The sequence below is a fragment of the Polaribacter marinus genome (genome assembly GCF_022662535.1).
In the GTDB taxonomy this organism is placed as follows: Bacteria; Bacteroidota; Bacteroidia; order Flavobacteriales; family Flavobacteriaceae; genus Polaribacter; species Polaribacter marinus.
Genome location: NZ_JAKQYM010000001.1, coordinates 346,028 through 576,713, shown reverse-complemented (window position 1 = coordinate 576,713; position 230,686 = coordinate 346,028). Strand labels below are relative to the sequence as shown.

General features: G+C 29.1%; 217 protein-coding genes (2 of these 217 cut by a window edge). 122 read left to right on the top strand and 95 right to left on the bottom strand.

All coding sequences use genetic code 11. The features are described 5' to 3' along the window. From serC to MC378_RS02600, 9 genes are all read left to right on the top strand, one after another. Window positions 1-529, top strand: the 3' portion of a protein-coding gene (gene serC, locus MC378_RS02640) for a 3-phosphoserine/phosphohydroxythreonine transaminase (protein ID WP_242177164.1). Its footprint begins 536 nt before the window's first position; 529 of the gene's 1,065 nt are visible here — the last part of the coding sequence; its start codon lies beyond the left edge, outside the window; its stop codon occupies window positions 527-529. Between the two features lies 1 nt (window position 530). Next, window positions 531-1,481, top strand: a complete 951-nt coding sequence (locus tag MC378_RS02635) for a D-2-hydroxyacid dehydrogenase (protein ID WP_242177163.1) — start codon at window positions 531-533, stop codon at window positions 1,479-1,481. A gap of 3 nt (window positions 1,482-1,484) precedes the next feature. Next, window positions 1,485-2,723: a DUF1015 domain-containing protein gene (locus MC378_RS02630; RefSeq protein ID WP_242177162.1), complete on the top strand. Its 1,239-nt coding sequence runs from the start codon at window positions 1,485-1,487 to the stop codon at window positions 2,721-2,723. After that, complete coding sequence (locus MC378_RS02625; RefSeq protein ID WP_242177161.1) at window positions 2,713-3,384, top strand: YggS family pyridoxal phosphate-dependent enzyme; 672 nt, start codon at window positions 2,713-2,715, stop codon at window positions 3,382-3,384. The genes MC378_RS02630 and MC378_RS02625 overlap by 11 nt, the downstream gene beginning before the upstream one ends. Window positions 3,385-3,407: 23 nt before the next feature. Further along, the gene (locus MC378_RS02620; RefSeq protein WP_242177160.1) at window positions 3,408-4,487 is read left to right on the top strand and encodes an exonuclease domain-containing protein; all 1,080 of its coding nucleotides are present in this window, start codon (window positions 3,408-3,410) and stop codon (window positions 4,485-4,487) included. 607 nt (window positions 4,488-5,094) lie between these two features. Next, window positions 5,095-5,610 (top strand): DUF3858 domain-containing protein, encoded by a 516-nt coding sequence (locus tag MC378_RS02615; protein WP_242177159.1) that lies wholly within the window; start codon window positions 5,095-5,097, stop codon window positions 5,608-5,610. A gap of 96 nt (window positions 5,611-5,706) precedes the next feature. Further along, on the top strand, window positions 5,707-7,200 hold the full coding sequence (locus MC378_RS02610) for a C1 family peptidase (RefSeq protein ID WP_242177158.1): 1,494 nt from the start codon (window positions 5,707-5,709) through the stop codon (window positions 7,198-7,200). Between the two features lie 11 nt (window positions 7,201-7,211). Then, entirely contained in the window at window positions 7,212-10,610 is a 3,399-nt protein-coding gene (locus tag MC378_RS02605) for a caspase family protein (protein WP_242177157.1), read from the top strand. Between the two features lie 225 nt (window positions 10,611-10,835). Then, the gene (locus MC378_RS02600) at window positions 10,836-11,687 is read left to right on the top strand and encodes a phosphodiester glycosidase family protein (protein ID WP_242177156.1); all 852 of its coding nucleotides are present in this window, start codon (window positions 10,836-10,838) and stop codon (window positions 11,685-11,687) included. A gap of 24 nt (window positions 11,688-11,711) precedes the next feature. On the opposite strand, the gene MC378_RS02595 is transcribed toward MC378_RS02600, so the two are convergent. Further along, complete coding sequence (locus MC378_RS02595) at window positions 11,712-13,940, bottom strand: TonB-dependent receptor (RefSeq protein WP_242177155.1); 2,229 nt, start codon at window positions 13,938-13,940, stop codon at window positions 11,712-11,714. Between the two features lie 175 nt (window positions 13,941-14,115). Between MC378_RS02595 and MC378_RS02590 the strand changes: the two genes are divergently transcribed. Genes MC378_RS02590 through MC378_RS02580 form a run of 3 tightly spaced genes read left to right on the top strand, consistent with a single transcriptional unit; the run spans window position 14,116 to window position 16,471 of the window. Beyond that, entirely contained in the window at window positions 14,116-14,946 is an 831-nt protein-coding gene (locus MC378_RS02590; RefSeq protein WP_242177154.1) for an ion transporter, read from the top strand. A 2-nt stretch (window positions 14,947-14,948) separates the two neighbouring features. Continuing rightward, entirely contained in the window at window positions 14,949-15,875 is a 927-nt protein-coding gene (gene miaA, locus MC378_RS02585; RefSeq protein WP_242177153.1) for a tRNA (adenosine(37)-N6)-dimethylallyltransferase MiaA, read from the top strand. Between the two features lie 59 nt (window positions 15,876-15,934). Then, window positions 15,935-16,471, top strand: a complete 537-nt coding sequence (locus MC378_RS02580; protein WP_242177152.1) for an OmpH/Skp family outer membrane protein — start codon at window positions 15,935-15,937, stop codon at window positions 16,469-16,471. 106 nt (window positions 16,472-16,577) lie between these two features. Here MC378_RS02580 and MC378_RS02575 read toward each other — a convergent pair whose 3' ends face one another. Both MC378_RS02575 and MC378_RS02570 read right to left on the bottom strand, forming a co-directional pair. Then, window positions 16,578-16,802, bottom strand: a complete 225-nt coding sequence (locus MC378_RS02575; RefSeq protein WP_242177151.1) for a hypothetical protein — start codon at window positions 16,800-16,802, stop codon at window positions 16,578-16,580. A gap of 57 nt (window positions 16,803-16,859) precedes the next feature. Beyond that, a complete protein-coding gene (locus MC378_RS02570) occupies window positions 16,860-18,245 on the bottom strand; it encodes an MATE family efflux transporter (protein WP_242177150.1) in 1,386 nt (461 codons plus the stop codon). 121 nt (window positions 18,246-18,366) lie between these two features. Here MC378_RS02570 and tpx point away from each other — a divergent pair, with 121 nt between their 5' ends. Genes tpx through MC378_RS02535 form a run of 7 tightly spaced genes read left to right on the top strand, consistent with a single transcriptional unit; the run spans window position 18,367 to window position 25,797 of the window. Further along, window positions 18,367-18,864: a thiol peroxidase gene (gene tpx / locus MC378_RS02565; RefSeq protein WP_242177149.1), complete on the top strand. Its 498-nt coding sequence runs from the start codon at window positions 18,367-18,369 to the stop codon at window positions 18,862-18,864. Window positions 18,865-18,867: 3 nt separating this feature from the next. Continuing rightward, on the top strand, window positions 18,868-19,248 hold the full coding sequence (locus MC378_RS02560) for a diacylglycerol kinase family protein (protein WP_242177148.1): 381 nt from the start codon (window positions 18,868-18,870) through the stop codon (window positions 19,246-19,248). Window positions 19,249-19,289: 41 nt separating this feature from the next. Then, window positions 19,290-21,722: a DNA translocase FtsK gene (locus MC378_RS02555; RefSeq protein WP_242177147.1), complete on the top strand. Its 2,433-nt coding sequence runs from the start codon at window positions 19,290-19,292 to the stop codon at window positions 21,720-21,722. A gap of 2 nt (window positions 21,723-21,724) precedes the next feature. Beyond that, complete coding sequence (gene lolA1, locus MC378_RS02550) at window positions 21,725-22,381, top strand: outer membrane lipoprotein periplasmic chaperone LolA1 (protein WP_242177146.1); 657 nt, start codon at window positions 21,725-21,727, stop codon at window positions 22,379-22,381. Window positions 22,382-22,441: 60 nt separating this feature from the next. After that, on the top strand, window positions 22,442-23,890 hold the full coding sequence (locus MC378_RS02545; RefSeq protein WP_242177145.1) for an LptF/LptG family permease: 1,449 nt from the start codon (window positions 22,442-22,444) through the stop codon (window positions 23,888-23,890). After that, on the top strand, window positions 23,887-25,032 hold the full coding sequence (gene ribB, locus MC378_RS02540) for a 3,4-dihydroxy-2-butanone-4-phosphate synthase (protein ID WP_242177144.1): 1,146 nt from the start codon (window positions 23,887-23,889) through the stop codon (window positions 25,030-25,032). The genes MC378_RS02545 and ribB overlap by 4 nt, the downstream gene beginning before the upstream one ends. Before the next feature lie 30 nt (window positions 25,033-25,062). Next, window positions 25,063-25,797, top strand: coding sequence for an SDR family oxidoreductase (locus MC378_RS02535; protein WP_242177143.1), 735 nt, complete (start codon window positions 25,063-25,065; stop codon window positions 25,795-25,797). On the opposite strand, the gene pepE is transcribed toward MC378_RS02535, so the two are convergent. Further along, on the bottom strand, window positions 25,794-26,495 hold the full coding sequence (gene pepE / locus MC378_RS02530) for a dipeptidase PepE (protein WP_242177142.1): 702 nt from the start codon (window positions 26,493-26,495) through the stop codon (window positions 25,794-25,796). The genes MC378_RS02535 and pepE overlap by 4 nt on opposite strands. A gap of 136 nt (window positions 26,496-26,631) precedes the next feature. On the opposite strand from pepE, the gene MC378_RS02525 reads away from it, so the two are divergent. The 6 genes from MC378_RS02525 (at window position 26,632) to MC378_RS02500 (ending at window position 34,004) form a co-directional block, all read left to right on the top strand. Further along, a complete protein-coding gene (locus MC378_RS02525; RefSeq protein WP_242177141.1) occupies window positions 26,632-27,411 on the top strand; it encodes a carboxypeptidase-like regulatory domain-containing protein in 780 nt (259 codons plus the stop codon). Between the two features lie 131 nt (window positions 27,412-27,542). Continuing rightward, a complete protein-coding gene (locus tag MC378_RS02520) occupies window positions 27,543-28,298 on the top strand; it encodes a carboxypeptidase-like regulatory domain-containing protein (protein ID WP_242177140.1) in 756 nt (251 codons plus the stop codon). Between the two features lie 30 nt (window positions 28,299-28,328). After that, the gene (locus MC378_RS02515) at window positions 28,329-28,826 is read left to right on the top strand and encodes a DUF6702 family protein (RefSeq protein WP_242177139.1); all 498 of its coding nucleotides are present in this window, start codon (window positions 28,329-28,331) and stop codon (window positions 28,824-28,826) included. Window positions 28,827-28,854: 28 nt separating this feature from the next. Then, window positions 28,855-30,984 carry a M1 family metallopeptidase gene (locus MC378_RS02510; RefSeq protein WP_242177138.1) on the top strand — a complete coding sequence of 710 codons (2,130 nt, stop codon included), beginning with the start codon at window positions 28,855-28,857 and terminating at the stop codon, window positions 30,982-30,984. Between the two features lie 142 nt (window positions 30,985-31,126). Beyond that, window positions 31,127-33,337, top strand: a complete 2,211-nt coding sequence (locus MC378_RS02505) for a M1 family metallopeptidase (RefSeq protein WP_242177137.1) — start codon at window positions 31,127-31,129, stop codon at window positions 33,335-33,337. Window positions 33,338-33,527: 190 nt separating this feature from the next. Further along, window positions 33,528-34,004, top strand: a complete 477-nt coding sequence (locus tag MC378_RS02500) for a hypothetical protein (protein WP_242177136.1) — start codon at window positions 33,528-33,530, stop codon at window positions 34,002-34,004. On the opposite strand, the gene MC378_RS02495 is transcribed toward MC378_RS02500, so the two are convergent. Together MC378_RS02495 and MC378_RS02490 are read right to left on the bottom strand one after the other, a co-directional pair. After that, window positions 34,001-34,819: a lysophospholipid acyltransferase family protein gene (locus MC378_RS02495; protein WP_242177135.1), complete on the bottom strand. Its 819-nt coding sequence runs from the start codon at window positions 34,817-34,819 to the stop codon at window positions 34,001-34,003. The genes MC378_RS02500 and MC378_RS02495 overlap by 4 nt on opposite strands. Window positions 34,820-34,871: 52 nt before the next feature. After that, the gene (locus tag MC378_RS02490; protein ID WP_242177134.1) at window positions 34,872-35,498 is read right to left on the bottom strand and encodes an NUDIX hydrolase; all 627 of its coding nucleotides are present in this window, start codon (window positions 35,496-35,498) and stop codon (window positions 34,872-34,874) included. Between the two features lie 93 nt (window positions 35,499-35,591). On the opposite strand from MC378_RS02490, the gene MC378_RS02485 reads away from it, so the two are divergent. Then, entirely contained in the window at window positions 35,592-35,855 is a 264-nt protein-coding gene (locus MC378_RS02485; RefSeq protein ID WP_242177133.1) for a hypothetical protein, read from the top strand. On the opposite strand, the gene MC378_RS02480 is transcribed toward MC378_RS02485, so the two are convergent. The 7 genes from MC378_RS02480 to MC378_RS02450 form a co-directional block, all read right to left on the bottom strand. Next, a complete protein-coding gene (locus MC378_RS02480) occupies window positions 35,856-36,164 on the bottom strand; it encodes a DUF6787 family protein (protein ID WP_242177132.1) in 309 nt (102 codons plus the stop codon). It abuts the gene before it with no gap. 10 nt (window positions 36,165-36,174) lie between these two features. Continuing rightward, on the bottom strand, window positions 36,175-37,008 hold the full coding sequence (lgt, locus tag MC378_RS02475; protein ID WP_242177131.1) for a prolipoprotein diacylglyceryl transferase: 834 nt from the start codon (window positions 37,006-37,008) through the stop codon (window positions 36,175-36,177). A gap of 98 nt (window positions 37,009-37,106) precedes the next feature. Beyond that, entirely contained in the window at window positions 37,107-37,340 is a 234-nt protein-coding gene (gene yidD, locus MC378_RS02470; RefSeq protein WP_242177130.1) for a membrane protein insertion efficiency factor YidD, read from the bottom strand. A 1-nt stretch (window position 37,341) separates the two neighbouring features. After that, complete coding sequence (gene cysS / locus MC378_RS02465) at window positions 37,342-38,820, bottom strand: cysteine--tRNA ligase (protein WP_242177129.1); 1,479 nt, start codon at window positions 38,818-38,820, stop codon at window positions 37,342-37,344. 100 nt (window positions 38,821-38,920) lie between these two features. Continuing rightward, the gene (locus MC378_RS02460) at window positions 38,921-40,273 is read right to left on the bottom strand and encodes a hypothetical protein (protein WP_242177128.1); all 1,353 of its coding nucleotides are present in this window, start codon (window positions 40,271-40,273) and stop codon (window positions 38,921-38,923) included. After that, on the bottom strand, window positions 40,254-40,835 hold the full coding sequence (locus MC378_RS02455; RefSeq protein ID WP_242177127.1) for a hypothetical protein: 582 nt from the start codon (window positions 40,833-40,835) through the stop codon (window positions 40,254-40,256). The genes MC378_RS02460 and MC378_RS02455 overlap by 20 nt, the downstream gene beginning before the upstream one ends. Next, the gene (locus MC378_RS02450) at window positions 40,819-41,376 is read right to left on the bottom strand and encodes an RNA polymerase sigma factor (RefSeq protein WP_242177126.1); all 558 of its coding nucleotides are present in this window, start codon (window positions 41,374-41,376) and stop codon (window positions 40,819-40,821) included. The genes MC378_RS02455 and MC378_RS02450 overlap by 17 nt, the downstream gene beginning before the upstream one ends. A 92-nt stretch (window positions 41,377-41,468) precedes the next feature. Between MC378_RS02450 and meaB the strand changes: the two genes are divergently transcribed. Then, the gene (gene meaB / locus MC378_RS02445) at window positions 41,469-42,536 is read left to right on the top strand and encodes a methylmalonyl Co-A mutase-associated GTPase MeaB (RefSeq protein WP_242177125.1); all 1,068 of its coding nucleotides are present in this window, start codon (window positions 41,469-41,471) and stop codon (window positions 42,534-42,536) included. Between the two features lie 13 nt (window positions 42,537-42,549). On the opposite strand, the gene MC378_RS02440 is transcribed toward meaB, so the two are convergent. The 4 genes from MC378_RS02440 to pheT are packed head-to-tail and all read right to left on the bottom strand — an operon-like array spanning window position 42,550 to window position 47,382. Next, window positions 42,550-43,209: a class I SAM-dependent methyltransferase gene (locus MC378_RS02440; protein ID WP_242177287.1), complete on the bottom strand. Its 660-nt coding sequence runs from the start codon at window positions 43,207-43,209 to the stop codon at window positions 42,550-42,552. 29 nt (window positions 43,210-43,238) lie between these two features. Next, a complete protein-coding gene (locus MC378_RS02435; protein WP_242177124.1) occupies window positions 43,239-43,853 on the bottom strand; it encodes a LysE family translocator in 615 nt (204 codons plus the stop codon). Between the two features lie 16 nt (window positions 43,854-43,869). Next, window positions 43,870-44,910, bottom strand: a complete 1,041-nt coding sequence (locus MC378_RS02430) for a quinone-dependent dihydroorotate dehydrogenase (RefSeq protein ID WP_242177123.1) — start codon at window positions 44,908-44,910, stop codon at window positions 43,870-43,872. A 45-nt stretch (window positions 44,911-44,955) separates the two neighbouring features. Then, window positions 44,956-47,382, bottom strand: a complete 2,427-nt coding sequence (pheT, locus tag MC378_RS02425; RefSeq protein WP_242177122.1) for a phenylalanine--tRNA ligase subunit beta — start codon at window positions 47,380-47,382, stop codon at window positions 44,956-44,958. A gap of 133 nt (window positions 47,383-47,515) precedes the next feature. Here pheT and MC378_RS02420 point away from each other — a divergent pair, with 133 nt between their 5' ends. Beyond that, on the top strand, window positions 47,516-49,516 hold the full coding sequence (locus MC378_RS02420) for an LTA synthase family protein (protein WP_242177121.1): 2,001 nt from the start codon (window positions 47,516-47,518) through the stop codon (window positions 49,514-49,516). Here the strand turns inward: MC378_RS02420 and MC378_RS02415 are convergent. From MC378_RS02415 to MC378_RS02395, 5 genes are read right to left on the bottom strand one after another with little or no spacing between them, the layout of a single operon-like run. Continuing rightward, window positions 49,505-50,065 (bottom strand): phosphatase PAP2 family protein, encoded by a 561-nt coding sequence (locus MC378_RS02415; RefSeq protein WP_242177120.1) that lies wholly within the window; start codon window positions 50,063-50,065, stop codon window positions 49,505-49,507. The genes MC378_RS02420 and MC378_RS02415 overlap by 12 nt on opposite strands. Window position 50,066: 1 nt before the next feature. Then, window positions 50,067-51,224, bottom strand: a complete 1,158-nt coding sequence (locus MC378_RS02410) for a peptidylprolyl isomerase (RefSeq protein ID WP_242177119.1) — start codon at window positions 51,222-51,224, stop codon at window positions 50,067-50,069. Window positions 51,225-51,227: 3 nt separating this feature from the next. Further along, window positions 51,228-51,956, bottom strand: a complete 729-nt coding sequence (locus MC378_RS02405; RefSeq protein ID WP_242177118.1) for a BamJ family beta-barrel-assembly machinery protein — start codon at window positions 51,954-51,956, stop codon at window positions 51,228-51,230. Window positions 51,957-51,964: 8 nt separating this feature from the next. Further along, window positions 51,965-52,492 carry a gliding motility-associated peptidyl-prolyl isomerase GldI gene (gene gldI, locus MC378_RS02400; RefSeq protein ID WP_242177117.1) on the bottom strand — a complete coding sequence of 176 codons (528 nt, stop codon included), beginning with the start codon at window positions 52,490-52,492 and terminating at the stop codon, window positions 51,965-51,967. After that, window positions 52,482-53,510, bottom strand: coding sequence for a DHH family phosphoesterase (locus MC378_RS02395; protein ID WP_242177116.1), 1,029 nt, complete (start codon window positions 53,508-53,510; stop codon window positions 52,482-52,484). The genes gldI and MC378_RS02395 overlap by 11 nt, the downstream gene beginning before the upstream one ends. A 79-nt stretch (window positions 53,511-53,589) precedes the next feature. Here MC378_RS02395 and MC378_RS02390 point away from each other — a divergent pair, with 79 nt between their 5' ends. Continuing rightward, window positions 53,590-54,009, top strand: a complete 420-nt coding sequence (locus MC378_RS02390) for a nucleoside-diphosphate kinase (RefSeq protein WP_242177115.1) — start codon at window positions 53,590-53,592, stop codon at window positions 54,007-54,009. 222 nt (window positions 54,010-54,231) lie between these two features. Further along, window positions 54,232-54,729: a hypothetical protein gene (locus MC378_RS02385; protein ID WP_242177114.1), complete on the top strand. Its 498-nt coding sequence runs from the start codon at window positions 54,232-54,234 to the stop codon at window positions 54,727-54,729. 53 nt (window positions 54,730-54,782) lie between these two features. Here the strand turns inward: MC378_RS02385 and MC378_RS02380 are convergent, their stop codons facing one another. Both MC378_RS02380 and recF read right to left on the bottom strand, forming a co-directional pair. Continuing rightward, window positions 54,783-55,079: a DciA family protein gene (locus MC378_RS02380; protein WP_242177113.1), complete on the bottom strand. Its 297-nt coding sequence runs from the start codon at window positions 55,077-55,079 to the stop codon at window positions 54,783-54,785. Next, a complete protein-coding gene (gene recF / locus MC378_RS02375; protein WP_242177112.1) occupies window positions 55,079-56,158 on the bottom strand; it encodes a DNA replication/repair protein RecF in 1,080 nt (359 codons plus the stop codon). The genes MC378_RS02380 and recF overlap by 1 nt, the downstream gene beginning before the upstream one ends. 114 nt (window positions 56,159-56,272) lie before the next feature. Between recF and MC378_RS02370 the strand changes: the two genes are divergently transcribed. The 8 genes from MC378_RS02370 (at window position 56,273) to MC378_RS02335 (ending at window position 63,108) form a co-directional block, all read left to right on the top strand. Then, window positions 56,273-57,040 carry a tetratricopeptide repeat protein gene (locus MC378_RS02370; protein ID WP_242177111.1) on the top strand — a complete coding sequence of 256 codons (768 nt, stop codon included), beginning with the start codon at window positions 56,273-56,275 and terminating at the stop codon, window positions 57,038-57,040. A 6-nt stretch (window positions 57,041-57,046) separates the two neighbouring features. Then, window positions 57,047-57,553 carry a 6,7-dimethyl-8-ribityllumazine synthase gene (gene ribH / locus MC378_RS02365; protein WP_242177110.1) on the top strand — a complete coding sequence of 169 codons (507 nt, stop codon included), beginning with the start codon at window positions 57,047-57,049 and terminating at the stop codon, window positions 57,551-57,553. Between the two features lie 145 nt (window positions 57,554-57,698). After that, on the top strand, window positions 57,699-57,971 hold the full coding sequence (locus MC378_RS02360; RefSeq protein ID WP_242177109.1) for a riboflavin synthase subunit beta: 273 nt from the start codon (window positions 57,699-57,701) through the stop codon (window positions 57,969-57,971). Between the two features lie 3 nt (window positions 57,972-57,974). Next, complete coding sequence (gene mutL, locus MC378_RS02355) at window positions 57,975-59,789, top strand: DNA mismatch repair endonuclease MutL (protein ID WP_242177108.1); 1,815 nt, start codon at window positions 57,975-57,977, stop codon at window positions 59,787-59,789. Window positions 59,790-59,791: 2 nt separating this feature from the next. After that, complete coding sequence (locus tag MC378_RS02350) at window positions 59,792-60,523, top strand: rhomboid family intramembrane serine protease (RefSeq protein ID WP_242177107.1); 732 nt, start codon at window positions 59,792-59,794, stop codon at window positions 60,521-60,523. Beyond that, window positions 60,523-61,377 (top strand): rhomboid family protein, encoded by an 855-nt coding sequence (locus tag MC378_RS02345; RefSeq protein ID WP_242177106.1) that lies wholly within the window; start codon window positions 60,523-60,525, stop codon window positions 61,375-61,377. The genes MC378_RS02350 and MC378_RS02345 overlap by 1 nt, the downstream gene beginning before the upstream one ends. A 1-nt stretch (window position 61,378) precedes the next feature. Further along, window positions 61,379-62,389 carry an endonuclease/exonuclease/phosphatase family protein gene (locus MC378_RS02340; RefSeq protein ID WP_242177105.1) on the top strand — a complete coding sequence of 337 codons (1,011 nt, stop codon included), beginning with the start codon at window positions 61,379-61,381 and terminating at the stop codon, window positions 62,387-62,389. Between the two features lie 41 nt (window positions 62,390-62,430). Next, the gene (locus MC378_RS02335) at window positions 62,431-63,108 is read left to right on the top strand and encodes a hypothetical protein (protein ID WP_242177104.1); all 678 of its coding nucleotides are present in this window, start codon (window positions 62,431-62,433) and stop codon (window positions 63,106-63,108) included. A 121-nt stretch (window positions 63,109-63,229) separates the two neighbouring features. Here the strand turns inward: MC378_RS02335 and MC378_RS02330 are convergent, their stop codons facing one another. Next, window positions 63,230-63,727 (bottom strand): GNAT family N-acetyltransferase, encoded by a 498-nt coding sequence (locus MC378_RS02330; RefSeq protein ID WP_242177103.1) that lies wholly within the window; start codon window positions 63,725-63,727, stop codon window positions 63,230-63,232. A gap of 39 nt (window positions 63,728-63,766) precedes the next feature. Here MC378_RS02330 and mtaB point away from each other — a divergent pair, with 39 nt between their 5' ends. The 3 genes from mtaB to MC378_RS02315 all read left to right on the top strand — a co-directional run bounded on the left by mtaB (window position 63,767) and on the right by MC378_RS02315 (window position 66,820). After that, the gene (mtaB, locus tag MC378_RS02325; protein WP_242177102.1) at window positions 63,767-65,101 is read left to right on the top strand and encodes a tRNA (N(6)-L-threonylcarbamoyladenosine(37)-C(2))-methylthiotransferase MtaB; all 1,335 of its coding nucleotides are present in this window, start codon (window positions 63,767-63,769) and stop codon (window positions 65,099-65,101) included. Window positions 65,102-65,209: 108 nt separating this feature from the next. Further along, the gene (locus tag MC378_RS02320) at window positions 65,210-65,869 is read left to right on the top strand and encodes an alpha/beta hydrolase (protein WP_242177101.1); all 660 of its coding nucleotides are present in this window, start codon (window positions 65,210-65,212) and stop codon (window positions 65,867-65,869) included. Between the two features lie 45 nt (window positions 65,870-65,914). Continuing rightward, a complete protein-coding gene (locus MC378_RS02315) occupies window positions 65,915-66,820 on the top strand; it encodes a lytic transglycosylase domain-containing protein (RefSeq protein ID WP_242177100.1) in 906 nt (301 codons plus the stop codon). Window positions 66,821-66,824: 4 nt separating this feature from the next. Here the strand turns inward: MC378_RS02315 and MC378_RS02310 are convergent, their stop codons facing one another. From MC378_RS02310 to MC378_RS02285, 6 genes are all read right to left on the bottom strand, one after another. Then, on the bottom strand, window positions 66,825-67,022 hold the full coding sequence (locus MC378_RS02310; protein WP_274704088.1) for a YwbE family protein: 198 nt from the start codon (window positions 67,020-67,022) through the stop codon (window positions 66,825-66,827). Between the two features lie 92 nt (window positions 67,023-67,114). Beyond that, the gene (locus MC378_RS02305; protein ID WP_015480027.1) at window positions 67,115-67,306 is read right to left on the bottom strand and encodes a cold-shock protein; all 192 of its coding nucleotides are present in this window, start codon (window positions 67,304-67,306) and stop codon (window positions 67,115-67,117) included. 116 nt (window positions 67,307-67,422) lie between these two features. Then, window positions 67,423-68,364, bottom strand: coding sequence for an NAD(P)H-dependent flavin oxidoreductase (locus MC378_RS02300; RefSeq protein ID WP_242177099.1), 942 nt, complete (start codon window positions 68,362-68,364; stop codon window positions 67,423-67,425). Beyond that, complete coding sequence (locus tag MC378_RS02295) at window positions 68,364-70,031, bottom strand: S8 family serine peptidase (protein WP_242177098.1); 1,668 nt, start codon at window positions 70,029-70,031, stop codon at window positions 68,364-68,366. The genes MC378_RS02300 and MC378_RS02295 overlap by 1 nt, the downstream gene beginning before the upstream one ends. Before the next feature lie 41 nt (window positions 70,032-70,072). Then, window positions 70,073-71,260 carry a tRNA 2-thiouridine(34) synthase MnmA gene (gene mnmA, locus MC378_RS02290; protein ID WP_242177097.1) on the bottom strand — a complete coding sequence of 396 codons (1,188 nt, stop codon included), beginning with the start codon at window positions 71,258-71,260 and terminating at the stop codon, window positions 70,073-70,075. Window positions 71,261-71,339: 79 nt separating this feature from the next. After that, entirely contained in the window at window positions 71,340-72,056 is a 717-nt protein-coding gene (locus MC378_RS02285; RefSeq protein ID WP_242177096.1) for a toxin-antitoxin system YwqK family antitoxin, read from the bottom strand. Between the two features lie 202 nt (window positions 72,057-72,258). Between MC378_RS02285 and MC378_RS02280 the strand changes: the two genes are divergently transcribed. The 7 genes from MC378_RS02280 to MC378_RS02250 all read left to right on the top strand — a co-directional run bounded on the left by MC378_RS02280 (window position 72,259) and on the right by MC378_RS02250 (window position 78,756). Next, a complete protein-coding gene (locus MC378_RS02280; protein ID WP_242177095.1) occupies window positions 72,259-72,771 on the top strand; it encodes a DUF6252 domain-containing protein in 513 nt (170 codons plus the stop codon). A gap of 132 nt (window positions 72,772-72,903) precedes the next feature. Beyond that, on the top strand, window positions 72,904-73,491 hold the full coding sequence (locus MC378_RS02275; RefSeq protein WP_242177094.1) for an adenylosuccinate lyase: 588 nt from the start codon (window positions 72,904-72,906) through the stop codon (window positions 73,489-73,491). Between the two features lie 44 nt (window positions 73,492-73,535). Continuing rightward, complete coding sequence (gene purB, locus MC378_RS02270) at window positions 73,536-74,879, top strand: adenylosuccinate lyase (protein WP_242177093.1); 1,344 nt, start codon at window positions 73,536-73,538, stop codon at window positions 74,877-74,879. Continuing rightward, window positions 74,879-75,298 carry a hypothetical protein gene (locus tag MC378_RS02265; RefSeq protein WP_242177092.1) on the top strand — a complete coding sequence of 140 codons (420 nt, stop codon included), beginning with the start codon at window positions 74,879-74,881 and terminating at the stop codon, window positions 75,296-75,298. Before purB ends, MC378_RS02265 begins: the two co-directional genes overlap by 1 nt. 1 nt (window position 75,299) lies before the next feature. After that, window positions 75,300-76,064, top strand: coding sequence for a TerC family protein (locus tag MC378_RS02260; RefSeq protein WP_242177091.1), 765 nt, complete (start codon window positions 75,300-75,302; stop codon window positions 76,062-76,064). Window positions 76,065-76,111: 47 nt separating this feature from the next. Next, a complete protein-coding gene (locus tag MC378_RS02255; protein WP_242177090.1) occupies window positions 76,112-76,384 on the top strand; it encodes a hypothetical protein in 273 nt (90 codons plus the stop codon). Window positions 76,385-76,497: 113 nt separating this feature from the next. Continuing rightward, window positions 76,498-78,756, top strand: a complete 2,259-nt coding sequence (locus MC378_RS02250; RefSeq protein WP_242177089.1) for a TonB-dependent receptor — start codon at window positions 76,498-76,500, stop codon at window positions 78,754-78,756. Window positions 78,757-78,802: 46 nt separating this feature from the next. Here the strand turns inward: MC378_RS02250 and MC378_RS02245 are convergent, their stop codons facing one another. Further along, window positions 78,803-80,098 carry an MFS transporter gene (locus MC378_RS02245; RefSeq protein ID WP_242177088.1) on the bottom strand — a complete coding sequence of 432 codons (1,296 nt, stop codon included), beginning with the start codon at window positions 80,096-80,098 and terminating at the stop codon, window positions 78,803-78,805. Window positions 80,099-80,175: 77 nt separating this feature from the next. Continuing rightward, entirely contained in the window at window positions 80,176-80,991 is an 816-nt protein-coding gene (locus tag MC378_RS02240) for a M48 family metallopeptidase (RefSeq protein WP_242177087.1), read from the bottom strand. 120 nt (window positions 80,992-81,111) lie between these two features. Here MC378_RS02240 and MC378_RS02235 point away from each other — a divergent pair, with 120 nt between their 5' ends. From MC378_RS02235 to MC378_RS02205, 7 genes are all read left to right on the top strand, one after another. Further along, entirely contained in the window at window positions 81,112-81,987 is an 876-nt protein-coding gene (locus tag MC378_RS02235; RefSeq protein ID WP_242177086.1) for an alpha/beta hydrolase, read from the top strand. Next, window positions 81,984-82,463, top strand: a complete 480-nt coding sequence (msrB, locus tag MC378_RS02230) for a peptide-methionine (R)-S-oxide reductase MsrB (protein WP_242177085.1) — start codon at window positions 81,984-81,986, stop codon at window positions 82,461-82,463. Before MC378_RS02235 ends, msrB begins: the two co-directional genes overlap by 4 nt. Before the next feature lie 75 nt (window positions 82,464-82,538). Further along, window positions 82,539-83,081, top strand: coding sequence for a DinB family protein (locus MC378_RS02225; RefSeq protein WP_242177084.1), 543 nt, complete (start codon window positions 82,539-82,541; stop codon window positions 83,079-83,081). Beyond that, window positions 83,059-83,502, top strand: coding sequence for a hypothetical protein (locus MC378_RS02220; protein WP_242177083.1), 444 nt, complete (start codon window positions 83,059-83,061; stop codon window positions 83,500-83,502). The genes MC378_RS02225 and MC378_RS02220 overlap by 23 nt, the downstream gene beginning before the upstream one ends. Before the next feature lie 66 nt (window positions 83,503-83,568). Then, a complete protein-coding gene (ffh, locus tag MC378_RS02215) occupies window positions 83,569-84,897 on the top strand; it encodes a signal recognition particle protein (RefSeq protein WP_242177082.1) in 1,329 nt (442 codons plus the stop codon). Window positions 84,898-84,969: 72 nt separating this feature from the next. Then, window positions 84,970-85,845 carry a bifunctional methylenetetrahydrofolate dehydrogenase/methenyltetrahydrofolate cyclohydrolase FolD gene (gene folD / locus MC378_RS02210; protein WP_242177081.1) on the top strand — a complete coding sequence of 292 codons (876 nt, stop codon included), beginning with the start codon at window positions 84,970-84,972 and terminating at the stop codon, window positions 85,843-85,845. Window positions 85,846-85,852: 7 nt separating this feature from the next. Continuing rightward, complete coding sequence (locus MC378_RS02205) at window positions 85,853-86,770, top strand: YitT family protein (RefSeq protein ID WP_242177080.1); 918 nt, start codon at window positions 85,853-85,855, stop codon at window positions 86,768-86,770. On the opposite strand, the gene MC378_RS02200 is transcribed toward MC378_RS02205, so the two are convergent. From MC378_RS02200 to MC378_RS02145, 12 genes are all read right to left on the bottom strand, one after another. Continuing rightward, window positions 86,767-87,132, bottom strand: a complete 366-nt coding sequence (locus MC378_RS02200) for a cupin domain-containing protein (protein WP_242177079.1) — start codon at window positions 87,130-87,132, stop codon at window positions 86,767-86,769. The two genes, MC378_RS02205 and MC378_RS02200, sit on opposite strands and share 4 nt — an antisense overlap. Window positions 87,133-87,135: 3 nt before the next feature. Then, window positions 87,136-87,528 (bottom strand): hypothetical protein, encoded by a 393-nt coding sequence (locus MC378_RS02195; RefSeq protein WP_242177078.1) that lies wholly within the window; start codon window positions 87,526-87,528, stop codon window positions 87,136-87,138. A 6-nt stretch (window positions 87,529-87,534) separates the two neighbouring features. Continuing rightward, a complete protein-coding gene (locus MC378_RS02190; protein WP_242177077.1) occupies window positions 87,535-88,101 on the bottom strand; it encodes a hypothetical protein in 567 nt (188 codons plus the stop codon). Between the two features lie 45 nt (window positions 88,102-88,146). Next, window positions 88,147-89,715: a helicase HerA-like domain-containing protein gene (locus tag MC378_RS02185; protein ID WP_242177076.1), complete on the bottom strand. Its 1,569-nt coding sequence runs from the start codon at window positions 89,713-89,715 to the stop codon at window positions 88,147-88,149. A 164-nt stretch (window positions 89,716-89,879) separates the two neighbouring features. Further along, window positions 89,880-90,881 carry a DHH family phosphoesterase gene (locus MC378_RS02180; RefSeq protein ID WP_242177075.1) on the bottom strand — a complete coding sequence of 334 codons (1,002 nt, stop codon included), beginning with the start codon at window positions 90,879-90,881 and terminating at the stop codon, window positions 89,880-89,882. A gap of 235 nt (window positions 90,882-91,116) precedes the next feature. After that, window positions 91,117-91,872, bottom strand: coding sequence for a LytR/AlgR family response regulator transcription factor (locus MC378_RS02175; RefSeq protein ID WP_242177074.1), 756 nt, complete (start codon window positions 91,870-91,872; stop codon window positions 91,117-91,119). A 51-nt stretch (window positions 91,873-91,923) separates the two neighbouring features. Next, complete coding sequence (locus MC378_RS02170; protein ID WP_242177073.1) at window positions 91,924-92,235, bottom strand: 2TM domain-containing protein; 312 nt, start codon at window positions 92,233-92,235, stop codon at window positions 91,924-91,926. Between the two features lie 10 nt (window positions 92,236-92,245). Beyond that, a complete protein-coding gene (locus MC378_RS02165) occupies window positions 92,246-92,575 on the bottom strand; it encodes a 2TM domain-containing protein (RefSeq protein ID WP_242177072.1) in 330 nt (109 codons plus the stop codon). Between the two features lie 5 nt (window positions 92,576-92,580). Then, on the bottom strand, window positions 92,581-92,868 hold the full coding sequence (locus MC378_RS02160) for a 2TM domain-containing protein (RefSeq protein ID WP_242177071.1): 288 nt from the start codon (window positions 92,866-92,868) through the stop codon (window positions 92,581-92,583). Window positions 92,869-92,870: 2 nt separating this feature from the next. Beyond that, window positions 92,871-93,194, bottom strand: coding sequence for a 2TM domain-containing protein (locus MC378_RS02155; RefSeq protein ID WP_242177070.1), 324 nt, complete (start codon window positions 93,192-93,194; stop codon window positions 92,871-92,873). After that, window positions 93,194-94,555: a 2TM domain-containing protein gene (locus MC378_RS02150; protein WP_242177069.1), complete on the bottom strand. Its 1,362-nt coding sequence runs from the start codon at window positions 94,553-94,555 to the stop codon at window positions 93,194-93,196. The genes MC378_RS02155 and MC378_RS02150 overlap by 1 nt, the downstream gene beginning before the upstream one ends. Window positions 94,556-94,584: 29 nt before the next feature. Beyond that, window positions 94,585-95,001 carry a DUF2141 domain-containing protein gene (locus MC378_RS02145; protein ID WP_242177068.1) on the bottom strand — a complete coding sequence of 139 codons (417 nt, stop codon included), beginning with the start codon at window positions 94,999-95,001 and terminating at the stop codon, window positions 94,585-94,587. Between the two features lie 561 nt (window positions 95,002-95,562). On the opposite strand from MC378_RS02145, the gene MC378_RS02140 reads away from it, so the two are divergent. The 9 genes from MC378_RS02140 (at window position 95,563) to argH (ending at window position 104,528) form a co-directional block, all read left to right on the top strand. Then, window positions 95,563-96,186: a GNAT family N-acetyltransferase gene (locus MC378_RS02140; RefSeq protein WP_242177067.1), complete on the top strand. Its 624-nt coding sequence runs from the start codon at window positions 95,563-95,565 to the stop codon at window positions 96,184-96,186. Then, complete coding sequence (locus tag MC378_RS02135) at window positions 96,183-97,358, top strand: argininosuccinate synthase (RefSeq protein WP_242177066.1); 1,176 nt, start codon at window positions 96,183-96,185, stop codon at window positions 97,356-97,358. The genes MC378_RS02140 and MC378_RS02135 overlap by 4 nt, the downstream gene beginning before the upstream one ends. Window positions 97,359-97,360: 2 nt before the next feature. Then, a complete protein-coding gene (gene argC, locus MC378_RS02130; RefSeq protein WP_242177065.1) occupies window positions 97,361-98,338 on the top strand; it encodes an N-acetyl-gamma-glutamyl-phosphate reductase in 978 nt (325 codons plus the stop codon). Window positions 98,339-98,348: 10 nt separating this feature from the next. Continuing rightward, entirely contained in the window at window positions 98,349-99,149 is an 801-nt protein-coding gene (gene proC / locus MC378_RS02125) for a pyrroline-5-carboxylate reductase (RefSeq protein WP_242177064.1), read from the top strand. Next, window positions 99,146-100,273, top strand: coding sequence for an aspartate aminotransferase family protein (locus MC378_RS02120; protein ID WP_242177063.1), 1,128 nt, complete (start codon window positions 99,146-99,148; stop codon window positions 100,271-100,273). The genes proC and MC378_RS02120 overlap by 4 nt, the downstream gene beginning before the upstream one ends. Further along, the gene (locus tag MC378_RS02115; protein ID WP_242177062.1) at window positions 100,270-101,208 is read left to right on the top strand and encodes an N-acetylornithine carbamoyltransferase; all 939 of its coding nucleotides are present in this window, start codon (window positions 100,270-100,272) and stop codon (window positions 101,206-101,208) included. The genes MC378_RS02120 and MC378_RS02115 overlap by 4 nt, the downstream gene beginning before the upstream one ends. 70 nt (window positions 101,209-101,278) lie before the next feature. Further along, window positions 101,279-102,055 (top strand): acetylglutamate kinase, encoded by a 777-nt coding sequence (argB, locus tag MC378_RS02110; protein WP_242177061.1) that lies wholly within the window; start codon window positions 101,279-101,281, stop codon window positions 102,053-102,055. After that, window positions 102,055-103,125, top strand: a complete 1,071-nt coding sequence (locus tag MC378_RS02105) for a M20 family metallo-hydrolase (RefSeq protein ID WP_242177060.1) — start codon at window positions 102,055-102,057, stop codon at window positions 103,123-103,125. The genes argB and MC378_RS02105 overlap by 1 nt, the downstream gene beginning before the upstream one ends. Before the next feature lie 128 nt (window positions 103,126-103,253). Next, window positions 103,254-104,528: an argininosuccinate lyase gene (gene argH, locus MC378_RS02100; protein WP_242177059.1), complete on the top strand. Its 1,275-nt coding sequence runs from the start codon at window positions 103,254-103,256 to the stop codon at window positions 104,526-104,528. Between the two features lie 28 nt (window positions 104,529-104,556). Here argH and MC378_RS02095 read toward each other — a convergent pair whose 3' ends face one another. From MC378_RS02095 to MC378_RS02075, 5 genes are read right to left on the bottom strand one after another with little or no spacing between them, the layout of a single operon-like run. Further along, complete coding sequence (locus tag MC378_RS02095) at window positions 104,557-105,249, bottom strand: lycopene cyclase domain-containing protein (protein WP_242177058.1); 693 nt, start codon at window positions 105,247-105,249, stop codon at window positions 104,557-104,559. Then, window positions 105,249-105,698, bottom strand: coding sequence for a sterol desaturase family protein (locus MC378_RS02090; protein ID WP_242177057.1), 450 nt, complete (start codon window positions 105,696-105,698; stop codon window positions 105,249-105,251). The genes MC378_RS02095 and MC378_RS02090 overlap by 1 nt, the downstream gene beginning before the upstream one ends. Further along, entirely contained in the window at window positions 105,698-106,540 is an 843-nt protein-coding gene (locus tag MC378_RS02085) for a phytoene/squalene synthase family protein (RefSeq protein ID WP_242177056.1), read from the bottom strand. The genes MC378_RS02090 and MC378_RS02085 overlap by 1 nt, the downstream gene beginning before the upstream one ends. 1 nt (window position 106,541) lies before the next feature. Beyond that, window positions 106,542-108,008, bottom strand: coding sequence for a phytoene desaturase family protein (locus MC378_RS02080; RefSeq protein ID WP_242177055.1), 1,467 nt, complete (start codon window positions 108,006-108,008; stop codon window positions 106,542-106,544). A gap of 60 nt (window positions 108,009-108,068) precedes the next feature. Then, window positions 108,069-108,962 carry a MerR family transcriptional regulator gene (locus MC378_RS02075; RefSeq protein ID WP_242177054.1) on the bottom strand — a complete coding sequence of 298 codons (894 nt, stop codon included), beginning with the start codon at window positions 108,960-108,962 and terminating at the stop codon, window positions 108,069-108,071. 108 nt (window positions 108,963-109,070) lie between these two features. Between MC378_RS02075 and MC378_RS02070 the strand changes: the two genes are divergently transcribed. Both MC378_RS02070 and MC378_RS02065 read left to right on the top strand, forming a co-directional pair. Continuing rightward, window positions 109,071-109,565 carry an RNA polymerase sigma factor gene (locus tag MC378_RS02070; RefSeq protein WP_242177053.1) on the top strand — a complete coding sequence of 165 codons (495 nt, stop codon included), beginning with the start codon at window positions 109,071-109,073 and terminating at the stop codon, window positions 109,563-109,565. Window positions 109,566-109,567: 2 nt separating this feature from the next. Then, entirely contained in the window at window positions 109,568-110,182 is a 615-nt protein-coding gene (locus MC378_RS02065; protein WP_242177052.1) for a hypothetical protein, read from the top strand. Window positions 110,183-110,187: 5 nt separating this feature from the next. Here the strand turns inward: MC378_RS02065 and MC378_RS02060 are convergent, their stop codons facing one another. Together MC378_RS02060 and MC378_RS02055 are read right to left on the bottom strand one after the other, a co-directional pair. Further along, on the bottom strand, window positions 110,188-111,210 hold the full coding sequence (locus tag MC378_RS02060; protein WP_242177051.1) for a threonine aldolase family protein: 1,023 nt from the start codon (window positions 111,208-111,210) through the stop codon (window positions 110,188-110,190). 10 nt (window positions 111,211-111,220) lie between these two features. Continuing rightward, entirely contained in the window at window positions 111,221-113,644 is a 2,424-nt protein-coding gene (locus MC378_RS02055; RefSeq protein ID WP_242177050.1) for a zinc-dependent metalloprotease, read from the bottom strand. A gap of 87 nt (window positions 113,645-113,731) precedes the next feature. Here MC378_RS02055 and prfB point away from each other — a divergent pair, with 87 nt between their 5' ends. The 4 genes from prfB (at window position 113,732) to MC378_RS02035 (ending at window position 119,412) form a co-directional block, all read left to right on the top strand. Further along, window positions 113,732-114,823 carry a peptide chain release factor 2 gene (prfB, locus tag MC378_RS02050; RefSeq protein ID WP_242177049.1) on the top strand — a complete coding sequence of 364 codons (1,092 nt, stop codon included), beginning with the start codon at window positions 113,732-113,734 and terminating at the stop codon, window positions 114,821-114,823. Beyond that, a complete protein-coding gene (locus MC378_RS02045) occupies window positions 114,807-116,501 on the top strand; it encodes a phosphoethanolamine transferase (protein ID WP_242177048.1) in 1,695 nt (564 codons plus the stop codon). Before prfB ends, MC378_RS02045 begins: the two co-directional genes overlap by 17 nt. Then, window positions 116,501-116,842 (top strand): arsenate reductase (glutaredoxin), encoded by a 342-nt coding sequence (gene arsC, locus MC378_RS02040; RefSeq protein WP_242177047.1) that lies wholly within the window; start codon window positions 116,501-116,503, stop codon window positions 116,840-116,842. The genes MC378_RS02045 and arsC overlap by 1 nt, the downstream gene beginning before the upstream one ends. A gap of 101 nt (window positions 116,843-116,943) precedes the next feature. Further along, entirely contained in the window at window positions 116,944-119,412 is a 2,469-nt protein-coding gene (locus MC378_RS02035) for a TonB-dependent receptor (protein ID WP_242177046.1), read from the top strand. 154 nt (window positions 119,413-119,566) lie between these two features. Here the strand turns inward: MC378_RS02035 and MC378_RS02030 are convergent, their stop codons facing one another. Next, entirely contained in the window at window positions 119,567-119,740 is a 174-nt protein-coding gene (locus MC378_RS02030) for a hypothetical protein (RefSeq protein WP_242177045.1), read from the bottom strand. A gap of 159 nt (window positions 119,741-119,899) precedes the next feature. Between MC378_RS02030 and fumC the strand changes: the two genes are divergently transcribed. The 3 genes from fumC (at window position 119,900) to hutI (ending at window position 123,098) form a co-directional block, all read left to right on the top strand. After that, window positions 119,900-121,297 carry a class II fumarate hydratase gene (gene fumC / locus MC378_RS02025; protein ID WP_242177044.1) on the top strand — a complete coding sequence of 466 codons (1,398 nt, stop codon included), beginning with the start codon at window positions 119,900-119,902 and terminating at the stop codon, window positions 121,295-121,297. An 8-nt stretch (window positions 121,298-121,305) separates the two neighbouring features. Then, window positions 121,306-121,779 carry a nucleoside deaminase gene (locus MC378_RS02020; RefSeq protein ID WP_242177043.1) on the top strand — a complete coding sequence of 158 codons (474 nt, stop codon included), beginning with the start codon at window positions 121,306-121,308 and terminating at the stop codon, window positions 121,777-121,779. Between the two features lie 80 nt (window positions 121,780-121,859). Next, window positions 121,860-123,098 (top strand): imidazolonepropionase, encoded by a 1,239-nt coding sequence (gene hutI / locus MC378_RS02015; RefSeq protein WP_242177042.1) that lies wholly within the window; start codon window positions 121,860-121,862, stop codon window positions 123,096-123,098. Between the two features lie 16 nt (window positions 123,099-123,114). On the opposite strand, the gene MC378_RS02010 is transcribed toward hutI, so the two are convergent. Together MC378_RS02010 and MC378_RS02005 are read right to left on the bottom strand one after the other, a co-directional pair. Further along, window positions 123,115-125,580 (bottom strand): GumC family protein, encoded by a 2,466-nt coding sequence (locus tag MC378_RS02010; RefSeq protein ID WP_242177041.1) that lies wholly within the window; start codon window positions 125,578-125,580, stop codon window positions 123,115-123,117. Between the two features lie 8 nt (window positions 125,581-125,588). Beyond that, window positions 125,589-126,383: a polysaccharide biosynthesis/export family protein gene (locus MC378_RS02005; protein ID WP_242177040.1), complete on the bottom strand. Its 795-nt coding sequence runs from the start codon at window positions 126,381-126,383 to the stop codon at window positions 125,589-125,591. A gap of 88 nt (window positions 126,384-126,471) precedes the next feature. On the opposite strand from MC378_RS02005, the gene MC378_RS02000 reads away from it, so the two are divergent. The 4 genes from MC378_RS02000 to secA all read left to right on the top strand — a co-directional run bounded on the left by MC378_RS02000 (window position 126,472) and on the right by secA (window position 131,740). Next, on the top strand, window positions 126,472-127,245 hold the full coding sequence (locus MC378_RS02000; protein WP_274704087.1) for an O-methyltransferase: 774 nt from the start codon (window positions 126,472-126,474) through the stop codon (window positions 127,243-127,245). Between the two features lie 57 nt (window positions 127,246-127,302). After that, on the top strand, window positions 127,303-127,875 hold the full coding sequence (locus MC378_RS01995; protein WP_242177039.1) for a cob(I)yrinic acid a,c-diamide adenosyltransferase: 573 nt from the start codon (window positions 127,303-127,305) through the stop codon (window positions 127,873-127,875). Window positions 127,876-128,044: 169 nt separating this feature from the next. Then, window positions 128,045-128,266, top strand: a complete 222-nt coding sequence (locus MC378_RS01990; RefSeq protein WP_015479930.1) for a DUF2795 domain-containing protein — start codon at window positions 128,045-128,047, stop codon at window positions 128,264-128,266. Between the two features lie 141 nt (window positions 128,267-128,407). Beyond that, a complete protein-coding gene (gene secA, locus MC378_RS01985) occupies window positions 128,408-131,740 on the top strand; it encodes a preprotein translocase subunit SecA (protein ID WP_242177038.1) in 3,333 nt (1,110 codons plus the stop codon). 81 nt (window positions 131,741-131,821) lie between these two features. Here the strand turns inward: secA and folE are convergent, their stop codons facing one another. From folE to nadC, 7 genes are all read right to left on the bottom strand, one after another. Then, window positions 131,822-132,487, bottom strand: coding sequence for a GTP cyclohydrolase I FolE (gene folE, locus MC378_RS01980; protein ID WP_420850993.1), 666 nt, complete (start codon window positions 132,485-132,487; stop codon window positions 131,822-131,824). A gap of 108 nt (window positions 132,488-132,595) precedes the next feature. Further along, a complete protein-coding gene (gene hisS, locus MC378_RS01975) occupies window positions 132,596-133,963 on the bottom strand; it encodes a histidine--tRNA ligase (protein WP_242177036.1) in 1,368 nt (455 codons plus the stop codon). A gap of 101 nt (window positions 133,964-134,064) precedes the next feature. Beyond that, complete coding sequence (locus tag MC378_RS01970) at window positions 134,065-135,012, bottom strand: YihY/virulence factor BrkB family protein (protein ID WP_242177035.1); 948 nt, start codon at window positions 135,010-135,012, stop codon at window positions 134,065-134,067. A gap of 3 nt (window positions 135,013-135,015) precedes the next feature. Then, window positions 135,016-135,588, bottom strand: a complete 573-nt coding sequence (locus MC378_RS01965) for a pentapeptide repeat-containing protein (protein ID WP_242177034.1) — start codon at window positions 135,586-135,588, stop codon at window positions 135,016-135,018. An 8-nt stretch (window positions 135,589-135,596) separates the two neighbouring features. Next, window positions 135,597-135,965, bottom strand: coding sequence for a copper resistance protein NlpE (locus MC378_RS01960; RefSeq protein WP_242177033.1), 369 nt, complete (start codon window positions 135,963-135,965; stop codon window positions 135,597-135,599). 5 nt (window positions 135,966-135,970) lie between these two features. Continuing rightward, a complete protein-coding gene (locus MC378_RS01955; RefSeq protein ID WP_242177032.1) occupies window positions 135,971-138,073 on the bottom strand; it encodes a M3 family metallopeptidase in 2,103 nt (700 codons plus the stop codon). A 16-nt stretch (window positions 138,074-138,089) separates the two neighbouring features. Then, window positions 138,090-138,950 (bottom strand): carboxylating nicotinate-nucleotide diphosphorylase, encoded by an 861-nt coding sequence (nadC, locus tag MC378_RS01950; protein ID WP_242177031.1) that lies wholly within the window; start codon window positions 138,948-138,950, stop codon window positions 138,090-138,092. Between the two features lie 62 nt (window positions 138,951-139,012). On the opposite strand from nadC, the gene rlmH reads away from it, so the two are divergent. Beyond that, the gene (gene rlmH, locus MC378_RS01945; protein WP_242177030.1) at window positions 139,013-139,486 is read left to right on the top strand and encodes a 23S rRNA (pseudouridine(1915)-N(3))-methyltransferase RlmH; all 474 of its coding nucleotides are present in this window, start codon (window positions 139,013-139,015) and stop codon (window positions 139,484-139,486) included. A gap of 3 nt (window positions 139,487-139,489) precedes the next feature. On the opposite strand, the gene MC378_RS01940 is transcribed toward rlmH, so the two are convergent. After that, window positions 139,490-140,683 carry a helix-turn-helix domain-containing protein gene (locus tag MC378_RS01940; RefSeq protein WP_242177029.1) on the bottom strand — a complete coding sequence of 398 codons (1,194 nt, stop codon included), beginning with the start codon at window positions 140,681-140,683 and terminating at the stop codon, window positions 139,490-139,492. A gap of 452 nt (window positions 140,684-141,135) precedes the next feature. On the opposite strand from MC378_RS01940, the gene MC378_RS01935 reads away from it, so the two are divergent. The 5 genes from MC378_RS01935 to MC378_RS01915 all read left to right on the top strand — a co-directional run bounded on the left by MC378_RS01935 (window position 141,136) and on the right by MC378_RS01915 (window position 145,321). After that, entirely contained in the window at window positions 141,136-141,717 is a 582-nt protein-coding gene (locus MC378_RS01935) for a non-canonical purine NTP diphosphatase (protein WP_242177028.1), read from the top strand. A gap of 56 nt (window positions 141,718-141,773) precedes the next feature. Beyond that, a complete protein-coding gene (locus MC378_RS01930) occupies window positions 141,774-142,802 on the top strand; it encodes a FecCD family ABC transporter permease (protein WP_242177027.1) in 1,029 nt (342 codons plus the stop codon). Then, window positions 142,803-143,591 (top strand): ABC transporter ATP-binding protein, encoded by a 789-nt coding sequence (locus MC378_RS01925; protein WP_242177026.1) that lies wholly within the window; start codon window positions 142,803-142,805, stop codon window positions 143,589-143,591. A gap of 70 nt (window positions 143,592-143,661) precedes the next feature. Continuing rightward, window positions 143,662-144,714, top strand: a complete 1,053-nt coding sequence (locus tag MC378_RS01920) for a M28 family metallopeptidase (protein WP_242177025.1) — start codon at window positions 143,662-143,664, stop codon at window positions 144,712-144,714. A 295-nt stretch (window positions 144,715-145,009) separates the two neighbouring features. Next, entirely contained in the window at window positions 145,010-145,321 is a 312-nt protein-coding gene (locus MC378_RS01915) for a hypothetical protein (protein WP_242177024.1), read from the top strand. Here the strand turns inward: MC378_RS01915 and holA are convergent. Further along, on the bottom strand, window positions 145,318-146,319 hold the full coding sequence (gene holA, locus MC378_RS01910) for a DNA polymerase III subunit delta (RefSeq protein WP_242177023.1): 1,002 nt from the start codon (window positions 146,317-146,319) through the stop codon (window positions 145,318-145,320). The two genes, MC378_RS01915 and holA, sit on opposite strands and share 4 nt — an antisense overlap. Window positions 146,320-146,336: 17 nt before the next feature. Between holA and MC378_RS01905 the strand changes: the two genes are divergently transcribed. Further along, window positions 146,337-146,780 carry a type I restriction enzyme HsdR N-terminal domain-containing protein gene (locus MC378_RS01905; RefSeq protein ID WP_242177022.1) on the top strand — a complete coding sequence of 148 codons (444 nt, stop codon included), beginning with the start codon at window positions 146,337-146,339 and terminating at the stop codon, window positions 146,778-146,780. 102 nt (window positions 146,781-146,882) lie between these two features. Then, the gene (locus tag MC378_RS01900; RefSeq protein ID WP_242177021.1) at window positions 146,883-147,881 is read left to right on the top strand and encodes a glycosyltransferase family 2 protein; all 999 of its coding nucleotides are present in this window, start codon (window positions 146,883-146,885) and stop codon (window positions 147,879-147,881) included. Between the two features lies 1 nt (window position 147,882). Here the strand turns inward: MC378_RS01900 and MC378_RS01895 are convergent, their stop codons facing one another. The 9 genes from MC378_RS01895 to MC378_RS01855 form a co-directional block, all read right to left on the bottom strand. Then, a complete protein-coding gene (locus MC378_RS01895; RefSeq protein WP_242177020.1) occupies window positions 147,883-148,503 on the bottom strand; it encodes an L-threonylcarbamoyladenylate synthase in 621 nt (206 codons plus the stop codon). Window positions 148,504-148,599: 96 nt separating this feature from the next. Then, a complete protein-coding gene (locus MC378_RS01890; RefSeq protein ID WP_242177019.1) occupies window positions 148,600-149,301 on the bottom strand; it encodes a response regulator transcription factor in 702 nt (233 codons plus the stop codon). A 24-nt stretch (window positions 149,302-149,325) separates the two neighbouring features. Then, window positions 149,326-150,897, bottom strand: a complete 1,572-nt coding sequence (locus MC378_RS01885) for a sensor histidine kinase (protein WP_242177018.1) — start codon at window positions 150,895-150,897, stop codon at window positions 149,326-149,328. 112 nt (window positions 150,898-151,009) lie between these two features. Next, window positions 151,010-151,600: a dephospho-CoA kinase gene (coaE, locus tag MC378_RS01880; RefSeq protein ID WP_242177017.1), complete on the bottom strand. Its 591-nt coding sequence runs from the start codon at window positions 151,598-151,600 to the stop codon at window positions 151,010-151,012. Further along, on the bottom strand, window positions 151,601-152,542 hold the full coding sequence (locus MC378_RS01875; protein WP_242177016.1) for a YbbR-like domain-containing protein: 942 nt from the start codon (window positions 152,540-152,542) through the stop codon (window positions 151,601-151,603). A gap of 102 nt (window positions 152,543-152,644) precedes the next feature. Next, on the bottom strand, window positions 152,645-152,962 hold the full coding sequence (yajC, locus tag MC378_RS01870) for a preprotein translocase subunit YajC (RefSeq protein ID WP_242177015.1): 318 nt from the start codon (window positions 152,960-152,962) through the stop codon (window positions 152,645-152,647). 4 nt (window positions 152,963-152,966) lie between these two features. Further along, the gene (locus tag MC378_RS01865; protein WP_242177014.1) at window positions 152,967-153,428 is read right to left on the bottom strand and encodes a DUF1573 domain-containing protein; all 462 of its coding nucleotides are present in this window, start codon (window positions 153,426-153,428) and stop codon (window positions 152,967-152,969) included. A gap of 29 nt (window positions 153,429-153,457) precedes the next feature. Further along, window positions 153,458-154,396: a transcription antitermination factor NusB gene (gene nusB / locus MC378_RS01860; RefSeq protein ID WP_242177013.1), complete on the bottom strand. Its 939-nt coding sequence runs from the start codon at window positions 154,394-154,396 to the stop codon at window positions 153,458-153,460. A gap of 84 nt (window positions 154,397-154,480) precedes the next feature. Then, window positions 154,481-155,581, bottom strand: coding sequence for a Glu/Leu/Phe/Val family dehydrogenase (locus tag MC378_RS01855; RefSeq protein WP_274704086.1), 1,101 nt, complete (start codon window positions 155,579-155,581; stop codon window positions 154,481-154,483). Between the two features lie 170 nt (window positions 155,582-155,751). On the opposite strand from MC378_RS01855, the gene MC378_RS01850 reads away from it, so the two are divergent. After that, window positions 155,752-157,506, top strand: coding sequence for an ABC transporter ATP-binding protein (locus MC378_RS01850; protein ID WP_242177012.1), 1,755 nt, complete (start codon window positions 155,752-155,754; stop codon window positions 157,504-157,506). 81 nt (window positions 157,507-157,587) lie between these two features. After that, window positions 157,588-157,956: a PUR family DNA/RNA-binding protein gene (locus MC378_RS01845; RefSeq protein ID WP_242177011.1), complete on the top strand. Its 369-nt coding sequence runs from the start codon at window positions 157,588-157,590 to the stop codon at window positions 157,954-157,956. Between the two features lie 132 nt (window positions 157,957-158,088). Here MC378_RS01845 and MC378_RS01840 read toward each other — a convergent pair whose 3' ends face one another. Further along, window positions 158,089-159,150 (bottom strand): chorismate-binding protein, encoded by a 1,062-nt coding sequence (locus tag MC378_RS01840; protein ID WP_242177010.1) that lies wholly within the window; start codon window positions 159,148-159,150, stop codon window positions 158,089-158,091. Window positions 159,151-159,174: 24 nt separating this feature from the next. Next, complete coding sequence (locus tag MC378_RS01835) at window positions 159,175-159,591, bottom strand: PaaI family thioesterase (protein ID WP_242177009.1); 417 nt, start codon at window positions 159,589-159,591, stop codon at window positions 159,175-159,177. Between the two features lie 70 nt (window positions 159,592-159,661). Here MC378_RS01835 and MC378_RS01830 point away from each other — a divergent pair, with 70 nt between their 5' ends. The 9 genes from MC378_RS01830 (at window position 159,662) to MC378_RS01790 (ending at window position 180,349) form a co-directional block, all read left to right on the top strand. After that, window positions 159,662-160,162, top strand: coding sequence for a plasmid pRiA4b ORF-3 family protein (locus tag MC378_RS01830; protein ID WP_242177008.1), 501 nt, complete (start codon window positions 159,662-159,664; stop codon window positions 160,160-160,162). A 191-nt stretch (window positions 160,163-160,353) separates the two neighbouring features. Next, window positions 160,354-161,253, top strand: a complete 900-nt coding sequence (locus MC378_RS01825) for an ABC transporter ATP-binding protein (protein ID WP_242177007.1) — start codon at window positions 160,354-160,356, stop codon at window positions 161,251-161,253. Window positions 161,254-161,335: 82 nt separating this feature from the next. Further along, complete coding sequence (locus MC378_RS01820; RefSeq protein WP_242177006.1) at window positions 161,336-162,181, top strand: ABC transporter permease; 846 nt, start codon at window positions 161,336-161,338, stop codon at window positions 162,179-162,181. A gap of 44 nt (window positions 162,182-162,225) precedes the next feature. Beyond that, a complete protein-coding gene (locus MC378_RS01815) occupies window positions 162,226-166,848 on the top strand; it encodes a T9SS type B sorting domain-containing protein (RefSeq protein WP_242177005.1) in 4,623 nt (1,540 codons plus the stop codon). A gap of 132 nt (window positions 166,849-166,980) precedes the next feature. Continuing rightward, entirely contained in the window at window positions 166,981-171,021 is a 4,041-nt protein-coding gene (locus MC378_RS01810) for a T9SS type B sorting domain-containing protein (protein WP_242177004.1), read from the top strand. Window positions 171,022-171,240: 219 nt separating this feature from the next. After that, window positions 171,241-173,844: a T9SS type B sorting domain-containing protein gene (locus tag MC378_RS01805; RefSeq protein ID WP_242177003.1), complete on the top strand. Its 2,604-nt coding sequence runs from the start codon at window positions 171,241-171,243 to the stop codon at window positions 173,842-173,844. A 111-nt stretch (window positions 173,845-173,955) separates the two neighbouring features. Further along, entirely contained in the window at window positions 173,956-176,697 is a 2,742-nt protein-coding gene (locus MC378_RS01800; RefSeq protein ID WP_242177002.1) for a T9SS type B sorting domain-containing protein, read from the top strand. A gap of 29 nt (window positions 176,698-176,726) precedes the next feature. Then, window positions 176,727-178,715 carry an excinuclease ABC subunit UvrB gene (uvrB, locus tag MC378_RS01795; protein WP_242177001.1) on the top strand — a complete coding sequence of 663 codons (1,989 nt, stop codon included), beginning with the start codon at window positions 176,727-176,729 and terminating at the stop codon, window positions 178,713-178,715. A 299-nt stretch (window positions 178,716-179,014) separates the two neighbouring features. Then, window positions 179,015-180,349, top strand: coding sequence for a CAP domain-containing protein (locus MC378_RS01790; RefSeq protein WP_242177000.1), 1,335 nt, complete (start codon window positions 179,015-179,017; stop codon window positions 180,347-180,349). A gap of 369 nt (window positions 180,350-180,718) precedes the next feature. Here the strand turns inward: MC378_RS01790 and MC378_RS01785 are convergent, their stop codons facing one another. Further along, the gene (locus MC378_RS01785) at window positions 180,719-181,282 is read right to left on the bottom strand and encodes a hypothetical protein (RefSeq protein ID WP_242176999.1); all 564 of its coding nucleotides are present in this window, start codon (window positions 181,280-181,282) and stop codon (window positions 180,719-180,721) included. 184 nt (window positions 181,283-181,466) lie between these two features. Then, window positions 181,467-182,663, bottom strand: coding sequence for an ADP-forming succinate--CoA ligase subunit beta (gene sucC / locus MC378_RS01780; protein ID WP_242176998.1), 1,197 nt, complete (start codon window positions 182,661-182,663; stop codon window positions 181,467-181,469). Between the two features lie 322 nt (window positions 182,664-182,985). On the opposite strand from sucC, the gene MC378_RS01775 reads away from it, so the two are divergent. From MC378_RS01775 to MC378_RS01735, 9 genes are all read left to right on the top strand, one after another. Next, window positions 182,986-185,472: a DUF5916 domain-containing protein gene (locus MC378_RS01775; protein WP_242176997.1), complete on the top strand. Its 2,487-nt coding sequence runs from the start codon at window positions 182,986-182,988 to the stop codon at window positions 185,470-185,472. Window positions 185,473-185,567: 95 nt separating this feature from the next. After that, a complete protein-coding gene (locus MC378_RS01770; RefSeq protein WP_242176996.1) occupies window positions 185,568-186,227 on the top strand; it encodes an ABC transporter ATP-binding protein in 660 nt (219 codons plus the stop codon). A gap of 6 nt (window positions 186,228-186,233) precedes the next feature. After that, window positions 186,234-186,998, top strand: a complete 765-nt coding sequence (locus MC378_RS01765; protein WP_242176995.1) for a TIGR02757 family protein — start codon at window positions 186,234-186,236, stop codon at window positions 186,996-186,998. A gap of 67 nt (window positions 186,999-187,065) precedes the next feature. Continuing rightward, a complete protein-coding gene (locus tag MC378_RS01760) occupies window positions 187,066-189,009 on the top strand; it encodes a BatA domain-containing protein (RefSeq protein ID WP_242176994.1) in 1,944 nt (647 codons plus the stop codon). After that, complete coding sequence (locus MC378_RS01755; protein ID WP_242176993.1) at window positions 189,006-190,262, top strand: dihydroorotase; 1,257 nt, start codon at window positions 189,006-189,008, stop codon at window positions 190,260-190,262. Before MC378_RS01760 ends, MC378_RS01755 begins: the two co-directional genes overlap by 4 nt. 6 nt (window positions 190,263-190,268) lie before the next feature. Further along, window positions 190,269-190,595: a hypothetical protein gene (locus MC378_RS01750; protein ID WP_242176992.1), complete on the top strand. Its 327-nt coding sequence runs from the start codon at window positions 190,269-190,271 to the stop codon at window positions 190,593-190,595. A 5-nt stretch (window positions 190,596-190,600) separates the two neighbouring features. Then, window positions 190,601-191,242: an alpha/beta hydrolase gene (locus MC378_RS01745; protein ID WP_242176991.1), complete on the top strand. Its 642-nt coding sequence runs from the start codon at window positions 190,601-190,603 to the stop codon at window positions 191,240-191,242. Window positions 191,243-191,347: 105 nt separating this feature from the next. Continuing rightward, the gene (locus MC378_RS01740; RefSeq protein ID WP_242176990.1) at window positions 191,348-192,583 is read left to right on the top strand and encodes a DEAD/DEAH box helicase; all 1,236 of its coding nucleotides are present in this window, start codon (window positions 191,348-191,350) and stop codon (window positions 192,581-192,583) included. 45 nt (window positions 192,584-192,628) lie between these two features. Next, window positions 192,629-193,732 (top strand): aminotransferase class V-fold PLP-dependent enzyme, encoded by a 1,104-nt coding sequence (locus tag MC378_RS01735; RefSeq protein ID WP_242176989.1) that lies wholly within the window; start codon window positions 192,629-192,631, stop codon window positions 193,730-193,732. A 16-nt stretch (window positions 193,733-193,748) separates the two neighbouring features. Here the strand turns inward: MC378_RS01735 and MC378_RS01730 are convergent, their stop codons facing one another. The 5 genes from MC378_RS01730 to MC378_RS01710 all read right to left on the bottom strand — a co-directional run bounded on the left by MC378_RS01730 (window position 193,749) and on the right by MC378_RS01710 (window position 197,831). Next, on the bottom strand, window positions 193,749-195,269 hold the full coding sequence (locus tag MC378_RS01730) for an ATP-binding response regulator (RefSeq protein ID WP_242176988.1): 1,521 nt from the start codon (window positions 195,267-195,269) through the stop codon (window positions 193,749-193,751). Between the two features lie 6 nt (window positions 195,270-195,275). Beyond that, the gene (locus tag MC378_RS01725) at window positions 195,276-195,761 is read right to left on the bottom strand and encodes a Rab family GTPase (RefSeq protein WP_242176987.1); all 486 of its coding nucleotides are present in this window, start codon (window positions 195,759-195,761) and stop codon (window positions 195,276-195,278) included. Between the two features lie 20 nt (window positions 195,762-195,781). Next, on the bottom strand, window positions 195,782-196,600 hold the full coding sequence (locus MC378_RS01720; RefSeq protein ID WP_242176986.1) for a cell envelope biogenesis protein OmpA: 819 nt from the start codon (window positions 196,598-196,600) through the stop codon (window positions 195,782-195,784). Next, the gene (locus MC378_RS01715) at window positions 196,601-196,951 is read right to left on the bottom strand and encodes a hypothetical protein (RefSeq protein ID WP_242176985.1); all 351 of its coding nucleotides are present in this window, start codon (window positions 196,949-196,951) and stop codon (window positions 196,601-196,603) included. A 103-nt stretch (window positions 196,952-197,054) separates the two neighbouring features. Further along, window positions 197,055-197,831, bottom strand: a complete 777-nt coding sequence (locus MC378_RS01710) for an MBL fold metallo-hydrolase (RefSeq protein WP_242176984.1) — start codon at window positions 197,829-197,831, stop codon at window positions 197,055-197,057. A gap of 85 nt (window positions 197,832-197,916) precedes the next feature. On the opposite strand from MC378_RS01710, the gene MC378_RS01705 reads away from it, so the two are divergent. Genes MC378_RS01705 through MC378_RS01690 form a run of 4 tightly spaced genes read left to right on the top strand, consistent with a single transcriptional unit; the run spans window position 197,917 to window position 201,015 of the window. Continuing rightward, window positions 197,917-199,365: a TonB-dependent receptor gene (locus MC378_RS01705; protein ID WP_242176983.1), complete on the top strand. Its 1,449-nt coding sequence runs from the start codon at window positions 197,917-197,919 to the stop codon at window positions 199,363-199,365. A 59-nt stretch (window positions 199,366-199,424) separates the two neighbouring features. Next, the gene (locus MC378_RS01700; RefSeq protein ID WP_242176982.1) at window positions 199,425-199,973 is read left to right on the top strand and encodes an RNA polymerase sigma factor; all 549 of its coding nucleotides are present in this window, start codon (window positions 199,425-199,427) and stop codon (window positions 199,971-199,973) included. 33 nt (window positions 199,974-200,006) lie between these two features. Next, window positions 200,007-200,552 (top strand): hypothetical protein, encoded by a 546-nt coding sequence (locus tag MC378_RS01695; RefSeq protein WP_242176981.1) that lies wholly within the window; start codon window positions 200,007-200,009, stop codon window positions 200,550-200,552. A 1-nt stretch (window position 200,553) separates the two neighbouring features. Then, window positions 200,554-201,015, top strand: a complete 462-nt coding sequence (locus MC378_RS01690; RefSeq protein WP_242176980.1) for a hypothetical protein — start codon at window positions 200,554-200,556, stop codon at window positions 201,013-201,015. Between the two features lie 30 nt (window positions 201,016-201,045). On the opposite strand, the gene MC378_RS01685 is transcribed toward MC378_RS01690, so the two are convergent. The 7 genes from MC378_RS01685 to idi form a co-directional block, all read right to left on the bottom strand. After that, window positions 201,046-201,240, bottom strand: coding sequence for a hypothetical protein (locus MC378_RS01685; protein ID WP_242176979.1), 195 nt, complete (start codon window positions 201,238-201,240; stop codon window positions 201,046-201,048). Window positions 201,241-201,368: 128 nt separating this feature from the next. Further along, complete coding sequence (locus MC378_RS01680) at window positions 201,369-201,629, bottom strand: hypothetical protein (RefSeq protein ID WP_242176978.1); 261 nt, start codon at window positions 201,627-201,629, stop codon at window positions 201,369-201,371. A 40-nt stretch (window positions 201,630-201,669) separates the two neighbouring features. Then, window positions 201,670-202,362, bottom strand: coding sequence for an HAD family hydrolase (locus MC378_RS01675; protein ID WP_242176977.1), 693 nt, complete (start codon window positions 202,360-202,362; stop codon window positions 201,670-201,672). After that, the gene (gene kdsB, locus MC378_RS01670; RefSeq protein ID WP_242176976.1) at window positions 202,362-203,093 is read right to left on the bottom strand and encodes a 3-deoxy-manno-octulosonate cytidylyltransferase; all 732 of its coding nucleotides are present in this window, start codon (window positions 203,091-203,093) and stop codon (window positions 202,362-202,364) included. The genes MC378_RS01675 and kdsB overlap by 1 nt, the downstream gene beginning before the upstream one ends. A gap of 5 nt (window positions 203,094-203,098) precedes the next feature. Next, window positions 203,099-204,070: a type I phosphomannose isomerase catalytic subunit gene (locus MC378_RS01665; RefSeq protein WP_242176975.1), complete on the bottom strand. Its 972-nt coding sequence runs from the start codon at window positions 204,068-204,070 to the stop codon at window positions 203,099-203,101. Between the two features lie 9 nt (window positions 204,071-204,079). After that, a complete protein-coding gene (locus MC378_RS01660; protein ID WP_242176974.1) occupies window positions 204,080-204,493 on the bottom strand; it encodes a 6-pyruvoyl trahydropterin synthase family protein in 414 nt (137 codons plus the stop codon). Next, window positions 204,486-205,004, bottom strand: a complete 519-nt coding sequence (idi, locus tag MC378_RS01655; RefSeq protein ID WP_242176973.1) for an isopentenyl-diphosphate Delta-isomerase — start codon at window positions 205,002-205,004, stop codon at window positions 204,486-204,488. Before idi ends, MC378_RS01660 begins: the two co-directional genes overlap by 8 nt. Window positions 205,005-205,126: 122 nt before the next feature. Here idi and MC378_RS01650 point away from each other — a divergent pair, with 122 nt between their 5' ends. The 6 genes from MC378_RS01650 to MC378_RS01625 all read left to right on the top strand — a co-directional run bounded on the left by MC378_RS01650 (window position 205,127) and on the right by MC378_RS01625 (window position 210,959). Beyond that, a complete protein-coding gene (locus MC378_RS01650; protein WP_242176972.1) occupies window positions 205,127-205,825 on the top strand; it encodes a peptidylprolyl isomerase in 699 nt (232 codons plus the stop codon). 44 nt (window positions 205,826-205,869) lie between these two features. Then, the gene (locus MC378_RS01645) at window positions 205,870-207,462 is read left to right on the top strand and encodes a peptide chain release factor 3 (RefSeq protein WP_242176971.1); all 1,593 of its coding nucleotides are present in this window, start codon (window positions 205,870-205,872) and stop codon (window positions 207,460-207,462) included. Window positions 207,463-207,467: 5 nt separating this feature from the next. Beyond that, window positions 207,468-209,027: a hypothetical protein gene (locus tag MC378_RS01640; RefSeq protein WP_242176970.1), complete on the top strand. Its 1,560-nt coding sequence runs from the start codon at window positions 207,468-207,470 to the stop codon at window positions 209,025-209,027. A 56-nt stretch (window positions 209,028-209,083) separates the two neighbouring features. Continuing rightward, window positions 209,084-210,013 carry a peptidylprolyl isomerase gene (locus MC378_RS01635; protein ID WP_242176969.1) on the top strand — a complete coding sequence of 310 codons (930 nt, stop codon included), beginning with the start codon at window positions 209,084-209,086 and terminating at the stop codon, window positions 210,011-210,013. A gap of 137 nt (window positions 210,014-210,150) precedes the next feature. Beyond that, complete coding sequence (locus MC378_RS01630) at window positions 210,151-210,618, top strand: Mpo1 family 2-hydroxy fatty acid dioxygenase (RefSeq protein ID WP_242176968.1); 468 nt, start codon at window positions 210,151-210,153, stop codon at window positions 210,616-210,618. Between the two features lie 2 nt (window positions 210,619-210,620). Then, window positions 210,621-210,959: a tRNA-binding protein gene (locus MC378_RS01625; RefSeq protein WP_242176967.1), complete on the top strand. Its 339-nt coding sequence runs from the start codon at window positions 210,621-210,623 to the stop codon at window positions 210,957-210,959. Here MC378_RS01625 and MC378_RS01620 read toward each other — a convergent pair. Together MC378_RS01620 and MC378_RS01615 are read right to left on the bottom strand one after the other, a co-directional pair. Beyond that, complete coding sequence (locus tag MC378_RS01620; RefSeq protein WP_242176966.1) at window positions 210,956-211,114, bottom strand: YqaE/Pmp3 family membrane protein; 159 nt, start codon at window positions 211,112-211,114, stop codon at window positions 210,956-210,958. The genes MC378_RS01625 and MC378_RS01620 overlap by 4 nt on opposite strands. Window positions 211,115-211,223: 109 nt before the next feature. Beyond that, window positions 211,224-213,716, bottom strand: coding sequence for a M14 family metallopeptidase (locus MC378_RS01615; protein ID WP_242176965.1), 2,493 nt, complete (start codon window positions 213,714-213,716; stop codon window positions 211,224-211,226). Between the two features lie 257 nt (window positions 213,717-213,973). On the opposite strand from MC378_RS01615, the gene MC378_RS01610 reads away from it, so the two are divergent. Then, entirely contained in the window at window positions 213,974-216,871 is a 2,898-nt protein-coding gene (locus tag MC378_RS01610; protein WP_242176964.1) for an FAD-binding and (Fe-S)-binding domain-containing protein, read from the top strand. Window positions 216,872-216,928: 57 nt separating this feature from the next. Here MC378_RS01610 and MC378_RS01605 read toward each other — a convergent pair whose 3' ends face one another. Together MC378_RS01605 and MC378_RS01600 are read right to left on the bottom strand one after the other, a co-directional pair. Continuing rightward, complete coding sequence (locus tag MC378_RS01605) at window positions 216,929-217,798, bottom strand: OmpA/MotB family protein (protein ID WP_242176963.1); 870 nt, start codon at window positions 217,796-217,798, stop codon at window positions 216,929-216,931. Window positions 217,799-217,899: 101 nt separating this feature from the next. After that, window positions 217,900-220,536, bottom strand: a complete 2,637-nt coding sequence (locus MC378_RS01600) for a valine--tRNA ligase (RefSeq protein ID WP_242176962.1) — start codon at window positions 220,534-220,536, stop codon at window positions 217,900-217,902. A gap of 125 nt (window positions 220,537-220,661) precedes the next feature. Here MC378_RS01600 and MC378_RS01595 point away from each other — a divergent pair, with 125 nt between their 5' ends. Next, window positions 220,662-221,066 (top strand): DUF1573 domain-containing protein, encoded by a 405-nt coding sequence (locus tag MC378_RS01595; RefSeq protein ID WP_242176961.1) that lies wholly within the window; start codon window positions 220,662-220,664, stop codon window positions 221,064-221,066. Here the strand turns inward: MC378_RS01595 and MC378_RS01590 are convergent. Beyond that, entirely contained in the window at window positions 221,063-222,355 is a 1,293-nt protein-coding gene (locus MC378_RS01590; protein ID WP_242176960.1) for an aspartyl protease family protein, read from the bottom strand. The two genes, MC378_RS01595 and MC378_RS01590, sit on opposite strands and share 4 nt — an antisense overlap. Window positions 222,356-222,560: 205 nt before the next feature. Between MC378_RS01590 and MC378_RS01585 the strand changes: the two genes are divergently transcribed. From MC378_RS01585 to MC378_RS01565, 5 genes are all read left to right on the top strand, one after another. Further along, the gene (locus tag MC378_RS01585; protein WP_242176959.1) at window positions 222,561-223,751 is read left to right on the top strand and encodes a pyridoxal phosphate-dependent aminotransferase; all 1,191 of its coding nucleotides are present in this window, start codon (window positions 222,561-222,563) and stop codon (window positions 223,749-223,751) included. Further along, complete coding sequence (murB, locus tag MC378_RS01580) at window positions 223,752-224,759, top strand: UDP-N-acetylmuramate dehydrogenase (protein ID WP_242176958.1); 1,008 nt, start codon at window positions 223,752-223,754, stop codon at window positions 224,757-224,759. 60 nt (window positions 224,760-224,819) lie between these two features. Beyond that, on the top strand, window positions 224,820-226,556 hold the full coding sequence (locus MC378_RS01575; protein WP_242176957.1) for a tetratricopeptide repeat-containing sensor histidine kinase: 1,737 nt from the start codon (window positions 224,820-224,822) through the stop codon (window positions 226,554-226,556). Then, entirely contained in the window at window positions 226,546-227,232 is a 687-nt protein-coding gene (locus MC378_RS01570; protein ID WP_242176956.1) for a LytR/AlgR family response regulator transcription factor, read from the top strand. The genes MC378_RS01575 and MC378_RS01570 overlap by 11 nt, the downstream gene beginning before the upstream one ends. A 98-nt stretch (window positions 227,233-227,330) precedes the next feature. After that, window positions 227,331-230,333 (top strand): ELWxxDGT repeat protein, encoded by a 3,003-nt coding sequence (locus MC378_RS01565; protein ID WP_242176955.1) that lies wholly within the window; start codon window positions 227,331-227,333, stop codon window positions 230,331-230,333. Between the two features lie 131 nt (window positions 230,334-230,464). Here the strand turns inward: MC378_RS01565 and MC378_RS01560 are convergent, their stop codons facing one another. Further along, window positions 230,465-230,686, bottom strand: the 3' portion of a protein-coding gene (locus MC378_RS01560; protein WP_242176954.1) for an SCO family protein. Its footprint extends 396 nt past the window's final position; 222 of the gene's 618 nt are visible here — the last part of the coding sequence; its start codon lies off the right edge, out of view — the gene reads right to left on this strand; its stop codon occupies window positions 230,465-230,467.

Below are 230,686 nucleotides of genomic sequence, written 5' to 3'. Positions count from 1 at the left end.
TTCTAAATTCGATTTAATTTATGCAGGTGCACAGAAAAATATGGGACCCGCAGGAACAACTTTAGTAATTATTAAAGAGGAAATTTTAGGAAAAGTAAACCGAGCAATACCGTCAATGTTAGACTATAAAGTACATATAGATAAAGACAGTATGTTTAATACGCCTGCTGTTTTTCCGATATATGTTTCTATGTTAACATTAGAGTGGTTAAAAGAACTAGGAGGAATTCCTTTTATTGAAAAAGTAAATAATCAAAAAGCAACTTTACTATACAATGAAATTGATAGAAATCCTCTATTTAAAGGATATGCTGCAAAAGAAGACAGAAGTCATATGAACGCAACTTTTAATTTAGTTGACCATTCTTTAACAGAAACTTTTGATACTATGTGGAAAGAAGCACAAATTAACGGTTTAAATGGTCACAGAAGTGTTGGCGGTTATAGAGCAAGTATGTATAACGCATTGCCCCTATTTAGTGTACAAGCTTTAGTGGATGTAATGCAAGAATTAGAAAGAAAAGCATAAAATGAAAATATTAGCAAACGATGGAATTTCACAAAGCGGAATTGACGCTTTAGAAAAAAAAGGTTTTGAAGTAATTAACACAAAGGTTGCACAAAATCAACTAGAAAATTATATCAACGAAAATAATATTGATGTAATTTTGGTTAGAAGTGCAACACAAGTAAGACAAGAGCTTATAGATGCTTGTCCGAGTATAAAATTAATAGGGCGAGGAGGAGTTGGCATGGACAATATTGATGTAGAATATGCTAAAGACAACGGTTTACATGTAATCAATACTCCAGAAGCGTCTTCTACTTCTGTAGCAGAATTAGTTTTTTCACATTTATTTGGAATGGTACGTTTCTTACATTCTTCTAATAGAGAAATGCCTTTAGAAGGAGACTCACGTTTTAAAGAATTAAAAAAAGCCTACGGTACAGGAATTGAATTAAGAGGAAAAACTCTTGGTATTATTGGTTTTGGAAAAATAGGTCAAGAAGTTGCAAAAATTGGTTTAGGCTTAGGAATGAATGTTATTGCTACCGATATTATGATTGAAAGCGCTCCTATATCTATTGATTTTTTTAACGGTCAAAAAATCACATTTAATATTAATACAATTCCCCAAGATGAATTATTAAAAGAAGCTGATTTTATTACACTCCATATTCCTGCACAAGAAGATTACATCATCACCAAAGATGAAATTGAAAAAATGAAAGATGGTGTTGGGATTGTAAATACTGCCCGTGGCGGAATTTTAAATGAAGTAGATTTAGTAAAAGCTATAGAAAGTGGTAAAGTACAATTTGCTGGTTTAGATGTTTTTGAAACAGAACCAACTCCAGCAGTACAATTGTTAATGAATCCAGAAATTTCTTTAACACCACACATTGGTGGCGCAACAAAAGAAGCACAAGATAGAATTGGTGTAGAATTAGCCAAACAAATTATAGAATTATTAAGCTAATTAATGGCAATTGTAAAACCTTTTAAAGCTGTTAGAGCTACAAGAGATAAGGTCGCAATGGTTTCCTCTAAATCATACGAAATTTATACTCCAGAAATGCTAAACTCAAAATTAGCTTTTAATCCGTATACATTCTTACATGTTATAAATCCTGGGTATAAATATCATAAACAAGATCTTAGTGGGGAACTGCGTTTTAAATTGGTACACAACCGTTATTTAGAATTTAAAGAGAACGAAATCTTTACACAAGATCAATCTCCTGCTTTTTATATTTACCAAAAAATAACACCAACCAATTCTTTTTGCGGTATAATCTCTGCCACTTCTGTTGAAGATTATAATAATAACGTAATCAAAAAGCACGAAGGAACTTTAAAAGAAAGAGAATTGTTATTTGAAAATTATTTAAAAAATACAGGTTTTAATGCTGAACCTGTACTGTTAACCTATCCAGATAATGATGTAATTGCTTCTATTATAAAAAAATACCAGCAACAAAGAGCAGAATACGAGTTTTCTACAACAGACAAAGAGTCTCATTATCTTTGGATTGTTAATGATGAAAATGACATCAAACAAATTATAGATGCTTTTAAAGAAATTGATACATTATATATTGCAGATGGACATCATAGATCTACATCTTCTTGTTTATTAGCTCAGAATTTAGCAAAAGAAAACCCAAATCATACTGGCAAAGAAGATTATAACTTTTTTATGAGTTATTTACTTCCAGAAAGTGAATTAAGTATTTATGAATTTAATCGTTTTATCAAAGATTTAAACGGCTTAACTCCGCATGAATTTTTAATAGAATTAGATACTTTTTTTAGAATTGAAAATCGTGGTCAAGAATTGTATAAACCTAAAGAAAAGCATCATTTTAGTATGTATTTAAATGGTGAGTTTTATGCTTTATACTTACGGAAATCAACCTATAATTTTACAAACGTTTTAAGTAAATTAGATGCACAAATTTTATATACAACAGTTTTAAAACCCATATTAGGTATAGAAGACATTAGAAATGCATCTAAAATTGTTTATTCACAAAATAAAACCGATAGCCTAGAATTGAAAACTAAAGTAGATACAGGAGATTTTAAAGTTTCATTTGGGATGTTAGCTACCACAATTTCTGAATTGAAAGAAATTGTAGATGCAGATTTATTGATGCCCCCTAAAACCACCTATATAGAACCTAAATTAAGAAGTGCTTTAACTATTTATGAATTCTAATATGATTGCCAAAAACTTACAACATATAAAATCTAATTTACCCGAAAATGTAACTTTAGTTGCCGTTTCTAAAACAAAACCTATTTCAGACCTACAAGAAGCTTACGATGAAGGGCAACGTATTTTTGGAGAAAACAAAATCCAAGAAATGGTAGAAAAATACGATGTTTTGCCAAAAGATATTCAATGGCATATGATAGGTCATTTACAAAGAAATAAGGTAAAATATATGGCTCATTTTGTAGATTTAATTCATGGGGTTGATAGTTTTAAAACCTTAAAAGAAATAAACAAGCAAGCCAAGAAACACGATAGGGTTATCCGCTGTTTATTACAAGCAAGAATTGCTGAAGAAGAAACCAAATTTGGACTTACTTTTGATGAAATTTCTTCGATTTTAGCTTCAGAAGAATTATTAGAATTAAAGAACATCAATATTGTTGGTTTTATGGGAATGGCAACATTTACAGATAATCAACAACAATTAAAAGGAGAATTTTTATCACTAAAAAACTTCTTCGACACACTTAAAGTTAATCACCCATCACTCAAAACCTTATCAATGGGAATGAGTGGCGATTATCAACTTGCTATAGAAAATGGTAGTAATATGGTTAGAGTTGGTAGCTCTATATTTGGTAATAGAAATTATAATACTTAAATTTCGCTCTAAAGAAAACGAATTTGTACGCAATTTTAGATATTGAAACTACAGGAGGAAAATTTAACGAAGAAGGAATTACTGAAATTGCTATCTATAAATTTGACGGACATGCTATTGTAGACCAATTTATTAGCCTTGTAAATCCTGAAAAAGAAATACAAGAGTTTGTTGTTAAACTAACCGGAATTAACAACAAAATGTTACGTAATGCCCCTAAATTTTATGAAGTTGCAAAAAGAATTGTAGAAATTACAAAAGATTGCATTCTTGTAGCACATAACACTTCTTTTGACTATAGGATTTTACGAACAGAATATAGGAGACTTGGTTTTGATTTTGATAGAAATACATTATGCACTGTAGAATTAAGTCAACAATTAATTTTAGATCAACCTTCTTACAGCTTAGGTAAACTAACAAAATCTCTTGGAATACCTATCACGGACCGTCACAGAGCTAACGGAGATGCATTGGCAACAGTACAATTATTTAAACTACTTTTAGAAAAAGACACCAATAAATCTATCATAAAAAACTCTATAAAATATTTTGATGGAAGAAAAGAAAAAGAAAAAAGCAAAAAACTAATAGAATCTACCCCTTCTATTTTAGGTGTATTTTATATACATGATAAAAAGGGGAAAATAATTTATATAGGAAAAGGAAAAGACATAAAAAGTGAAGTTACTAAATTACTTTTAAAAACTACAAGTCGCGCTTTAAAAATTCAAGAAAGAGCATTTTCTATAAGTTTTGATAAAACTGGAAATGAATTATTTACAACATTAAAATACTATTTAGAGTTAGAAAAATTATCTCCTAAATATAATATTACAAAAAAGAGAAAAATCACTACTCAAAATTTTAATTCCGATGATTTTATAATCATAGAAAAAGGAAGAGAAATAGAAGAAAATGCTATAATTCTAATTGAAGAAAATAACGTTATCGGTTATGGGTATACCAATTTAGCTTTACAAGAAAACAAATTAGAAATTCTAAAATCTGTTTTAACTCCAATAGAAAATAAAGAAATTGCTAAAACTATTATTAAAAACTATCTAAATAAAAGTAAAGTTCAAAAAATTATTAGATTATAATACCATGAAAAAAATTACGAAGTATTTTTTTTAATAATCAAACCTCTAAAAAGAGTTTCTTTAAAAATAAGCTTCCAGAAAATATTTTACAGATAGAAAATGATTTAGAAAGAGCTAAAAGTATTTATACATTTATTCAAAATCATTATACTTGGAATGGAAACTATTGGACAAATGAAGGCACAAAAGTAAAACAAGCTTTCAATAGTAAAACAGGTACATCTGGAGATATTAACTTATCACTTTACAACAGTTTAAAAGTAGATTTAGTAATATTACCAACAAGAAACCATGGTATTCCAACAAAACTTTTTCCTGTAATTTTTGATTTTAATTATGTCATCATAAAAATATATATTGATGGAAAGACCTATTTTTTAGATGCAACAAATAAATTTTTACCATTTGGTCAAGTTCCTATAAGATGCCTTAATGGTGAAGCTAGAATCATAAATTACAAAGCAGAAAGCAATTGGATTACTTTAAAGCCTATGTACAGAACTAGCAATAGAAGTAACGCAAAACTTATTTTAAATGAAAAAGGAAAATTAACTGGCGATTTAATAATTAAAAGATCTGGATATGCAGGAATTTCGCAAAGAAAAAAATGTATAATAAAAGTGAAGATGAGTATTTAGAAGAATTTGAAACTAATTATTCTGATTTAGAAGTAGAGGATTATAATGTAAAATTTAAAGAAGATTTAGAAAAATCTCTTCAAGAAAATTTTAAAATAAAAATTATAATGAATCAAGATTTAGGAAATAAAGCAAGACTAAATCCAATACTTTTTAATAGAATTACAGAAAATCCATTTAAATTAAAAGAAAGAAACTATCCTGTAGATTTTGCTTATAAAAGAAATAATAGTTTTGCTTTAAACTTGCAAATTCCAGAAACTTATAAAGTAACTAAACTACCAGAAAATATAGCTATTTCCTTACCTAACAAGGGTGGTAGTTTTTCATTAAAATCAACTCAAAAAGGAAATACAATTAATGTATATGTTAGAATGATAATCAATAAAAAGATTTATTCTGCTATAGAATACCACACTCTTAAAGAATTTTATAAAAAAATTATCATTGCAGAAAATTCATATATTATTTTAGAGAAAAAATAAACCTTTGTGTTTCTTAAAAATTAAAATACGTCAAATGACGTATTTTTTTTTTATATATTTATAGTGAATTTTGCTATGTAACCAAAAAAACTAAACATGAAAAAATTATCCTTCCTATTAATTTGCCTATTTAACATAAGCTTATTAAGTGCTCAAGAACAATATGGAACAGGTTTAAAGTTTGATGAAACCCTTTATGAAGAAATACCACAATCTGTTCCCTTAGTTACAAGAAGTTTTGCAGCAATGCCTAGTTCTTTTAGCTTAAAAGGCTACGCTCCTACTCCCGGAAACCAAGGTTCACAAGGTTCTTGCGTTGGATGGGCAAGTGCTTATGGGGCAAGAACAATTGCTAATGCTGTAAAAAACAATTGGAAATACAATACAACAAAAATAAATCAGAATACATTTTCACCATCCTTTGTATACAATCTTATAAAAGTTAATGAAAAATGTCAAGGTGCTTACATAGAAAATGCTATGAAAGTGATGAATAATTATGGCTCTGCTAAACTTACTGATTTTCCTTACGATTATAGAAATTGTGTAAACAATCCAACAAATTATGTGTATTCAAAAGCAAAAAATCATAAAATTCAAACTTTTGAAAGGCTAGCAAAATGGAACAATCCATATAATTTAACCGATAAAGTTAAAAAAGCAATTTCTAATAAAAACCCAGTAGTAATTGGCTTGTTTAGATTTTCTTCATTAAAAACAGATGTTAATAATGTTTGGATTCCTAGCACAGGTACTTATGGACATGCAATGGTTGTTGTTGGATATGATAATAATAAATCCGGTGGTTCTTTTGAAGTAATGAATTCTTGGGGAACAAAATTTGGGAAAAATGGTTTTTTCTGGATAAAATATTCAGATTTTGAAAGACAAGTAAAAACAGCATATGTTTTAGTTGATAAAACAGATGAAATTGAAGATAACAACGATAATAATAATAATAATAATAATAATAATAATAATAATAATAATAATAATAATAATAATAATAACTACACGTACAATAACAAACTTGGCGGTGAGCTAACACTAAAACTAGGAGATGGCAATAATATGCCAATTAAGTTAGCAGACGGAGCAACTAGAAATTTTAATATAGTAAAAGCAACAAAAACAACTTATAAAGTTAATAAAACATATACTTCTGGTACTCAATTTAGAATCTACTTAAACACAAAACAAAGAGGTTATGTCTATTTAATTGGTTATGGTTCTTCAGACAAATCTGTAAACAAATTATACCCTTTTGGAGGATTTAGTGATTTTTTCAATTATACAAATAGTGAAATTGCTTTGCCAAACGAAGATTATTTTATTGAATTTGATAATAACCCAGGACGAGACATTCTTTGTGTTTTATACAGTAAAGAAAAATTAAACATTGATGATATTATAAGTAAAGCCAAATATGGTTCTGGAGATTTTGTCTCAAGAGTAAAAAAAGCACTGTCAACTAAGATGTTTAAAGGTACAGATCTTAAATTTAATAAAGATAAAATAGCATTTAGTGCAACTTCTAAAAGTCCTTCTGCTAAAGTTGTTCCAATTTTTATAGAAATGAATCACCAATAATAATAATAAAAATGAAAAATTTAAAAAACTTGCTGTTTCTTTTTTTATTAACTTCTTTTTGTGGCTTTAGTCAAAGCTACGTTTTTCAAGAAGAATTTAATAGTACTAATGATTGGCCAACTGGAAAAAATGATCAAAGAGAGCTAAATGTTTATGGAGGAAAATACTATTTCTATCATAAAAGAGAAGAAAAAGGATGGAGAATTAGTTCTTCAGAATTTGAGCTTAACTCCTCTAAAGATTTTGAAATAGAAACATCAATCACTAAATTATCTGGTGTAAGTAATTATGGAATTACATTTATGTATGACTTTAAAGATGGAGATAATTATAGAGGATTAGACATTGCTACTGACGGGCATTTTAGAGTTATAGAATATGCTAACGGAGATTATAAAGAAATAAAAGAATGGACAAAATCTAGTATAGTTAAAGTAGGAAACTATAAAACAAACCTCTTAAAAGTTAGCAAAAAAGGAAATATCGTTACTTTTTACATCAATGGAACTTACGCCTACAGCATGACTCATAAAGCTTTTATGGGTAAAAAAGTGGCCATTAATATTAGTAGAAAACAAAAAATTGCCATCGATTATTTACGAGTTAAACAGCTTTCTAGCTCTACAACTATTACAAATAATTACAAAACTAAAACTATTTTATATGATAGTTTTTACTCTAATAGAAACAATTGGGGAATTACTGATAATGAAAATGCTAAAACGGAAATTAAAAACAGTAAATATTATTTTGAATATAAAGGTAAAAAAGGCTGGACCACTACAAAAGAAATAGATTTTGATAGCAACAGAGATTTTAAAATTGAAGCTTCTATTCAAAAAATTTCTGGAATAAAAAACAATGGTTACGGAATAACATTTGGTAGAAAAGACACTGGTAATCAATATCAATTTTTAGTAACCTCTAACGGTAACTATTCTATAGATAAATACGATAATGGAAAATTTAGCAGTATCAAAGATTGGACTCCTGCTAGCGTAATTAAAAATGAAAACTTCTCTAAAAATACTTTAAAAATTGAAAAAAGAGGAAATAATTATACTTTCTACATTAATAGTTCTAAAGTTTATAGTGTTTCAAACTTAACTTTTTATGGAAAAAGAATTGGTTTCTCCATCTTTGACGCACAAAAAATTGCAATAGACTATTTAAGTATTTCTTATCTAAATGAAAACACTAATTTTAATGACAACCCTATAAACAAAGGTGAGCTACTTTTTAGTGACAACTTTAGTAGTAATTCCAATGAATGGGCAGAAAACGATGATGAAAAAGTAAAATTCAACTTTTATAACGGTAAATACTTTTTAGAACATAAAAGAGCAGAAAAAGGTTGGCTTACTTATATTAACAAATATTTTGATAGTACAAAAGATTTTGAAATTGAAACAAAATTAGATAAAATTTCTGGCGATAAAAATTCACCTTTTGGAATTTTATGGGCAAAAAAAGACAGTAATTATTTCCAATTTTTAATTACTTCTACATGCTATTACAAAGTAAATAGAATTGTAAATAATAAAACTGAAGAAATTATAAAATACACCAAATCTTCTTCAATTAATGAAGGAAATGGTAAATCAAATATTTTAAAAATTAGAAAAGAAGGAGAATATTATAAGTTTTTCATCAATAACATTTATGTAACCAAAACAGATTTCGAACCTTTTTATGGATCACAAATGGGGTATGCTGTTTACTTCGACCAAAAAATTGCCGTAGATTATTTAACTGTTAATGCACTAAAAAGCAAAAATGATAATAAGAATACTATTGTTAATAATAAAACATTATCATTACCCCTTTTTGATGGTTTTAACGGAAATACTAATGGTTGGAACTTAGATGATGCAGATGATTATTCTGTTTCTATGAACAATGGTAAATTATTACTTTACAGAAAGAAAAAAGGAGGCATTTTTATTAGTAGAAGTGTAAACATAGATGATAACAAAGACTTTATTATTGAAACATCAATAGCTAGAACTTCTAATTCTTCAGATGGACTTTACGGTGTTACTTTTGGAAGAAAAAACTCTTCTAATGAGTATTCATTCTTACTTTCGGGTAACGGTAGTTATATGTATAGAAAGTTTGATAATGACGTTTACAAAAAAATTATTCCTTTTACAGAATCTTCTGCCATCAAAACAGGTATCAATCAACAAAATAAAATAAAGATTGTAAAATCTGGGAACCTATTACGTTTTTACATTAATGGGCAGTATTTAAACGAAACAGCTTTTGAGCCTTTCTTTGGAGATAAATTTGGATACACTATTTATTATGATAAGAAAATAGCCGTAGATTATTTAGATATCAAATATCAAACATCTAGTTTTAACAATCCACCTGTTGTTGTTATAACATCACCAAATGTAGAAGCTAAAAGAGGTTTTAAAATTGTTGAAGCCAAAAAAATTCAAGTAAGAGGAAAAGCAACAGATTCTGATGGTATTTATGAAATTACTGTAAACGGTATAGAAGCAAATGTTTCTGAAGACGGAACTTTTGTCGCAAATGTTCCTTTAAAATATGGTAAAAACGATTTAATTGTAAAAGCTACCGACATAAAACAAGCTTCATCTACAAAAACCTTTACAATAAAACGAAAATCTGCCGATATCGATAATACGATTATTACAGATAATACAGAAAAATTAGATATTGGTTTTGGAAAATATTATGCCTTGATAATTGGTGTAAGCTCTTATGAAGATAAAAGTATTGCCGACTTAAATGGAGAACCTACAAAAGATGCACAATCTTTAGCTGATGTTTTAATTAATAAATATAGTTTTTCAAAAGAAAACGTAACTGTATTAAAAAACCCTAAAGAAAATGAGATCATAAAAGAGTTTTATACTCTAAAAAAGAAAGTTGGTAAAAACGATAATTTAGTGATTTTCTATGCAGGTCATGGAAATTATGATAAAGTAAGTGAAAAAGGTTATTGGATGCCTTCTGATGCCAATATGGAGTTTGAAGGAAATGTTATTTTAAACACAAGTATTGTTTCTTATATAAAGTCTATAAACTCTAAACATACCTTATTAATTGCAGATGCTTGTTTTAGTGGAAGTATTTTAACTTCTAGCAGGAATTACAAAGAAGCCTCTAAAGCAGTTCAGAAAAAATATGCTTTACCAAGTAGAAAAGCAATTACAAGTGGTACATTAACAACGGTACCCAACCAAAGTGTGTTTATGAAATACCTTTTAAAAAGGTTAAACCAAAATACTGACAAATACCTTTCTGCAGGTCAATTATTTAATATGATAGAAGATCCTGTAATAAATAACACTACAGGAGATAATCAACCACAATATGCACCAATTAGTAGAACTGGTGATGAAGGAGGTGATTTTATTTTTATAAAAAGAAATTAAATTTTAATACATCTTAATTAAACTCCTGATAGATCATATATCAGGAGTTTTTTGTTTTTACTACTTCAACAAAAAGAAGCAAACTATTCGGTAACTTAAAAAAGTTATCTTTAAAATTAAAAAAGTCAGTTTCTTGTATTTTTTTATAAATTAGCTATTTATCTGTAATTTGTTTTTGTCATTTCTAATATTTAGTCAATAAAAACAATTATTTATTAGTAAAACATGCAAAGACAAACTTTTACATCACTTCTGATATTATTCCTTTCATTTCCTTTATGTTACGGACAAAAAAATAATCCTTTTAAACAGCAAATAACACCTTTAAAAGATTCTATAAATATCATCCAAATAAAAACAGATACTCTTTTTAAAAGCAATCAAATCATAAATTTATTGGTATTAGATAAAGAATATTTTAATAAATTTAAGATTCAATTTAGCCATAATAACTTAGAATTAAAAACTACAAGTTCATTTGCCAAAAGTAAAAATGCTTTAGCAGGAATTAATGGTGGATTTTTTAATATGGATGATGGAGGAAGTGTTACATATTTTGAAGTTAATGATACGGTTATTAGTAGAAAAAGAAGTGATGAACTAAAATGGGCTGTTACAGATAGTTTGATGAATGGTGCAATAGTTTTAGAAAAAGACTTTGATATAATATTACAACCTGCAAATTCAGAACAATATTATGAAACTTCAAAAAAAGAAGCTGCTGTATTAATTACAGGTCCTTTACTTTTATTAAATTCTAAAGAAACAAAATTACCTCTTATGGAGTTTGTAAAAAAAAGGCATCCAAGAACTTGCTTATGTGAAACCAAAGAATCTATAATATTTATTACAATTGATGGTAGAAATGAGCATGCAGAAGGTATGAATCTTTATGAAACACAGAAGTTTCTACAAAATTTGGGATGTGTTGATGCTATTAATTTAGATGGTGGAGGTTCTACTACCATGTGGACACAAAACAAAGGCATTATTAATAATCCCAGTGATATTAATGGAGAAAGACCTGTTTCTAATGTGTTATTAATAACAAAAAAGACAAAATTTAACAAAAAATAGTGCTTAATACTATCTCAAACTTTACTAAAAACGATAAGTTATTGTTGCTTTTGCAAAAAAGGGTGTTCCAGGTGTAAAGTGAATTTCTTCTACAGAATCTATTTCATTTTGCAATCTACTTTCTGTTGCAAACTGAGTCTCGTTCCATTCTACATCAAAAATATTTTCTAAAGCAATACCAAATGTTATCTCTTTCATTTTGTAATTGATATTAAAATCACTAACAAAATAACCATCTGCAACAATAGAATTATCTTCATTTGCAGGCCTATCATCTATATATCTATAACGTAAACCTCCAGAAAAATTCCCAAGATTAGAAAAAGATAACCCTCCAGACATTGTAAAATCAGGTGCTAAAGGAATATAATCTTCACCCGATATATTTTCTAAACTTCTTGCTTTTGTTACTGTTAAATCAGTATCTAAATACAACCAATCTGTAAACTGATGTCTTAAACCAAAATCTAAACCAAACCTTTCTGATTTACCAGAAGGTTCTATGATACCAGCATCACCAACATAAACCAATTCTTCTTCAGATAACAAATACCAAACCGTTGTGTTTAACACTAAGTTTTTGGTAGGTTTCCAGATATTACCAAAATCGGCTCCGTAAGCTCTTGGTAAAATTTTATCTGTATTTTGTTGCAAAATAACTCTTGCATCATTTGAATGAAAACCAATTCCAGATTTTAAAAACCATTGTAAATTATCATTCTGTGTATACAAAAAGTTTAATTTAGGATTTACAATTGCTTGCGATTTTGAACGTGTTTTATAAACTGGATCTAAACGATTATTATATAAAAATTTAAAATAATCTAAACGAACAGAAGGTGATATTTTAAATTTTCCAATTTCAAAATCTGCATTAAAAAAGGCAAACATATTGGTTTGTTTTACATCACCTAACTGAATTTGTTGTAACGTTTCTAATCTATTTTTGGTATGAGATAATTCTATATCATTTACCAAATCGTAACGTAAACCCGCACCTTTGGTATAAGTTGCTTCAACATTATCATAATTTACAGTATTAGTTAACTGCAGATTCATTCCAAAAATATCTCTATCCTCAAATTGTTTTATTTGATCTCCGTTTACAGCATCTTCTAAGAAAAATGTAAAGTTAGAATACAATTCAAAATCATAATGAGAGTAAAATGCATTTGCTTTAAATAAAGAATTATTTGATAAGGATTTATTTAATTCAACATTTAAATTTGTTCTTGAAGTAAAACCACCTTCGGTATCATCAATAGATCCAAATCTAGAAATACTTCCATTACGGATGGCTCTTTCTGGCACTTGACCTGAGGCATCCCAACTACTTTTAAAATGTGATGCTGTCAAAGAAATTCTATCTCTATCATTTATAAAAGCATTGTATTTTCCAAAAACATTTATCCTATTAAAATTTTGTGGAGATTCAAAGGCACCATCTGTTTCTATATACTCTATAGCAACATATGCGTTTTGATCATTTGTATTTTCCAACAAATTAAACATCGCTAAAGTTCTAAGAGAATTAAAATCTCCATAACCTAAAGAAACAACATTATCATTAATTATGTTTTTTGTAGAAAAATCTACATAACCAGCAGTATTAAAATCTCCTATATTGGCATAATAAGGTCCTTTTCCAAAATTAATTTTTTGAATAGTTTCTGGAATTAGAAAATGCAAATCACTATATCCTTGCCCATGTGCATGAGAAACCATGTTAATTGGCATTCCATCTACAGAAAGTGTAATATCAGTACCATGATCTATATCAAAACCTCTTAAAAATATTTGTTCTGCCTTCCCTCCTCCTGCATGCTGTCCAATAAATAAACCTGGAACTTTTCTTAATATTTCTTGCGAATTATTTACAGGGTTTAATTGTAAATCTACTTTGGTTATTGTTTGTAAGGCATTTATTTCTTGCCTCAAGATCAATTCATCTAACTGAAAAATTTTAGATTTTAGCTGAATAGTAATTCCTTTTTCAACATCCTTTTTTTTAATTATAATTTCTTTCTTCTCAAACCCTAAAAGTCCAACTTGTAAAACATCTTCAACAGAAACATTTTCTAGTATAAAATGACCATTTACATCTGAATGTGTATGTGCATTTTTATTTGAATTATAAATATATACATTCTCTATAGGTTGCTTAAAAACATCTACAACACGACCTTTTAATTGTTGTCCAAAAATTGGTGCGCAAGTTATAAACGCTAAAAAAAGTAATATTTTATTTTTCATTTTTAATAAATTTCAGCGAATTTAAATATTTTAAATCTCTTTTCTGTTAAAGAATCTATCTCGTATATATTTTTAACATTTTTTTAAAACCCCTTATCTATAGAGAGAAAACAACATAAAAAGAATTATAAATTCAGTAAATATTTGTAGTATTGTAAAAGAAAAATAATCTAAATTGAGTAATTCACAAAAAAACACATCTTGGAAACACAGACTTCATGAAATTATATATGAAGCTGATACCAAAGAAGGGAAGCTTTTTGATGTTATTTTACTTGTTGCAATTATTGCAAGTATTATTTTAGTAATGTTAGAAAGTGTAGAAAGTTTTGATAATAAATATCATAATTTTTTAAACATTTCAGAGTGGATTATTACCATTTTATTTTCAATAGAATATATTTTAAGAATAGTATCAATAAAACAACCATTTAAATATATTTTTAGTTTTTATGGTATTATCGATTTACTTTCTACTATCCCCAAATACTTATCATTTATTCTTGTAGGATCTTATCATTTTGCAGCATTAAGAGCACTGCGCTTATTAAGAGTATTTCGAATTTTAAAATTAGCGAGATATATTGGCGCCTCCAATAGATTACTGATTGCATTAAAAGCAAGTAGAGCCAAAATTGCCGTGTTTTTATTTTTTATCGTTATTATTTGTGTCATTTTAGGAACCATAATGTACATGGTAGAAGGTGAAGAAAATGGGTTTACAAGTATACCTGTTAGTGTATATTGGGCAATAGTAACAATGACTACTGTTGGTTACGGAGATATTTCTCCTCATACTCCTTTTGGCCAATTTATAGCCAGTATTATCATGATTTTAGGTTATGGTATTATTGCGATTCCAACAGGAATTGTTAGTTCTGAAATGACAAAATCCAATAATACTACAGTGCATACAAACACACAAGCTTGTCCAAACTGTGCCAAAGAAAATCATAAAGATGATGCCGAATTTTGTTATAATTGTGGTAGCAAATTAAATCCTTAAACTTGAATTCAACTTCTTTAAAAAATACCTTAATTACAATTGTTGGTCCTACTGCTATTGGTAAAACAGCTTTAAGCATACAATTAGCTAATCATTTTCATGCCGATATTATTTCTTGTGATTCTAGACAATTCTACAAAGAAATGTCAATAGGAACTGCTGTACCAAACAAGGAAGAATTAGCAGCTGTAAAACATCATTTTATACAAAACAGAAGTGTTTTTGAAGATTATAATGTAGGAGCTTTTGAAAGAGATGCACTTCAAACATTAGACCAATTATTTCTAAAAAATCCTATTCAGATTATGGTTGGCGGAAGTGGTTTATACGTAGATGCTGTTTTAAAAGGTTTAGATTACTTTCCGGAAGTAGATACTAAAATACGCACAGAACTAAATTTGCAATTAGAAAAAGAAGGCATAAAAAAACTTCAAGAAAAACTTAAAAAATTAGATTTAGAAACATATAACACAATTACAATTGATAATCCACAGCGTTTAATAAGAGCCTTAGAAATTTGTATTGGAACAGGCATTCCATATTCTACATTTAAAAACAAACCCAAAACTCCACGTAATTTTAACTCTATAAAAATTGGTTTGAATGCAGATAGAGACATTATTTATTCTAGAATAAATCAACGAGTAGATATTATGATTGAAAATGGCTTGCTAGAAGAAGCCAATAAACTTCACCAATACAAAAACTTAAATTCCTTACAAACAGTAGGGTACAGAGAGTTATTTTCTTTTTTTGAAGGAGTTTTTACAAAAGAGTTTGCTATTTCTGAAATCAAAAAAAATACTAGACGTTTTGCCAAAAGACAATTAACTTGGTTTAAAAAAGATACAGAAACTTTGTGGTACGATTTTCAAACAGAAAAAAATGAAATCATAACCAAAATTTCTGATAAAATTAACTCTTTTTAAGACCACTAAATTTTCATAATTCATTCCCTTTTATATCTTTGCTACACTAAATTAAGAACATGAAATCAAAATTATTTTCACTTATTATTATTGCTTTAATTAGCACAATTACAACAGCACAAACTAAAGTAGGTACAATAAATAGCGACTATATTGCTAATTTAATGCCAGAAGCAAAAAGAATTTTAGAATTAACGCAGTCTTATGGAGCAAGACTAGATTCTTCTTTTGCTATTAAGATGAAAAACTATCAAGAAAAAGTAGCTACATTTAAAAAAAATGAAGCAACAATGGTAGAAACATTAAGAAAAGAAACCATTAAAGAGCTTTTAACCTTAGAAGAAGATTTAAAAAAATATCAAAGTAATGGGAACAAATTAATGCAATTAAAACAGAATGAGTTAAAACGTCCTTTATATAGAAAACTAAATGAAGCTATAAGTGAAATTGCAAAATCTAATGGGTATACGCAAATTTTAACTACAACTGGAAATCAGTTTATGTATATTGATGAAAGATACGACATTACAAAACTTGTGATGGAAAAATTAGGTGTGAAAGCACCAGAGGAGCCAAAGTCAGAATCTAAAAAATAAGATTCGTTATAAAATAAAAAAAACCTCACATTTTGTGAGGTTTTTTGTTTTATAAAAATATCATATTGTTTAATAAAAAAATAGCAATTATTAAAACAAAACCATATTACTCATACAACTTCATTTCTTCATCATAAAAAGCTCCAGCTTTATCCATCAAGTCTGCTAATTCTGTTGCAATATCTTCTTCATTTTCTCCAGTTAAATCCTCAAACCATTCTACTTCGTCGTCTTTTAAGTTAATCAAAAAGCGAGGAAATTCTGTATGCAATACAAATATGTCATCCGGAAACTTACTGTTATCTGCTAGTAAAAATTTTGGTAAATCCATTTCTTAAATTCTTAATTAATATTATTAATATAAATATGTGTCATTCTTAAAATAACATTATGATTGTACTTCTTTTTCTTTTATTAATTTTAAAGTTAACGAATTAAATCTAATAAACAATAAAACAGAAGCTGTTGTTAAACCTGCTAATAAACCAAGCCAAATACCAAAACTACCATACATTTCTTCACTTCCTAAAAAATAAGAAACAGGAAATCCAACAACCCAATAAGATATAAAAGTAAGAATTGTTGGTATTTTTACATCTTGTAATCCTCGTAAAGCTCCTAAAACAACTACTTGTATACTATCTGAAATTTGAAAAAATGCTGCGGCTAAAAGTAAATTTGCAGCAATGGAAATTACCTCCATATTATCAGCATAATTTTCGGTATCACTTAGGTCAACATATAAATTTGGCATAATTTCATGAAAAGCAAAGAATAAAATTGCAAAGAAAACTGCAAAAACAATACCTAATAAAAAGATAGAAAATGCTATTCTACGTAACTCTTTATAGTTTTGCAATCCTTTTTGATTTCCTACTCTAATCATAGAAGCTACGCTTAAGCCCATAGCAACCATAAAAGTCATAGAAGATAAATTTAAAGCAATCTGATTTGCAGCTTGAGGATTTTTACCCAACAAACCACTTAACCATATTGCTGCAGTAAAAATAGCTACTTCAAAAAACATTTGCATAGCGCTTAAAGAACCTAAATTAATAATTCTTTTTATCATTAAAATATCTAACACAAAGAATTTAATATTTCGTACAATTCTAGCAGAACGTTTTTTATATCGCAATAACAACCACAAGTAAATTACCATAATTATTCGTGAAGCTAATGTACCATAAGCTGCTCCAACGATACCCATTTCTGGAAAACCAAACTTACCAAAAATTAGAAGGTAATTTAAAACTACGTTTACAATATTTGCTATTAAGGTAGCATACATTGGGTATCTAGTCATAGACATTCCATCGCTAAATTGTTTTATAGCTTGAAAAATAACTAAAGGAATTAATGAAAATGCAACCAAATCTAAATAGGGAATTGCTAACTCTACAACTTCTTTAGGCTGTTTCATTAAATACATCAATGGTTTAGAAAAGAAAACGAGTAGAAATAATAAAATCCCTATAGTAGTACATAAAAACAAACCATGTTTATACGTAGATCTTGCTTGTTCTAAATTATTAGATGTATCTGCTTCTGCAATTAAAGGCGTTATTGCCGTAGAAAATCCAATACCAATAGACATTGCAATAAACATAAAACTATTCCCTAAAGAAACTGCTGCAAGTTCTGCGGTTCCTATTTGGCCAACCATAATGTTATCTATAAAGCTTACAAAAGTATGTCCCAACATACCTAACATAACGGGTGCTGCAAGTTTCCAATTATATTTAAATTCTGATGTGTACTGAGAAATATTCACCTTACTTTTTTTGTTTTTCTGACTGCGAAGATATTTATAATATTTGAAGAATATTAACAAAATAGAAACTGTTTAAATTCATCAAAATAATGTATTTTTGAATTTACAAAAACTTCATAAAATGGCAGAGATTACATTAAAAGGAAACACAATAAATACAATTGGTAATTTACCTAGTGTTGGCAATAAAGCTCCTAATTTTACATTAACAACTGTAGAGTTAAATCAAAAAAAATTATCTGACTTCACGGGTAAAAAATTAATTTTAAATATTTTTCCTAGTGTTGATACTGGTACTTGTGCAACATCTGTTAGAGAATTTAATAAAAAAGCCTCAGATTTAAAAAACACAACTGTTTTATGTATTTCTAAAGATTTACCGTTTGCTCAAGCTCGTTTTTGTGGCGCAGAAGGAATCAAAAATGTTATTATGCTTTCCGATTTTGCTACAGGAAGTTTTGGAAAAGATTATCAATTAGAGATTACAAACGGACCTTTAGCACATCTACACTCTAGAGCAATTGTTATTCTTGATGAAAATGGAATTGTAACTTATACAGAACAAGTTTCTGAAATTGCAGATGAGCCAAATTATGAAGCTGCACTAAAAGCAATATAATTTATGAAGAATCCAAATGATAGTTTTTTAAGAGGAAGAATACGTAGTGTAAAATTTGCTATTAGAGGAATGTGGTTACTTATAACTACTGAAGATAGTATTAAAGCACAATTATTTTTTGGTGTGGTTGCTACTATTTTAGGATTCTATTTTGAAATTTCAAATATCGAATGGATGGTTCAGTTTTTAGCCATAGGAATGGTTTTAGTTGCTGAAGCTTTAAATACTGCTATAGAAAAAGTAGCCGATTTTATACACCCTGACTACCATAAAAAAATAGGTTTTATTAAAGATATTGCAGCAGGCGCACCTAGTTTTGCTGCCTTTATTTCTTTAATTATTGCAGGTTTTATTTACATTCCTAAAATCAATTTATTATTTTAGCAAATACATTATTATTATAAATAAATATCAGCATTTTTTTAATGGCTAGAAAAAAACAAAGTGTAAAAAAAACAACTTCTCCGGGTAAAAAACCTAGTGCTTTTTCTTTTTTAAGAACAAGACAAACTCAAACCATTTTTGGTATTTTTTTAATATTGTTTTCGTTATTTTTATGTATTGCTTTTATTTCTTTCTTTTTTAATTGGCAAGAAGACCAAAGTACCCTATCTAAACTAACAGATAAAACTGTAAGAAGTCATAATTTATTAGGTAAAATTGGCGCCAATTTAAGCGATTTTTTTATCTATAAAGGCTTTGGAATTGGTGCTTTTATCATATGTTTTCAAATATTTTTAAGTGGATTTTATATTATAATTAAAAAGAATTTCTCTAAAATTATCATTTCTTGGAACTGGGGATTATTGGCCATGTTATGGATTTCTATTTCTTTAGGATTTCTTCAAAAAAAACATGCTTTACTTTCGGGTATTATAGGTTTTGAAGTAAATGAATATTTGCAGACTTTTATAGGAAAAACGGGTTTAGCTATTGTTTTAGCTTTCTTTTTAATTGCTTATTTGGTTATACGTTATAAATTAACTTTTGATGCTTTTATTGAAAAAATAAAACAAAAAAGGATTGAAAAAGAAGCAAAAGAAATTGAAAACAATATAGATGAGAGTAAAAAAGTTGAAGATGAAAAACCTTTAATATCAAAAGAAATTAATAAAGAAAAATCTGAATTTGAATTGTCTGTAGAAAACTTACAACCAACAATTTCGAAACATTCAGATGTATCTACAAAAAAAGAAGAAATTACTTTAACTGTTGAAGAAAAATTAACACCTACATTAAAAACAGAAAATTCTAATATAGAAGAAAAAGAAGTAGAAATTGATGTTGCCATAAGTAGAGAAGAAGAGCATTCTACCGAAAATTTATCTGATAAAATTTTAAAAGATTTTGGAGAGTTTGACCCTACACTAGAATTGTCAAATTTCAAATTTCCTACCTTTAATTTGTTAAAACAATACAACGAAACAATCTCTATTGACCCTGTTGAATTAGAAGCTAATAAAGATAGAATTGTAGAAACTTTAAAAAATTACAAAATTGGTATTGCAGAAATTAAGGCAACTGTAGGCCCAACAATTACATTATACGAAATTGTACCCGAAGCAGGAATTAGAATTTCTAAAATTAAAAATTTAGAAGATGATATTGCCTTATCTTTATCTGCTTTAGGAATTAGAATTATTGCACCAATCCCTGGAAAAGGAACCATTGGTATTGAAGTACCTAATAAAAAATCAACAATAGTTTCTATGCATTCTGTAATTTCATCTAAGAAATTTCAAGAATCACCAATGGAATTACCAATTGCTTTAGGAAAGACAATTTCTAATGAAACTTTTGTAGTTGATTTAGCTAAAATGCCGCACTTATTAATGGCAGGTGCGACAGGACAAGGAAAATCTGTTGGTTTAAATGCTGTACTAACATCGCTATTATATAAAAAACATCCAGCAGAAGTAAAATTTATTTTAGTAGACCCAAAGAAAGTAGAACTAACTTTGTTTAATAAAATAGAGCGTCATTATTTAGCAAAATTACCAGATGTAGAAGATGCCATTATTACAGACACAACCAAAGTTGTACATACATTAAATTCACTTTGTATAGAAATGGATAACCGTTACGACTTATTAAAAGCGGCAATGGTTCGTAACATTAAAGAATACAATGCTAAATTTAAACAACGAAAATTAAATCCTAATGATGGTCATCAATTTTTACCTTACATTGTTTTAGTTATTGATGAATTTGCCGATTTAATCATGACTGCTGGTAAAGAAGTAGAAACACCTATTGCACGTTTAGCTCAATTAGCTAGAGCAATTGGAATTCACTTAATTGTAGCAACACAAAGGCCTTCTGTAAATGTAATTACAGGGATAATTAAAGCAAATTTTCCTGCTAGAATTGCGTTTAGAGTAACCTCTAAAATCGATTCTAGAACTATTTTAGATGCTGGTGGCGCAGATCAATTAATTGGGCGTGGAGATTTATTATACACAGCAGGAAATGAAATTAACAGAATACAATGTGCTTTTGTAGATACTCCAGAAGTAGAAAAAATCACTGATTTTATTGGCTCTCAAAAAGCCTATGCAGAAGCTTATCAATTACCAGAATATGTAGACGATGAAAGTGGCACAAGTATTGATATTGATATAGCAGATAGAGATAAATTATTTAAAGAAGCAGCAGAAATTATTGTTACAGCACAACAAGGTTCTGCCTCATTATTACAAAGAAAATTAAAATTAGGTTATAATAGGGCAGGTAGATTGATAGATCAATTAGAAGCTGCAGGTATTGTTGGGGGGTTTGAAGGAAGTAAAGCAAGACAAGTCTTAATTCCAGATTTTATAGCTTTAGAACAATTATTAGAAAACGAAAAGAATCAATAGAAATGAAAAAAATATCAATTTTATTTTTAAGTTTATGTATTTCCACAATTGCATTTTCTCAAGAAGCAGAAAAAGCAAAATCATTATTAGATGAAGTTTCTTCCAAAATGGGAGCCTATAAGAATATGTACTTGGGGTTTAGTCAAACTTTAAGTAATGAAGATGCAGGTATTAAAGAAGGTGATGAACCACCAATTAGAGGAGATATTAACTTAAAAGGAGAAAAATACAGTTTAAATTATTTAGGAAATAAATTTATTTATGATGGCAGTAAGTTGTATGTTATTGACAATTTAGAAAAAGAAATTTCTATAACAAATGGTAATTTAGATGGTGATGATGGATTTATTTATCCCTCAAAATTATTAACTTTCTATAAAGAAGGTTATAATTTTGAAATGGGAAAACTAAAAAACATAAAAGGTAGAAAGATTCAATTTGTGACTTTAAACCCTATAGATAGTAATTCTGATATCGTAAAAGTAGAATTAGGTATCGATGCTAAAACAAAGCATATATACAAACTAATTCAAACAGGCTCTAATGGTTCTAAAACAACTTTTACAATTACAGAATTTAAAAGCAATCAAACATTATCCGAAAACTTTTTTAAGTTTGACAGACAAAAATACTTGAGTCAAAGTTATACAATAGATTAATTTTTCAATTAACAGAAAATTAGTAGCATCTTAATGTTTAAGATGCTACTTTTGCTTTTTATGAAGATTTTAGATAGATACATCTTAAAAAGTTTTTTAGTTCCTTTTATAGCTACGTTTCTTATTGTGCTCTTTGTATTGGTTATGCAATTACTTTGGCAAACTTTTGAAAACATTGCTGGTAAAGGGATTAGCTTGCCATTTATTTTTAAATTTCTTTATTACACAATTTTAATTGTTATCCCACAAGCATTACCAATTGGTGTTTTATTATCATCAATAATGGCTTTAGGAAATTTAGGAGAAAATTACGAATTTGCTGCTGCAAAATCTGCGGGAATTTCTTTACATCGGTTAGTTAGACCTCTTTTCTTTTTAACTTTATTTTTAAGTGGAATCAATTTTTTGTTTTTAAACAATGTATATCCGTATGCCATGTTAAAACAGAAAAACTTGTATTTAAATATCAAGAAGAAAAAACCTGCTTTAGCCTTAGTACCAGGAAGTTTTAACACAGATTTACCTGGTTTTCAAATAAAATTTGAAGAAAAATACGGTGAAGAAGAAAATCTTTTAAAAAAAGTTTTAATCTACGATTTAACAGGAAACAGAGGAAATCAAAAAGTAATTACTGCTGAAAAAGGTAAAATTATTACGGAAGAAGGCAGCAGATATATGACCTTTGTATTATATGATGGTAGCTATTATGAAGAACATGTAAAATTTGCAAAAACACCTGCAAAAAGAAAAAAAATGCCTGCTTCTAGTGCAGATTTTAAAGAATATGAATTCAATATTGATATTGGTGATTTAAGTGATGAAGGCTTAGATACTGTAAATATTAGAGGAAGTTTTATGATGTTGAGTTTAAATCAACTTAACGATACAATTCCTAAACTAAAAAAGCATTATGATGAAGTATTAGATTTAAGAGCAAAAAGTATTTATACAAATGTTTTTGCAAAAGATCTTTACAAACTTCCGGACTCTGTGTCAAGAAAAAAAATAAATCCAATCACTTTAGAAAATTTTGGACTCTCTGAAAAAATATCAATTTTAAATGCTGCTACAACAAAAGCAAACAGAGCAATAACCAATTTAAAGAACAACAACAGTTCTATTAAATGGAAAAGAAAAGTTTTAAACCTATATGATACAGAGTATTATAATAGAATTGCATTTTCTTTATCCTGTATTATTCTCTTTTTTATAGGAGCTCCTTTAGGATCTATTATTAGAAAAGGAGGCTTTGGTTTGCCCATGATTTTAGCAATTGCCGTTTATGTAACTTATTTCTTTGCCAATACTTTTGGGAAAAATTTAGCAGAAGAAAGTTCTATCTCTGCATTTTTAGGCTCCTGGATATCTGCAATTATCATGATACCTGTTGCTATTTTATTAACACGTAGAGCAACACAAGATAAAGGATTATTTAATTTTGATTCTTTTATACAACCTATTACAAACTTTTTTAAAAAGTTTAAATCAAAAGAAAGTACAAACTTATGATGACAAATACAATCAAAAGAAAAACAGAACTACACACAATAGAAGAAGCAATTAATGATATTAGAAATGGTAAAGTTATTATTGTTGTAGATGATGAAAATAGAGAAAACGAAGGTGATTTTTTAGCTGCAGCAGAGAAAGTCACTCAAGAAACAATCAACTTTATGGCAACTCATGGACGTGGTTTAATTTGCGCTCCATTAACAGAAAAACGCTGTAAAGAATTAGAATTGGGAATGATGGTTAACAACAATACAGATCCTATGGAAACTGCTTTTACCGTTTCTGTAGATTTACGTGGTAAAGGAGTTACGACAGGTATTTCTGCAAGTGATAGAGCTTTAACTGTAAAAGCTTTGATGGATAAGGACACAAAACCTTTCGATTTGGCAAGACCTGGACATATTTTTCCTTTAAAAGCTAAAGAAGGTGGTGTTTTACGTAGAACTGGCCATACAGAAGCAGCTATTGATTTTGCTCGTTTAGCAGGATTACAACCTGCTGGAGTAATTGTTGAAATCATGAATGAAGACGGATCTATGGCACGTCTACCTGAGCTTTTAAAAGTTGCAAAAAAGTTTGATATCAAAATTGTATCGATAGAAGATTTAGTTGCTTATAGAATGGAGCATGATTCTTTAATTGAAAAGAAAGAAGATTTTGATTTAGAAACTCGTTTTGGAAAATTTAGATTAAGAGCTTATCAACAGACGACTAATAACCAAGTACACATCGCATTAACAAAAGGAACTTGGACTAATGAAGAAAGTGTTTTAACAAGAGTAAATTCTACTTTAATAAACAATGATATTCTTGGAACTCTAACCAATAATGCCGACAAGAAATTAGATCAAATGTTTAGAGTATTAAATGAAGAAGGAAAAGGTGCCATTTTGTTTATCAATCAACAAAACGAATCTAAAAACTTGCTAAACAGATTAACTACTTTAAAAGAAAATCAAGCAAGAGGAGAAATGAAAGCTCCTGCAATTGCAATGGACAATAAAGATTTTGGTATTGGCGCTCAGATTTTACACGATTTAAATATCAGTAAATTAAAACTATTAACAAATACTCAGCAAACAAAAAGAGTTGGTATGATTGGTTATGGTTTAGAAATTGTAGATTACGTTAATTACTAATTTCATTAACAAATCTTAAAAACTAAAAAAATGAGATTAAAAGATAAAGTAGTTATCGTAACAGGCTCTTCTAAAGGTATTGGGAAAGAAGTTGCAATTCTTTTAGCTGATAATGGTGCAAAAGTAATTGTAAATTATTCTAATAGTGATGCTGAAGCAAAAGCAACTATTAATATTATTAAAGACAATGGAGGGACAGCTTTTGCTATAAAAGCAGATGTTAGTCAAAAAGATGACGTTATTCAACTTTTTGACAAAACCATTGAAATCTTTGGTAAAGTAGATGTTTTGGTAAATAACGCTGGTGTTATGGCTAGCAAAAAATTAAAAGACAATACAGAAGAAGATTTTGACCATCATTTTAATGTCAATGTAAAAGGGATTTTTAACACCTTACAAGAAGCAGAAAGCAAACTTGCAGATAACGGAAATATCATCAATTTTTCATCAAGTACGGTAAAATTAATGCTACCTACATATGCTATTTATTCGGCAACAAAAGCCGCTGTAGAGCAAATGACACGTGTGTTTTCTAAAGAAATTGGCAGAGGAATTTCTGTAAATGCAATTGCTCCTGGACCAACAGAAACCGAATTATTTTTAAAAGGAAAAACACCCGAATTCATCAAGCAATTAAGCAGTATGAATGCTTTTAATAGATTAGCAAAACCTATTGATATTGCTCAAGTTGTTTTGTTTTTAGCAAGTGATGAGTCTAAATGGATTTCTGGTCAAGTTATTGGTGCCAATGGCGCTATGGTTTAAACCAAAACCTCTCTCCCACTTTCTAATTCTACCGGATTTTTATTTGGTTGAAACAACCTAGCCGTATAATTTCCTTTTAAAATAATCGTATTCCTTTTTACTTCTAACCAAGAACCTTCTCTTAAACCTAAAACTGGAATTTCATTAAAAACGTGATACTCTTTGATTCTAGTTGCTCTAGTTTCTCCCATATGAGTAGAACCTTCAATAGGATCTAAATAATGTGCATTTATATTAAAAGGGATACAACCTAAAGTTGTAAAACTTGGAGGATAAACAATTGGCATATCATTGGTATTCATCATAGTTATTCCACAAATATTACTTCCTGCACTTGTTCCTAAATATGGAGTTCCAGCTTCTAATACCTCTTTTAAACTAGATAAAACCTCTTTCTTGTATAATTGATTAACCAATTCAAAAGTATTTCCGCCACCAGTAAAAATTCCTTCAGCATTTTGTATAGCTTCCTTAGGCTTTGTAAATTGATGAATTCCTTGTACATCGATATTTATTTTTTGAAAAGCTTTTTCTACAACTTTTGTATAATCATCATAAGAAATTCCTCCAGGTCTAGCATAAGGAATAAAAAGAATGGTTTTTACTTCAGTAAAAAAATCTTTTAATGTTGGTAATAAGTATTCTAAATAGCCACTTCCATGTACTGTTGATGTACTTGCAATTATCATTTTTTTCATATTTCAAAAATAAACATTTTTAAGCGTCTATTGTTTCTTAAAATCATCATAAAATTGATGGTAAAAATTCTGTTTAACAAAAATTTACAATTGTGTTAATAGAGTTTTAAGAGAAGCTGCTCTTTTCTTTGTTGATATGAAAAACCTACTAACCCTATTTTTTTTATTCGTTTTATTTTCTGTAAAAGGTCAAGAGCTTAGAAAAATTATTAACGGAAAAGTAACTTATAAAAAATCCCCAATTTCTGATGTTCATGTTATCAATATGAATACAAATATTGGTACTACCACTAATGATAAAGGCTTTTTTGAAATTCCTATAATAGTAGGTGATAGTCTATTTATTTCTCATCTTAATTTTAAGATTGATACGGTTTTCATTTCAAAAGATATAAATTATCAAAAGACAGTAAATATAGAGCTCAGTGAAAAAACAAATACGTTGGAAGAATTCACTTTAGGAAAACAGAAAAACATTTTTGAACTTTATAACGATATAAAAAGATATGAAGGGCCTAAAGTAAATGCCATATCATTAGGTTTACCTTATGCGAAAACAAAAGCCAAAAAAAATAAAGCTATCGTAAGTTTTCAGTCTGGTGGAATTCTAAGTTTAGACAATTTAATTAATTCTATAAATGGTAAGAAAAGACAAGAAAAAATTATTGAAAAACTTTCATTAGAAGACAGTCAGTTAAAAAAAATTAGAAAACATTTTACAGATAACTTCTTTATTGTAGATCTAATGATTAGAAAAGAAAATATCAATCCATTTTTAAACTATTGTTTTAAAAAAAATATCATTCCTATTTTTCAAAAAAAAGAGTTTATTAAACTTACCCGAATTTTATTAAAAGAAAGTAAAATATTCCCTCAAAAAGCTGCAATAGATAGTCTTGTAATTATAAACAATTAATTATTTAACATAAGTTTAGAGCCCTACAGACTTAACATATAACAAAAAAAAACGAAATTTGTAATGACTCAAATATTTTTATGGTAAAAAAACTACTTTCTTTTTTTATTTACTTTCTTTTTATTTTAAATATGCTCTCACAAGAAAAGAGTAAAATAATTAGTGGAAAAGTATTAGATTCTATTGGCGCTGTAAAAAATGCCAATGTTGTAAATTTAAAAACAAATCAAGGAACTTTTTCTAATGAAAATGGTTTATTTAGAATATTTGTTTCTTTAGGAGATTCTTTAAGAGTTTCTTCTATACAGCACATCACTAAAACCATTGTAATTAAAAAATCTGATTTAAAAAATCATGAGTTTAATATTAAGCTTGTTTCTAATATTTATCAATTAGATGAATTTGAACTCAAAATACATAATTTATCGGGAAGATTAGGGATTGATGCAAAATCTGTCCCTACAGATCGAAAAGATTCATTATTAAACAGATTAATGGATTTTTCTAAAATAGACATGAAAGCTGCTGTAGCCGATGATTATATTGACAAACATGTAAGACCTCCAATAAACCAAACAGATCCTAATGCTTCCTTTTCAGGGGCTGGAGCTTCAGTTTCTATACCATTTAAATACTCAGAACGTTTATGGGCTTTACGTAAAGAATTAGCACATAGAAAATCATTCCCTTATAAAATACTTTCAGAACTTGGAGATAAATTTTTCTTTGATGAATTAAAAATTCCAATAGAAAAATATTTTCATTTCTTAGAATACTGTAATCCTTTAGGAATTGAAGATCTACACAAAAAAGGAAAATTATTAGAACTCATAGAAATTTTAAGAAGAGAAAGTATTTCTTATCATAAAATCATAAAAAATAACTAATTTGGCGCAATAATTGATTTTAACAATCACATGAAAAACAAAAAAATATTTCTACTTTTATTTATTATTCCAATATTATCTTTTACTACACATAAGTATTATTTAAGTTTAACTCAAATTAATTACAAGAGTGAAACCAAGTCAATTCAAATCATTATAAATGTTTTTATGGATGATATAGAAACGGCTTTAAACAAAAAATATAATATTGATTTACAACTAACAAGTGATAATGAACTAAAAAATAATGACGTATATTTTGAAAAATATTTAAATTCAAAATTACATTTTAAGGTAAATAACATTTCTAAAAAATATACTTATATTGGTAAAGAATACGATGGAGACTTAGTCTTTTTTTACTTAGAAATTGAAGACATCAAAGAAGTAAAAAATATAGAAATAAGTAATCAAATTTTAATGGATCAATTTCCACAACAAGAGAATTTAGTAAAATCTAAAGTGGGGAAAAAGCATAAAAGTGTTTTACTTACAAAAAAAGAGTTTTCAAGTACATTAACATATTAAATCAACAATTAACTACTAAAACGTAATTATGAAAAAAGTAGGATTCCTAGTCTTATCGCTATTCTTTATAGCAGCTTCAACTTTTGCTCAAAAAAGTAAAACAAAAGAAGGACATGTAAATCAAAATAAATTTAGGCAACTAAAGCAAGAATTACCAACTCCTAACTTACAAAGAACCGCTTCTGGAGCACCGGGTAAAGAATATACCCAACAGAAAGTTGATTATGTAATGGATATCAATTTAGATGATAACAAACAAAGAATTTCTGGAACTGAAACAATTACATATCACAACAACTCTGTAGATGAATTGACCTATTTATGGGTGCAATTAGATCAAAACATGAGAGCTTCAGATTCTAAAACTCCAGATATTCAATCTGGTAAAATGCCTAAAAAAATGAGCAAAGGAAGGTTTAATAATAGCTTTTCTGAAGAACCTTTTGATGGTGGTTTTAAAATTACAAGCGTAACAAATACTGATGGAAGTAAATTATCACATACGATCAATCAAACCATGATGCGTATTAATTTAGCAAAACCTTTAGCTTCTGGAGAAACTTTTAAATTTAATATTGCTTGGTGGTATAATATTAACAACCATAGAACACAAGGTGGTAGATCTGGTTTTGAACATTTTAAAGAAGATGGTAACAATAACTACGTAATTGCCCAGTTTTACCCTAGAATGTGTGTTTATGATAATGTAGAAGGTTGGCAAAATGGTCAATTTTGGGGAAGAAGCGAATTTGCTTTAGAGTTTGGAGATTTTACGGTAAACATTACAGTGCCTGCAGATCATATGCTAGGTGCAACCGGAGTTTTACAAAATGAGAATGACGTTTTATCTAAAAAAGAACAACAAAGATTAGCAAATGCAAGAAAAAGCTTTGACAATCCTATAGTTATTAGAACTCAAAAAGAAGCTATTAAAAATGAAAAAGGACGTTCTAAAAAAACTAAAACTTGGAAATTCTATGCAGAAAACGTAAGAGATTATGCATTTGCAACTTCAAGAAAATTTATTTGGGATGCAATGGCAGTAGATATTAACGGAAAAACTGTAATGGCATATTCTTTATATTCTAAAGAAGCAAATCCATTATACGGAGACCACTCTACAAGAGCAGTTGCACAAACCTTAAAAACTTATTCTAAATATACATTTGATTACCCTTATCACAAAGCAATATCTGTTGATGGACAAATGGGAATGGAATATCCACAAATTTGTTTCAACCCAGGAAGACCAAATCCAGACGGAACTTATTCTGATAGAACAAAATATAGAATGATCAAAGTTACCATTCATGAAGTAGGTCATAACTTCTTCCCAATGATTGTTAATTCTGATGAAAGACAGTGGACTTGGATGGATGAAGGATTAAATTCTTATATGGAAATGTTAGCAGAATTAGATTATGATAAAGATTTCCCTATAACAAGAGGTTATCCAAAAAATATTGTTAGATATATGGGAGGAGATCAATCTAAAATTGCCCCTATAATGTCTAAAGGTGATAATGTTTACAGTTTTGGAAACAATGCTTATGGGAAACCAGCTACAGCTTTATGGATCTTAAGAGAAACGATTATGGGAAAAGAACTATTTGACCATGCTTTTAAAACCTACGCTCAAAGATGGAAATTCAAACACCCGTCTCCTGCAGATTTCTTTAGAACTATGGAAGATGCTTCTGGGGTTGATTTAGATTGGTTTTGGAGAGGTTGGTTTTATACAACAGACGTAACAGATATTGGTATTAAAGGTGTTAAAAAGTTTTATACACAAAAAAACATAGATGAGTCTGTAAGTTTTATAGAAGACAAAACAAAAGGTTTAGCTTTTGGCGATAAAAAGAATAAAGACTCTAAATTTCATTATGAAATTACTTATAATAAACCAGGAGGATTGGTAATGCCTATAATTGTTGAGTTTACATATAAAGATGGTACCAAAGAAAGAAAAACATATCCAGCTCAAATTTGGAGATACAATGATGCTGAAGTAACAAAAGTATTTTCTTCTTCAAAAGAAATACAAAACATTGTTATAGATCCAGACCTAGAAACGGCAGATGTAGATACATCAAATAACAATTGGCCAAAACAACAAGCCAACAAATTTGATAAATTTAAAAAGAAAATAAAGGGATAAGCTTATTTATAAGTATATAGAAAAGGTAATATGCGTGCATATTACCTTTTTTTGATAAAGATTTGTTAAAATATTAACATTCTTTAACTAATTAGCTCACTAATTAGTAATTTACACCACATTTTAAACCAAATCAATACAAATGAAAAAAATCACTTTATTCGTATTTTCTCTATTCTTTGTAGCAACAGCTTCTTTTGCACAAGAAAAAAAGGATGAAAAGAAAACACAACAAGGACACACAGATCAAAACAAATTCAGACAAATGAAAGATGTTTTGGCAACTCCGAATGATCAACATGCAGCTTCAGGTGCACCAGGGCATCAATATACTCAACAAAAAGTTGATTATATAATGGACATTCGTTTAGAAGAAAATACAAATAAAATTTATGGTGATGAGACAATTACATATCATAATAATTCTAAAGATAATTTAGAATATTTATGGGTGCAATTAGACCAAAACATGAGAGCAGATGATTCAAAAACTCCTTTAGCAAAATCAGAAGGGGCTTCAGCATTTTTAACTCCAGACAACTTTAAAAGTAATTATATGAAAGAAGGTAAAGGCTTTGGTTTTCATATAGAAAAGGTAGAAAGTAACGGTACACCTTTATCTCATTTTATCAATAGAACAATGATGAGAGTAAACTTACCTAAGGCTTTAAAACCAGGAGAAACTTTTAAATTCAGAATTAAATGGAATTACAAAATTAACAATTCTGTAAAAGATGGAGGACGTTCTGGTTTTGAAGATTTTCCTGATGGAAACAACAACTATACAATTGCTCAATTCTTTCCAAGATTAGCCGTTTATAATAATGTAGAAGGATGGCAAAATATGCAATTCTGGGGAAGAAGTGAATTTGCTTTAGAATTTGGAGATTATGAAGTAAACTTAACTGTACCAGCAGATCATATTGTAGATGCAACTGGAGAATTACAAAACGAAAAAGATGTTTTAACAAAAACACAACGTAAACGTTTTGAAAAAGCTAGAAAAACTTTTGACAAACCTGTAATGATTGTAACACAAGCAGAAGCAGAAAAAAATGAAAAAGGACGTTCTACTAAAACAAAAACTTGGACCTTTAAAGCTAATAATGTAAGAGATTTTGCTTTTGCAACATCAAGAAAATATATTTGGGATGCCATGGCTGTTAATATCAACGGTAAATCTGTAATGGCAGTTTCTTTATATCCTAAAGAAGGAAATCCTTTATGGGAAGAGCACTCTACAAGAGTTGTAGCAAATACATTAGAAGAATATTCTAAATTAACATTCGATTATCCTTATCCTAAAGCAATTTCAGTTCATGCTAAAAACCAAGGAATGGAATATCCTATGATTTGTTTTAACTACGGTAGACCAAATCCTGATGGAACTTATTCTGACAGAGTTAAAAACGGCATGATTGGTGTAATTACACATGAAGTTGGGCATAACTTTTTTCCAATGATTGTTAATTCTGATGAAAGACAATGGACTTGGATGGATGAAGGTTTAAACTCTTTTGTTGAAATTTTAGCAGAATTAGATTACGACCCTAATTTTAACACAGGTAATTTACCAAAAGATATTGTACGTTATATGGGTGGAGATCAATCTAACATCTCTCCTATTATGTCTCAAGGAGATTATGTAAAACAATTTGGACCAAATGCTTATACGAAACCTGCAGCAGGATTGTATATGTTACGTCAAACCATTATGGGGCCAGATTTATTTGATCATGCATTTAGAACTTACTCTAAAAGATGGATGTTTAAACACCCAACTCCAGAAGATTTCTTTAGATCTATGGAAGATGCTTCTGGTATGGATTTAGATTGGTTTTGGAGAGGATGGTTTTACACCACAGATGTAACTGATATTGGAATTAAAGATGTGAAACCATTATATTTAACAGACAAACCAAGTCAAAGAATTGCAGACATCATTAAAAGTAACCCAAGAGCTAAAGCTTATTTTGAAGGTTTAGGAGACTTAGTTTACATCACTGATAAAAAAGAAGATGCCAATGCAAAAGCAATGGATAAATATACTAATGGTAAAGAAGTGCCTTCATATATTTATTCTGTTGAATTTAACAAACCTGGAGGATTGGTTATGCCAATTATTGTTGAATTAACGTATGCAGATGGTTCTAAAGAAAAAATCACCTATCCAGCACAAGTTTGGATGAAAAATGATAACTCTGTGAAAAAAGTTTTTGCTTCTACACAAGAAATTAAGAGTATTAAAGTAGATCCAGATTTAGAAACTGCAGATGTAGATACTTCTAATAACAGTTGGCCAAAGAAAGAGGCTGATAAATTTGATAAATTTAAAAACAAAGTAAAAGAATAAAAATTCTTTTACTTAATAATATTTAAAGCCTCGATTTTTCGAGGCTTTAAATATTATATATAATAAATAAAATACCTGTAACTAAATATTATTTATTATCTTTAGGTGACATAAATTCAACTAAGTTTTGAAAACAATTAAGAAAAACTCCCCCCTCTTTTTCTTACTACTACTTCTTTGTAGTAGTACTATGTATTCACAAAAATCATTAAACATCTCTTTACATCAAGACTTTAAATTATTTGCTTTTGGCGATAAATTAGGTAATAATGCCGGAACATTAGATCTAATTTCTAGAGTTAAATATGAAAGTAAACAGCAAAAAATAGGCTATTTTGTTTATGGTGTAGAATTTGAAAAAGCAAATATTAATAACCATTTTTATAGATATGGAGGTTTAGTAGGTTACTCTTTCAATAAAATTCTAAATAACACCAAATTATATCTATCTCCAACTATTGGATATGGAGCCATTAAAAGAAATAATGTTAATTGTCCCAGTTGGTCTAGCTCATTGCAAGCAGCCTATAAATTAAGTAAAATCATTAAAATAAGCAGTCTCTTTCAATTTACAGAAAGAACCGATTTATATGAATTACATGGATTAAGAGAAATTAGATATAGTTTTTTTGTAGGTGTAGAAATTAACCTATTTAAATTTAATTAAGAATTCCAAAACTTACGTTTATTATTTAGTTCTTCTTCCTCTTTAGTTAATTTCTCTAATTCTTTTACAGATAATACCTTTAAAAATGAAGGATGCTGTTCAATAGCATACTCAATTTTTGTTACAATATCTGCAACTTCATCATTTTCATAATCTATGTCCAAAGGTTCTTTTATCACCATAGATTGCAAAACATTACGTTTTTTAATATTCAAACCTTTTTTATCAAAAGAACGTCTAAATCCGTCTATAACAATAGGAACTACAATTGGTTTATAAGTTTTAATAATATGAGCTGTACCTCTTCTAATAGGCTTAAAAGGAGTAGTTGTTCCTTGAGGAAACGTAATTACCCAACCATCTTTTATAGCCTTTCCAATATTAGAAATATCAGAATTTTTTACTTGCCTGTTCACATTTTTACCTGCACTTCTCCATGTTCTATCAATAGATACAGAACCTGCATATGCAAATATTTTAGGTAAAAGTCCCGATTTCATAGTTTCACCCGCAGCCACAAAATAAATATTTAATTTAGGGTTCCAAATATACCCCACATTCTTAATAGAGTCATCTCTACCACTTAAAGCAGCATTAAAAACATGAAACATTGCAGCTACATCTGCAAAATAAGTTTGATGGTTAGAAATAAACAGTACATTTCTATCGGGTAATGACCTTAAAATGTCAGAACCTTCTATTTGTAAATTATTAAATTTTCGATATCTTCCGTGAGAAATAAGTCCAAAAATTCTAATGATCATTTTTTTTAAAAATAGGATATGACCAAAAGGATTCCTTTTAAATAAGGGCATTAGTATTCGTTTTTACTTGATTAACAAATTTACAAAACAATTTAATAAGATACTATTTTAATAGTTCTTTAATTTCCGATAACATCATGGCTGTAGCACCCCAAACGATATAATTATGAAATTTAAAACAAGGAACATCCACCTCTTTCATATAAGATGTTGTCATAGAGACTGAAGTAATATTTTTATCATTAAGTAAATCTTTTAATGAAACTTCAATTACTTCTGCAACTTCATGGTTTAAAATTAAGTTTGGTTTTTCTTCTACATACCCCATAAAAGGCGTTGCTAAAAAATTACTCGGAGGAATATAAACATCTGTTAATTCTCTGATAATAGTTACCGAAGATGCCTCTATTCCAACCTCTTCAAATGTTTCTCTTAAGGCTGTATCTTCTAAATTTCTGTCATTTTTTTCAATCTTACCTCCAGGAAAACTAATTTGTGCAGAATGAGTTCCTTTATAGCTAGCTCTTAGGGTTAGTAAAAAACACATTTCGTTTTTACTATTTGGATAAAAAAGAGATAAAACAGCTGCTTTTTTAGGCATACGTGCCGTAATTTTTTCTTGGCTATATTGCAAACGCAACTTAGGAGCCAATTTAAATTGTGCATCTAAACCACCTAAGTTTAAACTTTTCAACTCATCAATCTTATTTTTAAAATCTAATAATTTCATTCTGAATTGTTACTTTTAACAAACATATTAATTTCTAATACAAAATTATATTTTTTGGCAAGAATTTTGATTTATACTTAGCAACAATAAAACATGAATAAAAAATATAAAAAATTAGCATTAAGTTTGATATTGGATACAATTGGCCTCATCCCTTTTATCGACCTTGTTTGGGCACCTCTTTCAGGATATTTAATGACCAAAATGTATAAGGGCACAAAGGGTAAAATTGCTGGTTTGATAAGCTTCTTAGAAGAAATTATTCCGTTTACTGACGTTATACCAACATTTACGATAATGTGGTTTTATACTTATGTTTTGAAACAAAAAGAAGTAGAAACGATAATAAAATTTTAATTACTCTTTTTTAAACAAAAAACCCAAACCTAATCTTCCTAAAAACTTTTTTTCAAACTCCCAAAAAAAATTGAACTGACCAAATAACCAGCCAACTATTGGTAAAGTCAATTGATAAATAGGAAAAATTAAGACAATCCTTAAAGGCCAATATAAAAATGGATGGATTGTTTCTGATGTGAGTCCTAAGAATAAAGTAACTGGTTTGGCAACCCAAGCAGCAAACGATCCATTAATTGCAAAAACAATAAAAATAGCAGTTAAAGCCCAATCGCTAGTAATATTCCAGCGTTGTTTAAGTTTTTCCATAGAAATAAATTTACTTTCTTGTTTTTTTAAACATTAACCAAAAACCAATTAAAATTAACGGAATACTTAAAACTTGTCCTGTATTAAGCGGACTAAAAAGCCATTCTTCTCCTCTTTTTTGAACTTGAGGTTCTTTAAAAAACTCTATAACAAAACGTAAAGACCACAAAACAACCATAAATAAACCAAAAAGAAATCCTGTTTGCTCTCTCTTTTTTGTTTTCCAAAATAAATACCACATTACAAAAAACAGAATTAAATAACTAAAAGCTTCATATAATTGAGTTGGATGTCTTGCAACATTACCAGCTTCTGTAGAAGCCTTAAAAATAACTCCAAAATTGCTTCCTGTTGGTTTTCCATATATTTCTGAATTGAAAAAATTTCCAAAACGGATAAAGAAACCAGCTAAAGCAACCATTATTGCTAATCTATCTAAAATAAATAGCCATGGTTTTTGTAAATGTTTTTTTGCATAAAAATATAAAGCAATCGGTATTCCTATAGCAGCACCGTGACTTGCAAAACCTGTATAACCTGTAAATTTCCAAGTACCATTAACTTGTTTAAAAGGTAAAATAATTTCTAGTAAATGGTTTTGATAATAGCCCCAACTATAAAAGAAAACATCTCCTAAACGCATACCAACCAACATAGAGACAAAGGTATACATAAACAAAATGTCTAGTTTTTCTATAGGAGTTTTATCTTCAATATATATTTTTTTCATTAATTTTAAACCGAGTAAAAACGCAGCTACAAACATTAAACTGTACCAACGAACAGTAAAAAAACCTAAATTAATTCCTATTGACGGATTCCATTCTATTGCTAAAAAACTCATATTTTTCTTATTCTATGTCTGGTCGAGCGCAGTCGAGACCTCATTATATAATGTGCTATTAAAAAATCACTCGACTGCGCTCGAGATGAAAATTTAATTTATTCTTTCTTTTCTGGAACAGGATCGTAACCACTTCCTCCCCAAGGATGACAACTAAATATTCTTTTTAACGCTAACCATCCTCCATAAAACAAACCATGTTTTTGCAAAGCTTCAATTGTATAATGAGAACAAGTTGGACTGTATCTACAAGTTGATGGTGTAAACGGTGATATTGCAGTTTGATAAAATCGAACCAATAAAATAAATGGATATGCTAAAATTTTTTTCAATCTAATTAATTGAAAAAGTTGTTCCTTCTCTACCATCTTTTAATTGAATTCCTAATGCAATTAATTCGTCTCTAATTTGGTCGGATAAAGCCCAGTCTTTATTTTCTCTAGCTTCTTTTCTTAACTTTATCAGCAACTCTACAACTCCATTAATTTTTCCTGAATTGTCTTGAAAACTTTCATTCATCAATCCTAAAACATCAAAAACAAAAGCATTAATTGTGGTTTTAAGTTCTTTTAAATCTTCTACTGTTAAACTTGCCTTATGCTCTTTTATTTGATTGATAACCTTTACAGCTTCAAATAAATGCGAAATTAAAATTGGCGTATTAAAATCGTCATTCATGGCAGCATAACAAGCAGCTTTCCATTCTTGAACATTAAAAGTAGATGTTTTACTTGCTTCTATCTTATCTAAGAAATTAACCGCTTCCATTAACTTAGCATGTCCTTTTTCTGAAGCTTCTAAAGCATCACCAGAAAAATCTAAAATACTTCTATAATTGGCTTGCATATTAAAGAAACGAACTACGCTTGCAGAAAATGGTTTGGGTAAAATAGTATTTTCTCCAGATAAAATTTCATTTGGTAAAATAAAATTTCCAGTAGATTTAGACATTCTTTGGCCATTTAAAGAAAGCATATTTGTGTGCATCCAATAATTTACTGGTTTTACACCACTGCAAGTTTTAGATTGTGCAATTTCACACTCGTGATGCGGGAATTTTAAATCCATTCCACCACCATGAATATCAAAACTTTCTCCTAAATATTTTGTACTCATTACAGAACATTCTAAATGCCAACCAGGGAAACCGTCTGACCAAGGAGAAGGCCAACGCATAATGTGGCGTTCATCGGCTTTTTTCCAAAGGGCAAAATCTTGTGGATTTTTCTTATCAGATTGTCCATCTAAAGTTCTTGTATTATTTAGTAAATCCTCTACCTTTCTTCCTGAAAGAATTCCGTAGTTTTCTTTTTTATTGTACTCATGTACATCAAAATATACAGAACCATTTACCTCATAAGCAAAACCTTTTTCTATGATTTCTTTAATCATTTCTATCTGTTCAACAATATGTCCTGTTGCTGTTGGTTCTATACTTGGTGGTAAAAAGTTGTAGTTTTTTAAAACATCATGAAAATCTACCGTGTAACGCTGTACAACTTCCATTGGTTCTATTTGCTCTAAACGTGCTTTTCTAGCAATTTTATCTTCACCTTCATCTGCATCGTTTACTAAATGGCCTGCATCGGTTATATTACGTACATAACGTACTTTATATCCTAAGTGTAATAAGTATCTAAACACTACATCAAAAAACATAAAAGTTCTTACATTTCCTAAATGTGCATTACTGTAGACTGTTGGACCACAAACGTACATACCTACGTATCCGTCTGTTATCGGTTTAAAATTCTCTTTTTTCTTCGTTAGAGAATTGTATATTTTAAGTTGATTTTCTTTGTAGCGTTCCATTAAAAAAAGTGACTATTTACAATCGATAAAGATAGGCACTTTAAAGAGAATAGCGAAATGGAATTTGTTAGAAGTTTCAGAAAAAAAGAGGAGAAAAAAATTATTTTATTACTATTTGGCTATAATCACCATTAACCTTTATTATGTTTTTATTTGAAGGATTTATATTTGAAATACCTGCTTTTTGATTATTTAACTTCACTTTATTTACATTGAATTTAAAATTACTAAGTACATCACCCAAGATAACTGTTGCATTAGATTGACTTAAATTTAGTACAAATTGTCCAAAATTTGGATTAAAACTATTGATTGTTAACTCGCCAAATTTATCAGAAATATGAACGTTTTCATTAATTTTAATAATCTTTACTCCTGATGAATTATTAGACAAAGTTGTATTTGTAACTGATGCAATTTTAGCATCAGTTACATTGTTTAGAAATAGTGTACAAGCATTTAAATTATTAATATTTACTGGAGAATAATTAATTGTCAACCTTCCTCCATTTAAATTATTAGCATCAAACGTACCATATTTTACACTACCTGAAGCAACCGTATTTGGTAATTTCACTTTACAATGACGTGTGTTTAAATTGAAAGTAGCAGTTTTAGGAACTTTAATTTCTAATCTTTTTTTGATTTTTATTTTCTTTCCATCAATCATTAAATCATTAGAACCTGATGAGAAATTAATTTTCATTTCTTTTAAATGTTCTTTTGCTTTAGCTAAGCTTTTTTTGATCTTTTCTTTGTCTATATATTTATATTCTAACTTTACTTTTGACAAACTTTTTTTCATTTGCTCTTTAGATTTCTCTAATTGTTCTTTCAATTTTTTCTGTTCAACAGACATTTTTTCTTTGAGTTCTTTGTACTTTTTACTCTTCTTAAAAGCCTCCCATTCTTTCTTAGATTTTATAGAAATTTTATCTCCATTGTGTTCCCATTCAAAAGAAAAATCGTCATCATCATTCATGTTTTTTTCTAAATCATCAAAATTGAAATCAAAGTTGAAATCAAAATCATAATCAAAATTCATTTCTGGAATTACAATTGAATCAAAATTAGATAATTGAATATCTGGAAAAGTAAAATCCATATCATTAAAGAAAATAAAATTATCATCAAACTCATGAGTATTGCTTCCTTTAGAAGTAATACTTACTTTACTTTTATTTCCTAAAGCTTCAAAGTTCCAGTTCTTAAAATATTTTTCGGCTTTTTCTTTAGATAAGCCTTCAATTTCTACAAATGCTTCTACTTGTACTTCATTTTTATCCCAAGTAGTTACATTAATATCTGTATTTGACGCATTAATTACTATTTCTACGTCTTTATTTACCTTAAAATTTTCTGTAAATTTTTTATCAAATTTCTGACCAAAGGTTGTTCCTAAGACACCAATTGCAATAAGTGTGATAACTCTTCTATATGACTTGTGTTTCATTTTGTTTTGTGTTTAATTTTTTAAGTTGTTTTAATTGTTTTCTCAAACGTTGTAACAGCTGTAAGCGTAATTGTAAATTACTAATTAATGCATCTATAGTAGCGTCATTAACTCCATTTGTATTGAGCTCTTTGGTTAATGATTTGTATTCTTTGGTTAATTCGGCAATCTTTAATAAATATCCATCTATCATATCTTTATTATCTTCCGATAGAACTAATTGACTAATTTCTAGATTGATACTATTTGTATAATAGGTTTCTATCGAATTAAATTCGGGAGAAATACTTCCTAAACTAATTTGTTTTATTTCTGATTTGTTTTTAGAATCTGTATTTTTAATTGGATTATCTTTATTATTTGATGGAGAAAACTGAACTGCCAAACTAATTAACAATACAATTGATGCCGCTATAGATAACCATTTGTAATTTTTCTTTTTAGGTTTTTGCTGATGAATTTCTTGCTGTAATAAATCTTCAAATTTCTTTGAATGATTTACAGATAATTCTATATTTTGTTCTTGATAATCTTTTAGTAAATCTCTAATATCCTTCTGCATAACTCGTAGTTTTTAATTTTTCTTTTAATATTTTTTTCCCTCTTAGTAAATGAGTTCTAGAAGTATTTTCTGTTATTTGTAATACTTCTGATATTTCTTGATGATCATAACCTTCTAACAAATAAAGTGTTAAAACCAATCTATATTTTTCTTTTAAATTATTTATTTCATTTATAATTTTATCAACAGACACTGTACACTCAACTTTCCAATCATCTTCATTTATTTTGGTTATTGTTTCTTCATTAATAGAAACTAATTTTAATTTGTTTTTCTTTAAATAATCGATACTTTGATTAATGACAATTCTTTTTAACCAAGCTCCAAAAGCAACTTCATTTTTATAAGTATTGATATTTTTAAACGCTTTTATAAATGCTTCTTGCATAATATCTTCAGCAATAAATCTATCTTTCACATATCTAAAAGCTACTAAGATCATGGCTTTACAATACAAATTATACAATTGCATTTGCGCTTTGCAATTGTTATTTTTGCATTTATCAATGATTGGTTGATGTATCTGTTTGGTTGATTTCATTGAAACTTTCTTGCTCTATAGACGACACATTTTTTAAGTTGTTGCAAAATGAGTGAATTTTTATTTCTAAATTTACATGATTTAATTTTATTATGAACAAAAAACCTTCTGCATTACATGAAAAAGATGGAGTTTCTCAGCCAGAAACTACCAATAAAAATTCTGCAGATAAAATAAAAATAAATAGAGCTAAACAAAATTCTGTTGAAGAATTTGTTTCAAAAATATTTGATGGAGACATTACTTTTCTAAGTAGAGCAATTACGTTGGTAGAAAGTACCAATGCTAAACATCAACAAAAAGCAAATCAAATTTTAGAACGTTGTTTACCACACGCAAATAATTCTGTAAGAATAGGAATTACTGGAGTTCCGGGTGTTGGTAAAAGTACTTTTATAGAAGCCTTTGGAAAACATTTAACCTCTACAGGAAAAAGAGTTGCTGTATTGGCCGTAGATCCTAGTAGCTCTGTTAATAAAGGTTCTATTTTAGGTGATAAAACTCGTATGGAGCAATTAGTTACTGATAAAAATGCCTTTATTAGACCTTCTCCTTCAGGAACTTCTTTAGGTGGAGTAGCTCAAAAAACGCGTGAAAGTATTATTCTGTGTGAAGCTGCAGGTTTTGACACTATTATTATTGAAACAGTTGGTGTCGGTCAATCAGAAACCGTTGTTCATTCTATGGTTGATTTCTTTTTATTACTAAAATTAGCTGGTGCTGGAGATGAACTACAAGGTATAAAACGAGGAATTATTGAAATGGCAGACGCGATTGTAATTAACAAAGCTGACGGTGATAATGAGAAAAATGCAAAAATTGCCAAAGTAGAATTTAATAGAGCTTTACATTTATATCCTATAAAAGAAAGTAAATGGCATCCAAAAGTACTTATTGCAAGTGCTTTACACAATTTAGGTATTAAAGAAATTGAAATAATGGTTACTGATTACGTTGCTTTAACCAAAAAGAACAATTACTTCAACTACAAAAGAAATGCCCAAAATAAATATTGGTTATTAGCAACAATTGAACAACAATTGAAGGATAATTTTTATCAGAATCCAAAAATTAAAAATGCTTTAGCAATAGAAATTAACAATTTAAAAAAAGGCACCACAACTCCTTTTAGTGCTGCTAAAAAATTGTTAGAATTGTAATCTTAGTTTAATTTTAAAAAATAGTATAAAGTGTAGTTACAATAGTTCCTTTACCATCACTTAAATCAGTAGATAGTAGTTGTTTTTCTTCTATTACTTTAAGATTAAATGGAGGTTTTAATATATTGATACCACTTTGTTTTTTTAATCTAATTCCCTGTCCTGAAATAATATCTTTATTGGCTATAAAATCTCCTTTAGGTAAATGTTCTGTTAAAATAACATACTTATAATCCGATAATTTATTTACGATGTTTTTTACTTCTGCATTTGATAAATGTTGAAGTACTTGCCTCAATATTATACAATCTCCAGAAGGCAACTTGTCTACTGAAATATCTAAACAATAAAACTCTAAATTATGCGCTTTAAATCTTTCTTTATTATATTCTATAAGATCTTTTACAATATCTACAGCCACATACTTCTTACTATATTTTACCAACTCTTTTCCTATATTAAAATCTCCACAACCTAAATCACAGATATTTAATGGTGTTTTTAATGATGTAAAAAATGATGTTATAACACTTATATACGGATTTACAATTTCAAGTTGATGAGAGCCATCACCAGAGTAAAAATTAGATTTATCATCACCCCAAAGTTTCATTTTATAAACCTGTTCCATGGCATCTTTTGTTGGCCAAGGTTTTTTAATTTTTTCTTTCATCATTATAAATACTGCATAATAGATAAATGTTAAATCAAAATTAGTGCTGATATTGCAATAAAAACAACTATTTGCATCCACTTTAAATAAACTCCTGCTTTTTTATTTTGTTTGATATAAACAGATATACTACCAGCTAAAATGGCAATTGAAGAAAAGATAATAGAAGAAACCAATATAAATAATCCTCCTAAAATGTAAAATTGCACTATTGTAGAAATTGTTTCTGAAAACAAAAATTGAGGAAAAAATGCCAAGAAAAAAATAGTAACTTTTGGATTTAAAACATTCATTAAAAATCCTGTTTTAAATAATTGTGTGGTTGTTTTTTTTTGGACATTTTCTGTAGAAAAAGTAATATTAGCATCACTTTTATACACTTTATAAGCTAAAAACAACAAATAACTTGCTCCGAATAATTTAATAATAAAGAAAATATTAGGGCTTTCTTTTAACAAAGTTGAGACGCCAAAAGCAACCAAAGTGGTATGAATTAAACAACCAGACATTAATCCAAAAACAGTTGCTAATCCATATTTTTTCCCATTTACAATACTTTGCACTAAAACAAAAATATTATCTGGTCCTGGAGAAAATGACAAAATAGCCGTAGCAACTATAAAAGATATCAGATTTTCTATCATATATTTTTTATTGCTTTTACTTTGAAAGTCTATGTAAGATTGCTTTATTAATCTTCTTCACTAAACTAGGTCCCTCATAAATAAACCCTGTATAAATTTGTACTAAGTCTGCACCAGCATTTAATTTTTCTAAAGCATCTTCTGCAGAATGTATTCCTCCTACTCCTATTATTGGAAAAGATTTATTAGAATTATCAGCTAAATACTTAATAACTTTAGTACTTTGTTTCTTTATGGGTTGTCCACTTACACCACCGTTCCCGATTTCTTGTAAGCGTTCTTTAGAAGTTTTTAAATTATCTCTATTTGTAGATGTATTAGAAGCAATAACTCCATCTATTTTTGTTTCTGCAACTAACTCAATAATTTCATCTAATTGAAGATTGTTTAAATCTGGAGCAATTTTTAATAAAATCGGTTTCTGCTTTTCTTCTTTATTATTTAATTTTTGAACAGCAGAAATTAATTCTATTAAATAATCTTTATCATTTAGTTTTGCATGACTTCCAACATTTGGACAACTAACATTTAATACAAAATAATCTACATAAGAATGAAGAGCTGTAAATACCTCACAATAGTCTTTTGTGTAATTTTCTATTTTGGTTGTGGTATTCTTTCCTAAATTTCCTCCAATAATAACTTTGCCTTTGTTTTTTTTTAGATTGTTTATTGCTGCTTCAATTCCGTCATTATTAAATCCCATTCTATTGATAATTCCTTCATCTTTTTTTAAACGAAATAATCTTTTTTTAGGATTACCAACTTGTCCTTTAGGAGTAACTGTACCAATTTCTATAAAACCAAAACCAAAGTTTGCTAATTCATTATATAATACTGCATTTTTATCGAAACCTGCAGCTAAACCAACAGGATTTTTAAATGTAATTCCGAATAATTTTCTTTCTAGTTTTTTATCATTTACCAAATATAAACTTCTAAAAATTGAAGTTATAAAAGGGATTTTAGATAAAAAACGAATGAAAGAAAAAGTAAAATAATGTACTTTTTCTGGATCGAATAAAAATAAAATGGGCCGTATTATAATTTTGTACATAATTGTCAAATATAAAAAAAGCTCCAATTAATTGGAGCTTTTAAATTATCTTAAAACAGCATCTAAATTCTTTTCGAATGTCTGCTGTAATTTCTGCATTATTTTATCTATTTGCTTATCTGCAAGTGTTTTAGTTTCATCTTGTAATAAGAAACTTACAGCATAAGATTTTTTACCTTCAGGTAAATTTTCACCTTCATAGACATCAAATAAATCTACTTCTTTTAGTAAGTTTTTCTCTGATTGAAATGCTAAATTGTATACTTCCTTAAACTCTACCTTAGCATCTAATAATAGAGCTAAATCACGTTTTACTGCAGGAAATTTTTGTAATTCGGAAACTGTTAATTTTTTATTTCCTGTTAATTTTAAAATAGTATCCCAATTAAAATCGGCAAAAAGAACTTCTTGTTTAATACCAAATTCTTTTAAAACAGTACGTTTTACAACTCCTAATTCTACCAATTTAATTTTACCCAAACTCAATGTTATTCCTTCTGAAAAAACATCTAATTTTGTAGGTGTTGTTTTAAATTTATCAATACCAAGTCTACTTAATAAAGAAGTTACAATTCCTTTTATATAAAAGAAATCAGATTTTTTTGTAGCAGTTTGCCAGCTATCTTTTGTTCTATTTCCAGTAACAAAAAGTGTTAAATGCTTATCTTCTTGGTATTTTTCAGCGTATTTATGATACGTTTTACCAAATTCATAAAACTTTAAAGAATTATTTTTTCTATTTATATTATAAGCTACAGACTCTAAACCGCTAAACAATAAGGATTGTCTCAGCACTTTTAAATCATTACTTAACGGATTTAGCATTTCTACATTAGCTTCTTCATTAAGATTTTCTGACAAGCTTGTATATTCTGGTTTGGTTAATGAATTTGCCATTGTTTCATTAAAACCTAAAGCACTTAATTGGTTAGCAATAACGTTTTCTATCTTAGTTTCTTTATTAGAATCAAATGATATTGATGTATTTAATTTATGAGAAAACTTAATATTATTGTAACCATATACTCTTAAGATTTCTTCAATAATATCTGCTTCTCGTTGTACATCTGTTCTATACGAAGGTATTGTTAAACCTAAACCTCCTTCTGTTTCGCTATTGATTTTAATTTCAAGTGAAGCTAAAATATTCTTAATGGTATCTTTAGGAATTTCTTGACCAATTAATCTATAAGCATTATCATAAGATAAAAACACTTGAAAATCTTCTAATTTTTCTGGATAAAAATCAGAAATATCTGAAGCCATTTTACCACCTGAATATTCTTCTATCAATAAAGCAGCGCGTTTTAAAGCGTATTCTGTCATATTAATATCAATTCCACGTTCAAAACGAAAAGATGCGTCTGTATTTAAAGCATGTCTTTTAGCCGTTTTTCTAACAGAAACAGGGTTAAAATAAGCACTTTCTAAAAAGATTGAAGTTGTATTTTCTGTAACTCCAGATTTCAATCCACCAAAAACACCACCAATACAAAGTGGATTAGAATCGGCATCACAAATCATAATATCTTCAGAAGATAATTCTCTTTCTACTTCATCTAAAGAAGTAAATTTTGTACCTTCTTCCAACGTTTTTACTATAATTTTATTCCCTTTAATTTTCTGAGTATCAAAAGCATGCAAAGGTTGTCCAACTTCATGCATCACATAGTTTGTGATATCGACAATATTATTTTTTGGTGTAATACCTATTGCTTTTAACCTATTTTTAATCCATTCTGGTGAGCCTTTTACTTCAACATCAATAATGGTGATTCCACAATAACGAGGAACCAATTCTTTATTTTCAATTTCAACATCAAAACGTAAAACTCTTTCATCTACATGAAAATCACTAACAGAAGGAGAAATTAATTCTAATTTTATATCTTTTTGAATTAACCCTGCACGTAAATCTCTTGCAACGCCAAAATGACTCATTGCATCAGATCTATTAGGAGTTAAACCAATTTCAAATATTTGATCTATCTCTATATTAAAAACTTTAGCAGCAGGAGTTCCTACTTCTAAAGCTTCATCAAGAATCATAATTCCATCATGACCTTTACCTAAACCCAACTCGTCCTCGGCGCAAATCATCCCAAAACTTTCTTCTCCTCTAATTTTACCTTTTTTGATTTTAAAACCTTCTCCTTTATCATCATATAGAGTTGTTCCAATTGTTGCCACTGGTACTTTTTGACCAGATGCTACATTTGGAGCACCACAAACAATTTGTACAGGTTCATCAGCTCCTAAATCTACTGTAGTTATTTTTAATCTATCTGCATTTGGATGTTGCACACAAGTTAAAACTTTACCAACAACAATTCCTTGTAAACTTCCTTTAATAGATTCTTTGGTTTCAATTCCTTCTACTTCCAATCCTAAATCGGTTAACAATTCTCCAGTTTTGGTTGCATCCCAATCTGTTTGTAAAAATTGCTTTAGCCAATTGTATGATATTTTCATATTCTCTTTTTGAGGTTTTCAGCCACAAATTTACTGAATTTTATGTTTTTTAAAGTCATTTTTAATTTAAAAAACGATGCATAATTCAATATAGTCTAAAATTAAATACCTTTGCTTTTAGAATTAAAGATACATGTTTAAAAAAATTCCTAATTATGTGAAATACATTTTTACAAATGTATTTTTCTTGTTTGTTTATATATTTATATTTAGAGTACTATTCTATTACCTTTTTGCACAATTAGAGAATGTTACTTCTTCTGAAATTAAAACCGCTTTTTTACTTGGTTTTCGGTTTGATATAAAGTTAGCAGTTATGACTTTCTTTCCTATTGCAATCTTTATATTGATTACAAATTACAAATTCTTTAAACGAAAAATATATCAAAAAATAGCAACATTTTATTTAGTATTAGCTTACCTAATTCTTACCTTATTCTTTTTATTTGATTTTGGTTATTATGATTATTTAAGTATCCGTTTAGATGCTTCATCGCTTCGATTTTTAAGCAATATTGGAATTTCTAGTGAAGTACTTATAGAAAGTTATCCTGTTTATAAAGGAGTTTTTGCTCTTTTAGTTTTATGTTTTTTAATTTATAAATTTTCTAATTTTCTCTTTAATAGGTATAAAAATCAGTTAAATACTTTTAACAAAAAAATTAAAGCTATTTATTTTGCAGCTACATTTTTATTACTTTCTTTCGGAATCTACAATAGTTTTACACACTACCCTTTACGTTGGAGCGAAGCTTTTTTCTCTAAAAACAATGCTGTAAACCAGTTTTCTTTAAATCCGGTTTTATACTTTTTTGATAGTTTTGCATACAGAAGTGAAGGCGTAAATATGGATGAATTTAATACATATTACCCTGTAATTGCCAAACATTTAGGTTTACCAAAAGATTCCGTTTCTTTTGAAAGAAAAGTTGTTTTTGATTCTACTTATACAAAAAAACCAAATATTGTTATTGTAATGATGGAGTCTGTTGGTGTTAAACCAATTAGTTATTATGGAAACCCAATTAAAACAACACCTAATCTAGATTCAATTATTAAAAGTAGCGTTAGTTTTTCTAATTTTTATGTTCATAAATCAGGAACAGCTGCCAGTGTTTTTGCAAGTGTTACAGGCTTACCTGATATAGAAAATGTAAGAACTGCCTCTAGAAACCCTTTGATTATAGATCAGCGAATTTTATTCGATCAATTTACGGGGTATGAAAAATTATATTTTTTAGGTGGAAGTGCAAATTGGGCAAACATTAGAGGTATTTTTCAATCAAATATAAAACAACTACAGATTTTTGAAGAAGGAAGTTATAAAACTGAAAAAAGAGCTGATGTTTGGGGAATTGATGATTATGAACTATTTAAAGAATCAAATAAAGAACTCGAAAAACTTTCAAAACAAGAAAAACCTTTTATCGCATATATTCAAACGGCTTCTAACCATATGCCCTTTACAGTCCCCGATACAAAAGAGAGTTACAAACCTTTAAAGGATGATGAGATTTCATCAGATTTATTAAAAAAATCTGGATTTAAATCTGTTGCACAATTAAATGCTTTAAGATATTTGGATTTTAATATTGGACGATTTTTAGAACGTGCAAAAACTTCAGGATATTATGATAATACTATTTTTGTCTTTTTTGGAGACCATAATACAGCTATGAAAAGAACAGATTTGTTTCCAAAAGAATATGATTTAAATATTCAACTACAACATGTTCCGTTTTTAATTCATGCGCCAAAATATATAAAACCCAAAGTTATTTCAAATACAGGTAAGCTCATCGATTTATTTCCTACTGTAGCTAGTTTAGCCAAAATTAACCATACAAATTATACTTTAGGAAGCAATTTACTAGATTCAACAAATATTAAAGATGTAGGTTTTGTTTACCTAAAGACCAAAGGAGAACCTGCTGTAGGTTTAATAAAAGATAGTTTATATCTAAATAAAACCATGGTTACCAATACATTAGGTTTATATAATTTAAAAGAAAAAGAATTAATAGATCTAAAAGAAAAATATCCTCTTTTAACTAAGAAAATGGATAGCCTATTATCTGCATATTATCATTCAACAAAATATTTATACTTTAATAATAAAAAATTAAGCGAATAGTTTTCTATCCGCTATTTTATAAAGTTGATAATAAATATTTGCAAATAAAATTCCTATTAAGATTCCTACAGAAATATCAATTGGAAAATGAACTCCTAAGTACAATCTACTATAAGAAAAAATTAAAGGGAACAATAAAATTAAGTAGATGTACTTAAATTTATCTTTTAATAAAAGAACTACAAATACAGAGAAAAAAGTAGATGTGGTTGCATGACCAGACATAAAACTAAAACTCTGAGGTTTTATAAAAGTTCTTAATAAATGTTTTATTTCTGGATCGTTATTGGGTCTAATTCTCTCTACCGAATTTTTAATTAAATTGGTAAATTGATCTGAAAAAGCAACTAACAATATCATTGCTAAAATTGCAAAACCGCCACGTTTCCAACCCAAAGATTTAATCACTAAATAAAAAACAAGAAGAAACAATGGGGTCCAATATAATTGTTTAGTAATTACTAACCAAAGTGAATCCCATTGCTCGTTTCCTAAATTATTTAAAAAGATAAGAAGTTCTTTATCTAAATGTATGATTGTGTCTACCAAATTACTTTCCTATTTTTAGAACTTCAACTTCAAAAACTAAATCTGATTTTGCTGGAAAAGGACCATATTTAGCTTCTCCAAAACCGATGTTATAAGGAATAAACAATCTGGCTTTTTCTCCTTCTCTCATCAACAAAACACCTTCTTTAAAACCAGTAATCATTGGTTTTTCCTTATCATTGAGTTGAAAAACAAATGGTTTTGCTCCTGGATCGTTAGTCGATTGAATTTTCTTACCGTTTGCTGTATACAACGTAAAGTTTGTCGTAATAGGTTGATTGTCTACTACTTTTTTTCCTTTGGTTGTTTTTAACTTTAAAATTCTAAGTCCAGTACCAGTTTTAATCGCTTGCTCTTCATTCATTTCAGATAAAAACTTTTTCTTATCTTCTAAATACTTAGCATATCTAGCTACTTCTGCAGCTTTATTAGCTTCTAACCTTTCTCTAGTAGACTCACTAAACTTAACCAATTCTTTATCAAAAACTTCTCCTGCATTAAAACTCTTAGCTTTAGGCCCTATTCTAATAATATGAATTGTTTTAATTGTATCTTTTTCAACAATTTTATTTACAACAGACATTCTAATAGAGTCAATCGCTTTTTTTAATCTATTGGTTTCTTTAAATTTAGTTTTTAAAGCTTTTAATTCTATCGAGTTTACGATTGTTTTACCAAAAACAGAATGTTTACCATCTAAATGAGGAATTGCTCGATGTGTAATAAAAAACTGACTCCCATTGGTGCTTACACTTCCGTTTGCCATAGACAATACACCTGCATCGTCGTGTTTATAAATTAAATTCCCTGTAGAATCTTTAGGAAATTCACTTCCAAATTTGTACCCAGGTCCTCCTCTACCATTTGCAAGCGGATCACCTCCTTGTATTACAAAGTTAGGAACAACTCTATGAAAAGTAAGTCCATCATAATAGGGTTTCCCCTTAAGAGAGTCCGTGACTTTATTATTTGTTCCTTCTGCTAAAGAAACAAAGTTAGCAACTGTCATTGGAACTTTCTCTGGATACAATTCTAAAAGAATATCTCCTTTATTAGTTTGTATTTCTGCATACAACCCCTCTTTTAGGTTCTCGTATTTAGCAGAACTGCAGCTACTAAAAATAATTGCTGCAGTTATAAGATATATTACTTTCTTCATTTATTATTTTATAATATCTAAAAGTTCTATTTCAAAAATTAATGTAGAAAATGGTTTGATAACTGCTCCTTTTTGTTGTGCACCATAAGCCAATTCTTGAGGTATGAAAAATTTATATTTAGCTCCTACTTTCATTAATTGCACACCTTCTGTCCAACCCTTAATTACTTGATTTAAAGCAAATTCAGAAGGAGTCCCTCTATCTACAGAACTATCAAATACAGTACCATCTATAGATGTTCCATGATAATGAACTTTAACTTTAGTAGTTGGTCCTTCTGGTTTTTCTCCCGTTCCTTCTTTTAATACGATATATTGTAAACCACTAGCAGTAGTTTTTACATCCTTCTTTGTTTTGTTTTTTTCTAGAAATTCTATCCCTGCTTTTTTAACATCTGCAAACTTAATTTCTGCTTCTTTAATTGCTTTTTCTTGTTGTTCTTTCATTTTAGCGACTTGCTTTTTTTGAAAATATGAACTTAAAACAACTCCAACATCTTTTTTACTCATTAATAAATTAGTAGAATCTAATCCATTTCTAAACCCTTGATAAAATAAATCTTTATTTGCTTCATCAAAATTACTTTTAACATAAGTGGCAACATTTAAACCTAAAGCATAACTTGCTGAGTCTATTTCTGTCTCTAAAGATTTTACATCTGCCTTTTGGTTTACACATGAAAACATTGTTGCTACGATTGCAATTGCCGATAATTTGTTTATAATTCTCATTTTTAAATTTATTTGATTGTTAATAATGTTATTGTACTTTTAATTGATTGATTCATCCCTATTTTATTTCCATCACCAGTAATACCATAAGCACTGTATGAAGGAATGACAAATGTAACTGTTTCTCCGATTTTCATCAACTTTATTCCTTTTTGAATTGCAGTAATAAAATCTTCTTTATCTATTGTATAATTTTTAATTCCTAATTCTTCTTTAGAATATAAAACTGTGTTATTTAAGTCTGTAATTTCATATTCAAAACTAACTTCATTTCCTGTTTGTGGAGTTGGTAAATCTTTATCTATTTTATTAATATAAGTATACCAAAAACCATAAGATGACTGTTGATAGATTCTTAAAGAATCCTTTTTTATAAGCTCAATAATTTTATTCTCTTCAATTTTATTTAAAGCTTTAGAAGTTGAAATAGTTTCTGATAACAACGTTGTAGACGGTTTGGGATCTATAGGTCTTCTAGGAACTTCTTTAGCACAACCTAAACATAAAATAGCAAAAAATAAAAATCTAATTTTCATAAGAATCGTCTAATTTAGTTTTATAAATTGATAATAAACTTTTAAATTTTTCTATGGTTTCTTTTAAAGAAACAGTAGATTTCCCTCCAGCAGCATTATCATGTCCTCCTCCTTCAAAATGATTTCTTGCAAATTGATTAACAGAAAACTTTCCTTTAGAACGAAAAGATATTTTTATAATATTTTGTTCTTTATCTTCTATAAAAATTGCCGCAAAAACAATTCCTTTTAAAGATAGCGCATAATTTACAACACCCTCTGTATCTCCTTTTTGAAAATCGAAACGTTTTTTTTCTTCATCGGTTAATGTTATAAAAGCTGTTTTATATTCTGGTAAAATTTGTAAATTACTTAATGCTTGCCCTAATAAAAGTAATCTTCCATAAGAATTGGCATCATATACATTATTATGTATTCTATCATTCTTTGCTCCTTTGTCTATTAAGTCTGCAATAATTCTATGCGTTTTACTTGTTGTAGATCTAAAGCGAAAAGAACCAGTATCTGTCATAATCCCAGTATACAAACAAGTTGCTATGTCTGCATCAATTAATTCAAGATCATTCATCATTTCCAAAAACTGATATACCATTTGGCAGGTAGAACAAATCTCAACATCCGAATACATATATTTTACATCGTCTGGTTGTTGATGATGATCTATCATTGCAAAATCATTTGGATATTTTTCTAAAGTTTTCTGCATATCATTACCAACTCTATGCAAGGTATTAAAGTCTAAAAGAAAAATAATATCAGAATTATTGATCGCTTTTTGAGATTGAGAGTTTTGCCAATCGAAACGATAAGTCGTTTTAGAACCGGGTAACCAATGTAAAAACTCTGGATACTCATTTGGCACAACAACTGTAGAATTGTGGCCTTTTTTATTAAAATAATGATACAAAGCTAAGGTAGATCCCATTGCATCTCCATCTGGGTTTCTATGTCCTATTATTACAATATTTCTTGGTTTTTCAAGAAATTTTTTTAATTCTTCGAATCCTTTTAAAATCATAAGTCGCGAAGATACAATTTAATTAAAAAAATTGTGTAATTTCGCGCCGATTTTAAGAAAACTTAAAAAAACATTAACGATGGCAACAAATAGAACATTTACAATGCTAAAACCAGATGCAGTAGAAAACGGGCATACTGGAGCAATTTTAGAAAAAATTAATACTGCAGGCTTTAGAATTGTAGCTTTAAAGAAAACTCAAATGACAAAAGCTGATGCTGAAGCTTTTTATGCAGTGCATAATGAGCGTCCATTTTTTGGTGAATTAGTTGAGTTTATGACTCGTGGACCAATTGTAGCTGCAATCTTAGAAAAAGAAAATGCAGTTGAAGATTTTAGAACCTTAATTGGTGCTACAAACCCAGCTGATGCTGCAGAAGGTACTATTAGAAAATTGTATGCAACTTCTATGGGAGAAAATGCTGTACACGGTTCTGATTCTGATGAAAACGCACAAATTGAAGGAAATTTTCACTTTTCTGGAAGAGAACAATTCTAAGAGTTTTTAGAAATTTTTAGTCTAAAATATATTTAGTAAAACTCGCAACTTTCGTTGCGAGTTTTTTTTATATAAATATAATTAAAGTTATCTTTTGAACGTAACAAATAAAACTTTTGCCATATTTCCTCTTAACAAAACACCAAATTAAGAACTAAAAATGATATATTTGAACAAACCCTAAATCTTTTAATATATAAACTTGTTTTAAATTTAAAAAATATGATTTTCGCAACTTCTTTAAAAAAAATAAATAAACTTCACTTAATAGCAGTCTTTTTTATTAGTTTTTTACTAATGGGCTGTCCAAAGGAATCAAATTTTTCAATAGCAGATAAACCTAACTTAAAAATTGACAAACGTTTATTAGGAACCTGGAAAATTAAAACCCCAAAAACATATTTTGTAGAAGAAATTAAATTTTCAAAACTTAGCTCAAAAGAATATCGATTAACCGTAACTAAAGAGGGTGGCGACTATGATACTTCTACAAAAATATTTCGTGCTTATTTGACAAAATTTAAAGGGACTAATTATCTAACCGTTAATAATGAAAAAAAAGGAACTAATTACTTTTTTCATATCTATAAAATATCTAGAAACAAATTAATTTTTTATGAATTAAAAATACCGTTAGACTTAAAATCTACCAATGAATTCAGGAATTCTATTAGTAAAAAACCAGTATTTACAGATGAAAGTGTTTGGGTAAAAAAATAAAATCCTTTCATTCTATATAATCTTTCTTATCTTTTTATTAAGAAAGACTTTATTTATACCAACATCAGTTTAGAAATTATGTCCTGACCTATTTCTTCATTCATCATTTTTATAATTTTATCTTTTCCATAACTTAATTCTTCACGCAAAACAGAAGATGTTAATTGTATAATTAAGGTTTTATGTTGCAGTTTTACAGAACTTGTATGCGTAGCAACTCCTGGCCCCATCATTTTATTCCAAGTTTCTTCTACTTTTAATTTCTGCATTCCTTTAGTCAAATTATTCTCTTTAATAAAGCTTTGCATTAAATCTTGAATTGAAAAAGAATCGTTTTCTCTTTTTGTCATTATAACTTAAAAATTTGATACGGTTTATTACTCTGTTTTACTATATTTTCGGTTCTTTCAGAATGTGTATCTGTAATAAATATTTGGCCAAATGCATCATCATTTACCAAATTTATAATTTGAGAAACTCTACTTTCATCTAATTTATCAAAAATATCGTCTAACAATAAAATAGGAATTACAGAAGACTGTTGCTTTATAAACTCAAATTGTGCTAACTTTAAAGCTATTAAATATGATTTCTGCTGCCCTTGTGAACCAAACTTCTTAATTGGGTATTCTCCTATTTCAAAGTTTAAATCATCTTTATGAATTCCTGCTGTTGTGTACTGTAATATCTTATCTTTTTCTAGTGATTTCTGTAATAAATCCTTCATATTAAAATCATTTAACTGACTCTTATAATGCAAATTAACATTTTCTTTATCTCCAGAAATTACTTGATATTTTTCATTAAAAATAGGAATAAATTTTTCTAAAAACCTTTTTCTTACTTCGAAAATTCGACTTCCATAATCAGAAAGCTGCTCATCATAAACACTTAGATTTAACGCATCAAAAGTTCTATTGGCTGCAAAGTATTTTAACAAAGCATTTCTTTGACTTAACACCTTATTATATGCAATTAAATCTTTTAAATAGTTTTTATTTTGTTGAGAAATAACACCATCTATAAATTTTCTTCTAGTATCACTCCCATCCGTAACCAAATCTCTATCAGCAGGAGAAATAATTACCAAAGGTAACTGTCCAATATGCTCAGAAAACTTATCATAACTTTTTCCATTTCTCTTTAAAACTTTCTTTTGTCCTTTTTTTAAACTACACACAATTTTTTCGTTTCTATCGTTTAAAAGATAATCTCCTTCAACCATAAAAAACCCTTCACCATGTTTAATATTTTGCACAGCAACCGAATTAAAATAACTTTTTGCAAAAGACAAGTAATAAATTGCATCTAAAATATTGGTTTTACCAACTCCGTTATTGCCCACAAAGCAATTTATTTTCTGCTGAAAATCAAAAGATTGAGACTCAATATTCTTAAAATTAACTAAAGATATTTTTTGTAAATACATTAATAAAAGCGACTGTTTGAAACGAATTGCAAATTATTGAAAATTTTGCGAATTATCCGCTTTTAAAATCCAATTAAAAAAACTATTTTTGTCGCCACTAATTTTTAAGGAAATATGGCAACATACAAGAAGAAAGGATTCAAAGCAAAAGATAAAAGAGAACAAAATCAAATTGATGAATCAGAATTTGAAACAGCTGGAGTATTAAATACTTTAGACGAAACTGCTTCTAGATCTGAACAATGGATAGAGAAGAACAGCAAACCGTTATTTTATGCTTTAATAGGTATTGTTGTACTTTTTTTAGCTTACTTAGCTTACACAAAATACGTAGTAGAACCAAATGAATTAGATGCTTCTAATGAATTGGCTTTTCCTAGAAAATATTTTGATGAAGCAGCTGTTGCTGGTACAGGCATAGATTCTTTATTAAATTTAGGTTTAGAAGGAGCTGATGGTAAATATGGTTTTTTAGATATTGCAGACACTTACAGCGGAACAAACGCGGGTAATTTAGCAAACTATTATGCCGGTGTTTCTTATTTAAAAATGAAAAACTACGAAAAAGGTATAGAGTATTTAGAAAAGTTTAAATCTGACGATGAAATGTTAGGTCCAGTTTCTTTAGGAGCAATTGGAGATGCTTTTTCTGATATCAATCAACCAGAACAAGCTTTAGAATATTATGAAAAAGCTGCTAATAAAAAATCAAACGATTTTACAACTCCATTATTTTTATACAAAGCAGGACAAACTGCAATGGAACTAAAGAAATTTGATAAAGCAGAAAAACTATTTACTAAGATAAAAGAAAACTATTCAAAATCTGAACAAGGTAGAGATATAGAAAAATTTATCAATGCAGCTAAATATGCTAAATAAATAAAAATGGCTACAACCAATTTATCTTCTTACGATAAAACAACAATCCCAAATGCGAAATCTTTTCGATTTGGGATTGTTGTTTCAGAATGGAATCCTGAAATTACAAAGAATCTACAAAAAGGTGCAATTGAAACTTTAATCGATTGCGGAGCAAACAAAGAAAATATAATTTCTTGGGACGTCCCAGGAAGTTTTGAACTTGTTTTTGGATGCAAAAAAATGATTGAATCTCAATCAGTAGATGCAATTATTGCTATTGGAAACGTAATTCAAGGAGAAACAAAACATTTCGATTTTGTTTGTGAAGGGGTTACACAAGGAATTGTAGACCTAAACATCAAATACGATGTTCCAGTTATTTTTTGTGTTTTAACAGACAATAACAAACAACAATCTATCGATAGATCTGGAGGTAAATTAGGTAATAAAGGTATAGAATGTGCTATAGCAGCTATAAAAATGGCCGCTATAAAAAACGTTGATAGAAGCGCTGAAAGTATTGGTTTTTAACAAAAAACAGACTTCTTAAAATTAAGAATACTTTTAACGTCATTTTTTGATGTATTCCTTTTAATTCTGTAAATTTGATTCACTATAAAATTGGTCTAATATTTGATTAATTCTAAATCAATATTCACAATTAATTTTTAGAACTATGGGATTTTTAAAACGCACAAACAAAAAATTTGACTACCAACCTCGTTATTACAAAGGAGAAGGAAACCCATTTAAAATCGAACATAAATTTGACGAATTTAGAGTTACTGCAGGTAAAAATAAAGGCCTAAAAGGAAAATTCAATGATGCTTTGGGTGAGTTAAAAAACTCAGAGAAAAGCGTAAATAAAATCATTCTATACGTCATCATAATTTTAGTTTTACTTTTTTTATATATCATCGACTTTGATTTATCAATTTTTTACAAATAATTAATGTCAGATATAATTCAACTTTTACCAGATCATGTTGCTAATCAAATTGCAGCAGGAGAAGTCGTTCAACGTCCAGCTTCTGTTGTAAAGGAATTACTTGAAAATGCTATTGATGCTGGTGCTACAAATATTAAATTACTACTAAAAGACGCTGGTAAAACACTTATTCAGGTAATTGATGATGGAAAAGGAATGAGTACAACAGACGCTAGAATGTCTTTTGAGCGTCATGCAACTTCTAAAATTCAAAAAGCAGAAGATTTATTTAACTTAAACACAAAAGGTTTTCGTGGTGAGGCTTTGGCTTCGATTGCTGCCATTGCACATGTAGAATTAAAAACAAAACCACAAGGTGAAGAATTAGGGACACAAATAAAAATTGCAGGAAGTAAAATTATTTCTCAAGACTTTATTTCTACAGGAAAAGGAACAAGTATTGCTGTAAAAAACTTATTTTACAATATTCCTGCAAGAAGAAATTTTTTAAAATCTGATACAATTGAAACACGTCATATAATTGATGAGTTTCAAAGAGTTGCTTTAGCGCATCCTAGTATTGCTTTTTTATTACACCATAACAACAACGAAGTTTATCATTTAAAAACAAGCAACCTTCGCAAAAGAATAGTTGCTGTTTTTGGAGTTAAAATGAATGAAAAATTAGTACCAATTAATGAGCATACAGATATACTTTCTATTGAAGGTTTTGTTGCAAAACCTGAATTTTCTAAGCGAAAAAGAGGTGAGCAGTTCTTTTTTGTAAATGATCGATTTATAAAGAGTTCTTATTTAAATCATGCAGTTGTAAATGCTTTTGATGGCTTATTAGAGCAAGGTTCTCATCCTTCATACTTTTTATATTTAACAGTCCCAACAAGTTCTATTGATATAAACATACATCCAACCAAAACAGAAATTAAGTTTGATAATGAAAAAGCACTCTATGCAATGTTACGTGCCACTGTGAAGCATAGTTTAGGTCAGTATAATGTTGCTCCTGTTTTAGATTTTAATAGAGATTCAAACTTAGATACACCATACAATTTTAAATCAAGTTCTAAAACAGCTTCTGTTCCTACCATTTCTGTAGATCCAGATTTTAACCCTTTTAAAGAAACGGTACAAAAAGAAATTAGTTTCCCTTATAAGAGAGAAAAACAAACAGAAAGTTGGGAGTCTTTATACACTTCTGCTGCAGTCACAGAACAAGAAAAACAATCTGAATTATTTGAAAATCAACAAGAAATAAAAACGCAGAAAACATTTCAAATTCAGCGTAAATACGTCTTAAGTTCTATAAAATCTGGTGTCGTTTTAATCAATCAATCTTTAGCGCATCAACGAATTTTATACGAACAATTTTTAGAAAGCATTACCGTTAAAGAAGCTAACAGTCAGCAATTATTATTTCCTGTAAAGATTTCATTTTCATCAGCAGAAATAGAAATGATTTACACAATAAAAACCGAATTAGAAAATGCAGGTTTTTCTTTTGATGAATTTACAAAAGACAGTGTCACAATAAAAGGAATTCCCGTTTCTGTTACAGAAAGTAAAATAACTATTATTTTAGAAGAATTATTAAACGATATTAATTTAGAAGTACCAGATGCAAGTTTTAGTCATTTTGATGTAATGGCAAAATCATTTGCAAAAACATTATCAATTAAAACAGGAACTTTACTTTCTGAAAAAGAACAAGAAAGCTTAGTAAATGATTTATTTTCTTGTAAAGAACCTACAGTTTCTCCTTTTGGAAAATCAATATTTAAAACACTAACATTAAACGAAATAGATAATTTATTTAATCATTAAAAATGAACAAACTAACAGATGCCATAAAACATCTAATAATAATTAATGTAATTGTATTTATAGTTCCACAACTTTTACAATTAGACTTTACAAATATGTTGGCTTTGCATTTTCCAAAAAATGAACATTTTGGAATTTGGCAATATGTTACTCATATGTTTATGCATGGAAGTTTTGCCCATATTTTATTTAATATGTATGGTTTGTGGGCTTTTGGATCTCCTCTAGAACAGATGTGGGGAAGAAATAAATTTTTATTCTTTTATTTCTCTGCCGGATTAGGGGCAGGAATTATTTATACTTTAGTAAACTACTATCAGTTTAATGGTATTTATGATCTTTTTACAAGTGCAGGATTAAACAATTCTGAAATAATGACAATTCTTGAAAAAGGAAGTACTAATGATGCTAGAGTTGTTACAGCAATAACCCAGGAACAATTTAATAAAATTATATCTTTGTACAATACACCAGCTGTTGGTGCATCTGGAGCAATTTATGGGGTTTTAGTCGCATTTGGATTATATTTTAAAGATGCAAAACTAGCATTGATATTTTTCCCTGTTCCTATAGCAGCAAAATACTTTATTCCTGTAATGATTTTAGGCGATTTATTCTTTGGCATGACAAAATATTCTGTTGGAAATATTGCTCATTTTGCTCACATTGGAGGTGCATTAATAGGCTTTTTAATCGCGTGGTATTGGAAAAAAAATCAATTTAAAGTTAATTAATGAGCTTCTTAGATGACATAAAACATCGCTACAAAGGCGGAAATATTGTAGAAAAATTAATCTATATTAATATTGCTGTATTTATTGCAACACTTCTAATTAGTATTTTTCAAGGTCTTTATAAAGGAGAAATTAATTGGTTAGTAGAATGGTTTTCTTTAGATGATGATTATACAACACTACTAACAAAACCCTGGACCATAATTACCTATGGTTTTTTACATGATGGTTTTTTACACATTCTTTTTAATCTAATAGCATTATATTTTATAGGGAATTTGTTTGTTGAATATTTTACACAAAAACAATTACTGACATTTTATTTATTAGGTACTTTTTTTGGAGGGATCATGTTTATGATAAGTCAAAATTATTTTCCTTTATTTAAAGGTGAATCCTACTATTTAGTAGGTGCTTCAGCAGGAATTTCTGCCATATTTATAGGAATTACAACCTATATACCTAATTATCAATTAAAATTTCGATTTATTGGATTTGTAAAATTATGGCAATTAGCTGCAATTTGGATTGGTTTAGATTTTTTAGGGCTAATTGGACCTAATGCTGGCGGACATTTCTCTCATCTTGGTGGTGCCCTTTTTGGTTTTTTATATGTAAACCAAGCAAGTAATAAAGAAATAAATATCTTTAATAAATTTATTTCTTTGTTTAAGACAAAAGAGAAACCTCTTAAAACCGTTTATAAATCACCTAAAGGAAATTTTAAAAAAGAAACTAATACTTCTTTTAACCAACAACAAATTGATGCTATACTAGATAAAATTAGTAAATCTGGTTATGACACTCTAACAAAACAAGAAAAAGAATTTTTGTTTAAACAAGGAAAAAGATAAAATGAAAAAATTATCCTTTTTAGAAAAAATCTTGTTTTTCCTTAATTCAATAATAGCTACTGTTTTATTACTCTCTTATCTATTGCCTTTTATATCTCCTAAAACAGTTCCATTATTTGCTATTTTAAGTCTTTTTGTGCCTTTTTTAATTATAATGAACATCATTTTTGTTGTTTATTGGTTAATTAAATTAAAGAAACAGTTTTTTTTATCTATCATTATTTTAATAACTGGTTGGGTATTTTCTTCTCCTTTTTATAAATTATCCAGTAAAAACTCTTCACTAAATAATGATTTAAAAGTGATGAGTTATAACGTAAGAACTTTTAATTATTTTAAATGGAATAAAGATAAAAAGTTAGATCAAAAAGAAATTGACTTAATTAATGAAGAAAACCCTGATGTTTTGGCTATTCAAGAATTTTATAATTCCGATAAAATTAACTTTACCTATCCATACAAGTATATTAAAACAAAATCTAAAAAAAATAAATTTGGAATGGCTATTTATTCTAGGTTTAAAATAATAAACAAAGGTTCTTTAGATTTAAAAAATAGCACAAACAATATTATTTTTGTTGATATCCTTAAGGAAAATGATACTATTCGAATTTACAATCTACATTTAGAATCATTAAAAATAAATACCCAAAAAGAAAACTTTGGCGAAAAAGATTCTGGTAAATTAATTGCCCGACTAGGAAGATCATTTAAAAAGCAAGCATTGCAAACTGAACAGTTTATTGCTCATGAAAAACAGTGGAAAGGAAAAAAAATAATTTGCGGTGATTTTAATAACACTGCATATTCATGGGTTTATCATAAAATTTCTAAAAACAAAAAAGATGCTTTTATAGAAGCTGGTAAAGGTTTTGGTAAAACATATAATTACTGGTTTCCTATGAGAATCGATTTTATTTTAACAGATGAAACTGCTATAATTAACAAATTTTCTACATTTTCGGAAAAATATTCTGATCATTTTCCCATTCAATCAAAAATAAACTGGTAGATATTTTACTTTAATTCATAAAAAAAAAATAGATTTGCCCTATGGAATATATGTATCTCTTCATTTGTCTTCTTTTATTTATTCCTTGGGGAATAATTTTCTATTTTAATAAAGACTTAAGAAGAAAAATGTTATTATCTGGTCTTATTGCAATTCCTTTTGGAGCTGTAAATATTTGGTATCGAATTGATTATTGGGATCCACCAGAAGTTCTTTTTCTTTATTTTATTTCTTTAGAAGATATATTATTTGGTTTTTCAATTACAGGTATTTCTATTGCTATTTATGATGCCCTTTTTACAAAAGAATTAATTACAGTTGAGAAAAAAAGAACCAAAACCTTATTATTTCTTTTTCCTTTATTTATAATGTCTTTTTTTATACTAAATAATGTATTGGGTATAAACTCGATGTTTATGTGGTCTATTCCAATGTTTGTATTTGCTATCATCATCATTATTATTAGGAATGATCTTTTAATACCTTCTATTGTCACTGGAGCTTTAGTATCAATTATTATAATTCCAATCTATATTCTTTTATTTAATTATATTGCTCCTGATTATTGGGATACTTATTGGTTCCTTACTGGTAGTAAATATGATGTTAAAATATTTGGTAATGTACTTATAGTAGAACTGATGCAATATTTTTCTTATGGTTGTTTTGCAGGTATTGTTTATGATTTTACAAAAGGGAAGAAAAAAGTAGCTAAATAAATTAAATTTCTAACTTTTGGTATTTTATATTGTTCTTTCAAAGAATGATTTCTACCAAAGTTTAGCAAAAAACATATTTGAATACTTACTGATTCTATACATAAAAATCTTTTGTAAAATTTTATAATTCTAATTCGTATTTAGTTTCAGGAATTTTCAAATCATCACTAATAAATTTCTTTACAACTTTAAAATTTAGTTTTTCTAAAATCTTAGCTGATGCAATATTTTCATCAACTACATAACCTACAATTTTTGGCATTCCAATTTGCCTGCAATAAAAAATTAATCCTTTGCAAATTTCAGAACCAAAACCCAGGTTCCAATACCTTTCTAAAAACCGATAACCAATTTCATCAATTCCATTATCTTTTACCAAAGCAACAGTTCCTATAAAAACCATATCCTTTTTTTGTTCAATGGCATAGATCCAAAAATCATTGTTTAAAACATCATATTTAGCTATTAGTTCTTCTAACTCTTGTTGATTTTCTTCTAAATTTTTAACCTCTCCTGTGGCATATTTAAGAACTAATGGATTACTTTCAAGCTCATTAAATGCTATTAAATCTTCTAATTTTAGTTTTCTAATAAGTAATCTTTCTGTTTCAAAAATCATGAATAATGTCGTACTTTTGTCAATGCTAAATGTACAAGAATGAATGCAGAAAAAAAAGTAGCTTTTTATACTTTAGGTTGCAAATTAAATTTTTCAGAAACATCTACAATTGCTCGTAATTTTGTAACTGAAGGTTTTAAAAGAGTTGAATTTGAAGAAGCAGCAGACGTTTATGTAATTAACACTTGTTCTGTTACCGATAATGCAGATAAACGTTTTAAAACCATTGTAAAAAATGCTTTAAAAAAAAATGAAGATGCTTATTTAATTGCTGTGGGTTGTTATGCCCAATTAAAGCCAGAAGAATTGGCAGCTGTAGATGGAGTAGATTTAGTTTTAGGAGCTACAGAAAAATTTAATGTTACCAGTTATATTAACGATTTAACTAAAAACAATGTTGGCGAAGTACATTCTTGTGAAATTGCTGATGCCGATTTTTACGTAGGTTCCTACTCTATTGGAGATAGAACACGTGCCTTTTTAAAAGTACAAGATGGTTGCGATTATAAATGTACCTATTGCACAATTCCGTTAGCGAGAGGAATTTCTAGGTCAGATACTTTAGAAAACGTTTTACAAAATGCCAAAGAAATATCATCCAAAGGAATCAAAGAAATTGTTTTAACAGGTGTTAATATTGGTGATTATGGAAAAGGTGAATTTGGTAACAAAAAACACGAACATACTTTTTTAGAACTTGTAAAGGAACTAGATAAAGTTGATGGAATTCATAGATTGCGAATTTCATCCATAGAACCAAATTTACTTAAAGATGAAACCATAGATTTTGTATCTAAATCAGATTCTTTTGTTCCACATTTCCATATTCCTTTACAATCTGGAAGTGATGAGCTATTAAAGAAAATGAAACGAAGGTATTTAACTAATACATACACAAATAGAGTTTCAAAAATTAAAAAAGTAATGCCGAATGCATGTATTGGTGTAGATGTAATTGTTGGTTTTCCTGGAGAAACAGATGAGATCTTTTTAGAAACTTACAATTTTTTAAACCAAATGGATATTTCTTATCTACATGTTTTTACGTATTCGGAAAGACCTAATACAGAAGCAATAGAATTTGATGGTATTGTACCTAAAAAAGTACGTGCAAAGCGTAGTAAAATGTTACGTGGTTTATCTGCTAAGAAAAGACGTGCTTTTTATGAATCTCAATTAGGGAATACCTTAACTGTTTTATTTGAAAGCGAAAACAAAGAAGGTTATATAAATGGATTTACAGAAAATTACGTAAAAGTAAAAACTCCTTGGAATCCTGAACTGGTTAATACTCTACACAAAATTGTACTTACAGAAATTGATGAAGACGGTTTGGTCCGTTTTGATTTTGTTAAAGAGTTATTAATACAATAAGAATTGAAATACATTTCCTAATTATAACTTAAAAAAAAACTTGATTTAAACTATAGAAAAGGATACAAATCTTTTGTTTAAAAAATATTTTATAAAATTGATTAATTAATGAATAAAACCCCTATTTATTTTGTTCCAGGATTAGCTGCTGGACCAGAAATTTTTGAGCACTTAGAACTATCACCAGAAAAGTACGAACTTCATTTTTTAAAATGGAAAAAACCGTTAGCTCTAGAAGAATCAATAACCAATTATGCAATGAGAATGACAGAGGACATAAAAGAAAAAAATCCTGTTTTAATCGGAGTTTCTTTTGGTGGAATTATGGTTCAAGAAATGAGTAAATTTATTGACGCTAAAAAAGTGATTATTATTTCTAGTGTTAAAACAAATACCGAATTGCCAAAAAAATTCAAAATGGCAAAATTCACAAAAGCTTATAAACTTTTTCCAACAACAATTATTTCTAACTTTGTGGATTTTACTAAATACTTTATAGGCAAATCCCTAAAAAAAAGAGCTAAAATTTATAAAAAATACCTTTCTGTAAGAAGTAAATCTTATATCAACTGGTCCATCAGTGCCGTTTTAAATTGGCAACAAGAAAAGCCTATAAAAAATGTAGTACACATACATGGAACTAAAGACAAAATATTTCCAATAAAAAACATTAACAATATTATAGAAGTAAAAGGAGGTACACATATTATGATTTTAACGAAAGCTAAAAAAATATCTAAAATTATTGATGAAACTTTAACTTGTTAGAACCAAGACATTTTCATATTTTTATAGTATAAAATTGTAAAAATCATGAATAAGTCTATACGTTTTCTTTCACTTTTAAGTGTTGTTATCGTTTCTTTTGTTTTTCTAAATGCAATCAATAAATTAGAAAAAAAAGTAGAAGAACCAAGTACACACTCAACATATAAAATAAAAGCAATTAAACTCCCAGAAGATCTTAATTTAGCAGGAGAAAGAGTTCCTATTGAAATTCCAGATATTAGAGAACGAATGGATAGAGAATTGTTGGTAAATACTTATTGGCAATCTAATGGTTTATTATTAATAAAACGTGCTAATAAATACTTCCCTATACTTGAACCTCTACTTAAAAAATATGGATTACCAGACGATTTTAAGTTTTTAGCTTTGGCTGAAAGTGCCTTTATAGATGAAACCTCTTCTGTTGGAGCTGCAGGAATGTGGCACTTTATGAAAACGACAGGAAAAGAATACGGCTTAGAAATTAATAAAAATGTAGACGAACGCTATAATATTGAAAAAGCTACTAAAGTAGCAGCAGAATATCTTATAAATGCAAAAAAACGTTTAGGAACCTGGACATTAGCTGCAGCTGCATATAATGCTGGAAATTACGGTGTTTCTAAAAGACTAAAAACCCAACAAGTTAGTAGTTATTACGATGCTTTATTACCAGACGAAACTGAACGATATGTTTTTAGAATTCTTGCTTTAAAAGAAGTCATCTCAAATCCTAAAAAATATGGTTTTGTTTATGATGAAAAAGACTTATATACTTTAGCCGAAACAAAAATTGTAAAAGTAGATACAGCTATAAGTAACATTGCTTTATTTGCTAAAAAATTCGGAATCACATATAAAGAATTGAAACTACATAATTCATGGTTAAGAGAAAACAAATTAAATAATAAAAGTAGAAAACTCTATGAGATTAAAATTCCAATAAAATAATTATTTATTCGATAATGTTTTTTACTCTTCCTACAATACCAGATTCTAACTGAACTTTAATTCCATAAGGATGGTTTTGAGATTTGGTTAGAATTTTTGCTATTTTACCTTCTGTTAATTCTCCTGTTCTTTGATGTGGTTTTTGTACAATTTCTACAAATAAACCTATTTTAATATTTTTTCTTTGTCTGCCGTCAATCATAAAGTATTTTTTAAAATACGAAAATAAAAAAAGCCTATCAAATTTTGATAGGCTTTTTAGATAAAAAGTTAACTAGTAATAATATATATATATTATAATACTCTTACGTTTACTGCGTTTAATCCTTTTCTTCCATCTTGTAAGTCAAATTCAACTTCATCGTTTTCACGAATTTCGTCAACTAATCCTGACACATGTACAAAATGTTCTTTGTTTGTTCCTTCTTCAGTGATGAATCCGAATCCTTTAGATTCATTGAAAAATTTTACGGTACCTTTATTCATTATAAAAAATTATTGTGTTGCTAATTTAATTACTAACAACGTTTTATTGAATTGCAAAGATAGTGCCAATAATTTTAGAACAGCAAAAAATAATGCTTTTATTTTAAATAAACACGTTAAAGCCTTCCCACATTGACTTTAACTAAGTTAAATTCTTCAATTATTTCATTTAAAACCACTTTTGCTGGTTTTATTTGATGAATTATTCCTGCAATTTGACCTATTTCTAACTCACCATTCTCTAAATCTCCTTCAAACATTCCTTTTTTTGCTCTTGCCCTTCCTAATAATTTTTTAATTTCTTCTATTGTTGGATTTTGTTGATACAATTCTTGAACTTCATTAAAAAATTTATTTTTTATCAATCTTACAGGAGCTAATTCTTTTAATGTTAATTCTGTATCTCCATCTTTAGTTGCCACTATTGAATTTTTAAAATTTTTATGCGCAGAAGATTCTTCTGTAGCAGCAAATCTACTACCTATTTGAACTCCATCTGCACCTAAAACCATGGCAGCAAGCATTCCTCTTCCAGAACCAATTCCTCCAGCAGCAATTACAGGAATCTTAACTTGTTCTTTTACCATAGGAATTAATGTAAAAGTGGTTGTCTCTTCTCTACCATTATGTCCTCCTGCTTCAAATCCTTCACAAACAACAGCATCTACTCCTGCTGCTGCTGCTTTTAAAGCAAATTTAACAGAGCTCACAACATGTACAACTGTAATCCCTTTTTCTTTTAAAAAAGGAGTCCACGTTTTAGGATTCCCTGCAGATGTAAAAACAATTTTCACACCTTCTTCAACAATAATATCCATAATCTTTTCAATATCAGGATACAACATTGGCACATTAACCCCAAAAGGCTTCGCTGTATTTTTTTTACATTTTTGTATGTGCTCTCTTAATACATCCGGATACATAGATCCAGCTCCTATTAACCCTAATCCTCCTGCATTTGATACTGCAGAAGCTAATTTATGCCCAGAAACCCAAATCATTCCTCCTTGTACAACTGGGTATTGAATATTAAAAAGTTTTGTAATTTTATTTGCCATTATTCTTTTATCAACTTTATAGTTTTATATTCATTTTTATTTAAAACTTTAAGAATATAAACTCCTTTATTTAAAAATGAAACATCAATCGTTTTAGATTTTAAATTTGTTTTTTCTAAAACTTTTTTTCCTAAAATATTAAATATTTGAATTGCAAAATTATTTAAATCATCATTATCTATAGAAATTATAAATTGTTTTTTTACAGGATTTGGGTACACTTTTAATCCCTTAATTTTATTTTCTATAATCGACAAACTAGCTCTATAACTATTTAAAGCCTCTTCAAAATTGGGAATACCATATCCATATTGATCTAAAGGATTATTATACCTATCTGCAGATTCATAAACCGCTTTTTTTAAATGATAATTATAATTTTCTAATGTTTGACCTGAAGAAATTAAAGGAAAGCTATCATTTTGATTTAAACACGCAATTAGACCCGCCATAATTGGAGAAGAAAATGAAGTTCCGCTTGATGATGTTGTAATGTTTCCTGAACTATAATCAATCAATGCAGGGTTTTTACCTTGACTTAAAATTTCTGGTTTAATTCTTCCATCCCATGTTGGACCAAAAGAACTAAACGATGCTATATTTTCTGAAGCATCTACAGCTCCTACTGTAATCACAGAAGGTGCATCTGCGGGTGCACCAATATACTTCCAAGTATTGTTTCCATCATTACCAGCTGCGTTTACCAAAAGCAATCCTCTAGAAGCACCAATTTCTGCACCTCTAGAAATAAAAGTTGTTTTACCATCCATATCTTGATAAGTATGGCTGTGATTAGGATTATCAAAAGTTGTATATCCTAAAGAAGTATTTATAACATCAACCCCTAAACTATCTGCACGTTCTGCAGCTTCTACCCAAAGTGTTTCTTCTAAAATAGTTTCTGTTTCATATATTTCGGAAATGAATAAATAAAATTTTGCATCAGGTGCTGTCCCCACAAACTCATCTTCTACATATCCTGCAATAGCAGATAAAACATGTGTTCCATGACTATTTCTACTGTAAATATTCGTATTTCTATCGGCAAAATTATAACCTCCTAAAATTTGATTATTGTCTCTAATTCTTTGAAATGCAGAAAGTGTATTTACATTTGGGAAACCTGCATCTATGATTGCAATTATTTGTCCCGCCCCAGTTAAACCTTGCTCGTGTAAATGATCTCCTTTTAACATCTTAATTTGATTATCTGCATCACCATAATTAAAATCAGTTAGTGTTTCACTAAACTTATTGTAATGATTAGATATTGTACTTATAGGTTTAGAACTGAATTTTCCGCTAGTGTTTAAAGTCTTATCCGCAAACTCTATATGATCTATAAAATTATGAATTGATGATAGATTATTGATATCATTAACTTCTCCTTGAATATGAATTGCGTTTAACCATTTCGACTTGGCTAAAACAATAATATTTGATTCATTTTTAATAAGATTGTAATACGTTTGATCAATAGGAACATCTAAAGAATCTAAAGAAATACTAAGTTTAGATCTTCTATCTAATGCTCTTTGAGATAACATCGTTAAAGGATTTTCTAAAAAAGTAGTTTTATTGGGTTTGTCTTTTAAAAAAATCCACGCATCTTCTTGAGCATTAACCTGTAAAGCAGTTATAAATAAAAAAAGTAGTAATTTCTTCATATTTCGAAATTACTACTTTTTTACGATTTTATATATTTTTATTAAGAAATTACTCCAGAACCAAGCAATTCTTCATTTTGATACCAAGCAACAAACTGTCCTTCTTGAATTGCTGATTGTTTATTTTCAAATTCTACATATAAACCACTTTCTACTTTGTATAAAGTAGCATTTTCTAAAGGTTGTCTATATCTAATTCTTGCCTCAACTTGCATAGTTTCTCCCACTTGTAAAGTTAAATCTTTACGGATCCAATGCATTTCTTCATTCGAAACAAACAGCACGTTTCTATACAAACCAGGATGATTTTTTCCTTCTCCTGTATAAATTACATTTTCTACAACATCGGTTTCTATTACATATAAAGCTTCTTTTGTACCTCCAACATTTAAACCTTTACGCTGTCCTTTTGTAAAATAATGTGCTCCTTGATGTTTTCCAACTACTTTTCCATCTTCTTTATTGTAAGAAAATTTTGTAGCAAAATAAGCCAATTCTGCTTCTTTATTTTCAAAAATAGGAGGTGTTTTTGTGTACTGCTCAAAATCCGAAGAAATAGTAACAATTACTCCTTCTTTAGGTTGTAGTTTTTGTTGTAAAAACTCTGGTAAACGTACTTTACCAATAAAACACAACCCTTGAGAATCTTTCTTTTCGGCTGTTATTAAATCAGCTTCTTTTGCAATTATTCTTACTTCTGGTTTTGTTAATTCACCAATTGGAAACAAAGCTTTTGTAAGTTGTTCTTGCGATAATTGGCATAAAAAATAAGACTGATCTTTATTCGTGTCTTTACCAGCTAATAATTTATAAACGTGTTTTCCATCAATAATTTCTTCACCTTTTCTACAATAATGACCAGTAGCAACATAATCTGCTCCAAGCTTTAAAGCAATGTCCATAAAAACATCGAACTTTATTTCTCTGTTACAAAGTACATCTGGGTTTGGAGTTCTTCCTTTAGAGTATTCATCAAACATATAATCTACAATACGTTCTTTATATTGCTCACTTAAGTCTACAACTTGAAAAGGAATTCCTAATTTTTGAGCTACAATCATTGCGTCATTACTATCTTCTAACCATGGGCATTCGTTAGAAATAGTTACAGAATCATCGTGCCAATTTTTCATAAATAGCCCAATTACCTCATAACCTTGTTCTTTTAATAAATGCGCGGTTACACTAGAATCTACACCACCAGAAAGACCTACAACTACTCTTTTCATTTTTTATTTTTGAGGTTGCAAAGTTACAAATTTGTAAGTGATTTTTTGATTGAAAGAATTGATAAGTAGATTAGAAAAATCAATTCTCTTTTTTTCTGGTATAAGTTGATTTTCTCTTCTTTCTATCTTTATCTGTAACTACCTCTCCATCAAGATAAAACTCCCACTCTCCTACTCTTTTCCCGTCTTTATAAATTCCGGTTTCTTTAAGATTTCCGTTAAGTTCAAAATATTTTGCAAGTCCATTTGGTTTTCCGTTTTTATATTCTAATTCTTCAATTAAAATTCCTTTACTAGAATACTTTCTAGAAATACCGTCCATTAAACCGTTTTTATAATTAGAATACTCCGTTACTTGTCCATTAGGATAATAATTTAACAACTCTCCATCAAGTTTTCCATTCTTATAATTTTCTTCAGACATTAATTCTCCATTCGCAAAATAATATTGCCAACTTCCAACTCTTTTTTTACCATCTAAAATTCCTTCGCTTTGCAACTTTCCTTTTAAAGTAAAAAACTGAACAAAAACAGAATCATTTGTTTCAAAAAAAGTTTTCAAAACTACCGGATGCTCTGAGGTAGTTATATCATAAAACTTAAAAACACCAACTTCTTTTCCGTTTTTAAATTCACCAATATATCTAATTCTTTTGTTCGGGTAATATTTCTTCCAAACCCCTGTTCTTTTCTTATTTTGATCAAAACGATTGATTTTTTGGGCATTAATTGTGTTACTTGTAAAAAAACAAGTAAAAAAAGCAAAAACAAAAATCAGTCTTTTTATATTAATCATTCTAATAGATTTTTAAGGCAAATATACATTAATCGTACCAAAATAATTAAAATCTTTAAGTTATACTAGGTTTTAAAAGTATAACGGGTTTCTTCACTTTGTTAACAAAATATAATATATCCCCGTAAAAATACGTCAAATGCCTTATTGATATAACTTAGAAATCCCTATAGATTTGTAGAAACATTATAAATTAATAATTATGAAAAAAACAATTTTCTTTTTAGGATTCATAACCTTATTCTTTATGGTTTCTAGTTGCGAAACTAACAGTAGTATTGAAGATTTAATAGAAGACACAGATCCTGAAGGGAATGGAACTGCAGGAATATTGTCTGCAAAAATTGATGGTGTAACATTTACATCTCAATCTGATAAAGTTGAATCTAAAAGAATTGAACGTACAGACGGAAGTAAAACGTTTTCTGTTACTGCAAAAAATGAAAAATTTGATAAATTTACTTTGATTGTAAGTTTTTATGAAGGTGTAGGCACTTATGACGCAGTACTTAACAGCCTTAGTTACCATGTTAATGGTGATGATAGACCACATACAGCAATTAAAGAACAAAGTGCGGGATCTATTGTAATTATCTCTGATGATGGCACTACTATAAAAGGTACATTCTCTTTTACTGGAACCCATCAAACAACAAATGCAGAAAAAATAATTACAGATGGAACTTTTACCGTAAATCCTACATTAGTTAATTAAACAAATAAAAACTTCAATAATTAATTTAAACCAGTTAATAGCAAATGCTATTTGGCTGGTTTTTATTTTTTAAATAGTTTAGCTATAAAATTGCTTATTTTATTAAAGACTTATTTATCAATATAAATTTTTATGAACAACCTTTTCTTATTAGAACAACTTCAAAATATGGAAAACCCTAAAAGAGAAAATCGTCAAAGAGTTGCAAATAAGATCTTAGAAAATAAAAGTTTATTTAAAGATTTAATTTCTTTAAGTTTTCAAATTGATGATAAAACCTCTATAAAAGCAGCTTGGATTTTAGAATGGATTTGTACACATCATCATTTAAATTGGATAATTCCGCATTTAGAAGAATTTACAACCAAAATTTCTACCGTAAAATTTGATAGTGCCATTAGACCATGCTCCAAAATTTGTGAGCATTTAGCAACAGCATACTATTCAAAAAATGAAAATGATATCAAAAAACATCTTACCTTAAATCATATTGATCGAATTATTGAAACAGGTTTTGATTGGTTAATTACTCCACAAAAAATTGCGGTAAGAGCTTATACAATGAATACTTTGTATTTCTTCGGATTAGAAAAAGATTGGATTCATCCAGAATTAAAACATCTAATTAACACTAAAATCATTCACGAAAGTAAAGGCTGTAAAGCTCGAGGAAGGCATATTTTAAAATTGATAGAAAAACATCAAAAATCGGCTTTATAAATGTGATGAATTGCTTATTTTTGTAATTAACAACACACTAAAAAATGAACTTATCTCAATTGAATGCTATCTCTCCAATAGATGGGCGTTACAGAAATAAAATAGCAAAATTATCAGAGTATTTTTCTGAAGAATCTTTAATAAAATATCGTGTTCGTGTAGAAATCGAATATTTTATTGCTTTGTGTGAAATTCCGCTACCACAATTAGCTGATTTTAACACCACTTTATTTGAAGATTTACGTAAAATTTATACAGATTTTACTGTTGATGATGCACAGAAAATAAAAGATATTGAGAAAATTACGAATCATGATGTAAAAGCTATTGAGTATTTTATCAAAGAAAAATTTGATGCTTTAGGTTTGCAAAAACATAAAGAATTTATCCATTTTGGATTGACTTCTCAAGACATCAATAACACGGCAGTTCCTTTATCTATAAAAGAAGCAATGAATGATGTTTATGTGCCACATTATTTTGAGCTTTTAGAGAAATTACAAGAGTTGGTTATAGAATGGAAAGACATTTCTATGTTGGCAAGAACGCATGGTCAACCTGCATCTCCAACAAGATTAGGGAAAGAAATAGAGGTTTATGTAGTTCGTTTAAAAGAGCAATTTAATTTATTAAATGACATCCCTAGTGCTGCAAAATTTGGTGGAGCAACAGGTAATTTTAATGCTCATAAAGTTGCTTATCCTACAATTGATTGGAAAGAATTTGGAAGTAAGTTTGTACAAGAAAAATTAGGATTATATCATTCTTTTCCAACCACACAAATAGAACATTATGATCATTTAGCAGCGTTGTTTGATACCTTAAAACGTATCAACACAATTATCATAGATTTAGATAGAGATTTTTGGACCTATGTTTCTATGGAGTATTTTAAACAAAAAATTAAGGCTGGAGAAGTAGGTTCTTCTGCCATGCCTCATAAAGTAAATCCAATTGATTTTGAAAATTCAGAAGGAAACTTAGGTTTAGCAAACGCCATTTTTGAACACCTTTCTGCAAAATTACCAATTTCTCGTTTGCAAAGAGATTTAACAGATAGCACTGTTTTACGTAATGTTGGTGTACCTTTCGGGCATACAATTATTGCTTTTACATCGACCTTAAAAGGTTTGAATAAATTATTGTTAAACAAAGAAAAGTTTGAGCAAGATTTAGAAAATAATTGGGCCGTGGTTGCAGAGGCTATTCAAACAATTTTAAGACGAGAAGCTTATCCAAATCCATATGAAGCATTAAAAGGATTGACAAGAACGAATGAGAAAATCAATCAAAATTCAATTGCTAATTTTATTGACACCTTAGAAGTATCTACAGAAATTAAAAAAGAATTAAAGGCAATTACGCCTGCTAATTATACAGGAATCTAATGAAAAAACTAATAGGATTACTTACAATTATTTTAGCTTTATCTTCATGTACTTCAGAAATTAAAGAAAATTCCGATAGGTTTAAAATTGGAGTTTTTGAAATTCCTGCAGGAAAAGGCTATAGCAAAACTATTATCACAAGAAAAGATAGTCTTCAAATAGAAGAGTACACTAAATTTGTTAGTATTTCTAATGATAGCACAACAAGTGAAAAAAGAATAAAACATATTGATACATTATATATCAAATGGAAAAATAATTTCTTTTACACACTAAAAATGAAATCACCTAAAAAAGAATTAGATAAAGATCCTATTTATGTGCAGATTACAAAGGTTACAGATAGTTCTTATAACTTTACTGCAAAAATTGGTTTTAATAAGTTTAAACAAGACGGAATTGTATACAAAGTAAAGTAATATGGAAATTTTTCTACATGCAGATACTTGGATTGCCCTACTAACACTAACTTTTTTAGAAATTATTTTAGGTATTGATAATATTATTTTTATATCAATATCTGCTAATAAACTTCCTGAAAACCAAGTAAGAAAAGCAACCTTAATAGGATTAGCTTTGGCAATGATAACAAGAATCTTACTACTTCTTAGTATTTCTTATTTAATTGCTTTTAAAGAACCTTTTTTAGAAATTGATACCGGTTGGTTTAAAACTGGGTTAACAGGACAAAGTCTTATTTTGTTTTTTGGAGGACTTTTTCTGCTATATAAAAGTACAAGAGAAATCCGTCAAAAGGTTGAACACACTAATGAAGATGATGTAATAAAAACACCAAAGGTTATTTCATTATCAAATGTTATAATTCAAATTATTTTAATTGACATTGTTTTTTCTTTTGATAGTATCTTAACTGCTGTGGGTATGACAAATGGAATAGATGGAGCTTTAATTATTATGATAATTGCAGTAATAGTTTCCATTATAATAATGATGATTTTTTCTAAACCTATTAGTAATTTTGTAAATAATAATCCGACAATACAAATGCTAGCATTGTCTTTTTTAATTTTAATAGGGTTTATGTTAATAACTGAAAGTGCTCATTTATCTCATACAGCAATTTTTAACCAAACTGTAGGTGCAATTCCTAAAGGATATTTGTATTTTGCCATTGCATTTTCTTTAGGTGTAGAAATGCTTAATTTAAAAGTTAGAAAAAAATAAATATTTTGCAAAAGAAGCTACTTAGCGTTTTTTTCCTTTTCCTATTGATGATACCCGTATCAATAGAAATATTGCATGACTTAGAAAATCATGAGCATACCGTATGTACTTCTATTGGTGAACATCACATACACAAACAAAATGTAAATTGTGATGAATTTCATAAACATCTAACCATATTTTCAATGGATTTTACATCGAATTTTGATGTAATTCCAACTCATTTTTACGCCAACACTTTTATTGATAAACCTCAAGTTTTTAAAGAGATTTATCATGATAGAAAATTTTCAAGAGGGCCTCCAAGTTTTACTGCTTAAAACAGAATTGTCTTAACGGAAAAGAATAATCTAAGTAAGTTTTATCAAAAAAATAAAATAGACTACTTCTTTCTTTATGGCAAACATCACTTATTAATCAGTAAAACAAATACATGAAAATATATATAAATCTATTATTAATAGTAATAGTAAGTTTCTCTGTAAATGCACAAAACAGCATTTCAGGAAAAATAACAGATACAGAAAACAATCCGCTTATTGGAGTAGGAATTTATGCACAAGAAATACATAAAGGAACCACTTCTAAAGAAGATGGAAACTACATTTTAAACAACATCCCTAGTGGAAAAATAAGAATTACTTTTAGTTATTTAGGATATAAAACTATATCAAAGATTATTGAATTTAAGTCAGAAAATAAAGAGCTTAACATTCAATTAGAAGAAACTTCTTTTGAAGTAGATGAAATTATTATCTCAACACCTTTCAATAAATTACAATCAGAAAACGTAATGAAAATAGAAAGATTATCTACAAAATCAATTCAAAAGATGGGTGTTACAACCCTTTCTCAAGGAATCACAAACATTGCTGGAGTATCACAAATTTCTACAGGTGCTTCTATAGGAAAACCAGTAATTAGAGGTTTAAGTGGAAATAGAGTTTTAGTGTATACGCAAGGGATTCGATTAGAAAACCAGCAATTTGGCGGCGAACATGGTTTAGGAATTAATGAGGCAGGAATTAGCAGTATCGAAGTTATAAAAGGACCTGCTTCTCTACTCTACGGATCAGATGCTTTGGGTGGCGTTTTATATTTAAATCCAGAAAAATTTGCATCAGAAAATGCTAAAGAAATCAATTTTAACCAACGTTACTTTAGCAATACATTAGGAAGTAATACTTCTATTGGGGCAAAATTATCTTTAGAAAATTGGAAATTTTTAGCTAGAGGAACCTATGCAAATCATTCTGATTATAAAGTTCCAACAAATAAAAGAGTAACAAATACTCGTTTTAATGAAAAAGATTTTAAAACAGGAATTGCATATTCTAAAAACAATTTCACTTCAGAACTACGTTATAATTTTAACAGATCTCAATTAGGATTGCCAGAAGACGGAATTGCAGAACAAACTACAAGTAAAACGCTTTTAGAACCTTATCAAGTTATCGATAATCATATTTTAAGTTCTCATAATCATTTCTTTTTTGGCGATTCTAAATTAGATATTGATTTAGGTTACACATTTAATGATAGACAAGAGTTTGAAGAACATCATGATGAACATGAGGATGAGGAGGAACATGAAGAGGAACACGAAGAAGCGGCATTAAGAATGAAATTAAAAACATTTAGTTATAATGTAAAATATCATTTCCCTAAAATAGGAAGTATAGAAATTCTTTCTGGAGTACAAGGTTTGCATCAAACAAATACAAATTTTGGTGAAGAACTACTAATTCCGGATGCCACAATAAATGATTTTGGAGTGTTTACCACAGCTAATTATACTTGGAACAAAAATACTCTACAAGCAGGTATTCGTTATGACAATAGAAGTATAAATACAGAAAGACATGAAATTTCTCATGATGGAGATGTACATATTTTTGAAGCTATAGACAATTTCTACAATAGTTTTACAACTTCTTTAGGGTTTAAAACTTCGTTATCTGATGAAATTACAACAAGAATCAATGTAGCTTCTGGTTTTAGAGCACCCAATTTAGCAGAATTAACTTCTAACGGTATTCATCATGGAACCAATAGATTTGAAAAAGGAAACAATAATTTGACAAATGAAAAAAACACTCAAATCGATATTTCTTTAGAATACAAAACAGAGCATTTTGAATTATTTGCAAACGGATTTTATAATTATTTAAACGATTATATTTTTATTGCACCAACCGGAGATATTGAAGATGGTGAGCCTGTTTATAGTTATCTACAAGAAAACGCAAAACTTTATGGTGGGGAATTTGGTTTTCACTTACATCCACATCCATTAGATTGGTTACATTTAGAAAGCACTTTTGAAACTGTTGTTGGAAAGCAAGACAATGGAGATTATTTACCCTTAATTCCTGCAAATACTTGGAAGAATACATTTAGAACAGAATTTAACATTGCTAAATGGCTACAACAAGGTTATTCTTCTTTAACCTTAGCAAGTACATTTTCTCAAAACAACATTGGTAATTTTGAAACACCTTCAGAAGGTTACAATTTATTAAATTTAGGTTTTGGAGGAGATATACTCTTAGGAAAAACAAAATTCTCGACAACAATATCTGTAAATAATTTATTGGATAAAAAATACATTCATCACTTATCAAGATTAAAAGCAGATGGAATTTTAAACCAAGGACGAAATATTGTTCTAGGATTAAGTTTCACCATTTAAACTCAATTTTTTAATACTAAAAAAGTGCTGTTATACAGCACTTTTTTTATTGTACATATTTTGTTTTTTTTAATGTATTTAAAACAAGAAAAGAACCTAAAAAAAAGATTGCCAAACACAAAACACTCCATTGCATAGAATCTGTTATTGCATATAGTAAACCATAAACAAAAGTTCCTAATACAATAGCTATTTTTTCAGTAACATCATAAAAACTAAAATATGTTGCGTGATCTTCTGTTTCAGGTAATAGTTTAGAGTAAGTAGATCTTGTTAAAGATTGAATTGCTCCTTGAACAAATCCTAATAAAACACCTAAACCATAGAAATAATACTCGACATTTTCTTGATTTTTGTCTAATAAAAAAGCCGTAAAACAAACCAACATCCAAGTAACAATAGTTACTTTTAATGCCTTAATGTTTCCCCATTTTTCTGATAATCTAGAGAACACAAAAGCCCCCAAAATAGCTACAACTTGTACCAACAAAATAGTAACAATTAAATTCATAGCAGGTAAACCCAGTTCGGTAGAACCAAAAATTGCTGCCATTAAAATGATTGTTTGCACACCAATACTTAACAAGAAAAAAGAAATTAAAAACTTCTTTAAAGTTGGGTAATTCATCACTTCTTTTACAACAACTTTAAGTTCTCTAAATCCTTTCCATATATAATCATTATCTGGTTGTTTGTTATAAATGTCATTTGGCAAACGCTTAAAAGTAATTTGTGCAAAACCAATCCACCAAAGACCAACTAAAACAAAAGAAATTCTAGATGCCATTGCTGTTGTTATACCAAATAAGTCTGGTTTTTGAATCATTATTAAATTAACAATTAATAAAATAACAGATCCAACATAACCATGAATAAACCCTTTTGCACTAGCTCTATCTTGTTGTTCGGGATGTGCTACTTCTGGCAAATATGCATTATAGAAAACCAAACTTGCCCAAAAACCAATACTTGCTAAAATGGTAAAAATAATACCAATCCATACTGTGTCTACACCATCAAAGAAATACAAACTAGCTACAGACAAACCTCCTAACCAACAAAAAAACTTCATAAACTTCTTCTTACTCCCTGTATAATCTGCGATTCCAGATAAAATAGGAGAAATAAAGGCTACTATCAAAAATGAAAAAGATAATGCATAGCTATACAAACTATCAGGATGATCCCATTCCATCCAAAGAAAAGAGACTGTTTGATCTTCTGTAATAGCGCTATAATATAAAGGAAAAACAGCTGTACTAATTACTAACGAGTAGACTGAATTTGCCCAATCATAAAAAGCCCAACCATTGATTAATTTTTTATCACCAATTTTTAACATAGAATATTATTTATAAAAAAACCGTTCAAAAAATTTGAACGGTTACAATATAGGAAATCTATTTCTTTTTTAATTTTTTATTTCAATGCTCCTTTGGCATTATATTGTGTTGCAAATTTCTTTGCTGTTGGTAAATAATTTTTTAAATCTTGAATTCTTGATTCGTTTGACGGGTGTGTGCTTAAGATTTCAGGTTGCGATTTTCCGTTAGACAATTTACTCATTCTCACCCAAACTTCTGCAGCTTCATTTCCATCATAACCTGCCATTAACATAAAAACCAAACCTAATCTATCTGCTTCTTGCTCATGAACTCTACTAAATTTTAACATTCCTAAACCAGAACCAATACCAAATGCAGTGTTCCAAATTTGTTGTGATTTTTCATTTTTTCCAGAAGTTCCTAAAGCAACTGCTAAACCACCTATTTGTTGTAACTGTCCCTGAGACATTCTTTCTTGACCATGTTTTGCAAAAGCATGCGCAACTTCGTGTCCCATTACCGCAGCAACTCCATTTACATTTGCACAAATTGGCATAATCCCTGTATAAAAAACTACTTTTCCTCCAGGCATACACCAAGCATTTATAGTTTTATCTTCTATCAAATTAAATTCCCATTTATAAGAATCTGCTTCTGATGTCATATTATTAGCTCGCATAAAACGATCTACAGCTTCAGAAATATTTTTACCAACTTCTTTAATTTGGTTGGTCATTTCTTTATTTGTAGATACTTTATTCTCTTCTAAAAACCCTTTGTATTGTGCAAAACTGGCTGGTAAAACCTGAGCATCACTCACAAAATTAACTCTTTTTCTTCCCGTAATTGGCACAGTACTACATTCTACAAATAGAAAAACTGTAAAAATTAAAACAACTATTTTTTTCATTTTTTATTTTTTAGGTTCTTATAATACGACACTAAATATGTAATTTAGTCACTTATATAAGTATTTATATTTTCTCTAAAATTACATATTCTAACTGTATCAAAAAAATATTATTTATTGATGTCATTATTTAAAAACAATAATCTAGTATCTCCAAGTTTATCCATACCAAAACCTGTTGTGTATTTTGCAAAAACAACACAGTTTATATCTCATAAACTTGTCGTCTTTTTTGCCACAAAACTATTCTCAACCCCAATCAATTTCTCTACTCCAAAGAGAGAGCTAGCAATGAAAGAAAGTGCTCAAAATAAAAAAATTTTTATTTCTTCAATACAAAAAGAAATACATATTTTATCTTATGGTTTTTCTGACAAAAAAGTATTACTCTGTCATGGTTGGGCCGGAAGAAGTACGCAGCTTTTTATGATTGCTCATAAATTACTAGAAAAAGGATATATGGTAGTTTCTTTTGATGGTCCTGCTCATGGAGAATCTACTGGAAAAACCACAAATTTGATAGAATACATAGAGACTATTAAATCTATAACTGAAGAATTTGGACCTTTTGATGCTGCCGTTGGACATTCTTTTGGTGCTATGGGAATATTAAATGCAAATTCTAATGAAATCTTATTTAAATGTATGGTTACGGTTGGTTCTGGCGATAAAATACCTGATATTCTAGAAAATTTTACACGTAATTTAGGTTTAAAAAAAATTATAGCTGCAAAAATGGAACGCTATTTCATGAAAAAATGGAACATTCAATTAGCCCCATTTGCAGCAAGTGAAGCCGCTAAAAAAATTAAAATTCCAACCTTAGTTATTCACGACAGTGCTGATGGTGATGTTGCTGTAAGTTGTGCTATTAATATTCGTCAAAACTTAGAGAAAGGTTCTCTTTATATTACAAATGGACTTGGTCACACAAAGATTCTTCGTGATAAAATTGTTACGAATAAAATAATAGGTTTTATAATACAAAATACATGAAAAAAATAGCAAGCATAATCGTTTTAATAGTATTTATAAATTGTTCTAGCAAAGCCCAAAATTCATCAATAGAAAAAAAGGCCTATAAAATTGTCAAAACTGAAAACGAATGGAAAAAATTACTTTCCCCTTTACAATATAAGGTTTTACGAGAAGCAGGTACAGAAAGAGCTTTTTCTAGTCCATTAGATAAAAATTATACAAAAGGAATTTACGTTTGTGCGGCTTGTAAAACACCTTTATACAAATCTGAATATAAATATGATTCTGGTTCTGGTTGGCCCTCTTTTGACAGAGCTATTCAAAAAAATATAGAATTAGATGTAGATTATAAAATTGGATATAAAAGAACTGAATTAAAATGTAAAACTTGTGGAGGACATTTAGGGCATTCATTTGATGATGGACCACAAGAAACAACAGGCAAACGTCATTGTATAAATGGTGCTGCCTTAAAGTTTATTTCTGAAAGATAACAAACTCTAAAGTTGATCTATTGAATTGTATATCTGTTTTTATTTCATACATTTAGAGCAGAAAATTTAGATTAAATGAACAAAGATGCTATTGCAAGTTTATTAGAAGAAAAATATAAAGAATTGTTTCTTTGGATGGAAAATCAGTCAATTGATATTTGGGAAAAAGGCCCTGAAGGAAAATGGACAACTGGTCAGCAAATTTTACATTTAGTTAATAGTTTACAAATGCTTAATAATGCACTGAGTTACCCTAGATTTTTCTTAAAATATAAATTTGGTACTTGTAATAGAGCTCCAAGAGATTATGATACCGTTGTTAAAAATTATCAAAAAAAATTATCAGAGAATAAAGATAGAGTAAGAACTTTTAATCAAAATTTAAAGACACCTACTTTAACAGAGCGAAAACGTTTATTAACAAGATTACAAATACAACAGAAAAAATTACAATATAAACTCAAAAAAACTAGTGATCTCAATTTAGATTCATTGGTTATTCCTCATCCATTGATGGGAAAAATGACAATTAGAGAAATTATTATGTGGACAGCACATCACACCGAACATCATACAACCATTTTGAAAAATAATTATGCTGAAGAAAATTATTGCTAAACCTCATCTTTTTTTCTTTGGATTGATTCCTGTTTTTATCCTTATTTCAATTTTCAAAGGGAAATACCAAATAGGTTTTAATTTTAATGACAACTATTTTATTACAGATTTAAAATTTTGGTCTGCAATTTCTGCAGTATTTTTTGGTTTGATTGGCTTAAACTATTTCGCTCTACATTGGGCAAATAAACCTGCAAAAAAATGGTTAACAATCATTCATATTTCCTTACAAATATTAGCTTTTATATTAGTTTTAACAAGAAATAATTGGAACTGGATTGGAAAACAATACTCACAAGAAGCCTCCCTTTTAAATGATCACTCATCATTTGTGATTTTTGTTTCTTTTATCATTTTTATTATATCTATTTTCATTCACTTAATCAACTTTTTTACCAGTCTTTTCTTAAAATCAGAATAACAATATAAATCTTTTATAAGAGAGTAGTAATTTTTATATTTGTGCTTCCAAAAAAGAACACAAATTATGTTTAATAGTTTAAGCGATAAATTAGATAAAGCCTTACATACCCTAAAAGGTCACGGTAAAATTACAGAAGTAAACGTTGCTGAAACGTTAAAAGAAGTTAGAAGAGCATTATTAGATGCCGATGTAAACTTTAAAATTGCCAAAGAATTTACAAAAAGAGTACAAACTCAAGCTCTAGGACAAGACGTTTTAACTACGTTAAATCCTGGACAATTGATGGTTAAATTGGTTAAAGACGAATTAACACTATTAATGGGTGGAGAAACTGTTGGTGTAAACTTAGGTGGTTCTCCAACTGTAATTCTAATGTCTGGTTTACAAGGTTCTGGAAAAACTACTTTTTCTGGAAAATTAGCAAATTACCTTAAAGACAAAAAGGCTAAGCAAGTTCTTTTAGTTGGTTGTGATGTTTATAGACCAGCAGCAATTAACCAACTACAAGTTGTTGGAGAACAAATTGGAGTTGAAGTATATGCAGAGGTTGGCAATAACAACCCTGTAGAAATTTCTCAAAATGCAATAAAACACGCCAAGGCAAATGGCAAGAATGTTGTTATTATTGATACAGCAGGACGTTTAGCTGTAGATGAAGAAATGATGACCGAAATTTCTAACATTCATAAAGCCATTAATCCACAAGAAACATTATTTGTTGTAGATTCTATGACAGGTCAAGATGCTGTTAATACAGCAAAAGCTTTTAACGATATTCTAAATTTTGACGGTGTTGTTCTTACCAAATTAGATGGAGATACTCGTGGTGGAGCTGCTTTAACAATTAAATCTGTAGTAGATAAACCAATTAAATTTATTGGTACGGGTGAAAAAATGGATGCCATAGATGTATTTCATCCAGATAGAATGGCAGATAGGATTTTGGGTATGGGTGATGTTATTTCACTTGTAGAAAGAGCTCAAGATCAATATGATGAAGAAGAAGCTAGAAAACTTCAGAAAAAAATTGCTAAAAATCAATTTGGTTTTGATGATTTTTTAAGTCAAATACAACAAATCAAAAAGATGGGTAGTATGAAAGACTTAATGGGAATGATTCCTGGAGCAGGAAAAGCCATGAAAGATGTAGATATAGATGATGATGCTTTTAAAGGAATCGAAGCCATTATACATTCTATGACACCTTCAGAAAGAAGCACGCCAACATCTATAAATGCTAGCAGGAAAAAGAGAATTGCGAAAGGTTCTGGAACTTCTGTTAATGAAGTCAATCAGTTAATGAAGCAATTTAATCAGATGAGCAAAATGATGAAAATGATGCAAGGTGGTGGAGGCAAAAAAATGATGCAAATGATGAAAGGCATGAAATAATTTTTTTTAAAAGAGATAAACTGTGTTTATCTCTTTTTTATTTTAACAAAACACAACAACCACACATAACAAATGATTTTATTAGACGGTAAAAAAACAGCTGCAGATATTAAAGAAGAAATTTCTTTAGAAGTAAGAGATTTAAAAAATAATGGTAAAAAAACACCCCATTTAGCGGCAGTGATTGTTGGCAATGATGGAGCAAGTATTACTTATGTGAATGCAAAAGTAAAAGCTTGTGAACGTGTTGGTTTTGAATCTTCTTTAATTCGTTTACCAGAAGAAACCACAGAAGAAGAACTGCTAAATGAAATTGCTGTTTTAAATGTAGATAACAATATTGATGGCTTTATCGTTCAACTTCCATTGCCAAAGCATATAAATGAACAAAAAATCTTAATGGCCGTAGATCCAGATAAAGATGTAGATGGATTTCATCCAACAAATGTTGGAAAAATGGCATTAAACTTACCTACATTTATTTCTGCAACTCCTTTTGGAATCTTAGAATTACTTGACAGATACAATGTTGAAACCTCAGGAAAACATGTTGTTGTGTTAGGAAGAAGTCATATTGTTGGAAGCCCAATGAGTATTTTATTATCACAAAAAAGAAAAATTGGCAATGCAACTGTTACCATGTGTCATAGTAGAACTCAAAATTTAAAAGACATTACATTACAAGCAGACATCATTGTAGCTGCAATTGGAATTCCAGAATTTGTAAAGGCAGATATGGTAAAAGACAATGTAACTATTATTGATGTTGGAATTACTAGAGTTGGAGATACTTCAAAGAAAAATGGTTATCGATTAATAGGTGATGTTGATTTTAACGAAGTTTCTAAAAAAGCCGCATACATTACCCCTGTTCCCGGAGGTGTTGGACCAATGACCATTGCCATGCTATTAAAAAACACTCTATTAGCTTGTGAAAGAAAAAGCTAACAACTAAATGAACACTAAAAAAAGTACCAATTATTTATCTGAATACTTACAGATTTTTTTAGGAATTATTCTTACTAGTCTGGGGTTAAAAGCTTTTCTATTACCAAATGGTTTTTTAGATGGAGGTGTAACTGGTATTGCTTTATTGGTAAGAACTCAAGTAGATATTAATATGTCTTATTTGTTAGTCTTATTTAGCATTCCTTTTTTAGTTTTAGGTTTTTTTACGGTTTCTAAAAGAATTGTTGTAAAATCTATTGTTAGTATTTTAGGACTTGCTTTATTTATTCATTTCGAAAACATTCAAACCATTACAAACGACAAATTACTGATCTCTATTTTTGGAGGTTTATTAGTTGGTTCTGGAATTGGTATTGCCATAAGGAATGGTTCTGTTTTAGATGGCTCTGAAATACTAGGAATCTATTTAAATGATAAATTTGGAATTAGTATTGGTAAAATTATATTAGTTTTTAATATTATTTTATTTAGCATCACTGCTTTCGTTATATCTGTTGAAGTGGCACTATACTCTATTTTAACATATATAATAGCCTCTAAAGTAACAGATACAGTTATAGAAGGGTTTGAAGATTTTATTGGTGTTACAATCGTTTCAAAAGAATATGATTTAATAAAAATAGCTATTTTAGAAGAATTAGGAACTGGTTTAACTGTTTATAAAGGATCATCAGGATTTGGTAGCAAAGGAGAAGCAGAAGACTTTGATATCATTCATTCTATAATAAATAGAATAGATATCAAAAAAATGTATCGATTAATTAAAGAAATAGATCCCAATGCATTTATTGTAGAGTTTGATGTAAACAGTGTAAAAGGAGGTGTCCTAAGGCATTACATCAACAAAAAAAAGAATAAAAACCTAGAAATATTAAAAGCCAATATTTCTAAAAGTAAAAACTAAACCTCTTCTCTATTTACTAAATCTATTGAAAAAGCAGGTAAACAAATTGCTATATATTCACATTCCTCTTTAAAAGGGTTCGAATATTGAATTCTTGTATTCTTCTCTATTTTAATGGATTGACCTGCTTCTAAAATTACAGTTTCTCCATCAATAATAAATTGTTTCTTCCCTTTTATGATATATGTATATTCATCAAAGGCAGGTGTTTGAAAAGGTTCTGACCAACCCGATGGCGCAACCATATGAGCTATGCTTACTTGTGAATTTTCATCTGTAGCATTTCCAAAATGTTCTTCTATAAGTTTACCATCTGTTGTTGGTACTATAAATGGTGATTTTTGAATGGTATACTTTTTCATATATTATAAGTATAAAGGAATATATTCTCGAGTAACTACATTTTCTATTTCAGAAAGTTCATCTGTATCTACATCAAAAAAATAATAAGAATCTGCCTTTTCTAATTGTTCTGAATTAAATAAACTAGTTGCTACTTCAGCTAATTTTTTATTAGATCTATTTTTTGCTCCAATAGCTAATCTTATAATATTTAAATAATTGTTATCTTTTAATAAACAACCAATAATACCAATAGACTCTGGTTCAGAAACATTTGTTTTTAAAAGAATTTCTCTTTCTATAGAATTAATTGCAATATCATTATCTAAATAATATTGAAGGATAATTCTTCTTTCAAATTCAGAATTTGGTCTTAAAATTGATTCTTCACTATTTTCAATAGAATATGTTTTCATAAGGAACTAGTTAAACCAAACAATAAAAGATTTCATTTTAGCCAAATCAGGAATTTGGTCTTTTGTTACTTTTTGAGTATTGAATTCTTTTAAACCAAGTTCTTCATTATCTATAGTAATCGTAGTGTTTAAATCGTCCAAGAACAATGTTGCAGAAGAAAATGTACGTTCTATTCTGTTGATATTACTATTGGTATTTATCTCTGAAAAACTAGAATTTAATGTAATTCCTGATGCTGTTTTAAAACGAGAATCGTGAATTTCTATACTTTTTATAGTTGATGTAGAATCTAATTGTTCTTTAGGTATAATGGTTAGCAAATGTTTTCCTCCTTTTTCATAGATTAAATATTCATCATCATCTTGAAAATAATTATCACCTAAAGCTCCTTCGCTTAAATTTTTAACAATAGAATCATTTTTAAAGATTTTATTTAACTCTTGTATGGTTGTCTTTGTTGTTAAAAAGCCAACTTTTCCTTTTTCTATTTTAAACTTATTATTATTACTACAACTAACAATTACTAGTGAAAATAATATTACTGCTATTACTAATGTGTTCTTTTTTACCATACTATTAAGTTTAATTATCTATTAAACGTTGTTTTTTATAATTTGTTATTTCAATACTTTTTTTAATATTCCAAATGCTGCTCTAATAAATGTAGCACTTGTTAATACTTTTACAATCGGATTCATTCTTGTGCTTCTTCTAGAATTGCTTCTTGTTGATTTTCTTTCTCTAGCCAATTCTTTTTCTCGCTCTTTCTCCGACTTTATACGTTCTTTCTCTTCTGCTGCATCACTTATTGCTTTTTCTTCTGCTAAATTAATTTTTTCAATCTTACTATTTAGCATTTCATAAGCGCTTTCTCTATCTAAATTTTGATTGTATTTATGTATTAATCTCGAATTGTCTATTACTTGCTTTAACTCTTTATCTGTTAAAATATCCATTCTACTCATTGGCGCACGCAACATGGTTCTTGCCAAGGGAGTTGGAATTCCTTTTTCATTTAAAACAGAGACAAATGCTTCTCCAATTCCTAATTGTGTTAACACTTCTTTAGTATCATAATATTCTGAATCTGGATAATTCTCTGCAGCCAACTTAATTGCTTTTCTATCTTTTGCTGTAAAGGCCCTTAATGCATGTTGAATTTTTAAACCTAACTGAGCCAAAATATCTTCTGGAACATCTTTAGGGTTTTGAGTTACAAAATACAATCCAATTCCTTTAGATCGAATTAACTTTACTATACTTTCTATCTGATTTAATAAGGCTTTAGAGGCTTCTTCAAATACCAAATGCGCTTCATCTATAAAGATGATCAATTCAGGTCTTCCACTATCTCCTTGTTCTGGAAAAGTTTCGTAAACTTCTGCCAATAACTGCAACATAAATGTTGAAAACAACTTTGGTCTGTCTTGAATATCAGTTAAGCGTAAAACAGAAATAATTCCCCTTCCATTTTCATCTACTCTTGTTAAGTCTTCTACTTCAAAAGATTTTTCTCCAAAAAACAAATCGCCTCCTTGTTGTTCTATTTCTACAATTTTACGTAAAATAGCTCCCGTAGAAGATGACGAAATTCGTCCATATTCATTTTGAATTTCTTCTTTCCCTTCATTGGTTACATATTGCAAAACTTTTTTAAAGTCTTTAATATCTAAAAGGGGTAATTTATTGTCATCACAATACTTAAAGATGATGGCTACAATTCCACTTTGTGTTTCTGATAAATCTAAAATTCTTGATAACAATACAGGTCCAAATTCGGATACTGTTGCACGCATTTTAGTACCATCTTGCTCTGAAATTGATAAGACTTCTATTGGAAACTTCCTTGCTTCAAATGGAATACCAATTTTTGCATGACGTTCATCAATCTTTGCGTGTCCAGGACTTGGTTGTGCCAAACCAGAAAGATCTCCTTTAATATCCATTAATAAAACTGGAACTCCTTTTTCGGATAAGTTTTCAGCTAAAACCTGTAACGTTTTTGTTTTTCCGGTTCCTGTAGCCCCAGCAATTAAACCATGCCTGTTTAACGTTTTTAAAGGAATTTTTACAATAGCATCTGTAATTGTTTCTTCACCTAGCATTGCCGCTCCTAATGCGATAAAATCGCCTTTGGTTTTATAACCTTTGTTGATGTATTCAAAAAATACTTCCTTCTGACTCATTTAAAACTAAATTTTGATAAAAATAATCAAAGTTTAATGGATGTGAAATTATTTAAAGAATTTGTTTGAAATAGTTTTTGATAAAAATTAAAATCTAACCAACAAAAAAGGTTTTAACTTTAAAATAAAGCTAAAACCTTTTTTATTTTGAATATTCAATATTTTTATTTTTGAAAGTACTGTGGAATCAATCCTTTTAATTTTTCTAATGTTTCTTCTACTGTTAAATCACTCATTCCTCCAGCAGCATTTGCATGACCTCCTCCGTTAAAATGTTCTTTTGCCAACATATTTACAGGATTTTCTGCACCTTTAGATCGAAAAGAAATTTTCATAATTCCGTCTCTTTCTGTAAATACAATCGCAGCTTTCATTCCTTTTATAGATAAAACTAAATTTGCTAAACTATCTGTATCTCCTTTTTTGTATTGATACTTAGCCAATTCTTCTTTAGATAAAGAAATAATAGCCACATTATAATCGTATAAAATCTCTAACTTTTCACTCATTGCATAGCCTTGCAAACGCAAACGAGTTTCTGTATTATTATCACTTAATTTCTCGTGAATTAAATGATGTTCTACTCCTGCAGCTAATAATTTTGCTAAAACTTCGTGTGTTCTGGGTTTAACAGAATTGAATCTAAAACTACCGGTATCTGTTAAAATACCTAAATATAAAGGCGTTCCTATTTTTTCATCTAACAAGTCTAAATGTCCAGATTCTTCAATTAAATCTATAATTAATTGTGATGTTGATGATGCTGTTGTTTCCGAAACCGTGATTGTAGGAAATTCTTCAGGATTTAAATGATGATCTATCATTATTTTCTTGCAGGTTGCAGTTTCTAACAATATCTGCATATCTGGCCCTACTCTATTGGTTGCATTATAATCTAAACAAAAAATTAAATCAGCTTTTTGCATTTGTGCAGTTACCTCTTCTGGGTTTTCATCCATCAAAATAATTGAGGAAGTATCTAACCAATCTAAAAAATCAGGTGCTTTATCTGGATGACAAACAACCGCATCTTTACCTAATTTTTCAATAAAATAAAGTAAACCTAATGAAGATCCTATTGAATCTCCGTCTGCAGATTTGTGTGCTGTAATAACGATATGTGATGCAGCTTGAATTTCTGCTACAACTTTTTTGTAAATATTCATGTAGTATGTTTTTGCAATTGCCATTTATGATAGCAATTGTATCTCTTTATAAAAAGATGCAAAGTTAGGTTTATTATTGAAGGAGAAAGGACTATTTAGAGTTTAATACAAATGAAATTTTTTATCTTTTTTTAGATACTTGGCTAATGTGAGTTACAAATATTTAACGTTGGTTCTTTTATCTTCGTAATTAGTAAAATTCTTTTTTTACTTATAAAACAAAAAACTATTTACATTAGTCAATCCAATTTTTAAAATCTTTTACACGCTCTCTGCTTACAATAATTTCAGTTTCATTAAAAGAATGTAGCATCAACTTTAAACGCGAATTAGAATAAGCAATAATGTCTTTAATTGCATTTATGTGAACAATAAAAGTTCTATTAACTCTAAAAAAATGTTCTGGGTTTAATTGTTCTTGCCAAGTTTCTAAAGAATTATCTAACAAGTAATTTCTATTTTCTTTGGTGTGAATATAAGTAGATTTATTCTCACTATAATAACACTCTACTTCATCAATATGAATAATTTTTATGTGCTGCCCAACTTTAATAGTCAGTCTTTTTTTAAACTTTCTATCAACAGGGTTTACCAATAATTTTCTGATTTCATATAAGTTTACTTGTACATCTGTCTGTTTTGGTTGGTTTGCTTTGAACTTATCCACTGCAACTTTTAACTCATCCTCATCTAAAGGTTTTAGTAAATAATCAATACTATTTAGTTTAAAAGCTTTTAGGGCATATTCATCATAAGCAGTGGTAAAGATTATGGCAGATTTTACTTCAATTTCTTCAAAAATTTCGAAAGACAATCCATCAGAAAGCTGAATATCTAAAAATATTAAATCTGGATGTTCATTATTTTGTAACCAATTTAAAGATTCTTCTACAGAATGTAACATTTGCTGAACATCAATGTTTAAGACAGATAACATTCTGTTTAACCTTCTTGCTGCTGGTTTTTCATCTTCTATAATTAAAACGTTCATTACTTTTAGTTATTAGTTTTTAATATTGAGTTCGTGACTTTTTTAAAAAAATTACTCTTTCATAAATTTATCTATTTTCCTTTCTTCCCAATCTCTACCGAATAAATTAAGAAAATCAAATGTTTTAAAAGCATGAAGCATTAAAAATACACCCCAAATTAACCAAATTGGTATGTGAGTAAAATTTCCATTATCAAACTGATTACTGATAATAAAGTTTCCAAAAAGTTTAAACGAAAATTTCCAAATAAAAGTTAAAAACAAATTTACCAAAACATAAGTAACTATATGTTTATAGAATTCTTTAAGTTCTTCAACTTTTAGTTTTGCTTTCATTAATTTTTTATTGTTTAAATTTTCCATGCCTTTAAAATTATTTGTTTTTTTCATCTTCTTTATCCATCAATTCTTTGATTTTTCTTTCTTCCCAATCTGTACCAAAACCCAAAGATTTAAATCCGAAAACTCCTAACCAATGAAAAAACATTCCTATTCCCCAAAAAAGCCAAGTAGAATACACTCCAAAATTAGACAATGCGTCATCAAATTTATATCCACTTTGTGATAATCCAAATATAATAATACCACTAATAAAAATGTTTACCAACACATATACTATTAAATGAACGTAAAAGCCTTTTATGGCTTTCACTCTTTTTTTAGCTCTTATAAAACTTTCTTCTTGTGTAAAATTTTGTTGCATTGTTTTTAATCTTTCTCGTTCATAAACTCTTTAATTTTCTTTTCTTCCCAATCATTTCCAAATCCTAATAAGTTAAAGCCAAAAACCGATAACCAATGAAAAAATAGTCCTGTTCCCCATCCACAAACAGAAAACCAAAACCAATGAAAATAAGGTTCGAATTTTAAATTTACAAAAATGATTACAGGTATCACCAAACAATAGATTGTTAAATGAGTATAAAATCCTTTTATCTTTTTTACTCTTTTCTGAGCTTTATAATAGCGTTGTTCTTTTGTTATATTTGATTCCATAATTATCTTCTATTATTTTGTTCATCCATATATTTTTGAATCTTTTTTTGTTCCCAATCTTTGTTCATAAACAAATTCAAACCAAAAGTATTTAATGCTTGAAAAACAATTCCTATTCCCCAATACAACCAAATTTTATAATTATGATAATCTGAAACAGCTTCATTAAAAGTATCTCCATCATTCATGTCTCCAACAATAAAAATAGCACTTAAAAAAACATTTATAATAATATATGTGGCTAGATGTTTGTAAAATTTACTGATCTTTTCTACTCTTTTTTTAGCTAAAATATACTTCTGTTCTTGTGTAAATTCCTTGTTCATTATCTTCCTCTTTTTTGTTGATTTTCATTCTCCATCATTTCTTTAATCTTTCTTTCTTCCCAATTTTTTCCTAAGAAAATATTGTAATTATTTACTTCTAAAAAATGAAAAACTAATCCTATTCCCCATCCAAATATTGGAAACCAAAACCAATGGAATCCTGGAGAAAATCGTAAATTTATAAATATTAAAAAAGGAATAACTAAACAATAAGAAACTAAGTTTTGATAAAATTCTTTTAATTTTTCTACTCTTTCTACTGCTTTTACATATTTGCTATTTTCTAAATCGTCTGTGTACATAATATCATTCATTTTATATAAGAGAGGTAAACTCACCTTAAAAGTTTTGTTGTCATTTTCTATTTTCACTCCTTTTTGAGTGATCAACCCATATCTATCTGCAATATTTTGCAATCCAACTTTGGTGCTTTTACCTATTGCTTCTTTAGGGTTGATATTGTTTTCTATTATTAAATAATTGCCATCTTCGTATATAGAAATCTCTAAAGGTTTAGAGGATGAAACTACATTATGTTTTACAGCATTTTCTAGCAAAAGTTGTAAAGAAAGTGGCACAATTTTCAATTCATTATTACTTACAGTATCTGGAATATTAAATTTTACAGCATCTTCAAAACGCATTCCTAACAATTGCATGTAGGTTTTTGCAAAATTCAATTCTTCTGTAATGGGTACTAAATCTTTATTTCTTTGCTCTAAAACATATCTATAAACCTTAGATAACTTTGTTGTGAATTTTTCTGCTTGCGCAGGATTTTCGCCAATCAAACTCGTTAACACATTTAAGCTATTAAATAAGAAATGTGGATCTAATTGATTTTTTAAAGACTCAAATTTTGCTGTTTCTGTTTTTGCTACAATCTGTTGCTGGGTACTTTCTTGAGTCATAGCAGATTTCCAATTGTCCATGAAACCTTTGGCATGTAAAAAAGCTGCTACACCCAATGAAAAAATAATAGCAAATAAATGTACCCAAATTAAAGTTTCGCCAAAAAAACTTTCAACTTTATAACCAAAGATATATATATATTGAACATAATGAATTATTAAAACCGCAATAACTGTATATAGAACAGTAGCTATAATTCCGGCCCAAACCCTTTGATTCGTTTCTTTAACCCAATCCCATTTTGTATTTAAAAACTCATTAATGATTCCATTTCCTAATCCTAAAGTAAAAGAATACATTCCCGAGATTAAAAATGTTAAGCCCACTCCCTTTAAACTAAATTGTTGATTTATAATTATAAAAATGATTCCTATAACTAAAGCTAGTTTTGTACAAAGGATAAAATCCTTTTTAATCTTATTATAAAAATTGTTGTTAAGAGTTTTCATTGTTTAGAAAGTGTGCTTATAAAAAATTACTAAAATTTAATCTCTAAAGATACTTTTTTATCTGCTACTGTAAATTTTGAATCCTCATAACTTGGAGGACCAAAATTCATTACGTTATTTGAAGCTCCATAATCTTCTTTAGGCATTCCGTTCGGTTCAAAATCCATTTTATCGTTATCATTTTTATCATGAAAACAGATTATAGAATATTCACCAACTTCAATATTTTCAAATATTACAGTACTCTTTCCATCTACAATTTTTGCGTTTTTAGACTGTAAAGGTTGCATCATAAAAGTTGTTTTGTTGTATAAAGCAAAACCAACCTTCCCATCATCTGAAGTTACATTAACCACTGTTGCAGTAATTGTTGTTTTATTTTGAGCAATTAAAGAATTTGAAAAAAATAACATGGCTCCTACTAAAATTGATACTAAAAATTTCATAATGTTTGTTTTTAATTGTTATTGATGATACAAAGATGCAACAGAACCAAACCTTATTAAATTAAAGAATACCGAATTGTATTTTTTTAAGGATGAATTGTAAAAAACCCGCATTAAAATTATTCTGCAGTAAATTTTCATTTCTTTTACTGAATTTTAATGAATTAATAATTTTTGAAATCAAATATTGCTTAATTCATAAAAATTTTAAAATAATAAACTTTTTTTATTGTCGGTTAGAAAAATAATATACTTTTACATCATGTTTACTACAAAAAATAAAACAAATACTATGGTTCCCATGTTGCGACGTCGCAATACAATTCGCTAAAACTCTTATTTAGCAAAGGAAAAATTACCATAATTTTATTTTTTATTCATGTATATATCTACAAATTTTATCGGCAAACTAATAAATACTATACTTTTTAATAGTGTAAATTATATCCGTCGCTTTTTCTTACCTCGCCTTTTGCGTGTGTAATTATTTATGGAATTTAGGTGAGTCCGATTCCGATTTCAAACAAAATAACATTCCAATAAACTATAAAATCGATTACAATGAAAATTGTTATTGCAAACAAAACACATAGTGTTTATGCAGAAGTTATCTGCAAAACTATAGAAGACGCTGCACAAGTTAGAGGAACTGGAATTGCAAAGCGTAAACCAGAATATATTATTACCAAAATGGAAAACGGTAATGCTGTAATTGCTTTGGATGGTGATAAATTTGCAGGCTTCTGTTATATTGAAGCTTGGGGCCATGGTAAATTTGTAGCAAATTCAGGTTTAATTGTACACCCAGATTTTAGAAATTTAGGGCTAGCAAAACAGATTAAACAAGTAATTTTTAATCATTCTAGAACAAAATTCCCTGAAGCAAAAGTATTTAGCATAACCACTGGTTTAGCTGTAATGAAGCTAAATAGCGATTTAGGATATAAACCTGTTACCTTTTCTGAGTTAACAGACGATCAATCTTTTTGGAATGGTTGTCAAACTTGTAAAAACTTCGACGTTTTAACTAGAACAGAACAAAAAATGTGTCTATGCACTGGAATGTTATACGATCCAGCAAAAAAAGAAATAGAAAAAACTGGATCTACCAAACATGATAAAAAAGTTTGGACACGATTAAAAAACATTAAACAATCCATGTTTCTTAAAAAAGAAAAAAAATGAAAAAATTAGTAATTGCCTATAGTGGCGGATTAGATACTTCTTATTGCGCCGTAAGTTTATCTAAAGAATATGATGTACATGCTGTAAGTGTTAACACTGGCGGATTTACAACAGAAGAAATTAAACACATTGAAAGTAACGCCTATAAAATGGGAGTTTCTACGTACAAAAATATTGATGCGGTTGCTACATTCTACAACAAAGTGGTAAAGTACTTAATTTTTGGAAACGTATTAAAAAATAGCACCTATCCACTTTCTGTAAGTGCCGAAAGAATAATACAAGCCATAGAAATTATAGAATATGCAAAAAGTATTGGTGCAGCATATATTGCACACGGAAGTACTGGTGCGGGAAACGACCAAGTTCGTTTTGATATGATTTTTCAAACACTAGCTCCAGGCATTAAAATTATTACACCAATTAGAGACCAAAAATTAACAAGACAAGAAGAAATTGATTATTTAAAAGCCGAAGGAATTGATATGCCTTGGGAAAAATCGAAATATTCCGTTAACAAAGGACTTTGGGGAACTAGCGTTGGTGGTGTAGAAACTTTAAAATCTGAAAAACCTTTACCAAGTGAAGCCTATCCTTCTCAATTAGAAAAAGAAGGCGAAGAAAAAGTTACACTAACTTTTAAAAATGGTGAATTTGTTGCTTTAAACGGACAAGAAAACAAACCAGAAGTAAATATTGAAAACCTAAATAATATTGCTTCTAAATTTGCCATTGGTAGAGATATTCATGTTGGTGATACCATTGTGGGTACAAAAGGTAGAGTTGGTTTTGAAGCTGCTGCTGCTTTAATTACGGTAAAAGCGCATCATTTGTTAGAGAAACACACACTTACGAAATGGCAATTACAACATAAAGAATATTTATCTAGCTTTTACGGAATGCATTTACATGAAGGTCAATATTTAGACCCTGTAATGAGAGATACAGAAGCTTTTTTGCAAAGTTCTCAAAAAATGGTTTCTGGTAATGTGGTGGTTTCTTTAAAACCTTATCACTTTTCTTTAGACGGAATAGTTTCTGATCATGATTTAATGTCGAGCGCTTTTAGTACCTATGGTGAAGAAAATAAAGCTTGGACAGCAGATGATGCTAAAGGATTTATTAAAATAATAGGAAATCAGAATAAAATATACAGACAAGTAAACTCGTAATTATGTTAGAAGTAGGAATTATTGGTGGTGCAGGTTATACAGCAGGAGAATTAATTAGGTTATTATTAAATCATCCAAAAACAAATATCAATTTTGTGTATAGTACTTCTAATGCTGGCAACAAGTTGTACAATGTACATCAAGATTTAATTGGTGATACAGAAATTAGTTTTACCAATGAAATTAATCCTGATATTGACGTTTTATTTTTATGTTTAGGACATGGAAATTCAACCGCTTTTTTACAAAAAAGCAGCTTTTCTAAGAATACAAAAATCATAGATTTAAGTAACGACTTTAGATTACTTGCGGATCAGAATTTTGAAGGAAAAGAATTTGTATATGGTTTGCCAGAATTACAAAAGGAAGCTATAAAATCGGCTAAATATATTGCTAATCCTGGTTGTTTTGCAACTGCATTACAGTTGGCTATTATACCTTTGGCAGCAAATGGATTATTACAAAATGATGTTCACATAAATGCTGTTACAGGTGCAACTGGCGCAGGAACTTCATTATCAGCAACAACACATTTTACGTATAGAGATAATAATTTTTCTCATTACAAACCCTTTACACATCAGCATTTAGGAGAAATAAACCAAACGGTAAATCAGTTGCAAAGTAATTTTAATTTTGAAATTAACTTTATGCCAAACAGAGGGAATTTCTCAAGAGGGATTTTTGCCACTACATATACAAAGTTTGAAGATACTATTGAAGAAGCTACAAAAATATACAAAGAGTATTATAAAGATGCTGCTTTTACCTTTGTTTCTGAAAACGATGTTCACATGAAGCAAGTTGTAAATACCAACAAGTGTTTAATTAGTCTAATAAAACACGGAAATAAATTACTAATTACAAGTACCATAGATAATCTATTAAAAGGAGCTTCAGGTCAAGCCATACAAAACATGAATCTAATGTATGGTTTTAAGGAAACAGAAGGTTTACAATTAAAAGCAAACTTTTTCTAAAAATAAAATTATGAAAATAGCCATTATTGGAACAGGAAATTTAGGAAAATCTATCGCAAAAGGGTTAATAACAAACAATGCAATAACTACTTTATATCTAACAAAAAGAAACATTGAAGGTATTGCAGAATTTGAAGGATATAAAAATGTCTTTTTAACAACAGACAATCTAGAAGCTGTAAAAAATTCTGATATTATAATTTTTGCTGTTCAACCCGCACATTTTGAAAACATTTTAACCGAAATAAAACCTTATATAACAGAAAAAAATGTCTTAATTTCTACTATAACAGGTTTCTTAATTCCAAAAATAGAAGAGATTGTTGGTATCGATAAATTTATCATTAGAGCAATGCCAAATACAGCAATCGCCGTTGGAAAATCGATGACCTGCTTATGTAGCAATCTACAAGGTGAAAAACGGATTAAAATTGCAGAAGCTATTTTTAATAGATTAGGTCATTCTTTAAGCATACCAGAATCTCAAATGCAAGCAGCAACAGTAGTTTGTGCAAGCGGGATTGCTTTTTGGATGCGTTTAATTCGTGCAACAACACAAGCTGCCATACAATTAGGTTTCGATGCAAAAGAAGCTCAAGAATTGGCAATGTACACTAGTGAAGGAGCTGCCAACTTATTGATTAAAAATGGTAATCACCCAGAGGAAGAAATTGATAGAGTTACCACTCCCAAAGGTTGTACAATTACAGGTTTAAATGAAATGGAACACAAAGGATTAAGTTCTTCTTTAATACAAGGAATGGTAGCCTCATTTAACAAAATTAATAACATCAAAAAAGAGCAAATATGAGTTTATTTAACGTTTATCCTTTATTCGATATCACTCCTGTAAAAGCTAAAGATGTTTATGTTTTTGATGACAAAAACACACAATATTTAGATTTATATGGTGGTCATGCAGTAATTTCTATAGGGCATTCACATCCTAAATATGTTAAAAACATTAGTGAACAAGTTGCAAAATTAGGATTTTATAGTAATTCAATTCAAAATCCCTTACAAGTTGAATTGGCAAACAAATTAGAAGAAATTTCTGGTTGTAAAAACTACGATTTATTCTTATGTAATTCTGGTGCAGAAGCCAATGAAAACGCTTTAAAACTAGCCTCTTTTCATACAAATAAAAAGAAAATAATTGCTTTTAAAAATAGTTTTCATGGAAGAACCTCTGCCGCAGTAGCTGCTACGGATAATCCCAAAATTATCGCGCCATTAAACGCACAACAAGAAGTTGAATTTTTAGCATTAGGAGATTTAGAACATCTAGAAAACTCATTAGCTAAAAATGATATTTGTGCTGTAATTATCGAGTTTATTCAAGGAATTGGTGGTTTAGATGAAAGTACTTCTGCCTTTTATAAAGGCATTGAAACTTTGTGCAAAAAATACAATACGTGTTTTATTGCAGACGAAGTTCAATCTGGTTTTGGAAGAACAGGTGATTTTTTTGCTTTTCAAAAACACAATGTGCAACCCGATATTATTTCGATTGCAAAAGGAATGGGAAATGGTTTCCCAATTGGAGGAATTTTAATTCACCCATCAATTAAAGCTTCTTTTGGCTTATTAGGAACAACCTTTGGAGGAAACCACTTAGCTTGTGCGGCATCTCTTGCTGTTTTAGATGTTATTGAAGAAGAAAAATTAATGGAAAACAGTACAGAAGTTTCTAAACATTTTTTCAAAAAAGCAAGCGAAATACCTAATTTAAAAGCAATAAAAGGAAGAGGCTTAATGCTTGGTTTAGAGTTTGATTTTCCGATTGCAGAAATTCGAAAAAACTTAATTTTTAATCATAAAATTTTTACAGGAAGTGCTAAAAATCCTAATTTATTAAGAATTCTTCCTCCTTTAACTATCAAAAAAGAACATTTTGACACTTTTTTTGATGCTTTAAAAAGTGAATTATCATGAAAAATTACATCTCCATAAACGATATAGAAAACATCAATTCTTGGATTGAAGAAGCCAAAGAAATTAAAGCAAACCCTTTAAAAAACAAAGAATTAGGAAAGCACAAAACCTTAGGATTGTTATTTTTTAATTCAAGTTTACGAACTCGTTTAAGCACACAAAAAGCTGCTTTAAATCTAGGAATGGATCCTATAGTTATGAATGTTTCTGGTGATGCTTGGGGAATTGAGTTTGAAGACGGAACTGTAATGAATGGAAATACAGCAGAACATATTAAGGAAGCTGCTGCTGTAGTTTCCCAATATTGTGATGTTATTGCAGTAAGAGCTTTTCCTTCTTTAACTGACAAAGAAAAAGACGAATCTGAACAAGTTTTAAAATCTTTTGTCAAATACGCTTCAGTTCCCATTGTAAATATGGAAAGTGCTACTGGACATCCATTACAAGGTTTAACAGATGCCGTTACCATTGCTGAAAATTCCACAAAAAGAAAACCGAAAGTAGTTTTAAGTTGGGCTCCGCATAGTAAAGCATTACCCCATGCGGTTTCAAATAGTTTTGTACAAGCTATGCAAAAAATGGACGTTGAGTTTGTAATTGCAAACCCTGAAGGCTATGATTTAAACCCTCAAATCACAAAAGACACACCAATTTATTACAATCAAGAAGAGGCTTTTAAAGATGCTGATTTTGTGTACACCAAAAACTGGAGTTCGTATGATGATTACGGGAAAATATTAAAAACAGATTTAGATTGGATGATTACCAAAGATAAAATTGGTGATGCAAAATTCATGCATTGTTTACCAGTTAGAAGAAATGTAGTCGTTGAAGATGCTGTTTTAGATTCTGATAGTTCTTTAGTTATTGAACAAGCAAATAACAGAACTTATGCAGCTCAATTGGTTTTGAAAAAGATATTAGAAAATTTATAATTTGCTTTTAGCCTATAGCTGTTTGCATATAAATGCTAACAGCTATCAGCTATCAGCTATCAGCTAAGAAATGGAAAAACTATCAATCATAAAAATTGGAGGAAACATTATAGAAGATGAAACTTCTTTACATGCTTTTCTAAAATTATTTTCAAATTTAGAAGGAAAAAAAATTTTAGTCCATGGTGGAGGAAAACGTGCTACTCATATTGCCAATAAATTAGGCATTGAATCTAAAATGGTAAATGGTAGAAGAATTACGGATGCCGAAACTTTAGAAATAATCACTATGGTTTATGGTGGTTTAATTAATAAAAATATGGTGGCCAAACTACAAGCTTTACAAGTTGATGCCATTGGTTTAACCGGAGCAGACATCAACAGTATTCAATCCGAAAAAAGACCTGTAAAAGAGATCGATTTTGGATTTGTTGGGGATGTAAAAAAAGTGGCTTCTAATTCTATTGATAAATTAATAAAAGCAGGTTTTACACCCGTTTTTTGTGCCATTACGCATGATGGAAAAGGCCAATTATTAAACACCAATGCAGACACTATTGCTAGTACCATTGCGGTTGGAATGAGTAAAACTTATGATACATCTATTTATTATTGTTTTGAATTAAATGGTGTTTTAAGAGATTTTAACGATAAAAATTCTGTAGTAAAAAACATCGATACTACTTCTTATAAAGAACTATTAGATGCTAAAATTATTACTGACGGAATGATCCCTAAAATAGACAATTGCTTTGATGCTTTAAACAATGGAGTTTCAAAAGTACATATTGGAAACACTTCCATGTTAACAAAAGAAAACGATAATTTTACAACAATTACATTATAATGATCACTATTGAAAAATTAACAGAAAAAGCAATATTACTTTTAAAAAGTTTGATAAAAACGCAATCTTTTTCTACAGAAGAAGAACAAACAGCTGCTTTGATAGAAGCTTGGTTTATAGAATTTAAAATTCCATTTAAAAGAACAAAAAATAATGTTTGGGCAACCAACAAATATTTTGATGAAAGCAAACCTACTCTATTACTAAACTCTCATCATGATACTGTGTACCCAAATTCGGCATACACAAATGACCCTTTAAAGGCTTTTGTGAAAGATGGTAAATTATACGGTTTAGGCTCTAATGATGCTGGAGGCTGTTTGGTTTCATTAATTGCAACTTTTACCAATTTTTACGCACAAGAAAACCTAAAATACAATTTGGTAATTGTTGCTTCTGCAGAAGAAGAAAATTCGGGTCCTAATGGATTAAATAGTATGCTTTCGATCATTCCTCATATTGATGTCGCTATTGTTGGCGAACCTACTTTAATGAATTTAGCCGTTGCTGAAAAAGGTTTAGTTGTTTTTGATGCTGTTGTAGAAGGAACTCCAAGTCATGCGGCACATCCAAATGACAACAATTCTATTTACAATACTATTGAAGTTTTACAATGGTTTAAAGATTTTAAGTTCGAGAAAACTTCTGATGCATTGGGTGATGTAAAAGTGACCGTAACACAAATTAACGCAGGTAAACAACATAATGTTGTGCCTGCTCATACAAGTTTAGTGATTGATGTTCGGGTAAATGATGCCTATTCTAATCAAGAAATTGCAGCAATTTTACAAGAACAATCTCCTTGTACAACAATAACTCCTAGAAGTTTACGATTAAACTCATCATCAATTTCTACAGAACACGACTTAGTAAAAGCAGGAATTGCTATGGGAAGAGAAACCTATGGTTCTCCAACCTTATCAGATCAATCTGTTTTGAGCTGTCAATCTTTAAAATTAGGTCCTGGAGATAGTACTCGCTCTCATTCTGCCAATGAATTTATATATTTGACAGAAATTGAAGAAGGAATTCAGATTTATGTTGAATTGTTGAATAGAGTCATTAAATAGAGTAAAAAGAGAATAGAAATAAGACAAAAGCCAAGAACCAAGATTGAAATGTATTATGAGAAGTCTTGATTCTAAAAGTGAAACAGTCTTGTTTCTTGATTCTAAATTTTAAAATAAAATTTACAAATATGAAACTTTGGGATAAAGGATTTTCAATAGATCAACAAATAGAAAAATTTACCGTAGGTAATGATAGAGAAATTGATATGCATATTGCAAAATATGACGTTCAAGCTTCTTTAGCGCATGCGATAATGTTAGCATCTATTGGCATTATTACTGCTGATGAATTGAAAGATTTAAAAAGAGGATTACAAGAATTAGCAGATGACATAGAAAATGGAACTTTTATTATTGAAGCTTCTTTTGAAGATGTACACTCTAAAATTGAATGGGAATTAACCCATAAATTAGGTGAAGTAGGTAAAAAAATTCACACTGCTCGTTCTAGAAACGATCAAGTTTTGGTGGCTCTTCAATTGTACTACAAGGAGAACTTAGCTGTTATAAATGATAAAACAAAAACGTTATTTGATACACTTTTAGCTTTAGCAGAAACACATAAAGAAAGTTTATTACCTGGTTATACACATTTACAAGTGGCAATGCCATCATCTTTCGGATTATGGTTCTCTGCCTATGCAGAATTGTTAATTGATGATGTATATGTATTAAATGCAGTTTCTAGAGTTGTAGATCAAAATCCGTTAGGATCTGCTGCGGGTTACGGTTCTTCTTTTCCTATTGATCGAGAATTAACTACCAAAGAATTAGAGTTTGCAACCATGAAATACAATGTGGTTGCTGCCCAATTAAGTCGTGGTAAAAGCGAGCGTTCTATTGCTTCTGCCTTAGGCGGATTGTGTAATACCATGTCTCGATTTGCAATGGATGTTTGTTTATATATGAGTCAGAATTTTGGTTTTATCACTTTTCCAGACGAATTAACAACAGGAAGTAGCATAATGCCACACAAGAAAAATCCAGATGTTTTTGAATTGATCCGTGGAAAATGTAATAAAATTCAAGCTTTACATACAGAAATGGTGCTAATTACCAATAATTTACCAACAGGATATCACAGAGATTTTCAATTATTAAAAGAAAACATTATCAATGCATTTGAAGATGTTAAAGATATTTTAGACATTTTTAATTATGCAATTCAACAAGTTATTGTAAAAGATATTGATTTAAACGATGAAAAATATCAATATTTATTTACAGTTGATAGCATCAATAATTTAGTAGTTGAAGGCATGTCCTTTAGAGAAGCTTATCAACAAATTGGAGGTCAAGTACAAGCAGGAACTTACAAACCAGATTTAGGGAAACAACATACACATGTAGGAAGTATTCATAATTTATCATTAGATAAAATTAGAAAGAAATATCCAAAGTAGAAAATAAGCAAATATTAAAACCACTAATTTATTTATGAATTTGTGGTTTTTTTTTGAACTTTTCTATCAATAAAATATTTAAAAAAATCATGGTAAAAGCATAACCAATATCCTCAATAGGTATTGTTAACAAACGAATTCCTAAGTTTTCTGCATTGTTATACCAAACAACAGGTTCATCAATTCCTGTGCCAGTTAAAACTCCGTTTACTATAAAAAATGGAAGTAAAATAATCAAAAACGAAAGATAAAATCGTTGTAAATCTTTTATTCCAAAGAAAAAGCCCATCAATAGAACAAAAACTAAAAAAATATAATTTACAAAAGTATAAGCTTTATCCGTATTCATAAAAATTACAGGAAGTAAAATCACAATAAAAAATAAAGTAATCGACTTAGTAACCTTTTCTGAAATCACCAAATTAGGTTTAAAGTATGCTAATGAATAATGAATAAATATACTTGCATACGGAATACAAAAGAAAAACATCCATTCATCTATTGGCATTCCAAAAAGTAAAATATTTAAGTGATAATCCGGATTAAAACCCCAAATACCCCTGGCTGTAAAAATTCCATCCCAAATTAAAAAAATAATGGAAACGATTGTTAACGATAAGAAAACAGATTTCCAATGTTTAATAAATCGCATTTTTTTCTCAAAAGAATATAAAAATGGAATACTAAAAGAACCTAAATTCAAAAGTAAATATAAAAGCATTAGATTTTGGGTTTTTTAAAATATTTTAAAGGAACAAACAACATTCCAAAACATTCGCCTTCTTCTTTTCCTAAATGTTTGTGATGCATTTTATGTCCTTTTCTCAATCCTTTTAAATAACGATTATTGGTATGTTTAAACCATTTAAAACGTTGATGTATTAACACATCGTGTACTAAGAAATAAGCAATTCCATAAAACAAAATCCCGAGCCCTATAAAAAATAAATAAGTGTGTGATGTATAGGTCCCAAAATAGAAAAGTAAAATACTTGGTATTGCAAAAACAATAAAATAAGCATCGTTTTTCTCAAAAATTCCTTGATATTTAGGTTGATGATGATCTGCATGTAAATACCATCCAAAACCGTGCATCACAAACTTGTGCGTTAGCCAAGTAACACATTCCATCAACAAAAAAACACCCAAAGTAATTAATGCATATATCATTAAATAATGTTTAATTTATATTTTACGTAACTTCTTGCTAATAAATTAATTTTCATAGGATTGGAAATACGAATTCGGGTATCCATAATCTTTTCTGATGGAACTTTCTTTAACTTTTTTAAGAGCCTTTTATAATATCTATATGCCATATACACCCCAAATTTGGCTTCTACAGGTAATTTAAGAATTCCGTTTTTATAGGCAAAATCAAAATCTCCTTCAATTTCATCAATAATCAGTTGTTTTGAAACAGCGTCTAATTCACCCAAATTTATATTCGGAAAATAAGAGCGATTCAATACTTCAAAATCATCTTTTAAATCGCGTAAAAAATTAACTTTTTGAAAAGCAGACCCCAATCGCATTGCGGCATTTTTTAACTCTTCGTATCTTTTTTCATCACCATCAACAAAAACTTTTAAACACATTAAACCAACCACATCTGCAGAACCATAAATATAAGCATCATATTCTTCTTTGGTTTGATATTCTGCTTTATACAAATCTGCTTTCATACTCTTTAAGAAAGCTTGTACCATTTCATCAGGAATTTTATACCTATTTACCGTTTGCTGAAAAGAATTTAAAATAGGGTTTAAGCTAATTCCGTGTTTTTTTGAAAGATAATAATCTCTCTCAAAATGTTGCATCAATTCTTCTTTATTATAATCATGAAAAGTATCTACAATTTCATCAGCAAAACGCACAAAACCATAAATATTATATATATCTGTTCTAATTTTTGGTGATAACATATTTACCGCCAAAGAAAAAGAAGTACTATATTTCTTTGTAACTAACTTACTACAATCATTAGAAACACTATCAAATAACTCTTTCATATTATTGTTGATTTTTAATGATTAATTCAGAGGCTAATTTTCCAGAAATTAAAGCTGGCGGAACTCCTGGTCCGGGAACCGTTAACTGTCCTGTAAAATACAAATTTTTTACTTTACTACTTTTTATTTTTGGCCTTAAAAATGCGGTTTGTAAAAGCGTATTTGCCATTCCATATGCATTTCCTTTATAAGAATTGTATTCACTTTTAAAATCATTTACACAAAATGATTTTTTAAATAACACATTTTCTTTTACTTTTTGATTGGTTAATTTCTCAAATCTATCTAAAATTTTATGAAAATATTCTTCTCTTAGTTCATCTGTATCTACGATTCCTGGTGCTAGAGGAATTAAAAAAAAACCAGCTTCTTTTCCTTCTGGAGCCGAAGTTTTATCTGTAATTGAAGTGAAATTTGCATAAAACAATGGATCTGTAGGCCATTTTGGATTGTCATAAATTTCTTTTGCATGTAAATCAAAATCTGAGTCAAAAAATAAGGTATGATGACTTACATTTTCTATTTTTTTATCAAAACCAACATAAAATAATAAGGATGAAGGTGCAAAGGTTTTATTGCTCCAATAATTCTCAGAATATTGTCTTACTTTTTTATCTAATAAGGTTTCTGTATGGTGGTAATCTGCTCCACTTAAAACCAAATTTGTTTTAATTTCTTTTCCATTCACCAACAAACCAGTAACATTTTTTGAAGTATCGGTTATTATTTTTTCAACATTCGCATTGGTTTTAAATTGTACGCCTAAACTTTCTGCTAAAGAAATCATTCCTTCTATCACTTTATACATACCTCCTCTTGGATGCCAAGTTCCTAAACCAAAATCGGCATAATTCATAAAATTATAAAAAGCAGGTGTATTGCTTGGTTTTGCTCCTAAAAATAATACAGGGAATTCTAAAATTTTGATTAATTTATGATTCTTAATATTTTTTCTGACTTGTTTTTTGATAGTTGAAAAAAACTGAGAAACTCTTGCAATGGTTGTAGTATTTACCAATTCTAATGGAGAGACTCCGGGTTGATACACCAAATCTTTAATTGCTGTATCATAATTTGCTTTTGCAGAATCTAAAAACGTTTTTAAATGCTTACTACTTCCTTTTTCTTCCTCTTCAAAAAGCTGATAAATCTCTTCTAATTTACTGGATATTTTTAATGATGAATTTTCTCCAAAATACACTTCGTATCCGGGATTTAATTTATCTAACACGTAATAATCGGATGGTTTTTTATCAAAATCCGCAAAAAAACGTTCAAAAACATCTGGCATCCAATACCAAGAAGGTCCAATATCAAACGTAAATCCCTCTTTTTTATATTGCCTTGCTCTCCCCCCTAAACTATCATTTTTCTCTAAAACAGTAACCTTATAACCAGATTTAGCTAAGTAAGAAGATGCCGCTAAAGCCGAAAAACCAGAACCAATTATATATACTTCTTTTCTCATATTTATTTTTGTTTAACAAATATACAAAAAAATTAAACAAAAATAAGTATTTCAATACAATTACAATTCTTTTAACACGTCTAATATTGAAGAATGAAAGGTGATTTTTGATGAAAATTTATTTCTATTTAATAATCCTACTTTTTTACCAGTAGCAATCATTTTATGATTAGTATTTTCTAAAACATGATTTATTTGATTAAAATATTCTTCAACTTTATCATCAAAGGGCATAATGGTAAGTGAGGTAATAAAACAAATTTCTTTATCATTCTTTAAAAAATGATCTAAGTTATTTAAAGGCAAACTTTGACCTAAATAAATAGTATGATATCCTCTTAAAACAAGTTCATAATTTATATATAATAATCCTAGTTCGTGCACTTCGTTTTCAGGCAAAAACAAAACAAATATTTTATCTGATTCAGAAATATTATATTGTAATCTTTCTGTATTAATTTGAATTTTTTGGGCAATTAAATTTGAAATAAAATGCTCATGAGCAGGAAGTAGTGTTTCTGTTTGCCACAACATTCCAATGTGATTTAAAAAAGGAATAAAAACTTCTTTAAAAATTTCTCTAAACGTTTTCTTCTGTTGTAATTTATGAAATGTTTTATTAAAAATAACTTTATCAAACTGAAGCATTGATAATTTCAATGAATTTATAGCTTCATCATTTACAGCAACATTAAAAGCTAATTCTCTAGACTTAAGAAGAATTTCCTCATTAGACATAGCAGCTATTTTAGAAATCTTAAAATTGTTATTATTTAATAAAACAATATTTAAAAGTTTCTGTAAATTTTCATTTGAATAATATCTAATATTAGTATTGGTTCTTTTTGGGGTAAGTAAATTATAGCGTTTTTCCCAGATTCTAATTGTATGAGCTTTGATTCCAGAAATATTTTCTAGGTCTTTAATAGTAAAATCTTGCTTAATATTGTTCAATATAATTGATTTATTATTCAACAAAGTTAAATAAATTAATTTTAGTTCAATTAATTTGTAACATTTTATAGTTTTACGCTACTAATAAGTAACTAACCAAACTAGCAAGTGCAAAAAGATTTAGAAGATAAATTTTTATCGGACTTTGAAAAAAATCAAAATATTGCTCATAAAATTTGTAGAATATATACTACAAATAATGATGCTCATAAAGATTTATTTCAAGAGATAACTATACAGCTTTGGAAAAATTATCCAAAATTTAGAGGTGATTCTAAGTTTAGCACCTGGATGTATAGAGTAGCTTTAAATACAGCTATTTCACTGTACAGAAAATCTACCAGAACGGTAAAAACGCAAGATATTAGTGATTTTGCTTATAAAATTAAATCTACGGATTATGATGATACTGAAGAGTTACAATTAAAAGCATTATATAAAGCAATTCATCAATTGAATGATATTGATAAAGCTCTTATTTTCTTATACTTAGAAGACAAGCCTTATAAAGAAATTTCTGAAACATTAGGGATTTCTAGTGTAAATGCAAGAGTAAAAATGAACAGAGCTAAAGAAAAATTAAAAAACATTTTAAACCCATAATTATGGATTTATTAGAAAATTATAAAAAAGCGTGGGGCAATCAACCCGAAGAAACCAATAAACTTTCTGCTTTAGAAATTTACAAATTGGCGCAATCTAAATCTTCTTCAATTGTAAAATGGATATTTATTATTGGTATTCTTGAGTTTGTAGTTTTAAATTCTTTGTACTTTTTTGTAGATATGGAAGAAGCTTACAATGAGTATAAAAAAATTGGATTAGAAAATTTTATACACTATTCTCAAGTCTTAGCCTACGTAATTATATTCTATTACTTGGTTCTGTTTTATTTAAACTATCAAAAAATATCTACTTCAGATTCTACTAGAGTTTTAATGAAAAAAATTATTAAAACTAGAAAAACAGTTAGAAACTATGTTCTTTTTAATTTAAGTTATATGGCAATTACAATGATTATTGTAATGGTAGCTGAAATAAATTTAAAGATTGAAGAATTAAATACAAAACAAATATTGCTAATTATTTTATTAACATTAGTAATAACTATAATTGGTTTAGGAATCTTATGGTTATTCTACCAATTACTTTATGGAATTTTACTAAAAAAATTAAATAGGAACTATAAAGAATTAGCCAAATTGAATAACATAGATTAACTCTTTTAGTTAAAATTTTTTAACTCTTTTAGAAGGATTTCATGCATCTCATTAGTATAATCTATATGCGTAACAATTCTTATTTTCCCTTCTCCCATAGGAGTTAATAGAATATTTTTAGTTTCCATTTTTTTAATGAAATTTGTATCACCAATTTTCTTATCAACATAAAAAATTACAATATTTGTTTCAATCGGTTCTACTTTTGTAACATAAGAAACAGTTGCTAACACGGCTCCTATTTCTTTTGCTTTTTGATGATCTTCTGCTAATCTTTCTACGTGATTATCTAAAGCATATATACCTGCTGCAGCTAAAAAACCAACTTGTCTCATTCCACCACCTAACAATTTTCTAAGTCTTAAAGCATGTTTGATATCTTTTTTAGAACCTAATAAAAGAGAACCAATTGGTGCTCCTAATCCTTTTGATAAACATATAGAAATTGTATCAAATAAGGCTCCATATTGTTTTGGAGTTTCATTTTTTGCTACCAAAGCATTAAATAAACGTGCGCCATCTAAATGAAAACCTAAATTATTTTCTTTAGCAACTTTTTGTATTTTTTTTATTTCTTCAAAATCCCAACAAGCACCTCCGCCTTTATTTGTAGTATTTTCTATGCAAACGAGTTTCGTATAAGGCAAATAAATTTCGGGTTGTACAGCTGCCATTTCTTCCATTTGATTCGCTGTAAACATACCTCTATTACCATCTACTAACTTACAAGTAACACCAGAATTAAAAGCTACTCCACCACTTTCATAATTATAAATATGTGCATATTTATCACAAATCACTAAATCTCCAGGTTGTGTATGTAGTTTTATAGCAGCTTGATTTGCCATGGTTCCAGAAGGAAAAAAAAGCGCATCTTCCATTCCAAATAATTTTGCCGCTTTTTCTTGCAATGCATTTACCGTTGGATCCATTTTAAAAACATCATCACCAACTTCTGCATTCATCATTGCTGCCAACATCTCTTTTGTTGGCTTAGTTACTGTATCTGAAATTAAATCTATTATCATTTCTGTTTTTTTAATATTTATAATCAGTCCCAATAGGAGAACCATCTGGAATTTTTGGTGCTCCTTTTTTTGTAAATTTCATTGGGTTTTTCTCAAAATCATCAATCATTTTGATCATTGAATTATCATATATTTTTTGAACTCCAATTGACTTTTTATTTTGTAAAATTAATTTGATATCCCCCAGCTTAGATAATACAATTGCATTTACCTGTTTGTATTGATTTTTGTAGGATGCCAAATAAAATAATTGTTCTAAAACCTTACTATTAATTACATTTTGCAGTTCTTGATAGTAATTATCTTTATGAGATTTTTTTAAGGTTTTAGCTATCAATTCATCCAACAACTCCTCTAAACCTAATTGTCTTTTATTTAAACTTTTATGTACAATTAATCGAGAAGCTCTTTGTGGATTTAATAACAAATTCAATGTCATTTCACTTGCCGTTTCTACTGCTCCAAAAGCATCAAACTCAACACCTAAATTACTTTTAAAAGATTCTCGACTTCTACCATATCCCATTGCTCTTGGTGGAAATAATGCTAATTTTTCTTTTGGTATGGCAATTTCATCAACTGCAATTGTTTTTAAAACAGCTTGTAGAGCAATTCTTTCTATTGTTCCCGAAACTCTTTTTACAATGGTTCCTTTTCCTCCTTTAACAGCATAACTATACTCTAAACCTCCTATAATTTTAACAGTTGCTTCTGTCTGAAATCTATGAAAAAAATACAGAGGAACAAATACATCTTCTAATACAGAATACGGTTGATCTGTTTTTATATTATCCGTAGAAAAATTAACAATTGCTGTTCTTCTAATTTTTAAAACATTGTATAATTCATCGTAAATATTATCACCATTATCGCACAAATGAGCAGAAACACTTGCACTTCCTTGAGGCCTAGCATCAGCATCTGATAAATACTTTAATCCTTTTGCAGTTGCATTTTCTAAAATGCTATTTAATTCTTTCTCTTCATTTTTCAGGAAATCTTGATAAAAATAAGCTACAATTACTTTATCCCAAGCCCCTATTTTAGTATCATAAGCATCCGAAAAATCTATACTTCCATCATCTTTTAAACTAAATTTAGGATGCGGATAATCCATTACAGAAGCCCTACCATTTGTACTTGCAGCAAAGTTATGCGCAAACCCTAAAGTATGTCCAATTTCATGTGCAGACAATTGTCTAATTCTTGCAACTGCCATTTCTAAAGCAAAATCATCAGCTGTGTTATTATTTACATAAGGAGCTTGTAATGCTTGCGCAATTAAGAAATCTTGACGAATTCTTAAACTACCTAAACTAACATGACCTTTAATAATTTCTCCAGTTCTTGGATCAGAAATACTAGCACCATAACTCCAACCTCTTGTAGACCTATGTACCCATTGCACCATATTATATCGTATGTCTAAAGGATCTGCTCCTTTAGGTAACATTTTCATTTGAAAAGCATTTTTATAACCAATAGCTTCAAAAGCTTGATTCCACCAACTTCCACCTTCTAATAATGCTGAACGCACAGGTTCTGGAGTTCCTCTATCTAAATAATAAATAATTGGTTCTTTGGCTTCAGAAACAGTAGCATTTGGATTTTTCTTTTCTAAACGATGTCTATATATAAATTGTTTTTTAATTGACTGATTTACAAGTGTTGCATAATCTAAATAAGACATTGGATACCCTCCAGAACGAGGATCAAACTTTCTTGGTTTATACTTATTATCTGGTAATTCTACAAAAGAATGATGCTGATGTACAGTAACCAAGCTTGCATCTGGTGTTACACTTCTAATGTTGTATCCCTTAGGAGCACCTCTAAAAGTTAATAATACATCAAACTCTACGTTTTTAGGAAATGCTTTCGTTCTTTCTAAATGAAAAGCAGATTTATTTTTATCTAAACTGTAATTTCCTTGTTTACTTCTAGTCAACTTTGCAGAAACTCCATGTGCATCTCTCATCAAAAAATCAGTTGCATCAACTAAAAAAACACCTTTTTCCTCATTTTTAATCACAAAACCATGTAAAACTGATTTTGCAAATGCTTCTTTTACAGATTGCTTTTCTTCTTTATTATCAGTAATTGCTCTAAAATTTTGATTGGGCTGTATTAACAATAACTTATTTCCAGCTTTTTTAAAATGAACAACAACTCCTCCACCTAACTGACCTCTATCTAAACCAATATCATTAGATCCAATTCCTTCTGAAAGTGACCGTACATATAAAAAATCTGTTTCTAAATTATTTATTTGAAGAAAAATTTTATCTTTAGTATCATCATAATAAAAGGTAAAATACCCCTCGTATTTTGTAATTCCTTTTTGTAATTTATTACCAGTTTTATCTCTAAAGAATTGCGAAAATCCATCAACAGAAACAGTAATAACAAAAAGAAGAAGTAATAGTTTTTTCATGTCTGGTATATTTTCTATAAATCTATAAAATAACTATCACCTTTTAAAACAAGAAATCTTAAAATTTCATTTATTTTTGTTCAACTTATGATTACACAAGACCAACTTAAAGATATTGCAACAAGAATAGATAAATTAAAGTCTTATTTAGAAATAGATAAGAAGTTAATTGAAATAGCAAATGAAGAAGAAAAAACAGCCAACCCTGATTTTTGGAATGATCCAAAAGCTGCTGAGGTTATAATGAAAGAAATCCGTTTTAAGAAAAAATGGGTGGAAGACTATAATAAGGCAATATCTTTAAATGAAGATTTAAATGTACTTTATGAGTTCTTTAAAGAAGGTGAAGTTGAAGAAAGCGAATTAGAAGAACAGTTTGAAAAGACAAGTACTTTTTTAGAAGACATTGAATTTAAAAACATGCTTTCGGAAGAAGGAGATTCACTTTCTGCTGTTATACAAATTACTGCAGGTGCTGGAGGAACAGAAAGTTGTGATTGGGCAGAAATGCTTTTTAGAATGTATACAATGTGGTCTGAAAAACAAGGCTTTAAATTAAAAACTTTAAATTACCAAGCAGGAGACTCTGCAGGAATAAAAACTGTAACCGTAGAGATTGATGGAGATTATGCATTTGGTTGGCTTAAAGGAGAAAATGGTGTACATAGATTGGTACGTATCTCTCCGTTTGATTCGAATGCAAAGCGTCACACAAGTTTTGCTTCGGTGTATGTGTATCCGGTTGCAGATGATTCTATTGAAATTGAAATCAACCCTGCCGAAATAGAAATTACTACTGCACGCTCTAGTGGAGCTGGAGGGCAAAATGTAAATAAAGTTGAAACCAAAGTTCAATTAACCCACAAACCCACTGGCATACAAATTCAGTGTTCTAATTCTCGTTCTCAACACGATAACAGAGCTACAGCACTTCAAATGTTAAAATCTCAGTTATATGAAATTGAGCTTCAAAAACAACAAGCAGCAAGACAAGATATTGAAGCAAACAAAATGAAAAATGAATGGGGGAGTCAAATAAGAAATTATGTGATGCACCCATATAAATTAGTTAAAGATGTAAGAACTGCACACGAAACTGGAAATGTTGATGCAGTTATGGATGGAAATATCAATTCGTTTTTAAAAGCTTATCTAATGTTAAATGGACAAAAAAAATAATTCAAAAAAACAGTTTCTATATCTTACAATAATGATTCTTGTTGTAATGATTCCGAATCTTTTACTTGTTGTAATTGGTGAAGATTCTGTTGTAGCATCTCTTTTAAAAAAAATAGTCTTTGGCATTTTATGTTTTGCTATCGTTATTACGCCTTTAATTTTTTTAAAACCTAAATACTATAGTTGGTTTTCTATCATATTATTACCGCTAATTCTTTTTGAAACTTCTATAATTAATCATTTTAAAGCTCCATCATCAGAAGAAACTGTGGCTACTATTTTTCTTACAAATTATTATGAAATAGTTGAATTAGTGAGAGGTAATATTATTTCGAGTATTTGGGCTTTTGTTTTATTTATTCTTCTTGTATTTATCAGTTTTAAAACCAATAAAAATTTTAAGCTTAGTTTAAAAACAAAAAAAATAATTTTTACTTTTATTTTTAGCTTCTTTTCGGTTTTATACATTAGAAATTATATGGCTGCTAAAAAACTAAATAACAATAGAAAAGAAACATTTAGCGCTGCAAATTATTCACTAAAAGTACAATTAAACAAAGTTTTTCCTCTAGATATTTTATTTAAACTGAATGAAGCTTATAAAGGAATACAAGAGAAAAAAAATTATAAAAAAAGCATAGAAAAATTTCGTTTTAACACAACAAAAAAAGATACTCTAAACGATCAAGAAATTTATGTTTTGGTAATTGGTGAAACTGCAAGAAAACATAACTTTAGTCTATATAATTACTCTAGAAAAACATCGCCTAATTTAGATACACTTTCAAATGTTTTTGCCTTTAAAAACGCCAATACTACCGCAAATTTAACATCTCTAAGTATTCCGTTTATTTTTACCAGAGCAACCCCACAAAAACCACAACTTAAATTTACTGAACCTGCAATTATTAATGGCTACAAAGAAGCTGGTTTTAAAACTTATTGGATAAGCAACCAATCTACAGGCGTTGGTAGTGTTTTTGGTTTTTACTCTAGTTTAGCTGATGTTTACAAAAACACTTCTGTTTCGTTAGATGCAGCCAATTATGACGAAACATTATTTCCAGTCTTACAAGATATTTTAGATGATACTACAACTAAGAAAAAATTCATTGTAATTCATACCCTAGGAAGTCATTTTAGATATAATTATAGGTATCCAGATTCTTATCAAAAATTTAAACCTACATTAAACAGATCTTTATCAATAGAAAATACTAACGATATTTCTAAAAAGAAAGAATTAATAAATAGTTACGACAATTCTATTTTATACACAGATTATGTGATTAGCAATTTTATAAATCAAATTAAAAAACAAAATGCAGTATCATTTTTATATTATATTTCTGATCATGGAGAAAACTTATACGATGATGAAAACAAAAAACTCCTTCATGGTTATATAAATCCAACAAAATATGAAATTGAAGTTCCTCTTATTATTTGGACTTCAAAAAAATATAAAAAAGAATACACTAACAAAATTAGTAATTTAAACAAAAATATACACTCAAGAATTTCTTCAACAAATACATTTCATACATTATTAGATTTATCAAACATCCAATATCCAACAGAAAAATTAAGAAAAAGTTTTGTGAGTAATCAATTTGATTCTCTACAAATTAGATACTTTTATAGCACAAATAAAGAAATCTTAAAATTAGATAAATAATGATTAAAATATATCACAATAATAGATGTAGTAAATCTCGCTGCGGATTAGAAATTTTAGAAAAATCTGGAAAAGAATTTAAAATTGTAAAATATTTAGAAGACGTACCGTCAGCAAAAGAATTAAAAGAGATTATTAAGTTATTAAACATATCTCCTATAGATCTTGTAAGAAAAAACGAAAAAATATGGAAAGAAAATTATAAAGGAAAAGAATTATCTGATGATGAAATTGTAAACGCTATGATTAAAAACCCTAAATTAATAGAGCGTCCAATTGTAATCAATAACAATAAAGCCGTAATTGGTAGACCTACAGAAAGTATTTTGTCTATTATTTAACAACTTAAACTTTAGTCTTTCTTTAACGTTTCTTTAACTACACTAAATTAAAGTTAACAAGAACTTTGCATCTTTATAAGAATAACGATTCAAAGATCCATATGAAAAAAATTACACTATTAGTTTTCTGTCTATTTACAATCAATTTTTTATCTGCGCAAAGTCCTTCTGATGTAGAAAGCATTTCCATTACAGGTAAAGTTGTTGACTCAAACACCAATCAACCTTTAGAATATGCTACAATTGTTTTAAAGAACACCAAAACAAAAAAAGTAACAGGAGGAATTACAGATGAAAAAGGTTTATTTAGCATCAAAACTCCAAAAGGAAACTACGAAATTAGTGTAGAGTTTATATCATTTAAATCTACAAAACTACCAACACAAACTTTAACAGAAAATAAAAACTTTGGTACTATAAAACTTGTTGAAGATTCAAGTAGCTTAGATGAAGTGGTTATTATAGCTGAAAAATCTACAGTACAAATAAGATTAGACAAACGTATTTACAATGTAGGAAAAGACATGACAGTAAAAGGAGGAAATGCCTCTGATGTTTTAGACAATGTACCATCTGTAGATGTAGATGTAGAAGGAAATATTAGTTTAAGAGGAAGTGAAAATGTTAGGATTTTAATTGACGGAAAACCATCTGCATTGGTAGGTTTAAGTGGAGATGCATTAAAACAATTACCCGCAGAAGCAATAGAAAGAGTAGAAGTAATTACATCTCCATCTGCAAGATATGATGCAGAAGGAACTGCCGGTATTTTAAATATTATTCTAAGAAAAGGAAAAGTAACGGGTTTTAACGGTTCTCTTAACCTAAATGCTGGAAATCCAGATCAATTTCAAATCTCTCCTAACATTAATTATAGAACAAAAAAATATAACTTTTTTACAAATTTAGGGTATAGCTATAGAAAAGGTCCAGGTAGTTCTTTTACCGAATTAGAAGCATATTTTAACGGAACTTTACAAAATACAAGAACAGAAGAAAGAGAATTCGAAAGAAAAAACTCTGGATTTAACGGTAACTTTGGTTTAGAGTATTATTTAACTAAAAATAGCTCTATTACCGGTACATTCTTTATTAGAGATTCCGATAACGGAAGCACTTCTACAAACAATATTAATGTTTTAGATGCTATAAATAATACAAATACAAGTGATATTAGAATTCAAGATGAAGATGAATCTGATAAAACAAAACAATATTCTTTAAACTATACTAATAACATCAATGAGAAAGGACAAAAATTAACTTTAGACTTTCAATATAGTGATAGTGAAGAAACGGAAAGTGCCATCATAAATGATGCTTCAGGTATTGAAAATAATTTAACTACAGAAAAGTCTAAAAACACTTTACTTCAAGCAGATTATGTTTTACCTATTGGAGAAAAATCTCAATTCGAAGCAGGTTACCGTGGAGACTTTCAAGATTTAACTTCAGATTTTATAGTAACTCCAACTTTAAGTCCTGATCCCTCAAATAATTTAGTTTTCAATCAAAAAGTAAATGCTTTTTACACTCAATACGGAACTAAGTTCGATAAAATATCTCTTTTATTAGGCTTAAGAGCAGAAATTACGGATGTTAAAGTAAGACTTCTAAACACAAATGAAAACTTCGATTATAATTACAAAGAATTATTTCCAACAATAAATATAGGTTACGAGCAAACAGAAGACAGAAGTTATACATTAGGATACAGTAGACGATTAAGAAGACCTAGATTCTGGTATTTAAACCCTTTTGAATCTAGAAGTAGTCAAAATGTTATCTTTAAAGGTAATGCTGGATTAACACCAACATTTACCAATTCATTTGATTTAGGTTTCTTACAAAAACTAGGAAAGTTTACCATTAACTCTTCCATATATTATCAACACTCTACAGATGTTATTTCTAGAGTCTCTAGAGATGAAATTAGACCCGTAGGTCCTGGTGGAGAAAACGAAATTGTTACCATCAGAGAACCTATTAATTTAGCGTCAGAAGATAGATATGGATTTGAATTTACAGCAAATTATAATCCTTCTAAAAAATTGCGTTTTTCAGGTAGTTTCAATCTTTTTCAAATCGAGACTAACGGAAACTATTTATATCAAAAATATGAATTAGACAATTTTGGAAATGTTGTAACTACTCCAGAAGTTCAGAATTTAGATAACTCTAACGGAAGTTGGTTTGCAAGATTTAACTCTATGGTAAGTTTACCTGGTAAAATTCAATGGCAAACAAGATTGTTTTATAGAGGAGCTAACAAAACCGCACAATCAGATACAAAAGGCATATTTTCTACAAACTTAGCTTTTAGCAAAGACATTCTTAAAGATAAAGGTTCATTAGTATTAAATGTAAGCGATGTTTTTAATTCTAGAAAAAGACAATCTACTTCATACAACCCTAGTATAGACAACCCAACAAGTATAAATAATCAAGAATTTCAATGGAGGGTTCGTCAAATTTCTTTAAACTTTACATATCGTTTTAATCAAAAGAAGAAAATGGAAAAACCGGGAGGAGAAAATAATGATGGTGGTGGAGAAGAATTTGGTGGATAATCATTTGGGCGTTGAACGGGCTTTCCAATACAATCTTTAGCTCGTTCCTCGCAAAAGGATTTCCATTTCAATCCCTAACGCGCTCACTCAAACCCACAAAAAAACTCCTTCAAAAAATTGAACGAGTTTTTTATTTTAATATTATTTTTTTAAACTACTTCTCTTCAGCAGCTTTTCTTGCTTCTTTTTTTAATTTCATATTTTCCCAAATAGTTCCACCAATCCAATAAGGAACTACAAATGTTAATAAGAATATTAACAACCAAAATCCTGTTGTAAAAATAAACATGAATAAAACCAATCCTGAAAATTCTGAAAAATCTAACATTTGTCTCTTTTTGAAAAATTATTAATGCAAAAATAACACATATTTTCAAACTTTACCATCAAAAGTTAAAATTTTTCAACACTAATTAAAGTCGTTTGTTAATAAGGTTTTGTCATACTTTTTGTAAATTTGTACTTTCTTAATTTACACAATTATATCATGAAATACAGAATAGAAAAAGACACAATGGGACAAGTAAAAGTTCCTGCAGATAAATATTGGGGCGCACAAACAGAGCGTTCTAGAAACAATTTTAAAATTGGAGCCCCAGCATCTATGCCTTTAGAGATTGTTTATGGCTTTGCTTATTTAAAAAAAGCTGCTGCTTTTACCAATTGTGAATTAGGTGTTCTTGCTGAAGAAAAACGAGATTTAATTGCACAAGTTTGTGATGAAATTTTAGCTGGTAAATTAAATGATCAGTTTCCATTAGTTATCTGGCAAACAGGTTCTGGTACGCAATCTAACATGAATGTGAACGAAGTAATTGCCAACAGAGCACATGAAATTGCAGGAAATATTATTGGTGAAGGTGAAAAAACCATTCAACCAAATGATGATGTAAATAAATCACAATCATCAAATGATACATTTCCTACAGGAATGCACATTGCTGCTTATAAAAAAATTGTTGAAACTACAATTCCAGGAATTGAACAATTAAGAGATACTTTAAAAGCAAAATCTGAAGCATTTAAAGATGTTGTAAAAATTGGTAGAACACATTTAATGGATGCAACTCCACTTACTTTAGGTCAAGAATTTTCTGGATATGTCGCTCAATTAAATTTTGGTTTAAAAGCATTAAAAAATACTTTAGAACACCTATCTCAATTAGCTTTAGGAGGTACAGCAGTAGGTACAGGATTAAATACACCTACTGGATATGATGTTTTAGTTGCAAAATACATTGCAAAATTTACAGGAATGCCTTTTATAACAGCAGAAAATAAATTTGAAGCTTTAGCAGCACATGATGCTTTAGTAGAAACTCATGGAGCCTTAAAACAAATTGCAGTTTCTTTAAATAAAATTGCAAACGACATTAGAATGATGGCATCTGGACCAAGATCTGGAATTGGAGAAATCATAATTCCTGCAAACGAACCAGGTAGTTCTATTATGCCAGGAAAAGTAAATCCAACACAAGCAGAAGCAGTAACAATGGTGTGTGCACAAGTTATGGGTAATGACGTAGCGGTAACTGTTGGTGGAACCCAAGGGCATTATGAATTAAATGTTTTTAAACCAATGATGGCTGCAAACGTTCTACAATCTGCTCAATTAATTGGAGATGCTTGTGTTTCTTTTGATATAAATTGTGCTGCTGGAATTGAGCCTAATCAAAAAAGAATTACCGAATTAGTAAACAACTCTTTAATGTTAGTTACGGCTTTAAATACAAAAATAGGATACTATAAAGCTGCAGAAATAGCAAATACCGCACATACAAACGGAACAACCTTAAAAGAAGAAGCAGTACGTTTAGGATATGTGACTCCAGAACAATATGATGAGTGGGTAAAACCAGAAGAAATGACTGGAAGTTTAAAATAATAAAGAATATGACAAATCACGAAGAATTTATGAGTGAAGCTGTAAAAGCAGCTTTAAAAGGAATGAGTAATAATGAAGGTGGACCTTTTGGCTGCATCGTTGTTAAAGATGGAAAAATTATTGGACGTGGAAATAACAAAGTTACTTCAACAAATGACCCTACAGCACATGCAGAAGTTACTGCAATTAGAGATGCCTGTAAAAATATTGGCTCTTTTCAATTAGATGGTTGTGTTATTTACACTTCTTGCGAACCTTGCCCTATGTGTTTAGGTGCTATTTATTGGGCAAGACCTGATAAAGTTTTCTATGGAAGTAACCAAGTTGATGCCGCTAATATTGGTTTTGATGATGAGTTTATTTATAAAGAAATCCCACTCCCATATGAAAAAAGAAGTATTCCATTTGAACAAGTTGGGCGTGAAATTGCTCTAGAACCATTTCAAAAATGGTCTAAAAAACAAGATAAAATTGAATATTAAAACATCAATAATCCGAAGTCTCACTTCGGATTTTTTTATAAAGCAAATTATGTAATTTTGTAAAAAAATAAATTTTTCTAATGACACAGTTATTCATCAACATCAAAGAATTAGTTCAAGTTAGAGAAGCCTCTATAAAAAAAGTTTCTGGTAAAGAAATGAATATTTTACCAACTATTAAAAATGCCTTTTTAATAATTAAAGATGATATTATTTTCGACTACGGAAAAATGTCAGATTTAACAGAATGTAGTTTTGATAAAAAAGTTGATTGTTCTGACAAAATGATACTGCCAACTTGGTGCGATTCTCATACTCACATAGTCTATGCTGGAAATAGAGAACAGGAATTTGTAGATAGAATTAAAGGTTTATCTTATGAAGAAATTGCCAATAATGGAGGAGGAATTTTAAACTCTGCTAAAAAATTACAAGAATCTTCAGAAGAAGAATTATACCAACAATCTGCAAAAAGATTAGAAGAGGTTATTGTCTTAGGAACAGGTGCTATTGAAATAAAATCTGGTTATGGTTTAACTGTAGATGCTGAATTAAAAATGTTGCGAGTAATAAAAAAACTCAAAGAAAACTACAACATTCCAATAAAAGCAACTTTTTTAGGTGCACATGCAATACCTGCTGAATTTAAAAATAATAAAGAAGGTTATATCCATTTAATTATTGATGAAATGTTGCCAAAAATTGCAGCAGAAAATTTAGCCGATTTTGTTGATGTTTTTTGCGAAATTGGTTATTTTTCAGTTGATGATACAGATAGAATTTTATCTGCAGGAAAAAAATATGGATTGATTGCCAAAACACATGTTAATCAATTTAATTCTATAGAAGGTATAAAAGTATCTGTTAAATATAATGCTTTATCTGTAGATCATTTAGAAGTATTATCGGATAATGATTTAGAAATTTTAAAGAATGCAAATACAATTCCTGTGGCACTTCCTTCTTGTTCTTATTTTTTAAGCATTCCATACACACCCGCAAGAAAAATTATTGACGCAAACTTACCTTTAGCTTTAGCTACAGATTACAACCCTGGTTCTACTCCATCAGGAAACATGAATTTTGTTATTGCTACAGCTTGTATTAAAATGAAAATGACACCAGAAGAAGCCATAAATGCAGCAACCATAAATGGAGCTTTTGCAATGAATTTATCTAATGAAGTTGGTAGTATTACAAAAGGTAAAAAAGCCAATTTTTTCATCACCAAAAAAATACCTAGCTATAGTTTTATACCATATAGTTTTGGAAATAATCAAATTGAATCAGTGTATTTAAAAGGACAAAAAGCATCGTAAAAACGATGCTTTTTGATTAACTTTTTGGTTTTATAAAACTTATAATTTTAGAAAAAATTCCTTCGGTTTCTTCATTTTCATGATAACCATAGCCATACTTACCATATCCGTAGCCATATCCGTAACCATAACCATATCCGTAACCATATTTATTTTTAATAGAAAAGTCATTTAATACATAACTAATATTTGTAACTTCTTTATTTTTATATTTATCATCAATCATCTTCATCATTCCTTTTTCTGTATAGTTCTGACGAATAACATAAATAATTGCATCTGCATATTTAAATAATTCTAATGCATCAGAAACTAAACCTACTGGAGGTGTATCTATAATAACATAATCGTATTTTTTTTGTAACTCAAGAATCATATCTGAAGCTGTTTTATTTAGTAACAACTCTGAAGGATTTGGAGGTATAGGTCCAGAAATAATAACATCTAAATTAGGAACTTTAGTTGGTTTTATAATTTCATCTAAAGTTTTTTGATTAATTAAATGGTTAACAACTCCAACGTCATTTGCTAAATCAAAATCTCCATAAATTTTTGGTTTTCGTAAATCTAAACCAATCAAAACTGTTTTTTTTCCACTTAAAGCAAAAACAGTAGCCATATTAATAGAAATCATTGTCTTACCTTCACCACTCACAGATGAAGTCAATAACAGCGTTTTACATTCATCTGCCTTTGTATTTTTAAACAAAAATTGGATATTTGACCTAATAGCTCTAAAAGATTCTGCAACTGAAGATTTTGGACTTTCAAAAACAGCTAAATTGCTTTTACTTCTATTTCTACCAACAACACCTAAAACAGGAATTGCATAATTATGCTGTATTTCTTCTGCAGTATGTATTTTATTATCTAATACTTCTCTTATGATTATATAAAACAATGGAATTATGGTACCTAACATTAAAGCTACAAGGTTATTAAAACCAGGTTTAGGATATGTAAGTGACGCTTCTGTAGATCTTGCAGGATCTATTATTTTTACATCCGAAACATTGGCTGCAATTGCTGTACCTGCTTCGTAACTCTTTTGTTTTAAATAATTATAATTTATCTCTGAAAGTTGATAATTTCTTTCAAATTTCACCAAACCTTGTTCTCTTTTTGGTAATTTACTTAGTTCTTTATTATACTTAGCGATTCTTCTATTTAAACTATTTAATTTCCCCTTATTTATGGATAACAATGTTGCTATATTTTCTAAAAGGTTATTTTTTAAAATATCAATTTCACTATTTAATTTTTGTAGCGGTGGATAATTTTCTCTTACAGAATTTCTTAAAACTTCTCTTTCGGTAGACCTCTGAACTAGCTTTCCTATTTCTATACTTATTTTAGTATCTTGAACTTCTATTAATGCAGGTACCGGTATACTTTCTTGATTGTATTTATTGTGTGTTAATATATAATTTCTTAGGTTATTTAAATATCCTACACTTTCTGTTACCAACCTTCTCTCTTCATCTAAACTTATTGTTTTTTCATAAATTTGAGCACCTTCTATAGATAAATCATAAATGTTATTATTTTGCTTATAATTCCCTAACTCTTTTTCTATTTTTTTAAGACTATCTTCTTCCCTTAAAAGAAATTTATCTATATAGTTTTTTGTATTTCTAGCATATAGAATCTTTTGTTCTCTTTTATCTTTTTCTAGGATTTTAACGGTAGCATTTAAATAATCCTCAATCCTTTTTTTATTAGTCCCTTCTAAAGAAAGACTCAACATTGAAGCTGCTTTTGTAATGCTATTTACTCTAACATTTCTATATCCCCCTACAGTAGCATCAATACTTTTAAGATTTATAAAATATTTTTCACCTACTATAAAATTTTTAGTTTTTATAATTTTAAAATTAAAAAAAGGTGTTACAATATTCTCATCAACTATGTACTCTTTAGAAAAGTTAGGACTTTCCATTTCATAATTATTTAAAGTATTATTCGAATAATTTATGAGTTTCGTTGAAGTCGAATTTTCCAAATCAAAAGATAATTTAACCCTATCTTTTGCAAGAATTTCAACTTCTATAAGTTTATTAAATAACTGTGGTTTTTCTTTGTTTAATTCAATTATAAAAGGAGTTTCACCATAAACATCATTCAATCTATACCTTCCTTCTTTTAAATACTCAATGAAAAAATTAAGTGAATCTACTACTTTCTCATTGTGGGATCTTGATTTTAAAATCACTCTTACCGTTTCCACCTGATCACTTGCTCCCCCCCAATTAAAAGCAATATTAGTACCTGTAGAAAACAAGGGATTATTTTCTTCTTTCACAGAAATTGTAGTGCTTAAACTGTATCTTTTTTGTTTGTAACCATTTAAAAATTTAGCTACTATTAAGGCAATAACAATACTTATCAAAAACAGTTTCCAATAAGCCAATACTTTAAATAAATATCCCTTAACGTCAACATTTCCTTGACCAGAATTATGAAGCTTCATATTATTATTCATATAATTTTTTATAAATTTCTAGCTAAAATAATAGTTGAAGTTATTAAAGTAAAGATGGAAACTATGGTTGTTAAAGATTGTAAACCTGTGGTACCAGTACCCCAAGCTTTTTGTTTTAAAGGAATCACATTTATATAATCGTTAGGTTTGATATAAAATACCTCAGAATTAAAAGCATTGATGTTTGTTAAGTCTATATAAAACTTCTCTGTTCCTTCTTCTGTTTTTCTTATTACTTCTACAGATTTTCTGTTTCCAACATCAGTAATATCTCCAGAATTTGCTATAGCATCTATAATTGATACCTTATTTTGAAAAATAACTTTTGGTCCAGGACTATTAATTTCTCCTATAATGGTATATTTTATACCAGACAATTTCACTGAAACAAATAAGTTTTCGTTATCTCTTATATATTTTTCTCTTAATTCTTTTTCAATTTTTTTTCTAACTTCAACTTCTGTATATCCTAAAACATTAACTTCTCCTAAGGTAGGGATTCTAATATTTCCATAACTATCTACACTATAATCAGAAAAATATCCAGAGCTTCCAGCAAAATTTGAACTAACATTACCAGAATTCCCATCTGTTTTTTTAAAAATAGATACTAATTTTTCATCACTAGATTTAATAGAAATGTTAACCATGTCATCTACTTGCAATTTATAAGGAATATTATTTATCCGTTGAATTTCTTTGCTTGGAGTTGGGTTTCCTTGTAAATAAACCAAATCCTTACTGGGTACGCAAGAACTAATTATAATAGAAAATAAGACTACTAAGAGGGAGGTTTTCTTCATAAATTTAAACATCAATAAATACAAATATACTTTTTCTAAGTGGTTTCCTATAATTTTATTTTAATTTCGTATTCTTTTAATTCTAATAATGTATTATATTCTAGAATATTTCAAATTTATCCTTACAGCTAGTAATCAACATGGAGTACATTCTCCTTTTGTGTATAATTTAGTAACCAAATGTTTTTATAAAAAAACAGAACCAAATTTATGGACCTCTTATTTAAAAATCAGGCAAGAACTTTTAAACAATAAAAATAAAATAAAAGTTACTGATTTTGGTTCTGGATCTAAATTTTTTAAGAATAATGAACGTCAAATTTCTAAGATTGCAACTGTTGCAGGAATATCAAATAAAAAAGCAAAATTATGCATTCGTTTAGTCCAGTATTTTAAGCCTAAAAATGTTTTAGAAATTGGTACTTCTTTAGGTTTAGGAACATCTGCAATTAAAATTGGAAATAATGACGCTAAAATTACAACACTAGAAGGCTGCCCTGCAACTAGTGAAATTGCTCAAGAGTTATTTAATAGAAATCATTTAAAAAACATAAATATTCTTACCGGAAGTTTTCAAAAAACACTACCTAAAGTAACAGAAAACAACCAATTTAATTTAATTTATTTCGATGGTAATCATACAAAAAAAGCCACTTTAGAGTATTTTAATATTTGCTTACAAACAATAAACAATAACTCTATTTGGATATTTGATGATATTTATTGGAGTCCAGAAATGAAAGAAGCTTGGAATGCAATTAAACAGCATCCAAAAGTTAGGGTTACCGTAGATGTATTTCATTTTGGAATTGTGTTCTTTAGAGAAGAACAAGCAAAAGAAAATTTTAAGATCAGACTTTAACACTTTTTTAGAAAACAAACTTTGTAACTTTGATATTTCAATTTTCAAACTAAAAAAATGAAAATATATACGAAAACAGGAGATACAGGCACAACCGCTCTTTTTGGAGGATCTAGAGTAAAAAAATATAACTTACGTATAGAAAGTTATGGAAATGTTGATGAACTGAACTCATACATAGGTCTAATCAAAGACCAAAATATCAATATTTCTATTAAAGAATCTTTACTCAAAATTCAGAATGAATTATTTACTTTAGGAGCAATGTTAGCAACTCCTCCAGAAAAAGAAACTTTAAAAAACGGAAAAGAAAGATTAAACATTCCTAAAATTGATGAAAGCTCTATTTTATTTTTAGAAAATGAAATCGATAAAATGGATTCTGAGCTTCCTCAAATGACACATTTCATTCTCCCTGGAGGACATCAAACAGTGTCATTCTGTCACATTGCAAGATGTATCTGTAGGCGTGCAGAGCGCCTTTCTGTAGAATTAAATGACCAAGAAAATATAAATAATGACATCCTTAAATACTTAAACCGACTTTCTGACTATCTTTTTGTGTTGGCACGGAAATTGTCTAAAGATTTAGAAATAGAGGAAATCAAATGGATTCCTAAAAAAAATTAATAAGTTCTTATTTTATCGATTTGAAGAAATTTTGAATTTTATTTAATACTTAAACTACTAATTTTAAGCATTTAACAAAATAATCAAATAACTTCACTGTATATTTCTTAAAAAAGACTTGTATAATTCAGTAAAAAAATTATTTTTGCACAAAATTAAACATTAAGAAATGTATTGGACATTAGAATTAGCATCTTATTTAGCAGATGCGCCTTGGCCAGCAACCAAAGACGAGTTAATAGATTATGCTATTAGAACCGGAGCTCCTTTAGAAGTAGTAGAAAACCTACAAGATATTGAAGATGAAGGCGATGCATATGACTCAATTATTGAAATTTGGCCAGATTATCCTACCGAAGATGATTATCTTTGGAATGAGGATGAATACTAAACATAATAATAAAATATAAAAAGTCTCTAAAGAGGCTTTTTTTTTGTTTTCTTTTAATCAAGAAAACTGTTTTTCAGGGTTTAAAAAAACCTGATACGGAACTATAATACAGTTATTAATTTAGCTGAAAACAACATAATAATGAGCATTTTAAATTCAGTAATCAAACTTTTTGTTGGTGATAAACAAGAAAAAGATTTAAAAATTTTACAACCTATTGTTGAAGATGTAAAAAAATTCGAAGTAGAATTTTCTAAACTTTCTCATGATGGGTTAAGGGCAAAAACCATAGAGTTTAAAGAAAGAATAAAAACAGCCACTAAAGAATTTAATGATAAAATTGCTGATTTAGAAGAAGAAGCAAAAACGGCTGATATAGATAGACAAGAAGACATCTATACAGAAATAGATGCTTTAAAAGATGAAGCTTATAAAGTTTCTGAAGAAACGCTGAATAAAATTATGCCAGAAGCTTTTGCGGTTGTTAAAGAAACAGCAAAACGTTTTGTAGAAAATAAAGAAATAGAAGTTACTGCATCTGCTTATGATAGAGAATTATCTGGAATTAGAGAGCATGTAATTTTAGAAGGAGATAAAGCTATTTGGCAAAACTCTTGGGATGCTGCAGGAAAACCTGTTACTTGGGATATGGTACATTATGACGTTCAATTAATTGGAGGTTCTGTTTTACATCAAGGTAAAATTGCTGAAATGATGACCGGTGAAGGAAAAACATTGGTTTCTACCTTACCTGTATATTTAAATGCTTTAACAGGAAACGGAGTTCACTTAGTAACTGTAAATGATTATTTAGCAAAACGTGATAAAGCATGGATGGGACCTATCTTTGAATTTCATGGTTTTACAACAGATTGTATAGATTACCATCAACCAAATTCTGACGAACGTAGAAAAGCATACAATGCAGATATAACCTACGGAACAAATAACGAATTTGGATTCGATTATTTACGTGATAACATGGCAAGCTCTAAAGATGATTTAGTTCAAAGAGCTCCAAATTACGCTATTATTGATGAAGTAGATTCTGTTTTAATTGATGACGCAAGAACTCCTTTAATTATTTCTGGTCCCGTTCCGCAAGGAGATAGACACGAATTTAACGAACTAAAACCATTGGTTAATGATTTAGTAGGAATTCAAAGTAAATATTTAATTGGTGTTTTGGCAGAAGCTAAGAAACTAATTGCAGCAGGAGATACCAAAGAAGGTGGTTTTCAACTATTAAGAGTTTACAGAGGATTACCTAAAAACAAAGCATTAATTAAGTTTTTATCACAAGAAGGAATCAAACAAATTCTTCAAAAAACAGAAAACTATTATATGGCAGACAACAATAAGTTGATGCCAGAAGTAGACGAAGCTTTATGGTTTGTTATTGAAGAAAAAAATAATCAAATTGATTTAACAGATAAAGGAATTGCACATTTATCAGAGAAAACACAAAATGATACTTTCTTTGTTTTACCAGATATTGGTGTAAAAATTGGAGAAATCGATAATTCTGATGCAACATCAGAAGAAAAAGCTGTACTAAAAGAAGAATTATATAAAGATTTTAGTATTAAAAGTGAGCGTATTCATACCATGAATCAACTTTTAAAAGCATATACTGTTTTTGAAAAAGATGTAGAATATGTGGTAATGGACAATAAAGTAATGATTGTTGATGAACAAACAGGTCGTATTATGGACGGTCGTCGTTATTCTGATGGTTTACACCAAGCAATTGAAGCAAAAGAAAATTGTAAAATTGAAGATGCAACACAAACTTTTGCAACAGTAACTTTACAAAATTACTTTAGAATGTACAGAAAACTGTCTGGAATGACAGGAACTGCCGTAACAGAAGCTGGTGAATTATGGGAAATATACAAATTAGATGTTGTAGAAATTCCTACTAACAAACCTATTCAAAGAGATGATAAACAAGATTTAGTTTACAAAACTGCTAGAGAAAAATACAACGCAGTAATTGAAGATATTGTAAAATTAGTTGATGAAAAACGTCCTGTTTTAGTAGGAACTACTTCTGTAGAAATATCAGAATTATTAGGTAGAATGTTACAAATGCGTAAAATTCCACATAATATCTTAAATGCAAAATTACACAAACGTGAAGCCGATGTTGTTGCTGAAGCTGGTAAACCTGGTGTTGTAACCATTGCAACAAATATGGCTGGTCGTGGTACCGATATTAAATTGACCGAAGAAGTTAAAAAAGCTGGTGGTTTAGCAATTATTGGTACAGAAAGACATGACTCTAGACGTGTAGATAGACAGTTAAGAGGTCGTGCAGGAAGACAAGGTGATGTTGGTTCTTCTCAATTTTACGTAGCTTTAGATGATAATTTAATGCGTCTTTTTGGTTCTGATAGAATAGCCAAAATGATGGATAGAATGGGCTTAAAAGAAGGCGAAGTAATTCAGCATTCAATGATTACTAAGTCTATTGAAAGAGCACAAAAGAAAGTAGAAGAAAATAACTTTGGTATTCGTAAGCGTCTATTAGAATATGATGATATTATGAACTCGCAACGTGAGTTTGTATACAAAAGAAGACGTAATGCTTTAGACGGAAAACGTTTGCAAGTTGATATTGCAAATATGATTTATGATACTTGTGAATCTATTATCAATAGCAACAAAGCTGTTAAAGATTTTCAGAATTTTGAGTTTGAATTAATCAAATTCACATCAATGTCTTCTCCTTTTTCTGAAGATGATTTCAACAAACTTTCAGAAAAAGAATTAACCGATACATTATATGATATTGTTGTTAAACATTACAAAAACAAAATTGAAAGAAATGCCGTTTTAGCATTTCCAGTAATTAAAGATGTTTTTGAAAATGAAGGTGATAGATATGAGCGAATTGTTGTTCCTTTTACAGATGGAACAAAATCTTTACAAGTTGTAACCAATTTAAAAGAAGCTTATGAAAGTGAAGGAAAAAGTTTGGTTACAGACTTTGAGAAAAATATCACTTTGGCAATTATAGATGAAAACTGGAAAGATCATTTGCGTAAAATGGACGAGTTAAAACACTCTGTACAAAATGCCTCTTATGAGCAAAAAGATCCTTTATTAATTTATAAATTTGAGGCTTTTGAATTGTTCAAGAAAACAGTTGATGAAATAAATAAAGAAGTATTATCTTTCTTATTTAAAGGAGAATTGCCAACGCAAGATGCCAATCAAATTTCTGAAGCTCGTCAACAAAAAAGAGAGCGTTTAAATACTAGTAAAGCAGATGTTCAGAATTCTACTGAGCAAGCTATTCAAAACTCTAGACAACAAGAACCTGTTGAAACAATTGTTCGTGATCAACCAAAAATTGGTAGAAACGAACGTGTTACGATAAAGAATGTAATGAGTGGCGAAGAGAAAGAAGTTAAGTTTAAACAAGCAATTCCTTTAATTGAAAAAGGAGAATGGGTTTTAGTCAGTTAACTAAAAAGTTAAAATACTTATAAATAAAAAACCGTTTAGATAATTTCTAAACGGTTTTTTAATATTATATAATCTAACTTCTTAAAACTGAGTATCCATTTTTAAATAATCTAAAAACTCTCTCTTTGTTTCTTTATTTTTGAATTTACCTCCAAATTCTGCTGTAACTGTAGAACTTTCTATATCTTTTATTCCTCTTGAATTTACACATAAATGTTTTGCATCTATTACACATGCAACATTTTCTGTTCCTAAAGCTTCTTGCATCGCCTGTACAATTTGCATCGTTAAACGTTCTTGTACTTGCGGTCTTTTAGAAAAATACTCTACAATTCTATTCATTTTAGAAAGTCCAATTACTTTCCCATCAGAAATATATGCAACATGTGCTCTACCAATAATTGGCAATAAATGATGCTCGCAGGTAGAGTACACAACAATGTTTTTTTCTACCAACATTTCACCATAATTATAATTATTGTCAAACGTAGATGCTTTAGGCATATTTTTAGGATCTAATCCCATAAATAGTTCATTAACAAAAGCTTTTGCAACTCTTTTCGGGGTTCCTTGTAAGCTATCATCTGTTAAATCCATTCCTAAAGTGGTTAAAATATCTTTAACACTTTCTTGGATTTTCGTTATTTTTTCTTCATTAGAAATATCAAATGCATCTGGTCTTATTGGGTTTTCCGCAGAAGTTGCCACATGATTCTCTCCTAATTCTTCAATTCTTTCGTCATTCATTTTGCTGTTCAATTCAAACATTTCATTCTTTATTAAAGTGCAAATTTACGTGTTTGCAACGTATTATTTTAATTTCTCAATAAATTAAAACTATTTTACTATAATCCCTTACTCCTTTAACTGATTCACTAATTCTGATAATGTACAATTAACTTGTTCTCCTGAAATCATATTTTTTAAAGTAAAAACATCCTTATTAACATTAGCTACAACAAATTCAATTTCTCTATTAGTTACGTATTTCCATTGTCGTTTTTGTGCCTTATTACTTTCACCTAAATCAGGATAAAATTCTGATTTAATATTATATTCTCTTAAACTTTTAATTGCTTTCATTTTTAGAATATCTGTAGCTGCATCAAAATTTAAAAAAATAACTTTGGGTTTTGGTAAAGCAACGGTTTTAAACAAACCTAATTCTTCTAAGACTAAATAAATTCTATCTAGTCCAAAAGAAATTCCAACTCCAGAAACATCTTTTAATCCAAAGATTCCTGTTAAATCGTCATATCTTCCACCACCACCAATAGAACCCATTTTTACACCTTCTGGTGCAGCAACTTCAAAAATAGCACCGGTGTAATAATTTAATCCTCTCGCCAAAGTAACATCAACTTCTAATGCTACTGTTTCTAAGCCCAATTCTTCAACAGAATTAATAACAAAACGCAACTCCTCTACTCCATTTGTTCCTTCTTCAGAAGTTGATAACATACTTTCTAATGAAGCTAATTTATCTAAATTAGAACCTGTAAAATCGAACAAAGGTTGCACTTTTTCAATGGCATCTTCGGTAATTCCTTTAGATAACATTTCTTTTACAACTCCGTCTTTACCAATTTTATCCAACTTATCTAAAGCAACTGTAAAATCGATTAATTTATCTTGAGCACCTATAACTTCAGCAATTCCAGATAATATTTTTCTATTGTTTATTTTGATGCTTGTTCCTGCTAAACCTAATTTGGTAAAAACAGTATCATATAATTGCACAAATTCTACTTCTTGCCATAAAGATTTACTACCAACAACATCAGCATCACACTGAAAAAACTCTCTAAAACGACCTTTTTGAGGTCTGTCTGCTCTCCAAACGGGTTGTACTTGATACCTTTTAAAAGGAAAGGTAATATCGTTTTGATGCTGTACAACGTAGCGTGCAAATGGCACAGTTAAGTCGTAACGCAAAGCTTTTTCTGATATTTGGGAAGTGACTTTTAAACTGTTTTTTTCTGATAAAAGAGTTTCATCAGCTTTCTTTAAAAAATCACCAGAATTTAAAATTTTAAAAATCAAACGATCTCCTTCTTCTCCATATTTCCCCATTAGGGTTGATGAATTTTCAAAACTTGGTGTTTCTATAGGTTGAAAACCGAAAGTTTCAAAAGCAGTTTTTATCGTATTCATTATATACGTTCTGTTAGCCACTTCTGTTGGCGAAAAGTCTCTGGTTCCTTTTGGAATACTTGGTTTCATATAAATCAATTATCAATGTTCATTTACCATTTATCAATACATCAGAATACTGATAACTGTTAAATGATAATTGTTTTGCGAGTGCAAATATCGTGAAAAAGTTATAATTTTTTAGGAGTTGTAAAAGTTTTATTTCTTTGCCTTAAACTGTATAAAGAGGCATTTAATTCAAACCCTAATAAGAGAATAATTGCATTTAACCATACAAATAACATCAATATTAAAAGTGTTCCAATAGAACCATACAATTGATTGTATTGTGCAAATTTAACTACATAAATTCCGAATAAATAAAATGTAAATAAAGAAACTACTGTGGTTAAAATGGCTCCTGCAGAAAAGAATTTGGTTTCTTTACCTTGTTTAGTACCGTATCTAAACAGTAAAGACACTACTGTGAAAATCATTACTAAAAACAAGAAACTTTTACCAATATAAAATAGATTTAGGTCACTTGTATTTAACCAACCATTTTCATCTATTTTAGATAATGCTACTTGATATAAAATAAGTGTAGTAATGGTTACTATTAAAAAAAGGGACATTAATAAAGAAACACCCAACGAAATAAAATACGCTTTAAAAACATTTCGGAACTCTTTTACATGATACGAATATTCGAAACCACCAAAAATAGCATTTACACCATTTGTCATTAAAAATATAGATAATAAAAAACCAAAAGAAAGCAAGCCTCCATATTGATTATTAATGATATCTCCCAGAACAGTATTTACAGCTTCAAAAGTTTGGGGTGGTAAAATTTCTTTGATAAAAGAAAACAAACCTTCTTGAAAACCTTCTATAGGAATATATGGAATTAATGTAAGAATAAATAGCATAAAAGGAAAAACAGCCATAAAAAAACTGAATGCAATTCCCCCCGCTCTAGTTGTTAACGCTCCTTTTACAATTCCAATAATGTACATTTCAATTACATCATACAAAGACATTCCTTGTAACCCTGGAATTTTTATTCCTTTCCCAAATCTTACCAAGAGATTTACAACTGGAATTTTTTCTAATTTGTCTTCTATTTCTTTTGTCATTACTTATGATACAATAACGTTATAAACAAATAATAATCCAGCAACATTTTCCTTACTAAACCTTGCTCCTTTTAAACGATTATTTTCTGGGTGAATATTAAAATTAGTAGAAGTTATAAAATCTGACTTTTCTAAATTTGTTCTATCAAAAATAGCTCCTTTTAAATTACAATTATCAAAAATTGAACTTGTTAAAATAGTTTCTGTAAAATCTACCTCTTGCAAATTACAATTACTAAATAAAGTCTTTGGTATTTTTAATTGATAAAAAGAAGAAAAACTTAATTGACAAACTTTAAAACTAAATTGTAATAAAAAAGGATCGCACTCATTAAACTTAATACCTATCATTTTACAATTTATAAATTTCACATCTTTAAAAGCCGTATCTTTTACAATTGTATTGCTAAAATTACAATCAAAAAATTGGCATTCTACAAACTGAATATTTGATGCCTGAATTCCTTCGAAACTACAATTGGTAAAAACACAATTGTCATATTCTCCTTTTTTGATTTTCGTTTTTGTGAAATCAATTTTAGTAAATTCTTCGCTATCAAAATAAGCATCTGTCATCTATAAATTTATTCTTGTTTTATCAATTTATAATTCAACTCACTTTCAATTTTATGACCATCAATATCTAGTAATTCAATATAGTTATTTCTAATTTCATATTTAAAAGGCGACTGTTTTAATTCTAAAAAGAGTTTTCCTTCTTTAACAGTATACTTTCCCGTTTCTTTAAAAATACTATCGTTCCCTTTTCCTTTGTACATTTTTTCTAAAACAAAAGTACTATCGGCATTTAAAGTCATTTTATTGTCTATACCAGCACAATCTCCACAAGGAAATTCACCTTTGTAAATACCTGTAATATTTTTAACTTCATTGCTTATACAAGAAGAAAAAAGAAAACATGCAACTACCAAAACTTTTAAAATTTCTTTCATTTACTTTATTTTAAACCTCTAGCTTGTAACATTGGCGCTGCTTTAGGACCTCTACCTGCAAAGGTTTTATACATTTCTGCATAATCCATCGTATTTCCTTTTGATAAAACTTGTTCACGGAATTTCTGTCCGTTTTCTCTTGTTAACAAACCATTGTGTTTAAACCAATCATACGCATCATGACTCAACATTTCTGTCCACAAATAAGAATAATAACCTGCAGAATACCCACTACTAAAGATATGTGCAAAATAGGTAGAACGGTATCTTGGTGGAATTTCATCTACATTTAATTTCATACTTTTTAAAGCATCAGCTTCAAATTTTGCAACATCGTCAATTGTATCATCTGCCGAAATTGTATGCCATTTCATATCTAAACTAGAAGAACATAAATTTTCTATCATAGAATATCCTTGATTAAAAGTCCCAGCATCTTTAATTTTTTGCAATAATGCTGCAGGAATCACTTTTCCTGTTTTGTAATGGACTGCGTAGTTGTTTAAAATATCTGGATGTGTAGACCAGTTTTCATTAAACTGAGATGGAAATTCTACAAAATCTCTTGCAGTACTTGTACCAGAAATAGATGCATACTTTTGATTCCCAAAAAATCCGTGTAATGCGTGTCCAAATTCATGAAACATGGTTTCTACTTCATCAAAACTAAGCAATACAGGTTCTCCTTCTGCCGGTTTGGTTGTGTTACAAACGTTATATATTACGGGTTTTTGATTACGTAATTTAGATTGTTTTACAAAGTTACTCATCCACGCACCACCACGTTTGCTATCTCTTGCAAAATAATCTCCAAAAAATAAACCTAATTTACTTCCGTCTTCCTCAAACAATTCATAAACCACAACATCTGGATGATAGGTTGGTATATTTGTACGTTTTTTGAATGTAATTCCATATAATTTTGTAGCAGCATAAAAAACGCCTTTTTCTAAAACATTTGTCATTTCGAAATAAGGTCTTACATCATCTTCATTTAAGTTATACTTAGATTTACGCACTTTTTCTGCATAATAATTCCAATCATAAGCGGCTAATTTAAAGTCTTTTCCTTCTTTATTAATTTCAGCTTGAATTTCTTTTATTTCAGAAGCTGCTTTCTCTAAAGAACCCGGAATTAAACTTTTAAACATCTCAAAAACCTTATCAGGTGTTGCAGCCATTGTTCCTTGTAAACTCCAACTTGCATAATTATCATACCCTAAAATTTGCGCTTTTTGAGCTCTTAATAGCACCATTTTTTTAACAATATCACTTGTATCATATTCGCCAACATCTGCTCTATGAATCGATTTTTCAAATAATTGTCTTCTAATTTCTCTATTCTCTAAAGTTTGTAAAGATGGCTGTTGTGTTGTATTTATCAACTGAATTTCATAGGTACCATCTTTTTCTAAAGACTTTATTTTTTCTTCAGAAAACCCTTTTAATTGAGCTTTATCTGTAACTACAATTCCGCCTTTTTTACTAGCATCTAATAGTTTTTTTCCAAAATCATTAGACAAACTTGCTATTTCTGAATTTATTTCTTTTAATTTTTCTTTTTTATCCTCAGACAAGTTTGCTCCTGCTTTAGAAAAATTCTTAAAATATTCTTTTACTAAATGATTTGATTCCGGATCTAAATTAGCTTCAGGAAGGTTGTTATAAACTGTTTTAATTTTTTCAAACAACTTCGTGTTTAATAAAATATCATCGCTATGCTTCGAAAACTTAGGTGCTAATTCTTTTTGAACCTCCTTGATGGTATCATTTGTATGTGCACCTGCCAATCCATAAAAAACAGCCGTAACATCATCTAGTTTTTTACTACTCTCTTCTAAAGCTAGAATGGTATTATTAAAAGTTGGGGCATCTGTATTTTGAGTAATTTTTTCAATTGCCTCGTTTTGCAATCTCATTCCTTCTAAAATTGCAGGTAAAAAGTGTTTTGCTTTTATTTTCGTAAAATCTGGCGTACCGTATTCTAAGGTGCTTTTTATTAATAAAGGATTTTTAGAAATATCCATCTTATTTTCTTTTTTAACTTCTTTAGTGTTGCAAGAGATTACAAGTACTAGTGAAGCTGCTATTGTTATGTATTTTTTCATATTATTTTGATTAAGATTAATCAATCGCTTTTAAACTTAGGTCTAAATTATAAACAGAATGCGTTAATGCACCAGATGAAATAAAATCGACACCACATTCTGCATATTTTCTAATTGTTTTTTCATTAATTCCTCCAGAAGATTCTGTTAAGCAAGTATTGCCAATTAAAGCAACCGCTTTTTTAGTTTCTTCATAATTAAAGTTATCTATAAGAATTCTATAAACACCTTTATTAGACAAAATTTCTTTGATTTCTTCTAAACTCCTTGCCTCTACAATAATTTTGATATCAAGTTTTTTTTCTGCTAAATATTTCTTTGTTTTGGTAATTGCAGCAGTAATACCACCTGCAAAATCTATATGATTGTCTTTAATCATTACCATATCATACAAAGCAAAACGATGATTTTCTCCTCCTCCAATTTTTACAGCCCATTTTTCAATGGCTCTAATTCCTGGAGTTGTTTTTCTGGTATCTAAAACTTTTGTTTTTGTTCCTTTTAATAAACCTGTAAAAAAAGCTGTTTTTGTTGCTATTGCAGACATTCTTTGCATGGCATTTAACACCAAACGTTCTGCCATTAATATGGATTGTGATTTTCCTGAAACATAAAAAATAACATCTCCATATTTTACTTTTTCGCCATCATTTATAAATGTTTCTACTTGTAAATCTTTGTCTACATAAGAAAAAACTTGTTTTGCAAATTCAACACCAGCAATAATTCCATCTTCCTTTACCAACAATTTTGCTTTTCCTTGAGCATCTGAAGGAATACAAGAAAGTGATGTATGATCTCCATCACCAACATCTTCTCTAATGGCATTTTTTATTATTAAATCTAATTCGTTTTTAAATTGTGCTTCTGTTATCATGCTAAAAATTTATTCTGATGTAAAAATAGTAATTCGTAATTCATAATTCATAATTTTGCTGTATGAAAATTAAATTAATAGCAATCGGTAAAACGGATAACAAACAATTAATTCAGTTAATTGATGAATATCAAAACCGATTAAAACATTATATCAAGTTTGAGTTAGAAATCATTCCGGATATTAAAAATGTGAAGAATTTAAGCGAAGCACAACAAAAAGAAAAAGAAGGGGAATTAATTCTATCCAAATTACAAAACACAGATCAATTAATTTTGTTAGATGATAAAGGAAAACACTTTACTTCTATCGAATTTTCTAAATATTTACAGAAAAAAATGAACTCTGGTATTAAACAATTGGTGTTGGTAATTGGCGGACCTTATGGTTTTTCTGATACTGTTTATACAAAATCTGTTGGAAAAATATCATTATCTAAAATGACTTTTTCCCATCAAATGATTCGTTTATTTATTGTCGAACAACTTTATAGGGGCTTTACTATTTTAAAGAATGAACCTTATCATCATGAATAATTATTAACTCTTTTTTAATTTTACATAATCTTGAGGAGAATACGTTGTAATATTTTTGAAAGCAATAAAAAACGGATTGTACGAAGCAAACCCTGTGGTATACGCTAAAGATTCTAATGTTTCTGAATTTAAAAAACCTTCTTTTATCAATTTAACAGCATCTTGTATTCTACAGTTCTTTCTATATTCTGAAAAAGAAATTTTAGAATGATATTTAAATAAATACACAATATGGCTTGTAGGAACACCTAAATTTGCTCCAATATCACTTTGAGAAACTTTATGATTTCTAAAGATGAATTGTTCTGTGCTTAATTTATCTATCTCATGAATATAACTTTCAATATTACTTCTAATAATCCCTTGTAATTTCTGGTCTTGACTACTCTTTTTAATATCTGTATCTAATACCCAACTACTCCCTATTTTAATATTTATAGGTGGTATAGATTCTTTATTTTCAAGTAATAATGGATCATTAAATTTTAATAACGTTTTATTAAGAATAGGAAGACCGTATAATATTTCTGGTGATACTAAAATTTTAAAAAAGATAAATAGCCAAAAAAATAATGAAAAAATAGCCATTGTTTTTCCAGACACAATAGTCCCTTTGCTAAATTCTGTATACAAAGATATTAATATCATAATACTACTAAGGGTATTAATTATATACAAACTTAATGTCCAATTTTTAACTAATTTAAAGTGCTTACTATTTAAGAGGAGGTTTTTTCTAAACCATATTTTTTTACTTAACAACCTAAAGACCAATACTAAATAAAAGATTAAAAACATTGCTACATAAAACAAGTTGGTCATAGATCCAAAATAAAATATAAAGCTATTGTCTAAGGCTTCATTTGAATTAATAAAGTATAGAAATACAATAAAAATAAGATGTTTTAAATCTTTTATATTATATGTTTTTTGAGGAAATGTTAAGTACTTATAATATAAATAAGAACATGGAACAATAATTAAATACAATATAGATGAGATACCAGTATCTGCTCTAAAAACGGTTTGTAAACCTAAATTATAGCTACCATGAATAAAAAAACGAAAAGAAATAATACTGATGATAAGAACTAAAAATAAATTACAAAAAGGATTAGACCTATAAGACCTTAACATTATTGTTAAGGTAACAAGACCTATAATACCTGTAAACAAAAACAGAAAGGATTCTATCAAACTTTTTCTTAATAATTTTATCTTTCAAAAGTAAGACAAATACTTTCTCTATAAAAAAATAGTTTACTGATATGCTAAAACTCTTACTGATTCTTCTAAAACATTAACCTTATAAATTTTTCAATAAGATTAATTGTTTATTTAGTTTTATTTTTGAGTAGTATTTATAAAGAGTTTGAATTTAGCAAAAATTCATTAAAAAAGCTTGCCAATATCATTTTTTATTACAAAATAAAATGGGTAATTATTTATAATTCGGGGGAAGAATAATATACTTACTTAAACTTTTTTGTAAGTCTACATTGGCAAGTTATCTTTATAAAAATTCAAATCAAAATCTATCTAAGAGATTTTTTTAAGTAGAACAATCTTCATTCACCATATTTTTTAACAAGTTAAGACCTTCTAAAATCTCACTCTTAAATTTCTTACATTTGCTGAAATTAAAACAAATGAAATTAGTTTTTGCAACCAATAATTTAAACAAACTTGCTGAAGTGCAAAAAATGTTACCCAACTCGATAGAGCTATTGAGTTTAAAAGACATTCATTGTTTTGATGAAATTGACGAAACGGAAACAACTTTAGAAGGTAATGCCAAATTAAAAGCAGATTACATTACACAAAAATTTGGTTTTAATTGTTTTGCCGATGATACAGGTTTGGAAGTAGAAAGTTTAAATGGAAAACCTGGTGTCTATTCTGCTCGTTTTGCAGGAGAGCCAAGTAATTCTGAAAACAATATGCAGAAATTAATTCTTAAACTAAAAAATAAAACCAACAGAAAAGCACAATTTAGAACTGCAATTGCTTTAAATTTAAAGCATCAGAAAATTCTTTTCGAAGGTGTTTGCAAGGGAGAAATCTTAACAGAAAAAAAAGGGAAAAAAGGTTTTGGTTACGACCCTATTTTTAAACCTGAAGGTTTCAATAAATCCTTTGCTGAGATGAGTTCTGAAGAAAAAAATAAAATTTCTCATAGAGGAATTGCAATACAGAAATTAGTTGCTTTTTTAGAGAAAAACTACTCATAAAATTGTCATTATAAAAAAATTATAATTACAAATTTCGATCAACCTGACATTCATAAATGGAAAACAAATCTTATACAAAATACTTCCTTATTTTATCAGTTTTACTGATAATTTTGTTCTTTTTGAATATTAGTTTTGGTTCTGTTTCTATTCCATTTAAAGATATTTTTAACAGCATTTTTGGTGGAGAGGTAGCCAAGGAAAGTTGGGAAACAATCATTCTTAACTTTAGAGTACCAAAAGCAATTACTGCGGTTTTAGTTGGTTCTGGATTGTCTGTTTGTGGTCTATTAATGCAAACTTTATTTAGAAATCCACTTGCAGGCCCGTTTGTTTTAGGAATTTCATCTGGAGCAAGTCTAGGTGTTGCTATTTTAATTTTAGGCTCTTCTCTTTTTGGTGGTTTTTTACTCTCTAACTCTGCTTCTAATTGGTCTTTACCTATTGCTGCTAGTTTGGGTGCTTTTTTAGTTTTGTCGGCTGTAATTATTGCTGCAAATAAAGTTAGAAACACCATGTCTATTTTAATTATTGGATTGATGTTTGGATCTTTAACATCTGCAGTAATTAGTGTCTTAGCTTATTTTAGTGAAGCTGCACAAATTCAACAATATTTATTTTGGAGCTTTGGAAGTTTAGGGAATTTATCTTGGAATGAAATTTCTGTTTTCTTTATTATTTATATAATAGGAATGTTGGCAACTGTCTCAATTATAAAACCGTTAAATAGCTTTTTGTTAGGAGAAAATTATGCCAAAAGTTTAGGTATAAATGTAAAGAAAAGTAGAAATATTATTTTATTGATTACAAGTTTATTAACCGGAGTTATTACGGCTTTTTCTGGTCCAATTGCTTTTATTGGCTTAGCCGTTCCGCACATTGCTAGAATGATTTTCACAAGCTCAAATCATAAAATATTATTACCCTCAGTAGCAATTATTGGTTCAATTATACTATTAATTTGCGATATAATTGCACAATTACCAACAAGTGAATTTACGCTTCCAATTAATGCCATAACATCTTTATTTGGAGCTCCTATTGTTATTTGGTTGCTTATCAGAAAAAAGAAAATCTTTATTTAGATGTGTAAAAATAGTATTCTAAAAATCGAAAAACTATCCATTGGATATCATCAAAAAAAGCAAGATAAAATTGTTTTCTCAGACATCAATCTGTCATTAGAGAAAAATAAATTAATTACTGTTTTAGGAAAAAACGGAATTGGAAAATCTACTTTTTTAAGAACCATTTCTAAAGTACAAAAACCCATTTCTGGGAGAATTTTGTTAAATGATAAAAACATTAGTAATTACTCTGAAAAAGAATTATCTACTCAGTTAAGTCTTGTATTAACAGAGCGTTTACCAGAAAGTCAATTAACTGTTTTTGAGTTAGTTGCATTAGGCAGACAACCTTACACCAATTGGATTGACAAACTTTCTAAAGAAGACATCCAAAAAGTAGAACTAGCAATTCAACAAACAGAAATAACACACTTAAAAGACAATCGTTTTTACGAACTAAGTGATGGACAATTACAACGAGTTCTTATTGCGAGAGCATTAGCTCAAGACACAGAAATCATTATTTTAGATGAGCCGACAGCACATTTAGACATGCATCATACTATTAAAATTTTTTCATTGTTAAAGAAGTTGGTTAAAGAGACTTCTAAAACGATTCTTATTTCTTCTCATGAAGTAAATTTAGCCATTAAACTATCTGATGAAATTATTCTTTTTACAGATAATAATTTATACACAGGAAAGCCTTCCCAGTTAATTTCACAAAATGCTTTTGACAATTTATTCCCAAAAGAACTCATTAATTTTAACAGAACATTAGAACAGTTTGTCATCAACAAAAATTAAATTTGATGCTAGCGTAACTTTTTGTTACTTTTGAATACTAATCATATCAAACAAAATACATTTTAACTCGATGAAAAAAATACTTTATGTTGCTAGTGCATTAGCTTTTATGGCGTGTAGTTCTAGTCAAAACGCATCCAAAAATGATGATGCTAATGTAGACCAAGCTGCAAAATATGCTGCTACAATTACCGCTAAAGACTTAGGTACACATTTATTTACTTATGCTTCAGATGAATTTGAAGGAAGAAATACAGGTGAACCAGGTCAAAAAAAGGCGGTTGAATATTTAAAAAACTTTTATGTGAAAAATGGAATTGCCTCTGCCCTTGGTGGAGATGATTATTTTCAAGAAGTTCCTGCAGAATGGTTAAATAAAAACTCAAGACGTGGAAATTTAAAATCTTCAGAAAATGTAGTTGCCTTTATAAAAGGAACAGAAAAACCAGATGAAATTGTTGTGATTTCTGCACATTTAGATCATGAAGGAATAAAAAATGGAAAAATTTATAATGGAGCAGATGACGATGGTTCTGGTACGGTTGCAGTTTTAGAAATTGCAGAAGCTTTTCAAAAAGCAGTTAAAGCGGGTAAAGGCCCTAAACGGTCAATTTTATTTTTACACGTAACAGGAGAAGAAAAAGGATTATTAGGTTCTAAATATTACACAGAAAACCCTTTATTTCCAATTGCAAATACGGTTTGTGATTTAAATATTGATATGATTGGTAGAATTGATGACAGACATAAAGCAGATCCAAATTATGTCTATTTAATTGGTTCAGATAAGTTAAGTACAGAGTTACACAATCTTTCTGAAGCGGTTAATAAAAAATACATGAATATTAATTTAGATTATAAGTATAATGATGAAAATGACCCAAATCGTTATTACTACAGATCTGATCATTATAATTTTGCAAAACATAATGTGCCAATTATTTTTTACTTTAATGGTACTCATGTCGATTATCACAAACATACAGATACACCAGACAAAATTAATTACGAGTTGTTAGAAAATAGAACTCGCTTGGTGTTCTATACAGCTTGGGAAGTTGCTAACAGAGAAAATAGAATTATTGCTGATAAAGTTGAGCAAAAAAAAGAAGAAGGTAAATAAACTTACTTTTTGTAAAAATTAAAAACCGAACAATCTTATTTGTTCGGTTTTTTTTGTGCTTTTAAATAAAGGTAAAGATTATTAACAACAACTCATAAAATAGCAACAAATCGTAATAAATGGCTTACTTAATTTAAAAAAGTTTCAATTTAAATAAAAGGAATCTTATACGAACAAGAGTATTTCTATGATTAAACTCCTATTTTTAAGTTATTTATTTTTCATTTTTACAAAATCTTAACATTTAATCTTTTCTTGTTTTTTAAATTTGAATTAATTGTTTAAATAAGGTATTATGAAACTATTAGTTAAAAAAACAACTTTTATATTATTTATAATGTTAGGAAGTAGCTTTCTTGCTCAAGAAAAAAACATCCTTACGGGCCCACAAGTCAAAAATCAAAAACCTTGGCAACTTAAAAAAGTAAACACCTTAATTAAAGTGAAAAGCTTTGTTAATAAAGATACGTACGGGGCAAAATTTAAAAACAAGAAAATTTGGAATAAAACAAAAACTAAATCTGAAATAATTGTCACTACAAACAACAAAAGGAAAGAGCTTCAAGGCCCTAGAGCAAAAAATAAAAAAGTATGGAATAAATATTAATGTAAAATTCTAAACAATAATTCTTTTAAGATATCTTCATCAGATTGACTTGCCCCTACTCCTTTACTTTTTACATCTGCCTCTCGTAAAAAGGCAATTACCTGAGCTACTTTTCGCATAGGATAATTTCTAGAAGCTAAAAAATATTCATCTACAAAATACGGGTTTACTCCTAAAGTTTTTGCAACAGAATTTTTAGATTTATCTTTTAGACCATGAAAAGAAAGTAACTGTGTAAAAAAACCATTTAATAAAGAGATAGTCATTACCAAAGGGTTGTTTTTAGGGTTTTCTGCAAAATAATTGATAATTCTATTTGCTTTTACAATATTCTTCTCTCCTATTGCTTTTCGTAATTCAAAATTATTAAAATCTTTAGAAATACCTATATTCTCCTCTACATGATTTGGAGTTATAACTGTTTCTTTAGGAAGCACTAAAATTAATTTATCTAATTCGTTAGAAATCTTACTCAAATCAGTTCCTAAAAATTCTACCAACATTAAAGCTGCTTTTGGCTCAATTTGATATTTTTTTCCAGCTAAAACTCTACGAATCCAGTCTGAAACTTGATTTTCATACAATTTTTTACTTTCAAAAATCATTCCTGATTTTGCAATGGCTTTGTGTAGTTTTTTACGTTTGTCTAGTTTTTTATATTTATAATTTAAAACTAAAACCGTTGTAGGCTGTGGATTTTCTGCATAAGAAACCAATTTTTCTATATTTCTACTTAAATCTTGAGCTTCCTTAACAATTAAAACCTGTCTTTCTGCCATCATTGGAAATCGTTTTGCAGACGAAACAATATCTTCTATGGTTGCATCTCTACCATACATAACTTGTTGATTAAACCCTTTTTCTGCTTCATCTAAAACAGTTTCTTCAATAAAATCAGAAATTTTATCAATATAATAAGGTTCATCACCCATTAAAAAATAAATAGGTTTTATGTTACCACTTTTAATATCAGAAACAATACTTCTTATTTCGTTCATTTTCTTACTTTTGATTGATGCAAAAACTCAATCTTCCAACATATAAATTCAAACTCAAAAGTAACGAAAATAAGACGCTTATTTTTGATAAATTGAGAAAAAAATATATGGTACTAACACCAGAAGAATGGGTGCGTCAGCATTTTGTTTGTTTTTTAATTGAAGAAAAAAAATATCCAACCTCTTTAATTGCTTTAGAAAAGCAATTAACCATTAATAATCGAAAAAAAAGAACAGATATTTTGGTGTTTAATACAGATGGAAAACCAGACATAATTGTAGAATGTAAGGCTCCAAAAATTAAAATCACACAAGATACTTTTGACCAAATTGCACGGTATAATTTAAAACTACAAGCTAATTATTTAATTGTAACTAACGGTTTAGAGCATTTTTATTGTAAAATGGATTTTGAAAAAGAAACCTATATCTTTCTAAAAGAAATACCAAATTATAAATAATTTTGCATTACATTTTTTTATGCTTCTACAACCACTTTACATAAAAGTAGAATTAAGAAAACTTTAAAGAAAAACTGGTTTTTAAACAGTAAATTCGCAAACTTGAAAACAGCAATCGTTATATTAAATTGGAATGGACAAAAACTATTAGAACAGTTTTTGCCATTTGTTGTAAATTTTAGCTCTAAAGAAGCAGATATTTATGTTGCAGACAATGCTTCTACAGATAATTCTATACAATTTATAAAAAAACATTTTCCTTCTATTCAAATTGTAAAAAACACAACAAATGGTGGGTATGCAAAAGGTTATAATGATGCTTTACAAACTATCAAAGCAGATATATTATGTCTACTAAATTCTGATGTTGAAGTCACAGAAAACTGGCTACAACCAGTTTTAAACGTTTTTAAAGATGAAAAAGAAACAGCTATCATTCAACCCAAAATATTAGATTTTAAAAATAAAACAAAATTTGAATATGCAGGAGCTGCTGGGGGATTTATTGATTTGTATGGTTACCCTTATTGTAGAGGGCGAATTTTTAATAATTTAGAAATTGACCATCACCAATTTAATGATATTACAGAAATTTTTTGGGCTTCTGGTGCTTGTTTATTTATTCGTTCAAAAGTGTATCATCAATTACATGGTTTTGATGAAGATTATTTTGCACATCAGGAAGAAATAGATTTATGTTGGAGAACTAGAAACGCTGGGTATAAAGTTAAATATGTAGGAACATCTACTGTATTTCATGTTGGCGGCGCTACACTTAAAGAAACAAATCCTCAAAAAACATTTTTAAACTTTAGAAACAGTTTGCTAAATGTGGTTAAAAATGTTCCTAGAAAATGGTTTTTATTTGTTGTCTTTTCTCGTTTAATTTTAGATGGAATTGCAGGAATAAAATTTTTAATAGAACTAAGACCCATTCATACTTGGGCAATTGTAAAAGCACATTTTAGTTTTTATAAAAACTTTTTTAGATTTCTAAAAAAACGTAAAGTATTAAACAAAAAACAAGATTATAATTTACACACGAGTATTGTTTGGCAATATTTTGCTTTGGGTAGAAAAACGTTTGATAAATTAAAATAGTTTATAAAACATCTAAGCTACCTTTTCCTTCTCTTATTACTTCTGGATAATCTAAAGTTAAATCGATTACTGTAGACGCATAATTATCTCCATATCCACCATCAATAACAATATCTACAAGATTTTTCCATTTTTCGAAAATTAATTCCGGATCGGTTGTATACTCTAAAACATCATCATCATCACGTATAGAAGTAGATACAATAGGGTTCCCTAAAGCGCCTACCAGTGTTCTAGCAATAGTATTATCTGGAATACGAATCCCAACAGTTTTACGTTTTTTAAAGGCTTTTGGTAAATTATTACTTCCTGGTAGAATAAATGTATAAGGTCCTGGTAAAGCCCTTTTTAATAGTTTAAAGGTTGAAGAGTCAATTTGTTTTACATAATCTGACAAATGGCTTAAATCATTACAAATAAAAGAGAAATTAGCCTTATCTAGTTTTACTCCTTTTATTTTTGCTATTTTTTCTAAAGCTTTTGGATTAGTAATATCACATCCTAAACCATACACTGTATCGGTTGGGTAAATTATTAAACCACCATTTTGTAAAACTTTTACAACTTTATCAATTTCTTTTGGGTTTGGATTTTCGTTATAAATTTTAATAAATTCTGCCATAGTATACTTTCTTACTTTGATGTGGTATTATAAAAGTACAAAAAAACTCAACTTGAAAGTATCAAATTGAGTTTTTATTTTGGGAAGGTTCTTTAATTAAGATTTATCTACCAATCGAAATCCTTCTCCATGTATATTTAAAATCTCTACATTTTCATCGTCTTTTAAATACTTACGAAGTTTTGCAATATAAACATCCATACTTCTAGATGTAAAATAATTATCATCCCTCCAAATCTTAGTCAATGCTAATTCACGTGGCATTAAATCGTTTTTATGAATCGCTAACATACGTAGCAATTTACTTTCTTTTGGTGATAATTTTATAGGCTCTACATCATTACTTGTTGATAAATGTCTTAATTTAGAATTAAAAGCAAACCCTCCAATTGTAAATTCGAATTGTTCAGATTCTGCCGTTTTATCTGTATCTTTTCTTTGTAAAATTGCTTTTATTTTATGTAATAATACTTCAGAATCAAAAGGTTTATTTAAATAATCATCTGCACCAACAGAATACCCTTTTAAAACATCTTCTTTTAATGTTTTAGCCGTTAAAAAAATAATTGGCACTTCTTTATTTGTTACTCTAATATCTTGCGCTAAAGAAAATCCATCTTTACGAGGCATCATTACATCTAAAATACATAAGTCATAATCGCTGTTTTTAAACATAATTAAACCTTCTATACCGTCTTTAGCATGTGTTACGTTGTAATCATTTAACGCTAAATAATCTTTTAAAACTGTTCCAAAGTTTGGATCATCTTCTACTAATAAAATTTTTTTACTTCCCATTTTTATACTTTTTATATTTTTTTTTTAAATTAAAGGTAACTTAACAGTGAATATGCTTCCTTTTCCTTTTTCACTTTCAACAAAAACTGTTCCGTGATGTTTTTCTACGATTTCTTTTACATATGCCAATCCTAAACCATGGCCTTTTACATTATGAATATTTCCTTTTTGTTCTCTATAAAATTTATCAAAAACATTTTTCTGTACACTCTTACTCATTCCAATTCCTTCATCTTTTACCTTTAAGATAAAAAACTTATTGGTACTTTCTGTATAGACATCTATCTTTGGTGCTCCTTCAGAATATTTTAAAGCGTTTTCTAATATATTTACAATTACATTTGTTAAATGAAACTGGTTCCCTGGAACCTCTGATGTTATTGCCTGAAAATGTGTTTCAAGACTTCCTTTTCTATCATTAATTAATAAACTTACATGTGTAATGGCATCTTCTATTATGTCGTGTACATCTATGGTTTCCTTACTAATATCTAATTGATTTTTCTCTAGTCTCGAAATTCTAAGAACGTTTTCTACTTGTGAGTGCATTCTTTTATTTTCATCTCTAATCATTTGTATATAACGCAGAACCTTCTCATTATCATTTATAATTTTTGGGTTCTTAATTGAATCTAAAGCAAGGTTTATAGTAGCTATAGGTGTTTTAAACTCATGCGTCATATTATTAATGAAATCTGTTTTAATTTCTGATATCTTTTTTTGCCTTACCAATTGATATAGAGAACTTGAAAATGCTATTATAATGATAAAAATAAAAAGTAATGATAATAGCAAGATATTTGATATTCCAGATAAAATATGTTCATTTTTCATAGGAAACGTAACATATAACATATAATCAACTTGATCATCTGAATTAAAGAAAAGTGGATATTTATAACTATCTTCTTTGTTAATAGTATAATAACCAGATTTTAATTTTGTAGCTAAACCATCTTTAGTATATACACCGTATTTAAAATCTAAGTCTATATTTCTTTTTTTTAATTCTTCTTTAATAGTTTCGTTTAATTCTCTGTTACTAACTCTTTGGTAAATGGGCTTTTTATTTTTATACGATTCAAATAATTTTGAAGAATACGCTTTTTCAATATCAAAATACCTTTTCGTAAATGAATATCTTTTTTCTTCTTTTGTTGAAAAAAGATTATCGACTCCTTTTATTAATTTAGATTGAAAAAAATCTTGTTTCCCTGTTACTCTTTTTACAATAGTAGAATCGTTATCTAAAAATTCTGTTGTTGGTAGCTTAAAATTTTCTTCAAGAATTGTTGAGCCAAAAGTTAGTTTTTGTTTTGATATTGTGTCTATTTCTTGAAACAAATAATTCTTTAATTGAGCGTCATTTGCTAAACCTACACTTTCTATTAGTCCTTCTATTTTTTTTTCAAAAAAAGCAGCTTCTTTATTGTTTATTATTTCCGAAACACTTCCTAATGTTTTTTGTACATCATTCTTAAATTGTTCTTTCTTACTTTCTACTGCATTATTTATCCAATAGAGTTGTACAGCAATAATTCCTACCAAGGAAATGCTCATTAAAACTACAATTAGAGTAAACATCTTTTTGCTCATAAATCAAAGTTAGTGCTTTCAAAAATTGCGATTAACGTTTTTAACGTAGATTAACAAATTTAATGAAATTTTAAGACTATTTTAACAAAAAAACTAACAATACTCAAATCAGCTATTCCTTTTTTGTTAAAATATTGTGGATTTTTTTTACTTGAATTCTTGTATTCATAAGTTCTTCATTAAGAATAACATAGTTAGACTGCAGTGTTTTTTTATCTTCTAACCATTGATTTTTTATTCTATCTAAGATTTCTTTACGCGATACGTTATCTCTTAAAATAGCACGCTCTATTCTAGTGTTCAAGCTAGATTGAACAGTTATAATAATATCACAAAATTGATTGCTTTTACTTTCAAATAAAATAGCATTTTCATAAATGATATATGCTTTATCAGAATTTTGTTTTACAAAGTTATTAAAATGTTTTCTTACTTCTGGATGTACAATTGCATTTAAAACACTTAGTTTTTTTTGGTTATTAAATACAATCTCTGAAATAAATTTTTTGTTTAATTGATTATCTAGGTATGCATTTTCTCCAAACTCTTGCAATAATTTCTTTCGTATTACAATAGAAGAGTTCATTAATTTTTTAGCCTCTTTGTCTGCAATATAAATAGCTACATTTTTAAATTCTGAAAAAAAATTAGCTACGGTTGTTTTTCCGCTTCCAATGCCGCCTGTTAAACCTACAATTTTCATCTATTTCTGAATTAAAAAATCAATTTTAGAAGGAACAATTTTATAACTTTTTATAAAAGGTGGATGCTCTAAAACTTTAGGAATTAAATAACTTAAATTATTCTTTTTAGAAAGGTCAAAATCGCATTCAATTTTAAAAGATTTTTCTGAAATTTTTGCAAAATTAGATAAGGCAACAACATATATAACTTCTACAGATTTAAAAAGACTTGTAATTTTTGTACCCTCAGGTAAATTCTTAACTGTAAAAGGGATTATCAAAGTTCCTTCTGTAAACTTTTCTACTTTACCAGATATTGTAGCTTCTTTAATTTTAAATTTTAAATTTTTACTGTTTTTTGGAGTTAAAATAGCTACTTTTTCAGTAAAATCAGACCTTACATCATCTAAAACCAACTTACTTAAATTTAAGAAATTAATTCTATCTATTTGTAATTTTGGTCCAGAAATTATTATTGAATCTGGTTCAACTTTTATATCCTTTAAAAGATCATAACCGATATGATAATTTATACTTAATTGTGATTTTAAAGGTACTTTTTTAGAAGTAAGAATGCCTAAATTTAAATAAATAGTATCTTTAAGTATTTCTTGTAACTGAACTCCCGAAAGTAATTGTTTTTGAATACTTACAGTTTGATTTTTTGGTAAAAGATAAAATTTTGAGGATTTATTTCTTTGTAAACTAGAAGCCTCTATAGCAATTGTTTGATGTTTAAATTGAGAAGATATTAATTTAAAACCTGTTGCTTTAACAGCTAGATCGATTTCTTTGATAGGATCTTCTTGCAATAATTTATCTTGTGGTATGTTTTTATATATTACTGGATATCTAATAATTGTATTGTATTCTTTAGATAAAGTAATTAACAGCCAAATTAAAAAAGAGGCTATTAAAAAACCTACAAATGTTTTTGGTATTTTGTTTTTTGATTTAGTCAAGTTAATTAATTTTTATGGCAATCTAATGAAAAGCTTGTAAACAAAAAAGTGAGCTTATCTTCTTCTAAAGAAAGCTCACTTAAATTAGTTATCTTAAGATAATTATTTTTTTGCAGGAGTTAAGTATTTCTTACTTAATTCCATAGAAATTGCAGAGCGTTCAAATTTAATTTTACCTGCGCCAGTTTCAATTGTTACTGTATTATCCGCATCATGTATATCAACTATTTTACCATGAATACCACTAGAAGTAACAACTTTAGTTCCTTTTTTAATTTCTGTTTGAAATGATTTTTCTTTTTTTTGACGATTCATTTGTGGTCTTATCATAAAAAAGTATAAGACTAAAATCATTGCTAAAAAAGGCAACATACTAGTTAAACTGCTAACGCCAGTTTGTAAAATTATTGTTGTAAACATATTCTTATTTTGCTTTAGGTGTTACAGAACCTTTAAGAGTAAGTACTTCTCTTCCAGATTCAGTATTTGTTGTTAATGTTATGGTTTTGTTTTGTCTATTTGTTTTACCTGCAGTATTGAATTTAACTTGAATTTCTCCTGTTTCTCCTGGTTTAATAGGAGCTTTTGGCCAAACAGGAACTGTACATCCACAAGAAGGTTGTGCATTTGTAATTACTAAATCTGTTTTTCCAGAATTAGTAACTTTAAACACCGTAGACACAATATCTCCTTCATTTACTGTTCCAAAATCAAATACTTTTTGATCAAATGAAATTAACGCTGCGCCTCTTTTAATTTCTACATCCCTAGATTTTGCTTTGTCTAAGTTTGTTTTGTTTATTTTTGCTTTTGCATTACTATCTGCACAAGATACAAAAACAGCTGATGTTGCTATAAAAGCTAATAAAATAATTGTTTTTTTCATGATAATAAAATTTTAGTAAAAGTAATAAATTATAATAAACCTCTCCCAATTTTAACAATACGTTTGTCTTCAATAAATTCTTTTGAAATCTTATCTAAAACACCGTTTATAAAGTAGCTACTTTTTTCTGTTGAATAATCTTTAGAAACCTCTATATATTCATTTATAGTTACTCTAGTGGGTATTGATGGGAAATTAACAAATTCTGTTACAGCCATTTTTATAAGAATTAAATCTATATCTGCAATTCTATCTGTTTCCCAATTAGGAGTTTTATCTGTAATATCTTTTTCGTATTCTTTATGTTTTAAAACAGTTTTCCTAAACAAAGTTGATACAAAGTCTTCATCGTCTTTGTCTTTATATAATTTTCCTAACACAAAAATTGCAACCTCTTTATATTTACTCAAAGATTTTACAACCCAAGTATTTACAAACGGAATATCATCTACCCAAGAAATCATTTTGTCTTCGTAATATTCTGCTAATTTTTCATTTGGCGCAATAATTTCCTTAAAAAAATCGATGACAAAAGCTTTATCTACCTTAAATGAATCTTCTTCTGTATTTAAATAATTTTTATATAAATCACTTTTTTGCAATTCATCAAAAATAATTTTTACATATTCATCATTTTCTTGCCAATTGTCTAAATTATTCAAAGCAATATAACTCTCAACACTTACACTTTCTGCAATTGCATTAATTACTTTATTGTTTACAAACTTTGTGTTTGGCTTTAAATCTTCTTTAGTGGCAAGAATTTTCTTTTTAGAAAGTGCCATTTTTTTTGCTGCCAATTTTTGTACTTCTACCATCATTTGAAGGTTTAAAACGTACAAATCGAACATCTTTAAAATGCTATGTTTTAAAAATTTTTCTTCTCTAATGATATCATCATTATGAGATTGCAACATTGCATATACAGATTGCATTACTTTGACTCTAATATGTCTTCTATTAATCATTCTAAAGAACTTATTTTTAAAAAAAAGAGCGAAAGATTTTTTTCTAACGCTCTGCAAAAATAGTATTATTTTATTTTTATTCTCTTATGATTTAGATTCTTTTTTTTTAGAATCTATTCTATTCTGTGCAATATTAAATGCTGCTCTATAAGTTGTAATATTTTCTTGCTCTGAAAGCTTAAAAATATCTAGTGTTGTATTGTATATATTTTCGGTTTTTCTATTAATCTCATCTCTACCATAACCTTCTAATTCTGCGTAAACATTAATAATTCCACCTGCATTAATTAAAAAATCCGGTGCGTAAGCAATTCCTTTTTCCTTTAACAACCTTCCATGTTTTATTTCATCTGCCAATTGATTATTTGCTGCTCCGGCAATAACTTTTGCTTTTAATTGATGAATCGTTTTGTCATTTATTGTAGCTCCTAAGGCACAAGGAGCATAAATATCTACATCCAAACCGTAAATATCATTCCCTAAAACAACATTTGCATTGTATTTTTTACTTAATTCTGCTAAACGAGCTTCATTAATATCATTAATAATAACTTGCCCTCCTTCATTTGTAATATGTTTCACCAAAGTTTCACCAACATGACCAACACCTTGAACTAAAACTTTTTTCCCATCTAAACTTTCTGTTCCAAATTGATGTTTAGCAGCAGCTTTCATCCCCATAAAAACACCATATGCCGTTATTGGTGATGGATTTCCTGCCCCTCCTTTACTTTCCGAAATCCCTGTAACATAAGGTGTAACTTCTCTTACGATATCCATATCAGAGGTTTCCATACCTACATCTTCTGCTGTAATATAATTCCCACTTAAAGAATGCACAAATTCTCCAAATCTACGCATTAATGCTGCATTTTTTTGTGTTTTTGCATTACCAATTATAACGGCTTTTCCTCCACCAAGATTTAATCCTGTTATTGCAGCTTTATAGGTCATACCCCTCGACAAACGTAAAACATCATTTAATGCATGCCATTCACTTTCATAATTCCACATTCTTGTACCTCCAAGTGCAGGTCCTAAAACTGTATTATGAATACCAATAATTGCTTTTAAACCTGTATCTTCGTCGTTGCAAAAAACGATTTGCTCATGACCGTCAAAAGACATTTGACCAAAAACTGGATCGTTTTTTAATGCTTTTGTTGATATAATTTCTGATGTCATCTATGTTTTTTATTATTGAGAAATTAAAGTATTCTCAAATATTACATAGCAAAAATATGATATTCCTAAATCATATCAAACAAAACATTTTTAAATTACATATTATTTAACAGAAAATTATTTTTTGTTAATTTTTAAAAACGATATTTTAATTTTATTAGAATTATACATTGAAAGCCTTACAATACTTAAACAAATACTTTTCTAAATATAAATGGCGAATATTAATCGGTATTTTAATTACAATTTTATCTAAACTTTTAGCATTAAAAATTCCTCAAATAATTAGAGATTCTCTAAATATTGTAGAAGATTATCAAAACGGAATTACTACTGATATAGAAGAGGTTAAACATCAATTATTAATTAATGTTTTAATTATTATTGGTGTGGCTATTATTGCTGGTTTTTTTACTTTTTTAATGAGGCAAACAATTATTGTAACTTCTAGATTAATTGAGTTTGATTTAAAAAATGAAATTTATCAACAATATCAAAGATTGTCTCTAAACTTTTACAAAAAAAATAGAACCGGCGATTTAATGAATAGAATCTCAGAAGATGTTTCTAAAGTTAGAATGTACGTTGGCCCCGCAATTATGTATAGTATGAATATGATTGTACTTTTTGTTGTTGGATTTACACAAATGATTCAAGTTGATGTAAAACTTACTTTATATACATTAATTCCTTTTCCTCTTTTATCAATATCTATTTTTGTTTTAAGTAAAGTTATCCATAAAAGAAGTACTATCGTTCAGCAATATTTATCAAAATTAACCACTTTTAATCAAGAATTTTTCTCAGGTATCAATGTCGTAAAATCTTACGGAATTGAAGCGTCTATCATCAAAGGTTTTGATGAAATTGCTGATGAAAGCAAAGAAAAAAACATCAACCTTCAAAAAGCAAATGCACTTTTTTTTCCACTAATGATTTTATTAATTGGTATTAGTAATTTATTGGTAATTTATATTGGTGGGAAACAATATATTAATGGAGAAATTCAAATAGGAACCATCATCGAATTTATGTTATATGTAAACATATTAACATGGCCGGTTGCTGTTGTTGGATGGGTAACTTCGATGGTGCAACAAGCAGAAGCATCACAAGTAAGAATTAATGAGTTTCTAGAACAAGTTCCGGAGATTCAAAACACCAACAACTCACATACCGAACTAAAAGGAAATGTAACTTTTAAAGAGGTAACTTTCACCTATGATGATACAAATATTACTGCATTAAAAAACATTAATTTCTCTGTAAAATCTGGAGAAACTCTTGCAATACTAGGAAATACTGGATCTGGAAAATCTACCATAATAGAACTTATTTCTAGATTGTATGACACTACTAAAGGAACAATTTTACTAGACAACACACCTATTAAAGAAGCCAATTTAAACGATGTAAGAAATCAAATTGGTTTCGTCCCACAAGATCCTTTTTTGTTTTCTGATACGATTGGAAATAATATAAAATTTGGTAAAGAAGACGCCACAAAAGAAGAAATTATAGCCGCAGCAAAAAACGCTGTTGTGCATAACAATATTATTGAATTTACAAATGGTTACAATACAATACTTGGAGAACGTGGGGTAACTTTATCTGGAGGACAAAAACAACGTGTTTCTATCGCTAGAGCAATTATTAAAAACCCTAAAATTTTAATTTTTGACGATTGTTTATCTGCTGTCGATACAGAAACAGAAGAAAAAATACTATCTAATCTAGAAAAAGTATCAAAAAATAAAACTACATTTATTATAAGTCATAGAGTTTCATCTGCTAAAAATGCAGATAAAATCATTGTTTTAGACAAAGGAGAAATCATACAACAAGGAACTCACAATCAACTAATAAAAGAAAAAGGATATTACAAAGATTTATACGAGCAACAACTTTTAGAAAAAGAAATTTAATCTTTAACATTGCTACGTAAAATATTTTGTTAGATTTGTCAAGTAAAACAAACAATTTATAATTACTATTTAATAAGAATTATGGCAGAGAGAGTTGAACAGGAAGAAATTTTTTCACAAGTATTAAGAGCTGGAAGAAGAACCTATTTTTTTGATGTAAGAGCAACAAAAGCAGATGACTACTATTTAACAGTTACTGAAAGTAAAAAATTTACCCATGATGATGGTACTTTTCATTATCAAAAGCACAAAATTTATTTATATAAAGAAGATTTTTCTGATTTTCAAGAAATGTTAGGAAAAGCAACGGATTATATTTTAAATGAGAAAGGTAGCGAAGTAATTAGCGAACGCCACCAAAAAGATTTCAAAAAAGAAGAAGAGGAAACAACAACTGAAGAAACAAAATCTACAGAAAGTTTTACTGACGTTTCTTTTGATGATATTTAAAAATAATTAGACTATTACTGTAAAGTCATTTTATAAATATTTTTTTTTTTTAAATAGCTTTACAAAACGATTTCAATTCAAATTCAATTTACACAAAAAACCGCAAATTTACTATTTGCGGTTTTTTATATTTTATAAAACTAGTTTCATAACCTTACTTTTTGCAACGGTTTCCTTCCATTCTTTCTTAGCCTTACTATCTTTAGTAATTCCTCCTCCAATATAAATTGATGCAATATTATCTTCAACTTGCATACATCGTAAATTAACAAACAAATTTGATTTTACGGTTTTAGAAGAAGAGAGACCTAAATTTAACTCACCTAAAAAACCTGTATAAAAACTTCTTGTATAATGTTCATTTTCTAATATAAAACTCCTTGCTAATTCCCTTGGTAAGCCACATACAGCAGGCGTAGGATGTAATGCTCTAATTAACGTTTTTAAATTAGAACTTGTATCTAAAACACCTTTTACCTTGGTTTTTAAATGAAGTAAGTTCCCTGCTCTCACTGTTTCTGTTTTATCTATTTCTAAATGAGAAGAAATCATCTTTAATTGATTTTCAATAAAAGATGTAACCAATTGTTGTTCTTCTAATTCTTTTGCTTTCCAGATTACATCTTCTGTGTCTTTAAAAACTTGTGTTCCTGCTAAAGACATGGTTTTAAAATTAGTGTTTTCTATTTCTAAAAGGGTTTCTGGGGTAGCCCCTAACCACAAGCCAATTTTAGGGTGAAACCAAACATATACAAATGCATTTGCGTAACTATCTAATAATTTCTGATAAATCTCAACCAAATTAAAATCGGTTATTGCTACCAATTCTTTTCTAGAAATAACTACTTTTTGTAACTCATTATTATTGATCTCATCAATTGCTTTTTCTACTAACTTTATATGATCTTCTTTAGAGGTTTCATTTGTTTTAAAGTAATCTTTTAAAGTTTTTTCCCCACCTAAAAACAATTCTTCTTCTAAATATTCTGATTTTTCTAAAGGAAATAAAACAGCCTTCTCTTCAGCATTAAAAGGGGCAAAAACAAATCCTTTTTCTGTAAAACTAGATGTTGTATAAAGCATATCATCTTTTAAGAAAAAACTAGAAATAGTAGTTTCTTTGGGTTTTCTATAAACTACAAAAGGCAGTTTATTAGAATACGAATCTTTTATTTTTTTAAAGCAAATATTCAATTTACAATTTTTACAATCAGTTAATTATCTTTTCTTAAGAATAATATTAGTCATTTTTGCTACAGAAATTAAATCATCATTTTCATCAACAATAGTCACTTCCCATAGATGTGTAGTTTTACCTGCATGAATATTTCTTGCTGTCGCAAACACAACACCTTCTCTTTTACTCTTTATATGATTTATAGATAGTTGAATACCATTTATAAATTGGTTTTCTGTATCAATAAAAAAATTAGAAGCAGCACTACCTACCGTCTCTGCTAAAGCAGCTGTTGCCCCTCCATGTAATTGCCCATAAGGTTGATGAACCTTAGCGTTTACAGGCATTTTTGCCGTTAAAAAATCATCACCAATAGCAACATACTCTATATCAAGTGTTTCCATTAATGTATTTTTATTACGATCATTAAAAGATTTTAAAATATCTTTTTTGTTCATACTGTTAAGATTTTAGTGTAAAAGTACATATAAAAATTTGTATTTTTGCAGTCGAAACTTAGAGCATTTTATGTACAAAATCCGTATCATTTTAGACACAAAAGAAGATGTAATTAGAACTATTTTAGTTGATAATCACATTAATTTAGAAAACTTACATACAACCATAGCAACTTCTTTTGGTTTTGGAGGTAAAGAAATGGCTTCGTTTTATAGAACAGATGATGAATGGAATCAAGGTGAAGAAATTCCATTATTTAATATGGATGAAACAGGTGAGGGAATTTCTATGCAAACTTGCATTTTAAAAGATACTTTACCTAATGTAAATAATAAACTTATATATGTCTACGATTTCTTAAATATGTGGACTTTTTATGTAGATGTAATTGAAATTTCGTCTGAAGAAAAAGCAAATTTACCACTCATAATACTTTCTGTAGGCGAAATTCCTGATGAAGCTCCTCAAAAAGAGTTTGTTGCTGATAAATCAATTGATGTTTTTGGAGATGAAGAAGATATTGATGATGAGTTTGGACATTTTGATGATTTTGATTACAACGAATATTAATATCGTATTCAATTGTAGTTTATCCTACTCCATTTATACTAACGTTTAAGTTATTAGTAATCAAATTTAGGCCAACTACCTCTATTCTTAACTTAACCAATTACTGCCAATTAAAAGCTACTTACTTGTTTTACCGTAACAAAATTGTAAATTAGTCGTCTTACAAATATAATCGACTAAAAACAATTTCTTTGGAAACTATCTTATCTCTTAAAAAACTCGATAAAAAATACGGGCAAGTTCATGCTGTAAACAACCTCTCTTTTGACATACAAAAAGGAAATGTTTACGGAATTTTAGGTCCAAATGGAAGTGGAAAATCTACTACTCTAGGAATTATTTTAAATGTTGTAAACAGAACTTCTGGTGAGTTTTCTTGGTTTAATGGAAAACTTTCTACACATGAAGCGTTAAAAAAAGTTGGGGCAATTATAGAACGCCCAAACTTCTACCCTTATATGACGGCAACTCAAAACTTAAACTTGATTTGTAAAATTAAAGGAATATCAACAGACAAGATTAATGAAAAGTTAACAACTGTAAATCTTTTTGAAAGAAGAGACAGTAAATTTAAAACCTTTTCTTTAGGGATGAAACAACGTTTAGCCATTGCTTCTGCACTGCTAAATGATCCTGAAATTTTAATTTTAGACGAGCCTACAAATGGCTTAGATCCTCAAGGGATTCATGAAATCAGAGAAATTATTAAAGAAATTGCAGCAAACGGAACAACAATTTTATTAGCCTCTCACCTTTTAGATGAAGTAGAAAAAGTGTGTTCTCATGTGGTTGTTATTAGAAACGGTGTAAAACTATACAGTGGTCGCGTAAATGAAATGACAGCATCTAAAGGTTTATTCGAATTAAAAGTTGATGAAAATGAAGAAAAACTAATTGAGCTTTTAAAACAGCACTCTGCAATTGATAAAATAAATAAAGAGCACGAAACCTTCATAGCTACTTTAAATACCGAAATTTCATCAACAGAAATAAATGAATACTTATTTAAAAACGGACTTGTTCTATCACATTTAGTAAAGCGTAAACCTAGCTTAGAGCAACAATTTTTAGATTTAACAAGCAACAACTAATCAATTAATACATCTGTTCTAGTGCATCATTTCTCTACTCGAGAGCAATCGATAACTAATTCAACAAAAAACACATAACATAATGCTAAGATTATTAACCATAGAGTTTCATAAATTAAAACATAATAGGGCTAGTAAAGTTTTATCACTCATCTATTTTGGTTTACTAACTTCAATCGCATTAATTGCTGCCATAAAATTTGAATTTGGAAATTTTAAATTGCATTTAGCAGATGCTGGAATCTTCAACTTCCCTTACATTTGGCACTTTAATACATACATGGCTGCAATACTTAAGTTCTTTTTATTACTTGTAATTGTTTCTATGATGGCCAATGAATATAGTTACAAAACCTTAAAACAAAATTTAATAGACGGCTTAAGTAAAAAAGAATTCATACTATCAAAATTCTATGCAGTTATTCTTTTTGCATTGGTTTCAACCATTTTTGTTTTTGTAATTTCTTTAATCTTAGGGTTCGCTTACTCAGATTACAACGAATTATCAATTATTACGACAGATTTAGAATATCTGTTCGCTTTTTTTATAAAACTTGTTGCTTTTTTCTCTTTCGGATTGTTTTTAGGAATATTAGTAAAACGTTCTGCATTTGCAGTAGGTGCAATGTTTGTTTGGTTGATTATAGAAAGCATATTTAAAGGATATTTATTTTGGACTTTTCAAAACGCAGAAAACACCACAGAAAAAGTAAATAGAATCATGCAATTCTTACCTTTAGAATCAATATCTAACCTTATAAAAGAACCTTTTTCTAGATTAAATGCCGTAAAATCTGCAGCAAATATGATGGGAGAAACTTTTACTAAAAGTTATGCTGTAGAATTTTCCACAATTTTAATTGTTTCATTTTGGACATTTATCTTTATTTATTTGTCTTTTGTATTGTTAAAAAAGAGGGATTTATAATACTTTTTAAATATATTTGACGTTTATACATGAAATTTCGTCAAATGAAGAAACTACTACCTTTTATACTCTTATTTTTTGCATTAAATACATTTTCTCAAAAAGAAGCTAACTTTTGGTATTTTGGAAATAAAGCTGCTCTAGATTTTAATTCAGGTACTCCTGTTCCTGTTGCTGGTAGCGAACTTAATACCACAGAAGGTTGTTCTTCTTTTTCTAATGCAAATGGAGAATTATTATTTTATATTGGAGCTCCAACTCCTAGCACATCAAACTTAACGGTTTGGAACAAGAATAATTCACCAATGCCAAATGGAGTCGGTATAAAAGGAGATGCATCTAGTTCTCAGTCGGCTCTTACAGTTCCCGCTCCTGGAAGACCTGATATATATTATTTATTTACAGTAGGGGCACAATCTAGTGGTAATGCTGGTTTTTTCTACTACACCATAGATATGACTGCAAACGGAGGTTTAGGTGATATTGTTGCAGGACCAGTTATTTTAGGAAATGCAGCAGACCACCCAACATGGACTGAAAAAGTAACAGCTGTTAGAGCAGATGCTTGTAATACTTTTTGGGTAATTTCTTCACATGAAAGTAATTTTTACGCATACAAAGTAGACAATTCTGGTGTAGATATAGCAAACCCAAAAATTAGCCATATCCCAGGATATAACGCAAGTGACCCTAGAGGGTATTTAAAAGTTTCTCCTGACGGTACAAAATTAGTAGCCGCAAATATGGGCGGAGGTACTTTTATTTTTAACTTTAATGACGTTACAGGTGAAGTTACAAACTTTGATACTACAACATCAAATAATCCAAAATCACTAGACATTAGTGGGGATGGATATGGAGTAGAATTTTCTGTATCTAGTAGAAAACTATATATCTCTACGGGAGCTTTTAATAATTCTACAGAGAATTTATATCAATTTGATTTAACCAAAACTACTATTACAGATTTAAATGCTTCTAGATTTTTAGTCCATAGCTATTTTAATACTAGAGGTGCCTTACAATTAGGTCCAGATGGTAAAATTTATTGGACAAGTGATGGTTCTCGAAACATAAGTGTAATTAACAATCCTGATCAAACGGGAGCTGCTTGTAATTACTCTCACCAAACTGTTAGGGTTGGTAATGGAACTGAAGTAGCCACACAAGGACTACCTCCATTTATATCTTCTTTATTATTACCAATTGAAATTACAGATTCTGGAACAGGTGACGTAATTAACAATCAAGATTTAGCATTTTGTGTTGGCCAAGACAAAACAATTGTTTCTGAAACTGTAGTTGGTGTTAACAAAACATATGAATGGACATTTGACAACGGTACGACTAGCTCAGTAATTAGCAATACACCAGACTTAGTTTTAACCAATTTATCACCAGCAAATAATGGTATTTATTCATTAAAAATTGAATTAACAGATGCTTGTGGAAACATCACACAGTACAATGGTACTTTTAATATCGAAGTTTTCGAAACTGCCGTAGCAACAAAACCAGTAGACATCGATTTCTGTGATACAGACAGAGACGGATTTAATAGTTTTGATCTACAAACCGATAAAACTGCAGAAATTCTTGATACTTTAGACCCAACAATTTTTGAAGTTTTATATTTTGATACTTTAGCAAAAGCAACCGATAATGCGCTAGGAACAGAGTTACCAAATCCATATACAAATCCAACAGCTTTCAGCTCACAAACTATTTATGCTCGTGTGCACAATAAAAACGCTCCAAATGCTTGTTTTGACATTACAGATTTTAAATTATCCGTAAATGACATCCCTGTTCCTGTGCAACCTACAGAATATCGTTTATGTGATGATACTGCTAGTGGTTCAGATATTGACAATAAAAGTCTCTTTCTATTAAGCACAAAAGATGCTGAGGTTTTAGGTACCTTAGATCCTTTACAATACAATGTGTCTTATCATACCTCTTTGGCAGATGCACAAACAAGCAGCGCTACAAACCCTATTGATAAAAACAACGGATATGAAGTAACCAACTCGCAACAAGTATTTGTTCGTGTAGAAAATGTAGACAATACCAATTGTAATGCTATTTCTGACGATACTGCAGGAAGTACTTTTATGTCTTTTCAATTAATTGTAGATCCTTTACCTGTAGTCAATACAGCTCAACTTATTCAATGTCATAACAATCCTGATTTAACAACAACGGTTAATTTAAAATTAGCAAATCCTAATATTTCTACGAATCATACAAATGAAGTTTTTAGATATTTTCCTACGCAAGCAGATGCTATTGCTGAAAGTAATGAAATAACGGGTACAGACATAGAAACATATCCTGTTACGGCAAATGGTGAAGCTTGGGTTAGAGTCATTTCTTCACAAAATTGTTATCGTATTGCTAAAATTGAAATAACGGTAAACTTTAGTGCTGATCTTAATACCCTATTCCCTTTTAATGATACATATACACAATGTGATGATTTCTTAGATGCTGACGGTAATGATACGGCTGCTAATTCTGATACTGATGGAATTTCAACATTTGATTTTAGTGATGCTACCAATGATATCAAAGCATTATTCCCTGCTGCTTCACAACCTGATTTAGAAGTCTATTATTATGAAACTGATGCCGATAGAGATGCTTCTATTAATGATATCAATAGTGAAATTGCCAATCATAGAAACAACAACGATCCTACATACGCACATAATCAAACTATTTATGTGAAAATTGTTAATAAAAACAACAATGGTTGTGCCGGAACTGCTAATATCTTTTTACAAGTAAATTCTGTACCTGTTGCCAATATTCCTTCTAATTTTGAATTCTGTGATGATGCTATTTCTGGAAGTACTACTGATGGAGAAAACATTGGAATCAACCTTCGTGATAAAGTTTCTGAAATTTTAGGAGTAACTCAAACTGAAGCTGATTATATAGTAACATTTCACACTTCTCTTACAGATGCGAATGATCTTTCTAGTAACGGAATTGCAAACGATACCGACTTTAGAAACTCAGCGCCTGCTGGATTTACTACTGGAGATGTGAGTGAACAAGAAATCTTTGTTAGAGTACAAGACAGAAGTGCAAACCCTACTTGTTACAACGCTAACAGCGCTTCTTTTAAAGTCATTGTCAATCCATTACCTGTCGTTACTGCAATTACGCCTTTACCTTTCTGTGATATTCCTAACGCTACAGATGCAGATCCGAGAAACAGAATTGCACAAAACATCGATTTAACTTCCAAAGTACCAGAAATATTAAATGGTAGAACAAATCATAGGGTTGCTTTTTATACATCATCACAAAATGCAATCAATGGTGGACCGGAAATTGTTAATACAAATAATTATGAAAATGATCCTGCTTTAACAACCTTCCCTGCTGACTTTAACACAGATGATCCTGGTTCGCAAACCATTTTCTATAAAGTAATCGATCAAACAGGAACGCAATGTGAATCGGTATTTGCTACTTTTAATTTGTTGATTTATCCTGAACCTAATATCCCAGTAAACATCTCTAATTATACAGATTGTGATAACACTTCTGACTCTTTTAATGATGATGACAATGGTATTAATGGAGACATCTCTTTAAAAAATAAAATCCCTGAAATTCTTGCCAATTATCAACCAAGCGAGTTTAACGATTTTAGTGTAACTTTTTATACATCTCTTGCGGATGCTGAATCTGGAGATACATCACTTGCTTTAAATGAAGATGCCTATCAAAATGCTTCTAACAACGAAACCATTTATGTGCGTGTAGAAAATGTTAAAAACACACCGATTGTATGTGTGAACACAAATTTGTCTTTCAACATCAATATAAAACCATTACCTAGCTTTACAGTGATGGGAGAAGAAGGCATAGACGATCCACAAATAATTTGTTTAAATAATTTACCATTAACTCTTGAAGCGGAAAATCCGGGAGCTATTTATGATTATCAATGGACCGATGACACTGGTAACCCATTAGGAAACGCAAGTACTTTAAATGTTACAACAGGCGGTAAATACATTGTAACGGCTTCTGATCAATCTCCTGACGGATGCTCTAGAACCAGAACTATTATTGTAAAAGAATCTAATATCGCGGTCTTAGAAGAAAGCTTTATTACCATTATTGACGAATCTAATAATATTGGTAGTCAAGATAATATCTCTATTTACATCAATACTATTGACAATGATTTAGGGCCTGGTGATTATCAATTTGCTATCTTTAATAATGATAATAATGTAAGAATCCCATCTATTGGATTCCAAGACCAACCTCTTTTTGAAAACTTAGAAGGTGGTATTTACACCATTATTGTAAATGATAAAAATGGATGTGCGCCTGATACTACTTTATTAGTCTCTGTGATTCAATTCCCTAAATTCTTTACTCCTAATGGTGATGGTACAAATGATACTTGGCTAGTAAAAGGAGCTAATCAAACCTTCTACCCTAATGCTAAAATAAATATCTTTAATAGATTTGGTAAATTAGTTGCACAAATACCTATAGATAGTCAGGGGTGGAATGGTGCTTATGGAGGAAAAATACTCCCTTCTGATGATTATTGGTACGACATAACTCTCGTTCCTGCAAATACAAACAAACCGACAATACACAAAAAAGGAAACTTCTCTCTGTTGAGAAAATAAGGATATAAATTTTAAAAAAAAGGGCTACAATTAATTTTGTAGCTTTTTTTTATGCTTTACACTCAATAAACTTTATTTTATTAGCAAATAGTTTTAAGTTATTATTATTTTAGCTTTTTACAATCTAAATACATGAAATTTTTTAAAAATATAGTACCCCTTTTATTTTTTATTTTTACAATAAGTATATTCTCACAAAATGGTTCACCAACATGTGATGGTGCAGAACCTGCATGTTCAGACGCAACTGGTGTCAAGATATTCCCAAATGTAACTGGGGTCGCAAGTCAAGGAGATTTTGGTTGTCTACAAGATTCTCCTAACGGAGCTTGGTTTTTTATAAAAGTTGATCAAACAGGTGAATTAAAATTTAATATTATACAAAACACACAATTTGACACGAATGGAAATCCAATCGGTTCTCCAATTGATGTCGATTTTGTTGCTTGGGGACCTTTTGATAATCCTGACTCAAATTGTACAACTTTAGCAAACAGATGTATTGGGGGAAATTGCCCTGATAATACAGCTGATCCAAATTTTTACATTAATGATCAAGATGGTACTAATATTATAGACTGTAGTTGGTCTAATCAATCTGAAGAAAGTTTTACTATACCAAATGCGGAAGCTGGTAAATATTACGTGCTTCTTGTTACTAATTGGGCTCCTGCAGGTAGTCCTGGAACTGCAGGTTTTATCAAATTAGAACAAACTAATTTTGGAGAAGCTGGAGCAGGTATTACAGACTGCTCTATTATTGTAGGAGAATTAGGCGAAGACCAAAATGTATGTAAGGGTACTCAAGTAGATTTAGATGGTACTCCAGCAACAGGAACCGTAGATACTTATGAATGGCAATTAGACACAGGTAGTGGTTTCACTACCATTGCAGGACAAACTAATGCTACTTTAGAAATAACCAATGATATTTCTGGTATTTACAAAGTAATTGTTACAGATACAAATGGAGCTATAGGTCAAGACGAAGTAGAAATCACATTTTCAGAAATCCCAGTTGCAAATCAACCTAATGATCGTTCTATTTGTGATGCATCTGGTTTTCATCAATTTGATTTAGATACAGATATCACACCTCAAGTTTTAAATGGTCAATCTGCAACAGAATTCGAAGTTTTGTATTTCAACTCTATGGCAGAAGCAACCGCAAATGTTACAGGTACAGAATTAGCAAGTCCATATACAAATGCAACAGCTTTTCAAGGAGAAACTATTTATGCTAGAATTCAAAACAAAAACAATGCAACTTGTTTCGATATGACAAGTTTTGATATACTAGTAAGTGACATCCCTGTTCCTGTGCAACCTACAGAATATCGTTTATGTGATGATACTGCTAGTGGTTCAGATATTGACAATAAAAGTCTCTTTCTATTAAGCACAAAAGATGCTGAGGTTTTAGGTACCTTAGATCCTTTACAATACAATGTGTCTTATCATACCTCTTTGGCAGATGCACAAACAAGCAGCGCTACAAACCCTATTGATAAAAACAACGGATATGAAGTAACCAACTCGCAACAAGTATTTGTTCGTGTAGAAAATGTAGACAATACCAATTGTAATGCTATTTCTGACGATACTGCAGGAAGTACTTTTATGTCTTTTCAATTAATTGTAGATCCTTTACCTGTAGTCAATACAGCTCAACTTATTCAATGTCATAACAATCCTGATTTAACAACAACGGTTAATTTAAAATTAGCAAATCCTAATATTTCTACGAATCATACAAATGAAGTTTTTAGATATTTTCCTACGCAAGCAGATGCTATTGCTGAAAGTAATGAAATAACGGGTACAGACATAGAAACATATCCTGTTACGGCAAATGGTGAAGCTTGGGTTAGAGTCATTTCTTCACAAAATTGTTATCGTATTGCTAAAATTGAAATAACGGTAAACTTTAGTGCTGATCTTAATACCCTATTCCCTTTTAATGATACATATACACAATGTGATGATTTCTTAGATGCTGACGGTAATGATACGGCTGCTAATTCTGATACTGATGGAATTTCAACATTTGATTTTAGTGATGCTACCAATGATATCAAAGCATTATTCCCTGCTGCTTCACAACCTGATTTAGAAGTCTATTATTATGAAACTGATGCCGATAGAGATGCTTCTATTAATGATATCAATAGTGAAATTGCCAATCATAGAAACAACAACGATCCTACATACGCACATAATCAAACTATTTATGTGAAAATTGTTAATAAAAACAACAATGGTTGTGCCGGAACTGCTAATATCTTTTTACAAGTAAATTCTGTACCTGTTGCCAATATTCCTTCTAATTTTGAATTCTGTGATGATGCTATTTCTGGAAGTACTACTGATGGAGAAAACATTGGAATCAACCTTCGTGATAAAGTTTCTGAAATTTTAGGAGTAACTCAAACTGAAGCTGATTATATAGTAACATTTCACACTTCTCTTACAGATGCGAATGATCTTTCTAGTAACGGAATTGCAAACGATACCGACTTTAGAAACTCAGCGCCTGCTGGATTTACTACTGGAGATGTGAGTGAACAAGAAATCTTTGTTAGAGTACAAGACAGAAGTGCAAACCCTACTTGTTACAACGCTAACAGCGCTTCTTTTAAAGTCATTGTCAATCCATTACCTGTCGTTACTGCAATTACGCCTTTACCTTTCTGTGATATTCCTAACGCTACAGATGCAGATCCGAGAAACAGAATTGCACAAAACATCGATTTAACTTCCAAAGTACCAGAAATATTAAATGGTAGAACAAATCATAGGGTTGCTTTTTATACATCATCACAAAATGCAATCAATGGTGGACCGGAAATTGTTAATACAAATAATTATGAAAATGATCCTGCTTTAACAACCTTCCCTGCTGACTTTAACACAGATGATCCTGGTTCGCAAACCATTTTCTATAAAGTAATCGATCAAACAGGAACGCAATGTGAATCGGTATTTGCTACTTTTAATTTGTTGATTTATCCTGAACCTAATATCCCAGTAAACATCTCTAATTATACAGATTGTGATAACACTTCTGACTCTTTTAATGATGATGACAATGGTATTAATGGAGACATCTCTTTAAAAAATAAAATCCCTGAAATTCTTGCCAATTATCAACCAAGCGAGTTTAACGATTTTAGTGTAACTTTTTATACATCTCTTGCGGATGCTGAATCTGGAGATACATCACTTGCTTTAAATGAAGATGCCTATCAAAATGCTTCTAACAACGAAACCATTTATGTGCGTGTAGAAAATGTTAAAAACACACCGATTGTATGTGTGAACACAAATTTGTCTTTCAACATCAATATAAAACCATTACCTAGCTTTACAGTGATGGGAGAAGAAGGCATAGACGATCCACAAATAATTTGTTTAAATAATTTACCATTAACTCTTGAAGCGGAAAATCCGGGAGCTATTTATGATTATCAATGGACCGATGACACTGGTAACCCATTAGGAAACGCAAGTACTTTAAATGTTACAACAGGCGGTAAATACATTGTAACGGCTTCTGATCAATCTCCTGACGGATGCTCTAGAACCAGAACTATTATTGTAAAAGAATCTAATATCGCGGTCTTAGAAGAAAGCTTTATTACCATTATTGACGAATCTAATAATATTGGTAGTCAAGATAATATCTCTATTTACATCAATACTATTGACAATGATTTAGGGCCTGGTGATTATCAATTTGCTATCTTTAATAATGATAATAATGTAAGAATCCCATCTATTGGATTCCAAGACCAACCTCTTTTTGAAAACTTAGAAGGTGGTATTTACACCATTATTGTAAATGATAAAAATGGATGTGCGCCTGATACTACTTTATTAGTCTCTGTGATTCAATTCCCTAAATTCTTTACTCCTAATGGTGATGGTACAAATGATACTTGGCTAGTAAAAGGAGCTAATCAAACCTTCTACCCTAATGCTAAAATAAATATCTTTAATAGATTTGGTAAATTAGTTGCACAAATACCTATAGATAGTCAGGGGTGGAATGGTGCTTATGGAGGAAAAATACTCCCTTCTGATGATTATTGGTACGACATAACTCTCGTTCCTGCAAATACAAACAAACCGACAATACACAAAAAAGGAAACTTCTCTCTGTTGAGAAAATAAGAAAAATTATATTTATTAACATAAAAAACTAAAAAGAAGGTACATTTATCATTATTTTTAGTTTTTAAAATAATAATCCTGAAAAAAAAAATTTACATATTATTAACATTAATAAGCCTCAATGTTTTTTCTCAAAGAGAAACTGATTATTGGTACTTTGGTGATAAAGCTGGATTGCATTTTAATGCAGGAAATATAGACGTTCTAAATGATAGTCAAATGACTGTTTTAAGAGGTTCTTCTAGTATTTCAGATCCTCAAGGAAATTTATTATTCTATTCAGACGGAGAAACTATTTGGAATAAAAATCACGAAATAATGATTAATGGAGAGGGTTTGTTTGGTGATCTAGGAAACACACAATCTTCAATCATAATACCAAAACCAAACAGTACCAACACTTATTATATTTTTACTACTCAAAAAGAAGAAAAAAGCAACCCTTTAGTTTATCCAGGTATTTATCACTCAGAAATTGAATTTTCTAATACATACCCTTTAGGAAGAGTAAAGTTTAAAAATATGAGAATTGCTAACTCTACAACCAATAAAATCACAGCTGTACATCACAAAAATGGAGAAGATATCTGGGTAATTAGCTACGGTAGCGATTCTTATCAAGGTGTAAATGATATTTTTTATGCTACATTAATTACAAAAGATGGTGTTAATAGATCGCCTATTAATTCTCAAATTGAACATTTAAAATTTAACACAAGTCTTCCTGGAGAAATGAAAGCTTCTCCAGATGGCAGTAAAATAGCATTATATAATGATGGTGTTATCTATCTATTAAATTTTAATAACGAAACTGGAGAATTAACTAAAAATAAATTCACGACCATTGCAGAGTTTGTAGGCGGATATAGTAGTTATGGCTTAAGCTTTTCTCCTGATTCTAAACTTTTATATTATTCTGCTAACTACGCAGATCGTAATGGAAGTAGCTACAGAATAATGCAATTACCTCTAGATCATCCTGATGAATACTATAAAGGAGAACCTATATTTATTACAGAACCAAATAGGTTGTCTGCTTCTATAAATTTAGGATCAGATGGTAAAATATACGTAGCTCAAGTATTCTACGAAAGTCTTTATGATGAAAATGATACCTATCTTGGCTTTGAATTTTTACCAATTAAAACCATTGGAGTTATAAACGAACCAAATAAGTTAGGAGTTGCTGCAGATTATACCCACGATGTAATCAATTTAGAAGATGGATTTTCTTTTAGAGGTTTACCTAACTTTATTCAATCTTACTTTAGAAACAGAATAGTAAGCGAAAATACATGTGTTACAGATACTTTTCATTTTAGCCTTGATGCATACAATCCCATAACAGCAGCTAATTGGGATTTTGGAGATGGTAATGGTTTTACGTCTACAGATCTTAATACTAGTTATCAATATGCAACTCCAGGAAAATATATAGTTACATGTATAGTAACTATTAACGGAACCGATATTCCTTTTTACAAAGAAATAGTGGTATATCCTTTACCAGAAGTAACTCCAGATCAAGAGTTAATTCAATGCGACATAAATAATGATGGTGTAGATTATTTTAACTTATTTAATATTGCAGATAAAGTTGTTAGAAACCCAATTAATACAAATTTTATCTTTTACAGAAATAGAACCGATGCAGAGAATAACCAAAACAGCATTGCAAATCCTGAAGCTTTTGAAAACGAAAGCAATCCGCAAGAACTATTTGTAAGAGTAATTTCCGATAAAGGTTGCGCAAGTATTACCAACTTTTTTATTGAATCTAAATTTGTTTCGCTAGGTAATATTGATGAAATGTTTACCTGTGATAGCTCTGACCAACTTAACGGAGATTCAAATGGAGCTTTCGATTTAAGAGAAAAAAGAAGAGAAATTAGACAAAACTTTAGTTTAGATAATACAAATAAAATTCGTTTTTACCCTACCTTAATAGACGCACAAACAACTAGCAATCTTCTTCCAGAATATTTCATATCACCTTCTACAACAATCTATGTTAGAGTTGATAATGATTTAGGCTGTGGAGGTATGGAACCTATTAGTCTTACGGTAAACACAGCTCCAATTATCAACCTAAATGATAGTTATACCATATGTGATATTCCTTCACAACACCCTCCTATTATTTTAGATGGAAATTCTTTTAACCATAGATACGAATGGAAAGATGAAAATGGAAATATCATCAGCACAAACAGAGAGTATACTTTAAATACAACAGGAAATTTTAGTTTGACTGCATATAGAACCGAAAATGGCATAGAATGTTCTAGTGATAAAGAATTTACAGTCATTAATCCTGATGCAGCTATTTTTAATCAAATAATTGTAGATACAGAAACAGAAAACAACACCATTTTTGTAAGTCTTAATGGAAATAGCAACTATGAATTTTCTTTAGACAATACATCCTTTTTTGGCAATGGTTTAGATTACACTTTTAACAATGTTAATCCTGGTTTAAGAACCATTTATGTAAGAGATTTAAATAATTGTGAACCTCCTATACAAACAAATGTCTCTGTTATTGGATATCAAAAATTTTTCACGCCTAATGGAGACGGTAATAATGATTACTGGAACGTAAAAGGTTTAGATAGTACTTTCTTTAAATCTGTGAAAATAATTATTTTCGATAGATTTGGAAATATTGTTCATACCATAACAGAATTTGGCACTCAAGGTTGGGATGGAACTTATAATGGAAAATTATTAACGTCTAATAGCTATTGGTTTAAAGCAGAAATTGTAGACTTAGAAGATAACCATATTAATGAATCTGGAAATTTTAGTTTAGTTAGAAAATAACACCATTTTTCATACGTTTTGTATAGTATGAAATTTATATTAATAATAAGAGCTTATACTTTTAAAAGAGTTTCATTAACAATAAAGGAGTTTTTATAAATTAAACATGAAATGAAAAAATCTACTTTATTACTACTACTTTTAATTATCAATTATAATTTGTTTTCCCAAAACGAAACAAACAATTGGTATTTTGGAAATAAAGCGGGGTTAGATTTTGACCAAGGAGATGTACGCGTTCTAGAAGATGGAGTAATGGATACACCTGCAGGATGTACAACAATTTCTGATAAAAATGGAAATTTATTGTTTTATACTAACGGAGAAACTATTTGGAACAAAAACCATACCGTAGTAGATGATGGCTCAGGTTTAACAGGGCAAACCACAAACATGCAATCTAGTTTAATTATTCCTAAACCTGGGAGTGATAGTATTTTTTACATATTTAGAACTAGAAGCGAAAACTCTACTCCTGATAATTTAGGAAACTTCTTTGCTCCAGGAATTTATTTAACCGAAATAGAAGTATCAAATAATTTTCCTCTTGGAAAAATCATTAGAAAAAATGCCTATTTAATTCACTCCGCATCATCAGAAAAATTATCGGCAGTTCATCATAAAGACGGTAAATCTATTTGGTTAGCTACTTTAACCAACCCAGATGAATCTGATGAAGAAGCAATGAATAATTTGGCAATCTATAAAATTGATGAAACAGGACTTGTCTGGATTCCAATTAGAACTGTTTTAGACAACCCCATTCCAGCATTAGGTACAATGAAATTTTCTCCCAACGGAAAAAAACTTGCCATTGCAGGAAAATCGAGTAATAACTATACTAGATATATTTACTTATATGATTTTGATAATGCTACAGGTCAATTAACAGAGAACTATAAAATTAGCCCAGATCCTTTTGGAGCAAAATTCTTACCAAATGGAATTGAGTTTTCTCAAAATTCAAAAATGTTGTACTACATGTATACAAATAGCTCTAAATCTATCTCTGGTGTTATACAATACGATTTAACCCCAAACCTAAGCACAGATCCTAAAACTTACCTTTATTATGAAGAGGGTTTAATAGATGGGTCTTTACAATTAGCAAATAACGGTAAGATATATGTTACGCTATCATATTACGGAGATGAAGAAGGAGAAACCATATCAGGAGATTATTTAGATGTAATCGAAGAACCAAATAAAGCTGGTTTTCAAAGTAATTATAGACATCATGCAATAAATCTTAATTCTGGAGCTTCCAATCTTGGTTTACCAACGTTTATACAGTCTTATTTTGCTTCTAGAATAATCACAGAAAATAAATGTATTGGAGAATTAATTTCTTTTGAGGCAGAATCTTTTACTGATATTCAATCTATTTCTTGGAATTTTGGAGATGGAAATACCTCTATACAATTAAACCCAAGTCATTTATATGGAGCAAGTGGTACTTATACTGTAAAAGCAGAACTTACACTTCATACAGGTGAAATTATTACCGTTTACAAAAAAGTTACTGTTTATCCTCTACCTGATGTAATTCCTAATGAAAGATTAGTGCAATGTGATACAGACAACAACGGTGTAGATTATTTTGATTTGTTTGATATTGGTCCTAAAGTGGTAATAGATGTCATCGATAAAAGTTTTGTTTTTTACAGAAATAGAACCGATGCAGAAAATGACCAAAACAGTATTGCAAATCCTGAAGCTTTTGAAAACGAAAGCAATCCGCAAGAATTGTTTGTAAGAGTAATTTCTAAAGAAGGCTGTGCTAGCATTACCAACTTTTTTATTGAATCTAAATTTGTTTCGTTAGGTAATATTGATGAAATGTTTACTTGTGATAGCTCCGATCAAACAAACGGCGACTCCAAGGGGGCTTTTGATTTAAGAACAAAAAGAGCTCAAATTAAACAAAATTTTGGTTTAGATAATACAAATAGAATTCGGTTTTACCCTACCTTAATAGACGCACAAACAACAAATAATTTGCTTCCAGATAATTTCATTTCACCTTCTACTACAATCTATGTTAGGGTAGATAATGAATTAGGTTGCGGAGGTATGGAACCCATAAAACTTACGGTAAACAAAGCTCCGATTATCAATCTTAGTGATAGTTATACCATATGTGATATTCCTTCACAACACCCTCCTATTATTTTAGATGGAAATTCCTTTAACCATAGATATGAATGGAAAGATGAAACCGGAAACATTATCAGTACAAATAGAGAATATACATTAAACACCATTGGTAGTTTTAGCTTAACCGCTTATAGAACCGAAAATGGTATAGAGTGTTCTAGCGATAAAGAGTTTACGGTTATCAATCCAGATTCGGCTGTTTTTCAAGAAATAATTGTAGATACAGAGACAGAAAACAACACTATTTTCGTAAGGCTTTTGGGGAATAGTAACTATCAATTTTCATTAGACAACATAACTTTTTTAGGCAATGGCTTAGAACATACATTTAACTATGTAAATCCAGGAGTTAGAACAGTATATGTTAGAGATATCAATAATTGCGAACCTCCAGTACAAACCAATGTATCTGTAATTGGTTACCAAAAATTTTTCACTCCAAATGGCGATGGAAACAATGATTATTGGAATATCAAAGGTATAGATAGTACTTTTTTTAAATCTGTGGAAATAATTATTTTCGATAGATTTGGAAATATTGTTCATACCATAACAGAATTTGGAACTCAAGGTTGGGACGGAACTTATAACGGAAAATTATTATCGTCTAACGGTTACTGGTTTAAAGCAGAAATTACAGATTTAGAAGATAACGTTATTAAAGAGTCTGGAAATTTTAGTTTAGTTAGAAAGTAATAATCTTTTTTCAACCTGTATTTTACCCTATGGAATTTAAACTAGTATCAGAATTCTCTCCTACAGGAGATCAACCACAAGCTATAAAAGAACTCGTTAAAGGGATAAATGAAGGAGAAAAATTTCAAACTTTATTAGGAGTTACGGGTTCTGGAAAAACATTTTCTGTAGCAAATGTTGTCAAAGAAGTAAAAAAACCAACTCTGGTATTAGCTCATAACAAAACATTAGCTGCGCAATTATACTCAGAGTTCAAACAATTCTTCCCAGAAAATGCTGTAGAATATTTTGTTTCTTATTATGATTATTATCAACCAGAAGCATACATTCCTGTTACGGGAACCTATATAGAAAAAGATTTATCTATTAATGATGATATAGAACGTCTGCGTTTAAGCACCACTTCTTCCCTACTTTCTGGGCGTAGAGATGTATTAGTCGTTGCTTCCGTATCTTGTTTATATGGTATAGGAAACCCAGTCGAGTTTAAGAAAAACGTAATTCCTATTCATGTAGATCAACAAATAGCCAGAACAAAATTTTTACATCAATTGGTTCAAAGTTTATATTCTAGAACCGAAGTAGAAATTAAAAGCGGAACCTTTAAAGTTAAAGGAGATGTCGTTACCATATATCCTTCGTATGGAGATAATGGATACAGAGTGCATTTTTTTGGAGATGAAATTGAAGAAATAGAATCTTTCGACTTAGAAAGTAACACTGTTTTAGAAAACTTTCAAGAACTTACTATTTATCCAGCAAACTTGTTTGTTACCTCTCCAGATGTCTTGCAAAATGCCATATATATGATTCAAGAAGACATGGTAAAACAAGTAGATTACTTCAAAGAAATTGGCAAGCACCTAGAAGCAAAACGTTTAAAAGAACGTACAGAATTCGATTTAGAAATGATTAGAGAGTTAGGTTATTGTTCTGGTATAGAAAACTATTCTCGTTATTTAGATGGTAGAGAACCAGGTACGAGGCCTTTCTGTTTATTAGACTATTTTCCAGATGACTATCTAATGATTATCGATGAAAGTCACGTAACAATTCCACAAACACATGCCATGTATGGCGGAGATAGAAGCAGAAAAGAAAACCTAGTAGAATATGGGTTTCGTTTACCTGCTGCTATGGACAATCGTCCTTTAAAATTCGATGAATTCGAAGCAATTCAAAATCAAGTAATATACGTTTCTGCTACACCAGCAGATTACGAGCTAGAAAAAACAGAAGGTGTTTTTGTAGAACAAGTCATCCGACCTACTGGTTTACTAGATCCCATAATAGAAATTAGACCTAGTTTAAATCAAATAGACGATTTAATTGAAGAAATTCAAATAAGAGTAGAAAAAGACGAACGTACTTTAGTTACAACTCTTACCAAAAGAATGGCAGAAGAATTGACAAAATACTTAACAAGGGTTGCCATACGCTGTAGATATATACATTCTGATGTAGATACTTTAGAGCGAGTAGAAATTATGCAAGATTTACGTAAAGGGTTATTCGATGTTCTTATTGGTGTTAACCTTTTAAGAGAAGGATTAGACTTACCAGAAGTATCTTTGGTTGCTATTTTAGACGCAGATAAAGAAGGTTTTTTACGATCTCACCGTTCTATAACGCAAACCGTTGGTAGAGCCGCAAGAAACGTAAATGGTTTGGCTATTTTATATGCCGATAAAATAACCAACAGCATGCAAAAAACAATTGATGAAACAGATAGAAGGCGAGAAAAACAAATCGCATACAACACAAAAAACAATATCACTCCTACTCAAATCAATAAAAAGATAGATGATACCTTATCTAAATCTGCTGTTTCTAGTTATCATTACGACAATGCAAAACAAAAAGCTGCAGAACAAGATTTACAATACTTACCAAAAGAAGAAATAGAAAAACGCATTAGAGACACCCGTAAACAAATGGAAGCCGCAGCAAAAAGCTTAGACTTTATTGTAGCAGCACAACTACGAGACAAAATTGCGCTATTAAAAGAAAAACTATAAATTATTGTAATAATGAAGAAGTCAATTACATTTTTTTCTTATTAACACTCATAATAAGCACTTACTCACAAGATAAAAAAATACTTTTTTCAAACGAAAACTTAAGTACACTTACCAAAGAAGAATATAAAAGCAATCTTTCCAAAATAAAATTCTATGAATTCAAAATTAAAAATATTACAATATTTTCCTTTTTTTATTTAAATTGCCGCATTAACTAAATTAGGTAGCCTTCTTTTTTTTTAACAAAAAGCACACTCCCTTTTTATAAAACCATTATAATTATGTATAAAAATTCTATGAAAAAAGTAATCTTAACATCTCTATTTTTCTTACTCACCATCTCCTTAGTAAACGCACAAGACAAAGTCTTTAAAGCAAAAGAGAAAGTTGAGGTAAAACTAGAAGGAAGATGGATAGAAGGTACCTATATAAAAAACTTTGGAGTCATTTACAGTAACATGAAAAAAAAGCCCCATAAAGTTAGTTATAAAACTACCTATTCAGAAGGTTCAAATTTTTTCGCAAACGTAGATATCCGTAAATACACCGGAACTATTAAACCACAATTATCTCCAAAAACACCACCAAACACAGTCAATACAAATAGGCTCGAAAACGAAATTATTGCAGAAATCAATCAGATGAGGGCAAACCCAAAAGCTTATGCAATTAAACTTTCTAAATTAAAAAGTAAATATGTAAAAGTTGATGGAAAATATTGGAGTTTAGACCTTCCTAACGAAGGAGGGATTTACTTAGGAAAAACAGAGGAGGACAGAAGAGATCACGAAAAATGGTTAAACGAAACAATAACCAGTTTAAAGAACTCTCCTGTATTATCTAAATTAACAAAAAACAACCAATTAAGAACAGCTGCTAATTATTTAGCCTCAGATTACGGAAAAGTAAACGGGCAAAAACATCTTGATAGCAAAGGAAGAAGTGCTGCAGCACGTGCAAAACTAGCAGGATACAAATATGGAGCAAATGAATGTCTTACAGCTGGAAACGTAACTGCGTTTGGGTTTGTAGTTAGCTATTTAATAGATTGGAAAGTACAATCTAGAGGACATCGTAAAAACTTAATGAATCCTAATATTAATGACATTGGTGTAGCATGTCATTATTTCTCTAATAATAACGGTGGTTATATTAGAAATGTTATTCAAGGAGGATATAGAAGTGTTAAAAACACAACGATCACCAATAATAATAATAATAATAATAATAATAATAATAATAATAATATAGTTAATAACTCTAATTCAAAGAACACTCTATATGCGGGTCAATCTTTAACTGCAAATAAAACATTATATGCAGCTAATGGAGCTTATTATTTAAAAATGCAAGCAGACGGAAATTTATGTATATACCAAACAAAAGGAAACCGTTTCAATTGGTGTTCTATGGTACATGGGTTTAGTGGTGCCAGTTTAAAATTGCAAGCAGACGGAAATTTAGTTGTTTATGATGCTAAGAATGCTGCAAAGTGGTCTTCTAAAACTCATCCTTATTTTAATGCAAAATTTAAAGATTACAGAAAAAAACCTGTAAAATTAGTGTTAGAAAATAACGGAAAACTAAATTTATACTCTTCTTCTGGAACCATTGTTTGGTCTAATAAATAAAAATTACTATCCTTAAATAACTAATAAAAAAACCTTACCAATCTAACTGGTAAGGTTTTTTTAATAATCTATATAGTCTTTTACATAACTTTTATTTTAGTAAAAAAAAATGTTTTGTGTGTTTGATTTCAGTTATCAAACTTATTTTACAATACAATTTTTATAAATATTCATATAAATGTTTAGTATTAACTCTTATAAATTTTATTAACAGCAAGTATAAGATTTAAACATATACTAGTATAATAAATATAAAATACTAGTATAATTTTAAAAATATACTAGTATAAATTTTATAAAAATATAGTATTATTATAAAAAACATAGGTAAAGAGTTGTTTATTGTTTGGTAGCTTTTCTAAAAACAAATCAATTTTCTGTTCCCCAAGGAGCAGATGGAGTTTTTACTTCTTTTGTTAAATCAAACTTAACAGAAAAAAACCGTTCACTTCCTATTCTTCGTAAATTATAGGTAAAACTTGTTTTATCTATAGAAACCCACCAAATATTAGTAGCAGCTGCAGGAATTAAAGCTGCTGTTTGTTTATCTGCAGGAAAAACCTGAAGATGATCTAAACCAACATTAGCGCTTATACCTCCATATTGGGTAATTTTATCTTCTGATCCGTCTATATGTCTATGATCGTGTTTTAATTGAATCAAATGATCATCGTTCATTGTAAAAATCCAAGTCCTAGATTTATCATCACCAACAAAAAAAGGAACTCTAATCGTATTTTCCGAACAAGAACGAACGTGCATCACTAATTTTTTGCCAGTAAAACCATCTCCTTCTTTACCTCCTGCAACTATTTTCCCTTCATAAGCTTTTCCACAGTGTTCTTTTAAAGTATTCCAAAATACCTCAGAATTTGTCAAGTCTTGTGCAATTAGTTGTAATGGAAATAAAATAAAAAATACAATTTTTTTCATAAATAATTAATTTAATAATAATCACTAATATAAGTAATAATTAAATAAACCTACTCAAGTACCTATCAACACAGATTAAAGGCAAATTAAGTATTCTCAATTACATATATCCTAAGCTTTAGTAAAAAAAGAAACGCCTTACAGAATATGTAAGGCGTTTTAAATATATGTAAACTTAAAAATCTTAAGCTTGTAAAACTTCTTGCACTTTATCAGCAGCTTCTTGAAACTCAGTAGCAGAAATAATTTCCATTCCACTATTGTCTATCAATTCTTTTGCTTCTTTAGCATTTGTTCCTTGTAATCTACAAATAATAGGCACATTAATCTTGTCTCCCATACTCTTATAAGCATCTACAACACCTTGTGCTACTCTATCACAACGTACAATACCACCGAAGATATTAACTAATATAGCTTTTACATTAGGATCTTTTAAAATAATACCAAAAGCAGTTTCAACTCTTTGTGCATCTGCAGTACCACCAACATCTAAAAAGTTAGCAGGCTCTCCTCCAGACTCTTTAATTAAATCCATGGTTCCCATTGCTAAACCAGCTCCGTTTACCATACAACCAACATTTCCATCTAAATCTACATAGTTTAAACCTGCAGCTTTCGCTTCAACCTCAATTGGATTTTCTTCTCTTAAATCACGCATTGCTGCATAATCTTTATGTCTATATAACGCATTTTCATCTAAAGAAACTTTAGCATCAACTGCCATAATTTTAGAATCTGATGTTTTCAATACAGGGTTAATCTCAAACATAGAAGAATCAGAACCGATATATGCTTTATATAAATTTGTAACAAATTTTGTCATTTCTTTAAAAGCTACTCCAGACAAACCTAAGTTAAAAGCAATTTTACGTGCTTGAAAAGGCATAATTCCTAATAAAGGATCAATCTCTTCTGTAAAAATTAAATGTGGAGTTTCTTCTGCAACAGTTTCAATATCCATTCCACCTTCTGTAGAATACATAATCATATTTCTACCAGTAGCTCTGTTTAATAAAACAGACATATAATATTCTTCTGGCTCAGAATCTCCAGGGTAATATACATCTTCTGCTACCAAAACTTGGTTTACTAACTTTCCTTCTGCAGATGTTTGAGGCGTAATTAACATCATTCCAATAATATCATCAGAAATACTTTTAACTTCGTCTAAGTTTTTAGCCAACTTAACACCACCACCTTTTCCACGACCACCTGCGTGAACTTGTGCTTTTATAACGTGCCAACCTGTTCCTGTTTCTTCTGTAAGTTTTTTTGCAGCCTCAACTGCTTCTGCAGGAGTACTTGCAACAATTCCACGTTGAATTCTAACGCCAAAACTGTTTAAAATTTCTTTTCCTTGATATTCGTGTAAATTCATTTGTAAGAATATTGTTTAATGCTACAAAAGTACAAATTCAAAGATGAAATTTTATACATTTTTTTATAAAATAATTCTTAATTATAAATCATCTATACACTAGCCTTATTTAACAAATAGGCACCAAAAAAAGTTTTTATACTTTTGTTACCTTTTAAAGTTTAACCATCATTAATTTATTTTAAAATTTAATTAAGATCTTCTTTTTTGTAACACTTTCATTTTTAAAGTGTCTTTCTATTAATTAACACAGTTTTGTAACGAATTACCTTTATGCAATTCATACTTTAATTGTGTGTTTATAAAAAATCAACCAATTTATATGTTAAACAGAAATTTACTAATACTGATATTTTTAACTTATACCTATCAGTTATCCGCACAAAACAAACCAAATAGAAAGACTATTAAAACAGTAAGAGTTTCAAAAGCTCCTAAAATAGACGGTATTTTAAATGATGACGCTTGGAAAAATACTGAAGTGATTACAGATTTCGTTATTTTTAGACCCGATAACGGCAAACCTGTTTCTCGTGAATATCAAACAAGTGTTAAGGTTATTTATAATGATGATGCCGTTTATATTTCTGCGCAAATGAATGATCCGAACCCTAAAGAGATTCCTAAAGAATTTGCAATCAGAGACAATTTCAGTATATCAGATTTCTTCTTGGTTACCATAAATCCTAATGATGATGGTCAAAACCCTTTTGAATTTATTGTTCAAGCAACAGGAAATCAAGCAGATGCTAAAGTTTCTAACGGAAATGAAGATTTAAATTGGAGTGCGGTTTGGGAAAGCGCAGTTTCTACAGATCATAAAGGTTGGAATGTAGAAATGAAAATTCCTTATAGAGCTTTGCGTTTTGCGAACAGACCTATTCAATCTTGGGGATTTAATTTTCATAGAAGATTAGAAAAATTAAATACACAACACACTTGGACGCATGTTGATAATTCGGTAGGAAATTGGACTCAATATGATGGTTTAATTACAGATTTTAAAGACATCAAACCTCCTACAAGGCTAAACCTATACCCATACGCATCAGCAACGACAACAAGTTATAAAGGAAAATCAGAATTTGACTACAGTCTTGGTATGGATATAAAATATGGACTAACAGAAAACTTTACTTTAGATGCAACCTTAATCCCAGATTTTAGTCAAGTTGGTTTTGATAATGTAGTACTAAACTTAGGCCCTTTTGAACAACAATTTACAGAACAACGTCAGTTTTTCACAGAAGGAACAGAGTTGTTTAATAAAGGAAATCTTTTTTACTCTAGAAGAATTGGTAGTTCTCCAATAGATCAATTCAATGTTTCATCCACATTAATAGAACAAGATAATTTTGACAGTAATGGAAAAAGAGTAAACGAAGAAATTATAGATTATCCTACTAAGGTTACCATGCTAAATGCTGTAAAAATTTCTGGAAGAACAAAAAGTGGATTAGGAATTGGTTTTTTTAATGCCATTACAGAAAAAACACAAGCTACTATTAAAACTACAACAGAACAAACAAACGGAGGAGCAACTTCTAAAACTATTACTACAAGAAAAGAAGTTATTGATCCTTTCACCAACTTTAACATTTTAGTCTTAGACCAACAATTTAATCAAAACTCAACAGTATCTTTAATCAACACTAATGTTACTAGAAACGGAAGATTTAGAGATGCCAATGTTACTGCTTTAAACTGGCATATAGAAACCAAAGACAGTAAATACAATGTAGATGGTTCTGTTAAAATGAGTAATCTTTCAGACGATATCTACAATCCAAATACGGGATACACTTTTGACAATAGTTTTGGTTATAATTCTGGGAATTGGAACTGGGAATTAGGATACAACTTCGAAAACAAAGACTTTAATCCAAATGATTTTGGAATTCTTTTTAGCAATAACGAACAAACAATTTACGGTAGTGCAGGATGGACAACACTACAACCAACAAAAAGATTTAATAGTTACAACTTTAGCCTTTACAACCAGTTGAAATTTCAACATTTCTCTGGTATTTACACAGGATACGACCTAAGTTTAAGCTACAATGCACAAACTAGAAATCGCTTTTCTTATGGAGGAAACATAAACTACTCTACAGAAAGCAAGGACTTTTTTGAACCAAGACAAGGAACAACTAGTGGGGTATACTTTTTACAACCAGAAAGTAAAAACATCAATATCTACATTTCTACAAATTCTCAAAAGAAATTAGAATTAAATACAAGTGCTTATTACACAGGGTATACTAACAATCCTAAAACAGGTTACGGTTTTAGCATTGCACCACGTTATCGTTTTACAGACCAATTTTCTTTAACCTATAATATGAACTTTAACAAAACAAATAACGATCAAGGTTATATAGATGAAGTTGCTTCAGACATTATTTTTGGAATGAGAGATAGAAAAAGTTATACAAATACGCTTTCTGGTAAATATAGCTTTAGTACAAAATCTTCTTTAGCCTTAAGTTTTAGACATTATTGGGGATCTGTTAGTTACAATAGTTACCACACCTTAAATTCCGAAGGAAATTTAGACCCTAACAACACTTATAGTGGAGATGATGTGAATTTTAATAGCTGGAATTTAGATCTAAATTACGTATGGCAATTTGCTCCAGGAAGCCAACTAATTGCTTTTTACAGAAACTCCTTAGTTAATCAAGACAATAAATCTAATTTAAGCTTTTTCAATAATTTAGACAACCTTTTTAAACAATCACAAAGACATACCTTTTCTGTAAGATTGGTCTATTTTATAGATTACAATAAATTAAAGAATCTTTTCTAGTACTAAAAAAACAGAACATAAATTTTAAATTAAATCAGAAATACGCTTAGGTATTTCTGATTTCTTTTTTATACTTTCGTTACAAATAGCTAAGCATGATTATTAGTAAAAATATTCACAAATATTATGGTGAAGTAGAAGTTTTAAAAGGTGTAGATTTACACGTTAAAAAAGGTGAAATTGTAGCCATAGTAGGACCTTCTGGCGCAGGAAAAACAACTCTTTTACAGATTTTAGGAACTTTAGACAAACCTTTAAAAGAAGAAGATTTTGAATTATCAATCAATAATACATCTTTAAAAAATCTTTCAGATAAAGAATTGTCCTCTTTTAGAAATAATCATATTGGCTTTATCTTTCAGTTCCACCAATTATTACCAGAGTTTACAGCTTTAGAAAATGTTTGTATTCCCGCTTTTATTGGTAAAAAATCTAAAAAAGAAGCAGAAAGCAGAGCCAAAGAAATTTTAGCTTTTTTAGGATTATCACACAGAATACACCACAAACCAAATGAACTTTCTGGAGGCGAACAACAAAGAGTTGCCGTTGCCAGAGCATTAATAAACAATCCTGCTGTAATTTTAGCAGATGAACCCAGTGGAAACTTAGATAGTGAATCTGCAAAAAATTTACACGAATTATTCTTTAAACTTCGTGATGAATTTAACCAAACATTTGTATTAGTTACTCATAATGAAGAATTAGCAAATATGGCAGATAGAAAATTAACCATGATTGATGGTAAAATTATTTAATGCTACATGAAAAAATCTGAACTCAAAGAATTTTTAGACGAAAAAGTAATTCTCTATAACAACCCAAAGTTTATTGAGTCAGACCCCATACAGATACCTCATCGTTTTACAAATAAAGAAGATATTGAAATTGCCGCATTTCTAACTGCAACCATATCTTGGGGAAATAGAAAAATGATTATTAAAAACGCTTCTAAAATGATGGAATTATTAGATAATTCTCCTCATGATTTCATCTTAAATCACCAAGAAAAAGATCTAGAAACGTTTCAAAACTTTGTACATAGAACGTTTAATCACATCGATTTTCAACAATTTGTAAAATCTTTACAAAACATTTACAAAAAGCATACAAGTTTAGAAAATGTACTTTTAATTAAAGACAATTCTAACAATTATCAAAATTCAATTCATCAATTTAAAAAGATTTTTTTTGAAATTGATCACCAACAAAGAACCCAAAAGCACATTTCCGATCCCTTAAAAAATTCGGCAGCTAAGCGTATCAATATGTTTTTAAGATGGATGGTTAGAAATGACAAAGCAGGTGTTGATTTTGGTCTTTGGAAATCTCACAAGGCGTCTAATTTATCTTGTCCATTAGATGTTCATTCTGGTAATGTTGCAAGAAAGTTAAAACTACTTTTAAGAAAACAAAACGATTGGAAAGCGCTATCTGAATTAGACACTAATTTAAGAAAATTAGACAAATTAGACCCAGTAAAATACGATTTTGCGTTGTTTGGATTAGGAGTTTTTGAAAAGTTTTAATTAGAAATTAACAACTGTTTTTTTATCCTCTTTTTTGTAATACATTTAGACTTTAATAAAACCATAAATGCAATTTAAAAACCCTGAAGTTTTATATTTTTTAGCACTGCTAATCATCCCTATTTTAGTGCATCTTTTTCAATTACAAAAATTTGTAAAAGTTCCTTTTACAAACGTTGCTTTTTTGCAAAAATTAGCACAAGAAACTCGTAAAAGTTCTCGCATAAAAAAGTGGTTGATTTTATGTACAAGATTGCTTTTATTTTCTGCGATACTATTCGCTTTTTCTCAACCTTATTTTAGTGATAAAAAAACAAATAAAAATCAACATACTTTTGTATATTTAGACAATTCTTTAAGCACAAATACAAAAGGAGAAAAAGGAAATTTATTACAGGTGGCAGCGCAAGAAATTATAGAAAATTCTTCAGAAAAAGACAACTATTCCTTACTTACTAACAATAATTTTTATAAAGACATAAACCAACAAGAATTAAAAAACAGGTTACTAAATATAGAAAACACTTCTAAAAAATTAGACTTTTCGAATATTTTACTCAAAATATCTACTTTTCAAAAAAATAAAACTAACACTTCACGTAAAAGTATATTGATATCTGATTTTCAGAATACTTACAAAAAAATGTTTACAAATGTAACACCTGCTTTTTCCGCTATAAAACTTACAGCAACTCAAAAAAACAATATTTCTATTGACAGTGTTTACATTACAAACGAAAACACCAATAATTTCTTAATTAATGTAGTTATAAAAAATTACGGAGAGCAACAAAACAACATCCCTATTGCAATTTATGATCAAAAAAAATTAATTAGTAAACAGTCTTTTTCGATTGAAAGTAATACTGAAAAAATCATAAAATTCACAATTCAAAATCAAGCTGATTTTTTAGGAAAAATAACTTTAACTTTTAACGACACTTTTGATTTTGACAACACTTTTTATTTCAATATAAATTCAACTAAAAAAGTTAATGTTTTATCGATAGGAAGTAATGCCATTTTTTTATCAAAAATTTACACGAAAAACGAATTTAATTTCACAAATTACTCTCTAAAAAACATAAATTACAACATCCTCCAAAAGCAACAAATTATCATCTTAAATGAGCTAGAAAATATCCCGGAAATTTTATCAAAAAATATTCTTGATTTCTCAAAAAAAGGAGGAAGCTTAGTTATTATTCCAAATGAAAACTCCAACGTAAACTCCTACAATTCTTTTTTACAAAAACTAAATATTGGTAAAATTAAAACCAAAATTTCTGACACTTTAAAAATTACCAGCATCAATTATAATCATCCATTTTTTAAGAATGTATTTTCTAAAAAAGTAAGTAATTTTCAATATCCAATAATTAAAAACTACTACCCTATTTCCTCAAAAAATAGCAGTAAAATTATTTCACTAGAAAATAATTTAGCTTTCATCAGTCAAATTCAGAATACTAATAATAACATTTACTACATTTCAAGTGCCATCAATAGAAATAACAGCAATTTCTTAAACTCTCCTTTAATAGTACCTGTATTTTATAATTTTGCTAAATTAAGTTTTAAACATTCTCAGTTATATTATAGAATTGATAAAGAAAATAAGATTGATATTGAAACAAAGCTATCTAAAGACGAAATCGTATCAGTATCAAATTCGGATGCAGCTTTTATACCTATTCAACAAATACTTCAAAATAAAGTAACACTAACCACAAAAGAACAACCTTTAATAGCAGGGTTCTATTCTATTTTAAAAGAAAAAGACACTATAAAAACCTTGGCATATAATTATCCAAAAGAAGAAAGTTCAATGATTTTTATGGATGTTAATGAAATAACAAACAAAAACATCACAGTTTCATCATCTATCAAAGATGTTTTTCAAGAAATTAATAAAAAAAATGAAGTTCATTGGCTTTGGAAATGGTTTTTAGCATTGGCAATTGTATCTTTGTTGTTAGAAATTTTGATTTTAAAATTCTATAAACCATGACCACGCTTATAAAATCGGCAACGATTATAGACTCCTCAAGCCCTTATCACAATCAAAATAAAGACCTTTTAATTGTTGATGGGAAAATTAACAAAATAGCAGACTCTATTCCTTTTAAAAATGAATATAAACTTGTAGAAAAAGAAAACCTACATGTCTCATGTGGATGGTTTGACACAAGTGTTTCTTTTGGAGAACCCGGTTATGAAGAAAGAGAAACTATTAAAAATGGCTTACAAGTTGCCGCAAAAAGTGGATTTACAGCTGTTGCTTTAAATGCAAATACCAACCCAATAATAGACAACAAATCATCTGTTGAATATTTACTTAACAAATCTACAAATTCAGCTACTAAACTGTATCCTATTACAGCTTTAACTCAACAAAGTAAAGGAATAGACTTAGCAGAACTATACGACATGCAAAAACACGGCGCAATTGCTTTTGGTGATTACAACAAACCTATTGCAAATGACAACCTGATGAAAATTGCACTTTTATACGCTCAAAATTTTGATGGATTAGTACTCAGTTTCCCTAAAAACAATTCCATTGCTGGTGAAGGAATTGCTAACGAAGGAGTCAATAGCACTAAACTAGGTTTAAAAGGAAGTCCTGCTTTGGCAGAACACATTCAAATTGCTAGAGATTTATTTTTACTAGAATACACTGGAGGAAAATTACATATACCAACAATTTCAACTGCAAAATCTATAGATTTAATTAAAGAAGCAAAAAAGAAAGGGCTACAAGTAACTTGTAGTGTTGCAATACACAACCTATGTTTATCTGACGACGAACTTCATAGTTTTGACAGCAGCTATAAAACGAATCCGCCATTAAGAACCAAAAATGATATAAAAGCCTTACAAAAGGCTGTAAAATCTGGAATTATAGACATTATTACTTCAGATCATAACCCTATCGATATAGAACATAAAAAAGTAGAATTTAGCGAAGCTAAAGACGGAACCATTGGTTTAGAGAGTGCATTTGGAGCATTAAATACAATTTTTAAATTAGAAGATTTCATAGAAAGTATTACATCGAAACCAAAACAAATTTTTGGGATAGAAAGTAATTCAATTACAGAAGGAAATCCTGCGGAAATAACCTTTTTTAACCCAGAAACAGAATACATATTCAACAAAGAACATATTCTATCAACCTCTAAAAACAGTGCTTTCATCAACAAAAAAATGAAAGGACAAGTATATGGAGTTTTTGCAAATAACCAACTAATAATCAACTAATACATTATGGAAAACCAAACAGTTAACGAAGGAAAAGCTTTTGCAATTATTAGTCATTTATGGTTAATAGGACTTATTATCGCCATCTTTTTAAACAACAGCAAGAAAAACTCTTTTACAAGTTTTTATATCAAACAATCAATAGGAATTAACCTACTTTTAATTATTAACAAATGGTTAGTCTATGATATGATTGGTTCATTTATTGGTTGGGCTTTTGGTGTTGTTATTTTTATCCTTTGGTTAATAAGTATTATTGGCGCATTACAAGGAGAAGAAAAAACAATTCCAGTTATTGGAGGTCATTTTCAAGATTGGTTTAAAAACTTTTAATATTTATGAGCAATTTGCATTACCTTATTAGAGCACCAAAAATAACTATAGAAAACACACCTTTACTTATTCTTTTACATGGTTACGGAAGTAATGAGCAAGATTTATTCTCGTTTGCAGAAGAATTACCTAAAGAATTATTAATTGTTAGCGCACAAGCTCCTTTTTCTTTGGGATTTGGAAGTTATGCTTGGTATTCTATTAACTTTGATGATAAAAATGGTAAGTTTTCAGATTTAAAAGAAGCCAAAGAATCTTTAGATAAAATTGCTGTTTTTATTGATGAAATCAAGAAAAAATACAATACAAATCCTGATAAAACTTTTCTACTAGGCTTTAGTCAAGGTGCTATTTTAAGTTATTCATTAAGTTTTTTCTATCCTAATAAAGTACAACATGTAATTGCTTTAAGTGGATATATAAATACAGAATTATTACCCCAAACAATTTCTAAAGACATTAAAACTAGTTATTACTGCTCTCATGGCTCTGTTGATCAAGTATTACCTATAGATTGGGCAAGAAAAAGCAAACCTTTTCTAGATAACTTAGGCTTACAAAATGTATATTCTGAATATCCTGTTGGACATGGAGTTGCCCCACAAAATTTTTACAGCTTTAAAACATGGATTGAAGAGCGTTTATAACTTCTTTTGTTACAAAACCACATATACTACCCTACAGAAAACACCTTTTTAAAATTAAAAAAATCATAGACTCTTTTAAACTACCTTTGCATTAAAAATTATTCAATGCAATTTTCTGAATTACCCTTACATAAATCCATCTTAAAAGCAGTTGCTGAAGAAAGGTTTCACACACCAACTTTAGTCCAAGAAAAAACAATCCCTTTAGTATTAGCAAAAAAAAACGTTATTGTTTCTGCAAATACAGGTACAGGAAAAACTGCTGCTTTTGCTCTACCAATCATTCAGCTTTTATCTGAAAATCAAGAGGTAGAAAAAGATAAAAAAAAGATAAAATCTTTGGTTATTACACCAACTAGAGAGTTGGCAATACAAATTCTAGAAAACTTTAAAAGTTATAGCAAATACACCAATTTAATTACAACAGCAGTTGTTGGAGGTGTTTCTTTAGAACCTCAAAAAGAAATCTTAGCAGAAGGCGTAGATATTTTAATTGCAACCCCAGGAAGATTAATTGACCTACAATTACAAGGAAACGTAGATTTAAGTGCGATTGAAATTTTTGTTTTAGATGAAGCCGATTTAATGTTAGACATGGGCTTTATAAACGATGTAAAAAAAATAGAAGCATTATGTCCTAAGAAAAAACAAACTTTACTTTTTTCTGCAACCATCCCAGAAAAAATAGATGAATTATCAAAAAAGATTCTAAAAAATCCTATTAAGGTTGAAATCAACCCAGAAGAAACAACCGCAAAAAACATAGGCCAATTATTATATTATCTTCCAAAAAAGAATAAAACAGATTTGTGTTTGCATTTATTAAGAAATACAATCAATGGAAAAATAATCATTTTTAGACGCACAAAATTTGGTGTTGACAAATTAGAAGAGTCTTTAAATAAAAATGGATACAAAGTTACTAGTATTCATGGAGACAAAACACAAGCAATCAGAAACAAAGCAATTGAAGATTTTAAAAACAAAAAAGCAAATATTCTAATCGCTACAGATGTTGCTGCTCGTGGAATTGACATTACAAATGTAGATGCCATTATTAATTTTGATATTCCAAACATTCCAGAAACTTATATTCATAGAATTGGTAGAACAGGTAGAGCTGGGAAATCTGGAATTGCATTTTCATTCTGTTCTCCAGATGAAAATGGATACATTAAAACTATAGAAACTTTAATTGAAAAGCCGATTAAAGTTATTGATGAACATCCTTATCCAATTTCTAAACCAAAACACAAAAAGAAGCAACCAAACACAATCAGCAAACATAAAAAAGGAAGAAAATCTGAAGCTTCTAAAAAGAAAAAGAAACGCTGGTATTAAAAGATTTACAGTTGCTAAATTTTAAATAAAATAAGCTAACTCAAAATGAACCTAGAGCATATAAGATCTTTATTCCCAATAACTAAAGAAGCTATTTTTCTAAATAGTGCCTCTCAAAGCCCTTTAAACTTATTAGTAAACAAAAAGCTTCAAGAATACTTAAAAACAGAAATAAACCCTCTTTATAAAAAAGCCTTTAATCGCAATAACTTACGCATTCACTTATCTAAAATACTAGGTGGATCTCCTTCAGAATATGCTTTAACAACGAGTACAGGTGTTGGCTTAGGAATCGTTGCACAAGGTATCCCCTTCAAAAAAGGGGACAATATTGTAATTCCAGAGCGAGAGCATTGGAACAATGCTTTTCCTTGGTTACAACTTCAAAAAAAAGGAGTTGAAATTAGATTTGTTAAAGTACATAAGGATAATCGAATAGAACCTGAAGCATTTGAAAAACTTATTGATAATAAAACGCGTGTTGTTGCAGTTGCTGCCGTAAGATACAATAGCGGTTTTAGACCAAACCTTTCTGCAATTGGAAAATTTGCTCACAAAAAAGGAGCCATATTTGTTGTTGATGCGGCTCAAGCAGCAGGAATGATTCCAATAGATGTTGAAAAAGAACAAATTGATGTTATGTCTGGTTGTGGTTTTAAATGGTTATTAGGAACACACGGAACAGGATTCTTATACGTAAGCAAAAAAGTTGTAGAAAAGATTCATCCGGTTTTACCGGGAATGTATGCTGCTGAAAACATTCATGATAAACTTACTTATTATAATGATGCCAGAAAATTTGAAACAGGCACAATTGCATATTCCCTATTTGATGCTTGGTCTGCCGGATTAGAATTACTTTTAAATATTGGCGTTCAAAATATTTATAATAAAGCAATAGAGAATACAGACATACTAATTAAAGGAATTCAAGGAAAAGGGCACCAAATAGTAACTCCTATAAAAAACAAAGAAGAAAGAACAGCTATTATACATTTTAATACAGGAGCTCTAAAAACAACAAAAATACTTTATAATAAACTTAAAGAACACAAAGTATTAGTTAGTCTGCAAGCTGAAAACATTAGAGTTAGTCCAAATTTTTTCACAACAAAAGAAGAGATTAAAATATTTTTAAGTTTGATATAATTTTGAACTTCTAGAATTAAGGAAGGACCTTTTTTATTTTTTCAACAAATTCTGTTGCTGTGTATGGTTTAGAGATAATTCCAGAAAAACCAAGCGATAAATACCTTTGAACATCTTTGGATGATGTGTTTGCTGTTAACGCTAAAAAAGGGGTGTCAATATTAAGTTTATCAAACAGATCCCTTTGCCTCATTAAATCTTCCCCTGTCATATTTGGCATATTAATATCCAATAAAATTACATCAAAAGATTCTTTACTAATTTTATCTAAAGCCTCTAATCCATCGTTTACAATCGTTGTTACTGTTTTTTCTTTATTTAAAATGTGAGCAACGATTGTTTGATTTAAAACATCATCATCTGCTACTAAAATTCTTCGCCCTTTCAAACTATTGAAATTGACTTCAACATTTTTTTGTTTCTGAGGTAAGGTATGATTTACAACTTTTTTAAAAGAGATTTCAATTGAAAAACGTGTTCCCTTATCAATCTTACTTTCTACTAAAATCACTCCATTCATAGCATGAACCAAACGTTTTACAATAGCTAACCCTAATCCTGCACCCCCAAAAACACGGTTGTCATTAATTTCTGTTTGCTGATATTCTTCAAATATTTTAGCAACTTGATCATTTGTCATTCCTCTTCCTGTATCAGAAATAACAAACTTTAATACTGCATTTTCTGCTGTTTCAGAAACAGCTTCAACATCAATTTTTACAATTCCTTTTTTAGTGAATTTAATAGCATTACTCATTAAATTAGACAAAACCTGAGTAATTCTTACTGAATCTCCTAAAATAAAAGTTGGCACCTTTTCAGAAATAAAATATTCTAATTTTACTTCTTTCGTTTTTTGTTGATGATAAAAATTAGCAATGCAAGTTTCTACAATTTTAGTAATTGAAATTTGCTCTGAAACCAATTCTAGTTTCCCTGCTTCTATTCGAGATAAATCTAAAATATCTTCCACAATTACTTTTAAATTATGTCCTGCATCCAACAAAGAATTGATGTATTTTTGTACATCTGCATTTTCTTCAGCAATCATTTCAGAATAACCTAAAATAACATTTAAAGGATTTCTAATTTCATGGCTTATCATGGCTAAAAAACGAGATTTCTCCTCATTCGCTTTGTCAGCAATTTTTCTTAGTCGATCTAACTCTTTATTTTTTTCGGCAATTTCTCTTTTAATAAAGAAAATATCATTTCTTTTTTGATTCAGTTGATCTACATACTTGTAAACATTTGTTCTATTATGGATTAAAACAGAAATACTTTCTTCTCTTTTAAAAATCTCAACATCAACATTATATTCAATTGAATTTGAATGTATAATCATTGCTTCAATAAGAAAAGGCTCATTATAAGGCAACGCTTCTAAAGTTCCTTCTAAAAAAGGGCAACTCCTATAAACAGATTGATGTAAAGTAAATTCTTTTTCTGCAAATTTACCTGCATCTATACTTAAAATCACTCCATTTATATCTGTTGTAATTTGTATAAAAACATCTTCTATTTTTGCTGGTATCAAAAGGTATTATTTTAAAGATTCTGCCGTAAGTAATGTGAAAGCATCTTCTACATTTTCATCATCTTTGGCGCTTGTAATTAAATCTATAGGAACTGTAATTTTATTTTTTACTGCTATTAATTCTTCTGATGTTAATAAATCCTTTTTATTTCCAATTAAAGTAATATTCTGTAAACCAGATAATTCTTTAACCATTTTAAGGTTTTCTTCTAATGCAATATAAGTCTCTTCTCTACTTAAATCAAAAACATACATTGCTGCATTAGCTCCTAAAAAATAGGCCTTTGGTATTTTTTCATTACCACTAGTCCCTGCAACATCCCAAATTAGCAATTTTACAATTTGCTCATTATACTGAACTTCTTTTTTGCTTATTCTAACTCCAATTGTACTTATATAATCTTCGGAAAATTCATTTGTAACAAACCTTCTAATTAATGAAGTTTTTCCAACTCCAAAATTACCAACAAGTAAAACTTTTTTAGCAATCATTTAATAAATATAATGTAAATTTATCTAGATTTTTCTTGAATTAAATGACGTTTAATTAAATCATTTAATTTTTCTTCTTCAGCTAGGTATGAACGATCTCTTAAAATAATCTCAGCAATATTGTTAATATGATCAGATAGTTCGTCTTTAAAGCCTGAGTTTAAAACTCCTGATGTTGCAATGGCAATGTAAATTGTTTTAAAGTTTTTTAAAGAAATTTGGAAAGTCTCGAATTTAATATCTTCTAAATCCTGTCCTTCTTTAGAAAATGCATCTTCGGCAAAAGATTTAATTGCTGTTAACATTCCAGAAACCATATCTTTATCAGCTATATTCCCTCTAGAATAACTTCCAGAAAGCAAACCAGAATCTTTTTCAATAATAAAAACTTCTTCTATAATTGGTTCAAAAACTTCTTGCAGAACTACATCTGCGTCATTTTTTTTGCCTTTAAAAAATCTTTTTATAATTTCTTGTACAGAGAATTTTTCTTTGATTGTTTTATTAATACTGTCAGATAACTTAGTGATTTCGCTAACAATAGCTTTCTTAACCAATTTACCCATAATTGGGTACAAGGCTTCTACAACTTCATCTTGAGAGTCTCTAATTTGAACTTTTATGGTTTCTGTAATGGTATCTCCAAAATAAACCGGGAAATTTTCACGAAGATCTTCGATTTTCTCATCGACAAGAGGAGAAACTCTTTTAGCCAATTTTTCTCTAAGAATAATTTCTTGACTAAGTGAATTAAATTTCTCTCTATCTTCTGCTAATAAAAGTTCTCTGAGCAACTCAAAACGATTGTCTTTATTGTTATCTACAGTTGTATTTTTCATCTATTCTTGCAACATAAGTGCAATTTTCTCTAAAGCTTTTCCTAACGTTCTTCTATCTGCTTTTTCATCATCTAAATCGGCAAGTCTTTTATCTAAATCACTATTTAAATCTTGAAATTTATGATCCATTAAACTTTCTAAATCTGCTAATTTATTTTCTAAATTAGAAACAGATTCTGATAGATTTTTATTTGTTTGGTCTTGTAGCGCTTTTATTTTATCATAAACGTCTGCAAATTCATTATTGTATTGTTTAATATTTTCTCCAAATATTAAATTTCTAACAGCTTCAATTCTATCAATTTCTTGAGCATTTGTTGAAGTTGTTGGTTTTTCAGAATTTTTTCCCATTTATTTTAAAGTTGAGTTAGTATTTAGGGGTTTGTAGAAGTCTTTTTTCTGTCCCAAGACAGTGTCTATATTGACAAATATACAAAAAACAGTTTATAAACTTCTAAACATCAATTTTTAAACCATCAAACGCTAAAAAAACATTTTCTGGAAGCACTTTAGAAACCTCTTCATGAAAACCTAATTTATGACTTATATGAGTAAAATATGCTTTTTTAGGCTGAATTTCATCAACAAAATCTAGAGCCTCTTTCAGGTTAAAATGAGTAGGATGTTCTTCTATCCTTAAGGCATTTACGATTAAAACATCTAAATTTTTGAGCTTTAACTTTTCTTCTTTAGAAATATGTTTTACATCTGTCAAATAAGCAATATTTTCAATTCTATATCCTGTAACAGGTAAATTACCATGCATCACATTAATAGGTGTTACTTTTAAATCTTCTAACAAAAAAGAGTCTTCTTCAATTAAGTTTGACTGAACACTTGGTGCTCCTGGGTATCTATTTTCTTTACTAAAAATATACTGAAAACGTTGCTCTAAACTTTCTAAGGTTCTCTTGTTTAAATAAATTGGCATCTCTCCTATTTGATAACAAAAAGGTCTTAAATCATCTAAACCAGCTGTATGATCTGAATGTTCATGTGTAAATAAAACCCCATTTAAAGATTGCACATTTTCTCTTAACATTTGTTGTCTAAAATCGGGACCACAATCTATTACATAAGAATATGTTTTCCAAGAAATTAAGATTGAGGATCGCAAACGTTTATCTTTTTTATTTTTAGACAAACAAACGGGGTGATTATTAGCAATCATAGGGATACCTTGTGAGGTCCCTGTACCTAAAAAAGTAATGTTAATTTTCTTTGATTTCATTAAAACAAAAATAAGATAAAAATTGACTGATGAGTGTCTATTTTAGTACATTTGTTACCACATAATAAATCAATAAATCATATTTATGGCAATTTCTTTAAAAGGAGATCAAAAGATAAGCATTGTACCGTCTATAAAAAGTAAAGCTTTAAGAATAAACTTAAATTCTGATATTTACGGAACCTTTGCTGAAATTGGAGCAGGACAAGAAACTGCACGTAACTTCTTTAGATCTGGTGCAGCCTCAGGTACAATTGCCAAAGCTATGAGTGCATATGATAAAGATTTTTCTGATGCTATTTACGGTATTGAAGAAGACAAACGTTATGTTACTCAACCACGTTTAAAGAAGATGTTAGGCCATGAAATTGATTTAATGGAAGACCGTTTAAGTAGACACAAACATCCAGATAAATTATTTTTTAGTTACGCAAACACAGTAACCACAATAGATTTTGCTAAAAAGTTTAAAGGTCATGGTTGGGTAGGAATTCGTTTTCAACTAGATCCTTTAGAAGAATATAATGAAATTGTTTTACACCTCCGTTTTAAAGAAACGGATGCCAGACTACAACAAGAAACTCTGGGCGTTTTAGGTGTCAACTTAATTTATGGAGCTTTTTATTTAAATGACAATCCAAAAGAATTAGTAAAATCTTTTTATGATAATTTAGATAAAGATCAATTAGAAATTGATATGATTAATTTCTCTGGGCCAAGATTTATGTATGTGGACAACCGTTTAATGAGTTTACAGTTACTTAAAAATGGTATGACCAATGCCGTTATGTTTGGTCCTGATGGGAATAACTTATTACCAGCTCACGTACTTTATAAAAAAAACATATTAGCCCTACGTGGTAGCTTTAGACCCGTTACTAAGGTTAACATGGATATGTATGAGAAATCTAAAAAACTCTTTTTTGCTGAAAATAAAGTTGATGAAAAAAACACAAAAATTATTTTTGAAATTACACTCAGTAATTTAAGAGCAGAAGGAGAAATAAATGAAAGAGATTTCTTGGACAGAGCAGAATTACTTTGTTCTTTAGGACAAAATGTAATGATCACAAACTTTCAACAGTACTTTAAATTGGTTGAATATTTTAGTGAATTTACTAAAGCTAGAATGGGATTAGCAATGGGAGTTTATAATCTTATTCAAATTTTTGATGAAAAATATTATAGAGACATCAGCGGTGGAATTTTAGAAGCATTTGGTAAACTTTTCTATAGAGATTTAAAAGTGTATATGTATCCATATCACGATCAAGAAACTGGAGAATATATTAATAGCGAAAACTTAAAAGTACATCCAAGAATGAAAGAATTGTATAAATTCTTTAAAACAAATGGTAAACTTGTTAATATAGATGACTTTGACAAAAATATTTTAGATATTTTCTCTAGAGAAGTATTAAAAATGATTATAGAAAACAAACACGGTTGGGAAGAAATGTTACCAGAAGGAATTGCTGAAACAATTAAACAAAAAAGATTGTTTGGATACTCTAGAGCAAGAGCTAGAAAATAATTTTAAAACAAGGTTAAACCTTTGTTCTTTTTAAACGTCTAAATAAAAAACGCTATTATTTGATAGACGAAGTTACTTTTATAGAAGAGCTTAAAAATGCTCAAACAAAAGAAAAAGCGTTCCGCGATTTAATTTCGCAATACAAAGAACGCCTGTATTGGCACATTAGAAAAATAGTAATTTCTCATGATGATGCAGATGATGTGCTGCAAAATACTTTTATAAAAATATTTAAAAATATTGATAAATTTAACCAAGAAAGTAAACTCTTTTCTTGGATGTATAGAATTGCAACAAATGAATCTATAACATTTATTAACAAAAGAGCTAAAGAAAGAAATGTAGACATCTCTGATGTACAAAATGAACTAGCCTCTACTTTAGAAAGTGATGTTTATTTTTCTGGTGATGAAATTCAATTAATTTTACAAAAAGCAATTGCAACTTTACCTCAAAAACAACAATTAGTTTTTAACATGAAATATTTTGATGAATTAAAATACAGTGAAATCTCTGACATACTAGAAACATCTGTAGGAGCATTAAAATCATCTTATTTTCATGCAGTAAAGAAAATAGAAAGTTATATAAAGACACAAACAAATTAAACCTTTTTAAAAAAGTTAAGTCTAAATAATAGAATGGAAAAAAATCTAAAAAATAGTATTCAATTTTTAAATCAGAAAACAGGTAAAACTACTGGTTTTTCTACTCCTTCAAATTATTTTGAAGAGGTAGAAAATCAATTTACGACTCTTTTGTTTGAAGAGAAACATGCTAAAAAAACAGTTTTTAAAACTCCAGATAATTATTTTGATACTATAGACAATGAAATTTTAGCAAAAGTTTCATCAACAAAAAAAGAAGTAAAAGTAATTTCTTTAAAAGACAGACTCTTAAAGTTTATTCCTGTTGCAGCAGCAGCTTCTGTAGTCTTATTTATTGGTTTAAATTCTCTTGTTTTTAACAAAACAGAATTAAGCCTTTTTGACCAATTAGATGATAACGATGTAGAACAATGGGTTTCTAACAATATCAATCTAATAAACGATAACGATATAGCACTAACCTATACAGATATAGAATTTGAAGATTCTGAAGTAATTCCGAACTCAATTAGCAATGATGAACTTGAAAATTATTTAAGTAATCATGAAGACATATCATTAATTTTAGAAAATGATTAAAATGAAAAAAACAGCATTATTATTAACCGTACTTCTTTTTGCAAGCTTTTTTACAAATGCACAAAAAAAAGAATCTAAAGGAGCCAATATTAAAACTTTAAAGATTGCTTTTATCACAGAACAACTTAATTTAACTTCTAAAGAAGCTCAAAAATTTTGGCCTATTTACAATAAGTTTGATGAAAAATTACATCAACTAGAAAGAGTAGAAAAATATAAGCTAATCACACAAATTAAAGACGCAGGCGGAACTGACAATATTTCTGAAAATGACGCTAAGACGATAATGAAAAAGATTGCAGATTTAGATAAGAAAATCTACACCACAAAAGTAGACCAGGATATTGAGTTAACAAAAGTATTATCATATAGAAAAATACTAAAGTTAAAATCAACAGAAAGAGATTTTATAAGAAATTTAATGAAAAAATATAGACGAAAAAAGACAGTCAATAAGAACTAAAAAAAAGGGAAGCTTAATAGCTTCCCTTTTTTAATTTATCAAGCTCATACAAACGTATAGCTCTGGTTTATTTGCTGTATACTTTTTTAACCAAATTGTTAATTCTTCAACTTCATAAGGTAGTAATCTTTTTAAAGCCTTATCTAACTCTTTACAAAACAAATCTGAATTAAAACTAACTTTTTTTAGTACAGTTTTAGTGTACTCAAACATTGCTCTAGCCATTTTTAATAAAATTAAGTTATAATAATAAACGATATCTAAAACATTTTAGTATATCTAGCTACACAAATTTAATAAAAAAACCATCATCTATAAAGATGATGGTCTTAAAAAAATGATAAAATTCAAGTCTATAACTTGTTTATTTTCTCTATTAAGCTTTTAGCTTTTGTTTCTAATTCTTCATTAATTGCTTTAAAATGTGCTTTTTTATTCTCAACACTTTTGTCGTTTACTTTAGCAACTAAACTATCAAATGTTTCAATAGCTTCATCGATAAGTGCATCACCTTTTTTAGCTTCATTTTTTAAAGTTGAAACATCTAAAGTATATTCAATAACATCTCCTAAAACGTAATTAATATCTTTTTTTAAGTTTTTTATACTTGCCATAATCTTTTTTTATTTATTGGTGCAAATTTAGTTTATTTATTTAAAAGAGCGTTAAAACTTCTTTTATATTTAAAACTGTTTTATAATTGGTTTTAGATTGCTCTTCTTTTGTAACTTCTTCATGTACCCAAGTTGTATGAAAAGGAACATGAATTGCAGAAGCACCAATGTTTATTAATGGTAAAACGTCTGACTTTAATGAGTTACCAATCATTAATAATTCTGATGGTTTGATATCTAAATGTTTGATTAATTTTTTATAATCTTTCCTTTTCTTATCACTCATAACTTCTATATGATGAAAGTATTTAAGTAAATTAGATTTTTCTAACTTTCTCTCTTGATCTAATAAATCTCCTTTGGTAGCAACAATTAATTTATATTTTCCTTGTAATTTTTCTAATACTTCTTCTATTCCTTCTAATAATTCAATTGGTTTTTCTAGCATTTCTTTACCAATTTCTAAAATAGCTTCAATTGTTTTTTGAGAAATATTATAATTAGAAAGCTCTAAAGCACATTCTACCATAGATAAGACAAATCCTTTTACGCCATAGCCATATAGTTTTAGATTTTCAATTTCTTTTTTAAATAGCTCTTGATCTATTTTATTCTCTGTTTCGTATTTAGAAAGCAATTTTGAAAATTGATGTTCTGCTTCTCTAAAGTAAGTTTCGTTTACCCATAAAGTATCATCAGCATCAAAAGCAATTACTTTTATATTCTTGTACATTATTTTTCTAAATATTTTTTTGCTTTTTCTAAATCCTCTGGAGTATCGATTCCAACAGCTTCAACATTAGTTTCTACCATTTTAATTTTTTTACCAATTTCTTGATATCGAATTGCTTCAATCTTTTCTGCAGCTTCTAAAGGCGTCATTGGTGTATGGTAAAAATCTATTAATGCTTGTTTTCTAAAAGCATACACACCTTTATGTTTGTAATATTTAACCGCAACATCTTTATCTCTATGATAAGGAATTACACTTCTAGAAAAGTAAATTGCTAAATTATTTACATCTGTAATTACCTTAACATTATTTGGGTTTTCTATATCTTCTTTATCGGTGATTTGTACTTTCAAAGAAGCTAAATCTATTTCATATTTGCTGTCTTTTTTAAAAACATCAATTAATTTAGTAAGAGAAATGGCATCAATAAAAGGCTCATCTCCTTGTACATTTATAACAATATCAGCTTCTATATTTTCAACAGCTTCTGCAATTCTATCAGAGCCACATTCGTGTTCCTTTTTACTCATAATTGCTTTCCCTCCTGCACTTTCAATGGTCTTAAAAATAACATCAGAATCCGTTACTATAAAAACATCATCAAACAAATTGGTTGTTAAAGCTGCTTCATAAGTTCTTAGAATTACAGGTTTCCCTCCTAAGTCTTTCATTAACTTCCCTGGAAAACGACTAGCACTATAACGTGCAGGAATCATTGCAATTATTTTCATAAATATTATTTAATATACACTTCTAATAATTCTGATTTTTCTTCAGAAAAAATCTCAATTGCTTTAATACAAGCAGGCACTAAAATGGTTTCACCCATTTCTAGTTTTTCTGTTTGATTATCATAGTGAAACGTTACACTACCTTCTACGCACATATAAATCACAAAACTATCTTTATTATTATGATTGATAGATATCTTGCCTTTTATTGGTAAAACATTTGTTGTAAAATATGGGCAAGAAACAATTTCTGAAGGAGTATTTTCTTCTTTAGAATATACTGACTTGTAAGAATTTTGAGCTGAATAATCTATAGCATCAATTGCTTCTTCTGTATGTAGTTCTCTAAACGTTCCATCAGGATTTGGTCTATCCCAATCGTAAATTCTGTACGTAATATTAGATGTTTGTTGAATTTCCGCCAATAAAACTCCAGCACCTATTGCATGTACTCTTCCCGATGGAATAAAGTAAACATCGCCTTTATTGACTTCATCTACATTTAAAACATCTAACAACGTTTTATTTTTTAAATGTTCTAAATATTCTGTTGATGTAATTTCTTTTTGAAAACCAACAATTAAATTGGCTTTTTTATCTGCTTGCATTACATACCACATTTCTGTTTTTCCAAATGAATTATGGCGTTTTTTAGCTAAATCGTCATTAGGATGCAATTGAATACTTAGTGCATCTTTAGCATCTATAAACTTAATTAAAATTGGGAATTTTTCTCCAAAATGTTGATAAACCTTATGACCTACTAAATCAGACTTAAACTCTAAAATAAGTTGTTTTAAATCTTTTCCTGATAATTTTCCATTCACAACCACAGAAGTATCTCCTTCTACATCAGAAATTTCCCAACTTTCTCCAATATCTTTTCTATTTGATTTTTTATTTAAAAGAGAGATTAGTTTTTCTCCCCCCCAAATTTTATCTTTTAGAATGGGTTGAAACTTTAATAGTTGCTTCATTATTTTTCTTTATTCTCCTGAATAAGTTACAAAATTACGAGGAGTTTCATATAACTTTATAGATAATTCTAAATCCTGGCTAATTTTTTCTCTTAGTTTATTATAAATAACTACAGAAATGTTTTCTGCAGTAGGATTCAAGTCTTTAAATTCGTCAACCTCTACATTCAAATTTTTATGATCTAAAGTCTCTTCTATTTCTGATTTTATCAATCTTCTTAAAATAGCCAAATCCATTACAAATCCAGTTTCCTTGTCTATTTCTCCTGTAACAGAAACAACTAATTCATAATTATGTCCATGGTAATTAGGATTACTGCATTTCCCAAAAACTTCAAAATTCTTTTCTACAGACCAATCTTTTCTATGCAATCTATGAGCTGCATTAAAATGTGCTTTTCTATGTACGGTTACTCTAGGCATTTCTTAATTTTTCAAAAGATTTATCAAATATAATTTTAAACCATTCTGTATAAACTGATGGATTTTTCTCCATATCAAGTTTTACGTCTTCCAACAACATCCATTTAAAGTCTTCTACCTCTTCTTTGTTAAGTATTGGGCTTTCATCAAAATAACCAATCATCACATGATCTAACTCATGCTCTGTTAGTCCATTATCAAAAGGAGCTTTATAAACAAAAGAAAACACTTCTTTTAAATCGGTTGTAAAGCCCATTTCTTCTTGTAATCTTCGTTTACCTGCATCTAAATTACTTTCTCCATTCCTTTGATGAGAACAGCAAGTATTTGTCCATAATAAGGGAGAATGGTATTTATGCGCAGCTCTTTGTTGCAACATTAGTTCTCCTTTTTTATTAAATATAAAGACAGAAAAAGCTCTATGCAGTACTGCTCTTTCATGTGCTTCCATTTTAGGCATTAATCCCAATTGGTTGTCATTTTTATCAACTAAAACAACTTGTTCTTCCATAATTGCAAATATAATGCAATCAAATAGCTTTAAAACTTAATTTTATTATAAAGTGATCAGAATTTTCTATTCTTTTATTTTGATGAATTATATTTGAGGTTCTAAAAAACCAAACACAAACCGTGAAAACTTTCTTTAAAATACTCATTTTTTTAACATTAATTTCTTTTTATCAATGTAGTAAAGAAAGAAAAGTAGAAAAAAATACGCTTAAAATTGAGACGAAAAAAGATCTTAAAAAAAAGAAAGAAAAAAAAATAGTTAAACCTTGGGATAGTTTAAATAAAGATAATACAGAAGCTTTTTTGTTAGAATACGGAAAACAAAACCCAGAAACAAAAGTCGTTATAAAAACAAAATTTGGAAATATAAAATTGCGTTTGTACGAAGATGTTCCGGTACACAGAGCTAATTTTATTTTTCTAACAAAAATTAAATACTTTAATACAACTGTTATTTATAGAGTTGCAAAAAACTTTGTGATTCAGGGTGGAAATTCTGACAATATGTACACACAAAAACAACGAAGAAAATATGGTAATTATTTAATGAAACCCGAATTCAGAAAAAACAGAACACATAAATACGGTGCTTTAGCTGCAGCAAGACAATGGGAAAAAAATCCAAATAAATTATCAAGTCCATTTGAATTTTATATGGTACATAAAAGAAGTGGTGCTCATCACTTAGATAATGAACATACCGTTTTTGGTGAAGTAGTCTCTGGTTTTGATGTTATGGATAAAATCTCTAAAGTTAAAGTTGGTGTAGACGAATGGCCTATTGATGATATAAATATGACCATTGAAATTTTAGATTGATAATTCTCTTTGTAAAACCTATCTTTGCACCTCAAAATTTGTAGATGAGTTTTTTAAAGGAAATAGAACGTAGAAGAACATTTGGTATCATTTCACATCCAGATGCTGGTAAAACTACTTTAACAGAAAAATTATTATTATTTGGTGGGGCCATACAAGAAGCTGGAGCTGTAAAGAATAATAAAATTAAAAAAGGAGCAACTTCCGATTTTATGGAAATTGAACGTCAACGTGGAATTTCTGTAGCTACTTCTGTTTTAGCCTTTATTTACAAAGACAAAAAAATAAACATTTTAGATACTCCAGGGCATAAAGATTTTGCAGAAGATACTTTTAGAACTTTAACTGCTGTAGATAGTGTTATTGTTGTAATTGATGTTGCCAAAGGGGTTGAACCACAAACAGAAAAATTAGTTGAAGTTTGTCGAATGAGAAGTATCCCTATGTTGGTTTTTATCAACAAGTTAGATAGAGAAGGAAAAGATGCTTTTGATTTATTAGACGAAGTAGAACAGAAACTAGGTTTACGAGTTACACCAATGAGTTTCCCTATTGGTATGGGATATGATTTTAAAGGAATTTACAATATTTGGGAAAAAAAATTGAACCTTTTTTCTGGAGATAATAAAACAACTATTTCGGATGGTGTTCAATTTGATGATTTATCAAACCCTGAATTAGACAAAATAGTTGGAGAAACTGCCGCTAATACTTTACGTGAAGAAATAGAGTTGATAAGCGAAGTTTATCCAGAATTTGACAGAGAAGAATACCTGAGAGGTTCGCTCCAACCTGTATTCTTTGGATCTGCTTTAAATAACTTCGGTGTTAAAGAATTGTTAGATGCTTTTATCGAAATTGCCCCATCACCACAACCTAAAAAAGCAGAAGAACGCTTAGTAGATTCTAAAGAAACAAAAATGACAGGTTTTGTGTTTAAAATCCATGCAAATATGGATCCTAAGCACAGAGATCGATTGGCTTTTATAAAAATTGTCTCGGGAACCTTCAAAAGAAACTCTCCATATTTACATGTTAGAAATGGTAAAAAAGTAAAATTTTCGAGTCCAAATGCCTTTTTTGCAGAAAAAAAAGAAATTGTAGATGAATCTTTTCCTGGAGACATTGTGGGAATTCATGATACTGGAAACTTTAAAATTGGGGACACTTTAACTGAAGGAGAAGTATTAAACTTTAAAGGAATACCAAGTTTTTCTCCAGAACATTTCCGTTATGTAAACAATGCTGATCCTATGAAATCTAAACAATTATACAAAGGTTTAGATCAATTAATGGATGAAGGTGTTGCACAATTATTTACCTTAGACATGAATGGACGTAAGGTTGTTGGTACCGTTGGTGCTTTACAATACGAAGTAATTCAATATCGATTAGAACACGAATATGGTGCAAAATGTACCTATGAAAACTTACAAGTACATAAAGCCTGTTGGGTAGAACCTGAAGATATCAAAAACGGTGAGTTCAAAGAATTTAAACGTGTAAAACAACGATACTTAGCAAAAGACAAACAAGGTCAATTAGTCTTTTTGGCTGATTCTGCTTTTACTATTCAAATGACACAAAGTAAATACCCAACTGTAAAATTGCATTTTACTAGTGAGTTTAAAAATTAGAAATTATGAAAAAATTGTTATTATTTTTTGTTACTCTTTTTAGTTTAAACAACTATTCTCAAACTTATGACTTATCAGAATTAAACGGAAAAGAACTTAAAAATAATATTAGATTAAGTTACATTTTAGTCTACCAACCAGACGAACAAGTTGGATATACCTTAGACCCTACAATGGGATTTATTGGATTAAACTATAATATTCCATTAAATGATTGGTTATATACTGGCTTAGGATTTCATACTGCAATTACCGGAGATCAAGGAGGTTTATTTACTCTTGGAGTAAATTTAGGAGTAAATAAAAAAATTTATAAAAACCTTTATTTTGATGCAAATGTACATTTTGGTGGCGGTGGTGGTTTTAGATCACTTGTTAACGGAGGAGGTATTATTTACCCTAGTGCAGGTTTACAATACAAGAAAAAAGGATATTCTTTTGGAGTTCAATATGGTTATGTAAACTTTTTTACAGGAATTCAAAAAAACGATAATGTTTCATTTTTTATAGAAATTCCAACTTTAGTAAGAACAAGTTCTTATGAAAATGCTCAAAAAACATTCACTTTAAATAATGCATCCAATGATATATTCTGGAAAAATCCTGCTGTTAAGAGTGTACAACAAGTAACATTTGACTACTTTTTTCCTACCGGTGATTCAAGAACAGATGCAAGTACAACACCTAGTTATAAACCTATAACAAATACTTTAAGTATTATTGGATTTGAGTATCAAAAATATTTAACAAGCAACACTTTTATTTACGCACATGTAGATGCCATGTATAGCGGATTAACTGCTGGTTTTATGGATCTATTTTTTGGAGTTGGAAATAACTTTATAGAAACCAAGTATGTCAACTTTTTTGCTAAAATGGGAATTGGAGCTGCTGGAGGAAGAATTTACCCTGAAAATGGATTGACAATGTATCCTAGCGCAGGATTTGACGTAAAATTAACAGAAAAGTTTGGTTTAAGTGCTCATGGAGGTTATCATAGATCTATTGGAGGTACCTTTGAAGCATATACTGCTGGTTTTAGTATAAAATATTATGGTTTAAGTGGAGGAATAGAAGATCCTTTTACAGGAAAACAAATCACAGAATTAAAAACTCAAGGAATACAAATTGGTATACAAAATCAAAGCTATTTTGATGTTGCAAAATTTGGAATTCCAGATAGCGATTTACAATTAATAGCCTTAAAAATTCAATACGACTTAAATCACAGATTTTATATTGCAGGAGAAGCTTCTTTTGCATACGAAGGAGAATCGGGTGGTTATGCACACGGAATTTTTGGTCTAGGAATAAAAAGTAATAAATTCTTAAATGATAAATTTTCTGCTTTTCTAGAATTAGCTGCTGGTGTTGCTGGTGGAGGAAGAGTAGATTCTGGAGAAGGAATTTTAGTTAGACCTATAGCAGGTCTCAATTATCATCTAAATAACGATTTGTCTTTTAATATTTCAGGAGGACAAATGGTTTCTCCTTTTGGAAATGTAAATTCAACAAATATAAATATTGGTGTAAACTACGGTTTATCCATTTTAAACGGAAAATAATTTATTCTGATAACAATTTAGAATAGCCTCATATAAAACGATTAAATAATTAGAAAATGAAAAACGGAATATATGCAAAATTCACCACTCCAAAGGGTGAAATTTTAGTAAAATTAGAAGAAGAAAAAACTCCAGGAACTGTTGGTAATTTTGTTGCGCTAGCAGAAGGTAATTTAGAAAATTCTGTAAAAGAACAAGGAAGCCCATATTATGACGGATTAAAATTTCATAGAGTAATTCCAGAGTTTATGATTCAAGGTGGATGTCCACAAGGAACAGGAACAGGAAACCCTGGTTATAAGTTTGATGATGAATTTCATCCTGAATTAAAACACGATACTCCAGGTAAATTAGCAATGGCTAATTCTGGTCCAGCTACCAACGGAAGTCAATTTTATATTACTCATATCCCTACGCCATGGTTAGATGGTAAACACACCGTTTTTGGATCAGTTATAGAAGGACAAGACGTAGTGGATGCTGTTGCACAAGGTGATGATATGAAAGTAGAAATCATTAGAGTTGGTGATGCAGCCGAAAAATTTAATGCAGTAGAAGCTTTTAGAACTTTTGAAGGTTCAAGAGAAAAACGCGAAGCTGAAGAAAAAGCAAAACAAAAAGAATTATTAGATTCTGTTGCTGCTGGTTATGATGAAACAGCAAGCGGTTTGCGTTATCAAATTATACAAAATGGAACAGGTAAACAAGCTACAAAAGGCGCAGGGGTTTCTGTACACTATAAAGGACAATTATTAGACGGAACCGTTTTTGATTCTTCTTACAAAAGAAAACAACCTATCGATTTTAATGTGGGTGTAGGTCAAGTAATTGCTGGTTGGGATGAAGGTATTCAATTATTAAAAGTGGGCGATAAAGCTCGTTTTGTAATCCCTTCTAACTTAGCTTACGGAGAAGCTGGTGCTGGTGGAGTTATTCCTCCAAATGCTACACTTATCTTTGATGTAGAATTAATGGATGTTAAATAATCTATTTATAAATATTACAAATAAAAAAAACTCTCGAAATACGAGAGTTTTTTTTATGATTAAACTTAAAATAAGATTCCTAATGAATTAGAAAAAATTACAAATAATGTATATCTTTAGAACTCTAAATTTAATACATGAAAACTGCACAACAATGGTTTGATGATTACGCCGTAAGTCATCAAAATAAAACCAACCAAACAATTCACTATATCTGTGTTCCTGCAATCTTTTTTAGTGTCATTGGTTTGCTAATGAGTATTCCTCCAAGTTTTTTAACTTCATTTGAATTATATAACCCATTTTTTGAAAATTGGGGTTTTGTCTTTGGAGTCCTTATTGCTTTTGGTTTTTATTTAAGATTAGGTTTTTGGTACTTTGTAGAAATGTGTTTTTTAATTTTGATCTCTATTATTGGAAATCATTGGATTCAAAAACACTTTAATCTCCTGTGGTTTTCTTTGGCCCTTTTTGTTGTAGCATGGATTGGTCAGTTTTATGGACATAAAGTAGAAGGTAAAAAACCCTCATTTATAAAAGATTTACAATTTTTGTTAATTGGTCCTCTTTGGGTGATTCAAAAAATAGCTAAAAAGAAACGATAATAATGACTAATGAAATTACATTTGAAGACTTTTTAAAAGTTGATATTAGAATTGGTACAATTATAGAAGTAAATGATTTTCCAAAAGCTAAAAAACCTGCATATCAATTAACCATTGATTTTGGTAGCTTAGGAATCAAAAAATCGAGTGCACAAATAACAGATTTATACACAAAAAAAGAACTGTTAAATAAACAAGTTTCAGTAATTGTAAATTTTAAATCGAGGCAAATTGCCAACTTTATAAGCGAATGTTTAGTTTTAGGTGTTTATAATACAGATGGAAACGTAGTTTTACTACAAGCTTCTAAAAACATAAAAAACGGAGAACAAGTTTCTTAGTTCTTAGGATTGTTTAAAATTACCAAGGCTCCTATCACTCCAGGAATCCATCCACAAAGTGTTAATAGAAAAATAATAAAGAATGAACCACATCCTTTTCCTATAACAGATAATGGAGGAAAAATAATAGCTAATAAAACTCTAAATAAACTCATTTATATATTTGGTTGGTTATATAAATAAGACGCTTAACTACATTTTTTGTTACAAAACTTAAACTAAGTTATAAAACCTCAATATTTCAAAATTTCTATTTTAAAAAGCTTACATCTTATCTCCAAAGAAAATAGCATTCATAAGTAACTTATTTGTTCCAAACCAAAATGCTCTAAAATTTGTATTATCTGTAAATACAATGACCTTTCCTCTACCCATTCTTTGAACTTTAAAAGGAACCGTATTTTTAATTACTTTGGCATTTTCTTTAGAAATATAACCGCTTAATAAAGGATTTGAAGTATATTGAATAGGATTATTGTAACTGTGTTTATCTGCTTTTATAAACATGGTAGAATTCCTAAATATCGCTATTTTATCATTTTTATATCCAAAATTTATTGGATGAGATCTGTCAATTTTTGCTTCAAAAATAGCACCACCAATTACTTGCGCTCCCGATTTTAATGAACGGTTTTCAAAAGAGACTCCCTTAATAGCTTCATTTTTTGTTTTTTCAAACTGCAAATTAATAAACTTTTTACTTGCCAACCATCTTGCTGTATTCTTATAACCAATTAAAACACCTCCATTTCTTACCCAAGACCTCAGTTTTTCTTCAACACTATTTCCTAAGTTATAACTGCTAGGAATAATAATTGTAGAATATTTACTAATATCAACTCTAGAAAAATAACTCATATCTAAACGAGTCAATTGCATATCAAAACGTTGATCTAACAAATGCCAAATTTCTCCAGAATCATTCCCGGTAATTCCGTTTCCAACTAGCATAGCTATTTTTTGCTTTCTAATATTGCTAAAATTTCTACTTCCTAAATCAATTCCATCATTTAACCCTGTTGTAACACCATTAATTTTTAAATGACTTTCTTGGGCTACATTTTCTAAAAATTGATACAATTCTACCGAATTTAATTCTTGATTTTGAACAGGAATAAAAATGGTTCCATAATCATAAGAATTTTCCCCATTTTTAAAATTTTTCATAGAAACTTTTGCTCGTATCCCTTTTTGTAATATACTATTTAAAGCCTTAGGAGTATAATAATCATTCCATGGCATTAAATAGCCGTAATTACTTTTAAAAGATACATTTCCAGGTTGTCTTTTTAATTGATGAATTTCATTACCAGCTTTAGAAATCGAAATATTCTCTGCATAATCAACACCAAAAGCGTAATTGAAAGTCCACGCAGAAACATCATAAAACAAACTATCTTTAAACGTTGTTCTTACATCAAACATAGCTTTTACCAAGCGTTGGTTTTTTTGATTCATTGGCACCACATAGCTATATCCTTTTTTAAAGGTTTTTCCGTTCTTAGTAAAATCAGATTTTACTTCGTGTATTCTTATTTGATGACGCTTTAAAACTTCAGCCAAAAGATAACTTTTTGCAGCGTCTTTTTCATCACCAAAAACAATGGCCTTTTTTTCACCTGTATTTCTAGACTCTTTGTAAAAATCTTGTTGATATTTTAAAATTTTTACCCGCATATTTTTGGCTGCTTCTAATGTAGATAGAGCTGCTGTAAACTGATTTCTGATGGTAAAAGGAAAAGTTAAAACTCCATTAATTGTTTCTTGTGCATGTCCTCTAGAACTAGCTTGTTCAAACAAAATCCCTATACTTCCATTAATATCCGGAAACGTAGAACCTTTACCGTAATAAAAATCATCATAATTTTCTTCTGAATAATACAAAGAACCAATTTTATCTAATGCTTTGGCATGATAAGTTCCTATTTCTTTAGTTAAATCTTGATTTAATTGTGGTGTTAAAGGATTAGTTCTTGATGGAATTCCTGGTTGAAAAAAGAAACTAGCATTGCTTCCCATTTCATGATGATCTGTTAAAATATTTGGCAACCATTTATGAAAACTAGCAATTCTAACTTTGCTTTCTGGAAGTTGTACAGGTAGCCAATCTCTATTCATATCAAACTGATAATGATTGGTTCTTCCTCTTGGCCAGATTTCTGTATACTCTCTATCATTAGGATCAGGATTAATGTTTTTACTTTTGTTGGTATTAGCCCAATATGCAAAACGTTGTAAACCATCAGGGTTAAACGAAGGGTCAAATAAAATAACAACATTATTTAATAAGTCATCAATTCCTTCTGCAGCCGCTAAATAATAAGCAACAGCCAAAGCAGCATTAGACCCACTTGGTTCATTTCCATGAATAGAAAAACCTTGATAAACAACAATAGGGTTATCAGAAACATCCAAAGTAGCATCATTGGTTGCATCAATATGTTTTTTTCTAATATTCTCTATGTTTTTATGATTTTTTGCCGATGTAATCGTTAGTAAAACTAGTGGTCTGTCTTCGTAGGTTTTCCCTCTTGTTTCAATAGAAATACGATCAGAAGCAGCTGCTAAAACTTTCATGTATTCTACCAACTTATCATGCGTAATATGCCACTCACCTACTTCATGACCAATTACAGATTTTGGTGTTGGAATATTTTTATTGTAAGTAACATTATTAGGTAAATAATAAGATAAAGCTACTTTTTGAGCAGAAATTGAAATAGAGACAAATAAGAAAATTAATACTATTTTTTTCATCTGAGATTTAAGTTTGGTTATGAAACAAATATAAGAATTTGAGAAGTTATTTTTTAGATTTTAACTTTTGATTTGAGAAACTTCAAACAAACAAAAACGTAAAGTTTTTTTTTCTAAAAATGTATTTAATTTTGAATTCTTAATTTTCCTATTCAAAAATTAAATAATCTATAAAAATATAGAATGATCTTCGCTATTTTCTTTTAATGATATTTTTATTCAGATATTTGTTATGAAAATTTATTCCATTTATAAAAATGATCGATAATTCTACTTTAGAAACTCTACACAACTCACTTTCTGGAGATGTACTTTTTGACAGTTTACATAAAACTCTATATGCTACAGATGCTTCTGTGTATAGAAAAATTCCGTTAGCAGTTGCTTTTCCAAAAGATGAAAAAGACATTAAAGTACTAATAGATTTTGCTACTAAAAACAACATTACATTAATCCCAAGAACTGCAGGAACTTCTTTAGCAGGACAATGTGTTGGTGATGGAATTGTAGTTGATGTTTCTATACATTTTACAAATGTTTTAGAATTCGATGAGCAAGCCAAAACAATTACCTTACAACCCGGGGTTGTCAGAGACGAGTTAAATATTTTTTTAAAACCTTTTGGATTATTTTTTGGCCCAAACACTTCAACATCTAATAGATGTATGATTGGTGGAATGGTAGGCAACAATTCATCCGGAAGTACATCTATTAAATATGGAGTTACACGAGATAAAGTAGTAGCTATTGATACTATTTTAAGTGATGGTAGCAAAGCTACATTTAAAGAAATCACATCGGAAGAATTCATTCAAAAAACAAAAGAAAATTCTTTAGAAGGTAAAATTTACAAATCTATTTTTGAAGAACTTTCTTCAAAAAAACATCAGCAAGAAATTAAGGAACAGTTTCCAAAAGAAACTATTCATAGACGAAATACAGGATATGCTGTTGATGAATTCTTAAAGTCTGATTTATTTGGAGGCAATTCACCAACCATAAACGTTGCTAAATTCTTGTCGGGAAGCGAAGGTACTTTAGCTTTTTCTACATCAATAACCTTACAGTTAAACAATTTACCTCCACAAAAAAGTATTATGGTTTGTTCTCATTTTGCAAGTATTAATGAGAGCTTAATTGCTACTGTTACGGCAATGAAACACAACTTATACAATTGTGAACTAATGGATAAAACCATTTTAGATTGTACAAAAAGTAACAGAGAACAAGCAAAAAACAGATTCTTTTTACAAGGTGACCCAGCAGCGATATTAATGTTAGAAGTTTCTTCAAACTCTATTGAGGAAACAGAAGTTTTAGCTAATAATTTAATTGCAGATTTAGAAAAAAACAATTTTGGTTATCATCACCCAAAAGTATATGGAGAAGATATTGCAAAAGTCCATTATTTACGTAAAGCAGGATTAGGATTACTGGGAAATATGATTGGAGATATGAAGGCCGTTGCTTGTATAGAAGACACAGCAGTAGCTTTAGAAGACTTGCCAAGTTATATCATAGAATTCACCAAAATCATGGATAAATATCAGCAAAACGCAGTCTATTATGCCCATGCCGGTGCAGGAGAATTACATTTACGCCCAATCTTAAATTTAAAAAAATCAGAAGATGTTGTATTGTTTAGAAAAATCACAACAGAAACTGCTGAATTAGTTAAAAAATACAAAGGTTCTTTTAGTGGAGAACACGGAGACGGAATTGTACGTGCAGAATTTATTCCTTTAATGATTGGAGAAGAAAATTATCAATTATTAAGAAGAATAAAAAAAGCATTTGATCCTCATAACATATTTAATCAAGGAAAAATAACAGATGCTTTTCTAATGGACAAAAGCCTACGTTATGAAATTGATAGAAAAGAACCCGAAATAAAAACCATTCAAGATTTTTCTGAAAGCGAAGGTATTTTAAAATTAGCCGAAAAGTGTAATGGTTCTGGAGATTGTAGAAAAACAGTTTCTGCCGGAGGAACAATGTGTCCTAGCTATAGAGCTACTAAAAATGAAAAAGACACCACAAGGGCAAGAGCAAATACTTTGCGTGAGTTTCTTACCAATTCTGAGGAAACAAACAAATTTAATCATCAAGAATTAAAAGAAGTTTTTGACCTTTGTTTAAGCTGTAAAGCTTGTGCTTCTGAATGTCCGAGTAATGTAGATGTTGCTTCTTTAAAAGCAGAATTCCTATATCAATATCAAGAAACAAATGGATATTCTTTTAGAAGTAATTTGTTTGCAAACAATGCTAAATACAATAGATTAGGAAGTAAATTCCCTACAATTACTAACTTTCTAACCAATACCAAATTTGCAAAAAAAATAATGGGTGTTGCAACCGAACGTTCCGTTCCAAAATTAGCAAAACAAACGTTAGAAAATTGGCTTAAAAAACATCAATTTATACCTTCTAAAAAAGCGGTTTATTTATTTAATGATGAGTTCACCAATTTTTATGATGCCGAAATTGGAAAAGACGCTGTAATTCTATTAGAAAGATTGGGCTACGAGATAAAATCAATCTCTCACGACGAAAGTGGTAGAAGTCATATTTCAAAAGGTTTTTTAAAAGAAGCCAAAGAAATTTGCAACAAAAACATCACAATTTTTAAAGATTTAATTTCTGATGAAACTCCGTTAATTGGGATTGAACCTTCAGCAATTTTAACTTTTAGAGATGAATATATTCGTTTGGCAGATGATAAAAAATCTGCGGAAAAAATTGCAGAAAACACATTTACTTTCGAAGAATTTTTAGCAAAAGAACTAGAAAAAGAAAACATTAATAAAAGTTTTTTTACAAAAAAACCTAAAACCTTAAAAGTCCACGGACACTGTCATCAAAAAGCATTGTCTGGAACACATTCTAGTTTTCAAATATTAAACATACCAGAGAATTATACAGTAACAATTCTAAATACTGGCTGCTGTGGAATGGCGGGTTCTTTTGGATATGAAAAAGAACATTATAAAGTAAGTATGCAAATTGGAGAAGATACTTTATTTTCTAAAATAAGAAATTGTAATACCGATACAGAAATTGCTGCAGCGGGTACAAGTTGTAGACATCAAATTTTTGATGGAACAAAACGTATTGCGAAACATCCAATTACAATATTAAAAGAAGCATTATCATAAAACAAAAAAAAAGCTCCTTTATAAAGGAGCTTTTTTTATTAAAACAATATTTTTATTTTATTTTTCTGCAAGTTCTTCATTTGCTAATAAAGCAAAAAACTTATCTAAATTTGGTAAAATCACAATTCTAGTTCTTCTATTTTTTGCTCTATTTTCTTCCGAATTATTATCAACTAAAGGAACCGTACTACCTCTACCAGAAGCAATTAATCTACTTCCCTCAATTTTATACTTTTTCTCTAAAAGTCGAACAATAGAAGTTGCTCTTTTTACACTTAAATCCCAATTGTCTTGTACTGCAATATTGCTTATAGTTCTAGAATCTGTATGACCTTCAATCATTACGTCCATACTTGGTTCAGATTTTATAACATTGGCAAGTTTTTCAATTAATGAATAAGCACCTTGTTTTACCTGATAACTTGCTGTATTAAATAATAATTTGTCCGAAATAGATATCATTACAACTGTTTGGTCTATATCTATATTTAAATCATCAGAAGTAGCTAAATCAGAAGTATTGATCTTATTTTTTAAATTATACGAAATTGCAATATTCAAAGAATCTTTTAATGTTTTTGCTTTGGCAACAACTGCAGGATCTACTTTTGCTAAAGTTTCATTCATTCTTTTTCTTGTTATATTAGAAATAACAGCTGCATTACCAACCATATCTAATTTAACATCGTTCTCTTTTTGCAAAGTAACATTATCACTTTTTAAAGAATTTATTTTTTTGTTATAATTTGCTACTCTTTGTTCAATTTTTGCAAACTTTGTTTCTAACTCTTCTTTTTCTAAAGTAGTTTTTTGAAGAGTTCCTTTTGTTTCATTAAACTGAGTTTCTAAACTAGCATACTTCTTTTTTGAAACACAAGAAGTCATTAATAAAGACAAAATTGTAATTGGAATAATTAATTTTTTCATTATTTATATTTTAATAGTTATAGTGTATAAACAATTTTTTTTTTAAAATATTATATATCATCTTCTTTTTATGATTTTACAAATATTTTGTAAACCATTATTTATTTAAGTGATTTCAAACTACTTTTTATAGTATCAATTTTAGCAATTGTATCTGCTTCTTTTTTACGTTCTAAAGTAATAACTTGCTCTGGTGCATTTGATACAAAACGCTCATTAGATAACTTCTTTGTAATTCCGAACAAGAAACCTTCTGCTCTTTTTAACTCGCCTTCTAACTTTTTAATTTCAGCCTCAACATCTATATTCTCTATAGAAATTGGCACAAAATATTCGTTAGATTTTACTCTAAAAGAAGCACCTTCTACTTTTTCTGAAACATAATTAATTGTTGAAGTATTTGTTAACTTTTGAATAACAGCATCAAACTCTTTTAAGTTCTTTTCATTATCAATTACAAATAACTCTACAGCATCTTTAAAAGAAATGTTTTTATCTTTTCTGATGGTTCTTAATCCTGATACGACATCTGTTGCAAATTCAAAATCAGCAATAATTTGTGCATCAAAATCTTTTATTACTGGATATTTCTCAATAATCAAGGCTTCTTCTGGCGTTCTATCAGCAATATATTGCCAAATATCTTCCGATAAAAAAGGCATAAATGGATGCAATACTTTTAAGTTATTTTCTAAAACTTCAATAATTGCATCAAACGTAGTTTTGTCTATCGGTTGCTGGTAAGCAGGTTTTACAATCTCTAATAACCATGAAGAAAAATCGTCATTAATTAGTTTATAAATAGCCATTAAAGCATCCGACAAACGGTATTTAGAGAAATGATCTTCTATTTCTGTTAACGTTTTTTGAAACTTCGCTTCGTACCATTTTAAACCAATTTTAGAGGTTTCTGGTTGTGGTAAAGTTGCATCAACTTCCCAACCTTTTATCAAACGAAAGGCATTCCAAATTTTATTGGCAAATCCTTTTCCTTGCTGACATAAATCTTCATCGAACATTAAATCGTTACCGGCTGCAGAACTTAATAACAATCCAACTCTTACTCCATCTGCTCCATAATCATCAATTAATTTTAAAGCATCTGGCGAGTTTCCTAAAGATTTAGACATTTTTCGTCTTTGTTTATCTCGAACTAAACCAGTTAAATAAACATTTTGGAAAGGTTTTTCGTCTTTGTATTCATACCCTGCAACAATCATTCTTGCTACCCAGAAAAATAAAATATCTGGCCCGGTAACTAAATCGTTTGTTGGATAATAATATTTAATTTCTTCGTTTTCTGGATTTCTAATTCCGTCGAAAACAGACATTGGCCACAACCAAGAAGAAAACCAAGTATCCAGTGCGTCAGAATCCTGACGCAAGTTGTTAGTTGTTAGTTGTTGGTTATTAGTTTTCTCTTTCGCAAGCTCAAGAGCTTTCTCAATATTCTCAGCAACTACAAAATCTTCTTTTCCATCTCCGTAGAAATACGCAGGAATTTGTTGTCCCCACCAAAGTTGACGAGAAATATTCCAATCACGTACATTTTCCATCCAATGACGGTAGGTATTTTCAAATTTCTTAGGATATAAATTGATTTCTGCATCTTCACCCAAAACTGCATCAATTGCAGGTTGCGCTAAATCCTTCATCTTTAAAAACCATTGATCAGATAATCGAGGTTCTATAACGGCTTTGGTTCTTTCTGAGGTTCCTACTTTATGAGTGTGAACTTCAGTCTTTACTAAAATCCCTTTTTCTTCTAATTCTTGAGCAACTTCTTTACGAACTACAAAACGATCTTTTCCTTGATAATGTAATCCAAAAGAATTTAAAGTTGCATCCTCATTAAAAATATCGATAACCTCTAAATTATGCTTATCTCCTAAATTCTTATCATTTTCATCGTGTGCAGGCGTTACTTTTAAACAACCTGTACCGAATTCTAAATCTACATATTCATCCTCAATAATAGGAATTACTCTTCCGCTTAAAGGAACAATTGCTTTTTTACCTTTTAAATGCGTAAAACGCTCGTCATTTGGGTTGATACAAATTGCTGTATCACCAAAAATAGTTTCTGGACGAGTTGTTGCAATGGTTAAAGTATCTTCCGATCCTTCAATTTTATATTCTAAATAATACAAGTTGCCTTGTCTTTCTTCATGAATTACTTCTTCATCCGAAAGTGTTGTTTTAGCTTCAGGATCCCAGTTTACCATTCTGTAACCTCTATAAATTAAGCCTTTGTTATATAAATCAACAAAAACTTTAATTACAGATTCAGACATTTCTGGATCCATGGTAAAAGCAGTTCTTTCCCAATCACAAGAAGCTCCTAACTTTTTTAATTGTTCTAAAATAATTCCTCCATATTCATCTTTCCAATCAAAAGCATGTTGTAAAAACTCTTCACGCGTTAAATCGCTTTTACTAATTCCTTGTTCCTTTAATTTAGCAACAACTTTTGCTTCAGTTGCAATAGATGCGTGATCTGTACCAGGAACCCAACAAGCATTTTTACCTAATAAACGTGCACGTCTTATTAATACATCTTGAATTGTGTTATTCAACATATGCCCCATATGTAAAACTCCGGTAACGTTTGGTGGAGGAATTACAATTGTATAAGGTTCTCTTTCGTCTGGAGTAGAATGAAAATAGTTATTTTTCATCCAGTAGTCATACCATTTACCTTCTACTTGGCTTGCATCATATTTAGATGGAATTGTCATACTTTGGAATAGTTTTTGAAATATAGTTAGCAAAAATACAATTATCTATTTTTGTAGAGAAAATTAGTAGTTGATTTTTTAAAACAAAAAATAAGTTATAATTTTACACTATAAATCATTTAATTATGAAAAGCTTTACATCTATTTTCGTTTTATTTTTATTTTCTTTTACAGTTCATGCTCAAGAATTTCAATTTAAAAACGAAACGATTAATTATGGAAAAATCGCAAAAGATTCTAACGGAGAAAGAACTTTTATTTTTACAAATATTGGTGATCAACCTTTAATTATAAAAAACATACAATCATCATGTGGTTGTACAGTACCTAAAAAACCAGAAAACCCTATAATGCCTGGTGAAAAAGGAGAAATTAAAGTTTCTTATGACACGAAAAGAGTTGGTGGTTTTTCTAAACAAATTACTATTTTTTCGAACGCAAAAACCCCTAGAAAGGTTGTGAAAATTAAAGGATATGTTAGTAAAGGAATTTCTTTAATGAAAGAAAAAAGTATACTTTCTGATAGTTAAATTCGTTTTTTTAAACGAAAATTAAACTTTAAAACTTCTCTTCCTCTTTTAATTTCTATCTTTATTTTTTTTCCATCTTTTTCTTGAAATTTGTGAATGATATCATTTAATTTTAAATCGTGAGCAGAAGTTCCATTTATTTTTAAAATAATATCACCAGACTTAATACCTGCGATATCGGCAACAGATCCGTTTATAACTTTATCTACTTTATAGGATGGTAAAAATTTAAAACTATAATTTGTAGTAAAAGAAATAGTTTTACTACTTGTTGAAGTAAAGTCCCCTTTTGAATAACTAATAATTTTTGTATCGTCTTTTATTTTTACAAGTTTATTACCGTTGTAAACCACATCTAAACCACTCATGTTATAATTAAATCCGCCTTTTAGTGAAGCACTTTTTTTCAAGGTAATTTTTTTGTTAGGATAATCTATCCAAACTTTAAATCTCTTTAAAATATTCCCTCCAATACTTCCATTTCTTTTACTAAAATTTCTAGCATTTCTTGTTGATAGAGAATCTAAAAAAGAAACCGTAGGTTTCTCTATAACAAAGCTTCCTATTTTCATTTTTGGTATTCTACTTCTATTTCCATAAATAAAGCCACTTAATCCTTCACCTAAAATATCATTAAAAAATAATATTGGTGTTTGAATTGTTTCTTTAGTGCCTTCAAATAACCAAATTGCATCACTTCCTCCAGAATCTATCAACATTTTTACATCCGTTACAGTATTACCAACAGTATCTAATTGAACCTGAACATCTATATATGGTTTCTTTCTATAAAACTCCAAAGGAAAAATTTCACACTTTCTACAATTTTTATAGTTAAATTTTTTAGGATTATAAAAGGTAATTTTTTTTGAATTATAGTTTATTTTTAAAATTAGATTTTTTAACAAATTATACCCTATAATTCCATGGATAGTTGTTCCCATTTTACTCGACAAATCAAAATAATCTCTTAAAATAACATAAACAGTTTCATTAGTACTAAAGATATTGTTTATTCTAAGGTTATTGTTTTTTGACAATAAAGCATCTACAGGGTTTCCTTTACCTAAGCCTTGTAATTTAACTTTCTTTACATCTTTAAGCCCAACACTATCATTCTTTGAAAGACTAAATAAAATTGTTTTATTAACACCTGTATCTAAAATAAAAGACAATTCTTTGCCATTAATTTCTATTGGAATTACTATTAAATTATTAATTAATTTAAAATCTATTTTTTGCTTTATTACAGCTGATTTTTTAAAATGAAATCCCAATTGAGAATTCATTGTAAAAGAAATCAAAAGGAGAATAAAAACAATATGTAATGTTTTTCTTTTCAAAAATTTAAAATTATTTTATGAATATACGATTTTTTCATACCTTTTATTATCAATTTAACAAAATATAGTATTATAAACTTTCTTGATTTAAGAGCATTTAATCCAAAAAATATTTTGCAAATTTGCAGACTAAACTTAATATAAAATAAATATGCCTTCAATATCTAAGAAAGGAATTCAAATGCCAGAGTCTCCTATTAGGAAATTGGTTCCTTATGCAGAAATAGCTTACAAACAAGGGAAAACTGTATATCATTTAAATATAGGTCAACCAGACATTAAAACGCCTGAAGTAGCTTTAGAAGCAGTTACGGCACACGATTTAAAAATTATTTCTTATACAAGATCCGAAGGATCGGAAAAATACAGAACCAAAATTGCCAACTATTATAGTAAACACAATATTCATGTAAAACATGATGATATTATTGTAACTACAGGGGGATCTGAAGCTTTATTGTTTGCTTTTGGTAGTATCATGGATATTGATGATGAAGTCATTATTCCAGAACCTTTTTATGCTAATTACAATGGATTTTCTACTGCTTCTGGCGTAAAAATTGTTCCTGTAATTTCTAAAATTGAAGATAATTTTGCCTTACCTCCTATTGAAGAGTTTGAAAAATTAATTACACCAAAAACAAAAGCCATTTTAATTTGTAACCCAGGAAATCCTACAGGATACTTGTATAGCAAAGAAGAAATTAAAAAGCTTGCTGCCATTGTAAAAAAGCACGATTTATTTTTAATTGCAGATGAAGTTTATAGAGAATTTGCCTATGACGGAATAGAACATTATTCTATTTTACAAGAAGAAGGCATTAATGACAATACCATTGTAATAGATTCTGTGTCTAAAAGATATAGCATGTGTGGCGCAAGAATTGGTTGTTTAGTTTCTAGAAACAAAGAGCTTATAAAAACAGTTTTAAAATTTGCACAAGCAAGATTAAGTCCGCCAACTTTAGCACAAATTGCTTCCGAAGCAGCTTTAGATACTCCACAAAGTTATTTTGATGAAGTAAAAGAAGAATATGTAAAAAGAAGAAATACTTTAATTGAAGGACTGCAAAAAATAGAAGGGGTAAAGGTTGCAAAACCTAAAGGAGCTTTTTATTGCATTGTAGAATTGCCTATTAAAAATTCTGATCATTTTGCACAATGGCTTCTAGAGTCTTTTGATGTAGATGGAGAAACAATTATGGTGGCACCAGCTGCAGGTTTTTACTCTACTCCAGGAGTAGGATTAAACCAAATAAGAATTGCATATGTACTAAACGAAGAGAGTTTATTAAAAGCTATTCATATTTTAGAAGAAGCTTTAAAAGTATACCAATATTAATTGGAAATTTTAGAAAACATATCGTTAAAAAATTATAATACGTTTGGTATTTCTGTAAATGCCAAACGTTTTATTTCTGTTGATTCTGTTTATCAATTACAACAACTTTTAAAAGTTGAAAAAGATATTTTCTTAATTTCTGGAGGAAGCAATATGTTGCTCACAAAGGATATAGATAAATTAGTAGTACATCTAAATTTTAAAGGGATTTCTATTGACAGAGAAAATGATAATTCTGTTTATTTGACCGTAAATGCAGGAGAAAATTGGCACGAATTTGTTTTGTGGTGTGTAGAAAACAATTATGGGGGGATAGAAAATTTATCCTTGATTCCTGGAAATGTTGGTACCTGCCCTATTCAGAATATTGGTGCTTATGGAACTGAAGTAAAAGATACTATTACAAAAGTTGAAGCGCTTGAAATTAAAACTGGAAAATTAGCTTCTTTTTCTAATCATGAGTGCAATTTTGGCTATAGAAACTCTATCTTTAAGAATAAAGTAAAAGGTAAATATATCATTACTTCAGTAAGTTTTCAATTAACAAAAAAAAATCATCAGTTAAACTCTTCTTACGGAGCAATTGAGTCTGAATTAAACTCAAAAAAAATAACAAACCCTACTCTAAAAGATATTTCTGACGCTGTAATTGCAATTAGAAAAAGTAAATTACCCGATCCTAAAAAAATTGGAAACAGCGGTAGCTTCTTTAAAAATCCGGTAATTTTAAAATCGCATTTTATAAAACTACAAGAAATTTTTCCAAACATACCAAGTTATACAATTTCCGAAACAGAAGTTAAAGTTCCTGCTGGTTGGTTGATAGAACAAGCTGGCTTTAAAGGGAAACGTTTTGGTAATTATGGCGTACATGAAAAACAAGCTTTGGTTCTTGTAAATTACGGAAATGCATCGGGAATGGAAATCTATCAATTAGCAAAAGAAATCAAAAAAATAGTTTTTGAAAAATTTGAAATTGCTTTAGAAATTGAAGTGAATATCATTTAGTTAAAATTCATCTTAAAATAATTGCTATATTGTACTAAATTCTATACTTAAATATAGTACATGGCTATTACCAAACCAATACAAACAATAGTATTACTTCTTTTGTGTTTTTTTCAAACCAATACTCATGGGCAAGAAAAAGAACCAACAAAAACAGATTCTATTGCAAGAGCAATTTCAAACAAAGCATATAGTTTTATAAACTCTGAAAGTGATAGCGCTTTGTTTTACGCTAACAAAGGAATTGCTTATGCTAAAAAAAACAATTCCAAACGAGGAGAAATTCTTAATTTAGAAGTAAAAGGTTTATACTTAGAACAAGTAAAAAACAACTATAAAGAAGCAGCAAATGCCTATTTAAAGGCCATTTCACTAGCAGAAGCACACTATATAGATTTTTTACCAATGCTATATAGTGGATTAAGCTCATTATATGTAAGAACGAAAGATTTTAAAAGAGCAGTAATTTATGCTCAAAATGCAGTAGACCATAGTCCAGAAGATTCTCGAATAAAAAGTGGCACTATGCTAAATTTAGCAATTATTCTAGGTGATTTAAATAAATTTGATGAAGCTAATAAAATATTTAAAGCTATTTTAAAAACGAATAAACTATATCCTTGGGGACTTGTACTTGTAAAATCGGGATTAGCAGGCAATCTAAGTAAGCAGCAAAAATACAAAGAAGCTATTGCGCTTTATAAAGAAGCTATTGAAACAGATTCAATAAAAGGTAACAAAAAATATCGAAGATTATATCAGGGAATTATTGAAAACTCTATTGAAATTAATAACAAAAAGAATGTTACAGATTATATTTCAGTGTTCAAAAAAAGTTTCCAAAACCTTACATCTTTAAATGATAAAAAACACTATTATAGTACAATTTCAAATGCCCTTCATTTTCTAGAAGACTACAAAAAGTCCAATATATATAAAGATAGTTTAATTGAAGTTAATGAAAAACTTTTTGAAAAAAAATATGATACAGGCATTGTAGATGCAGAAATAAAATATCAAACTGTAAAAAAAGATGCGCAAATAAAGTCAGAAATTGAAAAACGAAATTTTTGGTTATTACTTACCTCTTTATCTTTCCTAATATTATGTATTGTAATCTTTTCTTTATACAAAAATGCACAAAAAAGGAAACAGCTAATTGCCAGTAAAAAATTATTAGAAACAACTTTAAAGCAACGAAACATGTTGCTAAGAGAAACACATCATCGTGTTAAAAATAGTTTTCAAATGGTGAGTAGTTTGTTAAAACTACAAGCAAGAGGCAGTAAAGCTGAAGGTGCAGTAAAAGCTCTAGAAAACGCTGTACAAAGAGTAAATTCTATGATTATTCTGCATCAACAATTATACGCAAAAGAAAACATTCTTGGCATCGATTTAAAAATTTACGTTAAAGATTTAATAACAGAAATAACGCGCTCATACGAAGTATCACAAATTAAAATTGACCAAAACATTGTTTCAATTAATGTAAATATAGACATCGCAACTTCTATTGGATTACTTATAAATGAATTAGCCACAAATAGCATAAAACACGCTTGGAGTAAAGATTTTGAAAATAAAACCATTACAATACAAATTAATAAATTAGATAAAATTTTAGATTTTAAAATGTTTGATAATGGAAACAACACAAAAGAAATCTCTACAAAATCAGGATATGGATCTGAATTAATCGCAATTTTAATTAAACGACTAAAAGCTAGTAAATTACCAGAAAATCAAAATAACTATTCAATTCACCTAGAAATACCTTTTGTTGATAATGAAGCATAAATTATTGATTATTGAAGATGACCCTTTTATTTCTTTAAATATTCAATATGCTCTAGAAGCAAAAGGATTTCACGTAATTGGTATTGCAGAAACGGTTACTGCAGCAGAAGAATTATTTTACTTAGAAAAACCAGATTTGTGTTTAATCGATATTCAATTAGGTGATAGTGTCTCTGGAGTTGAATTTGCTAAAGTTTTAGATCAACAACAACTCCCCTATTTTTACCTCACATCGCAAACAGATCCTTTAACTTTATTAGAAGTTAGTAAAACAAAACCATTAGGCTATATTGTAAAACCTTTTACAGATACAGGTTTATGGAGTAGCATTAGTGTTGTTTGGCAACAATATTTATCTAAAAACGGAAATAAATTAACAATCAAAACAGATGGTTATGTTCATATAATTCCAGAAAACGACATTCTTTTTTTAGAAGCTTTTGATAATTATTGCTATATACAAACTGCAGAAAAAAAGTTACTGGTTCCACATACTTTAAAGAAAACTCGTGAGCAATTAAAAGGAAATCATTTTTTTATGGTACATCGTTCTTATTGGGTAAACACGCAAAAAATTAAAAGCATAAGCAATCATACTGTTGTGATTCATGAATTTGAAGTTGCTTTAAGTAGAGCAAGAAAAGAGGCATTAATCTCTTTTATGAATGAAATTTAAAAAGTCATTTCACTAAAAAAAAACCCATTTCACTAAGTTTATTATTTTTTATTAATATGCAATCATAAGTTTGATGTATTCTCTTAAAGCACACAACTATGAAAAATGCGATATTAATTTCTTTCCTATTTTTACTATTAGGAAACACAGCCTTTTCTCAGAATGTTTCTTTTTTTAATAACCCAAGTGAAGATGTAAGTTTTAGTTTGACTTCGTATAATTACACAATATTTAAAGATTACATTTTTACGTCTGGGTATGATAACATAAATGGAAAAGAATTATGGAAAACAGATGGAACAACTTTAGGAACTTCACTTGTTAAAGACATTAACCCTGGAATCTCAGATTCATCTCCAAGCAATTTTACTGTTGTAGGAAACCTTTTGTTCTTTACAGCAAATGATGGTGTTAATGGTACAGAACTTTGGAAAACAGATGGTACAGAAGCTGGAACAGTACTTGTAAAAAACATAAATAATAACAACCAACAATCATATATATATGAATTAAATTCTTTTAAAGGAAAATTAATTTTCTTTGCAAATGATGGGATAAATGGTAGTGAATTATGGGAATCAGATGGTACTGAACTTGGCACAAAAATTTTAAAAAACATAAGACCTGGAAGTTTTAGTTCTTATGAACCATCAGGTTTTTATTCTGTTATTTTAAATAATGAATTTTATTTTACTGCAAATGATGATTCAGGTAAAGAACTTTGGAAAACGGATGGAACAGAAGCTGGAACAGTTCTTGTTAAAGATATTTATACAGGTGTTGGTGGGTCTCACTCTAACCCCAAATACCTAACCGTTTACAACGGAGAAATATATTTCCAAGCATTCGAACCTACAAATACAGGTAGAGAATTATGGAAAACAGACGGTACAGAAGCTGGAACAGTACTTGTAAAAGATATAAAACCTGGAAAAAACGACTCTTATCCTCAAGACTTGATAACTTATAATGGAAATTTATATTTTTCGGCGAATGATGGAAATGGTAGTGAACTATGGGTTTCTGATGGTACAACAGAAGGTACAATTCTTTTAAAACACATCAACACAAATCCAGGTAACACTCATTCTAGTCCAAGTAAATTTATAGAATTTAATGGCGTTTTATTTTTTACAGCAGACAATGGTAATACAGGACACGAACTATGGAAAACAGATGGAACTGAAGATGGTACTGTACTTGTAAAAGACATAAGACCCGGAGCTATGACCTCACATATTCTGTATATAAATGAGTACAAAGGAAAATTGTATTTTGATGCAGATGATGGCGTAAACGGAAAAGAACTTTGGGAGTCTGACGGCACAACTGCAGGGACTATATTAAAACAAGATATTAACATTGGTTCTTCTTCATCTCCTGATAACTTTATAAAATTTAAAGAAAAACTTTTTTTTAGGGCTTTTGGATTGACAGGTTATAAAAACTACAAACTATCATACCCAAACACATTTACAGCAGCATCTGGTAACTGGAATACAAATGAAAATTGGAGTTTTGGTGTAGTACCAATTGCGAATGATGATGTTGAAATCCCTGTTGGTAAAACAGTAAATATAAATATTGAAAATTTAGAAATTATAGATTTACATCTTTTAGGAACATTAAATATAAACGCAGGAAAATCAATGACTGCAAAAGGAAATTTATTTGCAGATACAGGAACTCTAAATATCTATTCTAATGCAACATCTAGCGGTTCTTTAATTGTTAATGATTCATCTTCAGGTAACATTACTTATAACAGATATGTTACTGGTATTGATACTGCCCCAGAACCAGATTTTAAACCTTGGCATTTAATTTCATCACCTGTTTTTGGAGAAAATGTTGAAGATATTATTACAAATGGTTCTTTAGCTGATGGTTCTGGAGATAACAGAAAAGGGTTGGCTTTATACCAAAATTCAGTTGATGGAAATCCTTGGACTTATTTTAACACAAGTTCATCTGAGGTAATGAATTCTGGAAATGGTTATTCTGTTTTACGCTCTACAGACGGAATAATTCCGTTTAAAGGAACTTTAAAAACAGATGATTTAGAATACCCTATCTCCTTAGGAATTTCAGGAACAGGAGTTGAAAATAAATGGAACTTGATTGGAAATCCATATCCTTCTTTTATTGCTATAAATAACGATGCAGATGCAACTAATAATTTTATAACACAAAATGAAGCACATATGGATCCCTTATTTGTTGGTTTGTATTTTTGGAACCCTGTAAAAAATTCTTATGACGTTATTAATAAAACAACCGACGGGAACAAATATATTACACCAGGACAAGGATTTTTTATTGCTTCTAAAGAAGATGGTGGCAACATTACCATTTTAGAGGAAATGCAAAAACATCAACCAGAAAACTTATTTTTAAGAAGTACAACAAATAGCATAGCTAAAATACTTTTATCAGTATCTAACGGAACGGAAACAAAATCCACAGAAATAAAATACATAGCAGGTACAACCACTGGCTTAGACCCAGGGTATGATGCAGGGTTATTTAATGGAATTACTTCTGATTTTTCTATTTATACACGCTTATTAGATAATAGTAACACAACAAATATTGCATTACAATCTTTACCTCCAGAAAATTACGAATCTATGATTGTTCCAGTAGGGTTAAAAGCTAATGAAAATACTACACTTACATTTTCTGTAAATGCAACAAATTTACCAAATGACATCAATGTGTATTTAGAAGACAGAATGCTCAATTCTTTTACACATTTAAATAAAACAAATAGCGAATACACAATTATGTTAGAAAGTGCTATTAACGAAATTGGTAGATTTTACATACACACAACGCCAACTGTTTTAAGCATAAAAAACAACACTTTATCTACGGTAAATATTTTTAAAACAAATGTATCTACAATTAGAATAATGGGGCTACCTCAAGGAAAAACAACTTTTACTTTATTTAATATTCTAGGAAAACAAGTACTTGACAGCTATTTTAGTGCCAATGGAGTTCAAGATATTAATTTACCAAAATTAGCGGCAGGTTTTTACATTGTAAAACTACAAACTGAATCAGGAAATTTAACTAAGAAAATCATTTTAGAATAATAACAAGAAAGGCATAAATAATGTAAATAAATAATATTACAGTAAAGTAATGCTGAAGAAATAGAAATTTAACTAAATGTTTCAAGTTAAAAATTACTAAAATATTTTCTATTTATAGCGCTGTAAAAATTTTACTTTTCATTTTTCAATGCTTTAATATCTACTATTAATTGAGCAATTGAAGCTCTATTAAGTCCATTATAAATACCTCTAATGTGTTTGTTTTTATCTATCAATACAAAATTTTCTGTGTGTAAAAAATCATCAATACCTAACGGTTCTCCTAAGTTTTCTTCTACAAAATAAAACTGTCTTCCTAAATCATAAATTTGCTTTCTATCACCAGTAACTAA

What these genes read in the sequence shown, in the direction of transcription:
- yajC (WP_242177015.1), bottom strand. Translation starts at nt 152,962, where the DNA reads ATGTTTACAACAATAATTTTACAAACTGGCGTTAGCAGTTTAACTAGT.
- msrB (WP_242177085.1), top strand. Translation starts at nt 81,984, where the DNA reads ATGAAAAAAATAGCAAGCATAATCGTTTTAATAGTATTTATAAATTGT.
- MC378_RS02605 (WP_242177157.1), top strand. Translation starts at nt 7,212, where the DNA reads ATGAAAAATTTAAAAAACTTGCTGTTTCTTTTTTTATTAACTTCTTTT.
- prfB (WP_242177049.1), top strand. Translation starts at nt 113,732, where the DNA reads ATGATTACACAAGACCAACTTAAAGATATTGCAACAAGAATAGATAAA.
- MC378_RS01725 (WP_242176987.1), bottom strand. Translation starts at nt 195,761, where the DNA reads ATGATTGCTAAAAAAGTTTTACTTGTTGGTAATTTTGGAGTTGGAAAA.
- MC378_RS02155 (WP_242177070.1), bottom strand. Translation starts at nt 93,194, where the DNA reads ATGAACAAGGAATTTACACAAGAACAGAAGTATATTTTAGCTAAAAAA.
- MC378_RS01605 (WP_242176963.1), bottom strand. Translation starts at nt 217,798, where the DNA reads ATGAAAAAATTAATTATTCCAATTACAATTTTGTCTTTATTAATGACT.
- MC378_RS02480 (WP_242177132.1), bottom strand. Translation starts at nt 36,164, where the DNA reads ATGGAAAAACTTAAACAACGCTGGAATATTACTAGCGATTGGGCTTTA.
- MC378_RS02010 (WP_242177041.1), bottom strand. Translation starts at nt 125,580, where the DNA reads ATGAATAATAATATGAAGCTTCATAATTCTGGTCAAGGAAATGTTGAC.
- folD (WP_242177081.1), top strand. Translation starts at nt 84,970, where the DNA reads ATGATTTTATTAGACGGTAAAAAAACAGCTGCAGATATTAAAGAAGAA.
- MC378_RS02460 (WP_242177128.1), bottom strand. Translation starts at nt 40,273, where the DNA reads ATGAAACACAAGTCATATAGAAGAGTTATCACACTTATTGCAATTGGT.
- MC378_RS01675 (WP_242176977.1), bottom strand. Translation starts at nt 202,362, where the DNA reads ATGTACAAGAATATAAAAGTAATTGCTTTTGATGCTGATGATACTTTA.
- MC378_RS02330 (WP_242177103.1), bottom strand. Translation starts at nt 63,727, where the DNA reads ATGATTTTTGAAACAGAAAGATTACTTATTAGAAAACTAAAATTAGAA.
- MC378_RS02320 (WP_242177101.1), top strand. Translation starts at nt 65,210, where the DNA reads ATGAATAAAACCCCTATTTATTTTGTTCCAGGATTAGCTGCTGGACCA.
- MC378_RS01720 (WP_242176986.1), bottom strand. Translation starts at nt 196,600, where the DNA reads ATGAAAAATACAACTGTAGATAACAATAAAGACAATCGTTTTGAGTTG.
- holA (WP_242177023.1), bottom strand. Translation starts at nt 146,319, where the DNA reads ATGAACGAAATAAGAAGTATTGTTTCTGATATTAAAAGTGGTAACATA.
- pheT (WP_242177122.1), bottom strand. Translation starts at nt 47,382, where the DNA reads ATGAAAATATCATACAATTGGCTAAAGCAATTTTTACAAACAGATTGG.
- MC378_RS01610 (WP_242176964.1), top strand. Translation starts at nt 213,974, where the DNA reads ATGATCGATAATTCTACTTTAGAAACTCTACACAACTCACTTTCTGGA.
- MC378_RS02250 (WP_242177089.1), top strand. Translation starts at nt 76,498, where the DNA reads ATGAAAATATATATAAATCTATTATTAATAGTAATAGTAAGTTTCTCT.
- pepE (WP_242177142.1), bottom strand. Translation starts at nt 26,495, where the DNA reads ATGAAAAAAATGATAATTGCAAGTACATCAACAGTACATGGAAGTGGC.
- MC378_RS02600 (WP_242177156.1), top strand. Translation starts at nt 10,836, where the DNA reads ATGCAAAGACAAACTTTTACATCACTTCTGATATTATTCCTTTCATTT.
- folE (WP_420850993.1), bottom strand. Translation starts at nt 132,487, where the DNA reads ATGAATGACGAAAGAATTGAAGAATTAGGAGAGAATCATGTGGCAACT.
- MC378_RS01815 (WP_242177005.1), top strand. Translation starts at nt 162,226, where the DNA reads ATGAAGAAACTACTACCTTTTATACTCTTATTTTTTGCATTAAATACA.
- MC378_RS01855 (WP_274704086.1), bottom strand. Translation starts at nt 155,581, where the DNA reads ATGACATCAGAAATTATATCAACAAAAGCATTAAAAAACGATCCAGTT.
- MC378_RS02085 (WP_242177056.1), bottom strand. Translation starts at nt 106,540, where the DNA reads ATGAAAGAGTTATTTGATAGTGTTTCTAATGATTGTAGTAAGTTAGTT.
- MC378_RS02260 (WP_242177091.1), top strand. Translation starts at nt 75,300, where the DNA reads ATGGAAATTTTTCTACATGCAGATACTTGGATTGCCCTACTAACACTA.
- MC378_RS01615 (WP_242176965.1), bottom strand. Translation starts at nt 213,716, where the DNA reads ATGAAAAAAATAGTATTAATTTTCTTATTTGTCTCTATTTCAATTTCT.
- ribB (WP_242177144.1), top strand. Translation starts at nt 23,887, where the DNA reads ATGATGACAAATACAATCAAAAGAAAAACAGAACTACACACAATAGAA.
- MC378_RS02520 (WP_242177140.1), top strand. Translation starts at nt 27,543, where the DNA reads ATGCTCTCACAAGAAAAGAGTAAAATAATTAGTGGAAAAGTATTAGAT.
- fumC (WP_242177044.1), top strand. Translation starts at nt 119,900, where the DNA reads ATGAAATACAGAATAGAAAAAGACACAATGGGACAAGTAAAAGTTCCT.
- MC378_RS01620 (WP_242176966.1), bottom strand. Translation starts at nt 211,114, where the DNA reads ATGAGTTTATTTAGAGTTTTATTAGCTATTATTTTTCCTCCATTATCT.
- MC378_RS01595 (WP_242176961.1), top strand. Translation starts at nt 220,662, where the DNA reads ATGAAAAGCTTTACATCTATTTTCGTTTTATTTTTATTTTCTTTTACA.
- MC378_RS02560 (WP_242177148.1), top strand. Translation starts at nt 18,868, where the DNA reads ATGAAGAATCCAAATGATAGTTTTTTAAGAGGAAGAATACGTAGTGTA.
- MC378_RS02635 (WP_242177163.1), top strand. Translation starts at nt 531, where the DNA reads ATGAAAATATTAGCAAACGATGGAATTTCACAAAGCGGAATTGACGCT.
- MC378_RS02315 (WP_242177100.1), top strand. Translation starts at nt 65,915, where the DNA reads ATGAATAAGTCTATACGTTTTCTTTCACTTTTAAGTGTTGTTATCGTT.
- MC378_RS01905 (WP_242177022.1), top strand. Translation starts at nt 146,337, where the DNA reads ATGCAAAAACTCAATCTTCCAACATATAAATTCAAACTCAAAAGTAAC.
- MC378_RS01965 (WP_242177034.1), bottom strand. Translation starts at nt 135,588, where the DNA reads ATGACAGATGCTTATTTTGATAGCGAAGAATTTACTAAAATTGATTTC.
- MC378_RS02455 (WP_242177127.1), bottom strand. Translation starts at nt 40,835, where the DNA reads ATGCAGAAGGATATTAGAGATTTACTAAAAGATTATCAAGAACAAAAT.
- MC378_RS02610 (WP_242177158.1), top strand. Translation starts at nt 5,707, where the DNA reads ATGAAAAAATTATCCTTCCTATTAATTTGCCTATTTAACATAAGCTTA.
- MC378_RS01775 (WP_242176997.1), top strand. Translation starts at nt 182,986, where the DNA reads ATGTTAAACAGAAATTTACTAATACTGATATTTTTAACTTATACCTAT.
- MC378_RS02555 (WP_242177147.1), top strand. Translation starts at nt 19,290, where the DNA reads ATGGCTAGAAAAAAACAAAGTGTAAAAAAAACAACTTCTCCGGGTAAA.
- cysS (WP_242177129.1), bottom strand. Translation starts at nt 38,820, where the DNA reads ATGGAACGCTACAAAGAAAATCAACTTAAAATATACAATTCTCTAACG.
- MC378_RS01625 (WP_242176967.1), top strand. Translation starts at nt 210,621, where the DNA reads ATGACTAATGAAATTACATTTGAAGACTTTTTAAAAGTTGATATTAGA.
- MC378_RS02160 (WP_242177071.1), bottom strand. Translation starts at nt 92,868, where the DNA reads ATGGAATCAAATATAACAAAAGAACAACGCTATTATAAAGCTCAGAAA.
- MC378_RS02020 (WP_242177043.1), top strand. Translation starts at nt 121,306, where the DNA reads ATGACAAATCACGAAGAATTTATGAGTGAAGCTGTAAAAGCAGCTTTA.
- MC378_RS02205 (WP_242177080.1), top strand. Translation starts at nt 85,853, where the DNA reads ATGAACACTAAAAAAAGTACCAATTATTTATCTGAATACTTACAGATT.
- MC378_RS02225 (WP_242177084.1), top strand. Translation starts at nt 82,539, where the DNA reads ATGAACAAAGATGCTATTGCAAGTTTATTAGAAGAAAAATATAAAGAA.
- coaE (WP_242177017.1), bottom strand. Translation starts at nt 151,600, where the DNA reads ATGAAAATTGTAGGTTTAACAGGCGGCATTGGAAGCGGAAAAACAACC.
- MC378_RS01890 (WP_242177019.1), bottom strand. Translation starts at nt 149,301, where the DNA reads ATGGGAAGTAAAAAAATTTTATTAGTAGAAGATGATCCAAACTTTGGA.
- MC378_RS02305 (WP_015480027.1), bottom strand. Translation starts at nt 67,306, where the DNA reads ATGAATAAAGGTACCGTAAAATTTTTCAATGAATCTAAAGGATTCGGA.
- MC378_RS01990 (WP_015479930.1), top strand. Translation starts at nt 128,045, where the DNA reads ATGTATTGGACATTAGAATTAGCATCTTATTTAGCAGATGCGCCTTGG.
- nusB (WP_242177013.1), bottom strand. Translation starts at nt 154,396, where the DNA reads ATGATTAATAGAAGACATATTAGAGTCAAAGTAATGCAATCTGTATAT.
- MC378_RS01915 (WP_242177024.1), top strand. Translation starts at nt 145,010, where the DNA reads ATGAAACTATTAGTTAAAAAAACAACTTTTATATTATTTATAATGTTA.
- MC378_RS02235 (WP_242177086.1), top strand. Translation starts at nt 81,112, where the DNA reads ATGTCATTATTTAAAAACAATAATCTAGTATCTCCAAGTTTATCCATA.
- MC378_RS02055 (WP_242177050.1), bottom strand. Translation starts at nt 113,644, where the DNA reads ATGAAAAAACTATTACTTCTTCTTTTTGTTATTACTGTTTCTGTTGAT.
- argH (WP_242177059.1), top strand. Translation starts at nt 103,254, where the DNA reads ATGAAACTTTGGGATAAAGGATTTTCAATAGATCAACAAATAGAAAAA.
- MC378_RS02035 (WP_242177046.1), top strand. Translation starts at nt 116,944, where the DNA reads ATGAAAAAAATTACACTATTAGTTTTCTGTCTATTTACAATCAATTTT.
- MC378_RS02280 (WP_242177095.1), top strand. Translation starts at nt 72,259, where the DNA reads ATGAAAAAAACAATTTTCTTTTTAGGATTCATAACCTTATTCTTTATG.
- MC378_RS02350 (WP_242177107.1), top strand. Translation starts at nt 59,792, where the DNA reads ATGAACAAACTAACAGATGCCATAAAACATCTAATAATAATTAATGTA.
- MC378_RS02065 (WP_242177052.1), top strand. Translation starts at nt 109,568, where the DNA reads ATGGATTTATTAGAAAATTATAAAAAAGCGTGGGGCAATCAACCCGAA.
- MC378_RS01830 (WP_242177008.1), top strand. Translation starts at nt 159,662, where the DNA reads ATGTACAAAATCCGTATCATTTTAGACACAAAAGAAGATGTAATTAGA.
- ffh (WP_242177082.1), top strand. Translation starts at nt 83,569, where the DNA reads ATGTTTAATAGTTTAAGCGATAAATTAGATAAAGCCTTACATACCCTA.
- sucC (WP_242176998.1), bottom strand. Translation starts at nt 182,663, where the DNA reads ATGAATTTACACGAATATCAAGGAAAAGAAATTTTAAACAGTTTTGGC.
- MC378_RS01895 (WP_242177020.1), bottom strand. Translation starts at nt 148,503, where the DNA reads ATGGCAGAATTTATTAAAATTTATAACGAAAATCCAAACCCAAAAGAA.
- mtaB (WP_242177102.1), top strand. Translation starts at nt 63,767, where the DNA reads ATGAATGCAGAAAAAAAAGTAGCTTTTTATACTTTAGGTTGCAAATTA.
- MC378_RS02180 (WP_242177075.1), bottom strand. Translation starts at nt 90,881, where the DNA reads ATGAATATTTACAAAAAAGTTGTAGCAGAAATTCAAGCTGCATCACAT.
- MC378_RS01570 (WP_242176956.1), top strand. Translation starts at nt 226,546, where the DNA reads ATGAAGCATAAATTATTGATTATTGAAGATGACCCTTTTATTTCTTTA.
- MC378_RS02295 (WP_242177098.1), bottom strand. Translation starts at nt 70,031, where the DNA reads ATGAAGAAATTACTACTTTTTTTATTTATAACTGCTTTACAGGTTAAT.
- MC378_RS01715 (WP_242176985.1), bottom strand. Translation starts at nt 196,951, where the DNA reads ATGGGAAAAAATTCTGAAAAACCAACAACTTCAACAAATGCTCAAGAA.
- MC378_RS02595 (WP_242177155.1), bottom strand. Translation starts at nt 13,940, where the DNA reads ATGAAAAATAAAATATTACTTTTTTTAGCGTTTATAACTTGCGCACCA.
- MC378_RS02535 (WP_242177143.1), top strand. Translation starts at nt 25,063, where the DNA reads ATGAGATTAAAAGATAAAGTAGTTATCGTAACAGGCTCTTCTAAAGGT.
- MC378_RS02370 (WP_242177111.1), top strand. Translation starts at nt 56,273, where the DNA reads ATGGCAACATACAAGAAGAAAGGATTCAAAGCAAAAGATAAAAGAGAA.
- MC378_RS01645 (WP_242176971.1), top strand. Translation starts at nt 205,870, where the DNA reads ATGAGTTTTTTAAAGGAAATAGAACGTAGAAGAACATTTGGTATCATT.
- MC378_RS02150 (WP_242177069.1), bottom strand. Translation starts at nt 94,555, where the DNA reads ATGAAAACTCTTAACAACAATTTTTATAATAAGATTAAAAAGGATTTT.
- MC378_RS02310 (WP_274704088.1), bottom strand. Translation starts at nt 67,022, where the DNA reads ATGATTGACGGCAGACAAAGAAAAAATATTAAAATAGGTTTATTTGTA.
- MC378_RS02060 (WP_242177051.1), bottom strand. Translation starts at nt 111,210, where the DNA reads ATGATAATAGATTTAATTTCAGATACAGTAACTAAGCCAACAAAAGAG.
- MC378_RS01810 (WP_242177004.1), top strand. Translation starts at nt 166,981, where the DNA reads ATGAAATTTTTTAAAAATATAGTACCCCTTTTATTTTTTATTTTTACA.
- MC378_RS01960 (WP_242177033.1), bottom strand. Translation starts at nt 135,965, where the DNA reads ATGAAAGAAATTTTAAAAGTTTTGGTAGTTGCATGTTTTCTTTTTTCT.
- MC378_RS02105 (WP_242177060.1), top strand. Translation starts at nt 102,055, where the DNA reads ATGATCACTATTGAAAAATTAACAGAAAAAGCAATATTACTTTTAAAA.
- uvrB (WP_242177001.1), top strand. Translation starts at nt 176,727, where the DNA reads ATGGAATTTAAACTAGTATCAGAATTCTCTCCTACAGGAGATCAACCA.
- MC378_RS02405 (WP_242177118.1), bottom strand. Translation starts at nt 51,956, where the DNA reads ATGAGAATTATAAACAAATTATCGGCAATTGCAATCGTAGCAACAATG.
- hisS (WP_242177036.1), bottom strand. Translation starts at nt 133,963, where the DNA reads ATGAAACCAAGTATTCCAAAAGGAACCAGAGACTTTTCGCCAACAGAA.
- nadC (WP_242177031.1), bottom strand. Translation starts at nt 138,950, where the DNA reads ATGATAACAGAAGCACAATTTAAAAACGAATTAGATTTAATAATAAAA.
- MC378_RS02420 (WP_242177121.1), top strand. Translation starts at nt 47,516, where the DNA reads ATGTTTAAAAAAATTCCTAATTATGTGAAATACATTTTTACAAATGTA.
- MC378_RS01935 (WP_242177028.1), top strand. Translation starts at nt 141,136, where the DNA reads ATGAAATTAGTTTTTGCAACCAATAATTTAAACAAACTTGCTGAAGTG.
- MC378_RS02200 (WP_242177079.1), bottom strand. Translation starts at nt 87,132, where the DNA reads ATGAAAAAGTATACCATTCAAAAATCACCATTTATAGTACCAACAACA.
- MC378_RS01660 (WP_242176974.1), bottom strand. Translation starts at nt 204,493, where the DNA reads ATGCCTAGAGTAACCGTACATAGAAAAGCACATTTTAATGCAGCTCAT.
- MC378_RS01770 (WP_242176996.1), top strand. Translation starts at nt 185,568, where the DNA reads ATGATTATTAGTAAAAATATTCACAAATATTATGGTGAAGTAGAAGTT.
- MC378_RS01640 (WP_242176970.1), top strand. Translation starts at nt 207,468, where the DNA reads ATGAAAAAATTGTTATTATTTTTTGTTACTCTTTTTAGTTTAAACAAC.
- MC378_RS02580 (WP_242177152.1), top strand. Translation starts at nt 15,935, where the DNA reads ATGAAATCAAAATTATTTTCACTTATTATTATTGCTTTAATTAGCACA.
- proC (WP_242177064.1), top strand. Translation starts at nt 98,349, where the DNA reads ATGAAAATAGCCATTATTGGAACAGGAAATTTAGGAAAATCTATCGCA.
- MC378_RS02005 (WP_242177040.1), bottom strand. Translation starts at nt 126,383, where the DNA reads ATGAAGAAAACCTCCCTCTTAGTAGTCTTATTTTCTATTATAATTAGT.
- MC378_RS02190 (WP_242177077.1), bottom strand. Translation starts at nt 88,101, where the DNA reads ATGGTAAAAAAGAACACATTAGTAATAGCAGTAATATTATTTTCACTA.
- argB (WP_242177061.1), top strand. Translation starts at nt 101,279, where the DNA reads ATGGAAAAACTATCAATCATAAAAATTGGAGGAAACATTATAGAAGAT.
- meaB (WP_242177125.1), top strand. Translation starts at nt 41,469, where the DNA reads ATGAACAAAAAACCTTCTGCATTACATGAAAAAGATGGAGTTTCTCAG.
- MC378_RS02380 (WP_242177113.1), bottom strand. Translation starts at nt 55,079, where the DNA reads ATGACAAAAAGAGAAAACGATTCTTTTTCAATTCAAGATTTAATGCAA.
- MC378_RS01685 (WP_242176979.1), bottom strand. Translation starts at nt 201,240, where the DNA reads ATGGCTAGAGCAATGTTTGAGTACACTAAAACTGTACTAAAAAAAGTT.
- MC378_RS02245 (WP_242177088.1), bottom strand. Translation starts at nt 80,098, where the DNA reads ATGTTAAAAATTGGTGATAAAAAATTAATCAATGGTTGGGCTTTTTAT.
- MC378_RS02515 (WP_242177139.1), top strand. Translation starts at nt 28,329, where the DNA reads ATGAAAAACAAAAAAATATTTCTACTTTTATTTATTATTCCAATATTA.
- MC378_RS02175 (WP_242177074.1), bottom strand. Translation starts at nt 91,872, where the DNA reads ATGAACGTTTTAATTATAGAAGATGAAAAACCAGCAGCAAGAAGGTTA.
- MC378_RS01805 (WP_242177003.1), top strand. Translation starts at nt 171,241, where the DNA reads ATGACTGTTTTAAGAGGTTCTTCTAGTATTTCAGATCCTCAAGGAAAT.
- MC378_RS02630 (WP_242177162.1), top strand. Translation starts at nt 1,485, where the DNA reads ATGGCAATTGTAAAACCTTTTAAAGCTGTTAGAGCTACAAGAGATAAG.
- MC378_RS02240 (WP_242177087.1), bottom strand. Translation starts at nt 80,991, where the DNA reads ATGAAAAAAATAGTTGTTTTAATTTTTACAGTTTTTCTATTTGTAGAA.
- MC378_RS01565 (WP_242176955.1), top strand. Translation starts at nt 227,331, where the DNA reads ATGAAAAATGCGATATTAATTTCTTTCCTATTTTTACTATTAGGAAAC.
- MC378_RS01590 (WP_242176960.1), bottom strand. Translation starts at nt 222,355, where the DNA reads ATGAATTCTCAATTGGGATTTCATTTTAAAAAATCAGCTGTAATAAAG.
- MC378_RS01705 (WP_242176983.1), top strand. Translation starts at nt 197,917, where the DNA reads ATGGCAATTTCTTTAAAAGGAGATCAAAAGATAAGCATTGTACCGTCT.
- MC378_RS01790 (WP_242177000.1), top strand. Translation starts at nt 179,015, where the DNA reads ATGAAAAAAGTAATCTTAACATCTCTATTTTTCTTACTCACCATCTCC.
- lolA1 (WP_242177146.1), top strand. Translation starts at nt 21,725, where the DNA reads ATGAAAAAAATATCAATTTTATTTTTAAGTTTATGTATTTCCACAATT.
- kdsB (WP_242176976.1), bottom strand. Translation starts at nt 203,093, where the DNA reads ATGAAAATAATTGCAATGATTCCTGCACGTTATAGTGCTAGTCGTTTT.
- MC378_RS02340 (WP_242177105.1), top strand. Translation starts at nt 61,379, where the DNA reads ATGAAAAAATTATCCTTTTTAGAAAAAATCTTGTTTTTCCTTAATTCA.
- MC378_RS02615 (WP_242177159.1), top strand. Translation starts at nt 5,095, where the DNA reads ATGTATAATAAAAGTGAAGATGAGTATTTAGAAGAATTTGAAACTAAT.
- MC378_RS02510 (WP_242177138.1), top strand. Translation starts at nt 28,855, where the DNA reads ATGAAAAAAGTAGGATTCCTAGTCTTATCGCTATTCTTTATAGCAGCT.
- MC378_RS02490 (WP_242177134.1), bottom strand. Translation starts at nt 35,498, where the DNA reads ATGAAATTATTAGATTTTAAAAATAAGATTGATGAGTTGAAAAGTTTA.
- MC378_RS01760 (WP_242176994.1), top strand. Translation starts at nt 187,066, where the DNA reads ATGCAATTTAAAAACCCTGAAGTTTTATATTTTTTAGCACTGCTAATC.
- arsC (WP_242177047.1), top strand. Translation starts at nt 116,501, where the DNA reads ATGATTAAAATATATCACAATAATAGATGTAGTAAATCTCGCTGCGGA.
- MC378_RS02220 (WP_242177083.1), top strand. Translation starts at nt 83,059, where the DNA reads ATGCTGAAGAAAATTATTGCTAAACCTCATCTTTTTTTCTTTGGATTG.
- MC378_RS02485 (WP_242177133.1), top strand. Translation starts at nt 35,592, where the DNA reads ATGAATAAAAAATATAAAAAATTAGCATTAAGTTTGATATTGGATACA.
- MC378_RS01920 (WP_242177025.1), top strand. Translation starts at nt 143,662, where the DNA reads ATGAAAAAAATACTTTATGTTGCTAGTGCATTAGCTTTTATGGCGTGT.
- MC378_RS02575 (WP_242177151.1), bottom strand. Translation starts at nt 16,802, where the DNA reads ATGGATTTACCAAAATTTTTACTAGCAGATAACAGTAAGTTTCCGGAT.
- MC378_RS02345 (WP_242177106.1), top strand. Translation starts at nt 60,523, where the DNA reads ATGAGCTTCTTAGATGACATAAAACATCGCTACAAAGGCGGAAATATT.
- MC378_RS01740 (WP_242176990.1), top strand. Translation starts at nt 191,348, where the DNA reads ATGCAATTTTCTGAATTACCCTTACATAAATCCATCTTAAAAGCAGTT.
- MC378_RS02080 (WP_242177055.1), bottom strand. Translation starts at nt 108,008, where the DNA reads ATGAGAAAAGAAGTATATATAATTGGTTCTGGTTTTTCGGCTTTAGCG.
- MC378_RS01735 (WP_242176989.1), top strand. Translation starts at nt 192,629, where the DNA reads ATGAACCTAGAGCATATAAGATCTTTATTCCCAATAACTAAAGAAGCT.
- MC378_RS01575 (WP_242176957.1), top strand. Translation starts at nt 224,820, where the DNA reads ATGGCTATTACCAAACCAATACAAACAATAGTATTACTTCTTTTGTGT.
- MC378_RS02545 (WP_242177145.1), top strand. Translation starts at nt 22,442, where the DNA reads ATGAAGATTTTAGATAGATACATCTTAAAAAGTTTTTTAGTTCCTTTT.
- MC378_RS02185 (WP_242177076.1), bottom strand. Translation starts at nt 89,715, where the DNA reads ATGAGTCAGAAGGAAGTATTTTTTGAATACATCAACAAAGGTTATAAA.
- MC378_RS01765 (WP_242176995.1), top strand. Translation starts at nt 186,234, where the DNA reads ATGAAAAAATCTGAACTCAAAGAATTTTTAGACGAAAAAGTAATTCTC.
- MC378_RS01630 (WP_242176968.1), top strand. Translation starts at nt 210,151, where the DNA reads ATGAAAACTGCACAACAATGGTTTGATGATTACGCCGTAAGTCATCAA.
- MC378_RS01865 (WP_242177014.1), bottom strand. Translation starts at nt 153,428, where the DNA reads ATGAAAAAAACAATTATTTTATTAGCTTTTATAGCAACATCAGCTGTT.
- MC378_RS02410 (WP_242177119.1), bottom strand. Translation starts at nt 51,224, where the DNA reads ATGAAGAAAGTAATATATCTTATAACTGCAGCAATTATTTTTAGTAGC.
- MC378_RS02090 (WP_242177057.1), bottom strand. Translation starts at nt 105,698, where the DNA reads ATGATATATGCATTAATTACTTTGGGTGTTTTTTTGTTGATGGAATGT.
- MC378_RS01745 (WP_242176991.1), top strand. Translation starts at nt 190,601, where the DNA reads ATGAGCAATTTGCATTACCTTATTAGAGCACCAAAAATAACTATAGAA.
- MC378_RS02300 (WP_242177099.1), bottom strand. Translation starts at nt 68,364, where the DNA reads ATGGCAAATAAAATTACAAAACTTTTTAATATTCAATACCCAGTTGTA.
- MC378_RS02135 (WP_242177066.1), top strand. Translation starts at nt 96,183, where the DNA reads ATGAAAAAATTAGTAATTGCCTATAGTGGCGGATTAGATACTTCTTAT.
- rlmH (WP_242177030.1), top strand. Translation starts at nt 139,013, where the DNA reads ATGAAAATTAAATTAATAGCAATCGGTAAAACGGATAACAAACAATTA.
- lgt (WP_242177131.1), bottom strand. Translation starts at nt 37,008, where the DNA reads ATGAGTTTTTTAGCAATAGAATGGAATCCGTCAATAGGAATTAATTTA.
- MC378_RS02045 (WP_242177048.1), top strand. Translation starts at nt 114,807, where the DNA reads ATGGACAAAAAAAATAATTCAAAAAAACAGTTTCTATATCTTACAATA.
- idi (WP_242176973.1), bottom strand. Translation starts at nt 205,004, where the DNA reads ATGGAAGAACAAGTTGTTTTAGTTGATAAAAATGACAACCAATTGGGA.
- MC378_RS01925 (WP_242177026.1), top strand. Translation starts at nt 142,803, where the DNA reads ATGTGTAAAAATAGTATTCTAAAAATCGAAAAACTATCCATTGGATAT.
- MC378_RS02170 (WP_242177073.1), bottom strand. Translation starts at nt 92,235, where the DNA reads ATGGAAAATTTAAACAATAAAAAATTAATGAAAGCAAAACTAAAAGTT.
- MC378_RS01710 (WP_242176984.1), bottom strand. Translation starts at nt 197,831, where the DNA reads ATGAAATCAAAGAAAATTAACATTACTTTTTTAGGTACAGGGACCTCA.
- MC378_RS02625 (WP_242177161.1), top strand. Translation starts at nt 2,713, where the DNA reads ATGAATTCTAATATGATTGCCAAAAACTTACAACATATAAAATCTAAT.
- secA (WP_242177038.1), top strand. Translation starts at nt 128,408, where the DNA reads ATGAGCATTTTAAATTCAGTAATCAAACTTTTTGTTGGTGATAAACAA.
- MC378_RS01995 (WP_242177039.1), top strand. Translation starts at nt 127,303, where the DNA reads ATGAAAATATATACGAAAACAGGAGATACAGGCACAACCGCTCTTTTT.
- MC378_RS01970 (WP_242177035.1), bottom strand. Translation starts at nt 135,012, where the DNA reads ATGACAAAAGAAATAGAAGACAAATTAGAAAAAATTCCAGTTGTAAAT.
- MC378_RS02275 (WP_242177094.1), top strand. Translation starts at nt 72,904, where the DNA reads ATGAACAACCTTTTCTTATTAGAACAACTTCAAAATATGGAAAACCCT.
- hutI (WP_242177042.1), top strand. Translation starts at nt 121,860, where the DNA reads ATGACACAGTTATTCATCAACATCAAAGAATTAGTTCAAGTTAGAGAA.
- MC378_RS01820 (WP_242177006.1), top strand. Translation starts at nt 161,336, where the DNA reads ATGCTAAGATTATTAACCATAGAGTTTCATAAATTAAAACATAATAGG.
- purB (WP_242177093.1), top strand. Translation starts at nt 73,536, where the DNA reads ATGAACTTATCTCAATTGAATGCTATCTCTCCAATAGATGGGCGTTAC.
- MC378_RS01665 (WP_242176975.1), bottom strand. Translation starts at nt 204,070, where the DNA reads ATGAAGCAACTATTAAAGTTTCAACCCATTCTAAAAGATAAAATTTGG.
- MC378_RS01835 (WP_242177009.1), bottom strand. Translation starts at nt 159,591, where the DNA reads ATGAACAAAAAAGATATTTTAAAATCTTTTAATGATCGTAATAAAAAT.
- MC378_RS02525 (WP_242177141.1), top strand. Translation starts at nt 26,632, where the DNA reads ATGAAAAACCTACTAACCCTATTTTTTTTATTCGTTTTATTTTCTGTA.
- MC378_RS02255 (WP_242177090.1), top strand. Translation starts at nt 76,112, where the DNA reads ATGATACCCGTATCAATAGAAATATTGCATGACTTAGAAAATCATGAG.
- MC378_RS01755 (WP_242176993.1), top strand. Translation starts at nt 189,006, where the DNA reads ATGACCACGCTTATAAAATCGGCAACGATTATAGACTCCTCAAGCCCT.
- MC378_RS01585 (WP_242176959.1), top strand. Translation starts at nt 222,561, where the DNA reads ATGCCTTCAATATCTAAGAAAGGAATTCAAATGCCAGAGTCTCCTATT.
- MC378_RS02140 (WP_242177067.1), top strand. Translation starts at nt 95,563, where the DNA reads ATGAAAATTGTTATTGCAAACAAAACACATAGTGTTTATGCAGAAGTT.
- MC378_RS02430 (WP_242177123.1), bottom strand. Translation starts at nt 44,910, where the DNA reads ATGTACAAAATTATAATACGGCCCATTTTATTTTTATTCGATCCAGAA.
- MC378_RS02495 (WP_242177135.1), bottom strand. Translation starts at nt 34,819, where the DNA reads ATGCCCTTATTTAAAAGGAATCCTTTTGGTCATATCCTATTTTTAAAA.
- MC378_RS01750 (WP_242176992.1), top strand. Translation starts at nt 190,269, where the DNA reads ATGGAAAACCAAACAGTTAACGAAGGAAAAGCTTTTGCAATTATTAGT.
- MC378_RS02120 (WP_242177063.1), top strand. Translation starts at nt 99,146, where the DNA reads ATGAGTTTATTTAACGTTTATCCTTTATTCGATATCACTCCTGTAAAA.
- MC378_RS02030 (WP_242177045.1), bottom strand. Translation starts at nt 119,740, where the DNA reads ATGTTAGATTTTTCAGAATTTTCAGGATTGGTTTTATTCATGTTTATT.
- MC378_RS01680 (WP_242176978.1), bottom strand. Translation starts at nt 201,629, where the DNA reads ATGGCAAGTATAAAAAACTTAAAAAAAGATATTAATTACGTTTTAGGA.
- argC (WP_242177065.1), top strand. Translation starts at nt 97,361, where the DNA reads ATGTTAGAAGTAGGAATTATTGGTGGTGCAGGTTATACAGCAGGAGAA.
- MC378_RS02360 (WP_242177109.1), top strand. Translation starts at nt 57,699, where the DNA reads ATGGGATTTTTAAAACGCACAAACAAAAAATTTGACTACCAACCTCGT.
- MC378_RS02450 (WP_242177126.1), bottom strand. Translation starts at nt 41,376, where the DNA reads ATGAAATCAACCAAACAGATACATCAACCAATCATTGATAAATGCAAA.
- MC378_RS02115 (WP_242177062.1), top strand. Translation starts at nt 100,270, where the DNA reads ATGAAAAATTACATCTCCATAAACGATATAGAAAACATCAATTCTTGG.
- MC378_RS01800 (WP_242177002.1), top strand. Translation starts at nt 173,956, where the DNA reads ATGAAAAAATCTACTTTATTACTACTACTTTTAATTATCAATTATAAT.
- MC378_RS02195 (WP_242177078.1), bottom strand. Translation starts at nt 87,528, where the DNA reads ATGAAAACATATTCTATTGAAAATAGTGAAGAATCAATTTTAAGACCA.
- MC378_RS02395 (WP_242177116.1), bottom strand. Translation starts at nt 53,510, where the DNA reads ATGATTTTAAAAGGATTCGAAGAATTAAAAAAATTTCTTGAAAAACCA.
- MC378_RS01885 (WP_242177018.1), bottom strand. Translation starts at nt 150,897, where the DNA reads ATGAGCAAAAAGATGTTTACTCTAATTGTAGTTTTAATGAGCATTTCC.
- gldI (WP_242177117.1), bottom strand. Translation starts at nt 52,492, where the DNA reads ATGAAAATTAGATTTTTATTTTTTGCTATTTTATGTTTAGGTTGTGCT.
- MC378_RS02095 (WP_242177058.1), bottom strand. Translation starts at nt 105,249, where the DNA reads ATGCTTTTATATTTACTTTTGAATTTAGGTTCTTTTAGTATTCCATTT.
- MC378_RS02385 (WP_242177114.1), top strand. Translation starts at nt 54,232, where the DNA reads ATGATTTTCGCAACTTCTTTAAAAAAAATAAATAAACTTCACTTAATA.
- recF (WP_242177112.1), bottom strand. Translation starts at nt 56,158, where the DNA reads ATGTATTTACAAAAAATATCTTTAGTTAATTTTAAGAATATTGAGTCT.
- MC378_RS01955 (WP_242177032.1), bottom strand. Translation starts at nt 138,073, where the DNA reads ATGAAAAAATACATAACAATAGCAGCTTCACTAGTACTTGTAATCTCT.
- MC378_RS02435 (WP_242177124.1), bottom strand. Translation starts at nt 43,853, where the DNA reads ATGATAGAAAATCTGATATCTTTTATAGTTGCTACGGCTATTTTGTCA.
- MC378_RS02505 (WP_242177137.1), top strand. Translation starts at nt 31,127, where the DNA reads ATGAAAAAAATCACTTTATTCGTATTTTCTCTATTCTTTGTAGCAACA.
- MC378_RS01690 (WP_242176980.1), top strand. Translation starts at nt 200,554, where the DNA reads ATGAAAAAAACAGCATTATTATTAACCGTACTTCTTTTTGCAAGCTTT.
- ribH (WP_242177110.1), top strand. Translation starts at nt 57,047, where the DNA reads ATGGCTACAACCAATTTATCTTCTTACGATAAAACAACAATCCCAAAT.
- MC378_RS02390 (WP_242177115.1), top strand. Translation starts at nt 53,590, where the DNA reads ATGGCAACAAATAGAACATTTACAATGCTAAAACCAGATGCAGTAGAA.
- MC378_RS01845 (WP_242177011.1), top strand. Translation starts at nt 157,588, where the DNA reads ATGGCAGAGAGAGTTGAACAGGAAGAAATTTTTTCACAAGTATTAAGA.
- mutL (WP_242177108.1), top strand. Translation starts at nt 57,975, where the DNA reads ATGTCAGATATAATTCAACTTTTACCAGATCATGTTGCTAATCAAATT.
- MC378_RS02000 (WP_274704087.1), top strand. Translation starts at nt 126,472, where the DNA reads ATGTATTATATTCTAGAATATTTCAAATTTATCCTTACAGCTAGTAAT.
- MC378_RS02335 (WP_242177104.1), top strand. Translation starts at nt 62,431, where the DNA reads ATGGAATATATGTATCTCTTCATTTGTCTTCTTTTATTTATTCCTTGG.
- MC378_RS01930 (WP_242177027.1), top strand. Translation starts at nt 141,774, where the DNA reads ATGGAAAACAAATCTTATACAAAATACTTCCTTATTTTATCAGTTTTA.
- MC378_RS02440 (WP_242177287.1), bottom strand. Translation starts at nt 43,209, where the DNA reads ATGAAAGAAAAAATTAAAAAACCTTGGCCAACAAAAGATGCCATGGAA.
- MC378_RS02285 (WP_242177096.1), bottom strand. Translation starts at nt 72,056, where the DNA reads ATGATTAATATAAAAAGACTGATTTTTGTTTTTGCTTTTTTTACTTGT.
- MC378_RS01600 (WP_242176962.1), bottom strand. Translation starts at nt 220,536, where the DNA reads ATGACAATTCCATCTAAATATGATGCAAGCCAAGTAGAAGGTAAATGG.
- MC378_RS02500 (WP_242177136.1), top strand. Translation starts at nt 33,528, where the DNA reads ATGTATTCACAAAAATCATTAAACATCTCTTTACATCAAGACTTTAAA.
- MC378_RS02145 (WP_242177068.1), bottom strand. Translation starts at nt 95,001, where the DNA reads ATGAAATTTTTAGTATCAATTTTAGTAGGAGCCATGTTATTTTTTTCA.
- mnmA (WP_242177097.1), bottom strand. Translation starts at nt 71,260, where the DNA reads ATGAAAAGAGTAGTTGTAGGTCTTTCTGGTGGTGTAGATTCTAGTGTA.
- MC378_RS01695 (WP_242176981.1), top strand. Translation starts at nt 200,007, where the DNA reads ATGGAAAAAAATCTAAAAAATAGTATTCAATTTTTAAATCAGAAAACA.
- tpx (WP_242177149.1), top strand. Translation starts at nt 18,367, where the DNA reads ATGGCAGAGATTACATTAAAAGGAAACACAATAAATACAATTGGTAAT.
- MC378_RS01785 (WP_242176999.1), bottom strand. Translation starts at nt 181,282, where the DNA reads ATGAAAAAAATTGTATTTTTTATTTTATTTCCATTACAACTAATTGCA.
- MC378_RS01635 (WP_242176969.1), top strand. Translation starts at nt 209,084, where the DNA reads ATGAAAAACGGAATATATGCAAAATTCACCACTCCAAAGGGTGAAATT.
- MC378_RS02265 (WP_242177092.1), top strand. Translation starts at nt 74,879, where the DNA reads ATGAAAAAACTAATAGGATTACTTACAATTATTTTAGCTTTATCTTCA.
- MC378_RS02165 (WP_242177072.1), bottom strand. Translation starts at nt 92,575, where the DNA reads ATGCAACAAAATTTTACACAAGAAGAAAGTTTTATAAGAGCTAAAAAA.